Source organism: Bacillus sp. SRL337, from assembly GCF_984799155.1.
On the sequence record NZ_OZ481793.1, the window covers coordinates 688,701 to 919,386 of the forward strand.

217 protein-coding genes, 7 pseudogenes and 3 riboswitches (2 of these 227 only partly in view) are annotated in these 230,686 nt (G+C 44.0%); of the genes and pseudogenes, 164 read left to right on the forward strand and 60 right to left on the reverse strand.

Features of this window, described 5'->3' with window-relative positions; translation table 11 throughout:
- From AC4E8A_RS03350 to AC4E8A_RS03380, 7 genes are all read left to right on the forward strand, one after another.
- Window positions 1-346: the 3' portion of a TRAP transporter large permease gene (locus AC4E8A_RS03350; protein ID WP_490196798.1), read on the forward strand. Its footprint begins 935 nt before the window's first position; only the last 346 of its 1,281 coding nucleotides appear in the window; its start codon lies off the left edge, out of view; its stop codon occupies window positions 344-346.
- Between the two features lie 30 nt (window positions 347-376).
- Window positions 377-1,135 carry an SDR family NAD(P)-dependent oxidoreductase gene (locus AC4E8A_RS03355; RefSeq protein ID WP_490196799.1) on the forward strand — a complete coding sequence of 253 codons (759 nt, stop codon included), beginning with the start codon at window positions 377-379 and terminating at the stop codon, window positions 1,133-1,135.
- A gap of 28 nt (window positions 1,136-1,163) precedes the next feature.
- Window positions 1,164-2,567, forward strand: a complete 1,404-nt coding sequence (uxaC, locus tag AC4E8A_RS03360) for a glucuronate isomerase (RefSeq protein ID WP_490196800.1) — start codon at window positions 1,164-1,166, stop codon at window positions 2,565-2,567.
- Between the two features lie 21 nt (window positions 2,568-2,588).
- Window positions 2,589-3,677 (forward strand): mannonate dehydratase, encoded by a 1,089-nt coding sequence (gene uxuA, locus AC4E8A_RS03365; protein WP_490196801.1) that lies wholly within the window; start codon window positions 2,589-2,591, stop codon window positions 3,675-3,677.
- Window positions 3,661-4,509: an SDR family oxidoreductase gene (locus AC4E8A_RS03370; protein ID WP_490196802.1), complete on the forward strand. Its 849-nt coding sequence runs from the start codon at window positions 3,661-3,663 to the stop codon at window positions 4,507-4,509. The genes uxuA and AC4E8A_RS03370 overlap by 17 nt, the downstream gene beginning before the upstream one ends.
- A gap of 101 nt (window positions 4,510-4,610) precedes the next feature.
- Window positions 4,611-5,552, forward strand: coding sequence for a sugar kinase (locus AC4E8A_RS03375; RefSeq protein WP_490196803.1), 942 nt, complete (start codon window positions 4,611-4,613; stop codon window positions 5,550-5,552).
- Between the two features lie 12 nt (window positions 5,553-5,564).
- Window positions 5,565-6,215, forward strand: a complete 651-nt coding sequence (locus AC4E8A_RS03380) for a bifunctional 4-hydroxy-2-oxoglutarate aldolase/2-dehydro-3-deoxy-phosphogluconate aldolase (RefSeq protein ID WP_490196804.1) — start codon at window positions 5,565-5,567, stop codon at window positions 6,213-6,215.
- A 118-nt stretch (window positions 6,216-6,333) separates the two neighbouring features.
- Here AC4E8A_RS03380 and AC4E8A_RS03385 read toward each other — a convergent pair whose 3' ends face one another.
- Both AC4E8A_RS03385 and AC4E8A_RS03390 read right to left on the reverse strand, forming a co-directional pair.
- On the reverse strand, window positions 6,334-6,705 hold the full coding sequence (locus AC4E8A_RS03385) for a hypothetical protein (protein ID WP_490196805.1): 372 nt from the start codon (window positions 6,703-6,705) through the stop codon (window positions 6,334-6,336).
- A gap of 21 nt (window positions 6,706-6,726) precedes the next feature.
- Window positions 6,727-6,867 (reverse strand): hypothetical protein, encoded by a 141-nt coding sequence (locus tag AC4E8A_RS03390; RefSeq protein ID WP_490196807.1) that lies wholly within the window; start codon window positions 6,865-6,867, stop codon window positions 6,727-6,729.
- A gap of 150 nt (window positions 6,868-7,017) precedes the next feature.
- Between AC4E8A_RS03390 and AC4E8A_RS03395 the strand changes: the two genes are divergently transcribed.
- The 12 genes and pseudogenes from AC4E8A_RS03395 (at window position 7,018) to AC4E8A_RS03450 (ending at window position 16,156) form a co-directional block, all read left to right on the forward strand.
- Entirely contained in the window at window positions 7,018-7,527 is a 510-nt protein-coding gene (locus tag AC4E8A_RS03395; RefSeq protein ID WP_490196808.1) for a ribonuclease FAU-1 family protein, read from the forward strand.
- A 5-nt stretch (window positions 7,528-7,532) separates the two neighbouring features.
- Window positions 7,533-8,582 (forward strand): acyl-CoA dehydrogenase family protein, encoded by a 1,050-nt coding sequence (locus AC4E8A_RS03400; protein ID WP_490196809.1) that lies wholly within the window; start codon window positions 7,533-7,535, stop codon window positions 8,580-8,582.
- A 62-nt stretch (window positions 8,583-8,644) separates the two neighbouring features.
- Window positions 8,645-8,782: pseudogene (locus AC4E8A_RS03405) on the forward strand (family 1 glycosylhydrolase); the annotation flags it as partial.
- A gap of 312 nt (window positions 8,783-9,094) precedes the next feature.
- On the forward strand, window positions 9,095-10,093 hold the full coding sequence (locus AC4E8A_RS03410) for a substrate-binding domain-containing protein (protein WP_490196810.1): 999 nt from the start codon (window positions 9,095-9,097) through the stop codon (window positions 10,091-10,093).
- 31 nt (window positions 10,094-10,124) lie between these two features.
- Window positions 10,125-11,078: a sugar kinase gene (locus AC4E8A_RS03415; protein WP_490196811.1), complete on the forward strand. Its 954-nt coding sequence runs from the start codon at window positions 10,125-10,127 to the stop codon at window positions 11,076-11,078.
- 11 nt (window positions 11,079-11,089) lie between these two features.
- Window positions 11,090-11,728: a 3-hexulose-6-phosphate synthase gene (hxlA, locus tag AC4E8A_RS03420; protein WP_490196812.1), complete on the forward strand. Its 639-nt coding sequence runs from the start codon at window positions 11,090-11,092 to the stop codon at window positions 11,726-11,728.
- A complete protein-coding gene (hxlB, locus tag AC4E8A_RS03425; protein ID WP_490196813.1) occupies window positions 11,712-12,263 on the forward strand; it encodes a 6-phospho-3-hexuloisomerase in 552 nt (183 codons plus the stop codon). Before hxlA ends, hxlB begins: the two co-directional genes overlap by 17 nt.
- Before the next feature lie 36 nt (window positions 12,264-12,299).
- Window positions 12,300-12,935, forward strand: coding sequence for a bifunctional 4-hydroxy-2-oxoglutarate aldolase/2-dehydro-3-deoxy-phosphogluconate aldolase (locus AC4E8A_RS03430; protein ID WP_490196814.1), 636 nt, complete (start codon window positions 12,300-12,302; stop codon window positions 12,933-12,935).
- A gap of 58 nt (window positions 12,936-12,993) precedes the next feature.
- Entirely contained in the window at window positions 12,994-14,016 is a 1,023-nt protein-coding gene (locus AC4E8A_RS03435; RefSeq protein ID WP_490196815.1) for a TRAP transporter substrate-binding protein, read from the forward strand.
- Between the two features lie 69 nt (window positions 14,017-14,085).
- Window positions 14,086-14,565: a TRAP transporter small permease gene (locus tag AC4E8A_RS03440; protein ID WP_490196816.1), complete on the forward strand. Its 480-nt coding sequence runs from the start codon at window positions 14,086-14,088 to the stop codon at window positions 14,563-14,565.
- Window positions 14,562-15,851 carry a TRAP transporter large permease gene (locus tag AC4E8A_RS03445; protein ID WP_490196817.1) on the forward strand — a complete coding sequence of 430 codons (1,290 nt, stop codon included), beginning with the start codon at window positions 14,562-14,564 and terminating at the stop codon, window positions 15,849-15,851. The genes AC4E8A_RS03440 and AC4E8A_RS03445 overlap by 4 nt, the downstream gene beginning before the upstream one ends.
- A 23-nt stretch (window positions 15,852-15,874) precedes the next feature.
- Window positions 15,875-16,156 carry a cupin domain-containing protein gene (locus AC4E8A_RS03450; protein WP_490196818.1) on the forward strand — a complete coding sequence of 94 codons (282 nt, stop codon included), beginning with the start codon at window positions 15,875-15,877 and terminating at the stop codon, window positions 16,154-16,156.
- Window positions 16,157-16,179: 23 nt separating this feature from the next.
- On the opposite strand, the gene rpiA is transcribed toward AC4E8A_RS03450, so the two are convergent.
- Window positions 16,180-16,860 carry a ribose-5-phosphate isomerase RpiA gene (rpiA, locus tag AC4E8A_RS03455; RefSeq protein WP_490196819.1) on the reverse strand — a complete coding sequence of 227 codons (681 nt, stop codon included), beginning with the start codon at window positions 16,858-16,860 and terminating at the stop codon, window positions 16,180-16,182.
- 322 nt (window positions 16,861-17,182) lie between these two features.
- On the opposite strand from rpiA, the gene AC4E8A_RS03460 reads away from it, so the two are divergent.
- Window positions 17,183-18,187: a helix-turn-helix domain-containing protein gene (locus AC4E8A_RS03460; RefSeq protein ID WP_490198757.1), complete on the forward strand. Its 1,005-nt coding sequence runs from the start codon at window positions 17,183-17,185 to the stop codon at window positions 18,185-18,187.
- Between the two features lie 188 nt (window positions 18,188-18,375).
- On the opposite strand, the gene AC4E8A_RS03465 is transcribed toward AC4E8A_RS03460, so the two are convergent.
- The 3 genes from AC4E8A_RS03465 to AC4E8A_RS03475 form a co-directional block, all read right to left on the reverse strand.
- The gene (locus AC4E8A_RS03465; protein ID WP_119548993.1) at window positions 18,376-18,693 is read right to left on the reverse strand and encodes a hypothetical protein; all 318 of its coding nucleotides are present in this window, start codon (window positions 18,691-18,693) and stop codon (window positions 18,376-18,378) included.
- Window positions 18,694-18,840: 147 nt separating this feature from the next.
- A complete protein-coding gene (locus AC4E8A_RS03470) occupies window positions 18,841-20,085 on the reverse strand; it encodes a DUF418 domain-containing protein (protein ID WP_490196820.1) in 1,245 nt (414 codons plus the stop codon).
- Window positions 20,086-20,477: 392 nt separating this feature from the next.
- Window positions 20,478-20,903 carry an organic hydroperoxide resistance protein gene (locus AC4E8A_RS03475; protein WP_490196821.1) on the reverse strand — a complete coding sequence of 142 codons (426 nt, stop codon included), beginning with the start codon at window positions 20,901-20,903 and terminating at the stop codon, window positions 20,478-20,480.
- Between the two features lie 345 nt (window positions 20,904-21,248).
- Here AC4E8A_RS03475 and sstT point away from each other — a divergent pair, with 345 nt between their 5' ends.
- The gene (gene sstT, locus AC4E8A_RS03480) at window positions 21,249-22,490 is read left to right on the forward strand and encodes a serine/threonine transporter SstT (protein WP_490196823.1); all 1,242 of its coding nucleotides are present in this window, start codon (window positions 21,249-21,251) and stop codon (window positions 22,488-22,490) included.
- A 3-nt stretch (window positions 22,491-22,493) separates the two neighbouring features.
- Window positions 22,494-22,706 (forward strand): hypothetical protein, encoded by a 213-nt coding sequence (locus tag AC4E8A_RS03485; RefSeq protein WP_490196824.1) that lies wholly within the window; start codon window positions 22,494-22,496, stop codon window positions 22,704-22,706.
- A gap of 99 nt (window positions 22,707-22,805) precedes the next feature.
- Here the strand turns inward: AC4E8A_RS03485 and AC4E8A_RS03490 are convergent, their stop codons facing one another.
- Window positions 22,806-23,951: an IS4 family transposase gene (locus AC4E8A_RS03490; RefSeq protein ID WP_490195193.1), complete on the reverse strand. Its 1,146-nt coding sequence runs from the start codon at window positions 23,949-23,951 to the stop codon at window positions 22,806-22,808.
- Window positions 23,952-24,136: 185 nt separating this feature from the next.
- On the opposite strand from AC4E8A_RS03490, the gene AC4E8A_RS03495 reads away from it, so the two are divergent.
- Window positions 24,137-24,964, forward strand: coding sequence for an SPL family radical SAM protein (locus AC4E8A_RS03495; protein WP_490196826.1), 828 nt, complete (start codon window positions 24,137-24,139; stop codon window positions 24,962-24,964).
- Between the two features lie 20 nt (window positions 24,965-24,984).
- On the forward strand, window positions 24,985-25,869 hold the full coding sequence (locus AC4E8A_RS03500; RefSeq protein WP_490196827.1) for a 50S ribosomal protein L11 methyltransferase: 885 nt from the start codon (window positions 24,985-24,987) through the stop codon (window positions 25,867-25,869).
- A gap of 893 nt (window positions 25,870-26,762) precedes the next feature.
- Here the strand turns inward: AC4E8A_RS03500 and AC4E8A_RS03505 are convergent.
- A complete protein-coding gene (locus AC4E8A_RS03505; protein WP_490196828.1) occupies window positions 26,763-27,431 on the reverse strand; it encodes an HAD family hydrolase in 669 nt (222 codons plus the stop codon).
- A gap of 193 nt (window positions 27,432-27,624) precedes the next feature.
- On the reverse strand, window positions 27,625-28,260 hold the full coding sequence (locus AC4E8A_RS03510) for a helix-turn-helix transcriptional regulator (protein WP_490196829.1): 636 nt from the start codon (window positions 28,258-28,260) through the stop codon (window positions 27,625-27,627).
- A gap of 208 nt (window positions 28,261-28,468) precedes the next feature.
- On the opposite strand from AC4E8A_RS03510, the gene AC4E8A_RS03515 reads away from it, so the two are divergent.
- The 8 genes from AC4E8A_RS03515 (at window position 28,469) to opp4C (ending at window position 37,786) form a co-directional block, all read left to right on the forward strand.
- Window positions 28,469-29,092 carry a superoxide dismutase gene (locus AC4E8A_RS03515; protein ID WP_490196830.1) on the forward strand — a complete coding sequence of 208 codons (624 nt, stop codon included), beginning with the start codon at window positions 28,469-28,471 and terminating at the stop codon, window positions 29,090-29,092.
- Window positions 29,093-29,838: 746 nt separating this feature from the next.
- Entirely contained in the window at window positions 29,839-30,897 is a 1,059-nt protein-coding gene (locus AC4E8A_RS03520) for an LLM class flavin-dependent oxidoreductase (protein WP_490198759.1), read from the forward strand.
- Window positions 30,898-30,910: 13 nt separating this feature from the next.
- On the forward strand, window positions 30,911-31,477 hold the full coding sequence (locus AC4E8A_RS03525; RefSeq protein WP_490196831.1) for an NADPH-dependent FMN reductase: 567 nt from the start codon (window positions 30,911-30,913) through the stop codon (window positions 31,475-31,477).
- A gap of 244 nt (window positions 31,478-31,721) precedes the next feature.
- A complete protein-coding gene (locus AC4E8A_RS03530) occupies window positions 31,722-32,693 on the forward strand; it encodes an ABC transporter ATP-binding protein (protein ID WP_490196832.1) in 972 nt (323 codons plus the stop codon).
- A gap of 11 nt (window positions 32,694-32,704) precedes the next feature.
- Window positions 32,705-33,691, forward strand: coding sequence for an ABC transporter ATP-binding protein (locus tag AC4E8A_RS03535; RefSeq protein ID WP_490196833.1), 987 nt, complete (start codon window positions 32,705-32,707; stop codon window positions 33,689-33,691).
- Between the two features lie 87 nt (window positions 33,692-33,778).
- The gene (locus AC4E8A_RS03540) at window positions 33,779-35,524 is read left to right on the forward strand and encodes a peptide-binding protein (protein WP_490196834.1); all 1,746 of its coding nucleotides are present in this window, start codon (window positions 33,779-33,781) and stop codon (window positions 35,522-35,524) included.
- A gap of 360 nt (window positions 35,525-35,884) precedes the next feature.
- Window positions 35,885-36,850: an ABC transporter permease gene (locus AC4E8A_RS03545; protein WP_490196836.1), complete on the forward strand. Its 966-nt coding sequence runs from the start codon at window positions 35,885-35,887 to the stop codon at window positions 36,848-36,850.
- 9 nt (window positions 36,851-36,859) lie between these two features.
- Complete coding sequence (gene opp4C, locus AC4E8A_RS03550) at window positions 36,860-37,786, forward strand: oligopeptide ABC transporter permease (protein ID WP_490196837.1); 927 nt, start codon at window positions 36,860-36,862, stop codon at window positions 37,784-37,786.
- A 199-nt stretch (window positions 37,787-37,985) separates the two neighbouring features.
- Here the strand turns inward: opp4C and AC4E8A_RS03555 are convergent, their stop codons facing one another.
- Together AC4E8A_RS03555 and AC4E8A_RS03560 are read right to left on the reverse strand one after the other, a co-directional pair.
- Window positions 37,986-39,029, reverse strand: coding sequence for an alpha/beta fold hydrolase (locus AC4E8A_RS03555; RefSeq protein WP_490196838.1), 1,044 nt, complete (start codon window positions 39,027-39,029; stop codon window positions 37,986-37,988).
- Window positions 39,019-39,582: a hypothetical protein gene (locus tag AC4E8A_RS03560; protein WP_490196839.1), complete on the reverse strand. Its 564-nt coding sequence runs from the start codon at window positions 39,580-39,582 to the stop codon at window positions 39,019-39,021. Before AC4E8A_RS03560 ends, AC4E8A_RS03555 begins: the two co-directional genes overlap by 11 nt.
- Window positions 39,583-39,813: 231 nt before the next feature.
- Here AC4E8A_RS03560 and AC4E8A_RS03565 point away from each other — a divergent pair, with 231 nt between their 5' ends.
- Together AC4E8A_RS03565 and AC4E8A_RS03570 are read left to right on the forward strand one after the other, a co-directional pair.
- Window positions 39,814-40,056 carry a hypothetical protein gene (locus AC4E8A_RS03565; RefSeq protein ID WP_490196840.1) on the forward strand — a complete coding sequence of 81 codons (243 nt, stop codon included), beginning with the start codon at window positions 39,814-39,816 and terminating at the stop codon, window positions 40,054-40,056.
- Window positions 40,057-40,184: 128 nt separating this feature from the next.
- Window positions 40,185-41,054: a proline iminopeptidase-family hydrolase gene (locus tag AC4E8A_RS03570; RefSeq protein WP_490196841.1), complete on the forward strand. Its 870-nt coding sequence runs from the start codon at window positions 40,185-40,187 to the stop codon at window positions 41,052-41,054.
- A gap of 242 nt (window positions 41,055-41,296) precedes the next feature.
- Here the strand turns inward: AC4E8A_RS03570 and AC4E8A_RS03575 are convergent, their stop codons facing one another.
- Complete coding sequence (locus tag AC4E8A_RS03575) at window positions 41,297-42,130, reverse strand: manganese catalase (protein WP_490196842.1); 834 nt, start codon at window positions 42,128-42,130, stop codon at window positions 41,297-41,299.
- A gap of 1,254 nt (window positions 42,131-43,384) precedes the next feature.
- Between AC4E8A_RS03575 and AC4E8A_RS03580 the strand changes: the two genes are divergently transcribed.
- Complete coding sequence (locus tag AC4E8A_RS03580) at window positions 43,385-43,570, forward strand: hypothetical protein (protein WP_490196844.1); 186 nt, start codon at window positions 43,385-43,387, stop codon at window positions 43,568-43,570.
- Here AC4E8A_RS03580 and AC4E8A_RS03585 read toward each other — a convergent pair.
- A complete protein-coding gene (locus tag AC4E8A_RS03585) occupies window positions 43,560-44,111 on the reverse strand; it encodes an NADPH-dependent FMN reductase (RefSeq protein ID WP_490196846.1) in 552 nt (183 codons plus the stop codon). The two genes, AC4E8A_RS03580 and AC4E8A_RS03585, sit on opposite strands and share 11 nt — an antisense overlap.
- 69 nt (window positions 44,112-44,180) lie before the next feature.
- Window positions 44,181-45,020, reverse strand: a complete 840-nt coding sequence (locus AC4E8A_RS03590) for a VOC family protein (protein WP_490196848.1) — start codon at window positions 45,018-45,020, stop codon at window positions 44,181-44,183.
- A gap of 154 nt (window positions 45,021-45,174) precedes the next feature.
- Between AC4E8A_RS03590 and AC4E8A_RS03595 the strand changes: the two genes are divergently transcribed.
- From AC4E8A_RS03595 to AC4E8A_RS03610, 4 genes are all read left to right on the forward strand, one after another.
- Window positions 45,175-45,498, forward strand: a complete 324-nt coding sequence (locus tag AC4E8A_RS03595; protein ID WP_490196849.1) for a winged helix-turn-helix transcriptional regulator — start codon at window positions 45,175-45,177, stop codon at window positions 45,496-45,498.
- A gap of 118 nt (window positions 45,499-45,616) precedes the next feature.
- Window positions 45,617-46,108 (forward strand): TspO/MBR family protein, encoded by a 492-nt coding sequence (locus AC4E8A_RS03600; protein ID WP_490196850.1) that lies wholly within the window; start codon window positions 45,617-45,619, stop codon window positions 46,106-46,108.
- Between the two features lie 192 nt (window positions 46,109-46,300).
- Complete coding sequence (locus AC4E8A_RS03605) at window positions 46,301-47,809, forward strand: MDR family MFS transporter (RefSeq protein WP_490196851.1); 1,509 nt, start codon at window positions 46,301-46,303, stop codon at window positions 47,807-47,809.
- 549 nt (window positions 47,810-48,358) lie between these two features.
- A complete protein-coding gene (locus AC4E8A_RS03610) occupies window positions 48,359-48,559 on the forward strand; it encodes a hypothetical protein (RefSeq protein ID WP_490196853.1) in 201 nt (66 codons plus the stop codon).
- A 191-nt stretch (window positions 48,560-48,750) separates the two neighbouring features.
- On the opposite strand, the gene AC4E8A_RS03615 is transcribed toward AC4E8A_RS03610, so the two are convergent.
- Both AC4E8A_RS03615 and AC4E8A_RS03620 read right to left on the reverse strand, forming a co-directional pair.
- Entirely contained in the window at window positions 48,751-50,070 is a 1,320-nt protein-coding gene (locus AC4E8A_RS03615) for a sensor histidine kinase (RefSeq protein ID WP_490196854.1), read from the reverse strand.
- A 154-nt stretch (window positions 50,071-50,224) separates the two neighbouring features.
- The gene (locus AC4E8A_RS03620; RefSeq protein ID WP_490196856.1) at window positions 50,225-50,509 is read right to left on the reverse strand and encodes a hypothetical protein; all 285 of its coding nucleotides are present in this window, start codon (window positions 50,507-50,509) and stop codon (window positions 50,225-50,227) included.
- Here AC4E8A_RS03620 and AC4E8A_RS03625 point away from each other — a divergent pair.
- Together AC4E8A_RS03625 and AC4E8A_RS03630 are read left to right on the forward strand one after the other, a co-directional pair.
- Complete coding sequence (locus AC4E8A_RS03625) at window positions 50,508-50,735, forward strand: hypothetical protein (protein WP_490196857.1); 228 nt, start codon at window positions 50,508-50,510, stop codon at window positions 50,733-50,735. The genes AC4E8A_RS03620 and AC4E8A_RS03625 overlap by 2 nt on opposite strands.
- On the forward strand, window positions 50,710-51,585 hold the full coding sequence (locus tag AC4E8A_RS03630; RefSeq protein ID WP_490196859.1) for an AraC family transcriptional regulator: 876 nt from the start codon (window positions 50,710-50,712) through the stop codon (window positions 51,583-51,585). The genes AC4E8A_RS03625 and AC4E8A_RS03630 overlap by 26 nt, the downstream gene beginning before the upstream one ends.
- Window positions 51,586-51,631: 46 nt before the next feature.
- Here AC4E8A_RS03630 and thiT read toward each other — a convergent pair whose 3' ends face one another.
- A complete protein-coding gene (gene thiT, locus AC4E8A_RS03635; RefSeq protein ID WP_490196861.1) occupies window positions 51,632-52,228 on the reverse strand; it encodes an energy-coupled thiamine transporter ThiT in 597 nt (198 codons plus the stop codon).
- Window positions 52,229-52,302: 74 nt separating this feature from the next.
- A riboswitch (TPP riboswitch) is annotated at window positions 52,303-52,404 on the reverse strand.
- A 578-nt stretch (window positions 52,405-52,982) separates the two neighbouring features.
- Here thiT and AC4E8A_RS03640 point away from each other — a divergent pair.
- Window positions 52,983-53,252: a hypothetical protein gene (locus AC4E8A_RS03640; RefSeq protein ID WP_490196862.1), complete on the forward strand. Its 270-nt coding sequence runs from the start codon at window positions 52,983-52,985 to the stop codon at window positions 53,250-53,252.
- 63 nt (window positions 53,253-53,315) lie between these two features.
- Here AC4E8A_RS03640 and AC4E8A_RS03645 read toward each other — a convergent pair whose 3' ends face one another.
- Window positions 53,316-53,717 (reverse strand): DUF2512 family protein, encoded by a 402-nt coding sequence (locus tag AC4E8A_RS03645; RefSeq protein ID WP_490196864.1) that lies wholly within the window; start codon window positions 53,715-53,717, stop codon window positions 53,316-53,318.
- Window positions 53,718-53,918: 201 nt separating this feature from the next.
- Here AC4E8A_RS03645 and AC4E8A_RS03650 point away from each other — a divergent pair, with 201 nt between their 5' ends.
- The 6 genes from AC4E8A_RS03650 to AC4E8A_RS03675 all read left to right on the forward strand — a co-directional run bounded on the left by AC4E8A_RS03650 (window position 53,919) and on the right by AC4E8A_RS03675 (window position 61,239).
- Window positions 53,919-54,314, forward strand: coding sequence for a hypothetical protein (locus tag AC4E8A_RS03650; protein WP_490196865.1), 396 nt, complete (start codon window positions 53,919-53,921; stop codon window positions 54,312-54,314).
- Window positions 54,315-54,508: 194 nt separating this feature from the next.
- The gene (locus tag AC4E8A_RS03655) at window positions 54,509-55,297 is read left to right on the forward strand and encodes a hypothetical protein (protein WP_490196866.1); all 789 of its coding nucleotides are present in this window, start codon (window positions 54,509-54,511) and stop codon (window positions 55,295-55,297) included.
- 209 nt (window positions 55,298-55,506) lie between these two features.
- The gene (locus tag AC4E8A_RS03660) at window positions 55,507-56,976 is read left to right on the forward strand and encodes a protein adenylyltransferase SelO (RefSeq protein ID WP_490196867.1); all 1,470 of its coding nucleotides are present in this window, start codon (window positions 55,507-55,509) and stop codon (window positions 56,974-56,976) included.
- Between the two features lie 268 nt (window positions 56,977-57,244).
- The gene (locus AC4E8A_RS03665) at window positions 57,245-59,290 is read left to right on the forward strand and encodes a bifunctional diguanylate cyclase/phosphodiesterase (protein ID WP_490196869.1); all 2,046 of its coding nucleotides are present in this window, start codon (window positions 57,245-57,247) and stop codon (window positions 59,288-59,290) included.
- 307 nt (window positions 59,291-59,597) lie between these two features.
- Window positions 59,598-60,626 (forward strand): Delta(5) desaturase DesA, encoded by a 1,029-nt coding sequence (desA, locus tag AC4E8A_RS03670; RefSeq protein ID WP_490196871.1) that lies wholly within the window; start codon window positions 59,598-59,600, stop codon window positions 60,624-60,626.
- A gap of 79 nt (window positions 60,627-60,705) precedes the next feature.
- Complete coding sequence (locus AC4E8A_RS03675) at window positions 60,706-61,239, forward strand: response regulator (RefSeq protein WP_490196872.1); 534 nt, start codon at window positions 60,706-60,708, stop codon at window positions 61,237-61,239.
- A gap of 210 nt (window positions 61,240-61,449) precedes the next feature.
- On the opposite strand, the gene AC4E8A_RS03680 is transcribed toward AC4E8A_RS03675, so the two are convergent.
- Complete coding sequence (locus tag AC4E8A_RS03680) at window positions 61,450-62,355, reverse strand: LysR substrate-binding domain-containing protein (RefSeq protein ID WP_490196874.1); 906 nt, start codon at window positions 62,353-62,355, stop codon at window positions 61,450-61,452.
- 120 nt (window positions 62,356-62,475) lie between these two features.
- Here AC4E8A_RS03680 and AC4E8A_RS03685 point away from each other — a divergent pair, with 120 nt between their 5' ends.
- The 10 genes from AC4E8A_RS03685 (at window position 62,476) to AC4E8A_RS03730 (ending at window position 74,459) form a co-directional block, all read left to right on the forward strand.
- Window positions 62,476-64,491, forward strand: a complete 2,016-nt coding sequence (locus AC4E8A_RS03685) for a YhgE/Pip family protein (protein WP_490196876.1) — start codon at window positions 62,476-62,478, stop codon at window positions 64,489-64,491.
- A 231-nt stretch (window positions 64,492-64,722) separates the two neighbouring features.
- Window positions 64,723-66,081 (forward strand): sigma-54 interaction domain-containing protein, encoded by a 1,359-nt coding sequence (locus tag AC4E8A_RS03690; protein WP_490196877.1) that lies wholly within the window; start codon window positions 64,723-64,725, stop codon window positions 66,079-66,081.
- A gap of 341 nt (window positions 66,082-66,422) precedes the next feature.
- Window positions 66,423-66,614: a hypothetical protein gene (locus AC4E8A_RS03695; protein ID WP_490196878.1), complete on the forward strand. Its 192-nt coding sequence runs from the start codon at window positions 66,423-66,425 to the stop codon at window positions 66,612-66,614.
- 262 nt (window positions 66,615-66,876) lie between these two features.
- A complete protein-coding gene (locus AC4E8A_RS03700) occupies window positions 66,877-68,145 on the forward strand; it encodes a GntP family permease (protein WP_490196880.1) in 1,269 nt (422 codons plus the stop codon).
- A 70-nt stretch (window positions 68,146-68,215) separates the two neighbouring features.
- Entirely contained in the window at window positions 68,216-68,992 is a 777-nt protein-coding gene (locus AC4E8A_RS03705) for a 3-hydroxybutyrate dehydrogenase (protein ID WP_490196882.1), read from the forward strand.
- A 151-nt stretch (window positions 68,993-69,143) separates the two neighbouring features.
- Window positions 69,144-69,605, forward strand: a complete 462-nt coding sequence (locus tag AC4E8A_RS03710) for a DUF305 domain-containing protein (RefSeq protein ID WP_490196883.1) — start codon at window positions 69,144-69,146, stop codon at window positions 69,603-69,605.
- An 871-nt stretch (window positions 69,606-70,476) separates the two neighbouring features.
- Window positions 70,477-70,632, forward strand: coding sequence for a DUF1540 domain-containing protein (locus AC4E8A_RS03715; RefSeq protein WP_490196885.1), 156 nt, complete (start codon window positions 70,477-70,479; stop codon window positions 70,630-70,632).
- A gap of 288 nt (window positions 70,633-70,920) precedes the next feature.
- Window positions 70,921-72,603, forward strand: coding sequence for a glycoside hydrolase family 13 protein (locus AC4E8A_RS03720; RefSeq protein ID WP_490196887.1), 1,683 nt, complete (start codon window positions 70,921-70,923; stop codon window positions 72,601-72,603).
- A gap of 191 nt (window positions 72,604-72,794) precedes the next feature.
- Window positions 72,795-73,580: an SDR family oxidoreductase gene (locus AC4E8A_RS03725; RefSeq protein WP_490196889.1), complete on the forward strand. Its 786-nt coding sequence runs from the start codon at window positions 72,795-72,797 to the stop codon at window positions 73,578-73,580.
- 270 nt (window positions 73,581-73,850) lie between these two features.
- Complete coding sequence (locus AC4E8A_RS03730; protein WP_490196890.1) at window positions 73,851-74,459, forward strand: DedA family protein; 609 nt, start codon at window positions 73,851-73,853, stop codon at window positions 74,457-74,459.
- 127 nt (window positions 74,460-74,586) lie between these two features.
- Here the strand turns inward: AC4E8A_RS03730 and AC4E8A_RS03735 are convergent, their stop codons facing one another.
- Entirely contained in the window at window positions 74,587-74,796 is a 210-nt protein-coding gene (locus AC4E8A_RS03735; protein ID WP_490196892.1) for a hypothetical protein, read from the reverse strand.
- Between the two features lie 211 nt (window positions 74,797-75,007).
- On the opposite strand from AC4E8A_RS03735, the gene AC4E8A_RS03740 reads away from it, so the two are divergent.
- The 7 genes from AC4E8A_RS03740 (at window position 75,008) to AC4E8A_RS03770 (ending at window position 83,172) form a co-directional block, all read left to right on the forward strand.
- Complete coding sequence (locus AC4E8A_RS03740) at window positions 75,008-76,072, forward strand: LLM class flavin-dependent oxidoreductase (RefSeq protein ID WP_490196894.1); 1,065 nt, start codon at window positions 75,008-75,010, stop codon at window positions 76,070-76,072.
- Entirely contained in the window at window positions 76,065-77,030 is a 966-nt protein-coding gene (locus AC4E8A_RS03745; RefSeq protein ID WP_490196896.1) for an ATP-grasp domain-containing protein, read from the forward strand. The genes AC4E8A_RS03740 and AC4E8A_RS03745 overlap by 8 nt, the downstream gene beginning before the upstream one ends.
- Window positions 77,031-77,507: 477 nt before the next feature.
- The gene (locus AC4E8A_RS03750) at window positions 77,508-78,797 is read left to right on the forward strand and encodes an ABC transporter substrate-binding protein (protein ID WP_490196898.1); all 1,290 of its coding nucleotides are present in this window, start codon (window positions 77,508-77,510) and stop codon (window positions 78,795-78,797) included.
- 72 nt (window positions 78,798-78,869) lie between these two features.
- Window positions 78,870-79,814 (forward strand): carbohydrate ABC transporter permease, encoded by a 945-nt coding sequence (locus AC4E8A_RS03755; RefSeq protein WP_490196900.1) that lies wholly within the window; start codon window positions 78,870-78,872, stop codon window positions 79,812-79,814.
- Between the two features lie 2 nt (window positions 79,815-79,816).
- Window positions 79,817-80,659 carry a carbohydrate ABC transporter permease gene (locus AC4E8A_RS03760; RefSeq protein WP_490196902.1) on the forward strand — a complete coding sequence of 281 codons (843 nt, stop codon included), beginning with the start codon at window positions 79,817-79,819 and terminating at the stop codon, window positions 80,657-80,659.
- 96 nt (window positions 80,660-80,755) lie between these two features.
- Entirely contained in the window at window positions 80,756-81,775 is a 1,020-nt protein-coding gene (locus AC4E8A_RS03765) for a LacI family DNA-binding transcriptional regulator (RefSeq protein ID WP_490196904.1), read from the forward strand.
- Between the two features lie 44 nt (window positions 81,776-81,819).
- Complete coding sequence (locus tag AC4E8A_RS03770; protein ID WP_490196905.1) at window positions 81,820-83,172, forward strand: GH1 family beta-glucosidase; 1,353 nt, start codon at window positions 81,820-81,822, stop codon at window positions 83,170-83,172.
- Window positions 83,173-83,874: 702 nt separating this feature from the next.
- Here the strand turns inward: AC4E8A_RS03770 and AC4E8A_RS03775 are convergent.
- Entirely contained in the window at window positions 83,875-84,381 is a 507-nt protein-coding gene (locus AC4E8A_RS03775; RefSeq protein WP_490196907.1) for a hypothetical protein, read from the reverse strand.
- Window positions 84,382-84,477: 96 nt separating this feature from the next.
- Between AC4E8A_RS03775 and AC4E8A_RS03780 the strand changes: the two genes are divergently transcribed.
- From AC4E8A_RS03780 to AC4E8A_RS03790, 3 genes are all read left to right on the forward strand, one after another.
- Window positions 84,478-85,062 (forward strand): vWA domain-containing protein, encoded by a 585-nt coding sequence (locus AC4E8A_RS03780; RefSeq protein WP_490196909.1) that lies wholly within the window; start codon window positions 84,478-84,480, stop codon window positions 85,060-85,062.
- 188 nt (window positions 85,063-85,250) lie between these two features.
- Complete coding sequence (locus tag AC4E8A_RS03785) at window positions 85,251-87,497, forward strand: bifunctional diguanylate cyclase/phosphodiesterase (RefSeq protein WP_490196911.1); 2,247 nt, start codon at window positions 85,251-85,253, stop codon at window positions 87,495-87,497.
- Between the two features lie 110 nt (window positions 87,498-87,607).
- Entirely contained in the window at window positions 87,608-88,540 is a 933-nt protein-coding gene (locus AC4E8A_RS03790) for a TRM11 family SAM-dependent methyltransferase (RefSeq protein WP_490196913.1), read from the forward strand.
- On the opposite strand, the gene AC4E8A_RS03795 is transcribed toward AC4E8A_RS03790, so the two are convergent.
- Window positions 88,524-89,429, reverse strand: a complete 906-nt coding sequence (locus tag AC4E8A_RS03795) for a hypothetical protein (RefSeq protein ID WP_490196915.1) — start codon at window positions 89,427-89,429, stop codon at window positions 88,524-88,526. The two genes, AC4E8A_RS03790 and AC4E8A_RS03795, sit on opposite strands and share 17 nt — an antisense overlap.
- A gap of 75 nt (window positions 89,430-89,504) precedes the next feature.
- On the opposite strand from AC4E8A_RS03795, the gene AC4E8A_RS03800 reads away from it, so the two are divergent.
- Window positions 89,505-91,217 (forward strand): ABC transporter ATP-binding protein, encoded by a 1,713-nt coding sequence (locus AC4E8A_RS03800; protein WP_490196917.1) that lies wholly within the window; start codon window positions 89,505-89,507, stop codon window positions 91,215-91,217.
- A gap of 129 nt (window positions 91,218-91,346) precedes the next feature.
- Here AC4E8A_RS03800 and AC4E8A_RS03805 read toward each other — a convergent pair whose 3' ends face one another.
- Window positions 91,347-92,810: an amidase family protein gene (locus tag AC4E8A_RS03805; RefSeq protein WP_490196918.1), complete on the reverse strand. Its 1,464-nt coding sequence runs from the start codon at window positions 92,808-92,810 to the stop codon at window positions 91,347-91,349.
- Between the two features lie 680 nt (window positions 92,811-93,490).
- Here AC4E8A_RS03805 and AC4E8A_RS03810 point away from each other — a divergent pair.
- Window positions 93,491-94,432, forward strand: a complete 942-nt coding sequence (locus AC4E8A_RS03810) for an IS30 family transposase (protein ID WP_490196920.1) — start codon at window positions 93,491-93,493, stop codon at window positions 94,430-94,432.
- Window positions 94,433-94,515: 83 nt separating this feature from the next.
- Window positions 94,516-95,407, forward strand: a pseudogene (gene ypfJ, locus AC4E8A_RS03815) (KPN_02809 family neutral zinc metallopeptidase).
- A 118-nt stretch (window positions 95,408-95,525) separates the two neighbouring features.
- Here the strand turns inward: ypfJ and AC4E8A_RS03820 are convergent.
- From AC4E8A_RS03820 to AC4E8A_RS03835, 4 genes are all read right to left on the reverse strand, one after another.
- A complete protein-coding gene (locus AC4E8A_RS03820) occupies window positions 95,526-96,071 on the reverse strand; it encodes a YhcN/YlaJ family sporulation lipoprotein (RefSeq protein WP_490196922.1) in 546 nt (181 codons plus the stop codon).
- An 84-nt stretch (window positions 96,072-96,155) separates the two neighbouring features.
- A complete protein-coding gene (locus AC4E8A_RS03825; RefSeq protein ID WP_490196923.1) occupies window positions 96,156-96,941 on the reverse strand; it encodes a cytochrome c oxidase assembly protein in 786 nt (261 codons plus the stop codon).
- Window positions 96,931-97,392, reverse strand: coding sequence for a DUF2243 domain-containing protein (locus AC4E8A_RS03830; protein WP_490196925.1), 462 nt, complete (start codon window positions 97,390-97,392; stop codon window positions 96,931-96,933). Before AC4E8A_RS03830 ends, AC4E8A_RS03825 begins: the two co-directional genes overlap by 11 nt.
- A 122-nt stretch (window positions 97,393-97,514) precedes the next feature.
- Window positions 97,515-98,063 carry a flavodoxin family protein gene (locus AC4E8A_RS03835; protein WP_490196927.1) on the reverse strand — a complete coding sequence of 183 codons (549 nt, stop codon included), beginning with the start codon at window positions 98,061-98,063 and terminating at the stop codon, window positions 97,515-97,517.
- Between the two features lie 447 nt (window positions 98,064-98,510).
- Between AC4E8A_RS03835 and AC4E8A_RS03840 the strand changes: the two genes are divergently transcribed.
- From AC4E8A_RS03840 to AC4E8A_RS03850, 3 genes are read left to right on the forward strand one after another with little or no spacing between them, the layout of a single operon-like run.
- A complete protein-coding gene (locus AC4E8A_RS03840) occupies window positions 98,511-99,065 on the forward strand; it encodes a sigma-70 family RNA polymerase sigma factor (RefSeq protein WP_490196929.1) in 555 nt (184 codons plus the stop codon).
- Complete coding sequence (locus AC4E8A_RS03845; RefSeq protein ID WP_490196930.1) at window positions 99,065-99,481, forward strand: PadR family transcriptional regulator; 417 nt, start codon at window positions 99,065-99,067, stop codon at window positions 99,479-99,481. The genes AC4E8A_RS03840 and AC4E8A_RS03845 overlap by 1 nt, the downstream gene beginning before the upstream one ends.
- Window positions 99,474-100,742 (forward strand): FtsW/RodA/SpoVE family cell cycle protein, encoded by a 1,269-nt coding sequence (locus tag AC4E8A_RS03850; RefSeq protein ID WP_490196932.1) that lies wholly within the window; start codon window positions 99,474-99,476, stop codon window positions 100,740-100,742. The genes AC4E8A_RS03845 and AC4E8A_RS03850 overlap by 8 nt, the downstream gene beginning before the upstream one ends.
- 126 nt (window positions 100,743-100,868) lie before the next feature.
- On the opposite strand, the gene AC4E8A_RS03855 is transcribed toward AC4E8A_RS03850, so the two are convergent.
- From AC4E8A_RS03855 to AC4E8A_RS03870, 4 genes are all read right to left on the reverse strand, one after another.
- Window positions 100,869-101,978 (reverse strand): aminopeptidase, encoded by a 1,110-nt coding sequence (locus AC4E8A_RS03855; RefSeq protein WP_490196934.1) that lies wholly within the window; start codon window positions 101,976-101,978, stop codon window positions 100,869-100,871.
- 603 nt (window positions 101,979-102,581) lie between these two features.
- Complete coding sequence (locus AC4E8A_RS03860) at window positions 102,582-102,749, reverse strand: hypothetical protein (RefSeq protein ID WP_490196936.1); 168 nt, start codon at window positions 102,747-102,749, stop codon at window positions 102,582-102,584.
- A 211-nt stretch (window positions 102,750-102,960) separates the two neighbouring features.
- Complete coding sequence (locus AC4E8A_RS03865; RefSeq protein ID WP_119549107.1) at window positions 102,961-103,404, reverse strand: S1 domain-containing RNA-binding protein; 444 nt, start codon at window positions 103,402-103,404, stop codon at window positions 102,961-102,963.
- A gap of 490 nt (window positions 103,405-103,894) precedes the next feature.
- Complete coding sequence (locus AC4E8A_RS03870; RefSeq protein ID WP_490196938.1) at window positions 103,895-104,635, reverse strand: hypothetical protein; 741 nt, start codon at window positions 104,633-104,635, stop codon at window positions 103,895-103,897.
- A gap of 166 nt (window positions 104,636-104,801) precedes the next feature.
- Window positions 104,802-104,986: riboswitch (cobalamin riboswitch) on the forward strand.
- Between the two features lie 160 nt (window positions 104,987-105,146).
- Here AC4E8A_RS03870 and AC4E8A_RS03875 point away from each other — a divergent pair.
- From AC4E8A_RS03875 to AC4E8A_RS03885, 3 genes are read left to right on the forward strand one after another with little or no spacing between them, the layout of a single operon-like run.
- Window positions 105,147-105,614: an acyl-CoA thioesterase gene (locus AC4E8A_RS03875; RefSeq protein WP_490196940.1), complete on the forward strand. Its 468-nt coding sequence runs from the start codon at window positions 105,147-105,149 to the stop codon at window positions 105,612-105,614.
- Between the two features lie 42 nt (window positions 105,615-105,656).
- On the forward strand, window positions 105,657-107,873 hold the full coding sequence (locus tag AC4E8A_RS03880; RefSeq protein ID WP_490198761.1) for a ribonucleoside-diphosphate reductase subunit alpha: 2,217 nt from the start codon (window positions 105,657-105,659) through the stop codon (window positions 107,871-107,873).
- A gap of 8 nt (window positions 107,874-107,881) precedes the next feature.
- A complete protein-coding gene (locus tag AC4E8A_RS03885; RefSeq protein ID WP_490196942.1) occupies window positions 107,882-108,925 on the forward strand; it encodes a ribonucleotide-diphosphate reductase subunit beta in 1,044 nt (347 codons plus the stop codon).
- Window positions 108,926-109,120: 195 nt separating this feature from the next.
- On the opposite strand, the gene AC4E8A_RS03890 is transcribed toward AC4E8A_RS03885, so the two are convergent.
- Window positions 109,121-110,170, reverse strand: coding sequence for an NAD(P)/FAD-dependent oxidoreductase (locus AC4E8A_RS03890; protein WP_490198763.1), 1,050 nt, complete (start codon window positions 110,168-110,170; stop codon window positions 109,121-109,123).
- Between the two features lie 189 nt (window positions 110,171-110,359).
- On the opposite strand from AC4E8A_RS03890, the pseudogene AC4E8A_RS03895 reads away from it, so the two are divergent.
- The 3 genes and pseudogenes from AC4E8A_RS03895 (at window position 110,360) to argH (ending at window position 114,134) form a co-directional block, all read left to right on the forward strand.
- A pseudogene (locus AC4E8A_RS03895) lies at window positions 110,360-110,989 on the forward strand (iron chelate uptake ABC transporter family permease subunit).
- 482 nt (window positions 110,990-111,471) lie between these two features.
- Complete coding sequence (locus tag AC4E8A_RS03900) at window positions 111,472-112,722, forward strand: argininosuccinate synthase (RefSeq protein WP_490196943.1); 1,251 nt, start codon at window positions 111,472-111,474, stop codon at window positions 112,720-112,722.
- Between the two features lie 26 nt (window positions 112,723-112,748).
- Window positions 112,749-114,134, forward strand: a complete 1,386-nt coding sequence (gene argH, locus AC4E8A_RS03905) for an argininosuccinate lyase (RefSeq protein WP_490196945.1) — start codon at window positions 112,749-112,751, stop codon at window positions 114,132-114,134.
- Between the two features lie 188 nt (window positions 114,135-114,322).
- Here argH and AC4E8A_RS03910 read toward each other — a convergent pair whose 3' ends face one another.
- The 3 genes and pseudogenes from AC4E8A_RS03910 to AC4E8A_RS03920 form a co-directional block, all read right to left on the reverse strand.
- Window positions 114,323-115,771, reverse strand: coding sequence for an MDR family MFS transporter (locus AC4E8A_RS03910; RefSeq protein WP_490196946.1), 1,449 nt, complete (start codon window positions 115,769-115,771; stop codon window positions 114,323-114,325).
- A 558-nt stretch (window positions 115,772-116,329) separates the two neighbouring features.
- Window positions 116,330-116,542: pseudogene (locus AC4E8A_RS03915) on the reverse strand (KGG domain-containing protein); the annotation flags it as partial.
- Window positions 116,543-116,922: 380 nt separating this feature from the next.
- On the reverse strand, window positions 116,923-117,606 hold the full coding sequence (locus tag AC4E8A_RS03920; protein WP_490196947.1) for an NAD(P)H-dependent oxidoreductase: 684 nt from the start codon (window positions 117,604-117,606) through the stop codon (window positions 116,923-116,925).
- A 269-nt stretch (window positions 117,607-117,875) separates the two neighbouring features.
- On the opposite strand from AC4E8A_RS03920, the gene AC4E8A_RS03925 reads away from it, so the two are divergent.
- The 10 genes from AC4E8A_RS03925 to rpmG all read left to right on the forward strand — a co-directional run bounded on the left by AC4E8A_RS03925 (window position 117,876) and on the right by rpmG (window position 125,161).
- Window positions 117,876-119,282 (forward strand): DHA2 family efflux MFS transporter permease subunit, encoded by a 1,407-nt coding sequence (locus tag AC4E8A_RS03925; protein ID WP_490196948.1) that lies wholly within the window; start codon window positions 117,876-117,878, stop codon window positions 119,280-119,282.
- A gap of 779 nt (window positions 119,283-120,061) precedes the next feature.
- Complete coding sequence (locus AC4E8A_RS03930; protein WP_490196949.1) at window positions 120,062-120,235, forward strand: hypothetical protein; 174 nt, start codon at window positions 120,062-120,064, stop codon at window positions 120,233-120,235.
- A 5-nt stretch (window positions 120,236-120,240) separates the two neighbouring features.
- A complete protein-coding gene (locus tag AC4E8A_RS03935; RefSeq protein WP_490196951.1) occupies window positions 120,241-120,516 on the forward strand; it encodes a hypothetical protein in 276 nt (91 codons plus the stop codon).
- Between the two features lie 50 nt (window positions 120,517-120,566).
- Window positions 120,567-121,454, forward strand: coding sequence for a hypothetical protein (locus AC4E8A_RS03940; RefSeq protein ID WP_490196952.1), 888 nt, complete (start codon window positions 120,567-120,569; stop codon window positions 121,452-121,454).
- Window positions 121,455-121,541: 87 nt separating this feature from the next.
- Window positions 121,542-123,218, forward strand: a complete 1,677-nt coding sequence (locus tag AC4E8A_RS03945) for a sulfite exporter TauE/SafE family protein (RefSeq protein WP_490196954.1) — start codon at window positions 121,542-121,544, stop codon at window positions 123,216-123,218.
- A gap of 372 nt (window positions 123,219-123,590) precedes the next feature.
- Window positions 123,591-123,851: a type B 50S ribosomal protein L31 gene (locus tag AC4E8A_RS03950; protein WP_490196956.1), complete on the forward strand. Its 261-nt coding sequence runs from the start codon at window positions 123,591-123,593 to the stop codon at window positions 123,849-123,851.
- A 174-nt stretch (window positions 123,852-124,025) separates the two neighbouring features.
- Window positions 124,026-124,280: a type B 50S ribosomal protein L31 gene (locus tag AC4E8A_RS03955; protein ID WP_490196957.1), complete on the forward strand. Its 255-nt coding sequence runs from the start codon at window positions 124,026-124,028 to the stop codon at window positions 124,278-124,280.
- 24 nt (window positions 124,281-124,304) lie between these two features.
- A complete protein-coding gene (locus AC4E8A_RS03960; RefSeq protein ID WP_490196959.1) occupies window positions 124,305-124,649 on the forward strand; it encodes a hypothetical protein in 345 nt (114 codons plus the stop codon).
- A gap of 60 nt (window positions 124,650-124,709) precedes the next feature.
- The gene (gene rpsN, locus AC4E8A_RS03965; RefSeq protein ID WP_490196961.1) at window positions 124,710-124,979 is read left to right on the forward strand and encodes a 30S ribosomal protein S14; all 270 of its coding nucleotides are present in this window, start codon (window positions 124,710-124,712) and stop codon (window positions 124,977-124,979) included.
- Between the two features lie 32 nt (window positions 124,980-125,011).
- A complete protein-coding gene (gene rpmG / locus AC4E8A_RS03970; RefSeq protein WP_490196962.1) occupies window positions 125,012-125,161 on the forward strand; it encodes a 50S ribosomal protein L33 in 150 nt (49 codons plus the stop codon).
- Window positions 125,162-125,243: 82 nt separating this feature from the next.
- Here rpmG and AC4E8A_RS03975 read toward each other — a convergent pair whose 3' ends face one another.
- A complete protein-coding gene (locus tag AC4E8A_RS03975) occupies window positions 125,244-125,762 on the reverse strand; it encodes a DoxX family protein (protein WP_490196964.1) in 519 nt (172 codons plus the stop codon).
- A gap of 316 nt (window positions 125,763-126,078) precedes the next feature.
- Here AC4E8A_RS03975 and AC4E8A_RS03980 point away from each other — a divergent pair, with 316 nt between their 5' ends.
- Window positions 126,079-127,212, forward strand: a complete 1,134-nt coding sequence (locus AC4E8A_RS03980; protein WP_490196965.1) for a zinc-dependent alcohol dehydrogenase — start codon at window positions 126,079-126,081, stop codon at window positions 127,210-127,212.
- Window positions 127,213-127,332: 120 nt separating this feature from the next.
- Here AC4E8A_RS03980 and AC4E8A_RS03985 read toward each other — a convergent pair whose 3' ends face one another.
- Window positions 127,333-127,839, reverse strand: a complete 507-nt coding sequence (locus tag AC4E8A_RS03985) for a CBO0543 family protein (protein ID WP_490196966.1) — start codon at window positions 127,837-127,839, stop codon at window positions 127,333-127,335.
- A 177-nt stretch (window positions 127,840-128,016) separates the two neighbouring features.
- On the opposite strand from AC4E8A_RS03985, the pseudogene yfkAB reads away from it, so the two are divergent.
- The 16 genes and pseudogenes from yfkAB to AC4E8A_RS04065 form a co-directional block, all read left to right on the forward strand.
- A pseudogene (gene yfkAB / locus AC4E8A_RS03990) lies at window positions 128,017-128,670 on the forward strand (radical SAM/CxCxxxxC motif protein YfkAB); the annotation flags it as partial.
- Window positions 128,671-128,770: 100 nt separating this feature from the next.
- Window positions 128,771-130,306 (forward strand): recombinase family protein, encoded by a 1,536-nt coding sequence (locus AC4E8A_RS03995; protein WP_490196968.1) that lies wholly within the window; start codon window positions 128,771-128,773, stop codon window positions 130,304-130,306.
- A gap of 121 nt (window positions 130,307-130,427) precedes the next feature.
- Window positions 130,428-130,727 carry a hypothetical protein gene (locus AC4E8A_RS04000; protein WP_490196970.1) on the forward strand — a complete coding sequence of 100 codons (300 nt, stop codon included), beginning with the start codon at window positions 130,428-130,430 and terminating at the stop codon, window positions 130,725-130,727.
- Window positions 130,728-131,174: 447 nt separating this feature from the next.
- Window positions 131,175-131,765 (forward strand): recombinase family protein, encoded by a 591-nt coding sequence (locus tag AC4E8A_RS04005; RefSeq protein WP_490196972.1) that lies wholly within the window; start codon window positions 131,175-131,177, stop codon window positions 131,763-131,765.
- A 76-nt stretch (window positions 131,766-131,841) separates the two neighbouring features.
- Window positions 131,842-132,540, forward strand: a complete 699-nt coding sequence (locus AC4E8A_RS04010) for a hypothetical protein (protein WP_490196974.1) — start codon at window positions 131,842-131,844, stop codon at window positions 132,538-132,540.
- 108 nt (window positions 132,541-132,648) lie between these two features.
- Window positions 132,649-134,067, forward strand: coding sequence for a type I restriction enzyme HsdR N-terminal domain-containing protein (locus AC4E8A_RS04015; protein WP_490196976.1), 1,419 nt, complete (start codon window positions 132,649-132,651; stop codon window positions 134,065-134,067).
- Window positions 134,068-134,652: 585 nt separating this feature from the next.
- On the forward strand, window positions 134,653-134,868 hold the full coding sequence (locus AC4E8A_RS04020; protein WP_490196978.1) for a hypothetical protein: 216 nt from the start codon (window positions 134,653-134,655) through the stop codon (window positions 134,866-134,868).
- Window positions 134,869-137,096: 2,228 nt separating this feature from the next.
- Window positions 137,097-137,954, forward strand: coding sequence for a hypothetical protein (locus AC4E8A_RS04025; protein WP_490196980.1), 858 nt, complete (start codon window positions 137,097-137,099; stop codon window positions 137,952-137,954).
- A 14-nt stretch (window positions 137,955-137,968) separates the two neighbouring features.
- Window positions 137,969-138,328: a hypothetical protein gene (locus tag AC4E8A_RS04030; protein ID WP_490196981.1), complete on the forward strand. Its 360-nt coding sequence runs from the start codon at window positions 137,969-137,971 to the stop codon at window positions 138,326-138,328.
- Window positions 138,329-138,361: 33 nt separating this feature from the next.
- On the forward strand, window positions 138,362-139,489 hold the full coding sequence (locus tag AC4E8A_RS04035; RefSeq protein ID WP_490196982.1) for a hypothetical protein: 1,128 nt from the start codon (window positions 138,362-138,364) through the stop codon (window positions 139,487-139,489).
- Window positions 139,490-139,514: 25 nt separating this feature from the next.
- Window positions 139,515-140,141, forward strand: coding sequence for a hypothetical protein (locus AC4E8A_RS04040; RefSeq protein WP_490196984.1), 627 nt, complete (start codon window positions 139,515-139,517; stop codon window positions 140,139-140,141).
- A gap of 188 nt (window positions 140,142-140,329) precedes the next feature.
- Complete coding sequence (locus tag AC4E8A_RS04045; protein ID WP_490196986.1) at window positions 140,330-140,653, forward strand: hypothetical protein; 324 nt, start codon at window positions 140,330-140,332, stop codon at window positions 140,651-140,653.
- A complete protein-coding gene (locus AC4E8A_RS04050) occupies window positions 140,646-141,233 on the forward strand; it encodes a hypothetical protein (protein WP_490196988.1) in 588 nt (195 codons plus the stop codon). The genes AC4E8A_RS04045 and AC4E8A_RS04050 overlap by 8 nt, the downstream gene beginning before the upstream one ends.
- A 46-nt stretch (window positions 141,234-141,279) precedes the next feature.
- Window positions 141,280-142,071 carry a sigma factor-like helix-turn-helix DNA-binding protein gene (locus tag AC4E8A_RS04055; RefSeq protein ID WP_490196990.1) on the forward strand — a complete coding sequence of 264 codons (792 nt, stop codon included), beginning with the start codon at window positions 141,280-141,282 and terminating at the stop codon, window positions 142,069-142,071.
- A gap of 112 nt (window positions 142,072-142,183) precedes the next feature.
- Window positions 142,184-142,357 (forward strand): hypothetical protein, encoded by a 174-nt coding sequence (locus AC4E8A_RS04060; protein WP_490196992.1) that lies wholly within the window; start codon window positions 142,184-142,186, stop codon window positions 142,355-142,357.
- A gap of 80 nt (window positions 142,358-142,437) precedes the next feature.
- Window positions 142,438-142,905 (forward strand): annotated as a pseudogene (locus tag AC4E8A_RS04065) (radical SAM/CxCxxxxC motif protein YfkAB); the annotation flags it as partial.
- Window positions 142,906-143,708: 803 nt separating this feature from the next.
- Here the strand turns inward: AC4E8A_RS04065 and AC4E8A_RS04070 are convergent.
- Entirely contained in the window at window positions 143,709-143,846 is a 138-nt protein-coding gene (locus AC4E8A_RS04070; protein ID WP_490196994.1) for a hypothetical protein, read from the reverse strand.
- Between the two features lie 597 nt (window positions 143,847-144,443).
- Here AC4E8A_RS04070 and AC4E8A_RS04075 point away from each other — a divergent pair.
- From AC4E8A_RS04075 to AC4E8A_RS04110, 8 genes are all read left to right on the forward strand, one after another.
- On the forward strand, window positions 144,444-144,860 hold the full coding sequence (locus tag AC4E8A_RS04075) for a MarR family winged helix-turn-helix transcriptional regulator (protein WP_490196996.1): 417 nt from the start codon (window positions 144,444-144,446) through the stop codon (window positions 144,858-144,860).
- Between the two features lie 16 nt (window positions 144,861-144,876).
- The gene (locus AC4E8A_RS04080; RefSeq protein WP_490196997.1) at window positions 144,877-146,076 is read left to right on the forward strand and encodes an MFS transporter; all 1,200 of its coding nucleotides are present in this window, start codon (window positions 144,877-144,879) and stop codon (window positions 146,074-146,076) included.
- Window positions 146,077-146,330: 254 nt separating this feature from the next.
- A complete protein-coding gene (locus AC4E8A_RS04085; RefSeq protein ID WP_490198765.1) occupies window positions 146,331-147,968 on the forward strand; it encodes a catalase in 1,638 nt (545 codons plus the stop codon).
- A 134-nt stretch (window positions 147,969-148,102) separates the two neighbouring features.
- Window positions 148,103-148,864, forward strand: coding sequence for a nucleotidyltransferase domain-containing protein (locus AC4E8A_RS04090; protein ID WP_490196998.1), 762 nt, complete (start codon window positions 148,103-148,105; stop codon window positions 148,862-148,864).
- Between the two features lie 375 nt (window positions 148,865-149,239).
- The gene (locus AC4E8A_RS04095; RefSeq protein WP_490196999.1) at window positions 149,240-149,860 is read left to right on the forward strand and encodes a hypothetical protein; all 621 of its coding nucleotides are present in this window, start codon (window positions 149,240-149,242) and stop codon (window positions 149,858-149,860) included.
- Window positions 149,861-149,907: 47 nt separating this feature from the next.
- Window positions 149,908-150,174, forward strand: coding sequence for a hypothetical protein (locus tag AC4E8A_RS04100; protein WP_490197000.1), 267 nt, complete (start codon window positions 149,908-149,910; stop codon window positions 150,172-150,174).
- A gap of 655 nt (window positions 150,175-150,829) precedes the next feature.
- Window positions 150,830-152,062: an MFS transporter gene (locus AC4E8A_RS04105; RefSeq protein ID WP_490197002.1), complete on the forward strand. Its 1,233-nt coding sequence runs from the start codon at window positions 150,830-150,832 to the stop codon at window positions 152,060-152,062.
- Window positions 152,063-152,149: 87 nt separating this feature from the next.
- Window positions 152,150-153,004, forward strand: coding sequence for an AraC family transcriptional regulator (locus AC4E8A_RS04110; protein ID WP_490197003.1), 855 nt, complete (start codon window positions 152,150-152,152; stop codon window positions 153,002-153,004).
- A gap of 42 nt (window positions 153,005-153,046) precedes the next feature.
- On the opposite strand, the gene AC4E8A_RS04115 is transcribed toward AC4E8A_RS04110, so the two are convergent.
- Entirely contained in the window at window positions 153,047-153,664 is a 618-nt protein-coding gene (locus AC4E8A_RS04115; protein ID WP_490197005.1) for a hypothetical protein, read from the reverse strand.
- Window positions 153,665-154,093: 429 nt separating this feature from the next.
- Between AC4E8A_RS04115 and AC4E8A_RS04120 the strand changes: the two genes are divergently transcribed.
- The 13 genes from AC4E8A_RS04120 (at window position 154,094) to AC4E8A_RS04180 (ending at window position 167,655) form a co-directional block, all read left to right on the forward strand.
- Window positions 154,094-155,164 (forward strand): C45 family autoproteolytic acyltransferase/hydrolase, encoded by a 1,071-nt coding sequence (locus AC4E8A_RS04120; RefSeq protein ID WP_490197007.1) that lies wholly within the window; start codon window positions 154,094-154,096, stop codon window positions 155,162-155,164.
- A 904-nt stretch (window positions 155,165-156,068) separates the two neighbouring features.
- Window positions 156,069-156,635 (forward strand): RNA polymerase sigma factor, encoded by a 567-nt coding sequence (locus AC4E8A_RS04125; protein WP_490197008.1) that lies wholly within the window; start codon window positions 156,069-156,071, stop codon window positions 156,633-156,635.
- Window positions 156,632-157,348 carry an anti-sigma factor gene (locus AC4E8A_RS04130; RefSeq protein ID WP_490197010.1) on the forward strand — a complete coding sequence of 239 codons (717 nt, stop codon included), beginning with the start codon at window positions 156,632-156,634 and terminating at the stop codon, window positions 157,346-157,348. The genes AC4E8A_RS04125 and AC4E8A_RS04130 overlap by 4 nt, the downstream gene beginning before the upstream one ends.
- A 970-nt stretch (window positions 157,349-158,318) precedes the next feature.
- Window positions 158,319-159,662, forward strand: coding sequence for a copper amine oxidase (locus tag AC4E8A_RS04135; RefSeq protein ID WP_490197011.1), 1,344 nt, complete (start codon window positions 158,319-158,321; stop codon window positions 159,660-159,662).
- 63 nt (window positions 159,663-159,725) lie between these two features.
- Window positions 159,726-160,715 carry a class F sortase gene (locus AC4E8A_RS04140; protein ID WP_490197012.1) on the forward strand — a complete coding sequence of 330 codons (990 nt, stop codon included), beginning with the start codon at window positions 159,726-159,728 and terminating at the stop codon, window positions 160,713-160,715.
- Between the two features lie 62 nt (window positions 160,716-160,777).
- Complete coding sequence (locus AC4E8A_RS04145; RefSeq protein WP_490197013.1) at window positions 160,778-161,275, forward strand: LURP-one-related family protein; 498 nt, start codon at window positions 160,778-160,780, stop codon at window positions 161,273-161,275.
- Window positions 161,276-161,447: 172 nt separating this feature from the next.
- Entirely contained in the window at window positions 161,448-162,068 is a 621-nt protein-coding gene (locus tag AC4E8A_RS04150; protein ID WP_490197015.1) for an SAM-dependent methyltransferase, read from the forward strand.
- Window position 162,069: 1 nt separating this feature from the next.
- Complete coding sequence (gene mnmH, locus AC4E8A_RS04155; RefSeq protein WP_490197017.1) at window positions 162,070-163,116, forward strand: tRNA 2-selenouridine(34) synthase MnmH; 1,047 nt, start codon at window positions 162,070-162,072, stop codon at window positions 163,114-163,116.
- Window positions 163,117-163,280: 164 nt separating this feature from the next.
- A complete protein-coding gene (locus AC4E8A_RS04160; protein ID WP_490197019.1) occupies window positions 163,281-164,225 on the forward strand; it encodes an alpha/beta hydrolase in 945 nt (314 codons plus the stop codon).
- Window positions 164,226-164,304: 79 nt separating this feature from the next.
- Entirely contained in the window at window positions 164,305-165,390 is a 1,086-nt protein-coding gene (locus tag AC4E8A_RS04165; protein WP_490197021.1) for a threonine aldolase family protein, read from the forward strand.
- A gap of 165 nt (window positions 165,391-165,555) precedes the next feature.
- Window positions 165,556-166,284, forward strand: a complete 729-nt coding sequence (locus tag AC4E8A_RS04170) for a toast rack family protein (protein WP_490197022.1) — start codon at window positions 165,556-165,558, stop codon at window positions 166,282-166,284.
- Between the two features lie 243 nt (window positions 166,285-166,527).
- Entirely contained in the window at window positions 166,528-166,773 is a 246-nt protein-coding gene (locus AC4E8A_RS04175; protein ID WP_490197023.1) for a hypothetical protein, read from the forward strand.
- Between the two features lie 63 nt (window positions 166,774-166,836).
- On the forward strand, window positions 166,837-167,655 hold the full coding sequence (locus AC4E8A_RS04180; RefSeq protein ID WP_490197025.1) for a hypothetical protein: 819 nt from the start codon (window positions 166,837-166,839) through the stop codon (window positions 167,653-167,655).
- A 19-nt stretch (window positions 167,656-167,674) separates the two neighbouring features.
- Here the strand turns inward: AC4E8A_RS04180 and AC4E8A_RS04185 are convergent, their stop codons facing one another.
- The gene (locus AC4E8A_RS04185) at window positions 167,675-167,866 is read right to left on the reverse strand and encodes a hypothetical protein (protein ID WP_490197027.1); all 192 of its coding nucleotides are present in this window, start codon (window positions 167,864-167,866) and stop codon (window positions 167,675-167,677) included.
- Window positions 167,867-168,233: 367 nt separating this feature from the next.
- On the opposite strand from AC4E8A_RS04185, the gene AC4E8A_RS04190 reads away from it, so the two are divergent.
- The 3 genes from AC4E8A_RS04190 (at window position 168,234) to AC4E8A_RS04200 (ending at window position 170,961) form a co-directional block, all read left to right on the forward strand.
- Window positions 168,234-168,974, forward strand: coding sequence for a DUF2161 domain-containing phosphodiesterase (locus AC4E8A_RS04190; RefSeq protein ID WP_490197029.1), 741 nt, complete (start codon window positions 168,234-168,236; stop codon window positions 168,972-168,974).
- Between the two features lie 80 nt (window positions 168,975-169,054).
- A riboswitch (cyclic di-GMP riboswitch) is annotated at window positions 169,055-169,139 on the forward strand.
- A 92-nt stretch (window positions 169,140-169,231) separates the two neighbouring features.
- A complete protein-coding gene (locus tag AC4E8A_RS04195; protein WP_490197031.1) occupies window positions 169,232-169,993 on the forward strand; it encodes an EAL domain-containing protein in 762 nt (253 codons plus the stop codon).
- 14 nt (window positions 169,994-170,007) lie between these two features.
- Window positions 170,008-170,961 (forward strand): sensor domain-containing diguanylate cyclase, encoded by a 954-nt coding sequence (locus AC4E8A_RS04200; protein ID WP_490197033.1) that lies wholly within the window; start codon window positions 170,008-170,010, stop codon window positions 170,959-170,961.
- Window positions 170,962-171,410: 449 nt separating this feature from the next.
- Here the strand turns inward: AC4E8A_RS04200 and AC4E8A_RS04205 are convergent, their stop codons facing one another.
- Window positions 171,411-172,829 carry an NAD-dependent succinate-semialdehyde dehydrogenase gene (locus tag AC4E8A_RS04205; RefSeq protein ID WP_490197034.1) on the reverse strand — a complete coding sequence of 473 codons (1,419 nt, stop codon included), beginning with the start codon at window positions 172,827-172,829 and terminating at the stop codon, window positions 171,411-171,413.
- 458 nt (window positions 172,830-173,287) lie between these two features.
- On the opposite strand from AC4E8A_RS04205, the gene desA (AC4E8A_RS04210) reads away from it, so the two are divergent.
- From desA (AC4E8A_RS04210) to AC4E8A_RS04220, 3 genes are all read left to right on the forward strand, one after another.
- Window positions 173,288-174,310, forward strand: coding sequence for a Delta(5) desaturase DesA (gene desA / locus AC4E8A_RS04210; RefSeq protein WP_490197035.1), 1,023 nt, complete (start codon window positions 173,288-173,290; stop codon window positions 174,308-174,310).
- A 397-nt stretch (window positions 174,311-174,707) separates the two neighbouring features.
- On the forward strand, window positions 174,708-175,844 hold the full coding sequence (locus AC4E8A_RS04215) for a sensor histidine kinase (protein ID WP_490197036.1): 1,137 nt from the start codon (window positions 174,708-174,710) through the stop codon (window positions 175,842-175,844).
- Window positions 175,841-176,440 carry a response regulator transcription factor gene (locus tag AC4E8A_RS04220; RefSeq protein ID WP_490197037.1) on the forward strand — a complete coding sequence of 200 codons (600 nt, stop codon included), beginning with the start codon at window positions 175,841-175,843 and terminating at the stop codon, window positions 176,438-176,440. Before AC4E8A_RS04215 ends, AC4E8A_RS04220 begins: the two co-directional genes overlap by 4 nt.
- 243 nt (window positions 176,441-176,683) lie before the next feature.
- On the opposite strand, the gene AC4E8A_RS04225 is transcribed toward AC4E8A_RS04220, so the two are convergent.
- Window positions 176,684-179,740, reverse strand: a complete 3,057-nt coding sequence (locus AC4E8A_RS04225; RefSeq protein ID WP_490197038.1) for an efflux RND transporter permease subunit — start codon at window positions 179,738-179,740, stop codon at window positions 176,684-176,686.
- 265 nt (window positions 179,741-180,005) lie between these two features.
- On the opposite strand from AC4E8A_RS04225, the gene AC4E8A_RS04230 reads away from it, so the two are divergent.
- The gene (locus AC4E8A_RS04230; protein WP_490197039.1) at window positions 180,006-181,061 is read left to right on the forward strand and encodes a mechanosensitive ion channel family protein; all 1,056 of its coding nucleotides are present in this window, start codon (window positions 180,006-180,008) and stop codon (window positions 181,059-181,061) included.
- A gap of 55 nt (window positions 181,062-181,116) precedes the next feature.
- On the opposite strand, the gene AC4E8A_RS04235 is transcribed toward AC4E8A_RS04230, so the two are convergent.
- Window positions 181,117-181,419: a DUF5634 family protein gene (locus AC4E8A_RS04235; protein ID WP_490197040.1), complete on the reverse strand. Its 303-nt coding sequence runs from the start codon at window positions 181,417-181,419 to the stop codon at window positions 181,117-181,119.
- Window positions 181,420-181,783: 364 nt separating this feature from the next.
- Between AC4E8A_RS04235 and AC4E8A_RS04240 the strand changes: the two genes are divergently transcribed.
- Window positions 181,784-184,489 (forward strand): tetratricopeptide repeat protein, encoded by a 2,706-nt coding sequence (locus AC4E8A_RS04240; RefSeq protein WP_490197041.1) that lies wholly within the window; start codon window positions 181,784-181,786, stop codon window positions 184,487-184,489.
- Window positions 184,490-184,625: 136 nt separating this feature from the next.
- Here AC4E8A_RS04240 and AC4E8A_RS04245 read toward each other — a convergent pair whose 3' ends face one another.
- Complete coding sequence (locus AC4E8A_RS04245) at window positions 184,626-184,835, reverse strand: hypothetical protein (RefSeq protein WP_490197042.1); 210 nt, start codon at window positions 184,833-184,835, stop codon at window positions 184,626-184,628.
- 176 nt (window positions 184,836-185,011) lie between these two features.
- On the opposite strand from AC4E8A_RS04245, the gene AC4E8A_RS04250 reads away from it, so the two are divergent.
- The 4 genes from AC4E8A_RS04250 (at window position 185,012) to AC4E8A_RS04265 (ending at window position 187,184) form a co-directional block, all read left to right on the forward strand.
- Window positions 185,012-185,350 (forward strand): Mpo1-like protein, encoded by a 339-nt coding sequence (locus tag AC4E8A_RS04250; protein WP_490197044.1) that lies wholly within the window; start codon window positions 185,012-185,014, stop codon window positions 185,348-185,350.
- A 10-nt stretch (window positions 185,351-185,360) separates the two neighbouring features.
- On the forward strand, window positions 185,361-185,684 hold the full coding sequence (locus AC4E8A_RS04255) for a CHY zinc finger protein (protein ID WP_490198767.1): 324 nt from the start codon (window positions 185,361-185,363) through the stop codon (window positions 185,682-185,684).
- Window positions 185,685-185,827: 143 nt separating this feature from the next.
- Window positions 185,828-186,058, forward strand: coding sequence for an excisionase family DNA-binding protein (locus AC4E8A_RS04260; RefSeq protein ID WP_490197045.1), 231 nt, complete (start codon window positions 185,828-185,830; stop codon window positions 186,056-186,058).
- Window positions 186,059-186,251: 193 nt separating this feature from the next.
- Window positions 186,252-187,184 carry a manganese-dependent inorganic pyrophosphatase gene (locus AC4E8A_RS04265; protein ID WP_490198768.1) on the forward strand — a complete coding sequence of 311 codons (933 nt, stop codon included), beginning with the start codon at window positions 186,252-186,254 and terminating at the stop codon, window positions 187,182-187,184.
- A gap of 274 nt (window positions 187,185-187,458) precedes the next feature.
- Here AC4E8A_RS04265 and AC4E8A_RS04270 read toward each other — a convergent pair whose 3' ends face one another.
- Both AC4E8A_RS04270 and AC4E8A_RS04275 read right to left on the reverse strand, forming a co-directional pair.
- On the reverse strand, window positions 187,459-188,733 hold the full coding sequence (locus AC4E8A_RS04270; protein WP_490197046.1) for an ATP-binding protein: 1,275 nt from the start codon (window positions 188,731-188,733) through the stop codon (window positions 187,459-187,461).
- A 157-nt stretch (window positions 188,734-188,890) separates the two neighbouring features.
- Window positions 188,891-189,247 (reverse strand): hydrolase, encoded by a 357-nt coding sequence (locus AC4E8A_RS04275; protein ID WP_490197047.1) that lies wholly within the window; start codon window positions 189,245-189,247, stop codon window positions 188,891-188,893.
- Between the two features lie 279 nt (window positions 189,248-189,526).
- Between AC4E8A_RS04275 and AC4E8A_RS04280 the strand changes: the two genes are divergently transcribed.
- Together AC4E8A_RS04280 and AC4E8A_RS04285 are read left to right on the forward strand one after the other, a co-directional pair.
- Window positions 189,527-189,895 carry a DUF4176 domain-containing protein gene (locus tag AC4E8A_RS04280; RefSeq protein WP_490197048.1) on the forward strand — a complete coding sequence of 123 codons (369 nt, stop codon included), beginning with the start codon at window positions 189,527-189,529 and terminating at the stop codon, window positions 189,893-189,895.
- 110 nt (window positions 189,896-190,005) lie between these two features.
- A complete protein-coding gene (locus AC4E8A_RS04285; RefSeq protein ID WP_490197049.1) occupies window positions 190,006-190,137 on the forward strand; it encodes a hypothetical protein in 132 nt (43 codons plus the stop codon).
- A 268-nt stretch (window positions 190,138-190,405) separates the two neighbouring features.
- Here the strand turns inward: AC4E8A_RS04285 and AC4E8A_RS04290 are convergent, their stop codons facing one another.
- From AC4E8A_RS04290 to AC4E8A_RS04320, 7 genes are all read right to left on the reverse strand, one after another.
- Entirely contained in the window at window positions 190,406-191,314 is a 909-nt protein-coding gene (locus AC4E8A_RS04290; protein WP_490197051.1) for a ketopantoate reductase family protein, read from the reverse strand.
- A 187-nt stretch (window positions 191,315-191,501) separates the two neighbouring features.
- Entirely contained in the window at window positions 191,502-191,651 is a 150-nt protein-coding gene (locus tag AC4E8A_RS04295) for a hypothetical protein (RefSeq protein ID WP_490197052.1), read from the reverse strand.
- On the reverse strand, window positions 191,651-193,102 hold the full coding sequence (locus AC4E8A_RS04300; RefSeq protein WP_490197054.1) for a carbon starvation CstA family protein: 1,452 nt from the start codon (window positions 193,100-193,102) through the stop codon (window positions 191,651-191,653). The genes AC4E8A_RS04295 and AC4E8A_RS04300 overlap by 1 nt, the downstream gene beginning before the upstream one ends.
- A 190-nt stretch (window positions 193,103-193,292) precedes the next feature.
- The gene (locus tag AC4E8A_RS04305; protein ID WP_490197056.1) at window positions 193,293-194,030 is read right to left on the reverse strand and encodes a LytR/AlgR family response regulator transcription factor; all 738 of its coding nucleotides are present in this window, start codon (window positions 194,028-194,030) and stop codon (window positions 193,293-193,295) included.
- Window positions 194,015-195,766: a LytS/YhcK type 5TM receptor domain-containing protein gene (locus tag AC4E8A_RS04310; protein WP_490197057.1), complete on the reverse strand. Its 1,752-nt coding sequence runs from the start codon at window positions 195,764-195,766 to the stop codon at window positions 194,015-194,017. Before AC4E8A_RS04310 ends, AC4E8A_RS04305 begins: the two co-directional genes overlap by 16 nt.
- 147 nt (window positions 195,767-195,913) lie before the next feature.
- A complete protein-coding gene (locus AC4E8A_RS04315) occupies window positions 195,914-196,639 on the reverse strand; it encodes a DUF421 domain-containing protein (protein ID WP_490197059.1) in 726 nt (241 codons plus the stop codon).
- A gap of 124 nt (window positions 196,640-196,763) precedes the next feature.
- Window positions 196,764-197,411 (reverse strand): nucleoside deaminase, encoded by a 648-nt coding sequence (locus tag AC4E8A_RS04320; protein ID WP_490197061.1) that lies wholly within the window; start codon window positions 197,409-197,411, stop codon window positions 196,764-196,766.
- Window positions 197,412-197,589: 178 nt separating this feature from the next.
- On the opposite strand from AC4E8A_RS04320, the gene AC4E8A_RS04325 reads away from it, so the two are divergent.
- The 6 genes from AC4E8A_RS04325 (at window position 197,590) to AC4E8A_RS04350 (ending at window position 203,897) form a co-directional block, all read left to right on the forward strand.
- Window positions 197,590-197,841, forward strand: coding sequence for a sigma-G-dependent sporulation-specific acid-soluble spore protein CsgA (locus AC4E8A_RS04325; protein ID WP_490198769.1), 252 nt, complete (start codon window positions 197,590-197,592; stop codon window positions 197,839-197,841).
- 105 nt (window positions 197,842-197,946) lie between these two features.
- Window positions 197,947-198,738 carry an ABC transporter ATP-binding protein gene (locus AC4E8A_RS04330; protein ID WP_490197063.1) on the forward strand — a complete coding sequence of 264 codons (792 nt, stop codon included), beginning with the start codon at window positions 197,947-197,949 and terminating at the stop codon, window positions 198,736-198,738.
- 2 nt (window positions 198,739-198,740) lie between these two features.
- Complete coding sequence (locus tag AC4E8A_RS04335) at window positions 198,741-200,378, forward strand: hypothetical protein (RefSeq protein ID WP_490197065.1); 1,638 nt, start codon at window positions 198,741-198,743, stop codon at window positions 200,376-200,378.
- Between the two features lie 191 nt (window positions 200,379-200,569).
- Window positions 200,570-201,763 carry an MFS transporter gene (locus AC4E8A_RS04340; RefSeq protein ID WP_490197066.1) on the forward strand — a complete coding sequence of 398 codons (1,194 nt, stop codon included), beginning with the start codon at window positions 200,570-200,572 and terminating at the stop codon, window positions 201,761-201,763.
- A gap of 192 nt (window positions 201,764-201,955) precedes the next feature.
- Window positions 201,956-203,185, forward strand: coding sequence for an aminopeptidase (locus AC4E8A_RS04345; protein ID WP_490197068.1), 1,230 nt, complete (start codon window positions 201,956-201,958; stop codon window positions 203,183-203,185).
- Between the two features lie 136 nt (window positions 203,186-203,321).
- Window positions 203,322-203,897 (forward strand): general stress protein, encoded by a 576-nt coding sequence (locus AC4E8A_RS04350; protein ID WP_490197070.1) that lies wholly within the window; start codon window positions 203,322-203,324, stop codon window positions 203,895-203,897.
- Window positions 203,898-204,054: 157 nt separating this feature from the next.
- Here the strand turns inward: AC4E8A_RS04350 and AC4E8A_RS04355 are convergent, their stop codons facing one another.
- Complete coding sequence (locus tag AC4E8A_RS04355; RefSeq protein ID WP_490195673.1) at window positions 204,055-205,503, reverse strand: IS1182 family transposase; 1,449 nt, start codon at window positions 205,501-205,503, stop codon at window positions 204,055-204,057.
- A 1,649-nt stretch (window positions 205,504-207,152) separates the two neighbouring features.
- A pseudogene (locus tag AC4E8A_RS04360) lies at window positions 207,153-207,515 on the reverse strand (CAP domain-containing protein); the annotation flags it as partial.
- A 749-nt stretch (window positions 207,516-208,264) separates the two neighbouring features.
- On the opposite strand from AC4E8A_RS04360, the gene AC4E8A_RS04365 reads away from it, so the two are divergent.
- Window positions 208,265-209,539 carry an aminotransferase class I/II-fold pyridoxal phosphate-dependent enzyme gene (locus tag AC4E8A_RS04365; protein ID WP_490197072.1) on the forward strand — a complete coding sequence of 425 codons (1,275 nt, stop codon included), beginning with the start codon at window positions 208,265-208,267 and terminating at the stop codon, window positions 209,537-209,539.
- A gap of 180 nt (window positions 209,540-209,719) precedes the next feature.
- Here AC4E8A_RS04365 and AC4E8A_RS04370 read toward each other — a convergent pair whose 3' ends face one another.
- Entirely contained in the window at window positions 209,720-210,532 is an 813-nt protein-coding gene (locus tag AC4E8A_RS04370; RefSeq protein WP_490197073.1) for a metallophosphoesterase, read from the reverse strand.
- A gap of 15 nt (window positions 210,533-210,547) precedes the next feature.
- Complete coding sequence (locus AC4E8A_RS04375) at window positions 210,548-211,408, reverse strand: STAS domain-containing protein (protein ID WP_490197074.1); 861 nt, start codon at window positions 211,406-211,408, stop codon at window positions 210,548-210,550.
- Window positions 211,409-211,495: 87 nt separating this feature from the next.
- Here AC4E8A_RS04375 and AC4E8A_RS04380 point away from each other — a divergent pair, with 87 nt between their 5' ends.
- The 4 genes from AC4E8A_RS04380 to AC4E8A_RS04395 all read left to right on the forward strand — a co-directional run bounded on the left by AC4E8A_RS04380 (window position 211,496) and on the right by AC4E8A_RS04395 (window position 215,021).
- Complete coding sequence (locus AC4E8A_RS04380; RefSeq protein WP_490197075.1) at window positions 211,496-211,720, forward strand: hypothetical protein; 225 nt, start codon at window positions 211,496-211,498, stop codon at window positions 211,718-211,720.
- A gap of 12 nt (window positions 211,721-211,732) precedes the next feature.
- The gene (locus AC4E8A_RS04385; RefSeq protein WP_490197076.1) at window positions 211,733-213,028 is read left to right on the forward strand and encodes an ABC transporter substrate-binding protein; all 1,296 of its coding nucleotides are present in this window, start codon (window positions 211,733-211,735) and stop codon (window positions 213,026-213,028) included.
- Between the two features lie 86 nt (window positions 213,029-213,114).
- Window positions 213,115-214,155: a carbohydrate ABC transporter permease gene (locus AC4E8A_RS04390; protein WP_490197077.1), complete on the forward strand. Its 1,041-nt coding sequence runs from the start codon at window positions 213,115-213,117 to the stop codon at window positions 214,153-214,155.
- A complete protein-coding gene (locus AC4E8A_RS04395; RefSeq protein WP_490197078.1) occupies window positions 214,155-215,021 on the forward strand; it encodes a carbohydrate ABC transporter permease in 867 nt (288 codons plus the stop codon). Before AC4E8A_RS04390 ends, AC4E8A_RS04395 begins: the two co-directional genes overlap by 1 nt.
- Window positions 215,022-215,123: 102 nt before the next feature.
- Here the strand turns inward: AC4E8A_RS04395 and AC4E8A_RS04400 are convergent, their stop codons facing one another.
- Complete coding sequence (locus AC4E8A_RS04400; protein ID WP_490195193.1) at window positions 215,124-216,269, reverse strand: IS4 family transposase; 1,146 nt, start codon at window positions 216,267-216,269, stop codon at window positions 215,124-215,126.
- Window positions 216,270-216,505: 236 nt separating this feature from the next.
- Between AC4E8A_RS04400 and AC4E8A_RS04405 the strand changes: the two genes are divergently transcribed.
- From AC4E8A_RS04405 to AC4E8A_RS04440, 8 genes are all read left to right on the forward strand, one after another.
- A complete protein-coding gene (locus tag AC4E8A_RS04405) occupies window positions 216,506-217,267 on the forward strand; it encodes a threonine/serine exporter family protein (protein WP_490197079.1) in 762 nt (253 codons plus the stop codon).
- A gap of 33 nt (window positions 217,268-217,300) precedes the next feature.
- Window positions 217,301-217,747: a threonine/serine exporter family protein gene (locus tag AC4E8A_RS04410; RefSeq protein ID WP_490197080.1), complete on the forward strand. Its 447-nt coding sequence runs from the start codon at window positions 217,301-217,303 to the stop codon at window positions 217,745-217,747.
- A gap of 19 nt (window positions 217,748-217,766) precedes the next feature.
- Entirely contained in the window at window positions 217,767-218,393 is a 627-nt protein-coding gene (locus tag AC4E8A_RS04415; RefSeq protein WP_490197081.1) for an NUDIX hydrolase, read from the forward strand.
- Window positions 218,394-218,714: 321 nt separating this feature from the next.
- Window positions 218,715-219,989: a S1C family serine protease gene (locus AC4E8A_RS04420; RefSeq protein WP_490197082.1), complete on the forward strand. Its 1,275-nt coding sequence runs from the start codon at window positions 218,715-218,717 to the stop codon at window positions 219,987-219,989.
- Window positions 219,990-220,074: 85 nt separating this feature from the next.
- Window positions 220,075-220,953 carry a foldase protein PrsA gene (locus tag AC4E8A_RS04425; protein ID WP_490197083.1) on the forward strand — a complete coding sequence of 293 codons (879 nt, stop codon included), beginning with the start codon at window positions 220,075-220,077 and terminating at the stop codon, window positions 220,951-220,953.
- Between the two features lie 137 nt (window positions 220,954-221,090).
- A complete protein-coding gene (locus AC4E8A_RS04430; protein WP_490197084.1) occupies window positions 221,091-221,960 on the forward strand; it encodes a hypothetical protein in 870 nt (289 codons plus the stop codon).
- A 151-nt stretch (window positions 221,961-222,111) separates the two neighbouring features.
- The gene (locus AC4E8A_RS04435) at window positions 222,112-222,816 is read left to right on the forward strand and encodes a winged helix-turn-helix domain-containing protein (protein ID WP_490197085.1); all 705 of its coding nucleotides are present in this window, start codon (window positions 222,112-222,114) and stop codon (window positions 222,814-222,816) included.
- Entirely contained in the window at window positions 222,806-224,224 is a 1,419-nt protein-coding gene (locus tag AC4E8A_RS04440) for a sensor histidine kinase (protein ID WP_490197086.1), read from the forward strand. The genes AC4E8A_RS04435 and AC4E8A_RS04440 overlap by 11 nt, the downstream gene beginning before the upstream one ends.
- Window positions 224,225-224,258: 34 nt before the next feature.
- Here AC4E8A_RS04440 and AC4E8A_RS04445 read toward each other — a convergent pair whose 3' ends face one another.
- Window positions 224,259-225,521 (reverse strand): erythromycin esterase family protein, encoded by a 1,263-nt coding sequence (locus tag AC4E8A_RS04445; RefSeq protein ID WP_490197087.1) that lies wholly within the window; start codon window positions 225,519-225,521, stop codon window positions 224,259-224,261.
- A gap of 84 nt (window positions 225,522-225,605) precedes the next feature.
- Window positions 225,606-225,980: a hypothetical protein gene (locus AC4E8A_RS04450; protein WP_490197088.1), complete on the reverse strand. Its 375-nt coding sequence runs from the start codon at window positions 225,978-225,980 to the stop codon at window positions 225,606-225,608.
- 709 nt (window positions 225,981-226,689) lie between these two features.
- On the opposite strand from AC4E8A_RS04450, the gene AC4E8A_RS04455 reads away from it, so the two are divergent.
- From AC4E8A_RS04455 to AC4E8A_RS04465, 3 genes are all read left to right on the forward strand, one after another.
- A complete protein-coding gene (locus AC4E8A_RS04455; protein ID WP_490197089.1) occupies window positions 226,690-227,415 on the forward strand; it encodes a hypothetical protein in 726 nt (241 codons plus the stop codon).
- Window positions 227,416-227,677: 262 nt separating this feature from the next.
- A complete protein-coding gene (locus AC4E8A_RS04460) occupies window positions 227,678-229,417 on the forward strand; it encodes an ABC transporter ATP-binding protein (RefSeq protein WP_490197090.1) in 1,740 nt (579 codons plus the stop codon).
- Window positions 229,401-230,686 carry the 5' portion of an ABC transporter ATP-binding protein gene (locus AC4E8A_RS04465; RefSeq protein ID WP_490197091.1) on the forward strand. The gene runs 493 nt beyond the window's last position, so only the first 1,286 of its 1,779 coding nucleotides appear in the window; the start codon lies at window positions 229,401-229,403; its stop codon lies off the right edge, out of view. Before AC4E8A_RS04460 ends, AC4E8A_RS04465 begins: the two co-directional genes overlap by 17 nt.

Consider the following 230,686-nt stretch of genomic DNA (forward strand, 5'->3'; position numbering starts at 1 on the left):
TCAACATCTTCTGCTTATTCTCATTTTAGTGTTCCTTGTTGTAGCAGGTATGTTCATAGAATCTACAGTATTGGTTCTTTTATTAACACCTATCTTCCTGCCAATCATTAAACAAATTGGCGTAGATCCGGTTCACTTTGGAATTTTAATGATGACGATTGTAACCTTTGGAGGGATGACGCCTCCAGTGGGAGTGACGATGTATACAACAACCTCTATTATGAAGGTGCCTATTGAAGAATACATAAAGGAAGCTCTTCCTTTTATTTTGGGAGTTATTGTATTAGTTCTCGTTCTTGTCTTTGTTCCCGGGGTTGTGATGTTTTTACCGAATATGTTCATGTAATTTTAATGGCTATAAAAAGGAGGAAGTCAATTGTTTTCTTTTCAGGATAAAGTAGTTTTTGTGACAGGCAGCAGTACGGGTATAGGGCGTGCAATCGCATTGAAATTTGCTGAAAACGGAGCAAGCGTCATTGTTCATGGGAATTCGAATGTTGTTGCAGCTGAAGAGACGCTTAAGGAGATCCGAAAATCGGGATCAAAAGCCATGCTTGTTACAGGAGATGTTACAGACAGGGAAAAGGTCAAACAGATGGTTTCTGAAATAAGAAGTTCATTTTCTCGAATCGATATCTTAATAAATAATGCAGGCACCATGGTTAAACGAGCAAAAATTGAAGAATTGGATGTTGAATCTTGGAACAAAATCATGGACATCAATGTGAATTCCGTATTTCATGTGACTCAAGCAGTACTGCCATTGATGAAGGGGACAGAAGAAGGCTCCATCATCAATATGACTTCCCTTGCAGCACGTAACGGCGGAGGTGGCGGAGCGGTAGCTTATGCCTCGGCAAAAGCTGCAGTAAGTACTTTCACAAGAGGACTGGCCAAAGAATTGGCCGATAGTAATATCCGGGTGAATGGCATTGCGCCAGGCATCATTACAACACCATTCCATGATCGGTATTCAACAGATGAAATGAGGAAAAGTATGGCCGGCCAAGTGCCGCTGGGCAGAGAAGGAACAGCTGATGAGGTAGCAGGCACTGCCTTGTATTTGGCATCGCATTATGCAAGCTATATTACGGGGGAAATCATCGAGGTTAACGGCGGCCTCTTGATGGCTTAGATAACAACTATGGATGAGGAGGATCCTTATGAAAGCATTCATGGATGATAATTTTTTGCTAGAAACAGAGACAGCACAATCACTTTATCACACCTTTGCTAAGGATATGCCCATCTTTGATTACCATTGTCATCTTTCGGCTAAAGAAATTGCCGAAGATAAGTCTTTTTCAAATCTGACAGAGATTTGGCTCAATGATGATCATTACAAATGGCGGGCGCTTCGCAGCAATGGTATAGAGGAAAAGTGGATAACAGGTGATGGGGATGCAAAAGGAAAGTTCATGAAATGGGCTGAAACAATCCCTTATACAATCGGGAATCCACTCTACCATTGGACTCATTTGGAGCTGCAAAGATATTTTAATGTAACAAAGCCGCTCAATGGTAAAACAGCTCAGGAAATCTGGGATAAGTGCAATGATTTATTGGCTTCCAAAGAATTTTCGGCACGGGAATTAATCAAAAGATCAAATGTTAAAGGAATCTGTACAACGGATGATCCGCTTGATGATTTAATTTACCACAAGCAGTTAAAGGAAGAGCGGGATTTTGATGTGAAAGTACTTCCTACTTTTCGTCCTGATGGAGCATTAAATGTTGATAGTGATGACTTTAGTGACTGGATAGGCCGGTTGGAAAATGCGGCAAACTCCAGGATAGAGTCTTTTTCTGATTTGGTGGCAAGCCTTGAAACAAGGATTGAGTACTTCCATGAAGTCGGCTGCAGGTTGTCCGACCATGGCTTAGACTCGAATTTTTATTTGGAGGCAGAAGAACAAGAAATCAATAGGATTTTGGGCAAAGGCCTAGGGAATGAAAAGCTGACTCAAGTGGAAGTTATTAAATATAAAACAGCAATGATGAAATCGTTAGGCAGGCTTTACAAGAAGTATGGGTGGGCAATGCAGCTTCATATCGGAGCCCTGCGAAATAATAATCAGAGAAAGCTGGAGGAAGTCGGACCTAATGCCGGCTTTGATTCGATTGCTGATTTTACGTATGCAGAGGACTTATCCAATCTGCTGAACTCGCTCGATTACGATGAGTCTTTGCCAAAAACGATACTCTATAATTTGAACCCAAAAGATAACTATATGATTGCGTCAATGATTGGCAACTTCCAGGATGAGATTCCAGGGAAAGTTCAATTCGGAACTGCTTGGTGGTTCACAGATCAACGAGATGGAATGGTAGAACAGATAAAAACTTTGGCTAACTGCGGGTTGTTGTCAAGATTCATTGGTATGTTAACAGATTCAAGGAGTTTTTTATCTTATACAAGGCACGAATACTTTAGAAGGATTCTTTGTAATGTCATCGGGAATTGGGTGGAAAATGGGGAGTATCCGGCAGATTGGGATACGTTGGAAGACATCGTGAAAAATATATGCTTCTTTAACATCGAAAGCTACTTAGGTATAGAATCTTAGAGATGATCAGGTGATAAAAAAATGAAAATGGTGTTTAGATGGTTTGGTGAAGGAAATGATACAATTCCTCTTTCCTATATAAAACAAATACCTGGTGTAGAGGGAATTGTCTGGGCTCTTCATGATATAGCTCCAGGACAAGTATGGCCTATAGAGAAGATTAATGAAGTGAAGCAGCAAGCAGATGCCTATGGATTCAATATCGACGTAGTGGAGAGTGTAAATGTCCATGAAGATATTAAACTGGGACTCTCGACCAGGGATCAATATATCGAAAATTATAAAGAAACGATCAGGCGTTTGGCTAAAGTGGGCGTGAAGGTCATTTGCTATAACTTCATGCCGATATTCGATTGGATTCGGACAGATCTTTTCAAAGAATTAGAGGATGGTTCTACTGCTCTATTTTACGAAAAAAATAAAATTGAAAATATAAAGCCTGACGATCTAGTCAACAGCTTTTTAGAAAATAAAGATTTCACACTTCCTGGTTGGGAACCTGAACGTTTAGAGAAATTGGCAGACCTCTTTGAAGCCTATAAGGAATTTTCAGAAGAGCAGCTTTGGGGAAATCTTAAATTTTTCCTTGAGGAAATCATACCTGTAGCTGAAGAGTGTGATATTAAAATGGCCATCCACCCGGATGATCCACCATGGCCTGTGTTCGGATTGCCGAGAGTCATAACCAATAAACAAAATGTCGAGAGGTTTCTGCGTTTAGTAGATAATCCGTATAATGGTTTGACATTCTGCTCAGGTTCTTTGGGAGCTAATCTGGTCAATGATTTGCCAGAAATGATTAGCGAGTTTGGGGACCGAATCCATTTTGCTCATATCCGTAACTTGGAACATTTCGAGAATGGGGATTTTGTCGAGAAGTCTCATCGCACAGAAGATGGTTCCATTGATATTTATAAAATCATGAAAGCATTTCATGATCTTGGTTTCAAAGGTTATGCAAGGCCGGACCATGGGAGACATATTTGGGATGAAAAATGCCGGCCGGGCTACGGATTATATGATCGTGCTCTTGGTATCATGTACCTTTGGGGAATTTGGGATTCACTAGAAAGAATGAAAGAGGTGCGTGAAGATGTTAGAAATAAATAAACATTTAGAAGGAAAAGTAGCTGTCGTGACCGGCGGCAGCGGTATATTATGCGGTGCAATGGCCAGAGAACTTGGGAGGCAAGGAGTAAAGGTAGCAATTTTGAATAGGACATTGGAAAACGGCAAGGCTGTGGAAGATGACATCATCAGTGCTGGTGGAGAAGCTTTTGCGGTTGCTTGTGATGTTTTGGATCAAGAGAGCGTACAAAATGCCAGAAATGAAATACTTGAGAGATTCGGAGTCTGCGATATTTTGATTAATGGTGCAGGCGGAAACCACCCAGATGGAATTACGACGAAAGAAACCTTTGATTTAGATGACTTAGAGGACAAGGAAACGAAGACTTTCTTTGATTTAACGAAAGAAGGATTTGGATTTGTCTTTGATTTGAATTTGTTGGGGACTCTCATCCCTACACAGGTGTTTGGCAAAGATATGGTAAAGCGCCAAGGAGCGGTAGTGGTCAATATGTCTTCTATGAGCGCCCCGTCACCAATGACGAAGGTACCTGCCTACAGTGCAGCAAAAGCGGGAATTGAAAATCTGACCCAATGGCTCGCTGTTCATTTTGCGGATGCTGGAATTCGTGTAAATGCAATTGCTCCTGGCTTCTTTTTGACTGAACAAAATAGGAATCTATTAACAAATGAAGATGGAACTTTAACAGAGCGATCTAATAAGATCATTTCCCATACACCAATGAATCGTTTTGGGAAGCCTGAAGATTTATTGGGTACTTTACTGTGGCTCGTTGATAACAACTCATCAGGGTTTGTAACAGGAATCACGGTCCCGGTAGACGGTGGATTTATGGCTTACTCAGGTGTGTAACTATAAAAAAAGATAAGTGTTTTCTGCTTATCTTTTTTTATAGTAGAGGGTACTTAGTATTAATGCCTGACTAGTTAGCTTATTGGAAGGAGATATGGAGGATGGATGTAGTTACTATTGGTGAGTCGATGGTCTTGTTTACTCCTGATTCAGTCGGATCATTTTGCTATGCAGGAAAGTTTGACAAGACGATAGGCGGTGCCGAATCAAATGTAGCCATTGCCCTTTCCAGACTTGGTCATCAAGCGGGCTGGATGAGCAGGCTGGGGAGCGATGATTTTGGTTTGTTTGTGCGTAATTTCATTAGGGGAGAAGGTGTAGATACCTCACAGGTGGTATTTGATCAACACCATCAAACCGCAGTGTTCTTTAAAGAAAGAAAAAGCGGAGGGGAACCGCAGGTCTATTATTATCGTAGAAACTCTGCCGCAAGCCAGCTGAAACCATCGGATCTTAATGAAGATTACATTGCAAGTGCGGAGTTCCTCCACATAACGGGAATCACTCCGGCGTTGAGTGATACAAGCAAAGAAACAATCTTTAAAGCAATTGAACTGGCTAAGTCACATAATGTCAAGGTTGTCTTCGATCCGAATATTCGATTGAAACTTTGGTCGAAGGAGGAAGCAGGAAGAACTTTAAGAGAAATCGCTCGTATATGTGATGTGATCCTTCCTGGAATTGAAGAAGGGTCAATTTTAACAGGCGAAACGGAACCGGAAAAGATCGCCAAAGCTCTTTTGACTGATTCAACTGAAACCGTTGTTCTTAAGCTTGGAAAGAAAGGTGCTTATTATGCGACTGCCACACAAGAAGGATATGTCGATGGCGAAAAGGTCCAGCATGTTGTGGATCCGATTGGTGCGGGAGATGGATTTGCAGCAGGGTTCTTATCAGGAATGATCAGAAAACTATCGCTCAGGGAGGCTGTTCAGTTAGCGAACAAAGTTGCGGCGTTTGCTTTAACAGTTCCAGGAGATGCAGAAGGCTATCCATATTGGCATCAAATCCTTTCCTCAGGAAAAGAAGAAATCTTTAGATAAGGAGGAAAAGAAATGATTAGCAAAATTGAAACGTTGAGGAAGATACAGGAAGAAGGCATAATAGCCGTCATTAGGAATGTTCCTGAAGAAAGATTGGAAGAACTGGCTCAGACGCTCATTTCATCTGGAATCACTCTATTGGAAATTACGGTTGATGGGGAAAATGCTTATTCAGTGATTGAAACTCTTTCAAAAAAATTCAAAGGCCAAGCAGTCATCGGGGCGGGGACAGTATTGGATGGACCAGCTGCCCAGTTAGCTATAAGCAAGGGTGCCGAATTTGTCCTCAGTCCAAGTTATAACCCAGAAGTGGTAAAAACAGCTCTCCGATATGGGAAGGTGGTTATACCGGGAGTAATGACGCCAAGTGAAATGGTTCAAGCAATAGAATGTGGAGCTGATATGGTAAAAGTCTTCCCTTCATCTGTTCTTGGAGTGAAATTTATCAAAGACGTGAAAGGTCCACTATCTCATATCCCAATGGTTTCTACCGGTGGCATAAATGAAAACAATGCTGCAGATTTCATTAAAGCTGGAGTGGAAGCAGTAGGTGTAGGTGGAAGCTTATTGAATCGTGAAGCAATCGAGAATGGCGACTTTGAGTGGATCAGGGAGAAAGCTTCCCAATATGTAACGAGTGTAAGGGACGCAAAACATAGATAAACTAAGTATACTTATAAAAATACCTATAATAGATAGCTTTACTCTTACGTGGTAAAGCTATCTTTTTTGCTGATGTTAAAGATTATTATGCTAAAAAACACCCACAAGTTCATTCTGGTTACACAGCCCTTTTCTCTCCTTTCTTCTGCTCTTTCATCTCCCGCCATACCTTCCTCACTCTGTACCCATCAGTAGGAGTCCCGCCAAGGCCTTTTTTCCATTTTGGGTATATATAAGGCAGGCTGGTGGAGAGGAAGGTAAAGACGTTGATGACGGTGAATGCCTGCATGAGTGTAAAAAATTCTCCGGAAAGATGGGGAGCAGCTGTCTGCGCAAACACGGAAAAAATAAGCGATAGGGCCGGCCCCCCTGCATAAAAGGCCATCCGCTGCCTATTAGACATCCTTTCAGTGGATGGTTTTCCATCTTGGTCCACTGAGGAGCAGTATCCGAAGGTCGCCAATCGTAAATGAAAATGAATCCTTCCCATCCTGAAATTTCTCGAATTTTCCTAGGCAGGAGGACCTATAAATACATTGGCACGGCTTTGTTTTGTGAACAGAACAGCTCCCAGGGCGTGTCCGACCTCATGGATCAAAACCGCCAGAGGAACGAGAATGAGGTAGACGATCATTACATTTACAAAAAACAAACTTTTGCTCCTTTCACTTTGCTTGTTTTTAGATTATTCAATTTAATTAAATAATTTGGTATAATTTTACCATAAACTAGAACGGAAAACGCAAGGGAGAGGGAAGTACTGAAAAGAAAATATGGAAATCGCCATGGTTGGAAAAGGATCTTGGAGAGCAGGTATGCGCAATCCTTTTTGAAAACGGATCAGTTTAATGGAAGCATCACCTTATTACATACAGTGAAGGTTACCCACCCTTTGATGGTTCGTTATGCTGATGAGCCCATCTGTATTGTAAATGATGGATATATGTGGCTTCATCAATTTCCAGAGGATGAACATCATTGTGTAACGACGATGTATAATGCAGATGGCGAGATTGTTCAGTGGTACATCGATATTTGTGTGAAGAACCATCTGGAGGATGAGGTTCCCTGGATGGAGGATTTGTATTTGGACCTGATTGTGCTTCCGTCCGGCAAAGTGATAGAGAAAGATGTGGATGAACTGGAAGAAGCTTTTTTGCTGGGAAAGATCGATCAAACGCTATATGATTTAGCATGGAAGGAACAGCGGAAGATCTTACAATGGATTAAGGATGGGGAGTTCCCGTTGTTTAAGCTGGTCCCTGTACATAAAGAAATCCTTGTAAAAAAGGTAAATGATAGCACGAGGTGATAGGAATGAAAGAATTTACAGATCAACAAATAAGAACCATCCGCTCTTTTGAAAAAGAGATGGATCAAGAGGGGACTTTCCCGGATGAACTGCTGCAAATCATCTATGACAGCCGGCTATTTAAATTGTTTGTGCCCGAGAATCTTGGGGGGAGGATGGTCTCTCTTCCTGAAAGTGTCCGGATTTTTGAAGAGGCTTCAGCTATAAATGGAAGCTTCGGCTGGCTGGTGACGATTGGTTCCGGCGGCGGATTTTTTGCAGGAAACATGAAGGAAGAGGCTTTGGCTGATGTGTTCCAGGCGAGGAAGGCAGTAATTGCAGGAAGCGGAGCTCCGACGGGAAATGCAGAGAAGTGTGACGGCGGATACCGTGTTACTGGAGAATGGGCGTATTGTTCTGGTGCAGAATTTGCTGCAACTTTTACAGCAAATGCCTTGATTTCAGGAGCGGGTGCAGAACCTGAAATGAGAGCTTTTGCCTTCACACCGGAACAGGCAGAGATAATCAAGGATTGGAACGCATTTGGCTTAAAAGCTACGGGAAGCCATACAATTAAGGTGAACGGAGTGTTTGTTCCTGAAGAGCGGTCATTTTCGGTGATGGAATCCAATGGGCTTGTGGAGGCACCTGTTTTCACCTATCCATTCGAACCTTTTGCGCAGGCATCTTTTACAGCTGTTGTCCTCGGATTGGGGCGCCGCCTGATGGAGGAATCCCAGTCCTATATGAAGCTGCTTCAGGAGGAGTCTCCAAAAAAGCCAGTGCTGGACGGTGTTCTGGAAGAGCAGAAGACCAGGCTGGAATTGCTGAACCGTACCTTCTATAACACAATTGAAGGGAACTGGGACCTGCATGTACGGGGAGAGTCTGCTGGAGACCAATACAATGAAGTGGGGACGGTGTGTGCCCAGATTGTCCAGGGAGTCCGGGAAGCCGCCTTTACCTTGTATCCTTACTTGGGGATGTATGCGTCTGCTCAGGACACGCCATTCAATCGGGTGTGGAGGGATTTACTGACGGCTTCTCAACATGCGTTGGTTTCGCCTTATAAGTGAGGGAGAAAGTACCTTATCAAATTCCTGAAAAACTAGTTGCATAGAGTATGAGTATTGCTTTATCAGGTGAATATTCCAAGAGATACGGTTTCATCTATGTGGATAAGCACGATGATGGAAGTGGCACGATGGAAAGAAGCAGAAAGAAATCATTCTTCTGGTATAAAGATGTCATTGCCAGCAATGGTGAGAATCTGTAATAGAGAAGGAAGGGAAAGGCAGAGACCGCTGAAAAACAGCAAAATGACCACTTAATATCATGTCTCGTCCCTTAAACAAAGTAAAGGATCAGTCCGCATTTGGACTGATCCTTTTGTATTATTAAGAAGGGATATAAAAATTTTAAATCGAATATTAATATGGATGACAAAAACAAAAAAATTAATAAAATTCAAATTAACTCTTGTAAAGCGCTTTCATAGGTCTTATACTGTAACTAAATCGTTTTACTAAACCGGTTTACTAAATCGGTTTAGAGACAGTGAAGGAATTTGAATATGGAGTAGATTGAAATGAAAACGATAACAATTTCGGATGTTGCCAAGCATGCGAATGTTTCTAAAAGCACGGTCTCGCAATACTTGAATAAGAGATATGACTACATGGGGGAAAAAACAAAGACCCGGATAGAAGAGGCTATCGAGGAACTTGGGTACCTCCCAAACATAGTGGCCCGAAGCCTGAAACAAAAGTCCACTTCTACAATCGGAGTGATTGTGGCGAATATCCTTTATGCCTTTTCCACACAAGTGATCCGCGCCATTGAGGATTACTGCCATGAAAGTGATTTTCACATTATTGTCTGCAATGCTGATGAAGATCCGGAGAAAGAAAAGAAGTATATTGAGATGTTGAGAGCCAAGCAGGTTGATGGATTGATTATTTTTCCGACAGGCGGAAATGTAAGCTTGTATCAAAAAATGCTGGATGAAAAGTTCCCGGTCATTTTTATGGATAGATCTGTTGAGGAAGTACCTATCCCCTCAGTCATGCTTGACAATAAGAAAGCTGCAAGGCTTGCCGTCGACTATTTTGTCCATAAAGGGTATGAACGGATCGGGATCGTAACGGCTTCGATCATCAGGGGGCTCACTCCTCGTATTGAAAGAATACAAGGATATAAAGAAGCCCTGGCCGACCATGGCATCAAAGTTGTGGATGACTATATTAAAAGCTCTGATATTGAGAAAATACCGCAAGAGTTAAGCAAATTGTTTTCATCGGAAAATCCGCCGCAAGCTTTACTGGCTGGTAATGATCTTGCTCTGATTGAAATACTGAAATTTATTAAAGAGAACAATATGAGAATCCCGGAAGACATTTCGATTGTCGGGATTGATGATATCTCTTTTGCAAATCTCTTTAGCCCGCCCATTACAACCATTGCCCAACCGGCATTTGAAATGGGGAAAGCAGCAGCAGAGCAGCTGCTCGGAAATATCCAAAAGAATGAATCGAAACAAGTAAACATTCACCATTTCGAACCAAAATTGATCATCAGGGAATCATAAGCAATCAAGAGATGAAAGGAAGTTGATAACTGTGAAAGATGTCATAACAATTGGGGATGCAATGGTGACATTTAACCCAAGTACTAGAGGGCCAATGAAATATGTTTCCTCTTTTGAGAGAAAGGTAGGGGGAGCCGAATTGAATGTCGCCTTGGGATGTTCCAGACTGGGCTTGAAGTCAGGATGGATCAGCCGATTGGGCAACGATGAGTTTGGCAAGTACATCTACAACTTTGTCCGTGGTGAGGGAATCGATGTTTCGGAAGTCAAGCTTGTCGATGGATATCCAACTTCCTTGAATTTCAAGGAAATCATGGAGGATGGAAGCGGCAGCACCTTTTACTACCGTTCTAACTCGCCTACGACTGCCTTAACCGAGGAGTCTTTAGAGAAAGAATACTTTAAAGGGACAAAGCTTCTTCACATTACCGGAATCTTCCCTGCGATTGATCAAGAGAAGAACATGCCGGTTATCAAAAAAGCAATCAAACTGGCAAAAGAGAATGGTTTGCTCGTTTCTTTCGATCCAAATATACGGCTTAAATTATGGAGTAAAGAAGAAGCAAGGAAGAATCTGAATGAAATTCTTCCATTAGTTGATATTTTTCTAACGGGAATGGAGGAAGCTGAATTACTGCTGGGCACCACCGATCCCCAAGAAATCATCACTCATTGTAAGAGATTGGGAATTTCCTATATTGCTATCAAGAGAGGCGAAGATGGTTCCATCGGCTATCATGACGGACAGTACCTTGAAGCAGAGCCTGTTAAGCCAAAGAAGGTCGTAGATACAGTCGGAGCAGGAGATGGATTTGATTCCGGCTTCATATATGGAGTTCTAAACGGCTGGAGCCTGGAGAAGACATTGACGTTTGCCAATACAATCGGATCGATGGTCGTCAGTGTTACGGGTGACAACGAAGGACTGCCTTACCTGGAAGACGTACTGGTGAAAATGGGAGAAAAAGAATTCGTAGAAAGATAGGAGGAAGAAAGGTGAGAATCCAGCTCGCACTTGACCGCTTGAGTCGGGATGAATGTTTTCAGATTCTAAGTCAAACAAAGGACCACATTGATTGGATTGAGGTAGGGACCGGCGTCATCAAGGAATACGGAATGTCGATCGTCCGTGACATAAAGGAAGCCTACCCTGATAAAACAATTGTTGCGGATATGAAGACCTGTGATGCAGGGAAGCATGAAGCCATCCAAGCTTTTGAAGCCGGGGCAGACATAACGACCGTAATGGCTTTTTCAGCGGATAAAACGATTGCAGATACCCTGGAAGTGGCAGAGCGGTATCAAAAAAGAATCATGATTGACTTATTGGGAGTCACTGATAAAAAAAGGATAGCAGAGTTGAATGGCTTAGGTGTCGACCTTGTCAGCCTGCACTTCGGTAAAGATATGCAGCAAGAAGGGGAATTATCAGAAAGCATATTCGAGTTAGTAAGTGATTTTCCTGGAATAGAAGCGACGGTTGCAGGAGGAATAAACCTGGATTCCCTGCAGGATGTACTGAGGTACAGCCCGGTTGCAGTCATTGTAGGAAGTGCCATCACCAAGTCGGCAGACAGCGCAGGAACCGCCTCAACAATGAAAGGAATGATCAGACAACATGAAATCAATCATTAATACGGTTGCAGAAGAAGTTTCCCAAGTGTTATCCAGAGTGGATGAAACAGAAGCCAGGAGGCTTTCGGATGAATTGAAATCAGCCAAGCGGATCTTCATCAGCGGTGAAGGACGTTCAGGGTTAATGGGAAAGGCGTTTGCGATGCGCTTGATGCACGGTGGTTATACAGTCTATGTAACGGGGGAAACCATTACGCCGAGTATCCAGAAAGACGATTTGCTTATTGCTATAACTGGTTCAGGTTCTACCGCTTCAATCCATCAATTTGCTTCAAAAGCAAAAGAAACAGGTGCGAAGGTATTCCTGGTAACGACTAACAGGTCCGCCAAAATTGCAGAAATCAGTGATGGCGTACTGGTTGTCCCGGCGGCGACTAAATTCCGTCGTCCAGAAGAACCGGCAACAATCCAGCCGCTTGGGAACCAATTTGATCAATCTGTACATCTGCTTTTGGATGCCATCATCATTTCAACATTGGGAAATCCGGAAACGGCAAATGAAGAAATGAATAAACGGCATGCGAATTTGGAATAGGCCCGAAAGTCTAAATTTTAACGGAGGTGAGTGTCAGTGAATGTACTCAACCAACTAAAAGAAAATGTGATCGTAGCGGTAATCCGTAAGGCGAGTCCCGATAATATAGTAGAGATTGCTGAAGCTCTGCATAAAGGCGGAGTGAAGTCACTCGAGATCACTGCAGAAACCCCAAAGGCAGCGACCTTAATCGAAATGGTTTCCGATCGATTCAAAGATGAGCTGCTGATAGGTGCCGGAACTGTATTAGATCCGGAAACAGCCAGGTCTTGCATAATGGCAGGAGCAAAATTTATTGTTTCGCCAACTGTGAACCCAGAGACCATTTCCATGACAAAGAGATATGGCATCATAAGCATTCCAGGTGCACTGACGCCAACTGAAATCCTCACTGCTTATGAAAGTGGAGCGGATATGGTCAAGGTGTTCCCGGCGAACGTCTTTGGACCGGGATATATTAAGAATATCCATGGCCCATTTCCTTATATCCCTTTGATGGTGACAGGCGGGATCAACAATGAAAACATGGGGGAATATATGGCTGGCGGAGCTTCTGCAATAGGACTGGGCAGCAATCTGGTCAACCCTGAAAAATTAAAGAGTGAAGAAGACTATAGAACATTGACGGAAAATGCTTCTCACTATATGAACCAACTCAAAAAAATTTTTTAACAGAAACTGAAAGCGTATGCAGTTATAAGTCAATTCAAACATTTAGGAGGGCATAGAAATGAAAAAATTATCTTCATTACTTCTAGTTCTATTATTATCAGTATCTGTTATCCTCGCAGGTTGTAACAGTGAGGAGGCCGGCGGTGAAGGCGGTGGAAAGATAAAAATCCTCGCAGCACATAACCAGACTTCACCAGATAACCCTTATCAAACTGGTTTGCTTAAGTTCAAAGAAGTTGCGGAAGAACAATCTGATGGAAATATTGAAGTAGAGGTACATGCAGGGACTCTTGGTACTGAAGAATCTGAGCTTGTTGAAAAAATGAAACTTGGTGCTGCAGATGTTGTATTGGTATCACCGGGCTTCATGACACAAACAGGAATCAAAGAGATCGACCTTTTGGCACTTCCATATATGTTTGACAGCTATGAGCATTGGGAGAAAGCAGTTGATGGAGAAGTAGGAGAGCAAATCGCCGACTTAATCAATGAAAAATCAAACAATGACTTCAAATTGATTGGATACTGGACTGCCGGAGTAAGACATTACTACGGAAAGAAACCTGTTGAGAAAGTGGAAGACCTTAAAGGCATGACAATCAGAACTCAGACATCAGGCGTGGTTGCCGACTATTGGAAGAAGACAGGTTCTATTCCTACGTCAGTAGCGTGGGGCGAGCTTTACCAGGCACTTCAACAGAAAGTTGTAGACTCTGCTGAAAATGCTTATCCTTATTTCGTTCAACAGAACCACCACAAAACAGACAATGGAAAATACGTGTCTGAAACAGGACATGACTACACTACCCGCTTCTTGCTGGTGAACGGTAAGAAATTCGATTCTTATTCAAAAGAACAGCAAGATATCATCATAGAAGCTGCTAAAGCATCAGTGGAAGCTGAAAGAGAAGCACTTTATAAGCAAGAAGAAGAGTATAAGGAAAAAGCGATCTCCGAAGGCGCAATTGTGAATGAAGTGGATAGAGCACCATTCATTGAACTGGCAAAACCGATTCAAGAGAAAGCTGTCAAAGAAATGGGCGCAGAAGAACTTTATCAGAAGGTATTGGATTTAAAATAAGAAGAATAAGAGGATGCGGACACGAATCAGTGTCCTTCCTTTCATCCTTTAGTAGGAGGGTTACACATCATGTTTATTAAACTCCTGGAACGAATACAGATAGTGGTGGGTGTTTTGAGTTTATGTACCTTTTTCACCGCCATCCTCATCCAGATCACAACACGCTATCTAGGGATATCTGTTATTTGGACAGAAGAAGTAGCGAATTACTCATTCATATGGGCAGTGTTCATGGGAGCAGCCGTAATGGTGAACAGAAAAGAGCACTTTACTTTTGACTTCCTTCTACAGAAGTTGAAAGGAAAGAAGAGAGCATCCCTCAGTCTTTTTAATGATACAGTCCTATTATTATTTAATATTGCCATCTTTTATTACGGTCTCGCAGCCGTTCAAAACTTTTGGTCTTATAACTGGGTTTCCCTCCCTTCATTAAAAATGGGGTATGTCTGGCTGTCACTTCCTGTGATGGCAGCAACAATGATCATCTATTTGATTTCACACCTTATTGCTCATATTAAGGTACTCGCAGGAAGGGAGGCGGCACAATGATCGGTTATGTTTTGTTAGCTGTATTCGTTATTTTTATGCTCATTGGTATACCCATTGCATTCGTTATCGGTATTGTTGCCCTCCTGGGTATCATGAATGTCCCGTATATCCCGGAAGTCACTGTTCCAGTGAAGATGCTGAATGGTATAGATTCATTTGTATTACTGGCTGTTCCATTGTTTATCCTGGCAGCAAACTTAATGAACTCAGGGAAGATCTCCCAGAAGTTGATTGATCTTGCGCTTACGATCGTGGGTCCTATCCGTGGAGGACTGGCCCATGCCAATATTCTGGTATCCATGATGTTCGCAGGGGTTTCCGGTGCGGCACAGGCGGATACTGCCGGAGTAGGTAAAATCCTGATTCCAAACATGATCAAAAAGGGATACGACAAAGAGACGGCTGTTGGCGTGACTGCTGCTTCCTCAACAGTAGGGGTTATCATTCCGCCAAGTATCCCGATGATCATTTTTGCCGGGCTGACGAATGCGTCAGTAGGCGCGCTCTTCCTTGGCGGTATCATACCTGGAATTCTTGTAGGCTTTGGAATGATGTTATTTGTTTATATCATGGCCATCAAAAAAAATTATCCTAAATATGAAAGAGCCACAGCTAAAAAGTTCTTTAAATTGTTGGTAGAAACCTTCCCAGCGTTATTGACGCCCATCATCATCATCGGCGGAATCATCTCGGGCCTTTTCACAGCAACAGAAGCAGCAGCAGTGGCCTCATTGTATACCCTGCTTATCTCAATGTTCATCTATAAGACACTAAAGTTAAAGGATTTGCCAAAGATCTTGATTGATACTTTGGCCCTGAGCTCCTTGTCCCTTTTCGCCCTGGCTGCTGCCAGCGCTCTTGGTGAATTGATGAGTTACTACCAATTGGCAACAATCGCCCAAGAATTTTTCGCTAATAATATTGGGGCAAAATGGTTATTCATCCTGATCATCATTGTGTTCTTCCTATTCATCGGGACATTTATGGATGCCATTCCGGCCATGATCCTGTTTGTGCCGATTGTCTTGCCGACAGCGATCCAATTTGGAATCGACCCGATACACCTTGGAATCATCGTCGTCATGACACTGGCAGTCGGTTTGGTCACACCGCCGTATGGTCTATGTTTACTATTGGCTGCAAAGATTGGAGATTTGTCAATAGAACGCTCGTTGAAAGCGGTTATCCCATACATCCTGATTGTTTTGGCTGTACTGGTATTTGTCGCCTTCTTCCCGACGGTAGCATTTTATTTGCCGAAACTGATCAACCCTAATCTATTCTAACTGTTAAGAAAGGATGTCCATCTATGGTAAAAAGAGAAATTCTTGCAACTAGTGGTTCTTTAATGCTTGTAAAGGTTGACTTGGCAACAGGATTCGAAGGAGATGTCGACCAGCATCCTGAAGAGCAGTTGAGCTATATTGAAAAAGGAAAAGTGGAGTTTACGGTAGACGGAGAAACCCGGACTTTGCATGCAGGTGATGTCCAGTACATCCCTTCCAATGTAAAGCATCAGGTCAAGGTGATCGAAGAGTGTATCATCCTCGATACATTTACACCGATCCGCAAAGATTTACTTCCATCATAAAAGAGTAAGGAGAAATTTTCTCCTTACTCTTTTTCAATTACTTCTATGTCGTTGTCATTTCCAATGATAAGGATGTCCGCCATATGGATGAACAAACCGGTTTCAACCACACCTAATAGCTGTTTGATCTGATGATGTGCTTCTGCTGGATTGGGAAACCCGTTAAATTGACAGTCTAGAATATAATTGCCATTGTCAGAAATGAATACGTTGCCTTCTTTCTTCCTCAATACCGGCTCACAGCCTAAACCAGCGATGGCAGCAGCGGTTACCTCCCATCCAAAAGGGATTATTTCCACAGGCAGAGGTGTCGCACCCAGTTGGTCAACGAGTTTAGAATCGTCTGCTATAACAATGAACTTACCAGCAGCCGAGTCGACAAACTTTTCTCTAACCAGGGATCCTCCACCGCCTTTTATCAGATTAAAATCCTTATCAATTTCATCTGCGCCGTCAATGGCAATATCCAGAGTCTGTGTTTCGGAAAAATCGGTAAGGGGAATGCCAAACTCCTTCGCCCAGCCTTCTGTTCTTTTTGAAGATGGTATGCCTTTGACTTGAAGCCCCTGCTCAACCAACTCTGATAATTTCTTCATTGTCCAGTATACAGTGGAGCCTGATCCTAAGCCGATTACCATCCCGTCTTCTATGTATTCTGCTGCTTTCTCTCCAGCTCTTTTCTTTTTTAAATCTGCAGTTTCCATTGCTTTCACCTCTATCTAAGTATACCAAAAAAAGGTGGTGAAATACGGAATGAATAGGGAGATTATTCGTTGGCAACATTCACTTGGATCCTCATCAAACAGCCGGATGATCAACCATTTGGGACGCTGCGAAGAGGGGACGGTCCTTGCTGCTTTAGCAGGGTTTTTTTGCAGGTGTATATAAAATGGAGAATTAATCGAGATCGTTCAACTCACGATTGAACTTCTTTTAACAGAACTCAAGCATTACTTGATAGGAAAAACAGTCTCCAGCGCCTACACTTGATTTATACTTAGAAATGAGGTGATGGGTTTGTTTGATATGAAGAAAGTAGGAAAGGTAATTGCGGGGTTAAGGAAGGAAAAGAAGATTACCCAAATGGCGCTTGCGGATCATATGGGAGTCAGTTTCCAGGCGGTGAGTAATTGGGAGCGGGGAGAAACGATGCCGGATATCACCAAGCTGCCCGGCCTTGCCAGGATTTTAACTGTGAGCATTGATGAGATTTTATCCCATGACACAGGGACACAGTTGGTTAAAAACCTGGTGGGAGATGAGGGGGGAATGTCGTTCACATCAGTGGATAAAGACGAACTTTTACAAGCAGCGCCGATCATTACGCAGGGTCAGGCAGATATGGTGTACCAGAACCTGGAGGGAGAACTGTCATCGAAAGAGCTTTCATTGATTGTCCCCTATATAGGACAAGACTTGATTGATCAATTGGCAGAGAGGGAGTTTGATAAGGCCGGTATAAAAGGGCTGGCGGCTATTGCTCCTTATATTGGCCAGGAGAAAATCGATTCGCTGGCAGAACAGGAAGCGGGAAGGAATACGTTTTCCGCCCTGGCTGTCATTGCTCCTTTCATCAGTCAGGAGGTCATCGATAAATGTGCTGTTCGCGAGTTTGCATCTACCGGACTAAAAGGGTTAGCTGCATTGGCACCATTTATCAGCAAGGAAATTGTCGATGAATGTGCGAGGAAGGAATTTGAGCGATCTGGTGGAGAAGGCTTGTCTCCTTTAGTACCCTTCATCAGCCAAGAGATAATCGATGAGATTGCGGTTGAGGAATTTGAACGGAAAGGACTGGGGGCGTTACCGGCCATGGCCTATTCGATAAGCGGGGATATACTGGCAGAATGTGCGCAGAAAAGCTATGAAGAAAAGGGGATCCAATCACTTTTGCCTATTGCCCCTTTCATGGATGAAAAGCTATTGAATGAACTGGCTGTGGATGCTTTAGATAAGAAGGGTTTCAGTGAGATCAGCCCTGTCATGCCGTTTATTGATCCGAAACTGTTTCGGGGGCCAATTAGTAAATAGATGAGATTATTTGGGGCTTTCTCGATGTACTGAGGAGGCTTCTTTTTGGTAGGTTCTTCTCGTAAACGTGGTTGCTGCATAATGTGAATTTTTAAGCAGGAACGCTATCGAAGTTCAGAGAGAAAACTGCTGGTAACCAGGGGAGGGGGATTTTTAATAAGAAACAGATTTTAGGAGAGGCGCCTCCCCTAAAATCTATGAATATTCGTAATCTGCGTAATCGGCACGCCGGCCATCGGAAGGAGCTGCTGGAGTTCGTCACCAATGACACTGATGTAATCCGCACCTTCGCGGAATCCGTACCGTTCCTTTATATTGATGTCGAAGTTGCATTTAACCTGCAGGGCGATATCGCCTTCCCGGTCGAATGGGGGAGAGACGGTTTGGACATCGAATCTGTTGCCATTTTTGCTGAAGGCATTGATGGTTTTGATTGCTTTAGGTTTATAGTTTTTGACGGCTTTGGGTGTATAGGAAAAGGTCACCCAGCCGGTTGCGTTGATCATGATGAACACCTCGGATTTTAGTGAAAGGTATTCTTGAAGTATAGCAGAAGAGGGGAAGTGTGAATAGAGAGGAGATTGCCTTGATCCTTTAACGCATTAACGCATGTGGGGACAGTCCCCACATGCGTTAATGCGTTAAAGCGTCTCTTATAGTATCCCTTGGTTATCTGCAGGCTCTGGGGCTGGGTCTCTCTTTTTTATGGATTGAAATCTGCCATAAGTAAAGGATCTCCAAAGCCATTCAAGTGGACCGAACTGGAATTTCTTCAGCCAGAAGAAGCTGAACAGAATTTGTGCGGCAAAGATGACCAGAGCAAGAAGGGTGCCAGCCCACAAGCTTACTTGTTCGTATAGGCCGAACCCGACGAAGATGGCGACACAGATGATGGTTTGCGAGAGGTAGTTGGTCAACGCCATCTGTCCGGCAAATCCAAGCGGCCGCAAACGTTTTTGCCAATGATTTTTTCTCAAGAGCAGTGTCAAAGCCGAGATATAGAAGAAACATAGAGACACTCCGCTGAGGCTTGTAAAAAGCTGTACGTATGTTGAATTTTTGATCCCCGCACCGAGAATTTCCTGCTGGTATAAAGCGAGCAGGGTGACAAGCGGAATGCTGATCAATAGAGAGAGATTCCTGATTTTGCGGATAAGCCCGAGATGCGGGGTATCAGGCTTGAAAATCCCGGCTTTCCCTGCAGCAAGTCCAAAGAGGAACATCGCAAGCACGGGCATCATAGACGGGATGACATTTAAAATGAGCGGAGCGATTTCGGCTCCGAGGCGGTAGGAAACCAGCTCTCCGTAACTGGCAGTGGTATAGGCATCGACATAGCCGCCGATTTGATCATTGTACATGGAAACGTTCATCCCATGCAGTTCCTCGAGCAGGCCGCCTGGCATTAGCAGTGACATGCTGAACAATGCATTGATCGCGAACAGCAGGCTGAATGCCCAAATGATCATGGTCTTGATTTTTCGCTTATAGAAAGCCAGCAGCAACAGTCCGGTCAGGGCATAGGTGTGCAAGATGTCTCCGAACCAAAAGAAGACGATATGTGCTGCCCCGAACAGGAACAGGCCAAGAATCCTTCTCAGGTACAAATTATTCACTTTCAATCCTTTCTGTTCTGCACGGTTCATGAAAATATAAAAACCGAGTCCGAACAGGAAAGAGAAGATCGTGAAGAACTTCATGTCGATGAACAGCATGAAAAATAAATCCAGCCAATAGTCAGCTCCAGACCTTTCAATCTCGATTCCGTAATAGGAGGTTAAAAACTCAGCAGAATGAAAGGCCGGCATGTTGACAAGGAATATGCCGAACAGCGCAAACCCCCGGATGATATCGATTGTCACGATGCGATCCTTCCCCAAAACAGGTAATGAATTCATAGTTTCTCTCCTTTTTTAAGTATGTACATACTCATTATATATGATGATAGATGGAATTAATGTAAAAATTTTGCTGTGGGGTACTTTAACGCATTAACGCGTCCGGGGACAGTCCCCGGACGCGTTAATGCGTTAAAGTATTTTTTATTAATCAAACGTTTGATTAATAAGAAGAACGCCCACGGCTGAGGCTTTTTGCTCAACCGTGGGCGTTTTTTAAAACCTTGCTATTTGATATGAACTTTGAATTATCGCCGTAATTCTTCAGAAGGAACGGAAGCAAGAAAGAAAAGTGCTGCTCTTCCTATTGGCAGAAAGACCTTCATGTAACATGGGAAAAGATCTTCTCTTGGAAATTTCCGGAGGCACTCACTTTTGTGAACAGCCTTTGTTTACTCTACTACCTCTAATTCGACATCGATATTTCCGCGTGTTGCTTTGGAGTACGGGCAGAAATCATGGGCCTTGTGGACAAGGTCCTCAAGGGTACCGCGGTCGACACCCGTTCCTTTCACTTGCAGCTTCACTGCCAGTTTAAAGCCTTGGTCTTCTTCGTCTTTCAGGAGACTCACATTGGCTGTCACTTCAGAATCGAAATTCACTTTTGCTTTTTTGGCGATCAATTGAAGAGCCCCATCGAAACAAGCGGAATATCCGGCAGCGAATAACTGCTCAGGATTTGTTGCTTCGGGCAGCTCTTTTTTTCTTGGCGTTCCTGGCATTGCTAATTGTAAGTTGATGTTTCCTTCAGATGATTCCACACGTCCTTCGCGGCCGCCTACTGCTGAAACAGATGTAGTGAATACTTTCTCTGACATATAAACATTCTCCTTTATAAGTGGATTTTTGGACTGTCGTTTGCTATGTGGCTTTAGTGCATTAACGCACCGGGGGACTGTCCCTCACTGCGGTAGTGTGGTAAAGGTTCTCTTGGTTAGTTTAGACTCCTAGAGGAACTTTAAACCTTTTGGAGCGTATTGAAGAGGTTTTTGCTAATTACCAGTGAATTCTGACTTTATTTTTTCTGAGAGATTAGCATTGAAATATACTTGAAAGATTATATAATTGTTTTTACCAGAAATACATTTGTGTGCGTGCAAAGAAAATATTATTTGCGAGCGAGAAGCGGAAATGATTTTTTCACAATCGAGGAGGGGTGGAAAATGAGATATATAATGAAGATGTGGGGGCGGCTAAGCCTTGTGAAGCAGATCATCATAGGGTTGATTAGTGGGATCCTCCTTGCTTTGATGATACCTGAGGCGGCAAAGCCGCTATCGATTTTGGGTACATTGTTTGTAGGTGCGTTGAAAGCCATTGCTCCTGTACTGGTCCTGTTTTTGGTGATGTCGGCAATCGTTCAGCATAAACGAGGCAGTCAGACGAATATGAAATCTATCATTCTTTTGTATTTGCTGGGAACTTTTTTGGCAGGGGTGACAGCGGTCTTTGTCAGCTTTATTTTCCCTGTGAGTTTGACTCTGTCTGAAGGAGCGGAAGGCATGACGGCTCCCGGGGGTGTGGCCGAGGTCCTGGAATCCCTGCTGTTGAATATTGTTGATAATCCATTTAATGCAGTGGCCAATGCGAACTATATTGGAATTTTGGCATGGGCTGTCCTGCTTGGGTTGGCGTTAAAAAATGCAGGAGATTCAACGAAGGGAGTTATTGCTAACTTTTCGGAAGCTGTTTCCAAGATTGTGACGTGGGTCATCAAGTTTGCTCCGTTAGGAATCATGGGACTGGTCATCGAGTCGGTTAGTTCGACTGGGATCGAAGGGCTTTTAAGCTATGGGAAACTGCTTGCCGTTTTGATCGGCTGCATGGTGCTGGTTGCCTTGGTGATCAATCCGGTCATTGTATTTCTGCTTATGAGAAAAAATCCTTATCCGCTTGTGTTCATCTGTTTGAAAGAAAGCGGGATCACAGCCTTTTTCACGCGCAGTTCAGCGGCCAATATTCCGGTCAACATGAGGGTGTGTGAGAAGCTGGGATTGAATAAGGATAGCTATTCCGTGTCGATTCCACTTGGGGCGACCATCAATATGACGGGGGCGGCGGTGACCATTACAGTGCTGACGCTTGCCGCCGTTCATACACTTGGTATTGCTGTCGATATTCCGACGGCGATTATCCTCAGTGTGGTGGCAGCCCTTTCTGCCTGCGGTGCTTCAGGAGTGGCTGGCGGCTCGTTGTTATTGATTCCGCTGGCATGCGGCTTATTCGGGATCCCGGCTGATGTCGCGATGCAGGTGGTCGGCGTCGGCTTTATCATCGGGGTGTTGCAGGATTCATTTGAAACAGCGCTGAATTCATCAACGGATGTGCTGTTCACAGCAGCCAGTGAGTTTAAAGAGTGGAAGAAGGAAGGCAAAGAGATAAAGATTAAGAAGGAAGTTGCATGAAGGATGAGGGACAACGATGAATCTATGAAAATATTAACCGGGAAGCTGGAAGAGGTTAAAGTGAACGTGAACACACCGGATATCGTTGTGACTTCCAATCCGGGCTGTTTAATCCAAATGACGCATGGCATCAACCATTATGGAAAAGACCAGACGGAATCCATACATCTAGTGGAACGATTGGCGAGAGCATGCGGAATACATGCAGGTGACTGAGGTGCTTTATAACAGATCCTGGCTGTCGAGAGAGAGTTTCTTGACAGTCTTTTTCTTTACCGCATTAACGCATGTGGGGACAGCACGGGTGTTGATTAGCTATATTTTTCCAGATGATTGAAACAGACTTCCCCTTCTTCCCAACCGTGATTTGATTGCGCAACTTACCTCTACAGGTAGGGTGCGTGCCAGGTAACGGCGAGTAAATTCAATGAAAGTGTAATCATACAAGATGGCCCACTCTTCTTTTGTATCATTATAAATACTGCGTAATATAAAATAACTGATAAGAGTGCCAAATACTTGGCTATAAACAGCGTTGGGGGAAAATCCAAACAGGTTGGAAAGGTCCAGATTTCCTTTTACCCAACGGAAAAATAACTCGATTTGCCAACGAAGCTTATAGATATAAGCAATGTCTTCTGGAGACATCATCATAAGGTTCGTCGCCACTCTTATTTGGTTCCCCTCGTTGTCCGTGAATGTAACTAGTCTGAAGCGATCCTCTGTCTTTCGGGAACCTTTTCCAATAAAGGCTGTCATGTCTTTTTTAATACGGCCTTCAGTTTCAAGTGATACACTGTGTTCCTTCTCTTCCGAGAGGGAGAAGAACTTAGCCACTCTAATGACAAAGTACTGTTCACGGTCATGTAAACACTGAAAGTCACTTGTTCTTGCATATCCTCTGTCAGCGGTGATGATGGAGAGTGGCTCTGGATCTTCATAGAGTTTGGGTGCCACCATGACATCGTGATGCCGTCCAGTTGTCTGGACTACTTGAGTAGGCTGACCTTCCTCCACATCGTATTTTGTATGAAGACGAATAGCGTGGCGGGTACGGGTGTAACCCGCCCAACACATGTCTGGGTGTTGGAAAGTGATCGTGGTGGAGTCAACGGCAAATAGCTTATAGGGTTTAAATAGGGCGCGACGGACTCTTCGTCCTAAGCGCTTAACGATACGGGAGAATAATTCTTGTAGAATTTGATAAGGAACTCTTTGGGCTTTTTTGGCGAGGGTAGAATGATCAACGGAAGGTAAACTTTCTTCCTTTGGCAATTTGGTCTCGGCATCTCGAAATCCTTCCCATTTTTTCGCAGAAGAAATAACAAAAAAATGTATCAAATCGTGGGCAGATAACTTCCTAGCTTTGTCTTCATAGCCCCATTTCTCACAAAGATTTGCCACTTCTTCATCCGTAATAATGGTTTGAAGGATTTCAGAAAGTTTGTTAAAGTTAGTCAATGAAACCACTCCCTTTTTGTGTTGTTAGCGGTAACAATCATTTTAAAAGAGAGTGGTTTTTTTTGTCTAATGAAACCGTTTATTTTACATATTATGGTTAATCAACACCCGTGGTGGGGACAGTCCCCACATGCGTTAATGTGGTAAAGTGTTTTATACTATAAAGAGAGAAGGAAGGTGATAAGGTGAAACCGGATCTGAAGGACATTGTTTCGAAGAGCATTTTGACACCGGGAAAAGGGGCGATTGATAACTTTACTCATTCGCTGAACCCGTATGCGGGCTGCGCTTTCGGCTGCAAGTATTGCTATGTGAGGCAGATGCCGATCTCGTTGTTTCGTGAACAGGAGTGGGGGACGTGGATTGATATCAAAACCAATGCCGCGGAAGTTTTGCGAAAAGACCTCATCAAAGCAAAGAAGAAAGGGCCAGTGACCTTGTTCATGTCTTCCTCCACCGATCCTTATCAGCCTATTGAGCATGAAACCTTGCTGACGCGGAGTCTCCTGAAGGTAATGTTAGAGATCCAGCCGGATTTCATTCATTTACAAACCAGATCCCCATTGGTAAAGAGGGACATCGACCTTTTTAAACAATTCAACGACAAGATACGGGTATCAATGACGATTGAAACGGATAAAGAAGAGGTTAGAAAGGCATTTTCGCCGTCTGCCCCTCCGATTCCAGCCCGGATGAAAGCCTTAAAAGAGATAACAGATGCAGGCATCATGACACAGGCGACGATTGCACCGCTGCTGCCATGCACAAGGGAGTTCCCAGCCAAGCTGAAAGAACTTGCGAACCGGATAACCATTGATGATTTCTGGATGGGCGATGGCACTGGCGGCAGGAGGACAAGCAAGCTGGGAGTGGAAGAAATTTACCGGCAGCTTGGACTTGAAAAATGGTACAATCCAACCGCTTACAAGGTCGTCCTGAAAATGCTGAGGGAAGAGCTTCAAGGAAGTGGAATCCCTATAGGTGTTTCTAAAAGTGGGTTCAGCCCGAGCTAAGCACAAGAAAGGACTATTCTATGCTGTATGAATTTAAGATAAAGATAGACCAAAACCAAGTGGATGATCTCATTGAAAAAATAAGCAGCAAGGGGCTGTACAATTTTTACTATGAACAGCCGATTGAAGTCATCACCTTTTCGAACGGATATGAGTTTAAGGAAGCGGAAGAAGAGATGATCGATTTTAACCTATATTTTGAAGATAGCGAAATGGCAGATTTTCCTGAAGATGGACTTGCGGTTATCCACGAAACTGCTGGTATTCCCGTGGACTTGATAACCTATTCACCAGTGAGAGAAGACATACCGGAAGCGGAGTTTGAAGACATTGAACTGAATGATGAGTGGGTAATCGGCTATTCCGGAAACGTGCAGGATCATAATGGAAAAAAGGTATTGAGGTTTGAACCACAGGCTGCATTTGGCACGGGTCTTCACGAAACAACGCAGGACTGCCTGCGGATCATCATTGATCATGATTTTACAGGTGAGAGAGTGCTTGACCTTGGAACTGGCTCCGGAATCCTGGCAATCGGTGCACTGTTAAAAGGAGCCTCCCATGTAACCGCGATCGATTATGAGCCGGTGGAGAGAGAAGTTCTATATAACGCTGGGTTGAACGGGGTTGAAGAGAAGATCGAGGTGCTGCAAAAAGATGTAATCGACGGTGATGATCGGATAAACGGAATCTACGACTGGATCTTTATCAATATAGGCGGTGATGAGGCCTTGCATATACTTATGAGGCATTCGCTCCTGGAAAAAAGCCGCCGGTTTGTGGTGTCCGGACTTGTTGAGTGGCATATCGACGGAGTAGAAACGGTTTTTGAGCAAGCCGGGTTTGAAAGAATGAACTATAGGCAGACAAACGAATGGGTGACGATGGAATATAGGAAAAAGTAAGAGGCTTTGGACTTTACGCAATTTTGATGCTGGGTAGTGCATGTATTAAAAAGAGGTTCCGGCCATTGAGAATCAGAATTTTGGTTGGAACTGACTGGAAGAGGGGTTGAATGGGCTGTTGAGATTCGAGAGTTTAGTAGATGGTGGCCCAAAAGTGGGTAAATGGGCCAATGGGAATCGGAAATTCGGTTGACGATGGTCTAAAAAATGCTTAAATGGGCCGTTGAGAAGCAGGGGTTTGGCCAAAGCTGGCCCGAAAAGCGGTAAAATGGGCCGTTGAGATTCGAGAGTTCAGTAGATGGTGGCCTAAAAGCGTGTAAGTGGCCAATGGGAATCGGAAATTCGGTTGACGATGGCCCAAAAAATGCTTAAATGGGCCGTTGAGAAGCAGGGGTTTGGCCAAAGCTGGCCCAAAAAGTGGTTGAATGGGCTGTTGAGATTCGAGAGTTCAGTAGATGGTGGCCTAAAAAGCGTGTAAATGGGCCAATGGGAAACGGAAATTCGGTTGACGATGGCCCAAAAAATGCTTAAATGGGCCGTTGAGGTTCGAGAATTCAGTAAATGCCGGCCCGAAAGCGATCTGTTTTACGTTTGCTGATCTTGAAGTCTAGTGATTTATGTTTTTTAAAAAAATGAAGGATAGAAACGGCCCTTTTACCAGAAGAGGGCCGTTTTTTTGATTATGCTGTTTACGTAGATTGAGACTTTCGGAAAAATCCCAAGAGCTGGATCTTCCCCCTGGAGACTGGGATTTTCGTCTCTGAACAAGGAGAGAAACTCTTTACTAGCTTCCCGTGATTTTTAGATGGGTGATGGCCGTATTTCTTGTTAAATAGCAACAAAGGAAAAGAAGCACCGTTGAGTAAACAGGAGGTACCTTGGCGCCTCTTGCACTAAGCAAAGATGGACCAGCTGTTTTTCTCCGCAACTCTCACCATTTCCTGTTTTGGATTGACCAGGATTGGATGGGTCACATAATGCAGTAAAGGGATGTCGGCTTCGCTATCCGCATAAGCCCAAATTTCTTTAGCGGGTTTCTCTGCCAAATGCTGTTGTTGATTCATCCATTCCTGCAAGATTTTCACTTTTGCATCTCCATTGATAATTTCTCCGATTTCACCTGTGCAGCGGCCGTTGTGATCAAATAGTAAGTTTGTGCTAAGGACATGGACGTCCAGGCTGAGGTCTTTTATAAAAGCTTTCAGGAACGGCTGGAGCGCACCGGATAAAACAATGACCGTATCTCCATTGTGTTGGTGTTCCTGAATTTTGAGAACCAGCTCACGATGGACCTCGGCTTTTCCGAGCTCAACCAGCTCCCGGAAAAAGAGATCTAATTCTTCCGTGGATTTTCCTCTGAATGTCTTGGCGAACGCCTTGAAAAATTCATGCTTGAATTTCGTTTTTCCTTTGAGGGCACCAGCAGCAGAAGCTTTCCCCAAACCTGCAGCCACTATGGCCCATTGCTTTGCAGTAAATTGTCTTTGTCCCATTTGGAACATCGCTTTAAAAGAGTTCCCTTGATAGAGCGTTCCATCAAAATCTACAGTGACAATTGCCAAAACAGAACACCTCGCTTTTTAAGCAAGTATAGGATAGTTGGCATGAATTGTAAATGAACAGGAGGGACCAAATGGACAAAGGGGAAGGCAGCTTTAGTGCTTTAAAGTGGTAAGGGGGACTGTCCCTTTTAGTTTATTAACGCATTAACGCGGTCGGGGACTGTCCCCGGCCGCGTTAATGCGCTAAAGCCTCTTATGCTTCATAGGTGATCAGGAACTTACAGTGATGGTTTCCTTCGGTTTTGCAGGTGACTCGTTTGACTTGGTCTGTGCCGAGGACATTTTTGAACATTTCCGTTTCACACTTGCAGGCTGTTTTGAAATTGTTGGCGATCGCCATGATGGGACAGTTGTATTCAATCAATTCAAAGGTAGTGTCATCAATCTGGTTTGCCTTTGCCATATAGCCTTTATCATTCTGGATTTTCTCTATCTCTTGTATTTTTTCAAGGTGGCTGCTTTTCTTCTGCACCTGTTCTTTATATTGGGAGGTCAGTCGCCGTTCCCTCTTTTTAAACAGTGTTTCAACTGATTCTTCACCAAAGGAATCCTTGATATCCTGCAGGAATTCGACACTGATTCCTTCGTAATTCTTCGGAAACAGCCGGTCGCCTTTTTCCGTCAATGCATAGCGGTATAGCGGCCTGCCCTTGGACTGTTTGATCTCGACAGAATGGAGGAGCCCGTCTTTTACCATGATATTCAGATGCTTCCGGATCGCCATATGGGTAATTCCCAGCTCTTCGATCAAGTCGTTTACGGTCAGGGACACTTCCTTTTTCAGCAAATCGAGTATTTTGTCTTTGGTTGTTTTCACTACAGCAGTCAAAACGGAACACCTCAATTCGATTAATAAGATCAATTCTGTATAAAGAAGTAATTATACTATGAAGTATATAAAATAAAAAGATAGTAGAAAATGCCCGCCACTCTTAAGCAAAAAAATTGCTTTCAGCAGTGGCATAGATTAATCTTGTACTATATTAATTATACTTTTTGGTATAAAAAGTTTCAAACTTACTTAGGAGGAATTGATTATGTCTATTTTCACACTACCTGAACTGCCTTATGGCTTTGATGCATTGGAGCCGCATATTGACCAGAAGACGATGGAAATCCATCATGGGAAACATCATCAAGCTTATGTCGACAAACTGAATGCCGCTTTGGAAGGCAAAGAAGAACTGCAATCAAAATCCCTGGAAGAGCTTCTCGGCAATCTGGAAACTGTACCGGAAACTATTCGCACCGCAGTCAGAAATAATGGAGGCGGACACTTGAACCACAGCCTGTTCTGGACTGTGATTGCTCCTGCAAAAGAAAACAATGAACCTGCTGGAGACCTAAAAGAAGCAGTCGACAAAGCGTTTGGCAGCTTTGATGGATTCAAAAAAGAATTTGCGCAAGCAGCCGCAACCCGCTTCGGGTCTGGATGGGCCTGGCTGATCGTCAATGCAGATGGAGAGCTTGAAGTGACAAGCACGCTGAACCAGGATAACCCGGTCATGGACGGCCAGACAGCGATCCTGGGGCTTGATGTTTGGGAACATGCTTACTACCTGAACTATCAAAACAGAAGACCGGATTATATTGAAAGCTTCTTCACCATCATTAACTGGGATGCTGTCGCCAGAAACTACGAAGCTGCTCAAAACAACTAAAATGCTCTGGATAAGGTGCCTTTTCGGGGGTGCCTTATTCTATGGGGAATTTTCTGTGTTCTACAAACTACCAATGAACGAGGTATGCGGTACTGCGGCTTCAGCGGGCATTCATTGATCATATCGAAAAAGCATGCCGCCAGAATAGGTTTGGGAACATGAAGTCGCTTAAAACAAAGAGAGTATGCCGTCAGAGGCCGGTTTTGGGAACGTGAAACCGCCCATAACGAAGAGAACATGCAGTCTGTAAGCCGGCACGAGTCGTTTGAACGGCTCTAGGAAAGAAGCATTTGTCCCAAATCAATCCTCCTTGCTGAAACAGCCCGCAAAATCCCCAAAGGCTATGCCGTCTTCAGCTTCAGCCTGGATTCGGCAATGATAAGAATACGGAGACAGCAGGAATGGCCAGTTTTACAGGCAAAACAATAGTAGTAGAAGAAAAAGAACCTGCCGTTTTGACTTTAAATCACATCCCGGTCGCGAAATTGTTTACCCGTTTTATGACCAAGACGTGACTTTTCCATCTATGGCTGGATTCCCGAGCTGGGAAGGAGCTTATCGGGAAATGCAAAGAGTCTGCCGATCTATTTTACTTTGAAGGCGGGCAGCCGTTTTACGCAGGGACCAAGTATGGGAACGACTTTTATCTGGATGATGAGGATATCATTCCAAAATTGGAAAGCCTATTAAAAGAAGATGTTAGGCTGACGGTTAATGAGGAAAAAAAGAAAGAAGGAGGGATCATGGTGGAAAAATATCGTATTGATCAAAGCAAAGGACTGGAGTTTGGAATATATACGCTGGGAGACCACCTTCCGGATCCAAATACAGGAGAGAGAATTCCGGTACAGCAGCGTTTACAAGACATCATCGAGTATGCAAAGCTGGCAGACCAGGCGGGCCTTGACTTCTTCAGTGTCGGGGAAAGCCACCAGGATTACTTTGCGACTCAGGCACACACGGTCGTTTTGTCTGCCATCGCACAGGCAACGAAGAATATCAAAATCGGGAGTTCTTCCACAATTATCAGCACATCCGATCCTGTCCGGGTTTATGAAGACTTCGCGACCATCGATCTCATTTCAGGGGGAAGGGCGGAAATCATTGCCGGCCGTGCGTCCAGAGTGGGGCTTTTCGAATTACTCGGATATGATTTGAGAAACTATGAGGAATTATATGAGGAAAAATTCGATCTTCTGATGAAAATCAATCAGGAAGAAGTGGTGAACTGGAGCGGTGAGTTCCGGGCGCCGCTGCGAAATGCGAAGGTGCTTCCGCGTCCAGTTGGAGGGTCCATGCCGGTGTGGCGGGCCGTTGGCGGGACCCCGGCGAGCGCCATCAAAGCCGGTTATGCAGGTGCGCCGATGTTCATGGCTCACTTAGGGGGACCGGCATCCGTCTTTAAACGGACCGTTGATGCTTACCGTGAAGCTGCCCGGAGTAAAGGCTTTGATCCTGCTGAGCTGCCGGTTGCCACGGCTGGATTCTTTTATGCAGCTGAAACATCACAGCAGGCGTTGAAAGATTTGTATCCTCATATTAATGAGGGCATGAAGAAGACAAATGGTGCAGGCTTCCCGAAACAGCATTTTGCACAAGGGATCGACCCTCATAACATCATGAATATCGGTAGTCCGCAGGAGATCATTGAAAAAATCCTTTATCAACACGAGACATTCAACCATCAGCGGTACATCGCCCAAATTGATTTCGGCGGCATGCCGTTTGATAAGTTAATGAAAAATATTGATATCATCGGTACGGAGATTTTACCGGCGATACGAAAGTATACTGCGAAAAAATAGGAGGGACGCCAATATGAAGGTGGTTGGATTATCAGGGTCAAAGGTCGGTTCCAAAACAAGGACAGCAATGAATTATACAGTAGAGTCTCTTAAAGAGAACTATCCTGATGCAGAAGTGGAATTGCTCGACCTTGCCGATTATGACATTCAGTTCAGTGATGGACGGAACTATCTGGAATATGACGGAGACACAGGGTTTGTGACCAAAACACTGATGGAAGCAGATGCCATCATTATCGGGACTCCGGTGTTCCAGGCATCCATCCCGGCTACGTTAAAAAACATCTTTGACCTGCTGCCGCAAAATGCATTCCGGGATAAAGTGGTCAGCATGATTGTGACTGCTGGTTCATCCAAGCATTATTTGATTGCCGAGCAGCAGATCAAGCCGATTTTGGCCTATATGAAAGCGCAGATCGTCCAGACATATGTCTTTATCGAAGAGGCAGATTTCCATCTCAAAGAAATTACCAGCGATGATGTCCGGTTCAGGATTGACCGGCTGGTGGAAGATACGGTTATGTTAACGGAGACCTTTGCGGCTATCCGTGAGAAGAAAGAAGCAGAATACAATTTTTAAATCCAAAAAGGAGGCCGTGGCCTCCTTTTTTCTTTAACGCACTAAAGCGGTGGGGGACAGTCCCCCACCGCTTTATTGCGTTAAAGAAACCTGTATAATATTTCTTTTTTATCCACTAATTTAATTTAATATTATAAATTTTCAGTATATTTATTCGTTTTTGTCTTATTTGTAATGTTTCGCACATAGAGTAGTACTAATTATTTTGTCACAAAAAGAAAATAACAAAGCTGAGGTGACTTAGTTGGCTCAAAACGGATTACTGGATGTGAAAGGGTTAAAAACGTATTTTCATTTGGAAGACAAGATGGTGGCTAAGGCGGTCGATGGTGTTGACTTTTCAATAAAGCCGGGTGAAACGGTTGCTCTGGTAGGGGAATCAGGCAGCGGAAAGAGCATCACTTCTCTATCAATCATGAAGCTGGTCGGAAAGCCAGGGAAAATTCAGGAGGGGGAGATTGTCTTCGGGGACAGGGATCTCGTCCAATTGACTGATAAGCAAATGTCAAAAGTCCGGGGCAGGGAGATCGCCATGATATTCCAGGAACCCATGACAGCTTTGAATCCTGTTTTTACTATCGGGAACCAAATCGTCGAAACCCTGGTCAGGCATAAGAAAATACCAACAGCACAAGCCCGCCGGCATGCGGTTGAGCTGTTGAGACTCTGTGGGTTTCCGAGAGCAGAGGAGACAATGCGCGAGTATCCGCATCAGCTTTCGGGGGGGATGCGCCAACGGGCGATGATTGCGATGGCCATCTCATGTGATCCTAAGCTTTTGATTGCGGATGAACCGACTACAGCCCTTGATGTCACGATACAGGCCCAGGTCCTGGATCTGATCGATGAAATGAAAAAGAAGTTTAATATGGCGGTTCTTTTAATCACGCATGATTTAGGGGTAGTAGCTGAATATGCAGATAGAGTGATGGTCATGTATGGAGGACAGATTGTGGAAGAAACCGACGCAGAAACCATTTTTGAAGATCCGAAGCATCCGTATACGACCGGCTTACTAGAAAGTCTGCCAAGCCTGGAGAAGGACGTGGACCGGCTAGGGGCCATTAAGGGCACCGTTCCCCCTGCGCATCTCTTTCCGGATGGCTGCCGCTTTGCGGACCGCTGCCCGTCGGTTATGGAAAAGTGCCGAAATGCCAATCCGGACCTAATCCAGACAGAGGCTGGCCGCAAGGTTCGCTGCTATCTATATGAATAGGGGGGAAGTGTGTGAAGACAGATCACGAATATATCTTGGAAGCTAAAAATATAAAAAAATACTTTCCTATTAAAGGGGGAGTTTTGAAAAAAACGGTCGGCCAGGTCAAGGCAGTGGACGATGTCTCTCTTTCTATTATTAAAGGTGAGACCCTTGGAGTCGTGGGGGAGTCCGGGTCAGGCAAGTCGACGTTAGGCCGGGTGATCCTCCGCCTGCTTCAGCAGACAGAGGGGCAGATCATTTTTGAAGAAAAAGACATCACCGGTTTGGGGGCAAGAAAGCTCCGCCCTTATAGAAGGGATATGCAGATCGTCTTTCAGGATCCATTTGCTTCCCTAAACCCCAAAATGAGCGTAGAGGAATTAATAGAAGAGCCGTTGATTGTCCAAACCTCTTTGAAAAAGAAAGAAAGAAAAGAACGAATCATCTCCCTTCTTCAAAAAGTGGGCCTCCGTCCTGATGACAGATTGAAGTATCCCCATGAATTTTCAGGCGGGCAAAGGCAGCGCATCAGCATTGCAAGGGCACTTGCCCTCAATCCGAAGTTCATTATTTGTGATGAGCCTGTATCGGCCCTGGATGTGTCGATCCAGGCCCAGGTACTGAACCTTATGGCAGACCTGCAGGAAGAATTCGGCCACACGTATCTGTTCATTGCGCATGATCTCAGTGTGGTTAAGCATATTAGCGACCGTGTTGCCGTTATGTACCTTGGAAGGATTGCTGAAATTGCCCCCAAGAAAAAAGTATATGAGACACCGCTGCACCCCTATACACAGGCGTTATTATCATCGGTTCCTTCTATAGAAAGCAGGAAAAACCGTAAAAAAATCATATTGACAGGGGACCTGCCGAGCCCTTCCGATCCGCCATCCGGCTGTGCATTCAGGACGAGATGCCCCAAGGCACATGAAAGGTGTACCCTTGACAGGCCGGAATTGACCGATGTTGGAGGCGGCCATCATGTTGCCTGCCACTTATACGATGAAAAGGTGTAGAAGTACAGATTGTAAGGAGGTGATGCCCCCCTGATCTGGTTGACCGATAACTCTTTTTCTAAAAATTATAAGGGGTGAAGAAGTTTGGTGAAAAAGAAAAGTTGGCTGCTCATGCTTGTGACTGTATTGATTCTTGGAATGCTTGCTGCCTGCAGCAATTCTTCAAACAATAATGAAGAAGCTGAAAATGAAGGCGATGGAGAAACGAAATCCGGCGGTACTGTGACAGGTGCGATGGATACTGCACCTACAGGTCTGTTTAATCCGATCTTCTATACGGAAGCGTATGAGGCGAACATTCTTTCTTTGACTCATGAAGGGTTGGTCAGCCAGAATACAGAGCTTGAGTTTGTTCCGAACCTTGCAACCGAGTGGGAAGCAAACGATGATAATACCGAATATACGTTTACGTTGAAAGAAGGCGTTAAGTGGCATGATGGAGAAGATTTCACTGCAGATGACGTTGTGTTCACTTATAAGACCCTTTCAAGCCCCGGTTATGTAGAGGCTGGAGGCGTGCGTACAAACTATGTGGAAAGATTGGCAGGATATGAGGATTTCTCCACTGGAAAAACGCAGGAGTTCCAAGGTGTTGTCAAAGTAGATGATCAAACAGTCAAGTTTGTTTTTGCCCAGCCAAACGTTCTTGCTTTACCTGACGCAAGCTTTTCCATTATCCCTGAACATAAATTTGCGGATGTGCCTGTTCCCGAAATCCCTGAGCATGCCGCTTCCCGTGATCCTAATGAAGTGGTCGGCACCGGACCATTCAAATTCACGGAGATGGTGGAAGGTGAGCAGTACGTCATGACAAAAAATGAGGAGTACTGGCAAGGAGAACCAAAGCTTGAGAGGGTGGTCTGGAAAGTGGTCGACCAGTCTGTCATCCTTGGCTTGCTTGAAAATGGAGAGATTGATTTTGTAGCGGATCCTAATGGTTTCCAGGCAGCTGACTACGAGACAGTCGATGCGATGGAACATGTGGAAATTATTGAACAGCCGGATTTCGGGTATCAAATTATGGGGATGGTGCATAATCATCGGGCCAAGGGCGATACCACCATTTCACCTGACAAATGGACGGAAAATGAAAAGCTATCAGATCCGAATGTCCGCCAGGCGATTGCCTATGCGATTGACCGACAGGCGATCATCAACGGCTTGCTGTTTGGACGCGGAGCGATTCAAAATTCACCTATCGCAACACAGTTCTGGGCGTATGATGACACAAATCCGAATCAATATGATTTTGATGCGGAAAAAGCTAAGTCCCTTCTGGATGAAGCGGGTTATGTTGATAAAGATGGAGACGGATTCCGTGAAGATCCACAAGGGGACGAATGGGTGCTTAATTTGAACTACCCTACAGGCAACCAAATCCGTGAACGTTCGGCTCCGATCATTGAAGAGTTCCTTGAAGCGGTGGGGATCAATATCGACCTTCGCCAGCCAAAGGAAGCAGCTGCATACTTTGAAGACTTGGAGCTGAACAGCCAGGACTGGGATCTATACCTGATCGGCTGGAGCTTGGGCAGTACCGATCCGGATCCAAGCGGACTTTGGTCATCAACAGCCGGTTATAACTACTCCCGCTGGAACAACCCTGAAGCGGATCAACTGCTGAAGGATGCCTTCACTCCTCCAGATGCATTTGACCAGGAATACCGTAAAAAAGTTTACAGCGAATGGCAGGTTAAATATGCGGAAGATCTTCCAGCTGTCATTCTTTATGCGCAAAACAGCTTATGGGCCCATAACAAGCGCCTGCAAGGGATCGAAGTGCTTCCATATTCCTTCTTGAGCAATGCTCACAACTGGTATGTAACAGAGTAGAAAGATATCTGAACACATAAGAAAAGAGCGTTCGGTATGACGCACGCTCTTTTCTTTTATTCAAAGAATCCGAAGCCTTATGAGCGGACTGATATATCTTTTACAAAGGCTATTTTTCATAAAAGTTGTTGCTATTTGATAATAATTCCGAAAGAAAGTGGAGTAATGAACCGGAAAAACCCCTGTTTAGCAAGAGAGTAAAGTGCTTCTCTCTTCGTTCTGAGCGAAAAACGTAGTATGCAGGGGTAAATCCGGCTTCTGGGATTTTTCCGGAAGCAAAAATATATGCGAAAACAGCCTTTACAAAAAAGTTTGTGAATCCAAACCAGTTGCTTAAATAGAAAGAATGGAGGGGGAACGTTGTACCAGTACATCTTGCGGCGAATTCTAATTTTCATCCCGATGCTAATTGCCCTGACAATGGTCGTATTTCTCATGCTGAAAATGGCTCCCGGTGATCCGATTGCCGGCCGGTTGATGGACCCTAATATTGATCCAAAGGTGTTGGAACAGCAGCGGGAAGCACTGGGGTTGAATGATCCGGTCCATATCCAATACGTGAATTGGGTTACGAAGGTGGCACAGGGGGACTTTGGAAAATCATTCATTTATAAAGGGCGGGACGTCAGTGATTTGATTTCAGACCGTATCGCGAACACTCTTCAGCTCGGACTGTTTTCCTTATTCATCACCATTGCGGTGGGAATCCCGATTGGTATTTATTCTGCAAGGAATCCTTATTCCCTGCTCGATTATGGAGCCACTACATTCGGCTTCCTCGGGCTGGCGATCCCGAACTTCTTTTTCGGGCTGGTGGCCATTTATGTATTCTCCATTACGCTGGGCTGGTTTCCTTCGCAGGGATCCGTTTCGACCCCGGGTCTGACAGGTCTGGAGCTATGGGTCGATAAACTGCATCATCTCGTGCTTCCCGGCATCACCCTTGGCCTGGCTGGTACAGCGACGTATATGAGGTACATGAGGTCGGAAGTGCTGGACGTTCTGGGGAGTGACTATATCAGGACGGCTAAAGCAAAAGGAATGACGGAGAACAGCGTCTTATATAAACATACATTGCGGAATGCGATGATTCCGATTATTACTCTTCTTGGTTTTGAAATCGGCGCGCTGCTGAGCGGTGCGATCATCACGGAGGGTGTGTTCCAATACCCAGGATTGGGGACTTTGTTCATCAATTCCATCAGTAACCGGGATTATCCGGTCATCATGGCCATCAATCTGATGCTCGGTGTCTTTATTTTGGTGGGGAATCTGCTGGCAGACATATTCTACAGTATTGTTGACCCAAGAATCCGCTATGAATGAGGTGATGAAATGCAGATCAATCCACAAGAAACGACCGCAGGATCCAATCCTGAAATGCACCCGCAGAACAAAGTCAAAAAAGGAAGGACACCTTTCCAGATTGCCCTTAGCCGGTTCATGAAAAATAAACTGGCGGTGAGCGGTGTGGTCATCCTTCTTCTGGTTGTATTGATGGTGGTCTTTGCCCCGCTGTTCACGGACCACAGCCCGACGAAGTCCAATCTGATGATGGTCGAACGTCCGCCAAGTGCAGAGAATCCGTTCGGGACTGACAGCTCGGGACGCGATGTTCTTTCCCGTTTTTTATATGGAGGAAGGATATCGCTTATAGTCGGGTTCAGCGCCATGGTGTTCACCCTGCTGATCGGCGTGACCTTGGGATCGATTGCAGGATATTATGGCGGTAAAATTGACAATGTAATTATGCGCGCGACGGATATGATGCTGGTGTTGCCTTTTTTGGTCATCATTTTGACGGTAATGGCGATTTTGGACAAAGTCACTATTGGGATTTTTGTCGCGATCATTGCCTTGACGTCCTGGCCGAATCTGACCCGGATCATCCGGGGGGCCTACCTCTCGCTCAGGGAACAGGAATTCATCCAGGGTGCCAAAGCCATTGGGTCCAGCGATATCCGGATCATCTTTAAGCATTTTATTCCGAATGCGATAGGACCGATTGTGGTGAATGCTTCGTTGATGATGGCAACATATATCATTGTGGAATCGGCGTTGAGTTTCATCGGATTCGGGATTCCGCAGCCCACGCCGACATGGGGCAATATGATTTCAGAGGCACAGAGCCTGCGTATCCTGCGGAACAGCCCGGCTGCCTGGATTCCGCCTGGACTGGCAATCCTCACAACCGTCTTATGCATCAACTTCATCGGGGACGGCCTGCGTGATGCCTTCGATCCGAAAAGCAACAGACGGTAGAAAAGAACCTGCTGCACCCGGCAGGTTCTTTTCTTTACCGCATTAACGCAGCGGGGGACAGTCCCCCGCTGCGTTAACGCGGTGAAGTAACAGGGGACTGTCCCCTGTTACGACGACGCGTTAATCCGCCAAAGCAAATACTGCCCCAGTTGTTGCAGGGGTTTCTTGCATTATGGACGAGGGCTGCCGGCGAATACTGTCAGTTCGACCTCTCAGGCAGCCAGTCAGCAAGGAATGTCGGCAGCCCGTTTCCTTTGACAGCTAGGGTGGTGTGTCCCCCTGTTACAGGATAATAGGTTTTGTCCTTGCTTGAAACAACATCAACCAAGCCTTTGCTCAGCACATCCGGCACGAGTCGGTCGTGTTTTCCTGCGACCACTAGAAGTTTGGATTGGATGTTGGAAGGAGCAGCTTTCTTCCCTCGGATCGTCAGGGTGCCTTTCATGAATTTATTCTCTTTGACAATATCATTTCCGAGCTGCACCATGGCAGCGCCGGAGAATCCGACATGATCATTTGTCCAGTTATTGAACCTTCTCCAGCCGGCAACATATTCTTTATCGTATGCTTTATTTAAAAGGGACAGGTAGTGGCTGAAGTAAATGGGAGAGCTGGCAGCACGGAGACCGATCTTCATCAGTTTTGGGGAAACGGCTCCGTTGATTTTCATCAGGTCTGTGCTTTCAATATCGTTTTCCCTTATATATTCCACCCATTGATCAAATTTTGGAGAAGCTGTAAAGTCAATCGGCGCTACAAAGATTCCCAGGTTACGGATCGGCTCTTCTGCGACAGACGCATAGATGGCAGCCAAGGTACCGCCGACACAATACCCGATGACCGTGATTTCGTCTGCACCGGAGTGGGAAAGGGCTCTTCGGACCGCCCTTTGGATATAGTCGATAACATAATCATCCAGCGTAATGCCTTGATCCTCATAGCCGGGCGAGCCGAATTCCAGCAGATAGACCTCGAATCCATTCTCAACGAAAGACTCGATCATGCTTGCGCCGGGTGCCATATCAAGAACATATGCTTTATTGACAAGAGAATAAACGAGAAACAGGGGTACCTTATACTTCTTCTTAGAGGAAGGATAGTACCAGAGTGTCGCCTTATTCTTTTTCCATACAACCGTTCTCGGAGTTGGACCGACTTCCGGATCGGGATCGGTCCAGACACTGAAAAAACCTTTCCAGCGTTCAATCTCCTTTTGAGAATCAAACTCCGCGTTATTCATCATTCTTTTTCCTTTGAAGCAGGTCGAGGAGCTTGAATAAATCGTCATTCCCAAGCTTTTCAGAGCTGAATGCCGGAGTGGCCATCTGCTCTTTCAGTGAACCCGCTGCCATCTCTTTTAAAGTTTCGAGTCTTTTCAATCTTTCTTGAATCGATTTTTCCCATCGTTCCGGTACGTCCTTAGGGGACTCGGAGGCAGAAGAACTCTTGGCTGTTGATGGTTGGACAGCTTCACTGTTCAATCGCTTGACGGTTTCAGTCAGTTCTTCAACCTGGTCGCTCAGCCTATCGACCTTTTCCTCTACTTGGATGACCAGTTTTGCAATGTTCGCTAAATCTTGCTTGGTGGGGACGTTCAAGTGAGGTGAAGCCGTCTCATGTACTTCCTGCAGCAAGTCTGTCAGCTTGTTCTGGGCATTTTTAAAAACAGAGGCCGCGGCAGCAAACTCTTTTTTGTTCAGATACTTATGAATATAGTCGTTGAGATGGGTTTCCAGCTGAAAGCCGGCATTTCGCAGCGCTTCGTACAAATCAGATGAATTTTTTTCTTTTGACATACTGACTCTTCCTTTCTAGTAAAAAGTACTTTCTGCTGAGGCTTCCTTTTTATAGAAACTTTAAATAGCCTCCATTTATTATAAACAAGCTGTAACTTCCCTGTTCCAAAATTGATGGTTCTGCCTGAGCCTCTTTACAGTAAGAATGTACAGCTAGGGACAAGTACCGCCTCGTACTGGAATACAGCTGCATACACTATTGAATCTTGCAAAAAGGAGAGTCAGAGAATCATGAGAGAAAGAGATGTGGAAGAAATCTTCAAACTATATGGGCATTCCCATATGTATGGCAAACTTAAAAATAAACTGAAGCTTTCCAGCCTGCTGGATGATGAGAGCAGCGAATTACTGGAATCATTCTTCTCTTCCTATGATTTCGGCCAGGGAACGACCATGAGGTATGAGGAGTTTGAATTCCATTTTCGGGTGTTCCGGATGCTGGAAAGGCGTGAAATATTACCGGAAATTTATTAAGAGGGAAAATCGAGACAGGAGTGCCAGCCTGTCTCGATTCTATTTACCGCTTTGGAAAAGGATTTTCTTCTCTTATGATAGAATGGTTTCATGTGAGCGATTTTTTTACCAAGCGGGGAGGAAAAGAAATGCAGATAGAGGAAGGCTTTATTGAAGTAACAGGCGGAAAGGTCTGGTATCAACTACATAACAAAGAATCGAAGAATACACCCGTCATCATTTTGCACGGAGGTCCCGGGTCTTCCCATTATTCCATGCAGGGACTGAGGGTTCTTGCTGAAGTGCGCCCTGTCATCTTCTATGATCAGTTGGGATGCGGAAAGTCAGATCGCCCGGATGACAAGGCTTTATGGACCATCGACCGGTTCGTGGAGGAATTAGGCCAGGTGAAGGAGGGACTGGAGCTTGGTGAATTCCATATCCTCGGCCACTCTTGGGGAACAACCCTGGCGGCTGCCTATTATATGGCCAAACCAGAGGGAGTCAAGAGCATCATTTTCTCAAGTCCATGCTTAAGCGCACCGATGTGGGCGGAGGATCAGGAGAAAAACCGTGAACTGCTGCCAGCAGACGTACAGGAAGCACTTAAGAGAAATGAAGAAAATGGCACAACCGATTCGTATGAGTATAAGAAAGCGACGGAGGTGTTCAATAAGCACTTTGTCTGCAGGCTGGATCCTTATCCGGAGTTCCTGAAAAAAGGCAGGGAATTCAGAGGACCGGAAGTTTACAGTCATATGTGGGGGCCGTCTGAATTTCATGTGACGGGCAACTTGAAAAGCTTTGACTGCACAGGTCAACTGAAGGATTTCAAAGTGCCGACCCTGTACACTTGCGGGCGCTTTGATGAAGCGACCCCTAAATCGACGGAATACTTCAGCTCCCTGACACCGAACGGAAAATTCCATGTATTTGAGAAGAGTGCCCATATGCCTTATGTTGAAGAGACAGAAGAGTATATGCAGGTGATGGGTGAGTTTTTGAAGAGTGTGGAATAAAGGAAGTTGGAACTCCAGCCTTAATGGGATGCTCTATTGATAGATCACAGGGGTTTATATATGGACATTAAAAAGAGATGAAATCTCAACTCGGGAAGTATCGTCCATATAGGCGGAATTATTGGACGATATTTTATAAAAGGGGAAATTATCAACTTGGAACTTACATCCATTGAAGGCCCCCTTCATTAAGGACACAATAAAAAACGGGAAGCAGCCCAGCTGTTTCCCGTTTTTTGTTTTTACCCTTTTTTGGGCGGCGGGGTATTGTGCAGAGAAGCTGGTGCAGGTTCGAGCTCCAGCGGGCCGCCGACAATTTTAGGATGATCGACATATTCAAATTGTTTGCCGTCGGGGCTTGCGCCTGTTGCCCAGCTTCCCTCGCTGCTTTCTTCGCCCTCGGAGTAGTTGAATAATTGATGGGAGAACCCGTCAGCTTCCTTGTCCTCTTTGACAGTGGTAGGGACGATGATGCCGCCTTCCTCTTCAGCCAGTTCCTGAAGAGCTGCAATCCATTGATTCTGGTGCATCGTGTCACGTGCAATCAGATAGGAAAGCATCTCTTTGACTCCAGGATCGTCCGTCATTTCATAAAGACGGGCAGCCTGCAGGCGTCCTTGAGATTCTGCATTCAGATTGGCACGGAAATCAGCCATCAGGTTCCCGCTCGCAATAATGTAATCTGCAGTCCAGCGGTTCCCGTTACTGTCAGCAGGCATGGCACCCATTCCTGCCACGATGGCATGCTGCGGGTTCATTCCGCCAAGCACCGCCTCAATCACGGGATCATTTGCGGCTTTTTCCTGTTCTTCAACAGGAGCACCGTCCAATAATCTCGCCACCATGGTAGCCAAGAGCTCCACGTGGCCGATTTCTTCTGTTCCTGTATCCATGATTAAATCTTTATATTTTTCATGCTTTCCTCTCGTATTCCAGCCTTGGAATAAATACTGCATGAAGATGGTCATTTCACCATATTGGCCGCCAATCAATTCCTGTAATTTTTTTGCAAATAAGGGGTCGGACTTTTGCGGTTTTGCATCAAATACCAATTGCTTTCTGTGTAAAAACGCCACTAATGTTAACCACCTTTCAAATTAGTAGGATAATTGTGTACGCTTTTTTCTTTCCACCATTGCTCGGAAGCTAAACCAGAATTACGAAAAAGTGTATAGAGGTTGAAATTTGTCCTTTTTCATCCAGAGGTGGGTGCAGATTTGGCTGGAACCTTGGCAAAAAGAGAGGAGAGAGTGTGAGGGAATTCCAGCCAGATTACAGAGCATTTCCTCTGTAACTGGGCCGGAGTTCGATCGGGGGAGATCAGTAGTCAAGTAGTCGATGGCCCATTTGGTCAATAAATGGGCCGGTATCCCATTGGAGATGAGTAGTCAATGGCCCATTTGGTCGGTAAATGGACCGGTATCCTATTGGAGATGAGTAGTCGATGGCCCATTTGGTCAATAATTGGACCGGTATCCCATTGGAGATGAGTAGTCGATGGCATATTTGGTCGGTAAATGGGACCGGTATCCCATCGGAGATGAGTAGTCGATGGCCCATTTGGTCGTTAAATGGGCCGGTATCCCATCACCGGTCAATCTTTGTTGGAAATCGAGGCAGAATAGACCATAAAAGGGGGGAACGAGTCACGAAACGGAGTAAATCGGGACCCCCTAGCCGAGTTAAGGCTGCGAAGAGTTGCGAAAGAGAGTGAATCGAGACAAAAGAGGAAGGTAGGAAGCGGAGGGAGTCGCGATTATGAAAGAATCGGGACACCCCGCCGAGCAAAAGCTGGAAAGGAGTCGCGAAAGGGAGTGAATCGAGACAGAAGAGGAAGGTAGGAAGCGAAGGGAGTCGCGATTATGAAAGAATCGGGACACCCCGCCGAGCAAAAGCTGGAAAGGAGTCGCGAAAGGGAGTGAATCGAGACAGAAGAGGAAGGTAGGAAGCGAAGGGAGTCGCGATTATGAAAGAATCGGGACACCCCGCCGAGCAAAAGCTGGAAAGGAGTCGCGAAAGGGAGTGAATCGAGACAGAAGAGGAAGGTAGGAAGCGGAGGGAGTCGCGATTACGAGAGAATCGGGACAGCCCGCCGAGTAAAAGCTGGGAAGGAGTCGCGAAAGGGAGTGAATCGAGACAGAAGAGGAAGGTAGGAAGCGGAGGGAGTCGCGAAAGGAAGTGAATCGAGACAGAAGAGGAAGGTAGGAAGCGAAGGGAGTCGCGATTACGAGAGAATCGGGACAGCCCGCCGAGTAAAAGCTGGAAAGGAGTCGCGAAAGGAAGTGAATCGAGACAGAAGAGGAAGGTAGGAAGCGAAGGGAGTCGCGATAATGAGAGAATCGGGACTCCCTAGCCGAGTAAAAGCCGGAAACGAGTCGCGAAACGGAGTGAAGCGTAACGCGGAAGAGTGCAAGAAGGCGGCAGTCTCATCACAGAACTCCAAGCAAAAAGGCCATGCAAAAAAACAGCGCCTGCTCAAAGGAAGCAGACGACTGTTCGTCATTGTTAGTTTCTGATTGTTTTTAAAGCGCCGCTCCAAGATTCCACTTCATCGAGCATTGCATTCACATTTGTGAAGTGAAGCTCTTGAGGCTTGAATTCTGACCCGTTTTCAAAGTCAGTAAATAGAGACAAAGTTGGATGAGTGCGGACATCGGCTACTTTTACCTCCGCTAGGATTCCGCGAAGGTGTTCTGCTGCACGCGCTCCGCCTGTTGAACCATAGCTCACGATTCCAGCTGCTTTGTTGTACCATGCTTCACGTGCGAAATCGATGGCATTTTTCAGTGCTCCTGTGATGCTGTGGTTATATTCCTGGACGATGAAGACAAAACCGTCAAGACTTGCAAGTTTTCCATTCCAAGCTGCAATTCCTGGTTCTGTTCCGTCTGTTGTTCCTAGGAACGGCAGGTTGTATTCGGCGATATCGACGATTTCATAGTTTACATTTTCACGGCCGTCCGCGATTCCTTTAAGCCATTCCCCTACCTGTGGACTAACGCGTCCTTCACGTGTGCTTCCTAAGATGATTCCGATGTTTAGTTTTTCATTTGTCATTGTTGTTTCCTCCTCAATTTGTTTTCCGAATAATTTTTTTAAATTCCACATAGGGGTTCACTTCCTGCATTAAATTTCTAGATGTATCCGGTTGCCGGAAGGATCTTCTGTCACAAAATCTTCTGTTACCGGGGCATTGATGTGTTTAAGCTGGAGAACAATTTCGTCCCGTTTTTCCTCATTTGGCAGGATCAGTGTATAGGATTTCAGCCCGCTGCTGTTCTCTGCAGGGGGAGGTGCCCCGACGCCATTCCATGTGTTCAATCCGATGTGGTGATGATACCCGCCTGTTGAGATGAACAGCGCCTGATTTCCGTACCGGCAGACCACGTCAAAGCCAAGTCCGTTTTTATAAAATTCTTCGGTCTTGCTGAGCTCGGATACATGCAGGTGGATATGGCCCATGACGGTATCAGCAGGGAGTCCCTTCCATGGATGTTCCCTTTTCATGGATAAAAGGTCTTGAAAGTCCAAAGGATCGACAGCCATGTCCACCTCTCCGTTATTCCAGGTCCAACCCGAAGAAGGGCGGTCTGCATAGATTTCAATCCCGTTTCCATCCGGATCGGAGAAATATAACGCTTCACTGACAAGGTGGTCGGATGATCCGAAGCGCAGCCCGATATCAGCAAAGTGCTGGACAATGTTCGCTAAATCTGAGCGTTCTGGCAGAAGGAGGGCAAAGTGATACAACCCGGTTGTTCTGCCAGTATTGGCGATAGTGTATTCGGGCTGCTCAAGTATCAGCAGGGGTGTTCTTCCGTCAGCAGTCAGGCTGGCGGTTCTTTCAGTCTGCTTCAATACATGGAACCCGATCGTTTCCTTATAAAAACGTAATGAACGTTCGAGATTCTGGACTTTCAAATGAACTTTCCCGACAAAGGTCAGGGGCTTTTGATGAAAATTCATGGAGGCACCTCCTTGTTGATACAATTTATTATTAAGTTACTTTATGTAACTGATTATATTTTAGGAACTTAATTACGTCAAGTACCTTTTTGAATAAAAGTAATTTAGTTTCGATTTCAATTTGGGTATAATAAAAGATAAGGAGTTGATCTCGATGGATACATCAATTTGTCCAAGATTCGAAAAAGCCATGGGGATACTGAGCCAAAGATGGACAGGCATCATCGTTTACCAGCTGCTGGCCGGACCTCAGCGTTTCAGCGCAATCAGTTCCGAAACTGGCGTCAGTAACCGGGTTCTTTCTGAGAGGTTGAAAGAAATGGAAAACGAGGGGATCGTGAAGCGGGAGGTTTACCCGGAAACTCCGGTTCGGATTGAATATTCATTGACAGACAAAGGGTTGGCGTTGGAACCCCTTATTCGGGATATAGAAAAATGGTCACAGACCTGGTTGGAACCGGAACGTGAATCAGAATAATTGTATTCAGGGCTAAAGGAGCTTGGTTTATATGAACCAGGCTTTTTTCTTTTGGAGAAAATGTTTCTTTACAGTGAAACTAGGCAACATAGAGACAAAAGGCTAAAGGGGTGAAAGCGTGATTGGTTTTGAAGTGAACGCAAAAATCGATAAAGCTAAGCTGGCCAAAGATATCCTGATACCTGTAGTTGGAGGAATGGTGACCGGTTTCTTGGCCACAAGGAATGCCAAAAAGATTTACAGCAATCTTAAGAAGCCTGAGGGCTCTCCGCCAACCTGGGTGTTCCCGGTGGTGTGGACCAGTTTATATTCATTGATGGGGATAGCGAATTACCGGGTTTCTCTTAAACAGGAACCGGCGGAGGGTGAAAATGTCTTATATGATATACAACTGGGGTTGAATTTCTTATGGTCCTTCCTTTTCTTCCGATGGGGGCTGCGGGGAACGGCCTTTATAGAGATTTGCCTGTTACTGACGATGATCACCTTGACGACCTATACGTTTTATCAAAAAGACAAAAAAGCAGGGGCGATGATGGTTCCATATATTCTCTGGGTGAGCTATGCGCTACGTCTGAACTACAGCACTTGGCAGCTTAATAAATCATAAATCTTATGACAGTGCAGGCCATCCTGCGCTGATTCTTTAAGGAGAGATTGTGCGCTTTAGCACATTAACGCAGCCGGGGACTGTCCCCGGCTGCGTTAATGCGGTAAAGGGCGAAAGCTGCCTGGACATTGCCGGGGAGAGGATTATAATGAAGGAGATATATTTCGATTTACATATGAAGGGGTGATGTTGGTGGCCGCAAAGCAAAGTAATATGAACCTGGCTCTTGCCGGGCTGCTATTAGGGATTTTAATGTCTGCCATGGATAACACGATTGTGGCGACGGCTTTAGGTTCGATTGTTTCGGATCTTGGGGGACTTGATAAATTTGTATGGGTGACTTCAGCCTACATGGTAGCGGTCATGGCAGGTATGCCGATCTTCGGTAAACTGTCCGATATGTACGGCCGCAAACGTTTTTTTATTTTTGGCCTTAGTATTTTTCTTATCGGGTCTGCACTTTGCGGAATTGCCCAGGATATTGTCCAGTTGAGTATCTTCAGGGCGATCCAGGGAATCGGGGGCGGGGCATTGCTGCCGATTGCATTCACGATTGTGTTTGATATTTTTCCTCCTGAAAAGAGAGGGAAAATGACAGGACTGCTTGGAGCGGTATTTGGTTCGGCATCCCTATTCGGTCCGTTGATCGGCGCTTTCTTGACGGATAACCTCAGCTGGCACTGGGTGTTCTATGTTAATGTTCCTATCGGGATTTTGTCATTGTTTTTTGTAGTTACTTCTTACAAGGAATCACCTGAACGGTCCAAAGAACGTATTGATTGGGGAGGCGCCATTACACTCGTTGCTGCCGTGGTCAGCCTCATGTTTGCCCTTGAACTTGGGGGGAATGAATTTTCCTGGAGTTCATGGCAGATTATCGGACTGTTTGCTTCCTTTTTCCTTTTCTTTATCAGTTTCTTGTCTATTGAACGGAAAGCGGCAGAGCCGATCATCTCTTTTTGGATGTTTAAGAGTCCGCTATTTGCTTCAGCCCAGGCTCTGGCCTTTTTGTATGGGTCAGCCTTCATTATCTTAACCATCCTCATACCGATTTTCGTTCAAGCGGTTTATGGAGGATCCGCTACAAATGCGGGCTTGATCCTGACTCCGCTGATGCTTGGATCGGTCGCCGGTAGTGCTGTGGCTGGGATCAGGATGACGAAAAACAGCTACCGGAGCATCATGTGGCTGTCGATTATTTCCTTCATCATCGGGATGGCGCTCCTTGCAACAATGGGGCCGGATACGAGCAGATGGCTGCTGACACTATATATGGTGATAAGCGGATTTGGGGTAGGATTTTCGTTCTCGCTGCTGCCTAACGCTACCATTCATAAGCTGGATCCGCGATATAGGGGTACAGCCAATTCTACGAATGCGTTTTTCCGCTCGCTCGGTATGACCATCGGGATTACGGTATTCGGAACTTTGCAGACCAAGTTCTTCTCAAGCAATATTGAATCTGCTTTCCAAGGGCAGTCAGGCGGCGGATTTCCAACGGGTGATCCGAGGAGCCTTTTTGAACCGGAAATGCGGGAAAAGATCCCTGATTTTGTGTTGGATAAAATCACGGGAGCAATGTCGGATTCCATAACGGCAACCTTTGCTTATGCTCTGATCCCTTTGGTTATTGCCTTAGTCTTCGTTTATTTGATGGGGAGCAGCCGTCTCGAGGTTCCAGGAAAACAAGAAAACCAATAGAAAAGATAAAGACGGTGCCCTATGTCGGGAACGGGTTCGGTTTACGAGTACAAAAACTTAATTCGCATACAAATTAGCAGCCCAATTCGAAACTGAATTGGGTTGTATCTTTTTGTTGATATTTCAGGGGTATTAAAGCAACCGAATGCAACCCTATCTTATCCGGGTGACAGAAGATTATGTCAACGTGTTAATACGTATGCTAGTTGTTATGGGAATGATTGTTCTGAAAATGACAAGCATTAAATAAATGGAGAGCTTATTCAATTAAAGGGGCAAATTAGGATCACGAGTTATATATTGGATAATAGATAATTTTTTGGGCATTTCGGAGTTAAGAGAAATGCTTTTTTTCTATAATTATGAGTCTGCATAAACAATAATAATATAACTATAAGAAATAATTATTTATTGAAAAACAATAAATAATTTGGTAAAATTCAAACTAATAGTATAGTAGGTGTTTTTCTTCATAAATAAGGATTAAGCATCCTTTTTGAAACTTTTTAAGCAGATTGGCTATAAAAATTAAAATAAAGAGGTGTGGTCATGGGATTTTATTATTTTATACTTTTTTTTGTGGGAATTTTTCTTATTTTAGGAGCAGGCTTCCAAGCATTTAAACATTCATTGCTTAATAAAAGGGTTCTAACTTTGGGGATTATTGGAATATTTTTAGTTGGTCTATCGCTCTTTTTATTTACACCAGGCAGTTCTAATATTATCGCTGAACTTTTGAGATTCAACTAAGGGGTGCTAACCTTCAACAAAGTGCTACGATAAAAAAAGCTCGAAGCATTATGGCTCCGAGCTTTTTTGCGGCTGATTTTACTGCTAAAGCGTCAGCTGATTCAACTGCGAATTACAGTGCAAAATGCATTACTAAATTGAATTTTGTACTTCAAAACCGAACCCGTTACTTTGTCGGGAACCGTTTTTATTTAAAGTGGAAACCTGATTTCAAATGTTGTTTTTTTGTTCGCAGAGTGAAGCGAAATTCGTCCATTATACTTATCGACGATTTGTTTGACTATATAGAGTCCTTGGCCTCTCACTTTTTTACTGTAATCGCCCTTCGTTTTTGAGGAGTATCCAGGAATGAAGATTTTTTCCTTCGCTTCTGCAGGAATAACAGGTCCGGAATTAGAGATGTTGAAGACATATTCATTCGGTTTTTCTTCACAAGACACATGTATTCTTCTTTCCGCTTTGGGCAGTTCACATGCTGCTTCCAGGGCATTATCAATCAAATTGGAAAGCAGTTTGATCAAATCAGTCGTTCGTATACGTTCAAATGAGGAATCTGCGTTATCAAACTGAATATCGATGGTCAGGTTGTGTGCCGCAAGTGATTTCGTCTGAAAAAGGACGGACAGGGCAGGGTTTTTCGATTGTATCGGCAGTTGATACAGAAGCTGTGCTTCCTCACGCATTGAATTCGAATAGTCCAAAGCTTCTTGATTCTTGCCGAGCTTCAGAAGGCCGTTCAGCACTTGAATGTGATTGGCAAAATCATGGCGCAGGGAACGAACCGATTGGATCAATGAATGGATTTCCGTTTGGTAGGTATCTTCCGTATCACCGATTTGTTTTTGCAGTTCACGATTGTACCATCTTTGAATGAGTATGAAAGCAGTAAGCAAAACAATGACCAGGATTCCGCTTAGAATAAAGCCGGGAATACTGTTTTGAATGACGGCATCATCGATCCTGTCGAGCCGGGATGTTGAGATATCGATGCTGAGGAAGCCGATTGTTTCCCCTTGGTTATTTAGAATCGGGCTTCCGGCTGATATGTATTCCCCGTAATGAGGGTCATCAATCTTTCCTGTGAAATAAGCTTTCCCCTTATAGGCACTCTGGATTTGGTCTGGGGGCACCATACAATCCATCCCGATTTCATAGTAGGGCTGGTTGTCCCTTGGGAACCCGGCAATCATGACTTTCGGGCGTGAAGACGGATCCTCAAAGGCGAGGGTATACACATACAAAGCTGCGGTATTCTGCTTCGCCTCGTAAAGCTTCTCCCTTATCCGCCAGTAGTCTTCGTTTCTTTCTGGATTCTCAAGAAACCGCTCATAGGCGGCTGTATCTATGGAGTCAGCGATGGAGTCTGCCATTTCAAGAGCATTGTTTGCCACAGAGATTTCTGCGGCTTTTTTAGCTGTGAAATATGAAACTACTATATTGATAGTAGTCAGGCAGATGAAGATGGTAACTGATAGAATGATAATGAGTTTGATCTTTCCGTTTAGTTTCACCTTTACAACCTCCTGGCCAAAAATCCTTTCTACAAAATTCTACATAAATATACAGAAGCTTACAATAGAGATTTTTCCGGCTATACGGGAACGGGAGCCTTACCAAAGAAAGAGGCGGTTCCCTTTGACTGTCTGAGGGAAACCGCCAGCTTTGTCAGTATCCTTGAGGATAATTAGGAGTTTGATAGGGATAGGGGTAGGAATATGGGTAGGGATAAGGGTATGGGACAGGGACTGGGTAAGGACCTGGAGAGACAGCGGCTCCTACCGCGAGACCAGTAAGGGCACCTGCTCCGAAACCAGGTTTATAGCCCCAGCCAGGACCTGGATTATAACCGCCCCCGCCGTGATGCCAGGTTGCATGACCGCTGCCATGCCCCCAGCTTGCGTGTCCGCCGCCATGAACAGGTCTTTGAAACTGAAAAGGTGATGAATACATGTTTTATCTCCTCCTGATAAGCATTTCAATATCCTATGCACTTGTATGGGCAGATGCCTGTGAAATTTTTAAGTTTAGGGGAAATAGTAAGTACGGGGATATTCATATTAGAGAACAAGGACCCCTGCAGAATCGGGCAGGGATTGCAGGGGAGAATCAATATTATCCTGTTATTCTAATTAGGAAGGGGAGGTCATTTTGTGGATCCGCTAAAAAACTTGAATAAGGCAATGAGCTATATTGAAGAACATCTTGATGGGGAAGTGACCCTGAAGGAGGCTGCAAGGCACGCACTTTGTTCGGAGTATCATTTTCAACGGATGTTTTCCTACCTATCCGGTTACACGTTGGCAGAGTATATCCGGAGGAGGCGTCTGACATGTGCCGCAGCCGAATTGCGTGACAAAGAGTTGAGAGTGATGGATACCGCTTTGAAATATGGTTACCAGTCTCCTGATGCATTTACGCGGGCGTTTAAGGAGTACCATGGAATAACACCTTCTGAAGCAAGAGGAAATGGTATACCTTTAAAAGCTTTTCCGAAAATGACCTTCCGATTGACAGTAGATGGAGGGGTAGAAATGAATTATCGATTGGAAGAAAAAGAGTCATTCAGGATTGCAGGGATCAAGAAAAGAGTGCCCATTGTTTTTGAGGGAGTCAACCCTGAAATAGAAAAAATGTGGAGGAGCCTGGATGGCGGTATGATCAAAGAGATGAAGCAATTATCCAACATGGATCCTTCAGGCATCATCAGTGCTTCCGGGAATTTTTCGGAAGGAAGGATGGAAGAAAAGGGAGAGCTGGACCACTATATAGGGGCAGCGACTACCAGGGAGTGTCCGGAGCATTGGGCTCAGTTGGAGGTTCCGGCATTGACCTGGGCTGTGTTCGAAGTAGAAGGACCGTTCCCTGATACCCTTCAAAATGTATGGGGAAGGATCTATTCGGAGTGGTTTCCCTCTGCATCCTATGAACAAGCAGAAGGGCCGGAAATCGTATGGAATGAACAGAAGGACATCAGCTTGCCAGATTTCAGGAGTGAAATCTGGATACCTGTCAGTAAAAAGGAATAGGAAAGCCGAAAGACGGTACCCCTGATTTAAAGGATACCGTCTTTCTTTATGATGCTTTACGATCTACATTTAGGGCTGTATCGTTCGTTTTTAGTAACCTCGGAAGACTTCCGGCAAGCAGGACCAGCACAATGGAACAGAAAATGATGGCGCCGAGTACGGTTGTTCCGTTGGCTATAAACGAGTACATGACAGCTGATTGGCCCTCTGGCGCGCTTTCACCCCAGAAAATAAAGCCAGCGACGAAATGCCAGAAGTAACGGGCAATGCTGCCGACGACAATGCCTGTGATGACCCATGCCAGCAGTTTTTTCCTGTCGCCAGTTTGCAGCGTTTTCTGGATTGGGCGGTACAGAAGACCTGCAAATCCGACAAATGTGAAGGCTACAAAGTATTCAATCGCAAACTGAAGCGGCGTAAGAAAATAAATATCTCCAAGCACCACTTGCAACAGGCCCCAGAGAAATCCGGATACCAATCCGACCCTCAGTCCCCATCTGAATGCCACGATGAAAATCGGCACCATGGCAAAGGAAATTGAAATTGCAGGTGACAGCCGGATGGAGGGGAGCAAATCCAGAATCACAGCAAGCGCTGCAAAAACAGATGCCTCCATCATTGGTAATAACTTCATTTTTGACATAAAAAAATCCCCCTTCATCCTAGTTGAAATACGGCAACCATAAGGGAGAACATGTAAGGCGGACAGACATCAGGCGCCCATCCGGTCCACATCCCTGCGCTAGCATTAACTAACAGGTTCAAAGGGTCAGAACAATCATTGTTCACTCTCAGCAATCCGCTCCCCTTGTGGTTAACGTACTATGAAATTGTCAATTCCCATTATATAGAGGAAAAGGAAAAAGATAAAGGGTTTTTGTTTGGGTGTATTCAAAAAGATTGCTGCTTTTACAGTAGTTTTTTGTTTGATCCGAAAGGTGTGTGAATTCGTGCGGGGCTAGCGGGACTGGTGAGGCCAGGGGTACGTGCCCGCCGGAACGTACCCCCACACGCCTCCGGAGTCGCACAGCTGGAGCGAAAATCACCTAAACTCATCCCTCAGACGCACCCTCCGAATCCTCCCGTTTCATACCCAGCCCCCGCCATCCTCACATTCCTGTCCTGATTATTATGACTCCATACCCTGTACCCTCCATTAAATAAAAGGACCTTTTGTACAGATTGCTGCTATTAGAATATCAGTCGGACTCTGACGTGGATTCGGACTGAAACAGCCAGGATCAGGGGGGGCGGGTAGTGAGAGTGGGATCCAGATAAAAGAAGTAAGCCTTATTTCTGGAAAAAACTATTTAAATGAAATTCACGGAAATCGTTTCAATTCCCGTTAAAAAGGTAAATGTACTAGAAATACCGTCATTACGTTAGGAGAGATAACTATGCAAAGAGTCCAAGCCCATTTTAGGAATGAGAACGAAGCAGAGGATGCCAAAGCCAGCCTGCAAACATTGAGGGTGCGGGATGTACTGGTGGAAAGGGTTCCTGAAACGAACAGAAATCTGTGGGACTTGATTAGGGACACGTTCAGCAGGGAAGGCGCTTTTAACGAAGATCACCATGAACCGCATGTAGTTGAATTCCAGGTGGAAGAAGAAGATTATCCGCTGGCGAAAGATGTTATCAAGAAAAATAACGGGTATATTCAATAAAATCACCCAAAACACGCTTCCTCAGTCTAAAAGGAAGCGTGTTTATTTATTCGAGTCTTCTTATTAGCTGTTATGGACAGGGTCAGAATGATAGGATCTATTTTCATTGAACACTGAATTGTCGAGATACTTATGAAAGAACCATTCTCCTGCTGCCAGAACGATCGCTGAAATAAGGGAAGCCAGGACGACATTTTGGTCTGGAAACATGGCTGTTCCCATAAACCATAGGATAATAAAAGCCAGTCCGGCATCGGCTAGCGCTGCAACGGTATTCCGTTTCTTCTGTTCACCGTTCAACCGCTTGAATACCATTAAATCTCCTAATATATATGCTCCCAATGTCAATACAACACTGACGATAAGCATGTCAGAAACCTCGATTCCAAAAATCCCAGTAAGAATAACTCCTAACACAACGGCAATCATGACGAATTTAAGGGCTATTGCTTTCAAGTGCTCCAAGTTGATTCCTCCTTTATAAGATTTAGTCTTTATATACCCGGAGGGAATTTTTTTCATTCCATATTGGCCATTCTAATTCTTGGCAGATATCCAAAGGTTTTTACCTAAAAAGATTAATATGTGCGGTTGTCCGATTACTGTAAAGCATCACTTCGAATTAACTACTAATGAGGGAATCAATATAAGAAAGGAGAAATTGCCGTGATGCTGGGATCCGATAATGAGCAATGGAGTCATAATCAACAAGCCGATTGCGCAAGCGAAGAGAGCAAGGGGTGTATAAGGAGAGTTGAAAGAAAGGTTCGTGTAGAGGCTGAAGTCATCATTAAACCTAGAGTAGTCGTGGTTGACCCCGACCTGGGCAACGAATGCTGTGAAAAGGCGGAAATGATATCTTGTAAAAAAGATGAATATACATTCGTAGTCAGCCAGGACCTCTGCTTGAATATACCACTTCGTTTTGATGCAGAGGTTGAAGTGAGGAATCAAGGAATCCAATATAATCCAAAAGAGAGAGAGACTCAGCCGGTGGAAACAGTTGAACATGAAAAGAAAAGACGCAAGCCGGACATCGATCCGGGATGGATGATTGATTAAGGAGAAAAATAGGAGCCTGTAAATTGTAAATTGATAGATTTGTTTAGTACAACCCTTGCTGCTAATGAATCAACTAGTAGTGAGGGTATCTGCGATAAGTGAGGATGAGGTTATCTTTTACTATGACTGCAAAAAAACCCTCTTCACCTGTTGCTTTTAGTCCTCAAAAATTGAATTTTTGGAGGATGTAACTTATGGGGAAAAAGAATAATGACGTACCGAACAATGGGAATCCTGTTGTTCAACAACAGGTTGCCTGTACAAGAACAATCAACCAGACCATTACTGAAGCAGCAGAAATTTTGGTGACTCCGGTCATAACACCGCAGCCGGCTGAAGCTATTTGTACAGGACCTTTAGTATTTCTTGATGAATTTCCTGCAGATGTTGAGCAAGAATGTAGTATTGTTGTTGCTCAGGAAGTTTGTGTTCAGTTTAATGTTGATTTTGCTGCTGAAGTTGAAGCTGGCCAAACAGGTGCTATTTTTGGAGAGCCTGCAGAAGGTGAATGCGATGGGGAGGCCCTTGGCTGTGTGTTCAGTGCCGGCTTCTTTACGAATAATGAGGAGTTTACACAAGAGCTGCTTGACGCGGCTGGCGGGGAAATTCTTTTGGGCACTGCCACTAACGGAATGTTGAATGGTTTAAGTGTGGTTGCTGATGATACGAATATAGTTGATATCTTAGGGTTGGATTTTACACCCCCTGGAAATCTTACACCACCTTTGCTGGGCCAGTATCGACAGCTTTACAGACAGCTTCTTGCTGCCCAATTGAACGTTACGAACCTACTCGAGCAAGGCGTTGAGCCTTGTCCATTCGCGGAAATTTGGATTGCGGCGGCCAATGACTTTCTTGCAGCCTCTCCTCAGGGAGGCACAACCGGAGCCCCGTTCCTTCAAGAGAGACTGAGACTGTTTAATACAGGGGCTGCTCCAGGTTGTCCCGATGCTTGTGAAGATGAAAACGGCACAAACGGCTAGATCCACTTTCCAAATCGATGAGGCGGCTTTTGCTTTAAACCATTAACGCGATGGGGGACAGTCCCCCATCGCGTTAATGCGTTAAACTGCCAAATAGGAAGCCTGCTCTTATAATCCATAACAGGGAGAATAATAAAATCAGCAAGAACAGAAAATAAAAGCATCTGTGTTAAGATGAAGGCAAAGTCAAAACGAAAAAGGAAGATAGTATGACAAATACTTATAAATCAGATCAGGCGGGATGGAACCTGGATAACAGTTATGCCCGGCTGCCCAATTCTTTTTATTCACGCCAAAAGCCTGTTCCTGTTGATGCACCTGAACTGGTAGTCCTTAATGTCGAGGTGTCAGAGGGACTTGGCCTGGATGTTAATGCATTGAAAGACATGGCGGGTGTATTTGCCGGGAATGAGCTTCCTGAAGGAGCTGATCCTCTTGCGCAGGCTTATGCGGGACATCAGTTTGGGCATTTTAATATGCTGGGTGATGGAAGAGCTGTCCTGCTTGGTGAACAGCTTACTCCTCAGGGAGAACGGTTTGATATCCAACTGAAAGGGGCTGGCAGAACGCCTTATTCCCGCGGGGGTGACGGAAGGGCTGCCTTAGGGCCGATGTTGAGGGAATATATCATCAGTGAAGCGATGGACGCTCTGGGAATCCCGACAACGCGGAGCCTGGCGGTTGTGGCAACGGGTGAAGGGATCATGCGGGAAACGGATTTGCCCGGGGCAGTCCTGGTTCGTGTCGCCGAAAGTCATATCAGGGTAGGCACGTTTCAATTTGCAGCCAATTTTGCTGAGAAGGAAGACCTTAAAGCGCTGGCTGATTATACGATTGAAAGGCATTATCCGGATCTTGAGGACGATGAAAATCCTTACCTGTCATTGTTGAAGGAAGTCATCAGGGGGCAGGCAAAATTGATATCTCAATGGCAGATGGTCGGTTTTATCCATGGGGTGATGAACACGGATAATATGACAATCAGCGGAGAGACGATCGACTACGGCCCATGTGCATTCATGGATGCATTCGACCCATCAACGGTTTTCAGTTCCATCGACAGGCAGGGGCGTTATGCTTATGGAAACCAGCCGCCGATTGCGGGTTGGAATCTGGCAAGGTTCGCTGAAACATTGCTGCCGCTGCTTCATGAAGATGAGGAAAAGGGATTGAAACTGGCACAGGAAGCGATATCAGAGTTTCCGAAACAGTTCCACTCTGAATGGATGGCTGGGATGAGAGCCAAACTGGGCTTGTTTAATGTAGAGGCGCAGGATAAAGAACTGGTTGACATTTTATTGAGTAAGATGCATGAACATGGGGCGGATTATACGAATACATTTGCAGCACTGACCTTTGATAAGCCAGAGGAAACAGAACTGTATGGCAAGCCCGAATTTGACCGCTGGTATGCCATTTGGAAGGAAAGGCAGGAAAGGCAGGAGGAGACAGCAGAACAGGCTCATGAATTGATGAAAAAAAGCAATCCTGCCGTTATTCCGCGTAATTTTCGTGTCGAGGCCGCGTTGGAGGCAGCTGTTGAAGAAGGGGATTACAGTGTCATGGAGCGACTGCTTGATGCGCTGATCGAGCCTTATGCCCATTCACCAGAGCAGGCGGAATATGCCAAACTGCCGCCGAATCCCGATGAACCATACCAAACGTTTTGTGGAACGTGATATATAAGATTGGAAAAACCTGCCCTGGCTGCTCGCGGCTCGAGGGCAGGTTTTTTTGCGGGTGATCCTTTAGTGCTTTAAAGCAGCCGGGGACAGTCCCCCACATACGTTACCGCGGTGAAGCGGTGGGGGACTGTCCCCCACTGCTTTAACGCGACAAAGCGACAAAATATTTCAGCGGCAATGTGTTATTTATATAAAGATTTGCTGAATCAGGTCGATATAATAGAAGCAATTTATCGATTTTTACAGAAAAGTAGGTTGAGATATGAAATTCTCCTTGCCTGATTCAGAAACAATATTTGTCCTTGAGGGCGAATACTCACTATGGATTGTCATACTTTCCGTTGTCATAGCTTGCTGTGCATCTTTTACGGCACTGTCCATGAACCAAAGGATGCAGCAGACAAGCTTTTTTTCACGCAATTTTTGGCTGATACTGGCATCGGTGGCGATGGGCCTTGGCATCTGGTCCATGCATTTTATCGGGATGAGTGCGTTTATGATGCCGGTCCCGATGAGCTATGATATCACCATGACTGTTTTATCCATAGTTCCGGCAGTTTTTGCTTCCTATTTAGCGTTTTATTTTGCCAATAAAAGGATCATCTCGCACTGGTCTAATTTCATTGCAGGCACAATCATGGGCCTTGGGATTTCTGCCATGCATTATGTCGGGATGGCTGCGATGAAAATGGAAGCCCACTATGTATACAAGCCGTGGATTTTTCTGGCCTCCATCGGCATCGCGATAGTCGTATCCTATGTAGCGCTGTTTATTTTTTCTAAATTGCAAAAGTATATGGGGAATCTGCTTATGAAGATCAGTACCTCTGTTGTTATGGGGCTGGCGATAACAAGCATGCACTATACCGGGATGGCTGCAGTGGTGTTTTATTCATATGTGCCCGTTACAACTCATTCCCATCACATGCATATGGATATGCCGCTGCTCATCATTTCGATCACTACAGGGATAGCCATCCTTCTGCTTCTTTCGGGATTGACGAGTTTGCTGGACCGCTATGTGGATTACCGCTTGAATTATTTCGATTCCCTTACACGATTTCCCAATCAGCGGCAATTTGAAAAAGACCAGAAATCCATAGAAACGGTGAAGTCCCTGGCTGTCCTCCATATTCATAATATGGAGAAGTGGACGAACGCTCAGGGGTATGTATTTGGCGACAGGATCATAGAGGCTGTAAGAGATCTCATTCTCCGCCACCTCCCTGGGGATACAAAAGTCTACCGGATTGAAGGAAATCGCTTTGCCATTATGTTCCTTGGTGGGAAGGGGATTGACAGATTCAAGGAAGCATTGGAAAGACTGATGTCCGCCATGAAGCAGCCTATGATAGCTGGAAATCATCAAGTTCTGATTGATATGGTTTGTGCTGTTTCGTATGCAGATGAAAACCAGGAGGCTCGCGAGTTATTTGCCCAGAACATGGCTGTCCTGCAGCATCCTTCGATCCGCTATAACCACTCACTAATCGAGTATGACCCTGCCACCCACACCTACAGCTTGGAAAGACAGCTTGTCCAGGATATTGAAAGGGGGCTGAAAGAAGACGAACTATTCGTCGTTTACCAGCCGAAAATCCATCCAGTGACACGGGAGATTTCCGGGATGGAGGCATTGTTACGGTGGAAGCATCCACAGCACGGGATGATTTCTCCTGGAGTATTCATACCTATATTAGAAGCAAATGGCAAGATTTTTGATGTAACAGATTGGGTGATTGAAAAGGTATGCAGGCAGATTTCCCAATGGCAGCAGGAAGGAATCCCCCTGCATCAGGTTTCCATCAATATTCCCGGTCCATATGTGACTTCTCCGAGCTTATTAGCAGTCTTGAATCACACTATTTCCAACTATAAAATTGAGAGCCGCTTCATTGAGTTGGAAGTCACCGAAACAAGTGTCATCAATGACATTGAGAACGCGATTATTGCGGTCCGCAATTTTCGGGAACTCGGATTTTCGGTTGCTTTGGATGATTTCGGAACAGGATTATCTTCATTGTCCTATCTAAGGCAGCTTCCTATAGCTACCATTAAAATCGACAAATCGTTTGTAGCGGGTGTTCCGGGAAATGAGAAAAACTCTTCTGTCCTGAGGGCAATCATCACTTTATGTGATTCACTGAACCTGAAGGTGGTCATTGAAGGGATAGAAACGGAGGATCAGGTTGAGTTTGTCACCTCCATGTCCGAAAATCCGCTGATTCAAGGCTATTACTTTTCGCATCCGCGAACAGCTGAAGACATCATTGCCTGGATGAAGGAACGAGAAGCTATAGTACTTTAACACATTAACGCACCGGGGGACAGTCCCCCGGTGCGTTAATGCGTTAAAGCGTTAAGAGGGACTGTCCCTCTTAACACAGTAAAGTGGTGAAGCGGGCGTTTTTAGCGATATATAGAGAAAAATCTACGAGAAAAATTTATTTTAGAAAAATAATTGAGATTATCTTCTCCATCGAAACCCTGCAGCGGCAAGGGTTTTCCTCCCCAATATGACAAATGTCATACCCTGCATATGACACCTACTACTTACCCGTGATGGTTTATCTTACTATAATGAAATTACCAACAAACGAAGGGAATTCTACCAAATGACAAACCTGAAAACCTTAAAAAAAGAAATCGCCCCTTATGAAAAATCAACGATGAAGGAAAGTGTTTGGCAGGTCATCAATACATTGGGCCCGTTCATTTTATTGTGGATAGTAGCCTATCAGAGTTTATCTGTTTCTTATTGGCTGGCTCTCGTTCCAATGGTGTTCGCTGCAGGGTTCTTGGTCAGAAGCTTCATTATTTTCCATGACTGTACCCATTATTCCTTCTTTAAAAGCAGACGTGCCAACCGTATTTTTGGTACCATGATCGGCGTCTTATCCTTATTTCCTTTTGATCAATGGGGTCACGACCACACAGTCCATCATGCTACAAGCGGGAACTTGGATAAGCGCGGAACAGGCGACATCTGGACCCTGACGGTCAAGGAGTATGCTGAAGCACCGATGAAACTGCGTTTAGCTTATCGATTTTATCGCAATCCGATCGTTATGTTTGTACTTGGACCCATCTATGTATTTCTGCTTAAGAACAGGTTTAACAGGAAGAATGCCCGAAAGAAAGAACGCAATAACACCTATCTGGTTAATTTAATCATAGTCGCTTTGATTGCTGTATTCGGTGTAACACTGGGATGGAAGCCATTCCTTCTTGTACAGGGAACGATATTCATGATTTCAGGTGCCGCAGGAATATGGCTGTTCTATGTTCAGCATACTTTTGAGGATTCTTATTTTGAAGAGAATAGTGAATGGGAGTACGTACTTGCAGCTGTTGAAGGAAGTTCGTTTTACAAGCTGCCCAAAATCCTGCAATTTCTGACAGGTAATATTGGCTACCACCATATTCACCATCTTAGCCCGCGGGTGCCGAACTATCGATTGGAAGATGCCCATGCAAACACAGCAGCCTTACAGCATGTACCGACGATTACTCTTAGTACAAGCCTTCAGTCACTTCGTTTCCGCTTATGGGATGAAGAGAAGAAGAGCTTCGTGAGCTTTAGAAAAGGGATCAAAGCTATAGCTGAGAATCGCCGAGTCCCTGAGGCAAAACCAGAAGTTTAGTAGCACCATCCCCGGCTGACTCTCCTCCTGATGATGGAGGAGAGTCTTTACTTAGGAATTCCGATTGGAGAGAATACACATGATTCGCATAGTGATTGCAGAGGACCAGGAATTTTTGTTAGGCATTATAGGTTCCCTGCTCAACCTGGAAGATGATATGGAAGTGGTCGGACAGTCAAGCAATGGAGAAGAGGTGGTGTCTCTCATTAAGGAGCTTCGGCCGGATATATGTTTGATGGATACTGAAATGCATTCAGAGGAAGGTGTGTCTGAGGAATTAAGGACTTCAGGCTGTAAGCTTTTGATCCTAAGCACTTTCCCAAAACAGGGTTATCTTGAAAAAATACTCAAAATGGATGTCAGAGGCTATTTGCCGAAAGATAGCTCGAGTGAGGAGTTAGTTTCCTCCATCCGGCTGATTCTGAATGGAGAGCGGATCTTTTCATCTGCATTGATGGAGGTGAATCAAGGTGATGCCATTGAGGAAGCAGTAGAAACGCCGGACTCTCCCAACCAGCCAAATTCCCCTCGAGAAAATAATAGCAAAACCCTTGATTCAGTCCGCGGCTACGTTACAGCTTTTAAAGATAAAATAAAAATCCCTGCTGGCTAGAAATACAGGTAAAGATCGCGAATTCGTATTCCGCTGAACGGGCAGGCTGCCAGTGTTGAAATCGGCAGCCGTGAGCTTCGGGGCCATCGCCAGAATTAAATAGTACTTTAACGCATTAACGCACCGGGGGACTGTCCCCTGGTGCGTTAATGCGTTAAAGCGCTAAGAGGGACTGTCCCTTTTAGTGCGGTAAGGTAGAAAAGGGTTATGTTATTCTCTTCCATTCTCCAGCTTGCGGGCGACCTCCGCAAAATAGTCCTTCACGAATGCTTTGAATTGGATGGCGATTGGTGACAGGTATCGTCTTTTCGACCAGCCGATTCCGATAGTCCTTTTACAATTGGGATCGGTAATCCGGAGCTTATGCGGGAATCGATCCCTTTGATTCATTAAGGCAATTTCCGGGATGAAGGCGATGCCGAGACCTTGTGTAACCAGTTCTCCAATGACACCGGGTTCGTCTCCTTCAAAAGCTACGTAGGGCTGAAATCCTGCTTCCCTGCAAATCCTGTCTGTCACGTCCCGGAAACCAAAGCCGGTATTCATACTGATAAAAGCATCATTCTTAACCTCGTGAAGCGCGATGTCAAATCGCCCGGCAAAACGGTGGCCATGCGGGACAATGAGGCAGATTTCTTCTGTCATCAATGGTTCCCACACGATTTCGTCTCCTTCCACCGGCAAGGAGGAGATGCAGAAATCAATGCTTCCTTGTTCCAGTTCCGCTTTCATGGATGAGGTCGATTCCAGAAATTGTTGAAATCGGACATCCGGATACTCCTGTTGGAACGATTTGATTAAGGAAGGAAGCAGCCGAGAGATGGATACAGCCAGTGTGATGCTTTTTTCAGTATTGCCGGCCAGTTCAAGCAACTCTCTTTTTCCTTCATTTAATTCAGTAAACACCTTCTCAACTCGTTCCAGGAAAAGCTTCCCATAAGAATTCAGGCGGATTTGACGTTTCTTTCTTTCAAATAGGGGCACCCCTAAATCTTCCTCCAGCCTTGAGATGGTTTTACTTAAAGAAGGCTGGGCAATTTGGAGCTCATTTGCTGCGAGTGTCATATGTTCATGTTTGGCAACGATTTGAAAATATTTCAGCTGTAATAATTCCATTATCGGCTCCTTTATAGATTGAAATCTATGTATTAATAGATAAATATATATTATACATTATAAACATTTTTCATTAGGATAGAAACATTGGTGAATTTTTAAAAAAGAGAGGATTTTATTATGAAAGGTTTACAGTTAATCAGGCAGGACCTGACAGCTATGTGGAAGCATAAACACGGCAGGATCGCACTCATATTCTTGGCACTCGTGCCACTGATTTATTCGGGGCTCTTCTTATCCGGATATTGGGACCCTTATGGTCGTGTAGATGAACTCCCGGTTGCAGTGGTGAATATGGATGAAGGGGCTGTAATGGATGAAAAGCCCATTCAAGCCGGAAGTGATTTCGTTGACAGCCTGAAAGAGAACAAGGAACTGGACTTTCGCTTTGTAGCCGAAGAAAACGCGGAACAGGGCCTTAAAAGTGGCAAGTACTATATGATAATTACCATTCCTAAGGAGTTCTCAACGAACATTAGTACCCTGATGGAGGAAGAACGCAGGCCGGCAAAGCTATTGTATAAAATCAATCCCGGTAAAAACTTTGTAGCTTCCCAGATCAGTTCCACGGCTGTGGAAAAAATGAAAACCAAAATCTCCAACTCCGTCACAAAATCTTATGCGGAAGGAGTGCTTTCCAAATTCCAGGATGTATCTAAAGGTATGAGCGAAGCAGGCGAGGGGGCGGATACGCTTCATCAAGGGATTGCCGATGCCAGGGATGGCAGTGTGGAAATCACCGATGGCTTGGGTAAATTCGCAAATGGTATAGGGGAAGTACAGGAAGGCAGCTACAAATTATCTGAAAGCGGGCAAGAATTAACTGCAGGAGCGGACCGGGTGAACCAGGGGACCACCGCATTAGCTGCAGGCATGAATCAACTGTCGCAAGGAACAGCTTCTTTGGAGAAAGGTGCAAAAGAGGCAGCCGAGGGCACAGAACGCTTGTCCCTTGAGAATCAAACGTTGATCCAGAAACAAACAGAAGTCAATTCAAGCCAGGCAGCGTTAAAGACACAGCTTGAGCAGTTTGCAGAGAATCATCCTGAACTAAAGGATGATCCCGATTTTCAAAAGATAACAGCTTTGTCTTCTGGAATTGTTAAAGCAGGACAGGAGATGAAGACCGCTGAAATTGAGTTGGCTAATGGTGCTGGAAATGTCGCTGCTGGACAGGCAGAAATCGTTGAAGGGATAAAAACCCTTTCCGGTAAAATGAGTGCAGCAGCTGAAAGTGCCGAAGAGTTGGCAGAAGGCACTACTGGATTATCTGAGGGGTATGCTAAATGGAACAAAGGCTTTGCTTTCCTTCAAACAGGCCTTGGCGAACTCCAAAAAGGAACAGCTCCTTTACAGTCCGGTTCTGTTTCATTGACAGATGGACTGGCCAAGCTTTCTGACGGATCAGAGGATTTGGCTGCGAAGTTGAAGGAGGGCGCTGAAGAAACGGCAGCGGTCCAGCAGGATGATGAACTGACGACCATGTTCTCAGAGCCAGTGCAGCTCGTTGAATCCAATCTGTCGGAAGTTCCTAATTATGGTGCGGGAATCGCTCCTTACTTCTTATCCTTGGCATTGTTCGTTGGAGGAATCATGGCTGCGAATATTTTACCGCTAAGTAAACGGGAAAAGCCGCTTGCCAATGGGACGCACCATTTCTTGAACAAGCTTGGGCTTGTATATACGATGGGTCTGATTCAGGCGTTGATAGTAGATGCGGTTGTGCTGCTGGTCTTCCATCTTGATGTGGCCAGTGTGCCGCTGTTCATCTTATCCAGCGTCATTATCTCCTTTACGTTCATGACGTTGATATTGATGCTGATTACCGTCTTTGGGTTGCTGGGGAAATTCCTTGCCGTCACGCTTCTCGTCTTTCAATTGGCGACTTGCGGAGGTACCTTCCCAGGAGAGTTAAGCTTCCCATTCTTAAGCAAGATCGGACAATTTATGCCGATGGCTCACTCCTTACAGGGGCTGCAGGATGTTATCACACTAGGAGACTGGTCACAGCTGCAGGTACAGTGCTGGACGCTTGCAGGTTACCTGTTTGCAGCCGGTATGATCACCTGGTTTGTCAGCCACTTGCAGCATCGTTCCGTACCAGGGGAACCAATATCCGTGGAAAAAGCGGGATAAGCAGTTGACTATATTGATACAAAACGCAGAGCGGGGAGACCAGCTCTGCGTTTTGTTTAGTGCGTTAAAGCAGCGGGGGACAGTCCCCGGCTGAGGTAACGCGTTACCACGTTAATATAAGTGGGGACTGTCCCCCAGTGCTTTAAAGTGGTGAAGCATCATTCCTTGCCAGCACTCCTTGTGATAAGATGTTTATAAAAATGACGGAATTTTTTGATAGAGGAGTATCTTATGAAGAGTTTGCTGGGGCATGTATCGATACAGATGATTGAGACGATTTTGGAGAATGCGTTTGAGTGGCTTGTGGTCGTGGATGATACCGGCAGGATCATTTACATGAACCGGAGTTATTGTGAGTTTCTCGAGGTGGACAGAGACCAGGCGATCGGCACCCATGTGACTGAGGTCATTGAAAATACCAGGATGCACTTTGTGGCAATGAGTGGAAAGGAGGAAATCGCGGATCTCCAGTACATCAAAGGCAATTATATGATTGCCAACCGGATCCCGATTGTGGTCAATGGCCAGGTTGCGGGCGCTTTCGGATCAGTTTTTTTTCGTGATACAAGCGAATGGAAACAGATGAGCTCCCATGTGAAAAACCTGCTGTCCAAGATGCAAAGTTACATACAGGATATTGATAATGGAGCTAAATACACGTTAATGGATATATACGGTGGAAGCAGGAGCCTTGAGGAATTGAAACAAAAGGTGCAGACGATCGCACCAAGTGATATTTCGGTTCTCATCAGAGGGGAAAGCGGGACAGGGAAGGAATTATTTGCCCACAGCATTCATCAGTTGAGTGAGAGGAGCCAGCAGCCTTTTATCAAAGTGAATTGTGCCGCGATACCTGAACAGCTTCTTGAATCGGAATTGTTCGGATATGAAGAAGGGGCATTCACAGGTGCACGGAAAGGCGGAAAGAAGGGGAAGTTCCAGCTGGCCGACAAAGGCACCTTATTTCTTGATGAGATTGGTGACATGCCCTTGAATATGCAGGCCAAGCTGCTCCGCGTCCTGCAGGATGGTGAGGTCGAACCGGTCGGGGCAACGGAAACAGAGCAGGTGGATGTGCGGATCATTGCCGCAACCAACCGCCCGCTGGAGAAGATGATAGAAGAGAAGCGGTTTCGGGAAGATCTCTATTACCGGATCAATGTCATTCCATTCAGTGTCCCGGCGCTAAGGGAGAGGGGGGAAGACATTCCTGCTCTCGCTAGGAAGTTCATGGACAGATCTGCTGAAAAATCGGGAAAACGATTGAAGGGGCTGGAGCCGGAAGTACTGGAAATCTTTTATCGGTACAGCTGGCCGGGAAATATTCGTGAGCTTGAGAATGTGATCGAGGCGTCCACTTACTTCACCTCGGACGAGAGGATCACAGTGGAATCCCTCCCGGCTTATATCAAAGGAGACAATTCCTATAATTTTGATGAAAAATCATTAAAGGAAATTTTAGAAGAAACGGAGAAAAAGGTAATTATCGAAACATTGAAAAAGCACAGTGACAGGCGGTCTGCTGCAAAAGCTCTGGGGATCAGCAAATCGAGCTTATATGAAAAAATAAATAAATATCAAATCGAGTAAGGTGTCCGGAATTCTGGAAAGGTGTCCAGTTTTTCGGACGCCTTCTTTTTATTAGGGTAAGAGTGAATATTTTATAAAAACGCTTATATAACTGTCCGGATATCTGGACAGCGGGACAAGCCGAAATGAGCTAATTCAAGGAACGAAAAGTTGGCACGCTTCTTGCATTAAGGAAAGTGAGAATCATTTTTTTACAAGAAAGGAGTTGTTCAGCATAAAAAAATCTACAGCCGGGCTGTCGAAGCGATTGATGGAATAAGGGATGGGATGCCCCTGGCAGTTGGGGAGGGCGGTCTTGCCGGCATTCCGGAACGTCCCTGATTTTAAAAAGGGCAAAGTAATTGACGATCATATTAACTAACTGGGGAGCGGATGACTGGGGCAGAGCCTTCTTCTTCCAGAAGCAAAAGGAAGATCCAAACTGGATGGTCCCGGGTAAGTTGATCAAAGTTAGGGGAGACGCCATGGACCTGGTTCATGGGCGAGAAAGGGCATTGACATATGAAACATATTTTCAAAAAAGGGTCGCCTAAAATTGTAAGCGGTTGCAGTCTGTCGTTAACAGGGAAAGGCATGGTTGACCAGATTACCCTGAAAGGATGTGAGAGAAAACGGCCTAAAGCTTGTTGAGGTGTTTGATAAGCTTTCGGTGGAGGATGTTGCTGCCTCGACCGGACCAAAGCAGAATGTGCTTCAAATGAAATCATAATTTTTCATTAAAAGGACAAAGGGGGAACTGTCATGTTGAGCATGATTGGTTTAATCGGGGGACTAATTTTATAAATTGTATTGACGATGCGGGGGATAAATATCCTTATCGTCGGGCCGATTTCGGCTTTGTTTGTTACTGTACTCAGCGGATTGCCGTTGTTTCCGCAGCTTGTAGGGGAAGGGGAAGCCAACCTGGTCGGAAGCTATATGTCCGGGTTTACGGGGTTCATAGCCTCTTGGTATCTGATGTTCCTGCTTGGTGCCGTGTTCGGCAAGGTGATGGAAGACAGCGGGGCAGCTGATAGTGTATCACGCTTTGTTGTCGATAAATTAGGAATGAAATTTGCCGTTTTTGCCATCGTGATTGCCTGTGCGGTGCTGACTTATGGCGGTGTGAGTTTGTTCGTGGTTGCCTTCTCGGTCTACCCGATGGCTTTGAGCCTTTTCAAACAGGCTGATCTGCCGCGGCGTTTCATACCGGCCGCATTGGCATTTGGTTCGGTTACGTTCACGATGACGTCCGCCGGGTCGCCGGAAATCCAGAACTGGATCCCGATAGATTATCTGGGAACAAGTCCTTATGCCGGATGGGAAGTGAGCTTGATTGTTGCGGTCTTTATGGCGGTTTTCGGCTACTGGTGGTTAAGACGGATGATCAACAAGGCCGTGGCGAAAGGGGAAAGGTTCGAAGCACGCGAGGAGGACCCTGTCATTGATGGTAACAGGCAGCTTCCGAACCCATTGATGGGGCTGATTCCATTACTGATCGTCCTGGCAGTGGCGTACATTTTCCATGATTCCTTACAACAATCTGCGCTGATCATTGCGCTCCTGGGCGGGGTGATTACTGCTTATCTATTAAACCGCAAGTTTTTCAAAGGGTTTTGGGGAGCGGTTTCCGAGGGTACAATTGGAGCATTGATCGCCATTGGTAACACAGCAGCTGTAGTTGGTTTCGGCGGTGTCGCAAAGGCGGTGCCGGCATTTGATACCGCAGTCGACGTCATGACGAATATTCCAGGTTCTCCATTGATTGGGGGAGCGATTGCAGTCAGTGTCATTGCCGGCATGACAGGGTCTGCTTCGGGAGGCCAGGCAATTGCCCTGCCGATTTTAGCTCCTCATTACATGGATATGGGTGTCAATCCGGAAGCCCTTCACCGTACAGTAGCGATATCTTCCGGTGCATTGGATTCACTGCCTCATAACGGGTATGTGGTGACAACGATCCGGTCCATCTGTAATGAGTCCCATGCTGCCGCATATGGGGCTGTCGGGGCTGTCACGGTGATTGTTCCGTTGATCGGATTGGCAATTGCGATCCTATTATTTTCGTTAGGTGTTGGAATTTAATTTTTCTAGAGGGCCTGGCTGCTTAGGGATGCTTGTTCCTTGGCAGCCGGCTGCTGAAGGAGTGTTTTTTATGGTGAAAAATAAGGTTGTCCTGATTACGGGAGCCGCTCAAGGGATTGGCTATGAGGTTGCCAGGGATTTTGCTGAGCAGGGTGCGAAGGTCGTCCTGGCGGATTTGCAGGAGGACAAAGTGATAGAATCGGCTGAGAAGTTGAAGGACTTGGGGCATTCAGCCATTGGGGTCAAGTGTGATGTCACCTCTGAACAGGAGATTGCCGCGGCGGTCGGGGCAGCTGTCGAGGTGTTTGGAGGGCTCGATATCCTGATCAATAATGCGGGCCTCCAGTATGTTTCCGATATCGAAGACTTTCCTACTGAAAAATTCGAGCTTCTTATAAAAGTGATGCTGACGGCTCCTTTCGTTGCGATTAAACATGCATTGCCGATCATGAAGAAGCAGGGGTTCGGCCGGATCATCAATATCGCTTCCATCAACGGGTTGATCGGGTTTGCCGGCAAAGCTGCGTACAACTCTGCGAAGCATGGAGTGATCGGGTTGACGAAGGTCGCGGCTTTGGAAGCAGCCGAGCATGGGGTGACGGTGAATGCGGTTTGTCCTGGATACGTCGATACTCCGCTGGTCCGCAACCAGCTTGGCGATCTGGCGAAGACCCGCGGTATTGAAATTGAGAAGGTGTTGGAAGATGTGATCTATCCACTCGTCCCGCAGAAGAGGCTGTTGTCTGTGAAAGAAATCTCCGAATATACGATTTTCCTTTGCGGGGAAGGTGCGAGGGGAGTCACCGGGCAGGCGGTCGTGCTAGATGGCGGATATACCGTTCAATAAAAGAAGGAATATGGTGCTTTACCACATTAACGCGCTGAGGGACAGTCCCCCAGCGCGTTAATGCTTTAAAGTGGTGAAGGAATTCTCGTGAATACTCCAAGTGATTCCGGGTATTAGGTAAGGGGAGAAGAATATTAAAGGAGTGAGCGGGATGAAGCCCTATTTACGTTTTGGAGCGATGGTGGCAACGTCGACCATTGTCATGTTCTTATTTAAATACTTAAGCACCTATAAGGTCGACCATATCTTTTTTAGTGAAACAAGGGCCTATATGGCCTTGTTAATGGGGGCCACCATGGCCGTCATCATGCTGGCCTTCATGACTCATATGCTGAAAAATAAGAAGGCAAACATCGGGATTGTCGCCGGGAGCATCCTGGTGTTTGGCGTGTCGTTGTTCCTTCTGCGCAGCCAGACACTGGTGGATGACCAGGATTATATGGAAGCCATGATTCCACACCATTCCATTGCGATTTTAACAAGTGAACGAGCGCAAATCGACGACCCGCGGGTGAAGCAGCTTTCTACTGAAATCATCGAGGCACAGCAGGAAGAAATTGCAGAGATGAAGAATTTGATAGAGGACCTTGAAGAGAAGGAAGACGAGGAATAACCTCTTCTAAATGCCCCCTTGCGTTTGAAAGCAACTCGTTCGGTTGAGAGGGAGAAAAAGCCTATTTGCTGGTGTTTTTGCGGATTAAAATTTGCAGGCTGTTTTGAAGTGTATTATGAATGAAAATTGCACAAAAAAGAGGAGCTGCCAACGACCTTGCAGCTCCTCACTTCTATTATGCGTTATTTAATTAAGCCCCAGATCGGTTGAACAGCCGGTTTCCCGTTAAACTTTGCATTCTTCAGCAATGAAATCAGGTTCTTTGCTAATTGAGGTGTATAGAGGGAAAAATTCCCCTTAATTAGCAAATAGTATTGAAAACAGCTTAAATAGAGGGAGAAATTCCTCTTATTTGACTCAAAAAACGTGAAGATAGACAGATTTGCTTTGAATAAAGGGAAAAACTCCCCTTATTTTCCGCAAAAACCACATCTACTCTACATCTAACGGTAAAATCTCCCCTTATTTTTCTATCACTCGTTATTCCCCTTCATCTTCCCATCTAGTGTATCTGGCACTAACGAATCCGCCGACAAATTTGTAACATAAAATGCAGACCAGTTTGCAACACCACATAAATTTTTGCGGTAGTGCAAATTGGCCTGCAAGTCAGTATGCAACAATAAGCGAAAAAACTTCAAAAACATTGGTATGCCGATACAAAATGCTATGCAAATTGTACCGCAAATTAACTTTCAATTTATTGGTTTTTCCCTCTGTACTGAACGGGTTGCGTTTGAAAGCAAGGGGGCATTTTTTTGAAAAAATGGTTAATAACAACTCACCGGGGTATATACCAAACAAGGTACAATCTTCTCCAGCTATTTCTTTAGAGAATACGTTCTACTAAAAAATAAGGAGGTGTACAGTTATGGCACAAGATGTATTATGTGAAGTGAATAACTGTGTGTACAATCGAGATGGCCGGAAATGCACGGCTGACCAGATTTTCGTATCCAGCCATGCGGGCAGTAAACCAAGAAAAAGCGAAGAAACGGATTGCCAGACTTTTGAACCTGAAGCTTAATATAACGTTGAGGATAGACAGCGGGAATCCCGCTGTCTATCTTTATGACCTGACACTTTAGCGCTTTAAAGGAGTCGGGGACTGTCCCCGACTCCTTTAAAGCGCTAAAGCACTGACTTTCATAGTCTACGAGACGGGCACTGTGTGAAGCATGAATTTAGCGTGTTTTGGTAATAATCACAGTTGTTCAGTCCATTTTTTTGCTTCGCGGGAGGGACATCTGTATCAATGCAAACGTTTGCATGATATAATCAGCTTGGCAGTTTAATAAAAGGAGAGACACAATTCATGAGTAAACAATGGTGGAAAGAAGCAGTTGTCTATCAAATCTATCCTCGAAGTTTCAAAGATTCCGATGGTGATGGAATTGGCGACATCAATGGAATCATCTCGAAACTGGATTACTTGAAGGAGCTTGGCATTGACGTCATTTGGTTATCACCGGTTTATCAGTCTCCAAATGATGATAACGGGTATGATATCAGTGACTACCGGGGTATCATGGATGAATTCGGAACGATGGCTGACTGGGACCGTCTTTTAGAAGAAATGCATAGGCGCGGCCAGAAGCTGATCATGGATCTTGTCGTGAACCATAGTTCAGACGAGCATGCGTGGTTTGCGGAATCCAGAAAGTCACCAGACAATCCTTATCGTGATTACTACATCTGGAGAGAAGGAAAAGATGGGAAAGAACCGAACAACTGGGAGTCTTGCTTCAGCGGCTCGGCGTGGCAGTATGATGAGCAGTCGGGTGAATATTTCCTTCATTTATTCAGCAAAAAGCAGCCGGATCTAAATTGGGAGAATCCAAAATTGCGTGAAGAAGTTTACGATATGATGAGATATTGGCTGGATAAAGGGATTGACGGTTTCCGTATGGATGTCATCAACTTCATCTCGAAAGTGGACGGCCTGCCGGACGCTGAACTTCCTGAAGGGCGTAACTATGCTCCAGGCGGGCAGTACTATATGAACGGACCCAAAATTCATGACTACCTGCAGGAAATGCATGACAAGGCACTATCAGGCTATGATGTCATGACAGTCGGGGAAATGCCGGGAGTTGATGTGGATGAAGCCAAGCTTTATACTTCTGAAGCCAGGAAAGAAGTGAACATGATATTCCAATTCGAACATGTGGACCTTGATTCAGGTCCCGGCGGTAAATGGGATCTCCGTCCAATGAGGATGCCCGACCTCCGCGGCAGTTTTACAAAGTGGCAAAAAGGGTTAGAGCAGGCAGGCTGGAACAGCTTGTACCTGAATAACCATGACCAGCCGCGTATGGTTTCGCGTTTTGGGAATGACAAAGAGTACCGTGTGGTATCAGCGAAAATGCTGGCTACCTTCCTTCATACGTTGAAAGGGACTCCGTATATTTACCAAGGGGAAGAACTGGGGATGACGAATGTCCGTTTCAATTCAATCGATGATTACAAAGATATTGAGATCCTGAACATGTACCGGGAAAAAGTGGTTGAAAACGGTGAGGATCACGACAAAGTTATGGAATCCATCTATGTAAAAGGTCGTGACAACGCACGTACGCCAATTCAATGGGATGACAGCGAGCATGGGGGTTTTACTACAGGAACGCCTTGGATCCAGGTTAACCCGAATTACAAGGAAATCAATGCAAAGCAGGCATCAGCGGATCCTGACTCTGTCTTCCATTACTATAAAAAATTGATCGAGCTGCGCAAAGAAAACCCAATCATGGTTTACGGGTCTTATGATCTCTTGATGCCGGACCACGAAAAGATCTACGCCTATGTGAGAGAGTATGAAGGACAGAAGATGATCGTCATGCTCAACTTCTCAGGCGGCATACCAGAATTCCGGCTGCCGGCAGAACTGGAAAGCGGCCGCAAAGAACTGCTCATCAGCAACTATGAGGTGGACAGCAGCCAAGATATTAAGAATGTGGAACTTCGCCCATACGAAGCACGCGTGTATTTAGTGCATTAAATGAATAGCAAAGACCCAAAGAGGTGTATCCGCTATTGCGGATGCATCTCTTTGTTTAGTCCTTTAAAGCGCTAAGAGGGACAGTCCCTCTTAGCGCTTTAAAGGGGTGAAGTGGAATGCCGTCCTAGAAAGTTTCGCTGGCTGCTATCCCGGGAAGAGGATAGAAGACACTCAAATAGGAGGAATTCTTAATGAGCAAAACGATCTTCATCACCGGAGCAGGAAGCGGCTTGGCGCGTGGAGCAGCACTAGGGCTTGCCAAGAAAGGCCACCGCATCATAGCGACGACAGAAATAACTCCCCAAAAAACGGACCTTTTAAGGGAGGCAGAGAGTCAGGGATTGGATATGGAAGTATTCAAGCTTGATATCACCAACCCGCGTGACCGTGCGCAGATTGAAGAATATGACTTTGATATATTCGTAGCGAATGCGGCAATCAACGAAGGAGGACCGCTGGCAGAAGTGCCGATGGACCGGTTTCGTGCCCTTTTCGAGGTGAATGTTTTTGCGACGCTTGAAAGCGTTCAGATCGCAGCGCAAAAGTTCATGAAAAAGAAAAGCGGGAAGATCATCTTCATGAGTTCGATGGCCGGAATCTCTGCCACTCCATATGTCGGCCCCTATACAGCTACCAAACATGCGGTTGAAGGAATTGCCCAGACGTTAAGGAATGAACTGGAAGAGTTCAACGTGCAGGTAGCGACCATCAATCCGGGAGCATTCGAAACAGGCTTCAATAAACGGAGTGCCGAGGAAATATGGAAATGGTTCGATGACGATAAAAACCTGACGCCGAAAGGGTCGATAAAAGAAATGCATAAAGGGTTGGAGGACCAATTCGATCCTGAAGATATGATTCAGAAAATGATTGAAATCATCCCAGCCGACCACCATAAGTTCCGTACAGTGTATCCCCAGGAAACCGAGGAACAGTTGAAGAAAACCCAGAAAGAGCGCTGGGATATGGAAATCTGATCTATTATCCAAACGTTTGACTATCACCAAAGACTTCCTGCAAAGGGAGTCTTTTTTGTGTATCCTTTAGTCCTTTAAAGCGGCGGGGGACAGTCCCCCGCCGCTTTAAAGGACTAAAGGCATGAGGGGATTTCCTTGCAAAATTCTTATTGCTCTTTTGGACAAGCTGAGTAAAAATAGACGGGTAAAGATTGCAAGTTTTAGAGATTAACCCCTACGGGAAAGGAAATAACAGACCATAGATATGAATGGGACATAAAGGAGTGTTATATGGAGAACTGGCTGACTGAGATTATAAACAGTTTTGGGTACGGAGGTATTTTCCTTTTGATTGCCTTGGAGAATATTTTTCCGCCCATTCCTTCTGAAGTGATTTTGACGTTTGGCGGTTTTGTAACGACGACATCCGAGTTGACGATTTGGGGGGCGGTCATTGCCTCGACTTTGGGATCCGTGATTGGTGCGATGGTTTTGTATGGGCTTGGTTTGCAGCTCGATGTTGAGCGGATGGAGAAAATCGTGGACAGATGGGGGCATGTTCTCCGTCTGAGCAGGGAAGATATCCGTAAAGCGGATGCATGGTTTGATAAGTATGGGTATTGGTCTGTCTTTTTCTGCCGGTTTGTTCCGCTGATCAGAAGCTTGATTTCGATTCCGGCGGGGATGTCCAATATGAAATTCGTTCCGTTTCTTATTTTTACAACGGCTGGCACGCTCATCTGGAACACGGTCCTGGTGAATCTGGGTGCACAGGTAGGTGAGTCATGGGAAGATATTGTGGGATACATGGACATCTACTCAAACATCGCTTATGCCGTGATTGCACTGCTCGTAATCGTGTTCCTTGTTTATTTCTTTAAAAAGAAGAGGAAAAAGTAAGTGGGGCTTTAGCGCTTTAAAGCAACCGGGGACTGTCCCCCGGCGCTTTAAAGCATTAAAGTAAATAGATCCAAAAGCCGTGCTGTTCTATTTCTGAGCAGCACGGCTTTTGTTACGGCCTCACACTTCATGTCCAGTCAAAGATCGATGAAATTCCCCTTAACAGATACCAAAGAATCCGGAATGGCAGGACAATCAGCTCCGGCACCCAAATCAATACATCCCCGATAACATCCCAAAATGTGTAGGTGCCTTCTGCTCTTTTTCTTTGCCTGCGTTCCCTCCTCTTGTTGATAAACATCAGCATCTCCCCAAGCTTTTGATTGATTTTAAACACCTATCTTCTACTGTATATTCTACCTTATTATGGAATTTATCGTCAAAGAAAACCGGGTGGTGCCAGGCACGCCCCGGTTTATGTCAGATGGATTTTACCTATTTTCAGTTAATTTAATTGACAATTTCTCCAATTTGAAATATTATCTAATTTAAAACCGACAGAGTTGGTTGGAATAGTAGAGATTAGGTGAGTGAAGGAGAGAGGATATATGAAGTATGGTTTTTGGTTACCGATCTTTGGAGGATGGCTGCGCAATGTTGAGGATGAAAACATGCCGGCCACTTATGAATATGCCGAAAAGGTTGCCACATCAGCGGAAAAGTGGGGGTATTCCACAACGTTGATCGCGGAACTTTATTTAAATGATATAAAAGGCCAATCAGAAGATTCATTAGAAGCTTGGACTACAGCTGCTGCACTTGCGGCGGTGACGGATAAACTTGAAATCATGACTGCAATCCGCCCTGGTTTCCATAATCCAGCCATTACAGCAAAAATGGCAGCCAACATCGATCAACTGAGCAAAGGGCGTTTCACCTTGAACGTTGTTTCTGCCTGGTGGGCGGAGGAAGCCCGTCAATATGGCGGTGTATTCACCGAGCACGATGAACGTTACGACCGGACACAGGAATTTATCGATGTGCTAAAAGGACTTTGGACAGAAGACTCCTTCTCTTATGACGGGAAATTTTATCAGTTGGAAAACACCAAGTTATTCCCGAAACCGGTTCAAAGACCGAATCCAATTCTTTATGCCGGCGGTGAAAGTGAAAAAGGAAAAACCACCATCGTTGAAAAATGTGATGCTTATGTAATGCACGGCGGGACAGTGGAAGAAATTCAAGCAAAAGTAGCGGATATGAAATCCAGAAGAGAAAAGACAAGGAATCCGGATTTGAGTTCATTCGGTATGGCTGCCTATATCATCTGCCGCGATACAGAAGAGGAAGCGGTGGATGAACTGGCAAGAATCACGGATGTGAAAGAATCGGATGCTTACTCTGGCTTTAAGGACTTCACAAGTAAATCCCAGCTTGAACAGCAGGTTCAGTTGCAGGATTACTCTGTATCCAACCGGGGCCTTCGTCCAAATTTGGTCGGAACTCCAGAGCAGATAGCAGATAGAATCCTGGAATATGAGAATGCCGGACTGGACTTGCTGCTCCTTCAATTCTCACCGCAGCTTGAAGAGATGGAACGCTTTGCAAAACAGGTTATGCCTTTGGTAGAGGAAAAAAGAAAAACAGCAGAGGGAGTGCTTACGGTTGAGTAAAATCTATGTAATCCATGAAAACAGCGAGTGGACGGTTCACCTGACAAATCGATTGGAAGAGCTGGGACTGCCTTACGAGGAATGGCACCTGAGTGAAGGGACGCTGGATCTTTCACAGGAACCGCCGGAAGGCATTTTTTACAGCAGGATGAGTGCTTCTTCCCATACAAGAGGCAACCGCTTTGCGGCTGAATATACTGGACAGGTACTGGCATGGCTTGAGGCCCATGGACGGAAAGTGGTGAACGGCAGCCGTGCGCTTGAACTTGAGGTCAGCAAGGTGAAACAGTATCTTGAACTGAGCAAGCATGGGGTGCCGACACCGAAAACAGTCGCTGCAGTAGGGAGAGAACAAATCCTGAAAGCGGCAGAAGCCTTTGAAGGTAAACCGTTCATCACGAAACATAACCGTGCCGGAAAAGGCCTGGGAGTGCAGTTATTCCAAACTATTGAGAGTCTCAGAAACTACGTCGATGGACCGGCGTTTGAAGAGCCGGTTGATGGAGTGACACTGATTCAGGAGTACATTCAAGCGCCGGAAAGCTTCATCACACGCTGTGAATTTGTCGGCGGCAAGTTCATCTACGCAGTCAGAGTCGATACATCGGAAGGATTCGAACTCTGCCCGGCTGATGCCTGCTCAATCGGTGATCTGTTCTGCCCGGTTGGCGAAGAGCAGCCTGAAGAAAAGCCGAAGTTCCAAATCATTGACGGATTCCAGGATCCTATTTTACAAAAATACGAGAACGTTCTGGCAGCCAATGATATTCAGGTGGCCGGGATTGAGTTCATCTATGATCAAGAAGGCAAAATTTACACCTATGACATTAATACCAATACCAACTACAATTCCGATGCGGAGGCAAGAGCTGACAAATATGGAATGCTGGAACTGGCCATGTTCCTTGCCCAGGGATTGCAGAAGCTGGATGAAAAAGAGCAAGTTACTGCGATATAGGAAAAACCCTTATGTTCCAATTGTTTCTGCAGAAGCAAAGAATGAAAATATGTCCAAAAAGAGGCACGCTGAATTTGCGGTGCCTCTTTATATTGGATATAATCCATGAATTAGTGAAGAAACAGAATACCGTAACAATAGCAAGGAACTACAACAATTATCATTGTTCAAAGTAAATAGCTGACCGGCCTGATTGACCTTATAATAAATGTCACCCGTGCATTTACCTGAAAGTAGAGTAATCTATTAATCGCAGGATTTTTTTCTTTTCTATCAGAGAATCTAGCATTAAGGAAACCGCTTTCTTGAATTTTTAAAAAAGTGTTGATATTCTGAAAATTAATGTATATAATCCTAGTAGAAAACGTTTTCAAAGTGGTTCGGGTTCATTTTTTTTACCTTTTAAGGAAACCGGTTTCCTTAATTGTTTTTCTTGAAAGGGCGGATGGGAAATTGATAAACAGGGGGAAATGTTAAATGAAAAGCATGAAGAAATGGATGGCGGTCGGTCTGTCTTCAGTACTTGCACTTTCACTTGCAGCATGCAGCGGGAATGATGAAGCATCTTCTGATGGGAAAAGCGGAGACAAAGTAACCTTGGATTTCTGGGCTTTTGGTGCTACAAATTATGAGGAATTGGCAAAGGAGTATGAAAAAGAAAATCCTAATGTGAAAATTAAGTTCAGGACTGCAGAGACAGCTGAACATCATGATGCTTTGTTTACAGCATTATCCGCTGGAAGCGGTGCTCCTGATATCGCAGCTCTTGAAGTTGATCAGCTGGATCGTTTTAAAGAAGCTCAGGACCGCTTTGAAAATTTATATGACCTTGGGGCTGAAGATGTACAGGATCAATACCTGGATTGGAAATGGAACGCTGGAGAGAATCAGGCAGGTGATTTCTTGTTTGGATTACCAACTGATATTGGTCCGAAGGCACTTTACTACAGGGTAGACTTATTTGAAGAGGCAGGGCTGCCTGTTGAACCGGAAAAAGTATCTGCACTGATTGATTCCCCGGAAGCCTTCAAGGAAGCGGGGCTGAAAGTAAAAGAGGCAACCGGCAAACCATTTGTAGACAGTATGGAAATGGCATATCGTGCCTATCTTGACGCATCAGTCGAAACCTATTTAAATCCTGAAGGTGAATTGCTTTTAGGGAAAGATGGAAATGCAGTTAAGCAGGCTTATGATTATGCTGTTGAACTCGATGAAGCAGGTATTGTCGGCAAATTCGATATGTGGACACCTGAATGGGCAAATGCTGTCAACACTGGTGAATTTGCGGCTGAACTTGGTGCAGGCTGGTTAAAAGGCTGGATGGAAGGCAATGCACCGGATGCTTCAGGAAAATGGAGAGTGGCAACATTGCCGACGGATTTCTCAGCAAACTGGGGCGGTTCTTATATCTCCATCCCGAGTGAAACCGACCATCCCCAAGAGGCTTATGACTTTGTTGAGTGGCTGGTTTCTCCTGAAAATCAGTTGAAGTCTTTCCAAAGCAAAGGATTATTCCCATCTGCTGAATCTGTATATGACATGGACGAATTCAAGTCAAACGAAGACAAGTTTTTTGACGGCCAGGTAACGGCATCGGTATTTGCTGAGGCAGCCCAGGACATTGATGGCGCCGTCTACAAAGGTGTGAAATACTTCCCGGTGCATCAGGAAGTGTTGAATGCACTTCGAAATGTTCAGGAAGGAGCAGATCCGGAAGCTGAATGGAAAGCGGCAATCAAAAGGGCAGAGGATCTAATCAGCCGCTGATGGTGATTTAGTTTGGGATATGGGCCTTTCTCTGGTCCATATCCAACTTCATAAGCGGAAGCGGGGGGGATTATGAACATTCCAACTAGTAAGGTACAGGCGGTTAAAAGTAAAAGGTATCTTTCTGAAGAAAAGAAAGACATGATATCCGGTTATTTATATGTTGCTCCTTTTTTTATCATCTTTGGCATCATTGGGCTTTATCCAGCTGTCTTCAGCATTTTTTTAGCATTCCAAAAATGGAATGGATTGAGCCCTATGTCTTTTGTGGGGTTGGAGAACTTTAAAGTTGTACTCGAAGACCCGCTTTTTTGGAAGTCGGTCTATAATACCATCATCATGGGGCTGATGGGTACGGCTCCGCAGCTGATTGTGGGAATCATTCTGGCATTTCTATTGAATTTGACGTTTCTCCGTTTTAAAAATTTTTTCAGGGTGACCATTTTCATGCCCTATATTACCTCGATGGTGGCGGTTGCCCTTATATTCAGTGTTCTGTTCAGTAACCATGAATCCTCACTGGCAAATTATGTATTAGGATTGTTCGGCTTTGACCCGGTTAACTGGGCAACCTCTGAGTGGGGAACAAAGATTGCGATTTCCATCATGGTATTTTGGAGATGGGTCGGTTATAACACGATTATTTACCTGGCAGGCATTCAAAGTATCCCTAATGATCTTTACGAAGCAGCCACAATTGACGGGGCCAATAAGAGGCAGCAGCTTTTATATATTACAATGCCGCTGCTCAAGCCATTCATTATCTTGACGGTCTTCTTCTCAACTGTAGGAGCACTGCAATTATTCTCGGAACCTACTGTTTTTCTTGGAACAGGGGCTTTTACAAGGGATGAAGCAATGACAGTGGTCATGTATTTGTACCGCGATGCTTTCAAACTGCAATCGTTTGGCACGGCTTCTGCAACTGCCGTTATCTTGTTGTTCATCATCATTATTTTCTCGGCGGTCAACACAATGCTTACATCGGGATTTGGCAGGAAAAGGAGGGGAGTCTGAAGATGGAAAAAATAAATAAACATAAGAAGCTGTCTTTAAGCCGGATCTTCATTTACCTGTTTCTATCTTTAGCCTCTCTATTATCCTTATTCCCATTTTATTGGATGTTCGTCATGGCCACTTCCCCGAGTTCGGCATATAATTCAATTCCGCCGACGATCACCCCTGGCAGTTTGCTGGTTTCCAATTTTCAAAAGGTAATTGCGCAAATAGACTTTTTTCAAGCGCTATGGAACTCCTTTCTTCTATGTACAATTGTGACATTAGTCGTCCTGGCCATCAGCTCACTTGCCGGATTTGCTTTTGCAAAATTTAAATTTCCTGGAAAAAATATACTGTTCTTTGCGATCTTGCTGACAATGATCATCCCTCCACAATTGGGATTAATACCGCAATACTTCCTCATATCAAAAGCCGGGCTGCTCGACACGTTGTCAGGCGTGATGATCGTGTTTTTCTTGAATCCGTTGGGAATCTTTTTAATGAGGCAGTATGTCAGTGAGTCTGTTCCAGACGAACTGATTGAAGCAGCAAAGCTTGATGGCTGCTCTAATTTCAAGATATATCGAAGCATCGTGCTGCCAATCATTCTGCCGGCGTTTGCGACGCTGGGTATCATTGTCTTCACGGCGGTATGGGGAGAATTTTTATGGCAGTTCACGGTATTGAGGGATCCGGAGACCTATACGATTCAAGTAGCACTGGCCAATTTAAGCAATACGTTTAACATTGACTTTGGGATGATTTTATCCGGAGTATTCTGGGCGACGGTTCCATTGCTGGTGATCTTCCTATTGTTTAACAAGCTGTTCATCTCCAGTATTACAGAGGGGTCTGTTAAATGAGACCGGCTTACCGGATTTCACCTTATTGATTCACCAACTATTTATTAGTAATCTAAAAAGTAGTCAACTCTACTAAACAGCAATTGAGGGATAGACATGAACTTAACGATAAAAGATATCGCACAAATGGCGGGCGTTTCCCCTGGAACTGTATCTAAAATTATAAATAACACAGGGAGCATCAGCGAAGCTACAAAGAAGAAAGTGCTTGATATTATTTCACAAACGGGGTATCAGCCAAATTTTTCAGCTAAATCTCTGGCTACTAAGAAATCTAATTTAATTGGATTAATTTACGCCGGAAAAGTAAATGTGGAATTTACTCATCCTTTCTTTATAGAGGTTGTGACGGCTTTTAAAAGAAACATAGGGCTGCTGGGTTATGACATCCTTATGTTTTCAAATGAACATTTCTATCAGGATAATGGCAGTTATTTAGCGAGGTGCCGTCACTTTCATGTAGATGGCTGTCTCATTATTACCGGAGAACAAATTGAGGATGCTATTTATGAACTTGTTGAAAGTGATATTCCTTGCATAGGGATCGACCTTGAACTGAATGGGCCAAAATCCAGCTATGTGATGACCGACAATATCAATCTATCCAATAAAGTCGTTCAGCATCTTTATCTGAATTCAGTCAAGGACATTGGCTTCATCGGCGGAAATCCTGAATCAGCGATTACGAAATTGCGGGAGGAAGGATTACGGACGGCCATGAATCAATTTGGTCTTGAAGTGAGAAAGGAATGGATGCAATATGGGGATTTCCACGAGAAGAGCGGTTATACGGCAATGAAGAAGATATTGCAGGCTGATCAGCTTCCCCAAGCGGTCTTCGCAGCATCCGATATGATGGCCATGGGTGCTATGAGGGCCATAAAGGAAGAGGGGCTGAACATCCCGGACGATATTTGTTTAATCGGCTGTGATGACATTGATGCCTGCCGCTATAGCGACCCTCAACTTTCGACTGTCAGGCAGGATAAAGACAAATTAGGAAAACTAGCAGCCCGCATGCTTAATGATCTAATCAGCAACGATCAGGAGATGAAGCCTGTATTCATCGATTCAAAACTGATCATCAGGGAATCTTGCGGAGGGAAATTAGTTTAAAAATAACCCGGAAATTATTCGGTATGATATATGGGAGGTCTGAAATGGCTATTATTGAATTTCCAAAGGATATGAAATGGGGGGCCGCAACAGCAGCTTACCAAATTGAGGGTGCAGCTTTGGAAGGAGGGAGAGGCCAATCCATATGGGATACATTCTCCCACACTCCTGGTAAAGTCAAAAATGGCGACAATGGCGATGTGGCGTGCGACAGCTACCATCGTTATGAAGAGGATATTAAGTTAATGAAAGAACTCGGCATTGATATGTACCGTTTCTCTGTCTCATGGCCGCGGATTTTTCCGGAGGGAACGGGTTCGGTAAATCCTGAAGGGCTGCAATATTATCATCACTTTGTGGATGCTCTACTGGCAAATGGCATTGAGCCGATGTGCACCCTCTATCATTGGGATTTGCCGCAGTCCCTGCAAGACAGGGGCGGATGGGAAAATAGGGACACCGTTGAAGCATTCGCTGAGTATGCTGCATTTATGTTTAAAGAATTCAGCGGGAAAATAACGAAGTGGGTTACTATAAATGAACCCTGGTGTGTATCGTTTCTGTCTAATTTCATTGGCGTGCATGCACCTGGAAACAAGGATCTTCAATTAGCAGCCGCCATTTCCCATCATCTGCTTCTGGCCCATGGGAAAGCAGTAAGACTCTTTAGGGAGTCGGGCATGGAAGGCGGAATCGGATATGCGCCGAACACAGAGTGGAATGAACCTTTCAGCAATAAGCAGGAAGATGTTGACGCATGCAGGAGGGCGACAGGATGGTTCATTGAATGGTTCTTTGATCCGGTTTTCAAAGGAAGCTATCCCGCATTTATGACAGAATGGCTGAAGCAAAAAGGAGTAACGCTGACCATCGAAGACGGCGATATGGAAATCATCAGCCAGAAGGTTGATTTCCTTGGCATCAACTACTATACCGGGAGTGTGGCCAGATACAAGGAGAACCATGAACTTTTTGACGTGGAAAAGATCGATATCGGGTACGGAAAGACGGATATTGACTGGAACATCTACCCGGAAGGATTTTATAAGGTGCTTTGTAAAATAACGGAACAGTATGGGCGTGTCCCTATTTATATCACGGAAAATGGTGCCTGCTATAATGATGAAGCTGAAAATGGCCGGGTTCGAGATGGGAGAAGGATACAATATTTGAAGGAGCATTTGACTTCGCTGAAACGCAGCATCGATTCAGGTGTGAATATCAAGGGCTACTTGACCTGGTCCCTCCTTGATAACTTTGAATGGGCAGAAGGATATGACAAGCGTTTTGGATTGATACATGTCGACTTCAATACATTGGAGAGAACCAAGAAAGACAGTTACTACTGGTACAAACAAATCATTCAAAATGGCTGGTTTGAAATGAAGGGTTCCTGATGAGAAAGAGGCTGCCCCTTTGGATAAGCAGTTCAGATAATGTGGAGAAAACATAAAATGGCAGCCTGAATAACATACGTTTTCGAACTAAGGGAATTAACAAACCAAAAAAGCTTGGGATATCCCAAGCTTTTTTGTTCTTATTCGATTAACGCACCCAATCGCTGAATAGTTGCCCGTTAAACTTTTGCATGCTTACATAATGAAACTAGGTTCTCTGCAATGGAAATTTATAGAGGGAGAAACTCCCCTTAATCAGCAGAAAAATACTGAAAACAGCTTAAATAAAGGGAGAAATTCCTCTTATTTGACTCGGAAAACGTAAAAATAGACACCTTGGCTTTGTATAGAGGGAAAAACTCCCCTCTATCACTGGTTACTCACTCTTCATCTTGCCATCTTCCGTATCTGCTCATATCTTGGAGCAGATTAAAATCACATCCCGAAAAATAAGTAAAATAGACCCTGCATAGCACGATCACACGATTCATTGTCAAGGTGTTATTCCGGGTGCTTATTGCTATGCTATTTTATTAGTACTATATGATAAACTTGATAAAACCACATAAACAACCATTCGTTTTATGGGCTGAAAGGTATGCTGACTCATATGCCATTTACAGTGTTTCTCCAAGAAAACGGAACTATTTACCCTTTGGAAGCAGCTTCTTTTGAGCCTATGTGCTTTAACGCATCACTTCTTCACCCGCTCAATGTCTTCAAACTAAGAGAATCCAGTGCATCATTTACATAGTCGATATCATAGATTTTCTTCTCAAGGCAATATCTGATCACGAGGTCATAGGTATCACTGTAGGAGAGAGAATACCCGGCTGCGTGTAAGAGGTCATCGGTTTCGTCCACATCAAGTTGAAGAGCAAGAGCCAAGGCAATTGCGGTGTTCCTTCCGACATGGTAATCGGGTTTTGACCGGATTTTGGAAAATAGCTTCCGATCAATTCCGGCTCTTTTGTAAACTTGCGGATCAGTCATCCCTTTTTCATCGATTAAAGTGAACAGTTCCTGCCTGAATGAAGGTTGTTCATTCTCACTGATGAAATCTTCCAATTCACTGGATTTTGCCTGATCCATCCATTCACTGTCTATTTGATAGGAGGATTCCAAGGCATCGGACAGGGGACTGTTTTCCTGTTGCAAGTGCAAGTGAATATAGTCTTTCAATTCTCTTAAAAGGGTCTGATCAAGCATAATTCCTGCCTCCCGAAATGTCGCTCGCCAGGCGACCAAAATATGGATGTCGTCAAGTATGATTATACCATCAACTAACTGAAGGAGATGGAAAAGATGAATAAGAAACTGACGGAAGTGGTGTTCCTCCTTGATCGAAGCGGCTCCATGGCAGGGCTTGAAATCGATACAATCGGCGGCTTTAACGGATTTGTCAGAGGCCAGTCCAAGTTGGAAGGGGAAACGCTGGTAACCACTGTCCTGTTTGATGATCGTTATGAGGTGCTTTGGCAGGGAGCAAAGGCCGAGGAGGTAAAATTGACTGAAAGAGAATATTTTGTAAGGGGCTGCACAGCCTTGCTGGATGCTGTTGGAAAAACGATTGTGGAAGTGGGACAAAGATTGGCAAAGACTCCTGAGGACAGCCGGCCGGACAGCGTGATCTTTGCTATCACAACAGATGGAATGGAGAACGCGAGCCGGGAGTTCACTTATGAAAAAATCAATGAGATGATCAAGCATCAAAGAGAGAAATACAGCTGGGAATTCATCTTCATGGGCGCTAATATTAATGCGGCAGAAGAAGCGAACCACCTTGGCATCAGCGCTGAGAATGCCTACGACTTTGAAGCAACAGAGGAAGGTATGGAAAAGATGTATGCAAAAATGAGCGAAGCGGTCTCTGACATCAGAGAAAAATAGTAGATTACTTTAGCGCTTTAAAGCAGTCGGGGACTGTCCCCGGCTGCTTTAAAGCGCTAAAGTCCTTGTTTCAAGCTCCCAAGAAAGTTAGACTAATATCAACAGCCTGTTAATGTTTTTTCGATTTTTGTCGATATTATATAGTAAGATCAGGTAGTCACAAACTTTAAACTGGGAGCTCACATACATTGGATTATAGAACGAATACCTCATTCATGAACATCGTCTTCATTGTCATTATTATACAAATACTGCAGTTGATCCTGGGGTTATATTTTCCGATTGATAATTTTATGAACCTGGTTATGCAAGTTGCTATGACGATCATTACCCTTGGACTGGTATATTTTATGTTAAAGGGTGTTTTTCAGGCGACGAGTGAGCTGAAGGAAAGCAATGAAAAATTAAATAACATTTTTGAATCGTTGGATGTTGCTATTTGGACCCACGACTTGAAAACGGATAAGCTCTTGATCACGCCTGGAATTGAAAAGCTGTATGGAAGGGATCTGGAGGAGTTTTACAAAGACCCCCTTCTTTGGAAAAAAGTCATCCATCCTGATGACCTGCCGATCCAGAAGGAGAGGCGGAGGCTTATCCAGACAGGGACCCCTTGTACAAGTACTTACCGGATCACCAAGCCGGATGGAAATGTCCGCTGGATCCAGGATAGGGGAATTCCCACCCTCGATGAGAATGGGGACCTTGTATATTTTTCAAGCGTTTTATTTGATATCACCGATCGAAAAGAAAGTGAGGACCAGTACCGCAGCCTGGTGGAGTTATCCCCTGATATCATTTCAGTTATAAGAAACAGAAGATTCGTTTACATGAATGCTGCCGGAAGCAGGCTTCTTGGCGCCCGCAATCCTGAAGAGGTAATGGGGCAGGAAATCGAACGGTTTGTAAGAGGGCAAAATATAGATGGGGTGAGAGAAGCTGTCAATCAAAGCTGGAGCGAGGGGAAAACCGATGATCTCATATTTGAAGCAGAGGTCATCCGATTCGATGGTACCCTCATTGACGTCGAGATTTCAGCTATGCCGATTCTATATGGAGGAAAGCCTGCCTTCCAATTGATGGGCCGGGATATCACCGAGCGGAAAAAATCCGAGGAAACCATTCGCGAAATGGCCTATTTTGATACCTTGACCGGTCTGCCGAACCGGAATATGTTCAAGCAAAAACTGAATAAAAAACTTGAAAAATCAGAAATCGGGACGTTTGCTATTCTTTTTCTCGACCTTGACCGTTTCAAGGTAATCAATGACACAAAAGGGCACACAACCGGAGATCAATTGCTAGTGGGAGTGGCCAAGCGCTTACGGAATGTGATTGAAAAAGAAGGAGACGTTTTCAGGCAGGGCGGGGATGAATTCATCATCCTTTTCGAAGACATTGACAAAGAAAGAGTCTCTACTCTCTCCAGTCAGATTTTGCAAAGCTTTGTTAAACCGATCGAATTATCCGGTCAGGAATTTTTTGTGACACCAAGCATTGGAATCAGTATGTACCCTGGAGATGGGACAGATCAGGAAACGTTGATAAAGCATGCTGATACCGCTATGTATTTTGCAAAGGAACGCGGAAAAAATAACTTTCAGTTTTATAATAAGGAATTGTACAGCAATGCTACACGAAAAATGGACCTGGAAAATCAACTCCGCAAATCACTAAAACAGAACGAATTCAGTCTCCATTATCAACCGAAAGTCAATCTTATAACAGGAAAAATCTTAGGAGTGGAAGCATTGCTTCGATGGGAACATCCCTCTTTGGGAATGGTATCCCCCGCAGAATTCATACCGCTCGCAGAAGAAACCGGATTGATTGTCCCGATCGGAAAGTGGGTCTTGCGAGAGGCTTGCAGGCAATGCAGGGAGTGGGAAGAGATTGGATCAAATTCCATCTCTGTTGCTGTCAACATATCGGTACGACAGATTCAGGATGACGACTTCATAGAATATGTTCAAACAGTATTAGAAGAGACCGCCTTGGATCCCGCTCTGCTTGAACTGGAGATTACTGAGAGCATCATGCAGGACTTTGACAGGACTTCAAGGATATTGAACAGCCTGAAGGACCTGGGGGTAACCATCAGCATTGATGACTTCGGGACTGGGTACTCTTCTTTGAACAATCTGAGGTATCTTCCGATTGATCACATCAAAATCGACAAATCGTTTGTCGATGACATTATTGATGATTCCCAGCACTCCAAAAATGGTTCAATTGTAAAGACCATCATTGACCTTGGAATGAATATGAATTTCTCCATCATCGCAGAAGGTGTGGAAGAACAAGAGCAGGTCGATTTCCTGATAAAGAACTCCTGCCGCATCGGCCAAGGCTATTACTACAGCCGCCCGCTGCCGGCTGGTCAATTGCAGGACTATATCACAAGTGGCGCCGAAAATCCCCCTGCAGCAGATTAACGCATCACCGCGATAGGGGACAGTCCCCGGTTCCACTGCCGTATTAACGCATCACCGCACCGAGGGACAGTCCCTCGGTGCTTTAAAGCGATAAAGGAAGTGCAGCAGATTTGAAGTATATTTATAATTATGCCTGGGAAGAGAATGAGAGGTTCCTATGTGCAATGGAGATGCGCGCCATTTTTGGGAAGGCTTCCAATTCGAACATCCTTGAAAGCACTCTTAAAATAAATCCGAGCCGCAGCCCATTCATAAGAGAGCGCATTGGCATCCTCTGTGAAGGCGGGACCATGGAAGAATTGATGAAGAAAGTAAGGGAATTGCCTGCACCGGTATCTTCTTTCAAGGTCATCTATGTGAAAGATCCAAGTTTTATAAAAAATGATAAAACAGGATTCGAAGACCGGAGGAGAGCAGAACGTAGCGTCGGCTTGAATATCCCAGGAAAAGCTGACATTAGAAACCCTGAAATATTGTATGGACTAAAAAACATGTCTCGCCGCTGGATTTTCGGTGAGTATGTTCAAAACGAAGCGGTTTGGCTGAAGCATCAGCATAAACCCCACAGTTATTCAACAGCACTCAGCACCCGTGTTGCCAGGGCGGTTGTTAATATTGCCGTCCCTGATCCTGCCGGGAAAAAGGCAATCGATCCCTGCTGCGGAATCGGGACGGTGCTGGTCGAGGCGCTATCGATGGGAATTGACATCATTGGCAGTGACCTCAATCCGCTTGTTATTCCCGGTGCCAAAGAAAACATAGAGTATTTCAAGCTTCAAGGGCAAGTAGATGTAAGGGATATCAGGAGTGTAAAAGGAAGCTATGATGCTGCAATCATCGATCTCCCTTATAACCTTTGCTCGGTGATCACGCCCGATGAACAGCTTGAAATGCTGAAAAGCGCGCGAAGGTTTACCAAACGGCTTGTAATCGTGACGGTTGAAGATATCGACTCGGTCATTGAACAGGCAAACTTTGAAATAGAAGACCGCTGTGTTGTTATGAAAGGGAATTTCAAACGCGAAGTCATCTTATGTGTGTGACTCGGCGCCTGCTTTTTTTTGTGCCTGTCAGGAAGAGACAGCCGACTGCGGCGGGATTGCCGATACCCGGTTTGGATTTGCCGAAAGTCAGTTGAACGCCGAAACCCGGTGCAAAATCGCCGAAAAGCAGAGTGAAATCGCCGAAACTGGGCTCTGAAACGCCGAAACCCGGTTCAGAATCGCGGAAAGCCAGCTGAACGCCGAAACCCGGTGCAAAATCGCCGAAAAGCAGAGCAAGAACGCCGAAACCCCGTGCAAAAGCGCCGAAAAGCAGAGTGAAATCGCCGAAACTGGGCTCTGAAACGCCGAAACCCGGTTCAGAATCGCCGAAAGCCAGCCGAACGCCGCAACCCCCGTACAAAAGCGCCGAAAAGCCGAGCAAGAACGCCGAAACCCGGTGCAAAATCGCCGAAAAGCAGAGTGAAATCGCCGAAACTGGGCTCTGAAACGCCGAAACCCGGTTCAGAATCGCCGAAACCCGGTGCAAAATCGCCGAAAAGCAGAGTGAAATCGCCGAAACCGGGCTCTGAAACGCCGAAACCCGGTTCAGAATCGCGGAAAGCCAGCTGAACGCCGAAACCCCGTGCAAAAGCGCCGAAAAGCCGAGCAAGAACACCGAAACCCGGTGCAAAAGCGCCGAAAAGCAGAGTGAAATCGCCGAAACCGGGCTCTGAAACGCCGAAACCCGGTTCAAAATCGCCGAAAGCCAGCTGAACGCCGAAACCCCGTGCAAAATCGCCGAAAAGCCGAGCAAGAACGCCGAAACCCCGTGCAAAAGCGCCGAAAAGCAGAGTGAAATCGCCGAAACTGGGCTCTGAAACGCCGAAACCCAGCCGAACGCCGCAACCCCCGTACAAAAGCGCGAACCGCCCCCCGGATAAAAAAACAATTCCTTAGACACCCGAAATTCAGTATAATCAGAGTGTACTTAACCTTTTAAACTATCGAAATGGGGTGTCCACCTATGATCAAGCGTTTCTTCAGCTATTATCGGCCTCATAAAAAGCTGTTTTACATAGACTTTTTCTGTGCCATGCTGGTCGGGCTTCTGGAACTGGGTTTCCCGCTGGCGGTTTCCTGGTTCATCGATGAACTTCTGCCAAAAGGGAACTGGACCACCATCACAGCAGTAAGTGCGGGGCTTTTGACTCTGTATATGATGAGCTCCGGGATGCAGTTTGTCGTGAACTACTGGGGGCATAAGCTTGGGATCAACATTGAAACCGATATGCGCCGTGAATTGTTCAATCATGTGCAGCGGCAGTCCTTCCGTTTTTTTGACAATACCAAAACGGGGCATATCATGAGCAGGATCACAAATGACCTGATGGACATCGGTGAGCTTGCCCACCACGGGCCTGAGGATTTTTTCATTGCCATCATGACATTCATCGGGGCGTTCTGGATTATGATGACCATCAATGTGAAGCTGGCACTTGTCGCCATCATCATCGTTCCGTTCCTGATCTGGCTGATTTCGTATTCCAACATCAAAATGAATGCGGCCTGGACGAAGATGTACGGAAATATAGCGGACGTGAATGCCCGCGTGGAGGACAGTGTGTCGGGCGCGCGTGTGGTTCAGTCTTTTACAAATGAAGAATATGAAAAAAAGCGGTTCAACGTAAATAACTTGTTCTTCCGTAAATCGAAGCTGCAGGCGTACAAAGTGATGAGCTGGAACCTCTCGGGTATCTACGTCACCACCAGGCTGATGACGCTGGCCATCTTGGTGTACGGTGCATGGCTCAGCTTTACAAATGAGTTGTCATATGGGGAACTAGTGGCATTCATTCTGTATTTAAATGCATTGTTCAAGCCGATTGATAAAATAAGTGCCCTTCTCGAACTGTATCCAAAAGGAATGGCCGGGTTCAAGAGGTTTTCTGAACTCATGGAAATGGAACCCGATATCGAAAACAAACCGGATGCTGTCGAAGTCCCTGCTCTACGAGGGGATATCCGCTTCAAGGATGTCAGCTTCGGCTATGAAAACAACCGGACCATTTTGAATGACATGTCTTTTTCAATCAATGCAGGGACAACGGTCGCGTTCGTCGGTCCGTCAGGGGCTGGAAAGACCACGATCTGTTCATTGATTCCCCGTTTCTATGATGTGGAGGAAGGCGCTATAACTGTTGACGGAATGGATATCCGTGATATGACCAAAGAATCGCTCAGGGCAAACATCGGCATTGTTCAGCAGGATGTCTTCTTATTTACGGGGACACTTCGTGAGAACATTGCTTATGGAAAGCTGGGAGCACAGCAGGAAGAAATTGAAGAAGCGGTGCGGAAAGCCCATTTGACTGAGCTGATCGCATCTCTGCCTGATGGATATGACACACAGATCGGGGAAAGGGGACTGAAGCTTTCCGGAGGCCAAAAGCAAAGGCTGGCGATTGCCCGTATGTTCCTGAAGGATCCGTCGATTTTAATCCTGGATGAGGCAACTTCAGCACTGGACACCGAAACAGAGGCAATCATCCAGGAAGCTCTGAATGACTTGTCAAAAGACCGAACGACACTGATCATCGCCCACCGTTTGGCCACTATTAAAAAAGCGGACCGGATCATGGTCATCACTGAAGATGGCATCGCAGAAGACGGTTCCCATGCCGAGCTGCTGTCCCACGAAAATGGGATATTTGCAAAACTGCATGCCCATCAGCATTAAAAAACGAAGCCCGTTATCCTAAGGAGGATAGCGGGCTTATTTATGTGGAAATTCCGGGTTGTGCCGTTACACCCCGAATAAAAACGTCTGTTCAATCTCAAATCGACAAATTTGGGGGCGTGCCTGTCACTAGAATTTGGGAGCCCTGCGGTGCTTCGTTCCCTGCTCATATCCATAAGCGATCTCGATCAAGGCAGGTTCGCTGCAGGCTCCTCCGGTAAAGGTGATCCCGACCGGTTCTCCCTCAGGTGTGAACCCGGCTGGCACTGTGATGGACGGATACCCGGCCTTGGCAGGAATCATGGCTCCGTAGTTGTTCGGGAATACGATGGCATCGAGACTGTGTTCTTTCATCACGGCATCAATTCCGCTGGTTTTGGAAAGGTATTGGTCCTTTTCCAAACTCTTCAGGTATGCAGGACTTAACAGGCCAGTGGTTTCTTCAGATTCTTCCATTACTTTTTGTCCGTATTTCAAGGCTGGTCCGCCAAGTTCGTTGTTCGTACGGATGATATCACGCAGCGTCCGGACGCCGACAGACGGATGGACCGTTTTTAGATACGCATTAATCCCCGACTTGAATTCATATAGAAGCACATTGATATCCCAATCTGCGTCAGTGGATGGAATCTCAACTGAATCAATAACTTCCGCCCCCAAATCGCTAAGCTTCTTTGCAGCGGCATTCATGATGTCCAGTTTGGGCTCATCAAGATAATCAAAATAGGTGCTGCGGGCAATCCCGATTTTTTTCCCTTGAAGTCCGTTTGCAAGCAGGTGGTCCGTAAAACAGGTGTCCACTAATTCATTCGCTGCAGTTATTGGATCTTTCTCATCCACACCTTTCAACGCCTGCAGAAGGTGAACAGCATCGGTTACTGTCCGGGCGATCGGGCCGGCGGTATCCTGGGTATGGGAAATCGGTATGACACCGGTCCTGCTGATTAAACCGACCGTGGGCTTTATTCCCACAAGCGAGTTCTGGCTTGCCGGGCTTAAAATGGAGCCGGATGTTTCTGTACCTACCGCCACAACAGCGAGATTGGCAGCGATGGCAGCAGCCGAACCGGCACTGGAACCGCCGACCATGAAGTCAGCTCCATAAGGGTTCAACACCTGGCCGCCTCTGGAACTGTATCCTGTAGGCATTTCTTCTCCCATGAAGTTGGCCCATTCGGTCAAGTTCGTTTTTCCAAGAATGATGGCACCCGCTTCACGAAGTTTTTTCACAAGAAACGCGTCATCTTTTGCATAATGTTCCGCAAGTACCATTGAACCCGCACTTGTATGCATGCTGTCGGCTGTATCAATATTGTCTTTAATGACAACCGGAATGCCGTGAAGAGGGCCCCGGCTGCCTTTTGTCTTTCTTTCATAATCCAGGCTGGCGGCAATATGAAGGGCATCAGGATTGAGTTCAATAATGGAATTGATTCCTGGACCTGACTGGTCGAGCTCCGCGATTCTGTCGAGATACATCAATACAAGGTCCTGGGAGGTTAGTTCATCGTTCTGTATCTTTTCCTGGATATCCCCGATGCCTGCTTCGATAAGCCAGCCTTTATTTAATTCTTCCAAATGTGGATCGATCATGATATTCGTCCCTTTCTGTTTAAAACGCTGTTATCATATGGATTTTCTACCAGGTCTTTTTCCTTTGAACAGGGAGAGAGCTCTTTTCTTTCTCCTGCCTATCAGGCTTTTTTAAAAAGGCTGTTTTCGCATTCATTGTTGCTTTCGAAAAAATCCCAAGAGCCGGCTTTTTCCCCTGTATTCCATGGATTTCCCTTCGTAAAAGGGAGGGTAGCTCTTTTCTTTCCTGCTTACAGGTGGTTATCCGGTGAATGACCAAAATAATGGTTGACATTCATTTTGAATAGCAAGAAAGTTTACGGAAGGCTGTTTTCGCATTCATTGTTGCTTCCAGAAAAATCCCAAATCCGGATTTATCCCCCTGCATACTACGTTTTTCGCTCTGAGAGAAGAGAGAAGCTCTCTTCTCTCTTGCTAAACAGGGGTTTTTTCCGGTTCATTACTCCACTATCTTTCGGAATTATTATCAAATAGCAACAAAGTTATGAAAAGAGCCTTTAAAAATGACCTCTTCCAGAGGCTCAAAGAAAATGGATCTGTAACAATAAGTATACTATGGATTGAGCCGAATCCCTTTTTATGATGTGTAGATTATCATATTAAGTCGAACGGCTCGTAAATTAAAATAGCTCAAGTGGGTACACAATAGTTAACGCCAATCAACTAAGGAGTGTTCCCAAATGAGCTATACCCATATCGTACCACAGGAACGTGTACTAATCGAAAGTTATTGCCTGGAAAAGAAATCGCTGTCTTACATTGCCTCACAGTTGAAAAGAAGCAAAAGCACCATTCATTACGAGCTAAAACGCTGTAAACCTTATAATGCCCTGCAGGCTCAGCTCGACTACGATGCCAAGAGGGAAAACTGCGGTTCTAGACGCACGGTCCATCAAGAAGATATTGACTATATTTTGACCAAACTTAAGCTAGGCTGGTCGCCTGAAAGCATTGTAGGCCGGTATTGTAAAATGCATAAAAACCCTTTTCCAATCAGTGTATCAAGCATTTACCGGTACGCTGCCCTCGGTCTGTTCAAGCTGTCCCAAAAGCTTCTGATTCGAAAAGGGCGGAAGTTGAAAAACAACATGACGGAAACGCGAGGCAAGATGCCCCGTCTTAAAAAGATTCATGCTCGTAGTGCGCCCCGAAGCCAAGTCGGGCATTGGGAAGTCGATACAGTCATCGGCAAGTCGCACAAAAGTCAGATTCTCACGTTGACCGAGCGTACCAGCCGGTTTGAGATTATCTATAAGCTGTCGGCGAAAACGGCGAGTGAAACCGCCCAGTCCATCATCCACGTGTTGAAAAACTTGCCTAAAAAAGTGGTAAAGTCCATCACCGCAGACCGTGGCAAGGAATTTCATCTTTGGGAAGAAGTGGAGAAAGGGCTGGAAGTTCCCTTTTACTTCTCGGATCCCGGCAAACCAGGTCAGCGTGGCACCAATGAAAATAGCAACGGCCGCATTAGGCGCACATACCCAAAAGGAACCGATTTCAGCCGGATGACCCAGAAGGACATTATGGACTTTCTCTTGACGTTTAACCAGGTCCCCCGGAAAGTGCTCAATTATAATACGCCATTTGAGGTATTCATGAGTTTCTTGCCGTGTTCGACTTGAGTTGACAATTTACAATGATAATAATATTTTCTGTAATCCCGGGTATAAAAGGGATAGACCAACATACACTGGAGGACAAACAAATGAAATGGCGAGGAAGACGGGGAAGTTCGAATGTAGAAGACCGACGGGGAATAGGCGAGGAAGACCATCGCGGCCAGCGGAGGAATCGGCGGAATTATCCTGGTCCTCCTGTTTACTTTTCTTGGCGGCGATCCGGGAGCACTGTTAAACAGCATTGGAGGAACAAGTACAGACACAAGCGAGCCCTATCAGGCAACTCAGCAGGAAGAAGAACTAGCAGATTTTGTGTCGGTCGTATTGGCAGATACGGAGGAAGTGTGGTCGAAGGTCCTTGAAGAGCGGGGATTGGTATACGAAGAGCCAACCCTTGTTCTGTATACTGATAACGTTCGATCAGCATGCGGAACGTCAAACTCGGCTGTGGGGCCATTTTACTGTCCGGGAGATCAAAAGCTGTATATAGATCTGAGTTTTTATCAAGAGCTGCGGCAAAAATTCCAGGCTCCTGGGGACTTTGCCATGGCTTATGTGATTGCCCACGAGGTCGGCCATCATGTGCAGACATTACTTGGAACGAGTGATGAACTCACACCTCTCCGCAATCAATTGAGTGAGACGGAATTCAATAAATACCTTGTCCGATTTGAACTTCAGGCGGATTATTATGCAGGCGTCTGGGCGCATCATGCTCAAGGGATGGATTTGCTTGAAGAAGGGGACCTGGAGGAAGCCTTGACGGCGGCAAGTGCTGTTGGAGACGATACGTTACAGAAAAAGGCGAGAGGGTATGCGGTGCCGGAAAGCTTTACCCATGGATCCTCTGAACAAAGAAAGAAATGGTTCTACAAAGGATTCGAAAACGGCACCATTGAAGGCGGTGATACGTTTCGAGGTATGCAGCCAAAGAGAATAAAACAACCCGCAGCTGAACGTTCTGCTGCGGGATTTTGAAATGCTATGGAATGCGCGAGGGAATTGTACCGGTAGAGCGTCGAAATGTACCGAGAGACAAAATCACTAAAATGCACCTGGTACAAATACCAGGTGCATTCCGCAAACTGCCAAGTTATTAACGAGCGTTAGGAAATACTCTTCTTGTCATTTCGCTGAACTCTTCAAACAATCCCCTGACTGGCTTTCCGTTCTGAAGATCATTTCCGTAATCCTTCATTCTTTTAACAAAATCAGGGTTGGAGGATACATATACATTATTGATATCCTTATCTGTATCCTTCACCGCTTTTGCTACTTTTTGTTCAATATCCTTTGTGACTTCCCCTTTGGCCTTACCCTCCATCACAACAGCAACAAATGCATTGTTCTCCGTTACGATGACATTAGCGTCCCGTACTTCTTTTAATTCATTGACCTTGTTCGCAGCTTCTTCGGCGGATTCCATTGTTTGCTGTCCGTTGTTTGCATTACCATCGTCGAGCATCCCATTCCCATTATTGCCGTTGTTCATGTTATTTCCGTCATTTCCGTTATTATTATAGCCGACATTTCGGGTCTGAAGGTTATTATCATCTGCTCCATTGCCGCTGTTGGCCATTCCGCAGCCGGCAAGTAAAGACAATCCAGTCATAACGGTGAGGATCATTTTAAGGCTTTTCATATCTTTTACCTCCAAATCAAATTTAGTTTCAAAGATAGATTTTACCGACTGGAAAAAAACTATACATAAAAAACTTAATCCATGTTACACCTGCTCAACAGCTTCTCGGATCCGTTGTGTTTTGTACCATTGTAAACATAAAAGAAAAACGATGACCATATCAATGCCATCCCCGCCGAAATACATGATGAGGGCGCCGGTTTCCGCCTCTTCAAATGGAACTCCTGAAGGGGGATGGGCATAAAGGAATTTGGCTAATATGCTGTGACTGGCCAAAGCGGGAATCAATGACGCAGACCGGTATATAAATGAAGACTTATGCGGAGAGGGGCCGATGGCCAACATGGATTCGGTAAAAAGAAAGCCTGCCAGAAAAATATGGATATGGATAAAAACATACAGCAGTAAATGCTGGTGCATAGCATGGTAAAGGTCTGTTGTATAGAGAATCCACAATCCTCCCATATTTAGGAGGGAAGCCATAAACGGATCTGTCAGCAGCCCGGCTGGAGCACTCTTTAAGATTGTCGAAAGCCGTCTCGCCATTTTCACATTCAATGTTCTTAGAATCAGTGTCATGGGAGCAGAGAGAACGATCAAAAGGGGAGCCAGCATTCCAAGCAGCAAATGGGCTGCCATATGAAAGGTGAAACTTGAGTGGGCTCTGTCGGCAATCGGTCCGGATACGGAGTAAAAGATGCAGCCAATGCCGGCTATCCAAAGAAATGTCCGCGAGATCGGCCACTTCCGATATGTCCGGTTAGAAGTCCAGACTGCCAAAACATATACCAATATGGCAGCAGCAGCCCACACCGGCAGCCATAAACTTCCTGTTCCGGATGCCTGAACGTGAGTATGGTCAACTGCCATACGCTTTTTCCTTTGTGTCTTTGCCCGTTTTAAGGGTCAACAGGATTCCGATCAACAGCAGGACGGAGGCGATGATATTCCAGGTCCAATCATAGACCAAGATATTATCAACATAACGGATTTGGTGGATTCTCATGATTTTGTGCTGGATCGTCCCATCGTAAAGCTGAAACCCCCCGTTCCCCAGAAGCATTCCGCCCCACCATCTTTTCAACCAGAATGCCCCCCGCCGGCGAAGGTCGGCAAGCAAGAATAATCCGGCAATCGTTGCAAACCAGCTGAAGGCATGAAACAAACCATCCGAAACAAGTCCCATGGCGGTGGTGGATTTATCATAAAAATGGTGCCAGTGAAGAAGCTGGTGAAAGACTGTCTCATCAACAAAAGCCGCTAGTCCCAGACCGAAGAATATACCCGATATGAGATTCCGTGATAAAAAGGAATGTTTCATGTTAACCTCCTTGAACTTTTTCTTACCATTCTATCCAAGAAGCATCAAAATTAATTTATTTGGTAAAAAAAATGAGGCGCAAATCCACTGAAGGATCTGCCCCTCAATTAGTTAGGATAGTTCTAGGAACCAGTGTTTCTAAAATGGGTATTCCATCGTTCTGCCTTTTCCAGGGAAGGGAGGTCGCTCAAAATATCTCCAGGTTTGACACCTGATCCAATCATGTAGTCTGTGAATTCCATGTTCACAAATTCAAAAATATAATTGAACTGCTGCACCAGCGGAAGTCCCTTGATGTTTGCTGTTCTTCCACCGGTAATGACGACATACGCTTTCTTCTTTGTCAGCTCTTCCTTCAGGTTGAAACGTTCATCACGCAGATACTGAGACCAGCGATCAAAGAAATTCTTCATCGGGCCGCTCATCCCATACCAATAAAGGGGTGTACCAAACAGCAGGACGTCATGCTCCAACATGAGGTGGACCAGCTCTTCATAGTCATCATTCACCGGCGAGAAACCTTGCTCGGTATGTCTTAAATCCGTAATCGGCTCAATATGTTTATCCGCCAATGACACGATCGTATGGTCAGTGCCCTCAAGAATTTTGTTCGCCAGATACTCCGAGTTGCCGTTCTTCCTGGTGCTCCCCAGCAAAGCTAAAATTTTCATCAGCATACACTCCTCTTTCTAATTATATGTAGTATATTTCAAAAAGCCTATTCTGTTTCCACATGTTCCAGCTGCTGTTCAAAAATAACACAAAACCCGCATTTTGACCTATTCGCTGGGCTTCTTTATAGGAATGGTTTGGAAAAGGAGGCTGGTAAGGCCAAAGGAGGAATTAACGTCCGCGAAAACGGCTTTTGGAGGTGCGGTTGAATCAAAGCAGACGAAAGACGAAATGGGCATCAAGGACGAAACTTCCAGGGGGAAAGCAAAATCTGCAAGCGAGGCCTCTAAAGAACAATAAAAAAATCAAAATGTCACCCGGAATTCCCCAATAAAGTTCCTGAAAGACGTAAAATAAATAAGAGTAATGAATAATGGCCATGAGGACCAACAAAAAAAATAATACACATCACAAAAACCCCTGAACCAGTAACCTCGTCTAATTATATGGGAGGGAAAAACGTGGAAGACATCATAACAGATATATATGACATGGAAGACAAAGAGGAAATGCTGGATGAAATCATGCGGATGTACGGCCAGGATATCCTGCAGCTTGTGTTTTCATATGTACACAATAAAGCAGTCGCTGAGGATCTGACTCAGGAGATCTTTGTGAAATGCTTTAAAAATATACATACCTATAACAGGAAGTCCAAATTGAAAACCTGGCTTTGGAGAATCGCCATCAACCACAGTAAGGATTATCTCAAAAGCTGGTATAACAATAAAGTGATCATTGCTGAAACAGCCGCCAATCAACCCGGCAGCCAGGGGAAAAGTGTGGAGGAATCAGTCATCCAAAGAGAAGAAGACACAGAGCTTGCAAATGCCGTGATGAATCTGCCGGTCCAGTATAGGGAAGTCATTTACCTTTATTATTTTGAAGAGATGCAGATTAAGGATATTGCCACGGCGACGGAACAAAAATCTAATACAGTGAAAACCAGGTTGAGACGTGCCAAATCAATCCTTAAAGAACAGCTGGGAGGAGACTTGTAATGGAAAATCGCCTCAAAAAGTTAAAGAAGACAATGAAAACTACCACCTTCAGCGGGCTTGAATTCACCGATGCATACAGAGAGGAAATCCATAAAAAGCTGAAACAAGAGGACAGTGAAGAGCAGATTCTCCTTGCTATTATGCAGCTGCTCATCAACGAAAAGAATGGATTCGACTTGGCAAAACAATTGAGAAGCAGGGGAATCAAAAAATTTGAAGACCAGGAAGGCATGCTGTACACCATCCTTCACCGTATGGAGGGAAAAGAATATCTGGAATCACATTGGACCAAAGAAAATGGCAAGGTATACAAGATAAGCCGGAAAGGGAGCAGGCTCCTGAAAAAACAGGAAAAGAGGAGCACAGATTCCAGGGCAGTTTGGAAAACCCTGATGGAGGTGAGGCTTGATGGGTGATAAAAGAAGAACCTTTTTAGAAGGAGTCAACTCTCATATCAAGTCGACTGAAGCCAGGGCTTTTGTCTCCCGTGAGCTGAATGATCACATCGACAATGAAAAAGAAAGGCTTTTGAAAAACGGGCTGGGGGAAAAGGATGCAGAAGAGACAGCAATAAAACATATGGGAAATCCAGCTGAGCTTGGGAAGGACTTCAATACCATTCACCGTCCTAAAATAGATTGGTGGCTGGCAGGGCTGCTTTTGTTAACCATTTCATTAAGCTTTCTTCCTTTGCTTATGTGGAATGTGAATAGCAGTTTTTATTTTACAAAGATGAAACTGATCATTACGTTCCTTGGGCTGGGCTTAGCATTCGGCGTGATGCTTTTTGATTACCGGAAGCTGCAGAAGTTTCAGTGGACATTTTTTGCCATTGGTATGCTGATTTTAGTGCTGCTAGGATTTATGTCGAATCAATTTATTAATGGAAGACCTAATTTTGCGATGGGACCATTGACTATAGAGAGCACTATGGCAGTGCCGTTCTTATTCCTGGGCTGGTCCATTTTTTTCTCAAAAGAGGGATTCAGGATATGGAAAGCGGCCATGTTATTTATCGGAACGGTATTTCTATTCTTAATGTCGGTGAATCTTTCCATAGTCTTGATCTACTCCATAATGGTATTTGTTATGATGTGGGGAAGTCGGATGAGGTTAAAGATGAAGATGATCGTTACCGGTATTTCATTTGTCCTTTTGTTTTCATATGCTGTCTTATTTTTCACTACATCACAAGCTTATCAACAGGCACGGCTGCTGGCTTATCTGCACCCTAATCGTTTTGCGGATTCCGGCGGCTATATGTACCTCAGGTTAAAGGAAACCTTTTCTCAAGCCGGCTGGCTTGGCCAATTCGGCAAGCAGGAGTTCATCCCTTCTGGTCATACGGACTTTGTCTTTGCCAGCATAACATTTCAGTTCGGCTGGCTTACGGGAGTGTTCCTTTTTGCGGTACTTGCTTTACTGATGGGGAGAATGATGCTTGTCATATCAAAGGTTAAAGATTCTTTCGGTAAAATGTTGATCCTCGGAGGGACAGCTGTATTTACAGTACAATTCCTTTATAATGTGGGAATGCTGCTGGGCTTCCTTCCTCTGACAGGAATCTCTCTTCCTTTCATCAGCTATGGGTTGATGCCGACCCTTTTGAACTCACTTATTGTCGGGATAGTGCTCAGTGTATATAGAAGGAAAGATCTTATTGGAGCAGCAATATAAGGATTTCGCGGTTGTATTTGAAAAGCCCGGAGGATCATGCAAATTGATCCTCCGGGCTTTAATGTATGCTTCATGTTGGGACAGACACAAAAGGTGTGATCTGAACCTGTCTAAGCCTGGCTGTCCTTAATCAATCAGGTTCTCAGAATTCAATCCAATCAGTGAATCCACGACAAACCTGCCATCCTTGCTGATCAGAACATCATCGAAGTAGATCTCGCCGCCGCCGTATTCCGGCTTGAGCATCAAAACGATATCCCAGTGGATGGAGGATTTGTTTCCATTATCAGCAACTTCATAGGCCTCCCCCAAAGCCAGGTGGAGGCTGCCATTTATCTTCTCATCAAACCCGATATCGTTCATGATGGAATTGATATAAGGGTTGACCCCCAGAGCAAATTCACCAATGTACCTGGCGCCCTCATCTGAGTCAAGTAATTCATTGAGGTTTTCATTATTGTCACTCTGGCAGTCGGTGATCTTCCCATCTTCAAACGTCAGCTGGATGTTAGTGTATGTTTGTCCTGCATATATTGATTTGGTATTGAATAGAATGGTGCCGTTGACTGATTCCTTGACAGGAGCGGTAAAGACTTCACCATCCGGAAGATTTATCTTGCCGTCGCATTTGATGGCTGGCAGATTTTTAATGGAGAACTGGAGGTCTGTCCCTGGTGCCAGAATGCGGACCCTATCTGTTTGATCCATCAGATCGACAAGTGAGTCCATGGCTTTTGACATCTTACTGTAATCCATTGTGCAAGTTTCATAAAGGAAATCGGTGTAAGCTTCTGTGCTCATTTCAGCAAGCTGCGCATAAGCCTTGGTCGGTACATTGAATAGCACCCATCTCTTTTTTAGTTGTTCATCGCTGACCGGTTTATAGGCTTGGCGATAGGTGTTCTTTTTGGCAGAAGGAATGTCAGCATATTCGGAAATGTTCTTTTCCCCCAACAAAATGATGACGGCATCCATCTCCTTCATTTGGTCGAGCTTCAGCTTTGCATCCATTTCAAATTGGTCTTTTGAGCCGGAAATCATCATCTTCCGGTTCATTCTATAGTCGGTCTGCTCCACAAAAACGTGCCCGCCTGCTTTAAACACTTCATCCATAAACGGAGCGATGAAGTCATAATCATGAACATCCAATGCTTCAATCAGCACCTTTTCGCCTTTTTGGACATTCAGTGAGTACTGAACAACGGTTTTTGCGAGTGCCTGTAATCTTGAGTCCACTTTTTATCCCCCTTGTGTGTGTGACAGGGATCATCCAGCTTATCACATAAACGCGGATGATATGTTAAAGAATATATTCTTGAATTCCAGCACATTCAGTATAAAGGATTTTTTCTTCTTCATCACTTCATTCGTTCATATAAGGCTGTTTTCGCATTCATTGTTGCTTTCGGAAAAATCCCAGGAGCCGGAATTTTTCTCTGAATTTCCGGAATTCCCCCTCGAAAATGGGAGAGTAGCTATTTTTCTTTCCTGCTTACAGGGGGGATCCGGTGAATGACCGAAAAATGAAGAGCCTTATATAAAGAGAAAGTGATGTCATGCGTATAGGGGTGTGTGCAGGATAGGAAGTATAGGGGGCGAGCCGGCTTTATTGCATTTGAAGAGAAATAGGAAAGGTAATCCTGTGAATTTTTCACACCTGTGAGCCTTGCCCAAAAACCGCCTGAAGTGAAATAGAATTCCTGCAATGCCTGGTCCGGGATCAAGAGAACAGATTCTGATTCCAGTTTTGTCCAAAAAAACGCCCTTCAAATTCATATGAAATGGAATAAAACAGCGGCGTTTCAATGAAAAACACCCTGGTTTTCAGGGTGGGGGATACTATCTTTTCTGTAACTCTTCTTCAAAGAAAAATGTACTTGGATATTCTTTCACGATGTATGAGTATCTTTTCATGTTTTTGATGTATTGTGATTTAATGATTTTTACGTTTTCACTGGATGATTTAATACTGACTTCTTCACCGACATTGAATAAACACTTACCCATATGCTCACCCTTTCTAAAGATATAAACTGTAATGGACATGGACGTTGGAAATGAAGAATAAAGGGATGGAAAATAAAGAAGGCAAGCTGCTCTGCTTGCCTTTGTTCAAAGATTGGAAAGTATAAATTCTTGAAGGGCAATAGTGTCTGGCGGCAGCGCCCTTACAACACTGAATAGGGGCCGCCGCTTTACTTATGGTCCATCTATAAGATTATCCGCGTCTTCCGCCTCGGCCGCCGCGTTTCCCTTCGGTATTGCGTTTCAGAGATGATAAATTTTCTTCGCTGGATTTCATGAACTTAGCCATTTTATCCTCGAACGTCTCTTTAGGCTTGAAGTTTCCTTTAGAACGGAAGTCTTTGTTAGGTCTGCTGTCTCTTCCTTGGCGTGGAGGACGCTTAGTGAATCCAGAACCCTCTGGTTTGTCTACAGCTTTTTTGATTGACAAGGCAATTTTGCCCGCATTCTCACTAATTACCTTAACCTCAACTTCATCGCCTACTTTAAGATGGTCGTTAACATCTTTCACATAACTGTCCGCCACCTCACTGATATGCACGAGACCGGTTGAGCCTTCGGGTAATTCCACGAATGCCCCGAAATTAGTGATACCAGTTACCTTACCTTTAACCTTGCTGCCTATTTCGATTGCCAAAAAAAGTTCCCCCTTAATAATTATAACAACATCTAATTATAGCAAATTCACCGGCTAAAATCTAATGGTGATTCATGGCTTTATTTTTTGCCTTGATATAAATTGAAAAATGCCCAGATTATACAGTATGCATAAAGCGGTTTAAACAGTCCATTCCAATGTATGTTTAGACGCAAAGAAGTGTTTTCAAGAATTGGATGGAAGATGGAAAAAATCCATAAAAAAGAGGTGTTGGAATAAAGTTAAGAAGTGCACCAATATCAGATGTTCATTCAAACGATGACCCATATATGGATGGGAGTGGATGATAAAAAAGCCTTTTGCATGGCTGCTGTACCAAAAAGATTTGAATTTCGAGATATTTTGCCCGATTTCACCCTTTATACCCTGAAAAGCTAGAAAGGAACTGCTCTTCCATCATTAGCATCCCAGGGGAAAGTCCGCGCCCGGGCATTTTTCATAAGGCAGCAATCCATACGAAAACAGCCTTTCATAATGATGAATCTGCCCACTCTTTGATGATGGATGCCATATGATCCTTGTTGTGTTGAAATTGTTTTATTCTGTGCCCATTTGCACCAGAGGGATGGGGAAACCCGGTTAACAAGGTGTGGGAGGGGAGCTTTGCTTCTTTCTTGAGATGTTGAAGAACTGATTCCACTGTTCTGCCAAGCGGAATGAGCAAAGCGCCAGGTCCGATTTGTTGAAGTTCTTCCGGGAAGATAACCATGGAGTAGTAAGAAAGTAAATCCGACTGACCAATTCCCGGCCTGTGTCCCGTATAATTCTGGCCATGCAAGAAAACAGGGTACTTTATAACGGAAGCGGTGTGCACTAATCGCCGATTTTCGTGAAACAGGGATAAAGTGCTATCAATGTTTAGGAACTCAGAAAGACCTGCTTGATCAAGCATTGCAATGAGGTTTTTTCTGATGGGACCCGAGAAACCGGCTGCAATCTTGGCTGCCTCCAGAATCTGGTTTTGGCTCTGATTCAAGTCCAGGCTTTGTAAAGTCTGTTCATAGGCCGTTCTCATCTGCGTCCACCCGGGAGTGATCCCGATGAGGACAATCTTCGCCTTGGTATTGATGTATTCATTATGAGGGGCGTAGTACATTTCCAGGTTCCCGGACTTTTCTAATAAGAACCTTGGTGTAAGTAATGTTTCCTTCGTCAGGGGAAGGGATAAAGAACTGATTTCCGACAGGTAGGAAGGAAGTTTTGATTCCAAGTAGGATTCCTCCTTTTCAAGATGAAGTAATAGTCTATCTATATCATTTACTTAAACATCGGATAATTACAAGCAAATCTATTGTAATCCTGCAGAAATTCCTTTATCATCTAAAAAGAGAACACAATATTATGTGTTTGTGAAAGGTTTTAATAACTACATATTGTGTAATGCCGATAAATATGGTGTCTATTTAGACGTAATAGGGAATCTGGTGAAAATCCGGAACTGTCCCCGCAACTGTAAGTGCTGACGAAATAAGTAACTGCCACTGTCTTCAACCGAAGGCGGGAAGGACTTAATGTAGGGTGAAGCACAAGTCAGGAGACCTGCCATGTTTATAGCGTCTTATCTTCTTCGGGAATTGGGAAGGTAGAACGAGGATACATTGGTAGGCTTGAACAATTGTCTATGAATCTATCAGCGTTTGAAAAACCCATCCTTTGCGATGGGTTTTTTTATTCCCATTTTTCAGATTGAAGCAACTTCTACGTAAAAGGAGCAATGAAAAATGGAAGCATTATCCTCGCATGTATCAAGAACCGTTGTGACCCGGCTGGTACTCCCGCCTAATACCAATCATATGGGCACCATCTTTGGAGGAACCGTCTTGTCCTATATTGATGAGATTGCCGCTATCTCTGCCATGAAGCACAGCCGTAAAGTTGTGGTGACAGCGTCCATCGATACTGTTAATTTCCTGTCGTCGGCAGAAGTCGGCGATATATTAACGCTGGAGGCATGCGTCATTTCAACGGGCCGTACCTCGATGGAAGTCTTTGTGAAAGTGGAAAGCGAGGACCTTGAAACAGGAGAAAAAACCCTTACTACAACATCAATATTATCTATGGTGGCGAAGGATGAGGAAGGGCGGCCGACTCCGGTACCCGGTGTCATCCCGCAAACAGAAGAAGAAGAAAACCTGCTGAAAACCGCGAGAACCCGCAAACTGCGCAGGCTTGAGATGAGAAATCAATAAAAGTGGGAGGATTTCAAAATGGAATTAACGACAGTACATCGGATGCAAGAGGTGACACTGCTGCTTGGAGAGTTGAAGAGCAGGCATAAAGGCGTATCTTTTGAAGAATACGAGGAAAAAGTCCGGCAGGCGTTGGAAGCTAAGAAGGATATGACTGCTGATCAGCTGGATAACCTGCTGATCCTTGCAGCTGTAGAAAGAATCAGCAGTATGGAACCCGACTGGACCTATGTGGCCGCAGATATTTATTTGAAAAAGTTATACCGCGCGAGCTCGATTTCCAGAGGGACACTGTCCGGCAGAGGATACGGGTCTTTCTTTCACATGATAACACTTCTGGAGGAGCTGGGGATCTATGATAAGCGGCTGCTTCAGAGATACAGCAAAGAAGAGATCGACACCCTGGAAAAAATAATTGATGGAGAAAAGGATCGATTATTTACGTACATAGGAATCGTCACACTGGCAGAAAGATATTTAGCCAAGGCCCATGACGGCACATTCATCGAGCTTCCACAGGAACGCTTTATGATCATTGCGATGACTCTTTTAGCCGATGAGCCGAAAGAAAAACGACTGGAATTGATCCAAGAGGCTTACTGGGCACTGTCGAATCTGTATATGACAGTGGCGACTCCGACCTTGGCGAATGCCGGAAAAAGTTATGGACAGCTCTCAAGCTGTTTCATCGATACGGTGGAAGATGATCTGCGGAGCATTTATGACTCCAACACAGACGTCTCGACATTGAGCAAGAACGGAGGCGGAATCGGCATTTATATGGGCAAAATCAGGAGCCGCGGAAGTGATATCAAAGGCTTTAAAGGAGTCAGTTCCGGTGTCATTCCCTGGATGAAGCAGTTGAATAACACCGCGGTCTCAGTGGATCAGCTGGGACAGAGGCAGGGAGCGATTGCCGTTTATCTGGATGTATGGCATAAGGATATTTTTCCATTCCTCGATTCAAAGTTGAACAATGGAGATGAACGCCAGCGTACCCATGATCTTTTCACGGGTGTATGCCTTCCTGATCTTTTCATGGAGCAGGTGGAAAACAGGGGTGACTGGTATCTGTTTGATCCTCATGAAGTGAGGAAAGTGATGGGCTTTTCCCTTGAGGACTATTTTGATGAAAAGCAGGGTCAGGGTTCATTCAGGGAAAAATATTGGGAGTGTGTTTTTAACCTGGACCTGTCCCGTGAAACCGTTCCGGCCATCGAGCTATTCAAGTCGATTATGGTCTCCCAGCTTGAAACCGGAACACCTTATATGTTCTATAGGGACACAGTCAATCGGTTCAATGCAAATCAGCACAAAGGAATGATTTACTGCAGCAATCTTTGTACCGAGATCACCCAGAATATGAGCGCCACGGTCATGGAGGAAGAACGGGTGGAAGACGGGACCATCATCACGTATAAAAAGCCGGGAGACTATGTGGTATGCAACCTGTCATCCCTTTCCCTTGCGAAGGCCGTGAAAGACGGGGTTCTTGAAAAAGTCATCACGATTGCCGTCAGAATGCTTGATAATGTCATAGATATCAATCAAATTCCGGTGCTGCAGGCCCAGCTCACCAACGAAAGGTACCGGGGGATCGGTCTTGGTACCTACGGCTGGCACCATCTGCTGGCGTTGGAAGGAATCAAGTGGGAAAGTGATGAAGCCGTCGATTATTGTGATTCCCTATATGAAGAGATTGCTTTTTATACGGTATCAGCAAGTTCGGCTTTGGCGGCGGAAAAGGGCGCATATCCGTATTTCTCCGGCTCAGAGTGGTCGACAGGGGAGTACTTTGAAAAGAGGGGATATACTTCAGCCAGATGGCTGGATCTTAAGGAAGAGGTGCAGCGGAACGGCATCCGAAATGGCTACTTGATGGCTGTGGCCCCCAATTCATCAACCTCACTGATTGCCGGTTCGACTGCCAGCATCGACCCTGTTTTCCGCCTGGAATATTCAGAGGAAAAGAAAGATTATAAGATTCCGGTCACAGCCCCGGATTTATCGCCGCATACGACATGGTATTACAAGACAGCTTATACTATCGACCAGCATTGGAGCATCAAACAAAATGCGAAACGCCAGCGCCATATCGATCAATCGGTCTCCTTCAACCTTTATGTCCGTAATGATATAAAGGCGAAAGCCCTGCTGGATATTCACCTTGATGCCTGGAAGTCAGGACTGAAAACGACATATTATGTCCGCTCAACGTCCAATGCAGAAATAGAAGATTGTGAGAGCTGCCACAGCTGAGGGAAAGGATGAGAAAAGTGAATTTGGAAAAAAGAAGATTGATTGATACGGATGCCCCGAACGCCGCTACTGCCATTATCAATGGGAGAAGTTCAAATATATTAAACTGGGATGATGTGCGGTTTTCATGGGCTTATCCAAAATACAAGAGGATGCTCGGGAATTTTTGGACGCCATTTGAGATCAATATGTCCAAGGATATTAAGCAATTCCCGAATTTGACTGAACAGGAACAGGAGACCTTCTTGAAGGTGATAGGGCTTCTCGCCTTACTGGACAGCATCCAGACCGATTATGCCGGAAAAGTAGCAGACTATTTAACCGACTCCAGCCTGAATGCACTGATGATCATCCTTGCACAGCAGGAAGTCGTCCACAATCACTCCTACAGTTATGTACTGTCCAGCATAGTTTCCAAGAAAAGGCAGGATGAGGTGTTTGATTATTGGAGGACCGAGCCCACCTTACGGAAGCGGAATGACTTTATCACTAATGGATACAAGGGATTCGCAGAAAACCCGAATGTTGAGAATCTGCTGCACTCTATTGTCTATGATGTCATCCTGGAAGGATTATTCTTTTACTCTGGCTTTGCTTTCTTTTATAATCTGGCACGCAACCAAAAGATGGTCGCCACTTCGACGATGATCAATTACATTAATCGCGACGAACAATTACATGTCGGCCTTTTTGAAAAAATCTTCAAAGAAGTCCTGCAGGAAAACCCAGAATATGATACAGCAGAACTCAGAACGTTTGGTGTTGAATCGTTCAGGAGAGCTGCAGACCTGGAAATTGAATGGGCTGAAGAAATCATCGGGGATACCATTGACGGCCTGTTGATGTCTGATGTAGAAGCCTATATAAAGTTTATGGCCAATAAACGGTCGCTGCAAATGGGCTTTGATGCCCCTTTTGAGGGGTATAAAAGCAATCCTTTACGATGGATAATCGCCTACCAGGAAGTGGACCTCGGGAAGACTGATTTTTTTGAGCAGAAGTCCAGGCAATATGCGAAAACTTCAGATGCCAATGGGTTTGATGAGCTTTAAAGATGGCTGATGAAACGGAAGACGGATCTGTGGAACGGTGCCCGGTGCCTTAGCCAGGGCAAAAGGGGGAGCAGTACCTGATACAAAAAGATGGATTTGCATCAGTCGCCAGGGCAAAATCGCACCAGGCACCAAGAGGGCTCAACCAGCCAAAAAGGCGTATTCCCAACTATGGGAATACGCCTTTTTCCACTATCATTTCACAAGCTGCTTGACAAGCTCCTTGTTCCGGTCTTTGAATACTTCATTATGGGAAGACACCATCGCGAAAGCACCTGCATCCGGTTGAATGTACTGTTTTGCTTGATTGACGGCATTGGCTGCATCTTGGAAAGCACCTGCAATCAGGTTCAGTTTTCCATCATGTTTGAGGATATCCCCAGCGGCAAAGATGCCGGGAATGGAGGATTCGCCCATGACAGACCCTTCCACATAGAAGTCATCCATCATTTTGATATTCAATTCACTTTCCTTCAGGAGTGAGGCATCCATATCAAACCCATGGTTGATGATGACATCATCTATAGGAAGGAAGGCAGCTTCCTGAGTCACGCTGTTCGTCAGTTCAACCCTGTCGATGACATCTTCACCTTCTTTGGCAACCAGCCTTGAAATCGACGTATTCATCAAACATTCAGCCGTGCTGTTAGAAAGCTGTGTGACTTGGGCCTCATGTCCGCTTAATTGGTCTCTGCGGCAAGTGAGATAAACTTTTTTGGCAATGGGGACAAGCTCGTTAGCCCAGTCGATGGCCGAGTTGCCTCCTCCGGAAATGACAACAGTGCGATCTTTAAAGTATCTTAAGGATTTAACTGTATAATGCAGATTGGAGATTTCAAAACGATCAGCCCCTTCAATATTCAGTTTTTGAGGCTGAAGGATCCCGCTGCCCACCGCAACAATAACCGTCTTGGAGAAGTGGACATTCCCTGATGCCGCTTTCAAAATAAAAAGACCATTCTCGTCCCGTGCAATGGAGACGATCTTTTCATTAAGGACTACTTCCGGATTGAAGGTAAGGCCCTGCTGCACCAATTGGTCAATCAGTTTTGCGCCTGGAGTGGGCATTAATCCCCCGACATCCCATATCATTTTTTCAGGATACACGTGTATCTTTCCTCCGAGCTGAGGCTGGAACTCAATAATTTTAGTTTTCATTTCCCTCAGCCCGCTGTAGAAAGCCGAGTAGAGACCGGCCGGCCCTCCACCAATGATGGTAACGTCAAAGCAGTCGATTTCCTTCATCATGACCTCTCCTTATTAATTGCATTTAATATATTAGACATTCTCATAAGAACATTGACAGTTTTTTTATAAGATTTATAGTATCATTGTAACCGAAACTGATAATCATTATCAACGTAAAATTTTTAAATGAGGATTTTTAAATATAGGAGGCACAAAATGGTTCGCCTTCACACAGATCAATAACATATTGGCTACAGTGAGAAATTGATTGTGAAAGATATGTCTATTGAGATTCCAGATAAAAAAATCACCACGATAATTGGATCCAACGGCTGTGGAAAGTCGACTCTATTGAAAGCGTTAACCAGGATCATCCGCTTTCAGAGCGGTTCAATCATTCTCGATGGAAAAAGCATAACAAAAGAGGATACCAAGAAATTGGCGAAAAAGATGGCGATTCTGCCGCAAAACCCTGAAAGTGCAGGAGGTTTGACAGTCGGAGAACTGGTCTCCTACGGAAGATTTCCTTACCAAAGCGGTTTTGGCCGATTATCTAAGCGGGATATAGAAATTGTAGCCCTGGAAAAAGAGTGGTTCATCCTTCTCCTTACGGCTGTGCCTTGGCGGCGGGCTGCTTTTTCGGTAACGGGAGGGATTGCGTTTGTCGGATTGATGGCTCCGCATATCGTATAAGCACTGATCGGACCGAGGCATCAACTATTTTTACCGGTTGCCATCCTGGCAGGGGGATGGCTGCTGATGTGGGCTGACACCATCGGACGGAACCTTACAGATCCGGACGGCATTCCCGCAGGCATCATTAAAGCTCTGATCGTAGCACCCTATTTTATGTATTTACTGATGAAAAAAATATAAGTTCTTAGTTGAAGCAGAGGCTCTTAAGGGGTCTCTGTTTTTTTACTGCTTTCTTTGTATCCAGCTTCAAGGCTCAACTGCTAGCGGACTTCCCGGCTCCTCCCTGCGATAAGTCAACATCAACTCACTATGTTCGTTGTGTTTCCTACATCTCATGCGGAGCCAGTCCAGTCCGTACGCAGCAGATCGGGCCTTTCCACATTATAAAAATTAGTCATCATCGAATCACTTCGCTCTTCGTGATTCCTATATCTCATGCAGGAGCCCTCCAATCCGTACGGCGCTGATCGGCCGCTTCCGCTTTTCATTTCACATTAGGCTTACGCTGGCATATACAAAGAGCATGTAGGGATAGATATACAAATTGATGTATAGAAAATAATGAAACTTTTTATCTAGTTTTTCAAAAATGGTTGATTATGAATAAAAATTCAGTATAATAAATTTTAATTCATTTTATTCAAGAAAGGAAGCGTGGAAAATTGGCAAAAGAGAAGATTGTTCTTGCGTATTCCGGTGGTCTTGATACATCGGTGTCTATAAAGTGGATTCAAGAAAAGTATGGATATGATGTCATAGCTTTAGGGCTCGATGTCGGAGAAGGGAAGAACCTTGATTTTATTAGAGATAAAGCCCTCCAGGTGGGAGCGGTCAAAGCGTATATGATTGATGCGAAGGAAATGCTGGCAAAGGACTATATTATCCCTGCCTTGAAAGCGAATTGTTTATATGAAGGGAAGTATCCTCTTTCATCAGCTTTATCCCGTCCGCTGATATCTAAGCTGCTTGTGGAGGTGGCAAGAAAAGAAGGAGCGGTTGCGGTCGCTCATGGCTGTACAGGTAAAGGAAATGATCAGGTCCGCTTCGAGGTGTCCATAAACGCTCTGGCACCAGATATGAAGGTAGTTGCTCCTGTCAGGGAATGGGGGATGACGCGTGATGAAGAAATTCACTATGCCGGAAAAAATGGGATTCCGATTCCGGTCGATTTGGATAATCCTTATTCAATCGACGCGAATATATGGGGCCGTGCCTGTGAAGCCGGAGTGCTGGAAAATCCATGGACAGAAGCACCCGAGGGGGCGTTTGACTGGACCAATCCGATTGAACAGACTCCTGATGAAGCAGAAAACATTGAAATTGAGTTTGAGCGGGGAATCCCGACAGCACTGAACGGCGAGAAAATGGAAATTGTTCAGCTGATTGAAACACTCAATGAAATTGGCGGAAAGCATGGAATCGGCAGGATCGACCATATTGAAAACCGCCTGGTCGGAATCAAGTCCCGCGAAGTGTATGAAAATCCAGGAGCCTTGATTCTTATTAATGCTCATAAGGAACTTGAATTCCTGACTTTGCCGCGTGAAATTACTTCTTTTAAATCAACAGTCGATGCACAAATGGCGAAGATGATTTATGAAGGACTTTGGTATTCACCGTTAAATAAGGCACTCCAAGCTTTTGTGGATGAAACGCAGGGAGTGGTTTCCGGAAAAATCCGAGTGAAGCTGCATAAGGGAAGCCACTTTGTCACTGGCCGCCAGTCTGCCAACAGCCTTTATAATGAAGAGCTTGCCACCTATTCAAAGGGGGATGCCTTCGACCATGATGCAGCAGTTGGTTTTATAAAGCTTTGGGGATTGACCACAAAGGTTTACTCACAGGTGAACCAAGAAGGAGCAGAGATCCATGAGACTGTGAACGACTCTGCAAGAGAGAATCTCGGAGTTTAGTTCTATATACGTTGGGAGGAATGAGAATGGCAAAACTGTGGGGCGGACGTTTCACGAAAGAGACAAACGAATTGGTAGAAGAATTCACAGCTTCGATTTCGTTTGACCAGAACCTTGCACTTGAGGACATAGAAGGAAGTCTGGCTCATGTGATAATGCTTGGTGAATCGGAAATCATTCCACAAGATGATGCAGAGTTGATTATAGAAGGCCTTTTAAAGATTAAGAGTAAAATAGAAAACGGTGAGATGGAGTACTCGGTCGAGCATGAAGATATCCATATGAACATTGAAAAACAATTGATTGATCTGATAGGACCCGTCGGCGGAAAACTTCACACAGGGAGAAGCCGGAATGACCAAGTGGCGACAGATATGCATCTTTACCTTAATCGAAAAACCAAGGAATTGATCGGATTGGTGAACGCTGTCCAGGAGGCTATCTTAGAGCAGGCAAAAGATAATGTGGAAACCATCATACCCGGTTACACCCACTTACAAAGAGCCCAGCCAATTTCGTTCGCACACCATCTGCTGGCCTATTTCTGGATGTTTCAGCGTGATAAGGAGCGTCTGCAGGACAGCTTGAAAAGGGTGAACTGGTCACCGCTTGGTGCAGGAGCGCTGGCAGGGACCACGTTCCCGATTGACCGCGCACGATCAGCAGAACTGCTTGGGTTCGACAGGGTGTATCCAAACAGTATGGATGCGGTCAGCGACAGGGACTTTATCGTCGAGTTCTTATCGATCGGCTCTTTACTCATGACCCACATTTCAAGGCTCTCAGAAGAGCTGGTGATCTGGTCCAGCCAGGAATTCCAATTCATCGAGCTGGATGATTCCTTCTGCACAGGTTCCAGTATCATGCCGCAAAAGAAGAATCCGGATGTGCCCGAGCTGCTCCGTGCTAAAACAGGGAGGGTGTACGGCAGCCTGATGGGGCTGTTGACGGTTTTGAAAGGGCTGCCGCTTGCCTACAATAAGGATATGCAGGAAGACAAAGAAGGAATGTTCGATACCGTTGAAACGCTGGAAGGCTCGCTGAAACTGCTGGACCCGATGATTGAAACAATGACGGTCAAGAAGGATTCCATGCGAAAAGCCGTCAACCAGGACTTCTCCAATGCAACGGATATTGCAGACTATCTTGTGACCAAGGGAGTCGCATTCCGCGATGCCCATGAAGTCATCGGGAAAATTGTTCTTTATGCCCTTGGGGAAAGCAAATTTCTACTAGATTTGAAAATGGAAGAGTTCAAGAAGTTCAGCCCCTTGTTTGAAGAGGATATCTATGCCATTCTTTCTCCAGAACATGTCGTTGGCGCACGCGAAAGTTACGGCGGTACTTCGCCTGTTCAGGTGAGGAAACAGATTCTACTGGCCGAGGAGAAGGTTTCTCAGGGTCAGCCTTAGAAGCAGAAGGGAATCAGATTCAAAGTAAACAGGCGCCTAGAGGGGTAAGACCAAAAGGGAGCCAGATTCAAAGTAAGGAGTTCTTTAATAAGGCTCTAGTCGCCAACTAAACCGCGAGATCCCAAACACAGAAAAAACGAACCCTATTTAGAAAGGGTTCGTTTTTAAATGGTGCGAACTACAAAGGATCAAGATTCACCTTCAACAGCCTTCTTTTCCTCATCAAAATCCGGCGAAACGGCTTTCTTGATAAACAGCGCTACGATAAAGGCAACGACTGTAAGTGCCAGAGCAAACCAGTAGGCATGGTGGACACCATAGGTCATCGCTTGATTCGCCACGCCCTCGGTAACTGCCGGCTTGCCTTCAAGGTAATTTGCCTGTCCCTGGGTCATGATGCTGACGAAGATGGAAACCCCGAGTGCCCCTGCAACAGGCTGCAGCGTGTTGGCAATCGCTGTTCCGTGCGGGTATAGATGTTTTGGTAATTCATTGAGTGCATTCGTTTGCGACGGCATCATGATCGCTGAAATGGAGAGCATAAGGATCATATAGACTAAAATGAACACCCAAATTGGTACAGAAGGATTGATGTTGCTGAAAAAGATCATCACTCCAACAAGGGTAACGGTTCCCGGGATGATCAGTTTTCTAGGACCGTACTTATCAAATAGAGCCCCCATTGTCGGCGACATCAAACCGTTCAGGAGCGCACCGGGAAGCAGCAGGAGGCCGGCGAGTTTAGCTGAATAGCCCAGCGGTCCCTGCAAATACATCGGCATGACGATTTCAGAAGCGAACATAGCCATGATGACGATGACAAAGATGATGATTCCCCTTGCATAGCTTTTATACTTAAATACCCGGACATCAAGCAAAGGCTGATCAAGCTTAAGCTGTCTGAATACAAATATGATCAAACTGATGAAGCTGACGGCCAGGAGGATGATGATTTTGGCTGAAGTGAAGCCTGCACCTTCTTCTCCGGCGCTGCTGAATCCGTAAACAATCCCGCCGATCCCGATGGATGAGAGAATGATTGAAAGGACATCCACTCTTGGACGTGTGACTTCTCCGACATTCTGCAAGTATTTAACTGCAAATAAAATTGAGAATAGCGCGAAGGGGATCACAGTGATGAACAACCAGCGCCATCCCAGGAGATCCACGATTACTCCGGACAAGGTAGGGCCGATTGCAGGTGCAAACATGATCACCAGCCCGAAAGTCCCCATGATTTTTCCGCGTACTTCAGGCCGGTACAATAGAAGCAGGGCATTGAAAATAACCGGAATCAACAGTCCTGTACCAACGGCTTGGATCATCCTGCCTGTTAACAGCATCGGAAAATTAAGCGCCGAAGCAGCAATTGTCGTTCCCAGCAGGAAAATCGACATGACCCCAATGAACATCTGGCGGGTTGTGAACCACTGGATGAGGAGGGCAGAGACCGGCATCAGCACCCCCATGACAAGCATGAAGCCGGTCGCCATCCATTGAACAGTAGGAGCATCAATATTGAAAACATCCATTAACTCTGTGAGTGCGATATTGAGCAGCGTTTCATTCAAAATGGCGAAGAAAGCGCCAATCATGAAGGTAATAAGTATAGCTTTAGAATTTATTTTGGTTTCCATAAGTTCCTCCATTTTTCAAACTTAAAATACACTTCTCTATATTCCTTCATTTAGATGGAATTCTCAAGCGACGGGCTTAGTCTTTTGCAAATATGAAACTATATACAGCGGAAACCCGGAGAAAAGGGCAGATGACTAAAATAATGAAAACAAGCGTGGGAAAGGAATGTTTAGTGAAAAACCCATGAAATGCGGCAAGGTTAATGAAGGAAATGGAGGGATACATTAAATGAAATGGCCAAGCGGGAGGGAATGACAGAAATCAAAGCCTGTCTTCAGATGACATGAAGTTTTGTGAATGCATTGTGTTGAACAGAAAATTTAAGGTGTCGTCTAATGAGCGGGTCGACCCTGATTTTTCATTTCAGAATTTTTTTCATACCTCTGGATCATTCTTCATCATTTTTTGTTTGTCCTGTTTGGAAGCCACAGCAAAAGAATGGTCAGCAGTGAAGGCAGGTTATATCCTCTTTATAGCTACAAAGAAGAAGCCTCTACCAATAGGTAAAGGCTTCTTCCGTTTTCTGTGTTTTAGCGGTTACTGTTGTTATTATTGTTATCGTTCTGCCGGCTGCGGGCTTCTCCGCCTTTTTCACCGATTTCCTGATAGAATTCTTTATCGTGGTTCTCAGATGTCGCTTCTCCGCCCTTTTGGCCGATTTCCTGATAAAATTCCTTGTCATGGTTTTTGGAAGTAGCTTCTCCGCCTTTGCGTCCTGCTTCTTCCACCGTCATGTTCTTGTTGTTGTCATTATTGTTGTTTCTAGCCATTGTAATTCCTCCTTAAGTTTAGAAATTTGATTTTCCACTAAGACGAGTTACTCCAGCAATCGAAAGATAAAAGCTTAACTTCTATCTTTGCTCTTTGTCTTCCCCTTCATCATCTCTTTAAACAAGGTGGAATAAACTACCATATACAAGCGTAATGACAAGTTAAATTCAGTAGGATAAGGAGCGGGCAATGCAATGCATATTCCTTTAAAGCTGTATAAATCCTTTAGTGGACGATAAACCTGAAAAACAAGAAGTGTGCTAGGGGAGCTTTAAGGGCCGATGAAATTTCTAAAAAAAATCACCTCAACCGTTACCCTCGAGGACTTTACAGCTTCTATACAAAAAAAGCTCAGCACTAGAAGCACTGAGCGGGAAGGTTATATCCACTTTATGACATCGTCAAATGGTCTTCGTGTTTTAGGACGCGGCTCTTCGACGCGGTAGCCGAATGCTGCCATGACGGAAATACTGAAATGGCCGTCTTCAAGCAAACCTTCTTCAGCTAGGAGGTGGTTCATTTTTTCTATATTGAAACCTTCAATCGGGCAGGAATCGATTCCAATCTGAGCGGCAGCTGTCATCATGTTCGCCAGCGCTATGTAAGTCTGTTTGGAGGCCCAGTCAAATAGTGGTCTGTCGCCATCAAGCAGCTTGAAATCTTCCCTTTGAAACTCTTCCACTCTGCCGAGGAATTTCTCCATCATTTCTCCTGGGAACTTGGAAATGTTCAATAACTGGTCTTTCAGGTACTCCGAATCGTACTTGGTGTCTTTCTTGGTCCTCGCAAGAAAGATGACAAAATGGCTCGCTTCGGGAAGTTTGGTGAATGCTCCCCATGAAGTATTTTTGATTTTGTCCCGCAGCTTAGGGTCCTGAATGATAAGAAAACGCCAAGGTTCGAATCCGAATGAACTTGGGGAAAGACGGCCCGTTTCCAATATGAACCGGAAATCATCCTCCGGAATCTTTTGATCAGGATCAAATTGCTTTGTGGCGTGTCTGAAGTGAAAAGCGTCAAGAATCTCCTGCTTCCTTTGGTCTTTGTTTTGCACTTGTGTCATCCTCCTTTTGAAATGTTCTTATATAAAGTAACACAGTAGGAGATTCCCATTCAGTGATTATGCTCAACTGGAAGAGCACATTTTAGTAAGCATATTGGTTGTCCAGAGGTACTGATAGAGGCTACAATATTACGGTAACCGAAACAGTTTAGCTGCTGTTTCTTTTTTTATGAAGAGGGAATTATATTTCCATTCCCCTTCTCAATTGAAGAATAGAAGAGGAATGGAAACAGCAAACTAATAGTCAGGCTTTAGAAAGGGGGAAGAAAATGGAGAAGACTCAGGCGAAAGAAGGGCAAGATATAAAGATCGCGCCGATTGTCGCAATTTTAATATCTGGAGCTTTTGCGGCGATATTGAATCAGACCCTCTTGGCTACGGCATTGCCTCACATTATGGAGGATTTGAATCTGACAGCGAATACGGCACAATGGCTGACCACTGTCTTTATGCTGGTGAACGGGGTGATGATCCCTATTACAGCATTCCTCATTGGACGCTACACGACAAGGACCTTGTTTATGACTGCGATGGGATTGTTCGCATTGGGAACACTGTTCTGTGCAATTGCCCCGAACTTCTTCTTTTTGATGATTGGAAGGATTGTTCAGGCATCCGGGGCAGGTATCATGATTCCATTGATGCAGACGGTATTTTTTATTATTTTCCCTGTTGAAAAGCGTGGGTCGGCCATGGGATTGTTCGGTTTGGTCATTTCCTTTGCGCCAGCGATCGGGCCAACATTGTCAGGCTATCTTGTCGATCAATATCCTTGGCGCGTCTTATTTTACATTGTACTGCCTATTGCCATCATTGATTTAATCATCGCCTTTTTTGTTTTGAAAAACGTTACCAAGCTTACGAATCCGAAGCTGGATGTTCTCTCAATCATCCTGTCTACACTGGGATTTGGCGGAATGCTTTATGGGTTCAGTGCAGCGGGTACCGCAGGCTGGGGAAGTGCCCAGGTAATCCTGTCATTGGTTCTTGGGGCGTTGATCCTCTATATGTTCATAAGGAGGCAGTTTAACCTTGAGGAGCCGATCCTTGAATTCAAGGTGTTCAAGTATGGAGTATTCACTTTGGCAACCATCATTGGGGTGATCATGTTCATCGCGATGATCGGAGGTGCGACCATCCTGCCGATTTATATGCAGAACATGCATGAGTTCACTGCCTTTGAATCAGGATTGATGCTCTTGCCTGGGGCGTTGATCATGGGAATCATGAACCCGATCAGCGGAAGGATCTTCGATAAATTCGGAGCCAAGATGCTGGCCATAGTAGGACTGACCATTACGACGGTTTCTACCTTTTTCTTTACGAATTTGACGACAGAAACATCATTTACCTACATGGCGGTTGTCAATGCGGTGCGGATGTTCGGAGTCGCATTGGTAATGATGCCCGTTACGACTGCGGGACTTAACCAGCTGCCGCCAAGCCTTATTCCGCATGGTACAGCCATGAACAATACGATGAGGCAGGTCTCTGGATCAGTTGGAACGGCCCTGCTGGTCACCATTATGACGAATACGGCGCTGAATCCTGCAGAGCATGGAATGCAAGGGCTTGTTCACGGAGTCAACGTCTCGTTCATTGCAGCAGGAGCTGTCGCCGCAGTAGGTATCATTCTGGCATTTTTTCTTAAAAAGACAACCCCGGCAGAAGAGTGACACAGGCACAACCTGATATTTGTCGAATCAAGCGAGTGTAAAACCCATGCGGTTTTGCACTCGTTTTTTAAAATATCCGATTATACAAGCTGGCTCGCCGGTCAGTGATTTGTTCCAAAATGCGTTTTACTTCGATATCGTCTTTCTTCGTAAATATCATTCTGTGTTTCATCTTCAACACTCCCTTCTACCACTAGTGTAGCCAGGAACTCCTTTGGAATTAACATCCGATGGCCGGTTTTCTCTTCAGACCTTAGATGGAGAAGGATTCAGCCGCATGTAAAAAGGCATAACCACACTGTGGATATGCCTTACAGTTTGCCATGTTACTGCGTTCTTAATAGGAATTCATGCTTCAAAGATGTGGTAATATAAATTTGGAATATTAAGGATAGTAAAAAAATAATGAAAAGGGTATATCATGCTCGACTATGAATATTACCGGAATATATAAAAAGAAAAGCGGAGGAATATGGCCCCTGAAGCAATAGAATTGACTGCCTGCCCTCCAAGTTCCAATATAATGGGGAAAACTATTATGTCATAAGCTACTACCCTTCGCTTCAAGATCTCTTCATCAGAGAGGATGGTTCTATTCCTTCTTTTGAAGAAGTCAAAAGGTCACTCTCGTTGTCCATGTCTATAAAACGGCGGGATCCAACATCATAAAGACAGGTGGGGAATGGGCACTATCTCCTTCAGCAAACCTGTACAGGAAGTGGGAAAAAACACTTCTATCATTTAAGAGTACGCTTGAAGGGAGAGCCCCCTTAGAGATTATGGGAAGCATCAGCAGCTGCCTGGATGCTGCCAGAAGCTTGAGAGAAGAGCAGGATATTATCTTTAAAAGTGTGGAAACAGGGACGGACTTGGTGGATGAGGCGAATACTACTGAATTGGTCACAGAAGAAGTGCAAAAGAAGAAGTGCAAAAGAAGGTACGGGCATGTGTAGTTGAAATGGTAAGAGCGTCTATCCGCAAGAATGAAGTGCAGTTAAGGACAGCAGCAGGTCGAAAGGATATCTTAGCCTATTTGGACAAGATGAATTTCAAAAAACCATTCCTCCTATTGGGTTATTGTTGGTTTAAGAGAAATGAGCCGCATATGCTGAACAGCGATTTTGAAACAGCAAAAGATATGCCCGAACTGAAGGATATGGTCAAGGAGGATACTCCAGCCGATGAGTTGGAAAATCGGGAAGACTTTTATAATCTGCTGCTACATCCAAAGTGACTGCACCTTTATATAAACCTTTATTTTATTTTTCATTGGGGAGGAATCTAATGAAACAGGATATAAACCGGCAACCTGCAGAGATGGAGTATAGAAAAAAAATTAACGTCAAACCCACGAAGCAGCATAGACAGAATATCAAGAAGCATAAAAGGTTCCTTGAGAAATGGGAGATGTGGGACTTTGCCTATTATGACGGGAAAGAATATTACTTTATGACAGCATACAATTCTCTAATTGGGAAGATCACCGGTTATTTGATTTTGGATGCGACGGGAAAAGAGCCTGATACGGATAAAGTGAAAGAAGCTGCATACTTTTTAATTTCCTATAATACGATGGTCCATAACGTCATTACTGGCATGGTTCCAAGGATGAACATGAATATGGCTCCCTATCAGCAAATGGTGAAGCTGCTGACTGAGCATGTAGAAGAGATTGTACGGGCAGATCCCGAACTGGAAGGAACAATCGAGAGAATCATTGCCTTGAACAAAATGATTATAGAAGATGCATCACAAGTCAGGGAGATTGTCTACACAGTGGGCGGCTTGCAAAGGGAGATTACAAGGGGGAGCGGATTTTTCGATCGGGCATTTTTGCGAAAGATGGAGGAGGAAGTCGGCAGGTACAGCTTGAATATGTACACTTTCGGATTAAGAGAGCGTGAAATGCAGCTTGGTTATCGACGTATTTATCAGTTAATTTCCTCAGGAAAAGTTAAGGCTTCAAGGCTTAAGGGGTTATTAAGAGCGGCAACGGAAACCAATGAGAAGGAATTAGAGGCTTCCATGTCTACTTTTGAGAAGAATCCAGAGGGAAATCCATTGCACATTGATAGGGAGAACGTCCAGGAATCGCTTGAGCATAATCGTAAAATGCAGGGGAAGAAGGATTTTGGTGAAATGATACTGCCGATTATCCGAAATCTCTCCTAAAATAATAAATTTAGAACAAAGTGAATCCCCGGTACCCCTTCATCCGTATACATACTAAGCAAAAATAACTCCTGGAAGGAGAAACATATGGGAAACATTTTACTATTTTCAGTTATCGTCGGCTTGGTGATGGCAGTTCTGCTGGTACCGCTTCGAAGCGTAAGGGCGAAGGGAAAAGAGATAAGCCGTTTTAATTCAGCTGGAATGGCAGCTGTTTTGGTCATCACGGTTGCAGCCGCTTTTGGTTTTTATTATTTCAGCAACCTGGATCGTACCTTTTCATCCATGTGGCTGTTGTTGATTTTGGCTTCAGGTGCCGGCGCCATTTTGGCAGCAGGGAAGGAGCGGATGATCAAGGGCTTTGTGTTTATCGTTTCCGTTCTGATTGGTGCCTTCATGCTGACTGCATTTCTCTTCAATGCAGATGAGAAATTTGAGTCCGCTAAAATGGATGTGAAAACGGAAATAGAAGCATTTGATGAGCAGAAGACGCCGGCCAGTGTGCCGCCGAAATTTGCCCGCAATAAAATGAAAAAGGCCTTTGGCCAGGTGCCTGACACGAGTTATTATGAGCTCGGCAACCTTCAGATTCAAAAAGTAAACGGTGAGTATGTCTATATTGCCCCTGTGGAATTTTCCGGATTTTTCAAGTGGATCAAGGGAGACGAAACTCCGGGGTATTTCACTATCAGTGCAACAGATTCATCAGCCAACCCGAAGTTCGTGAAGGAAAAGATGACTTATACGCCTTCCTCCTACTTTAATAAAAATATCGAGCGCCATATTCGTATTCACTTTCCAAAGCGGATATTTACCGGTAATGTGCAGCTCGAGGTGGATGAAAACGGAAAGCCGTTCTATGTACGAACCTATGGAGAATTCATCTCTGGCAGAAACGGCTTCAAAGCGGAAGGCATCGTAGTGGTTGACCCGCAAAACGGCAAAATGAATTCTTATAAATTGGCTGATGCTCCTGCTTTCATCGATGGTGCAGTATCGCCTGAAACAGTCAGCCTGCAAAACAGTTATTATGGAAACTATGTCCAGGGCTTCTGGAACAGTGTGTTCGGAAAGTCAGAAGTTAAGCTTCCCTCAGATGAAGGGACAGAGGCCAATGTCAGCCCGATTTTCGATGAAAATGGAGACATGTTCTACTTTACAGACTTTACCTCGCCAAAAGAAGGAGTGGACAGCATGCTTGGCTACTCTTTGACCAATTCGAGGACAGGGGAGGCAGTCTTCTATACAGGCAATCTCGAAAAGTCATACATGGATTCGCAAGGCAATCTCCAAATCATTGAGAAGAAATTCATTGAGAAGAAATGGAGCGGGGAAATGCCGAGCCTGTATAACTTCTACGGGGAAGCGAGTTGGCTGACGCCGGTTCTAGACGCCAACGGCTTCCTGCAGAATTACTTTATTGTTTCAGCGGCTAACCCGGAAATCTCTGTTTATGCTAACACGCCGAACCAGGCACTGAAACTGTATAAAACAGCCTTGCAAAGGGGCGGCGGCAGCGTCAATGGAAGTGGTGAAGCAGAAGAAAAACAGGTCAGCGGAACGGTCACTCGGGTCTATAAAGAAAAAACAGGGGACTACACTGTAATTTACTTTCTTCTCGAGGAAAAAAGCTACATCGTTTCCTCAGAAAACAGTCCGATGAGCATCTACCTCGAGAAAAACGACAAAGTGAACGTCACCTATCTCGATACGGGGGAGAGCTCCTTGCCGGTACGGGAGATCACTATTGAAGGGCTGCAGTAATAGGGGGCAAATCCCAATCGGAATAGATTCGGTACCATTTCCATTGCAGTTCCAGCAGATCGCTTGATGCTTGAAAAGCGATCGATATCCACTTAAGAATCTGGACTGGGAAAGTTAAAAAATCCTCACGAAGGCTCTGGAATGTAAGGGATCTTGTGAGGATTTTTTTATTCAGGCGGAAGAGAAGAATCACCACTAACAGCAGTTCGCAGTTGGAAAAAAGTTTGAATCAAAGGCAGAACGTGAATAAATACTATATAGAGGGTTTTGGGCATTCCATGAAGGACAGATTGGGAATAAACACCCCTCAATAAACAGGATTGCCAAATCCTCAAAGCTAGTTTGATCAGACTCAAACAGGAGGTTTTCTCATTGAAAGAAGGAATTCATCCAAACTATGGAAAAGTGGTCTTTCAGGATACGAACAGCGGCTATAAGTTCCTGACCAGCTCAACCATGAAATCTCCAGACACGATTGAATGGGATGACGGAAATACCTATCCGCTGATCAAAGTCGAAGTAAGCTCGGACACACACCCATTCTATACTGGGGTTCAAAAGTTTGCCGACCGCGGCGGCCGTGCAGACCGCTTCATGAAAAAATATAATATGAAGCGCCCGGATGACGAGTGACAGGCACCACCCCACTTGTATCGAATTAAGACGCAGCGGATTCCTTTCACAGGGAATTCGCTTTTTAAGTTGGGTAAGATGCAGGGGTTGCACCGAAAGGATTTTTCTGGTTTAATAATGAATATATTTTAAATCGTAAACATTACGTTTTAAAACAAAACTGGAGGTATAATCATGAAAAAAGATATCCATCCGCATGATCAAAAGGTTATATTTATGGACACAAACAGCGGTTTTCAATTTTTGACTAGTTCAACCAAGAGTTCCTCAGAGACAATCGAATGGAAAGATGGAGGCACTTATCCACTGATCAAAGTGGAAGTAAGCTCAGATACACATCCATTCTATACCGGGGTCCAGAAATTTGCTGACCGCGGAGGCCGTGCAGACCGTTTTTTGAAAAAATATAATATGGACCGTCCGAAGTAGCATGAATACCCGGGAGTGAAGAATATGAATGAACACCTGATGGAAATTCTGGTAAGGGATATTGTTGCAGGTCTTCCTCAACATAAGAGAGAGGTCTATCAATACGTTGTCGGAATTGAAGATGAACTGGCCTCGCAATCCCAGACTTCGGAGCATTTCATGTCACTTTTGGTCAAACATACGCCGCACAAGCAGGCAGCATCTCGCTTCAACATGACTTATGGGCAGCTTATCAAACTGATGCGGGAAATCGAAACGGAGATAGATGGGCAGTTGAAAATGAAGTTGAAGAAGTTTGAATGGATTGATTGTACTGATGAGATAAACTCGGGGACAGACGGGGGAATGAGTTTTCTATTCTTTATATAAAAAATTTTAGAGTGTAAATCGTAATAGTTACGATAATTATCATCGAAAGGAAGATAACAAATGGCTAAAAAATCAAAAGTGGTAAAAGAAAGAAAACGCCAGGAGATTGTAGAAAGATATTCAGAGTTAAGAAGGGAACTCAAAGCAAAGGGAGACTATGAAGCACTAAAAAAACTGCCAAGAGATTCATCTCCAACGCGCTTGAAAAAACGTTGTGAAGTAACAGGCCGGCCGCGCGGCTATCTACGAAAATTCAAAATGTCCCGTATTGCCTTCAGGGAACTGGCACATAAAGGACAGATACCGGGAGTCAAGAAGTCCAGCTGGTAATTCAATAGGAAGCTATAAAGGAGGAATGAGGAATGAGGATCAAGATCACTTTAGCATGTACCGAAACAGGAGACCGAAACTACATTACAACTAAGAACAAACGAAACAACCCTGACCGCCTTGAGTTGATGAAATATTGTCCACGTTTAAAAAAACGCACCTTGCATAGGGAAACAAAATAAAAACACAACAAAACACCTCTCGTAAATGAGGTGTTTTGTTGTGTTGTGTATTCGACATATTTCGAGTAGTGCCTGTCACCCTTTAGTGAAGTACTGCGTGTTTGCGTTCCATTTTCTCTTTATTGCGTACCTTTTTGTTTGCCATCGCATTCTTGACGAATGGAACCAGGAATCTGTCAATTCCAAAATAGTATGCGCCGCCTCCGGTAAACAGAAGGATGATGGCCGCTGTATAAAGGATAGGGTTTGTGCTGACTGTTCCCGCCATCAGGAAGTTCAGGTTCATGAAAGCCCCTGCAAGTAATGCCGGGATTGTAGCTGCTCCCAGGATCATTCCAACGCCTACCAGCATTTCTCCCAGAGGGATTAGGATGTTGAAAAGTTCTGCATTCGGAAGTGCCGCGTTTTCGAGGAATCCTGCATACCAGCCCTGAACCGCCGGATGTTCTCCAGCCGCATTGCTGATAGCTCCTTGTAAGAAGCCTGTTGTATCAAATCCATCTGTCAGTTTGTGCCAGCCGGCTTCAAGCCACTGAATACCAAGCCAAATTCTTAACACTGTCCATACAGTTGCAGCTTGAGGAGTTTTCCACCATTTCATTTTTACCATCTCCTTAGTATTGTGAAGTATTTCACATACAACCTTAAAAAAATTTGAAATAAAGCCGGCCAGCTTTTCAACTAAGTAGAGAAGTTTTAGTTTGTGAAGTGTTTCACTTACTCTCTACACTTATAATATACCCCCGCTCAGCCGGTATGGCAATGGTAGTCACATATCTTTCACAATTGAATTTTCATTTAGGATCAGGACTTAAAGGAAGCTTGAAAAGGATAAAACACTAATACATTCACATTAGTCAGAATAATTTTCCCGGGCATGGGTATATGATTTGTATTCCAATAGTAGGAGGCTGAAAATGAGAGCTGTAACTTACCAGGGTTCGAAAGACATTCAAGTCAAAGAGGTAGAAGATCCAAAGATCCAAAAGCCGGATGATATCATCGTCAAGATTACATCAACGGCCATTTGTGGTTCTGACCTTCATCTTTACCAAGGAAACCTTCCGCTGAGACCAGGGTATATAATTGGACATGAGCCGATGGGGATTGTCGAGGAAACAGGACCGGACGTTACGAGAGTGAAGAAAGGCGACAGAGTCGTCCTGCCGTTCAATGTATCCTGCGGCCACTGTTTTTATTGCCAGCATGATATGGAAAGCCAATGTGATAACTCCAACCCTCATAAAGATACCGGAGGTTACTTTGGATATACGGAACAATATGGTAACCATCCGGGAGGGCAGGCAGAATATTTACGTGTCCCTTTTGGAAATGCAATGCCTTTCAAAGTGCCGGAATCCTGCGATTTAGCGGATGAAGCTTTGTTATTCATGTCAGATGTCCTGCCGACCGCTTACTGGAGTGTCGAACATTCCGGCATGAAACCGGGAGATACAGTCATTGTTTTGGGATGCGGCCCAATCGGATTGATGGCGCAGAAATTCGCCTGGATGAAAGGTGCTGGCAGGGTCATTGCGGTCGATAACCTGCCGTATCGTCTGCAGAAGGCGAAACAAAACAATAATGTCGAAATTTTTAACTTCGACGAATTCAAAGAGATGGGACAGCATCTGAAAGAAGTCACCAGAGGCGGTGCGGATATTGTCATAGACTGTGTCGGTATGGATGGAGAAAAGAATGCGATTGAGAAGGTGGAGCAAAAACTAAAGCTGCAAGGCGGAACATTAAGCGCGATCAATATCGCCAAAGACGCAGTCCGTAAATTCGGTACCGTACAGTTGACAGGCGTGTACGGCATGATGTACAACATGTTCCCGCTTGGAAACTTCTTTGAGCGAAACGTCACACTGAAAATGGGACAGGCTCCAGTCGTCCACTACATGCCGGAACTGTTTGAAAAAATCACATCCGCGGAGCTAAATCCGACCGAAATCATCACCCACATTATGCCGATGGACCAAGCGGCAGACGCCTATAAAATCTTCAATGACCATGAAGATGACTGCATAAAAGTTGTGCTCAAACCATAATGGTGAGAGGCATGCCCCAAAATTTGCAGAAAAATCTTTAACGATGCGAACAGCCCGCCGCCCCTTCTAAGGGATGACGGGCTGTTTTTCTATCATTCGACAAAATCCGGGGCGCGCCTGTCACTTCAAAGGAATGTTGAACAGCCAGAGCATCCCTGCCGAGACAATTGCTGATAGTATATAGGTGACAAATGGACGGGAGACGTGCAGGCGGATCATGCTATACATCATGACATAGAAGAAGAAGTCCATCCAGTATTCATACCCGTTTTGCAACAGAAGCCGACCAAACTTATAAAAGGGGAATTCAATAACAAAAGAGGCAAGAGACCATAAGGCAATGTATCTGATTTTCATGGTTTTGTTTGAAGAAAATGGATAAAAGGTCAGAAAAATCAGGGTAACTGCAGGGAGATTTATGAAAGAATACAGAATCTCCACAATGATATGGGATTTTGGATAAAAATCAGGATAGTACTCCCAAAGTAATTTATTTTGGGCCAGTGTATTATATAGAAGATTACAGATAATGACATAAAAAATAGTAAGATGATACTTCTTCCACTCACGCCAATTTCCTTTTATAGCCGCTAGAAGAAGCAAAGATGATGTTAAGACGATATGCATAGATTCACCTGTATTGTTTTTTTATATAGTTTTTACCGAAAGATTAATTTTATACAGGAATCCGGATTGTACGGTAAATTGGCTTGTAAAAAGGAGTAGAATCACTTAAGATTTCATATGGTATCAAGAATAGATCAATAGGTACATATTGAAAGGAAGTTACAGATGGCTGTGAGAATGAAAGACTCTTTGCCGCTTTCCCCTGTCAATGACCCCTGGGAAGCATATATGGATGTGAAAGAGCATGGAAAGATGACATTATCTAGCGTAGAATTTACGACTACAACACTGTGCAATATGCGCTGCAATCATTGTGCTGTTGGCTATACATTGCAGAATAAAGATCCAGATGCACTGCCAATGGATCTGATCTTCAAACGGCTGGATGAAATTCCGCATCTCAGAACGATCAGCATAACGGGCGGCGAGCCCATGATGTCTAAAAAATCGGTTGAGAACCATGTTCTGCCGCTGTTAACCTATGCTCATTCAAGGGGCGTGAAAACACAGATTAATTCCAATTTGACCCTTCCTTATGAGAGGTACAAGCCAATTGTTCCCTATCTGGATGTTCTGCATATATCCCATAACTGGGGGACTGTTGAAGAGTTTGCAGAAACTGGCTTTGCCCGGATGGAGAGGAAACCGTCGGAACAGCAAAGAGAGAACTATTTTGAACGCATGGTGGAAAATTCGCAAAGACTTTCCAGTGAAGGTGTCATGGTATCTGCTGAAACGATGTTGAACGGCCGGACGTTCCCTTACTTGGAAAAAATCCATGATCATATCATTGAAATGGGCTGTACGCGCCATGAAGTTCATCCGATGTACTGTATGTAATAAATCTTGCAACTCTATATATACCTGTTATAATAGGTTTTATTAGTGTGATTATTTTAATCAGGGTATTCAAATAGAGAGGAGATTTACAATGGCAATTAAGAAACTACAGAAAGCCAAAAAGCTAGTAGCTATCTATGCAAGGAAATCAAGACTTAAATCAGATGACTCTATGGAGATTGAAAATCAGATAAAGCTCCTGACTGATTATGCAGAGAAAAACAACATGGAATATAAAGTCTTTGCAGAGGAGGCAAGCTCTGAGGGATGGAGGGAAAGCAGACCTGAATTAGATTCCATGCTTACTGAACTGGAAAGACAGGTTTATGATGGCATATTGTTGACTGACCTCGACAGAATTGCAAGGAATGATTTAAACTCTGCCCTGTTCAGACAGCTCTGTAAGGATGAGGGCTTAATAGTTTATACATTGAATAAGACTTATAACTACATGGATGACAATGATGAGTTTAGCTCAAGCATCCAGTCAGTCCTAGACTCTCAGATGATGAGGATTATTAAGAAGAAACTCAGGAGAGGGAGAATACAAGCTATTGAGAAAGGTGTATTTTTTGGAGTAGCTCCATATGGTTACAAGAAAGATGAGGAAAAACATCTTATCCCTCATCCTCAGGAGGCTACAGTAGTACAAAGTATTTTCAGGATGTATGTAGAGGAGGGACTTAATCAGGCTCAGATATGTGAGCAGTTATCCATGAGAGGCATCAAGACAAGAGGAGGAGCTGAGTTTAGAGTCAGAGCTACATCTCATATCCTGTCTAATATTGCTTACAGAGGTACTGTACACTATGAGCTACAGGGAGAGGATGTTATCCATATTGAGGAGGCTCATCCTCCATTAGTAGAGGCAGACATTTTCAAGCAGGCTCAGACTCTCAGGGAGAAGAATAGGAAAGTACCTCAGTCCAGTCAGAGAGGAGTATATGCTTTGTCTAGGCTGTTAGTATGTCCTGAGTGTGGGCAGACTCTCTCCTTCTGTATGAAATATGTAAGCAGAGAGGCAAGGAATACACTAGATAAGTCTCTGAGGGATTTATATGTCCTGAATTGTCATGCATCCAAGGGAGCTAAGGCTAAGGCTGAGGCTAAGGGCAAGCCTAGATGTAAAAACAATGGAGTCAAGTCAATGAGAATACAGGAGGACATCCTGAGAAAGCTCAGAGAGCATCTGACAGACATTGATGAAAAGATAGAGGCTATTGTTTCAGGTGATAACAGTTTTTTAGGACAGATAGCCAACAAACAGCAGGAACTGGCTCAGCAGTATGACAGGCTAGAGGAACAAAGGAAGAAAGTACAGGATGGCTTTAAGATGGGAATATATGAGGCTGAGGAGGCTACTGAGGAGATTAAGAGCATCAAGGAATCTCAGAGAGCTATCTCAGAGGAGCTAGAGTCTTTAGAGGGAGCAGATGCAAAGGCTGAGGTAGAAAAGCATGAGAGAGCTAAGGAAAAGATAGAGCAGATATTGTCCATGGACTCAGAGGCTAATCCTGACAAGTTAAACAGATTGCTCCATGAGGTTATAGACAAAGTTTATTACTGGAAAGAGCAGTCAGACAATGGAGGAGAAAAGCCTTTTGTAACAGTCATAGATTATAAGTGAGTGAGGGCTAAATACAGTCCTCCTCTTTTTTATTGCCTGATTAACCTTTCCATACCTGCATGGTTGTACTAAAATTAACTATAGTGAAATTGAGCAGGCTATAGGAGAGGAGATTAAAAAGATGTCAGGGAGCAGTAACTTACTACATACAAAAGAAAAAATCTATAATTTGGCTACAGCTTTAGATGCCAAGGCATGCAAAGTATGGCTGATAATGTACACAATAGCAGATGAGGAGACTGGGAAAGTAGATACCTCTTTATCAGACCTGAACAAAAGAACAGGCATGGCTATCAGTACAATCAGGAGGGCATTAGAGGAACTGAAAGAAATAGGAGTATTGGAAGTTTCTCATAATGTAGGAGTTTCAGCAGAGTATAGGATGACTTTCCCTGAGGAGCTTAGTAAAAAAGGAAAATAAAAGCATTGGCATATTAGCAGATTAAAGCTAGGAATTAAAATACCTAGCTATTGCTTAGTTGGTTGACTTTGTGATACATCTTAATCACATAAGAAATAATGACTGCACTAAAAATGCTAGTGAGAATAGCACTACCTACTCCCATCCAAATTATTGTTAAAAGTTTTGTTTTATAAGCAGGAAACATTTATATCTTCCTTTCAGTTGGATTAACAATATGTTTACCTAATACCAATGAAATATGTACTAAGAGCATTTTCCACAGGACTTTGCTCTTTTTTATTGTCTGAGAGTGGCTCTCTGAGGAAATTATATTTTATTGTCTGAGCTATCATCTTTCTACTTTAGACCATGGCAACATCTATACTGTATTCATATTGAATAGGCTTATTAATTTTGATATACTTGTATCCAGTAAGATAAAACAGTTTCATAAGGAGGATACAGATGAGCAGAAAGTTTGGTTATATGAGAGTCAGTACTTTACATGAGGAGCAGTCTTTCAGGAGGCAGGAGCATCAGCTAGAGGCTTTAGGATTGGATGCTATTTACTCAGATAGGGTATCAGGAGCTAAGAGGATTAGAGAAGGACTGGATAGGATGCTCCAAGACTTACAGGCAGGAGATGTAATATATATTGTAGAGATTTCAAGATTATCAAGGTCAACTAAAGACCTGCTAGAGATTGTAGAAATCATCAGGAGTAAACAGGCATCTTTAAGGAGCTTGCAGGAGTCATGGCTAGATACATCTCCTGAAAACCATATGTCAGATTTCCTTTTGACCATTCTAGGAGCACTAGGGCAGATGGAAAGGAAGATGATACAGAAAAGGGTACAGGAGGGAATAGATGTAGCCAAGGCTAAGGGAGTCCAGTTAGGCAGACCTAAAAGAAGTACTAAGAAAGTACAGTTTGCTCTTGAGATGTATCAGGAGGGAAAACATACAGTAAAAGAGATTGCAGAGATAACAGGAGTCAGCAAGGCTACTATCTATAGGAAGTTAAAAGAACTGGCAGAGCATGAGCAGGTAGTTTGATACCTGTTCTTTTTTTTTGCCCCTAAATTTCCATAGTTTGTTAAAATAAACTTAAACTATTAAAGGTGGTAATAAAATGGCTGTGGATTATGAAGGTAAAATTGCTTTTATTCATGAACAGGAAAATGATGGTTACTTAGATAATTATAGAGATAAACTACCTGATACTTGTCCTGTTTGTAATCATTCTATATCTCCTTATTACATCCTCATTTATGAGAAAATGGCAAATAAGTTTGAAATTCTTTGTGGGTGTCCTAGAAATCAATGTGGCAGTTTATTTTTTGCAGTTTATTATGGTAGTGCTTTTCAGATTAGCGATGTCATCCCAAGTCATACTTATCCATTATCAAAGCAAAGGAAAGAATTTGATGCAGATGTACAAGAGCTTTCAGGTGATTTTGTAACTATATATAACCAAGCTCTCCATGCTGAAAAAGAGGAGCTAGACCTCATATGTGGAGTAGGATATAGGAAGTCCCTAGAGTATTTAGTGAAAGACTTTATTATTAGTGAGTTTCCTGATGAGGCAGAAAAAGTAAAGGGTATACATTCTATTCAAAGATGTATAAATGACTATATTGATAATCCTGATATAAAAGAAATGGCTGAGAGGGCAGCTTGGCTAGGGAATGATGAAACTCATTACATCAGGAAATGGGAAGATAAAGATATACAGGATTTAAAGAATCTAATTGACTTAACAGTTTATTTTATTGGAATGAAGATAAAAGCAAAGAAATATAAAGAAGAAATGGTATCAGGAAAGAAATAAGTCTGAGGCTCAGTACCTGAGTCTTTTTTTTTACATTGTAAAAGGAAATATTTACAAAACAACATATCTGTATTAAAATGTATTTTATAACAGAAAGGTAGGGATAAAATGGAAATAACTAAAGAGATTGACTTGAAATTTCTTAGAAAACTATATGATAAATTTAAAGAAACATCATCAGAGGAAAACATAAAGATTCATATAGTATCTAAGTTCCTTGAAATGCTAGGATATGACCCTTTAGAGTGTTATTATGAGCATCCTAAGTACCATAAAGATGGAAGGGCAGATATTGCAGTAAAGGTTGATGAATTTAATTATCTGTATGTAGAAGTGAAAAAAGCAGGGAAAGAATTGGGGGAACAAGACCAAGACCAACTTGCAGGTTATATGAATCAAAGAAACTTGTCATGGGGAATCTTAACAAATGGAAAACAGTTTATTCTGTTTAACAATGATATAAAGGGTTTACCAAATCCTAATAGAAAAGAGAATAATTTAGACAGAGTTGTTTTTAATATTGATATTTTCAATAAGAAAGACCAAGAGCTGATAAAGTATTTTAGTAAGGAAAATATTTTTGATAACAAAGTAACAAAATATTTTAAAGATATTGCCCAATTTAAAGCCATAAAGTATCCAGACAAAAGCAACAGTTGGGCTCCTTATAGGGGGACCTTGTTTAACTTTTTTAAATACTATGCAGAGGAAACAAAAAGATACAAAAAATTAGAGCATATTGTAATAGATGAATTTGAGAATTTTTTACAGCTTGAATGGAGAAGAAAAAGTAGTAATGGCAAAGAAATTAAATCCATAAATACCTTTATAAATAAATATTCACATATTAGGTCATTCTTTCAGACTTTAAAGGTTAGAGCTCCTGGGTTTGATGAAGAAAAAAATGAGCTGATAAAAAGGTTTAATATTATTGTAGAAGAAATTCCTGACAAGGAAATATTAACTCCTGAAAATATTGAATTAATTTTAGATTTGTACAACAAAAGGAGAGACACATTAAGAAATAAATCTGTTTTCCTCTTATGTATAGGGTTTGGGCTGGAGAGGTCAACATTGATAGGATTGACTAGTGACTGTATTAAAAGGGATAAGCTGATTATTGGGGAAAGGATACTTACATTGCCTCCTAAAATAAAAGACTTATTAGAGGAGCTAATTCAGGAAAACAAAAAGAAGAAAATAAAAGGAAAACATCTTTTCTATACAAAATATCAAAATAAATATAGTCCAATGTCTCCAAATGGAGTAAATTACATATTTGATATTCTTCAAGAAATTGATACAACAGATTCCAGTTGGAGCAAGTTATCTCCTGCATCTGTAAGGTCATATGTTATCAAGTCCCTTTTTAAAAACAACTATCCTCTTGAGGAAGTTATGTATCTTACTGGGGCAGACTTTTTTAGTGTTTCAAATAACATTGCTTACAATGAAATAATTGAGAAAGTAAAACAAAGAGGTAAGAAGGATAAGAAAGTCCATCCATTTTATGATTTTCTATATTAGTTAAGGTATTACTTTATCAGCAGAGGGCATAGCAGCTCCTGCTCTTTTTTTTATGTGCTTTAAAGCCATGGCAAGTATTGTCCTTTCCTGCTGAATATAGATTTTAGGAATTAAAAATTTTTAAAAGGATTTCCCTGTTTTAAGTAAGGGCAGTTATATTTCAGGAAGGCTCTTTACTCTGTAAGGCTCTCAGATTGTCTCTCAGGTGTACTCATGATTAGTAGGGTTTAAGTCCTGTTATTGTATGAGGCTACTGTATGGCTCTGTATGGAGATTGTATAGCTTTCTGTCTTTACTATGTAAGGCTCAGTAAGGATTCCCCTGATTTCTGTATTTTAGGAATAGCCTTTCTGATTTTCATACATGTAGCAAAAATCGCCCCCTAGCCCCCCATGGTATGGCATCCCTCTCAGCATCCCTCAGGCTCTCTCTCAGCTACAATAAATATCTTTCCATGGCTACAAGCCTATCAATCTTTATTAAGCTGTCATCAAGTCTCAGACAGTCAGGCTCAAGCAGTAAGGCTCTGTCATGGCATCAGCTAAGCTCAGTACAGTAAGGCTCAGACAGTAAGGCTTTCCAGTCATGGCTACAATATTCTATCTGTTTGTATCTGTATTGTCAGGAGCATCAGCAGTAACAATCTTTGTCAGGTCTTTCAGTATCATCAGCAAGAGACAGCATCAGCATCAGGAGACAATAGGAGACATCAGCAAGAGACAGCATCAGTCAGTACTGGCAGACAGTCAGGCAGAGTCTTATCCAGTAGCTGTAGATAGTGTTCCAAAATCATATGATTAAATTGAAAATATGCAGACCTGATAACAGCAGGCTTTAAAGAGTCTCATAATCTTGTATCAAAAGTATATCTGAGAATAGGCTCTATATCCTGTACTGGATGTAAGCCCTGTGCTGTCCCTGTTTGACAATAGCCCTGCTCTTATGTTAGGGACTCCTGCTCCTGATGTAGCTCCTGCCTGTCTCTGCTGTATAGCCCTCCTGACAGATAGTAAGGGCTGATGTATCCAGTAGCTCCTGAGGATGTCTGAGAAGGGCTGAGAGCCTGTCCCTGAGCCTGTTTGACAATATCCCTAAAGTATGTATAGTCCTGCTCATTTATGGTAGTTTGACAATCTCTTAAAAGTATGCTCTACCTTATTGTCAGGGCAGTTTGACAATGGCTTTATCTTATGTATCAAGATGCTCTTTTACTACTTTCAATACTTTAGATACTTTTAATACTTTAATGTAAAGTTTACTTTCCTACCTCCCCTCCCTTTGTAAATAAGCCCCTGCTGTTTTAATCTCAGTAACATATAGCCATGGCAGATATAAAAGAGGAGGGCTGTATCAGGCTTTCCAGTACTGTATTTACTGTCTTTGTTATTCCTATTGATACTGCATCAGGAAGGGCTACAGGAAAAGGACTGAGGATAGACAGGACAAAGGCTGAAAGTCTCTTGAATAGGCTACCTGATGAAAATAATACTGTCAGGAGGTGGTAGACAGGGCTGAGGTCTGCTGAGTCTTTTAAGCAACACTACATATGTACAATTTAGCCTCTGTAAGCCCTATATGTATAATTCTCAGTAACACTAGCAGGACATATACTGTCCCTATACTTTGTATGTCCCTATGCTTTGCATGTCCCTATACTGTCTAGTAAAAGCATCCTTACAGACTCCTGACAGTCCCTATACAGTCTCTATTACTGTCCCTAACAGATAGCCCTCCCCCTACAATAAACAGACTCCCTACTGTCTCCTGACAGCTCCTATACTGTCCCTATACTGTACTTACTGCCCTTGCAGAATCTACTTAAATAACTGTCCCTATACATAATACTTACTGTCTGTCAACTTCCCTTATACAGCAGGACTTACAGCCTTAAAAGTAGACAAAAAAAAAGACAGCCTACTGCATCCAATTAAGGATACAATAGACTGCCTGAATATAGAGATATTAAGAGTGAGTATAAAACATTTACTGAAATTAAAAAAGCATTAATAGTAGTGTCTACAAGGAGAGAAAGGACATCCATGGAAAGATAGTTAAACTTAATTAAGTATCCTACCTGACATCCTTTCTTTACTTTTACCATGCTTTAATAAGTCTGCCTACAACAAAACAAACTATCAGAAGGGTACAGAGGGACAACTAAGCCCCTGTACATCTACTTATCCTGCTACATCCAGTCTTTTAAAGGTACTTTTCAGCAGAAAATGATAATGATTTTACTGGATTTTTACTGTCCCAAATACTGAGACAGGGACAATCAGGCTCAGGTACTGCTACATCAGCATTTTAGCTTATACCCCCTGTCCCAAAAACTGAGACAGTCATCCCAAAAAGTTACACATATCTCTTAAACTACCTTCTCTCTAACCTATTATTTAAGAGTAATTAAGGTCAGTTACAAGAATTGAGACAGTAGCTCCTGATGCCTCCTGTAGCTCCTCCTGAGGTCTTTACTGTCATAGCAGAGATATAAGCCCTAAAGGGCTAGAGTCTGTCAGGCATAGCCTTCCATCCTCACTAACAAGAGATATTAAGAGCTTAATAACTTTAATGATTCTACAACAGGACTGGCTAAACTGCTGATACTGTTCTTACTGCCATGACTGGATAAAAGCCTGAGTTATTGTATCAGGTCTTTAAGCTATTCAAGTATTTAATTTATTGTAGGGGAGCTTTGCTCCTATCTCTCAAGATAAAGATAAAACTTTCTGTCCCAACCCTCTCTCATCCCTTGTGGCTCTAAGGCTCAAGCCTCATTTTTCTATGTTCACAAAATACCCCCAATCAGGCATGTTTATGTTCACAAAATACCCCCAATTAAATCAGAGAAATATCTATCCTCCCTGTCATGTTTTGAAAAACTGCTCTAACTATAGTACTGAGGGATGATTTAAAAGAAAATAAATTTTTTTGCCTTTCATACTTGTTAAGTGGTCATCTTAGCTGCCCTAGTAAGTGAACAAAAGAAAGGAGCTGATAAAGCTCACTTAATTTTAATGGAGGGTTACATCATGACTGAATATAAACACAATGAATATGTGCACCTAGCAACAGGAGAGAAAAAGGAGTTTGCACTTACTAGGACTCCTGAACAGCAGAAAGCATATCAAGAGAGGCAGAAAAGAGAGAACAGCAGGAAGAAAGCCAAGGCTTTTACTTTCTCTGACATGGAAAATGCTAAGGAGGCTATTGAGATGCTAACAACAGTAGAACTAGGATATTTTCTTGTATTACAGACTTATGTGAGATATGAGGATAATGTTCTGATTAAATCAACTCATAATCCAGTACCAATGAAAAGAGGAGATATTGGCGAGGTCTTAGGCATCAACAACAGAAGTCATATCAAAAAGCATATTGATAACTTTTTAGATAAAGGGCTGATGTCTACCAAAAAGATTAAAACTGATGGCAAAGAGGTTGAGGCTTTTGTTATCAATTCTCAGTATCACTTTAAGGGCAGAACTGAGAGCAAGAGAGTAGCCAAGACATTCTCTGAGCAGATTAGAAAGCTATATCAAGCCAACATCAACAAAAAGAACAAAAAGAAACCTGCTGACATGGGATTTTTATATTTAATCTTGCCTTACATCAACTATGAGAATAATGTACTTTGCTCCAATCCTTTTGAAACTGATGGAGGCAATATTGAGGCTCTGTCAGTAGCAGATATTTGTAGGATTACTGGACTGGATAAAAAGAATGTTCAAGGAAAAATCAATAATCTTAAATGGGATGGTATGACAGTATTCGCCAAGGTCTTGAAAGGGAGAAAGACTCATCTGAAACTCAATCCTTTTGTATTCTACAGAAAAGATGGAGAGCCTGATAAGTCATTACAAGCAGATTTCTTAATCAGAGGAAAATAAGGAGGATTTTAACCATGCAAAAAGAGGTTAAGCCATTGTCAGAGGCAACCAAAAAAGCTCTATTGTATTTATTACAGATTGAGGGAATTACTCAGACATATAATCCAGTGTTAAAGAAAGTAGATTTCATGGAGTTAGCAGAGACTATAGGGCTTTCTCCTGATGTCACTTTAACAGAAATAAGCAGGACTATCTTAAAAGAGTTAAGAGATAGAGATATTACTATCGCTACAGCTCCTGATAAGAAAGATAAAAGCAGTATGTATATAGGTCTTAGACCTTTGTTATTAAATACAGATAATGACTTTATGAAAGATGGAACTCATATATGGACAGAGGGATATGCTTTGGAATTACAGGTTGTTAACCTATAGAAACTTTTTTCCTCTCATACCTTTATTCAGGGTGTGTCAGCTAGACATAGTAGTAGGAGAGAGACAACAGACATTTTCTCCCCTGAAAATATAGAGACTCATACAGATTTAAAATATTTACTAAAATTAAGAAAGGAGCTACACAACATGGCAGACAATCAGAAAGAATTAGAGGAGTTTTTACAGGAGCAGAATCCATCCAGTCCTGAGGAGTATGTTCTTTGTTTTGCCTACAGCAAAGTACATTTTGATGGAGTGACTCAAGCATCTTTCAGTAAAGTAGCAGGGTTTGCTGATAAAACTCTCAGAAATTATATAAGAGATAACAGAGAGGCTTTTGATAATGAGGTAGAGCTACAGGAGGCAAGCAAAGAGCCTGAGGCAGATGTACACAACATGAACAGGAGTCTTACTGAGGAGCAGTTAGACCAGTTTATTCAGGCTCTTATAAAAGATGCTATCAAGCCAAATGCCAACCCCAAGCACAGGCAAATGTTGATTGAATTTGCTCAACTGGATGCAAGTACTTTGATGAATCTTACACAGGTAAAGCAGAGGTCTTTAAGGTGGTTTATTAAGAATGAGCTAGGAACAATCAGTAAATACCTGAGCAACACTAAACAGCTAGGGCTTATGCTTGAGGAATCAGATAAGTTAGACAGAGGAGATGCTGACAGCAGGAAAGCTCCTCAGAGATTCATTGATACAGATATTACAGATGAGAGCTTTAAACTGGAACTGATGTATTATGGCTTACTCTTTGCCTCAATTTACAATGCTGTAGAGCATCCTGACTTAGATTTAATGGCTCAGGCAGTAAGACTGAATAGGATTCAGACAGGAAAAGCTACTCCATTCAGAAAGAATCAAGTCAAATTGTACAGCAAAGGGAAAGACATCAAGCAGGAAAACAAAAAGCCTATGTCAGATGCTCAGCTTAAAGAAATGTATGTAGAATTGTTTGGCAAAGATGAGGCTGAGAAAATGCTACAAGATATGAAATCAGCTAAGGATACAGTTAAGCCTCCTGAGGTTGATAAGGTTGATGTAGAACAAAGAGTTTCAGCTCATCAGGAGGAGCTAGAGGTACTGCTTTCTGTAGAGGAACAAATGAAAGCATTTTTTGAAGGTAAAATACCACTAGAAAAACTATATAAATAAAATACTAAAAGGGAGATTGATTGAATTGGATAAAAAGACATTGGAACTAAAACAGACCAAAACACAGGAAATGGCTAACAAGGTACTGGAACTGGAATCAGCTCAGGAGAAAGTAGCTGAGGTAGTAGCTAAGCTAGAAGATGCTAAGGAGCAAGATAATGAGGCTATTGTAGAGCTAGAGGATAAACTGGAACAAATTGAGCAAGAAAAGACAGAGGCTACTGAGGTATCAGATGCTAAAAAGCTCATCAAGCAGGCTAAGGAAATTGAGGAAGAAATTGAGCTTACAAAAGGAATCAATGAGGCAAGAAATAAGAAAAGGACAACAGAGCTAGAGGACATGGCTGTAGAGTTTTTCACAGCACATAAGAAAACAGTATTCTTGTACAATGCATTAGCTTTAGAATACAAGAAAACAGTCTCAGTAAACAGCCTGCAAGAGGACAATGAGTTACTGTCTAGCTTTGCTAAAACAATCAATAATACCTTTTCCTACACTAGAGCAGTATTAATTGACTTTGGTATTGTAGCAAGGGCAGATGCAGACAGAACATATAAGGGATTCCATTTAGGGCAAAGAGAATTATTTTCTGATTTAAGCAGGATGTTTGATAAAGCAGAGGTTAGACAGCTAGAGGCTATCAGCAAGTAAATTATCAGTAACTGAGAGAGCATAGGAGCAACTACTTTTTATAAGGAGGAGCTTTTACCATGGTATTAATTGAGGGAGCTATTGTACTGTCCATGATTGCAGTAGCACAGAAAATATACAGCAAGTAATAAAGGGAGGGCTGAGGCTCTCCTTTTTTATTTTACAAACTATCAGGAGGAGATTTTATTATGAGCATTAATTATAAGTTTGGAGAATGGAGAGAGTCAGGAGAATCTGCCAAGGTCATTAGTAAAAAAGGTTATCAGCTTTTAGCAATTAAAAAAGGATGGCTGACAGGGGAGATTATGGGAGGAATTTTGTATAGACACTTTTTACAAGGGATAGCAACAGATACCTTGAGTAAGGAATACATTGGACTATCTTTTCAGACAGTACACTCAGTTATTATAGGCAATTACAGCCCTGAGGCTTTTAATTTGTTTATGGAGATTGCAGAGGAGAATCCTGAGGAACTGGATGAACTATTTAAGGAGGATGTAAGCCATGGCTGAGACAGCAGAAAAGAAAAGCAAACTTAAAAGCCCTGAGTATAAGATGGTCAGAAATAACTATCTACAGAAGATGCTCCTGAAAGGGACTACATTAGAGCAGATTTCTTCTTACATTGATTCAGATTACAACCTAGAAGAAAAGCAGAAAGTTAATCTCCTGAAATCATTGGAAAAGGAATTTACAGAGATTCATCAGGACAAGGTGGATGATTTATTGTTTGAGATACTAGAGGCTCTGAAAAACACTCCTGAGAAATGGACAATCAACCTTGATGGCTCTATTTCTACTGTATATCCCCATCCTCAGGTAGAGGGCAGGAAGGTTGTAGGCATCCAGTACAAACATCATAAAGATTATTCCTTTGAGGATGCAGAGCTATATGATGCATATTGCAGGCTACAGGAAGATATAGATAAGGCTAATAAGCCAAGAAGGAAAGGCAGTTATCCTAGACATATTGTCGCTGAATGGGCAGGACATAAAAAGTCAGGAGCAACTTACAAAGATATTGCAGAGAAATATGATACTACAGAGAACAGAGTAGCTTATCAACTTAGAAAACTTGAGGGTAAAGCCTAAAAGCTTTGCTCTTTTTTACTTACAAATTATAGAGGAGATGTAAACCATGCAAAGACTAAACAGAGGACAACTACAGCAGAGGGTACAGCTAGTAAATAAACATATGGAGAGGGAGCATAGCTCCTACAATCTTGATACAGGAGAAATCAGGATACAGAGCTTGCAGGATAACAGCCTCAGGAAAGTATCCTATACAAAAGATGGATATGCTTATTATTCCCTCAGGGATGCAGAGGGAAATAAATATAAGACAGTCTCAGTCCATCATATTGTAATGATACTGGCAGATGCTGAGGAGTATGTAGAGAAGATGGCTCAGGGCATGACAGTTAATCATATCAATGGAGACAAAACAGATAACAGCCTGAGCAACCTTGAGTATCTGTCTCAATCAGACAATACAGCTCATGCTCATGTTATTGGCTTAGTCTCTTATAAACTCCCTGAGGCTAAAATAGATGCTTACAAGGCTTATGAGATTTTAGAGGGCTTTTACCAGTCAGAGAAAACTGTAGATGAACTGGCAGAGGCTTTTAATATTTCATCAGGAACTGTTTATAAGGTCTTGAAAGGTACAGACTCTACAGGCATGTTTATTATGTTTAAGAATCTGAATAAAGAGGACATCCATAATAACAGGAAAACTAGAATGACAGGACTAAAGGCTAGACAGATTTTAGAGCTTTATTATCTTGAGGAAGAAAGTCAGGGAACAATAGCTAAGATGCATGGTATCAGTAGAAGCTCTGTATCAATGATTGTGGGAGGTCATAGATGGGAGAAAGTATATAACAGATTTATGAGAGAGAATCCAGTAGGAGTATCTGAGAGGGCTTAGGCTTTCCTAGATGCTCCTGCTTTTTTTATGTCCATGGCTCTGCCTGTCACAAACAGAATCCATTTTCTAATCAGAGTACTGAAAGCAATTAAAGACAGGGAGAGGATACAGCATGGATAAGCAGATAACTCAGGAGCATAAGGAAATGGTAGCCAAGGTCTTTAAGATGTTAGGCAGACCTGAGCCTGAAAGCAAGGATATTTCTGTAGGAGACAGAGGAGCTATCATTGTAGAGAATGGAAAGCCTGATGTAGATAAATTTATTAAAAGAGCAATCTATAGTTAAACTGGATGGAGTACTGAGCCTGTAAGGGTTTGGTGCTCCTTTTTATTTGTCTGTAAGTGACATGAAATTTGTATCAGAGCATGTATCCTGTGGATTTCGCCAAGAATCTAGAAACGCTGAGTCTCGGGGAAACGCGCCAGGCCATCAAGCGCCTTCTTGACCATCGCAATGAAGATATCTGGATGCTGTTCGGGACGCTGCCATTTTACCCTTGCAGTTCTTCAGAGGAAGAACTTGAAGTGTATCAGCGTCTTCTAACAGAGAAAAATGTCACAGTCAGAAACGATCCGGATGGCCGTTCCCGGCTGAACGTCAATATATTCTCCGGAGAAATAATCGTGACCGATTTTGGCGATGAACCGGGGTTGGGCAACCTTCAGGACACATCCCTGCCGGAAGCATATGACCGCTGGAACCAAACAAAAACTGCCAAATCATTGAACTGCCACTGTCCTGCCGTAAAATGCCTGGGACCTAACGTACTCGTCAAAAACACTTATTATTCAGGTGAGGACTTTCAGAGTAAATTAGCTAAAATCGAAGGGTGAAAGTAACGCCCGGATAACTGTGGAATCAAGTCATAAAAAACCTCCCTCAATTGAAAAATAACCCGTTCAGTACAGAGGGAGAAACCAATAAATTGAAAGGTAATTTGCGGTACAATTTGCATAGCATTTTGTATCGGCATACCAATGGTTTTGAAGTTTTTTCGCTTATTGTTGCATACTGATTTGCAGGCCGATTTGCACTACCGCATACATTTATGTGGTGTTGCAAACTGGTCTGCATTTTATGTTACAAATTTGTCGGCGGATTCGTTATTGCCAGATACACTAGATGGGAAGAGAAGGGGAATAACCAGTGGGAGAAAAATAAGGGGAGATTTTACCGTTAGATGTAGAGTAGACGTGGTTTTTGCGGAAAATAAGGGGAGTTTTTCCCTTTATTCAAAGCAAATCTGCCTATCTTCACGTTTTTTGAGTCAAATAAGAGGAATTTCTCCCTCTATTTAAGCTGTTTTCAGTCTATTTGGCTAATTAAGGGGAATTTTTCCCTCTATATACCTCAATTAGCAGAGAACCTGATTTCATTGCTGAAGAATGCAAAGTTTAACGGGAAACCCGCTGTTCAACCGATCTGGGGCTTAATTGAATAACGCATAATAGAAGTGAGGAGCTGCAAGGTCGTTGGCAGCTCCTCTTTTTTTGTGCAATTTTCATTCATAATACACTTCAAAACAGCCTGCAAAAGTCTTTGTATTTTAACCGGCAAAACCACCAGCAAATAGGCATTTTCTCCCTCTCAACCGAACGAGTTAAATTGAAAAAAACGGGGAGGTTTTTTTGCTGCATTAATGACTATCCGATTCCTCAAATTTCGAAAGAATCTCATTCACCCTGGAAAGCAGGGTCCCGCTGAAAAGAATCGTCGCTATCAGGCCAAGCAAAGAAAAGAAGATCAGTACAACAAAGTGATTTTCAGTACGCATAGGTTACCTCCAGAAATCTCAGATGAGGTATATTATTCCAATTTCTATTTGTTTTATTCATTTAAAGGTTGCAGTAACAATTTACTTGTTATAGAACCTTTATTGATTATGCATGCCTGGAGAAAGCCCCATTAGGACAAAGTAACAATTGCTGTAAGAAAAGCAGCAATGGATAAAAGGAATAAAAACCAACTTCAAACAGCATAGGAAAAACGGGGATAAAATGTGCAGATGCCCACTAGTAAATCAGCTAAAATACTGTTCAACCGAACATATAGAAGTTTCCATTTCAGCTTTTTATCAAACAGAAATTGTTTAAGGCATGGAAATGGCTAATCAATCGGGCCCACCCCAGGTTTTAAATAGGCATGAAGCGAATGCTTACAGTGAACCGGTGAACAACGATAAATAGATGGAAAAAGAGACATACGGAAAGTTCTCTGATCTTTCAATTCAATGAAACTCTAACGGCAATGCTACCCAAAAATGATTAACATATGAAACGGTTATCATCGAGGAAGGTATTTACCTAGGTAACTAATGGTGGTATACTTACTCTGGCTTTATGTACTTATGTAATTAATTGAGGTGTTGATAGTGGAAAATACACATGAACTTTTTCATGCGATCCATCAGCTTTCGAGACGACTGACGAAGCATCTGAATGAGGTGCTGGAACCTTATGGACTATACAACGCACAGTGGTCGGTGCTTTTTGTTTTGCGGGAAAAAGGGACTTTGACACAGAAGGAACTCTGTGAATACCTTGCAGTTGAAGCACCTCCAATGACAAGGACAATACAAAGGCTATTAAAGCAGGGGTTTATTGAACAGATATCCAGTGAGGAAGATAAACGAAAAAAGTTCATTTCCTTAACAGACCTGGCAAAGGCTCACTTCCCGATATGGGAAAAGGCCGTTCTTAAGAAAAATGAAGAGTTGATAAAGGAAATTCCAGCTTCATTACGGGGAGAATGGCAGAACATCTTAACAGCCTGGTTAAAACAGATATAGAAAGAGGGAATACAGCATGAATGAAACTAGACCTCCGTTATGGACGAGGAACTTTATCGGTATCAGTATCAGTAATTTCTTTTTATTTATGACATTTTATTTTCTGCTTGTAACCGTACCAATATTTGTAGTGGATCATCTGGACGGTGAAAAGTCACAGGCAGGATTGATGATTACAGTCTTCCTGATTTCTGCCATCATCATCCGTCCGTTTTCGGGAAGATGGATTGAAAAATTCGGGAGCAGAGTGATTCTTCTTTGTTCGTTAACATTATTCTTTGGGGCAACATTGCTGTACTTCATGGCAGACAGTGTTCAAGTATTGCTTTTAGTCAGGTTCTTACACGGAATAGGTTTTGGCATGGCAACGACAGCTGCAGGATCCATTGCAGCGATTACCGTTCCTCACTCCAGAAGAGGAGAAGGGATGGGCTATTTCATTCTGTCCACAAACTTTGCGATGGTCATTGGTCCATTTCTTGGGTTGACGGCCCTGCAAAACTGGGGAATGAACGTGATGCTGCAAATTGCTGCAGGAGCCGCGTTCATCGGGCTTTTATCCGGGTTGTTGATTTCCCTTAAGGAAGAGAAAAAGGTAAGAGGCAAGCTTCCTCCAATGAAGTTGAAAGATGCGATCTTTGAAGTCAAGGCGATTCCGATTGCTTTAACGGGGGCGTTCTTCGCGATTGTGTATTCATCAATCCTCTCCTTTGTCTCCGTTTATGCAGGGGAACTTGGGCTCAGCCATGTGGCCAGCTATTTCTTTATCGTATACGCAGTAGTGCTTTTGCTTTCAAGGCCGATTACGGGGAAATGGTATGACCTTCATGGCCCCAATTTCATCGTCTATCCTGCGATTATTTTGTTTGCAGCCGGAATGATCATTCTCGGAACAGCGGATTCAGCCGTTCTGTTCCTGACGGCCGCAGCTTTTGCGGGGTTAGGTTGGGGGACCTTGTTCCCAACTTTCCAGACGATTGCCATCCAGGCATCGCCCCCCAAACGGGCAGCTATGGCGACTGCGACATTCCTATCTATTTTTGACATAGGAATCGGATTGGGATCTTTCCTCGTTGGTCTCGCTGCAGCCAAATTCAGTCTCGGAGAACTATACGCGTACAGTACAGGGTACGTCTTTGCTGGAATCCTCCTATACTATTTGCTGCAAGGCCGAAAATTGAATAAAGGCAAACATAAAGAAGTTAATGCCGCTTAAAAAAGTCAGCGTCCACAGCTGGCTTTTTTTCTTTTGTGCCAGTCACTCCCCGGTTTATGTCGAATTGACTTCACTTTATAAGAGGATTCCTCTTGGTCAGGAGCTCTTCCTGTTCGACAAATTCCGGGGAGTGACTGGCACGTGCTGGGTCATCCGAAAAAATCAAATATTTCATGAATATCCCAATTAAAACAGGGTATAACATTAAAAGTAATTATAAAGGGGGTAATATTTTGGCTGATAAGAACAAGGATATGAAGAATTCCAAGGAAAACCATGTGGATGATGATACACTGACAACACGACAGGGGCATCCTGTTTTTGATAATCAAAATATCCGTACTATTGGTGACCGAGGGCCGGCTACACTTGAGAATTATCATTTTATCGAAAAGATTTCCCACTTTGACCGTGAAGAAGTGCCGGAGCGTGTGGTTCACGCGCGCGGGTCCGGGGCATTCGGCTATTTTGAGGCATATGGAAAAGCCGGGGACGAACCTGTAGAAAAGTATACACGCGCGAAGGTCTTTTCAGGAGCCGGGAAGAAAACGCCGTTGATGGTCCGCTTCTCTACTGTGGCAGGTGCGAAGGATTCGCCGGAAACAGCACGCGACCCCCGTGGATTCGCTGTGAAAATGTATACGGAAGACGGAAACTGGGATCTTGTCGGGAACAACCTGAAGATTTTCTTTATCCGCGATGCCATGAAGTTCCCTGATATGATCCATGCCTTTAAAGCGGACCCGGCTTCCAACGTTCCGAACCCGGAAAGAATGTTTGACTTCGTTTCCCGTACACCAGAGGCAACCCATATGATTACCTTTGTTTTTTCCCCATGGGGGATTCCAGCTACATATCGTCATATGCAGGGGTCAGGCGTCAACACATATAAATGGGTAAATGAAAAAGGTGAAGCAGTGCTGGTCAAATACCACTGGGAACCAAAGCAGGGTATCCGCAACCTGACACAAGATGAGGCTGATTCCATTCAAGCAAAGAATGTAGCTCATGCGACCCAGGATTTATATGAATCGATTGAGCGAGGCGATTATCCGGAATGGGAGCTGTTCGTTCAGATCATGGAAGATGGATATCATGAGGAACTCGATTTTGATCCTCTCGATGACACAAAACTATGGCCAGAAGATAAATTCCCATGGCTGCCGGTAGGGCGTATGGTCCTTGACCGTAATCCAAAGGACTTTCATGCAGAGATTGAACAGGCTTCCTTCGGTACGGGGGTACTCGTCGATGGAATGGACTTTTCAGATGATAAAATGCTGCAAGGCCGTACTTTCTCCTACTCTGATACGCAGCGCTATCGAGTAGGGGCGAACTACTTGAAGCTGCCGGTGAATGCACCAAAATCTCCTGTCCACACCAATCAGCAGCGCGGCCAGATGGATGTACGCAATCCAAATGAGTCCGGGGAAAATCCACATATCAACTATGAGCCGTCCATGCTTGGCGGTTTCAAAGAAGCGGGCACCGAAGGACGTGCACCTCACCGTCCGACCTATAATGCCGCTGCGATGACGGCGCCGATTGACCGTCCGAACAACTACGGACAGGCTGGCCACACCTACCGAAGCTTTGAAGATTGGGAACGCGACGAATTAATTAAGAACCTGTCCGATGCTCTTGCGATTTGTGATGAAAAAATCCAGGATGCCATGATTGAACACTTCACACAAGCAGACGAAGACTATGGACGCCGCGTGAAGGAAGGGATCGAAATGAAAATGAAAGAAATGAAGGAAATGAAGGATGTGGAACTGGATAAAGTTCCTGGCCGCGAATCCGGAAAAACAAGATATGGCCAAGGCTCATTAGCTGCAAATGAAGCAGCGGAAGGAGCACCGAATAAAGGCCACGAAGCAGATCCTTATTAATAGTTCAATGCAGCCCGCCAATTTACCGGCGGGTTTTTTCTGTTTAAGGTGTGAAAGGCACGCCGGATTTAGTCTTGAATCCGCTCCGGAAATGGAATATAATGGCGTAATATTCATTTTTAGGGGGGAGCCAATTGAGACAGGAAAAGGCGGTACATAGTATCACAGAAAGCCTGAAGAAAGATGAACTTGTACAGGCGGTTTTTTTGAAAGGATCCATGGGGAGGGGGGAAAACGATGAGCACTCGGATGTCGATCTCTATGTCCTTGTAAAAGAGGAAAATGAAGAGAGGTTTCTTGAGAAACGGGTTGATCACTTGAAGGCCTACGGAAATCTTTTATTCTATGATGATATATTCATTATCGCTCCGCAGATCATTGCGGTATTCGATGATATGCTTCATGTAGACTTGTTTACGGTAACCGAGACGAATTTTAAGGAGAAAGACTTCTTTAAGGTTGTTCATGATCCTGATAAGATCCTGGTAAAGTATGAAGCCACTCAGAATTTGGTATTATCTCCTGAAGAATTCTATGAGCTGGCGATTGATGTTCCATGGTTTCTGTTTCAATACCGAAAAGCCTATAACAGAGGTAATAGTTTATGGGGCGTAGAAGTATTGCAGCACTGCATGTTCAAAATGGCGAAGGTGCTCCTTCACAGATATTTCCCGGAGAGGGCTCAATTGGGGATGAAGGCATTGGAGGCGCTGCTGCCTGCTGAAAAGCTGTGTGAAATAAACGAGATCTATTTACATCTGAATCCTGAAAATCACAAGAAGGCAGCAGACCTTATTGTCCAGTTATATTCCACGGAATTAAGCTGGATAGAGGAAAACCTTCCTGATGACAAAGACGCGTTGTTCTTCAGGAAGATGGCGGAAAAAATAGACTAATGGACTTTGAGTATCCAAAAAGGGAAGCCATTTCAAAGGGTTTCTATTTAAAAATAAGGCCGTCTTCGCATGAATTGCTGCTTTCGGAAAAATCCCAGGAGCTGGGTTTTTCCCCTGTATTCCATGGATTTCTCCTCGAAAAAGGGAGAGCAGCTCTTTTCTTTCCTGCTTACAGGGGGATATCCAAAGTGAATGACCAAAAAATTATTTGAGATTCATATTGAATAGCAACAAAGTTTACGAAAAGAGGCTAAAATAAAATTTTTATTGTAAATTACAGGATTAATGAAACTTTCAGAGGGGGAAATTCGTGGAATAGGAAGAAGATGATTTTTTTACTTCAATTAGCTTTGCCTCTGTAGGGGGAATGGAGTCATGGTAAACTTGCTTTTCGGAGTTATTTTCATATCCGGCATATATTATTTAGTGCGTTATCGACTGAGCTTAAGAAAAGCTGCAGAATCGGCACCAGCTGCAGTATATCCGCAGAGCAAGGAAGAGTTCTCAGGAATACTTCTTCCAGGGGAATGGCTGGAAATGGAGCCGCTCAACAAACAGTCAAGATCTTATCAAGTGGTAAAATGGGGGACATATGCAGCTTTGGCCTTACTCATCACGCTGTTAGGGGTCGTTTTGGCTACAGACTGGCTGGAGACCCAGTTCTTCATGGTTTCCTATCTGTTTTTCATGATTCTTAGCGCGATTCGGCATAGAGGGAATTTTTTCATTTTGCCTAAAGGAGTCATTTTGAACTCAAGATACTATTCCTTCTCAGAAATTAAATTCTATGAAACAGAAAAAATTGTCCGCTGGCATGAACTGTACGGCCTTGACCAGCGGGCAGACAATGGCTTTAAACTCACCTTTAAAATCAAAACCAAATGGCTTCAACCCAATTACGTAGTCATTCAGCATCCAGAACAGCTGAATAGAATTACCGATCTGCTGAAAAAACAAGGTGTTGCCGGGATGGAGAAGGAAGCTTCTGATAAGTGACTGGCAAAACCCGGTTTTTGTCGAATTATGTAAAGGAGAGGGATTAGATGAATGAAATTGTTTGGACCATCATTTTGCTTGCGGGTTTGATGGTCTCGGGAGTTTATGTTTACAGAAGAAGAAAGGCTGCTGGCATTACGGGGGTCAAGACAGCCCTGACGTCTATCTGCTTTTATTTGATTGCAGTGGCGAATCTGCTGGCCGTCTGGTTTGATTTCATTGGTCTTATCAGTTGGGCGGTCACGATCATGCTTTTGATTGCTGGAGCCTATTTTACAAAGTACCTGCCCCCGCAGCATACCGAGGCGGAGTGATCAGCGCCCTGCGATTCCAAGATGGAGGAAATCAGGGGTGACAGGGATAAGAGGAATCCGGAAACTGCAGAAAAATTCCGAATCTCAATCAAAATCCCTTTTGAAGGATTTCGACAGAGTCCGGGGCGTGCCTGTCACCAAGCCTCCAAGCGGGATTGTATATTTTTCCAATTGGCGGTATAATAGTCTATGATTTTATATTCGAAAGGAGGTTCACCCTGTGATGAATGGTATCCCTGGCAGTAAGTCGGCAACGAAAATTTTTGATGCTCTTCTTTTTAACGGGATCAGTCTGTCCTTATTTAATAGAGGCGTTTACTATTTTCATTGCATACCGCATAGGGTGAGCTTACTATAAACGTTTCCTCATAGTATCCATCACGGGGAAATCAAAAGCCGGAAGACACCTATCGCGGGATAGGTGTCTTTTTTATAGGCTGTTTTCGTGAACTTTGCTCTATTCAATATGAATGTATTTTGGTCATTCACTGGATACCCCCCTGTAAGCAGGAAGGAAAAGAGCAACGCTCCCTTTTTTGAGGGGAAATCCATGGGTTTTTTCCGAAAGCAACATTGAATGCGAAAACAGCCTTTTTATATTCAAAAAACAGGGATACTGCCTTGATGGGGCGTCCGATATCAGGAGGACCAGTTCATGAAAATGAGTTTAACAATATTTAAGAATAAAAGCTTTTTATATTATTGGATCAGCACATGGATTTCATCCCTTGGAGATTCCGTTTTTGTCATTGCTCTGACGTGGTTTCTTGTGGAAGAAACCCAGTCCCCGTCCATCGTGGGGACGTACCTATTTATTTTGGGAGCATCGAAAATTCTCTTTGTTCTTGTGGGGGGAGTCCTTGTCGACCGCATCAATCCCCAAAAATTGCTTATCCATTCCAATCTGCTGCGGGCCGTCATTATCAGTCTTGCCTTGGCCGTCTTGTTTGTAAATAAGGAAGCTTACTGGATCTTCTATATTATAGGAGCTGTATTCGGGATGGTTGATTCTATCGCAGAGCCAGCGGGAATCTCGTTCAGGACGCGCATTGTTGAAAAAGAATATTATACCCAGTCGATGGGGCTGCTGATGACAGCCGGAAATGTGTCAGCTGTCATTGGACCGCTGGTTGGAGCGGGTCTGGTCGCTGTAGGCAGCACTAATTTTGCCATCATGGTCAATGCGGTCACCTTCTTGATTTCTGCGCTATTATTGCTTCTGGTCAAAACTGTTAAAACAGAAGAGGAAGAGGCAACGAACGAACCAATGTGGAGAAGTGTGAAATCCGGGTTTCATTATTTCCTGACAACCCCGATCATCATGACCATGGCGGTATTTGCCTTCTTTGCCAACGCAGCAGTCGGGGCGACCTTGATCAGCATCCCGTTTCTAGCTGAAGAACTGAATTTGGGTGTTGAAGGATTTGGGTTAATGAATACAGCGATCGGAGTCGGCAGTGTTGCGGGAGCGGTGGTGTTTTCCGTCATTTCGATCAGGAATCCTAAGCCCTATATGACTCTGCTGACATGTTTCTTGCAAGGAATGATCATCATGCTGATTGGATTCACAGTGAATATTTGGATGATCATAACGCTGATTGCCCTTATGGGTCTGCATGAAACAGCAGTTAATGTCATAGCTCCGAGCGTAAACCATACGATTATACCAGCAAGGATCTTCGGAAGGGTCATCAGTGTCATGATCCTGGTTATGTCCGGATCGGTCCCGATTGCCCAGGCGGCAGCAGGGTGGTTGATGGAGTGGACTTCTCCCCAGAATATATTCATTTACGGAGGCGTCCTTGAAATGGGGGCGGCTTTGCTGACCTTTTCGCTTCCTTTTGTACGAGATTATGGAAGGGATCCGGCAGTCTCTGCAGAACATTAGAGTAGCAGAACCTGTCACAGGTGAGCAATCGCAGACAGGTGTGTGAATCAGCAGGGTGCTAAACTGAAGGAGCAAGGGGGGACTGGGATGGAAATACTGCTTAGAATGAATGAGTGCATCGAATATATCGAAAATCATCTCCAGAAGAAAATTGAGGTGGAGAAGCTGGCACAGCTAACGTACAGCAGCAAATTTCATTTTCAACGAATGTTCAGCATGCTGACAGGGGTACCAGTGGCAGAGTATATCAGGAAACGCCGCTTAACATTGGCTGCACAGGAGCTTTCCAATGCCAAGGAAAAGGTGATTGATGTTGCTCTTCGATATGGTTACGAAACACCCGAGTCTTTTTCAAAGGCATTCAGGAGGGCCCATGGCGTTTCACCATCCCAGGTGAGGGAACAGGACGTCTCTTTAAAGGCATTTCCTCGCATCTCTTTTCAAATTCAGTTAAAAGGAGAGAAAGAAATGAATTACAGAATCGTTGAAAGAGAAAGCTTTAAAGTGACCGGCTTCGGCAAGAAGATCACAACTGCCAATGGAGAAAACAATAAGGAAATTCCAAAGTTCTGGGATGAAGTGAATGGAAAAGGCATCGACAGAGAAATAGTTGAGGCTGCCGATACAAACGATATCCTTGGGATTTGTATGGAGTTTGATCAAGCCGGCGAAACGTTCACTTATTTCATTGGTGCAGAAACAGTGAAGGACCAGAAGAAGTTCGAGATAAAAAAAATTCCGGCTGCCACATACGCTGTATTTGAATCCATCGGCCCGATGCCCCATGCCATTCAAGGTGTTTGGCAGCGGATTTATTCCGAGTGGTTCCCATCCACAGGTTACGAACATGGCGGTGGGCCAGAATTTGAATTATATCCTCCAGGTGAGGTTAACAGTGTTGATTACCGCTGTGAAGTCTGGGTTCCGATCATGAAGAAATAATGTCCAGTGGCCTTCTCTTCTCAGGAGAAAGCCCCTCTTGTACTATGTATAGTATTTTACAAGTGAATATAGCTGTATACCCTTCGTGAGGTCGATTGCTTTTTCTTCATGAGATCGGGCCGCTTCGGGTTGCCCCTTTTTATGAAGCAACTCCGCTTCTGCAACTTCCCTCATCCACTCCTTCTGAAGTGAGGGAATCATGTTTTCAGCATCCACCAACTGTCCTTCCTCAATCTTCAACAAGGTTTCACAATAGTCCTTCACGGAATGGTCCTTTATCAGTGAAATGCATTGCTTTACAGATGAAAGGGTATCGTGCTGGGCTGCATAAGCGGCTGTGACGACGGCCGTCATCCGAGGTGATTTGTATTTCTTTTTTAATGTAGAAAGGGCTTGTTCGGTTTCTGCCTCATCTGCATTGGCGAGACTGTAGTAAAAATGAAGGATGGGCTGTCTGGCCCGCTTCTTTAAGTAATCCCCAATCTTATCGATGTCCCTGGAAAAATAGATGTACCAGACAAACGGAATATAGGTAGTTAAAGTCACGGATAAAAAGATCAATACGGCGGCCGCCAAGAAAGAGATCTGCCAGATGGCTGTCAGAATTCCAAGAAGTACAGCCAAAGTGATGATGAGAATGTATTGCCTTTTGGAAAGCATATTATTCCTCCGCTCTTATAGAAAATCGGGATATTTCTAAATTAGTATAATGGACCTAGTCCCAGGCAGTATATAAAATTCAGGAAGATTATTAAATTTTACAGCTTAGTATAGGCAGCAAGCTGTAAAGCTGTTTGAGGCGAGCCATTATAGCGGCATCACTCTACCTTTTTCCAAAATGAAGAACCCATTTTAAGGCATCATTCAAGTCATCTCCACAATTTCGGCCAGTCCAGCAAGGATGCCTGAATCCAGCTTATTTACAATCATCATTTTAGTGCCTAACCTTAAATGATGACTCAAGAATCTTCATAGATAAGGGTAAGGCGGAGATAGGAAGGTTATGCTGTACAAACGGATTTCTTTATTTCTCATCTTTATTCCTTTATTCTAAGAGAAAAGTTTTTTTTGCAAAAGAGGGTAAACAGAATGAAACAAATCTACAGTGATATTATACAGTTCCGCGGAACACATTTTGACTTTGGGTATATGCAGGGCGAGAAGATAAAAGATTCCCTGACTGTCACCAACAGGGAAAATCAATGGAAGGTCCGAAAACCCCGTTTTACCGTAGACATTGAAGAGGTGAAACAGGCTGTAACCAAGTTTGCGCCGGGTGTGTGGGAGGAACTGCTGGGGTTGCAGGAAGCACTGGGATGGCCGCTGGAGAGGGTTTTGAAAGAATTCGGCGGATATCGGGTCGATTATGTCAAGTCTGGCTGTTCGATAGTGACGGGAGAGAATTACCTCATCCGGAATTATGATTACCATCCAAAAACCTACGAGGGGAGATATACCTTTTTTCAGCCTGCCGATAATCAGGGCTATGCCATCATAGGTCCGAGCCAGCGGGTGACGGGAAGAATGGATGGGATGAATGAAAAGGGGTTGTCAATTGGATACAACTTCATGCACCGGAAAAATCCGGGAGACGGCTTCATCTGCTGTATGATCGGCCGGTTGATCCTTGGATCATGTGCGAATGTCGAAGAAGCGGTCTCCACGCTGAAAGAAATCCCGCATCGCCATTCCTTCAGCTATATAGTCCTTGATGCCAGTGGAGAAACCTTCGTCGTTGAGACTTCCCCGCGCGGTGTCCAGGTCCGCCAGTCCAATGCCTGCACAAATCACTTTGAAATCATGCAGGAAGAAAACCGCAACCACTTGGTTGATTCCAAGCGCCGGCTGGAAATCATCCAGCAAAACCAGGACAGTATCACGGATGCACCAGAAGCATTCCGGCTGTTGAATGACAGTGACAAAGGTATCTTCTCCGATCTCTACGGAAGCTGGGCGGGCACGATCCATACGTCGGCGTACTTCCCCAAGGAGCTCAAAGCATGGTTCGCACTCGGCGGTGACCGCGAACCTGTAGAGTTTGATTTCCGGAAGTGGCTTCAAGGCGAAGAGGTCGAGCTTGACCGGATAACAGGGGAAGTGGACACCGATATACCGTTTGTCCATATGGATGGAAATGCGGATTGGAGTAAGAGGAAATGAACCAAACAAAAAATCAGTCTTTCCGGCTGATTTTTTTGTTTTGATAGAAAGACAAGGATGGAATTTCTTATTTTAATGGCAGGATGTAGCGGTGAGGGAGTGCGTAAAGAAGAAAATGATGCTGAGGCGGCTGTAAAAGAAAAAGAGCAGGCGTCTTCAGAATGGGACGTTTCAGAGGGGAAAAAGAGGATGTCCTGATTGAAGAGAATCTCCTGATATACCAATCTCTGGGAACGTTATTAGAAAATATGAATCGTTAACATCAGAAAAAGGGATGGTCAATCGGCCATTCCTTTTCTCATACACAATTGGATTCTGGGGAAATCAAAATCTCATAATCAAGGATATAGATTTCATGCAATCTCACATGAGCCGGGGAGGATCAATCAGTGAAAGATAGAAGAGACCCTTTGAGTGAAGCACTGAGTCTGGAGCATCTTGCAGCCGTCTCAGATTATTCATGCTGTCATTTTCAAAGATTATTCACAAAAAAATGGGGGAAATGACCTTGTCTTCAAGGCGGAAAGTCTGCTCGGCCGGGAGGGTGGTGGATGGGTGATTAGCACACTTATGACTTTGCTCTATTTAGAATATGTTCTGATCAATTTAATGTCCAAAAAAGTCTTTTGCAATAGCTGTCGGAGATCACCTTGTCATTTTCCCACAGCTTGGCATCGTGCATGGGTTCTTTCAATAAGGCCGGATGAAAATCTCTCTAAATAGAGAGGTTTTCTTATGGTGATTAAATAATCAAATCAAATTATTTACCCAAACGATAAAAAGATAAACGTTTTTGTGATCTAAACTTTCTTTTTCTTCGTTAGCTAAGTAATCAATTGAGTTGCAGCAAGTTGTTGGGTATCCTTAAATCATCTACGTCAAATATAAATAGAGGGAGCGTTTTATGTCAGAGGAACTTAAGGATATAGATCTTTATCAAAAAGTTTTACAGAACAAAGATTCATCCGCATTGCGGAAGCTTTATCAAAAGTACGAAAAATTGATATACTCGTTTTCATACAAAATGACAGGAGATAAGGAAATTGCTGAAGAAGTCATCCAGGAGGTTTTTCTCAAATTGTGGAAAAAGCATGCTCCCTATGATGGAAGCAAAGGCAAATTTTCATCCTGGCTTTTGACCATGACGCGGAATACAAGCCTTGATGCTATCCGTAAACGAAACAGGCATGAGTCTGTTGAATATATCGAGAAGGATTCAATGAGGGTGACTCATGAGACACCTGAGGATATCCTTGAATGGAAAGAAAAAGGCAGTGCAGTCCGGAAGTGTATTGAGCTGCTGAAAAAAGATCAACAGCAAATGGTCTATCTGTCTTATTATAAAGGAAAGACACAACAGGCGATTTCAAAATCAACAGATACCCCGCTTGGTACAGTGAAAGGAAGAATCAGATTGGCGCTAAAACATTTGCATCAATGTCTTCAAGGGAAGGGAGGGGATTTTAGGTGACCGAACAACAATGTGATCAATTGCTGGATTATTATAATGGCCATTTAACAGATCTTGAGAGGTCACGTTTTGAAAAGCATTTGGCAGGCTGCACGGAATGCACGGAAGAACTGAAGCAGCTTCGCGAACTTGAGGAATATCTGCCGTATGCCTCTGAACCGATAGCTCCCCCGCCTGGATTGGAAGACAGGGTGTTCGCCGGCATCTTGAAGGATAAAAATCAAAACGGCACAGTCTCCCTTCCGGCAGTCCGGAAAAGAAATAAGTGGATTCTTCCGTCTGCAGCAGCCCTTTTGGCATTATCCCTTCTCGGAAATGCTTACTTCCTTACCCAGCTTGATGAGCAGCAGGATATTGCAGAAGTGCAGGAATCGATCGACCAAGTGATGAAGTATGCAGAATTGGCAGCGGTAGATGGCGGTGCAAGGGGAACAGCCAGTATCGTAAAGCAAGGAGAGGAAACAAAACTTGTCGTCCAGGCTTCAGAGCTTCAGCAATTAAAGGATGATGAAGTGTACCAGGTTTGGCTGATAAAAGATGAACAACCCGAACGGGCCGGTACCTTTACTATAGAGGATGGAAAAGGTTCAGTCGTATTCAACTTTGATGAGGCATATGAGAATACAGACTGGGATATGGTCGCCGTATCTCATGAACCGGATGCGGACAGCCAGCAGCCTCAAGGGAAAGTTGTGTTAGCTTCAGAACTATAGAAGAATTGAATATAAGAGTAACCCAGCACAAGTACACTGTTAACCCGTTCAGTACAGAGGGAGAAACCAATAAATTGAAAGGTAATTTGCGGTACAATTTGCATAGCATTTTGTATCGGTTTTTTTATCGGCATACCAATGGTTTTGAAGTTTTTTCGCTTATTGCTGCATACTGATTTGCAGGCCAATTTGCACTACCACATAAATTTATGTGGTGTTGCAAACTGGTCTGCATTTTATGTTACAAATTTGTCCGCGGATTCGTTATTGCCAGATACACTAGATGGGAAGAGAAAGGGGGAGTAACCCAGTGGGAGAAAAATAAGGGGAGATTTTACCGTAAGATGTAGAGTAGACGTGGTTTTTGCGGAAAATAAGGGGAGTTTTTCCCTTAATACAAAGCAAAGCTGCCTATTTTCACGTTTTTTGAGTCAAATAAGAGGAATTTCTCCCTCTATTTAAGCTGTTTTCAGTACTATTTGCTAATTAAGGGGAATTTTTCCCTCTATACACCTCAATTAGCAAAGAACCTGGTTTCATTGCTGATGAATGCAAAGTTTAACGGGAGACCCGCTGTTCAACCGATCTGTGGCTTACTTAAATAACGCATAATAGAAGTGAGGAGCTGCAAGGTCGTTGGCAGCTCCTCTTTTTTGTGCAATTTTTTATACATATTACACTTCAAAACAGCCTGCAAAAGTCTTTGTATTTTAACCGGCAAAACCACCAGCAAATAAGCATTTTCTCCCTCTCAACCGAACGAGTTAAGTACACTGTTGTGCTGGGTTTTTATTTTTTTTTATAAAAAAGTGATCCAACCCTGAACTTGTATCGTTAGCTCTATGAAAATATAAAAACAAATGAAAAGGAGGAAAAGTATTTTAAAAAAAATTTTTAAAAAAGTGATCCAAAGACAATCCGGCAGCGTTAGCTCACCAGAACACTAAAACAAAAAGAGGAGATGGAAACTATGAAAAAAAAGAATCTACTTAAAAAAGTTGCAGCACCAGTGCTGGGGTTATCATTAATTGTCCCGGCAGCAGCCCAAGCCGAGGAAGCGCCGACGGCCGTGACACCGGCATCTGATTTACGTACAACATTGGATCAGCTATTATCTGAACACTTTGTCCTGGCTGTCGACGCGATGGTGAAAGATTATAACGATGCACCAGATGAAAAACAGGCGTATGATGCATTGAATCAAAATGCCTTGGATATGACACCGGCCATTGCGTCTATCTACGGCGAAGAGGGAGCGAAAAAGTTCGAGGAAATTTTCACTGGCCATCTTGAATATTCTGATGACTTTGTAGAAGCGGCACAATCAGGGGACGAAGAAGCGAGAAAAGCTGCTGAGGCGGAAGTGACAGAATTCGTCAATGACTTCTCCGCATTCCTTAGTACCGCAACAGAAGGGAATCTGCCTGAAGATGCGGCAAAGGAAGTCTTGAGAGCCCATGAAACTGATGTTGTAGAAGCATTTGACCATTACGTAGAAGAGGATTACAAAGGCTACTATGAGAATTTCATGGAAGGCTATGACAGAATGTTCGATATCAGTAAAGCGTTGTCAGGAGCCATCGTCATGCAAATGCCTGACAAATTTGAAAACACGAAAGTGGATGCACCTGCAGCTGAACTGCGTTCCACTCTAAATAAACTGACTGCAGAGCACTTTGCTTTGGCAGCGATGAGCATGCAAAAAGGTGTGAATGGCGCTCCGGATTATGACATTGCCACTTGGGCTGAAGATATGAATACAGAGGAATATACAGCCGCTATCCAGTCGATTTATGGAGAAGAAGGTGCAATGCAATTTAAGAAACTCTGGACAAGCGATCATATCAATGCACAAGCTGAACTGGTTTCCGCAACAGTGGCGGATGACGAGGCAGCAGCTAAGGAAGCGCGCGATAGCCTGACGATGTTCACGAAAGAATTTGGTGCCTTCCTGGCAACTGCGACTGAAGGAAACCTTCCGGAAGAAGCCGCCGTTGATGCTCTTATGACACATGAAGACCAAGTCGTTAAAACGTTTGATAGTTATGTTTCTGAAGACTATGAGACAAGCATGGCTACGTTCCGTGAAGGATATGCCTTCACATTTGGAATCGGCAAAGCCTTGGGAGATGCGATTGTGAAGCAGATGCCGGATGAGTTTGCAGCTTCAGATATGCCAAGCCAGATGCCTAACACAGGTATGGGCGGTGCAGCAGAGGAGCCAATGCCGATGGCTGCCTGGATCACATTTGCTGCGGCTGTTCTTCTTGCGGGAGGATATTTGATCAAAACTAAATTGGCTGACCAACAATAATTTATAGAGAGGGGAGTTTCATAGCTCTCCTCTTTTTCCTATATGAACAGGAGGGAAAAAGTGATGAAGAAGCGATTGACTGTATCCATAATAGGTTTGGCGGCAGCCGGGGTCATCGGTTATCAGGCTTTTGCTCAGGAAGGCATGGAACCTATCCCCCAATCACCGCCTGAAATGGAGCAGACTCCACAAACGGAAGAAGCAAATGCTCCTGAGCCGAGAGAAGGAGTTAAGCCAAGAGCGCATCAAGAGGAGGAATTTGTTCTTCTTGACTCTTTACAAAAGAAAAAAGCCGAGCTGGAAAATGAACTAGAGATTCAAGAAGAGGGAATTATCCCCACACGGATCAAAATACCCAGTATGGATATCGACACAAAGGTCATCTCTGTAGGACTCCTTGAAAATGGGGAGATGGCTGTCCCGGAAGAAACGGAAATTACAGGCTGGTACGATAGAGGCGTGAAGGCAGGAGCGGAAGGAAACGCAGTCATTGCCGGCCATGTCGACAGCCAGGAAGGACCGGCGATTTTCTTTTATCTGAAAAACATGGAAATCGGCGAGGAGGTCACCGTTTTTGATGAAGATGGCCAGAAACGGACTTTCAGAGTCAAAGCAAAAGAAAGCTATAAAAATGAAGAAGCCCCGATTGAAAGAATATTCGGGCCCGGGAATGAGCGGAATCTGAATTTGATAACCTGTACAGGAACCTTTAATCATGATGAACATCTCTATCCAGACAGGCTGGTCATCTATACCGAACTTGTTGAAGACCAGGAAAAGGAGCCATATTCAGCACCGGCAGCACCGGACAGTATAGAATATGACCTTGGTTCTGTTTCATGGCATTCTGTCAACGGGGATGACATCGTAGGATACAGGATCTATAAACAACCAGCTGCAGGTGAAGAGTTCGAGCAGATCGCCAGTATTTCAGCCCACGAAAGAAAGAATTATTTTGATCAGGATGCCCAAAAAGGCTCCTCCTACTATGTGACAGCTGTCAATATAGCTGGAAAAGAATCGGGAAAATCGACTATCGTCACTTCCAAGTAAGGATTGAAACTTTCCTCATCTCCCCTTCGTATTAATACTAAGGAAAATTCAGGAGGGGTATTATGGGGAATGTTTTGTACTTTGCGGACAATTTCTTTTCTTCAGGCAGAACGGAAATTTACAATGCAGAGAATGAAAGAGTCGGAGAACTGGACTTAAAGAGCGCCTTTTCAGCAGGTGTTGACTTATTGGATAATGATGGACAGATGATGGCAAGCGGAAGGTTTTCACCCTTCAGAAATCGATGGACAGTTTCTGGTGAAAATGGGGAAGATATCGGTCAATTGAGACAGAAATGGACTTTCTTTACCAAGAGATTTGAATATCAGTCATTTGGAAAGGGAACTTTCTCCATTGAGTCAGAAGTCTTTTCAAAAGAATACACCATCCTTGATGATCAGGGAACAGTCATTTGCAGTGTTGAAAAGGTGAGCGGGTTCTTTTCCTCGTCTGCGTATAAATTGGAGAACTTTTCTGCCAGCCTAAGCAATCAGGAACTTGTTACTGCTGTCATGGGAGTCAACGCCATACAAAAGAGAAATAATTCAGCCGCCACCTAAGAAGACCTTCTGGAAACTGTCGAACTCATGGCAGATTCCGGAAAGTTTTTTTTATTTCCGGGGAAATTCGGGATGATTCCGGGAGATTCCATGTTTTTCTTGCCATGGAATGAGAGCAGATGCAATTCGTGTTGAAAAGAATGATGATATAATAGAACGTATAAGGAGAGGTGTGAAGGCCATGGTGAATGACAAGTTGCTCAATATCAGGACAGAAACGGTGCAGAAAGCATCCTATGAGTCACAGCACTATAATAGGTACGAGCCAACTCCTTATCATGTATTGGATAGACTAGTGGATTTTGTTCAATTTGACCATACAGACCGAATGGTTGATTTCGGCTGCGGGACCGGGAGGATGAATTTTTTTATTCATTACCGCTTCCGCCCAACCGTGATTGGGGTGGAAATGAACGAGTTTTACTTTCAGGAAGCCCTTGAAAACAGGCTTAGATATCTTGAAAAGTTTAAGTTCAGCAGTAACCAGGTTCAATTCGAGAACTGCCTTGCCCAGGATTATCCGGTTCATCCGCAGGATAATGTTTTCTATTTTTTTAATCCGTTTTCGGTTCAAATCTTTATGAAGGTCATAAACAACATTTTACGTTCTTCTGATGAAGAAAGCCGCGATATCCAGCTGATTTTGTACTACGCTCCTGAAGATTATATCTTTTTTCTGGAAAACCAGACAGCTTTCCAATTGAAAAAAGAAATCCTCCTGCCCGGAAATGCCTACGAAAAGGTTCTAATATACAGCTTGGAGGAACATGCTCCCAATAGAGAGGTAGATTAACTTGTTTAAAGATATAAGCATAGATGAACTATTGCAATTGGATAGAAACAAATACACATTGGTCGATGTCCGGTCTCCCTCGGAATTCGAGGAAATGACAATACCCGGCAGCATCAATATACCGGTTTTTAATGATGAAGAAAGAGCAGAGGTCGGTACACTCTATAAGCAGGTGAATCCGGAAATTGCCAAAGACCGCGGACTGGAGATCTTCGCTGCCAAACTTCCGTCCTTTATGAAAACCTTTCAGCAGACCAAAGGCGAGAAGGTTGTTTTCTGCTGGCGGGGCGGTATGAGGAGCAAGTCAGCTGCCACCATGCTTGATTTGATGGGGAATAAGGTCACAAGGCTTCATGGCGGAGTCCGGACGTATCGTCAATGGGTCCTGGATAGATTGGAGAATCTAAACCTGGACGGGAACACCTTTATTTTAAATGGCGGCACAGGGACAGGCAAAACGACAATCCTCCACCGTTTAAAAGAACAAGGGCTTCCGGTGCTTGATTTAGAAGGAATGGCCGGTCACAGAGGTTCGGTTTTCGGGCATATCGGTACAAGCCCGAACAACCAAAAAAAGTTTGATTCCCTTCTTGTCGAGGAAACCCTTTCCTTGCAGGATTCACCAGTTGTGGTGTATGAAGCAGAAAGCAAGCGTATCGGCAAGGTCATGGTCCCTGAATACCTCCTTAAGAAAAAGGAGGAGGGCACCCATATCATTCTAAAGATGCCGATGGACCAAAGGGTGAAGCATATCCTTGAAGAGTACAGATTACAAGAACACCATGAGGAGTTCACAGCTGCCTTTGAAAGGATAAAAAAACACATCCATACCCCTATTGCCAGGGAAATCCAGGACTATATAGAAGAACATGATTATAAAAACGCTCTCCCTCTGCTTTTGGAATACTATTACGACCCTAAGTACAAGCATTCAGCAAACCAGTATCCGGAGGACCAAAAGATCTTTCTTGAAGTCAACGATATCGAAGAGGCTGTAACAGCCATTCTGGATATCCTTCCTCAAAAAAGCAGACGGGTTCATCACTGAGATTATAGCTGAGGCTGAATCAACAAGAATCAAGAAGTGCCTGTGTTTATCTTAAGGTACTTCTTGTTTTTAGATTTAAAGTTTTTTGAATAGACTGTCATTACTTGCAGCAAGCAGGTATAGTAGTTTAGTAGATGATTTTTTTTCGAAAAAGGGGCTAGAAGATGAAACGTTTTTTAAAATGGGTCGGTATCGTCATTGCTGTCCTGGTGGTCTTGTTTGTAGGAGCAGGCAATTATTTTTACAATGTCGCCATCAATCGAAGCCATGATTCCGTGGATCTATATGGAGGATCAGAATCGGCAAGCGCCATGATGGATGCAGAAGAACAGCAGCGGAAATTAGAGGAAGTCCTGAAGTGGACAGAAGAACAGACGTTTGAAAACGTAGAAGTGAAGTCAAAGGACGGTCTGAAGCTGAGTGCAGTGCTATTGAAAAGTGAGGAACCTTCCGGGAAGGCTGTCGTTTTGGCGCATGGATACAAAGGAAGTAACAAACAGATGCCCGGCATTACCCAGTTTTATCATGAACTGGGGTATGATGTCCTTAAGCCGGATGCGAGAGGGCATGGAAAAAGTGAAGGAAGCTATATTGGATATGGATGGGATGATCGCAAGGATTACAATGAATGGGTCAATCTATTGATCAATGAATATGGAGAAAAGGAAATATATTTGCATGGATTTTCGATGGGAGCCGCAACGGTTCTGATGACCAGCGGCGAAGAACTGCCTTCCGAGGTGAGAGGAATCATCGCTGACAGCGGATATACAACGGTCGAAGAGGAGCTCGCCCATCAATTGAAGTACCTTTATCATTTGCCGGCATTTCCGTTGATGGACATCACAAGTGCCGTGACAAAGGTAAGAGCTGGCTACACATTCGCCGAAGCCTCCGCAGTTGAACAGGTCAAAAAGAATACAAGGCCGCTCTTCATCATCCATGGAGACCAAGACGAACTGGTGCCGACTGAAATGGCGGATGTCTTATATAACGCTGCTTCCAGCGAAAAGGAACTCTGGATCGTCCCTGGAGCTGGCCATACAGAAGCATATACAGTGGCAGAGGAAGAATACCAAAACCGCTTGAAGGCATTTTTGAAAGAGTGACAGTCACACCCCGGATTATGTCGAATGTGTTCGACATATCTCGGGGCGTGACTGTCACCAATAAAAGGAGATGTACATAATGAGTGAGAAAATGACGTTGTTCCATACTTTTAAAGAAACCCCTTTAAAAACAAACGGCCATGGGGACCGGAATGCCGGAGTATTGAAAGAAGCTTTCGAGCATGTGGCTTCTGAGGTCGAAAGCGATATTTACGGAACCGGAAAAGTGATTGACGATTTTCAATTGAAAATGGCGAAGGTACTGGGCAAGGAATCATCGGTATTCTTCCCAAGCGGAACGATGGCCCAGCAGATTGCCTTGAGGATCTGGTGTGATGAAAAAGGGGTGAAAAAGGCAGCGTACCATCCATTAAGTCACCTGGAGATTCATGAAGAAGACGGAATTAAGGAACTTCATGGTATCGAAACCATTTTACTCGCGGATAAGGACAGAGTGATCACCCTGGAGGATGTGCAGAATATGACAGAGGAAGCGGCAGTAATCCTGCTGGAATTGCCTCAGCGTGAAATCGGCGGCCAGCTTCCGGATTTCGAAACACTGAAATCCATATCAGATTACTGCCGTGAAAACAAAATCTTCCTTCATCTAGATGGAGCCAGGTTGCTCGAGGTCCTTCCTTATTACAAAAAGACAGCAGCGGAAATCTGTGCTCTTTTTGACAGTGTATACATCTCCCTTTACAAAGGAATCGGCGGAATTGCGGGAGCCGTCCTGGCAGGCAGCAAAGATTTCACAAAGAAATCGAAAGTTTGGAAGAGAAGGCATGGCGGTGATTTGATAAGCCTTTATCCGTATATCATCAGTGCAGATTACTACCTGGATCAGAGAGCTGGAAAAATGGAGCAGTATTATCAAAATGCCCAAGAGTTCGCTCAGTTTTATAATAACTGTGAAAAAATCTCTACACTTCCAGAAGTGCCGGTATCCAACATGTTCCATGTCCATTTTCAGGTGTCGAAGGAAGCCCTTGAGCCGATCCTTGTTGATGTCTATGAAAAAACAGGTGTCGGTTTAAGCGGATATCTGCGTGAGAACGGAGACTCCTCCTGTTATTATGAAGTGAGTATCGGCGACCTCTACGAGACGGTCCCAAAGGAAAAGCTGGAAGAAGCCTTTCACCTGCTGAATGAAAAACTGAAGTAATTATAGAATGAAAGCGGCAGTTTCTAGAGCCGCTCTTTTTCCATTATTGACGACATGCATCACTACACCTCAGGTCTTAGTAAAAGTTAAACCCCTGGTTCGTTTTGCCAATTTACTTATTTGTTTATAATGAAAATATAAACAAAGTGGTTGGGAGGAAACCAAATGAAGAAACGATTAATGACCGGTGCCTTATTATGTACAATATTGGTGATGTCAACAGGGTGCAGTCCATTTGAATCTGTGACGTTCGGCAAGGAAAAAGGGACTGAATATGAGGTGGAAGTGGAAAAGGATTCGGCGAAAGAGTTGGAGGTCGACCTTCGGCTTGGAGCAGGGGAGATGAATGTTTCCGGCGGTGCCGCTGAATGGATGACAGGAGATATTATCTATAACAATGAAAGATTGGAGCCCGTGGTAAAATATGACCTGCATGATGACAGGGGAGATATTGTGGTCAAACAGAAGAAAAATACGGGGTTAAAACTTGGCAGTACTAAAAATGATTGGAACCTTCAGCTAACCAATGATGTTCCAATCGACCTTCGTGTAGACGCAGGGGCTTCAGATACCAATCTTGACCTGCGCGGCCTGCAATTAACAGATTTAAAAGTGGATGCAGGTGTCGGTGAAGTCGAAGTCGATCTCAGCGGAGACTGGAAGGAAAGTTTCGATGTCGACATTAACACCGGTGTCGGTGAAACCACGGTCATCCTCCCGAAATCTGTTGGTGTACAAATCACCTCCGAAGAAGGAATCGGGAAAGCAAATTTTGCTGGATTTACTTCCCATGGAGATCACACCTATGTGAATGAAGCCTTCGAGACAGCTGATGTCTTGATCACCCTGAAAGTTGAAACTGGTGTGGGTGAAGTGAACTTTGAATTAGAATAAATGGGGGCATGTGCATTCAGTTCAGGTTGGACTGGATGCTTTTTTTATTTGTTCGGATGAATGACAGCAAGTTGCTGCTGCCGGGAAAAATTAAAGCACAACCTGCAGGGATCGGCCGGTGGCAAGGTCAGGGGAGCAACCTATGAAAATTTTGTGCAATAGCAATCTGATTAAAGATTCCGCTGCAACTTAAGGCTTTTACAGGGTTACTATCTCGAAAAGCATTGAATCACGAACCAGCGAATGAAAATTGCCAGAGAAGCTGTCGCGAAAAGCCCGGAATCGCGACAGGATGGACTGAGTCCCCAGAAAAGCTGTCGCGAAAAGCCTGGAATCGAGACAGAATGGACTGGAATCCTAGAGAAGCTGTCGCGAAAAGGGCGGAATCGCGACAGAATTGAATGGGTTTGCAAAGAAGCTGTCGCGAAAAGCCCGGAATCGAGACAGAATGGACTGGAATCCCAGAAAAGCTGTCGCGAAAAGCCGTGAATCGAGACAGGATGGACTGGAATCCCAGAGAATCTGTCGCGAAAATCCTGGAATCGAGACAGAATGGACTGGATCCCTAGAGAATCTGTCACGAAAAGCCCGGAATCGCGACAGAATGGACTGGAAACGCAGAGAAGCTGTCGCGAAAAGCCCGGAATCGCGACAGAATGGACTGAATCCCCAGAGAAGCTGTCGCGAAAAGCCCGGAATCGAGACAGAATGGACTGGAATCCCAGAGAAGCTGTCGCGAAAAGCCGTGAATCGAGACAGGATGTACTGGAATCCCAGAGAATCTGTCGCGAAAATCCTGGAATCGAGACAGGATGGACTGGAATCCCAGAGAAGCTGTCGCGAAAAGCCCGGAATCGAGACAGAATGGACTGGATCCCCAGAAAAGCTGTCGCGAAAAGCCTGGAATCGAGACAGAATGGACTGGATCCCCAGAGAAGCTGTCGCGAAAAGCCCGGAATCGAGACAAAATTGAATGGAAACGCAAAGAAGCTGTCGCGAAATGGGCGGAATCGCGACAGAATGGACTGGATCCCCAGAAAAGCTGTCGCGAAAAGCCTGGAATCGCGACAGAATGGACTGAATCCCCAGAGAAGCTGTCGCGAAAAGCCTGGAATCGCGACAGAATGGACTGGATCCCCAGAGAAGCTGTCGCGAAAAGCCTGGAATCGAGACAGAATGGACTGGATCCCCAGAGAAGCTGTCGCGAAAAGCCGTGAATCGCGACAGGATGGACTGGAATCCCAGAGAAGCTGTCGCGAAAAGCCCAAAACCGAGACCCAACCCATGGCCCCAAAGGTATTGTCGCGGAAAACATTCATACGATTGACCACAATCCCGCCAAAAACCGCAGTTTACGAAAAGGTCCAGTAACAGCACCCAATCCCTTACCTTAACCGATGCCCTCTGTTCCATTCCGCTTCAACCTGCTCACTCCCCCACCCTCAACCTTCTCAAGAATCTCCTTTAGCAGCTTTTGGATTTGAAAATGATGAAAAACCGTCATTGAAATCAAGATGAAACTGAATAAAGCAGATAAAATTGTGCTTTTCAACAATCTGTTCATTACATTTCTGTTTACCATTGGAAGTCCTCCAGTTTGTATCATTTGATGTGTATTATCCTTCTGTGCGGAGAAACTATTCAGCTTGGAGCAAAAATGGATATTCATTACGGTGCTTCAGGAAGTACGGTATAATGGGGGTACTCTTATTAATACGATATTTTTGAATTGATTGTAGCTGCTGGAAATACCCCAAGGGACGAACTTTTCCCTGGGATACGGGGTTGTTGCTATCTGAATAAAAAACAGCTCTTTTCTTTCTTGTTTTTTAAGCTATTTCTAGTGAGTTTAGGCGATATATTTTGCCATTCATATTAAATCGCAACAAAGTTCAGGAAAGAGCATAGTAATTTAACAGTTGATTAATATTGCAGGAAGGTTTTTTACAATGAAGGAGAAGAAAAAAATTCTAGAAGCTGATCTTTATAAACCTATCCAGAAACACTTCACAAAAGAGGGCTACAAGGTGAATGGGGAAGTGAATGATTGTGATCTGACTGCGGTTAAGGGGGAAGACTTAATCATTGTGGAGCTGAAACTCAATCTGACGGTTGACCTGCTGATCCAGGCCACTAAACGGCAGCGGCTCACGGAGTTTGTGTACATAGCCATCCCACGCCCCAAGAATATGAGGTCGAGGCGCTGGAAGGATATCCGGCATCTGGTCCGAAGGCTGGAGCTTGGCTTGATCACTGTATCAGTTGAGAATAAAGTACCGAAGCCACAGTTTATCCAGCATCCGGAACCGTTCGACCTAAAGAAGAGCAAACAGGGAAGCAGCCGCAGGAGAACCCGGCTCTTGGCCGAAATCGAAGGCAGAAGTGCCGACTATAATGTCGGGGGCAGCAGCAAGACCAAGATCATGACTGCATATAAAGAAAGCTGTATTCAGATTGCCTGTTATCTGGAGCAGTCAGGACCACTTGCCCCGAAGGATCTGGTGAAGATGGGAACAGGTCAAAAGACTCAATCCATTCTTAGTAAAAACTATTATAAGTGGTTTGAGCGGATAGAACGCGGCATCTATCAGATTAGTGAAAAAGGCAGGCAGGGATTACAGGAATATCCTGAACTTACCGATTACTATATGGAAGAGTTCGACAAAATCCAGAGATCTTTGCCGAAATAATTTTGTGACCGCATCAGTCATGAATATTGCATCAGGGTAAAAGTACCTATATAATGAAAGTGTAAATAATTTCAAATTTAATTTGATAAAGGCAAACCCATCGAAAGGCGGGGACGCAAAGCTACAGGGGCTAAAGTCCAAAGACTATGCCAGCCAGCTGCCGGATTTTCTACGAGTCTAAAAGACTATTCCGGGGAGGAATGGTCTTTTTGTCATTCCGGCTATTTTACTTCAACCTCAGAGAACAGGAGCTTATTATGAATCTAACACTATCTGATATTATCACTGAAGGTAAGTTCTGGAATGTCTTTCAGCCAGTTTATGAGATTAACAGCAGCAGTCTGATTGGCTATGAGAGCTTGTTCCGTTGTGATTTCGATTCCAATCCTGAACTGGTGTTTTGCCATGCCAAGAGATCCGGGATTCTGTATGAATTGGATACAGCAGCCATTAAGCGGTCGATCAATGTCTTTAATGAGTACTTCTCCCGGAAAAATATGAGTTTTCCTTACCTTTCAGTCAACTTGTACCCCTCAACCATCAAGCATCCTTTTTTTGTTCAATTTTTACATAAGCTCCTGGAGGAAGTTGAGCTGCCTCCGGAAAAAGTAGTCTTGGAGATCAATGAAGCAGAGCAGAATGATGACTTTAATAAATTCAGGAACATCCTTCATGACTTGAAATCACGGGGATTTCTGATTGCAATGGATGATTTGGGAAAAGGGAACTCCTCATTGAAAATGGTTCTGGAGCTGGAGCCGCAAATCATTAAGTTTGACCGTTACTTTTCAAAGGACCTGTCAACCAACCCGAAAAAGCAGAGGCTGCTTAGAGCAATCGTTGACTTTGCAAAGGAAGATACCAGTTTCATATTGGAAGGCATTGAAACAAAAGAGGACCTGGCTGCTGCCAAGAATATCGGAATACAATTTGGCCAGGGCTATTATCTTGGCAGACCTGAAAAATTGGAAAACTGCGGCAGGCATCTGAAAGAAATCATTTCTTCTTATAACTTGTAATAAGGAGGTTCGCCATGGGGGTATGGATGTTAACTGGGGGCATTGCCGTTGGGATTGCGCTCTTCAAAGCCTTTGATTATATTAAGAATTCAGAAGCAAGAGTAAATGAAAAAAGGATATTTCAGCTTGTTGAAAGGTCTCAGGATATCATCTACTATTGTGAAATAAAGCCTGCACTTAAATTCAAATACCTGAGCCCGTCCATAGACAGCTTATTAGGAACTGGAATTCAGGTGCGCAGCATGGCAAATGCAGAGACTTGCATGGAAATTCTTCATCCGGAAGACAGGGGTATACTAGAGAAAAAACTTTCTGGAGAATGGGATTATAATCAGCCGATCGTCCAAAGATGGAAAGATACAGAAGGAAATTATAAATACTTCGAAGAATTTGCGACGCCAATCTATAAAAATGGCGAGATCACGGCTATTCAAGGAGTCATCAGGAATATTGATGAGAAGATGCAGCTTCAGGAAGAACTGGTTTACAAAGCTCATCATGATGGGTTGTCAGGATTATATAACAGGCTTTTCTTTGAAAACGAATCCGGGATACTCGATGAGTCAAAGGAACAGCCTGTGGCTCTCCTGCTCTGTGATCTGGATGAGCTGAAATATTATAACGATACGCATGGCCATAGAACAGGCGATGAACTGATAAAAGAAACCAGCAAGATTCTCAAGGCATTGCAAAATGAAGAAATTCTTGTATCCAGGATCGGCGGTGATGAGTTTGCCATCTTGATTAAGGATCCAGGGAGATATCCACCGGAAGAAATGAAAAACAACATCCTTCAAAAGATTGCGAGTTACAATCGCTCTAGTAAAAAAATTAACATCATGCTCTCGATAGGTTTTGCTTCCAGCCTGTCCTCGATCGGTAAAATGAATGAGCTGTACACATCAGCGGATAAAAATATGTATAAAGAAAAAAGAGGCAGGAAAAAGATGGTGAATGGATGTTCCTGAATAGCGGAAAATAAGAAAACGCTATATTTCGCAGGCCGTTCACCTTTATTAATGAGAAATAGTCAAAAATGAAATCACAGGAAAATACGTTTTTACATCCATATGACCAAATCGTATAGATTGCTGGATTTGCCCCTTGTATACTAAGGATTCTCAAAGGAAGAGGAGCTCTTTCTTTCTTATCGAGTTATTTCTGTTGAAGTGGGGACAATGAATTTCGCAATTCAGGTTAAACAGCCAGAAGGTTTACGAAAAGAGCCAGCGAATGTGCTCCTGTTCATTTGGTGCTAATTAAGTGAGTTATCTTGTTCACTGAAGAATTCTTAAATATTAATCAAAGTCGAGGACGAAATCTAAAAAGATTTCGTCCTCGACTGGTTTTGTTATTTTCTTTTTTTATCGATGATTGGATGGAGTTTGGCGCATCTTTTCTGCGTGCTATGCAGCAGTTATAATCCAAGGGAAATATATTTCACTTCAAGGTACTCTTCAATTCCATGATGCCCGCCTTCACGGCCCAGTCCGCTTTGTTTGAAACCGCCAAATGGCGCCTGGGGTGTGGAAGGAAGACCGTCATTCAATCCGATAATGCCATACTGCAGAGCTTCACAAATGGTAATCCCTTTTGTGATATTTTCAGTGAAGACATAAGCGGCCAATCCGTAAATGGAATCGTTGGCACGTGTGATTACTTCTTCTGTAGAAGAGAAGGTGGAAATCGGTGCCAATGGGCCGAAGGTTTCTTCCGTCATGCAGAGCATATTATCTTTTACATTGGATAGTATGGCAGGCCCGAAGTATAATCCTCCGCCTGTCTCTCCCCCGTATTCAAGGGATGCCCCGGCTTGCAGTGCATCCTCTACGTGTTTTTTGACTTTTTGGACAGCAGCTTCATCGATTAGGGGGCCGATATCGACTCCTTCGTCCAATCCATTGCCGACTTTTAACTGCTTCACTTTTTCAACCAGTTTTTCAGTGAATTTCCTCTCAATGTCTTCATGGACATAGATCCGATTTGAGCAGACACATGTCTGTCCTGCATTCCGGAACTTAGCTGCAATGACACCTTCAACGGCTTTATCGATGTCGCAGTCATCCATGACGATGACAGGGGCATGGCCCCCCAGCTCAAGCGAGACTTTTTTGACAGTGTCGGCAGCGCCTCTCATCAATAGTTTTCCTACTTCAGTAGAGCCAGTGAAGGTTAATTTGCGGACGCGGCTGTCGGAAAGCCAGGTTTCGCCGATTTCTTTTGCATCCCCGGTCACGACATTGACGACACCATTTGGTATGCCGGCTTTCTCGGCAAGCTCAGCCATTTTTAATGCAGTAAGCGGCGTTTGTTCAGCCGGTTTTATGACAACTGTACATCCTGTCGCGAGGGCAGGAGCAACTTTCCTGGTGATCATGGCTGCCGGGAAATTCCACGGAGTGATGACAGCTACAACGCCTACAGGCTGTTTTTGCACAAATAAGCGCTTGTTTCGCTGTGTTGCCGGAATCGTCTCCCCGTAAACGCGTTTGCCTTCTTCGGCATACCAGGAGATGAAGCCATTTGCATAATTCATTTCGCCGGCAGCTTCCTTCAGGGGTTTTCCTTGTTCCATAGTCATTGTTCTAGCAAGGTCCTCTTTGTTTTCTTCAATCAGTTCGTGCCATTTGAACAGTAGCTCACTTCTTTCATAGGCAGAGTAGTGAGACCATTCTGCAAACGCATCATATGCAGCATCCACGGCAGCTTTAGCTTCTGCTTTGCCGCCATTGGGAACGGTCGCAATAGTCTTTCCATCAGCAGGATTGGTGACCTCGATGGACGACAGGCTGCTCCCGGTTTCTGTTCCATTGATTCTCAACAGGTATTTCTCCATGATCATCCCTCCTGAAATTCTCGTCGTTACCCTTATTATATCAATGAAGAAATGAGTGTTGACAGGAATATGTTTCGGCAAAACCATGTTTTAATTCTTGAGAATTGCGGGTAAAGGCTTTTTGTGAAAAAAATTGAAGCAAAGTACAAACCTGCGCAGTTAGACCCCGGCACCGGAATCGGATGAAGAACCTTAAAGAAATGGAACCAGCTGTAAACAGATTTGGCCCCCTCCCAATAGTCAAAAAACAAACTGAAAAAAAACAGAAATAATGACCGCATTTTTAGTTCATCATAAAGGAGAATCAAGATGAATCATCCTTTAAATGCAGATCTATCCAGTTTTTTTACTCCCTATGACACATGTCATACTTTTGTCATGACAGGTATGTCTGCCATTATATTTTGTTATTCTTTATACTTTAATAACCAGACAAAACAGGAAAGGAACTATTTTAAATGACTAAACAAAAGACGACTTTATTAAGAAAACAAGTGTCTCCATTCGAAGGTTCGGAGACAGCCAAGAGTGTCTTTCAACTAGTAACGACGTTAACTCTGTTCATAGCTGTTTGGGTTTTTGCTTATTTTAGTCTTTCTGTTTCGTATCTCCTGACGCTGGCACTAGGAATCGTTGGTGCAGGTTTGCTGACGCGGATATTCATTATTTTCCATGATTGCTGCCACAATTCCTTTTTTAAGAAAAAGAAGGCCAACCAGATCATCGGTACGATTACCGGGATCATTACTCTGTTCCCATTTAAACAATGGCAGCACGATCACTCTGTTCACCATGCAACGAGTTCAAACTTGGATAAACGCGGTACGGGTGATATCTGGATGATGACGGTGGAGGAGTATAAGAATGCTTCTTTCAGGACGAAGGTTTCCTATCGTCTTTACCGTAACCCTCTTGTGATGTTCGGGCTGGGCCCGATTTATATCTTTCTGATTACCAACCGTTTTAACCGCAAGGGAGCAAGGAAGAAAGAGCGGCTCAATACGTATGTGACGAATATAGCGATTGCAGCCATCGTTGCAGTCCTGTGCTACATTGTGGGCTGGCAGGCATTCCTGCTTGTTCATGGAACGATTTTCTATATTGCCGGTATTATGGGCATATGGTTATTCTATGTCCAGCACACTTTCGAAGATTCCTACTTTGAGGAGAACAAAGAGTGGGATTTTGTATTGGCGGCGGTTGAAGGAAGCTCCTTCTATAAGCTTCCAAAACTCCTGCAGTGGTTCACTGGAAATATCGGTTTTCACCATGTACACCATCTTGCTCCAAGGGTTCCTAATTATAAGCTTGAAGAAGCGCACAAAAGCAATGAATCCTTGCAGCATGTTCCAACCATTACTCTAGCAACGAGCCTCAGCTCCCTAAAGTTCAAATTGTGGGATGAAACCAATAAAAAGTTTGTCCGTTTTAAAGATATCAGGTCTTTAAAAAATGTAGAGAACGTTACGGTGACAGACTGAAACAGTGCGATCCAGCTTTGACGGCTGGATCGTGTTGTGTATTCTGGGAGTTTTGCTGACCACTGTTTACGGGAATCGCTGATGTTTATTAAAGGCTGTTTTCGCATATATTGTTGCTTCCGGGAAAATCCCAAAAGCCGGATTTTTCCCCTGCATACAGAGTTGTCGCTCTGAACGAAGAGAAAAGCTCTTTTCTCTCTTGCTAAACAGGGGGGCGGTTCATACTCCACTATCTTTCGGAATTAGTATCAAATAGCAACAAAGTTTACGAAAAGAGCTTTATTAAAAGACAGCCGATAACGGAAGCAATGCGATAGTGAAAAACTCTTCTGGAAATACACTGTCAAACAGGCTAAGATGAAAGTAGAAAATTTGTAAAGGGAAAATGAGGTCTACTATGTTTAAAAGATATCTGGAGTTTCAGCGTAACAGCGGGATTTCCCCGTATATATGGTTCATTTTGTATATTCTGCCGTTTTATTTTATTTTTCAATCATCCTCCATGATCGTCATGATCAGCGGCACGATTTTAACCATCCTGTTTTTCGTCTTTTACCAGCTTGCCTTTTTTTCAAAGGGCTGGCGGGTCTATTTGTGGACGTTCATCTTGATAGGGATATCCACTGCCTCGACATCGTTGTTCAGCTATGTGTACTTTGCGTTTTTCCTTGCCCATTATATTGGGAACATCAGGGAACGCAGGACATTCCTGATCTTATACTTTGCCCACCTGATTACCACAACGATTTCAATCAATATCACGATTGTCCAGGAAGAGGCTCTATTTATCAAACAGTTTCCATTTGTCATCATCATCTGGATCAGTGTGATCCTGCTTCCTTTCAATATTCATAATCGGAAGGAACGAGGACAGCTGGAGGAGAAACTGGAGGATGCCAATAAGCGGATTTCAGAGCTGGGGAAACTGGAGGAAAGGCAGCGGATTGCCCGTGATCTTCATGATACCCTTGGACAAAAACTGTCTTTGATAGGCTTGAAAAGTGACCTGGCCGGCAAATTGATCAATAAGGATCCGGAGCGGGCCAAAGGGGAATTGAAGGATGTCCAGCAAACAGCAAGGACAGCCCTCAATGAGGTACGCAAGATGGTTTCCTCCATGCGCGGTATCCGCCTCGAAGATGAGCTCATCACTATATCCAAACTATTAAAAGCAGCCGAAATTGAATTTAAGGGTGTAAAGGAATTGGATTTGAAAAATGTTTCGCTGCTCACAGAAAACATTCTGAGCATGTGCCTGAAGGAAGCCGTCACGAATATCGTCAGACATAGCGGTGCTTCAGAATGTAAAGTAATGATTGACCAAACGTGGAAGGAAATTATCATGGTGATCGAAGATAATGGCACCTTCCGCATCCCCGCAGAAGACGAACGGAAAGGCCATGGGCTTAGAGGGATGAGAGAAAGGCTGGAATTCATCAATGGGGATATGAAGCTTGTGAAGGACGGGGGAACAACACTCACCATTACGGTACCAAATGATGTCAAACAGACGGAACAGGGGGAAATGATATGATCAAAATCGTCATTGCTGAAGATCAGCAGATGCTGCTTGGAGCATTCGGTTCATTACTTGATTTGGAAGATGATATGGAAGTGGTAGGAAAAGCATCGAATGGCGATGAGGCGCTTCGCTTTGTTCAGCAATACCAGCCTGACGTCTGTATCATGGATATCGAGATGCCGGGGAAGTCCGGACTGGATGCGGCAGAAGAGCTTAAGGGTACCGGCTGCAAAGTCATTATCCTGACAACATTTGCCCGTGCAGGTTATTTCCAGAGAGCAATAAAGGCCGGCGTGAACGGCTACCTGTTAAAGGACAGCCCGAGCGAAGACCTGGCCAATTCCATCAGGACGGTGATGGCCGGTAAACGGGTGTATGCTCCTGAACTTATAGAAGATGCTTATGGGGAAGGAAATCCGCTGACAGTCAGGGAAATCGAGGTTCTCGAACTCGTGGCAGATGGTAAAAATACAAAAGAAATCGCTGACGAACTCAGAATTAAGACTGGAACCGTTCGAAACTATATCTCTGCAATTTTGGACAAATTACAAGTGAAAAACCGGATTGAAGCCATCACCCAATCAAAGGAGAAGGGCTGGTTTAAATAAGTACCAGGCACGCCCCGAAATGTGTCGTTCGGTAACCGCACTCAGATGAACAGAGGAAAACGCCCTTTCCCATAACCGGACTGGGCGTTTTTGGTTGGATAAGGTAGAATAGGTACCAAAACAATGAACAAATCACTTTAACACCAGGGATTCTTCTTTAGCCACTCCATCAAGATGGCCAAGGTCAGCTTTCCAACTCGTTCTTTAATACTCTAAAGACTGAAGATGCTTGCTTATTCAGCATCAACTAATAACTTCGGATTCTTTTAATACCTCAGCCGTTCGTTTTCTGTGTTTCTTTTTAAAGCCGAAACTGAAGCTCCCTCTGGAAAACAAGCGGTAGACAGCCGGTATCAACACCAGCGTAATGAAGGTGGCGAACAGCAGTCCGGATATGATGGCAGTTGCCATGGGAGCCTGGTAGTTGCCGGATGTCCCGGATGCCAACGCGAGTGGAAGCATTCCCCCGATTGTTGTCAACGTTGTCATGAAAATGGGTCGGATGCGGTTTTTGCCTGCTTCAATCAATGCCTCCTCAACAGAATATCCTTCATTCCGGAGCTGTTTCGTTCTGTCGATAAGTAAAATCGCATTATTAAGGACAATCCCGATCAGCATGACAACTCCCATGCCCGACATGACACTTAGTTCCCGTTGAGTAAGGAATAGTCCCAGGGTGACACCGGCAAATGTCATCGGAATGACGGACATCACGATGATTGGGTGTGCCAGATGATTGAATTGAACAGCCATAACGAGATAAACAAGGAATAGAGCGATTCCCAGAATGAACAGCATTTCCTTCATCAATTCCTGCTGCTGTTCCAAGTCTCCCGCCACAGACAACGAGTAACCAGATGGAGTTTCAAAGTCAGAAATGAGTTCCTGGACGTCCCTGTTGACTGCTCCCAAGTCTTTCCCTTCTATATCAGCAGAAACAGATAGATATCTTTTTCCATCCGCATGGTTGATTTCATTTGGGGTATTGATGTCTTTCAATTCAATGAAGGCAGCTAATTTTTTCTCCCCTTGTGATGTCGATATCTTCGTCTCCAACAAGGCGCGGCCGGTATCCATTTTGTCATTCCACTTAACAGACAAAGGAATGCTATCCCCGTCAACAGCCATTTCCCCGACAGGCATAGCAATGAATGCCTGACTGATAAATTGTTTTATAACGGAATCGTTCAAGCCGGCTTTTTTGATTGCATCTTGTTTAAGAACAATTTCCTGTTCGAGGGAGGTGCGTTCCATTGAACTGGCCACACCGACAATTCCGTCAATTTCATTCAGTTCTTTGATGAAGTCATCTGATACAGCTTTCAGTTCATCGAAGCTTTCCCCTTTAATGTTCACTCTTACAGGATAGCCTCCGCCGCCTGCCATTGCACTCTGCACACTTTCAACTGGATGTTTTTCTTCCAGTGCCCGAAGTTTCTTGAAAATCTCTGTATTGATATCTTTCTGTTTTCTTGTGATTTTATCTTCTTTGGTCATATTAATGATGGTATACAGCGTACCGCCATTATCCATCATATAGCTGGTCTCCACATCCTTGATGGAGGAAAGTTCTTTTGATGCTTCAGCAATCAGCTTTTCTTTATCCTCGGCACTTATCCCGGTTTCCAGGTTTACCATGAGTTCCGAATATCGATTGAATACATCCGGCATGATGGTCATTGGAATTTTGGTCACAAGAAACAGGGAACTGACAAACATGAGGAAGAATATTGAGATGACAGCAAAACTGTGGCGTTTTTTCTTTACTGTCCAGGAAACAAGCCCGCTGTAGGCAGTCATGATAGGGCCGTTTTTCTTCTCTTTCTTCCTCTTTCCGGCTTTTAAAAAGTTCTCGGAAAGTGCAGGGATCAAGGTGAATGAAACAAGGACTGAGCTGATAAGAGTGAAGGCAACAACAGCAGACAGTATGATCATGAACTGCCCCATTTCCCCTCCAAGAAGCCCGATCGGCAAAAATACAACAATGGTAGTCAGCATGGAAGAGATGACGGCTGAAGCGACTTCTTTCGTCCCTTGGATGACCGCTTCCAATCTTTGGAGCCCTTGTTCTTTTTTCTTATAAATGGACTCCAATATAACGATGGAGGAGTCGACCATCATACCGATTCCCAGTCCGAGCCCGATCAGTGTCAGCATGTTAAAGCTGTAATCGAACAGCCACATGGCTGTAAAGGTCAATAGCACAGAAGTTGGAATGGATACCCCGATGATCAAAGTCGCCCTGATGTTTCGAAGGAATATCAGCAGGATGGCAAACGCAATGGCAGCCCCAATCAGGATATTGCTCGTCACACCATCAATGGAGTCCTGTACGTAATCGGCCTGTGCCACCATTTCGTTCAGCTCAAAACCCAAAACCAGGTTATCATCCCGGATCTTTTCTATTTCCGTCCTTACGGCATCTGCCATTTCAATCTGGGTTACATCCGATACCCGGCCGACCTCTACAAAAATCAAATCTTTATTTCCATCTTTCCAGACAAAGGAAGAATTTTGTGATGGCTGTAAAGATACGTCCGCAATTTCCTTTAAATCAATGTACCCTGATGCGGTTGGAACTTGAATCGTCTCTACATCTTCAATAGATTCAAGTTTGCTATTCCAGCGAAGGGTAGGAGAGTCAGTATCCGCACTCAATTCACCGAGAGTTGCTTCACCGCCGGCTTCGCTTATAACCCCGGCTATTTGGTTGATATCCAAGCCGCGCTTGGTCACTTCATCGCGTTTAAACTCAATGATCACTTCATCTTCAGTCATTCCTGATAATTTGACATCTCTGACTTCAGAAAGTTCCTCGAGGCGGGGTTCCAGAATATCTTTAGCAAAAGCGGTCATCCTTTCCATATCGCCGCCGGAAATATCCATGAAGAATTCGTAACTTTGGCTTCCTCCGTACTGGCCTGAAACAATATCCCCGGCTCCGGTCAGCTCTGCAGAGGATGAGTTTACAACGGACTCGACCTCTTTATAAACTTCTTCACCTTTTCCTCTTGTAAAGGATAACTGAAAAGAAGTACTGCCAATAGTGGTTGTTGACTGAATTTCCTCGACGCCTTCCAACCCTTGCAATTTTTGTTCTAAAGGTGCGGTGATGGTGCGCTCGACTTCTGCTGCTGCCATTTCACCGGCCTGGACTTCCACATATGCCCCATCCATTTGCATTGGAGGCATCAACTCCTTATCAAGCTCCATGACTGCGTAGCTCCCCAGAAGCACAATAAGAACAGAGACTAACCCCACCAGAATTTTTTTCTGGACAATGAACCTGATCAAACTCATAAAACCTCTCCTTTTGGTCTGAAACTTTCTAAAAGCCCGATATCTTGAGAACGATTCCCCGAACCAGTAGTATAGACTTTCTATCGAGCAGGAAAATCCTTCCTGTAACAGTGTAACCTTTTCTATAAATTTACAAATCAAGCCACAGACATAAAATGACTAAGACCTGAGCCGTAGACGTGTGTCAGCTGCCGGAAGATTGTCTGAGGAAGAATGGGGTAATAAAACAACAGGAATACAATTTTGCTAAAAGTCAGGTGGACAAATGATGGAAACGCTGTTTAACCAGATATCAGAGATTAATCTCTTGGGGTTTATTGGATTTCTTGCATTAATTCTGATTGGTAATCTTATTTTAAAAAGGGCGGCAGTTTACATAGAAAGTAAAAGACCCGGATTGAATAGACAATTTACTGCAACGGTCCGGACTGTAGTGAATTTACTCAGCTTCTATGGAGCTCTGCTGCTTTTCCTCTTATATTTCTGGGGGGAAGAATGGCTGACGTATACGTTATACTCCCAAGGGGGAGTAGACGTATCGATTTTTCTTATACTCGTTGCTTTCATGATTGTTTCATTGGCGCACAGGCTGGTGAATATCATTACACAATATGTATTGAAGCCGGCATATGACTATTACGAGATTGACACGGGTATGGGCTATACCTTTAACAGAATCATTTATTACTCAGTCATGATTTTGGCTTTGGTGATCAGTTTGACAACTGTAGGTCTGGACCTATCGGCAATCGCTGCTGTACTTGGTGTCCTTGGCATCGGAATTGGATTCGGGATGCGCAATATCGCTGGTAACTTCATTTCAGGTGTCATCATCCTGTTCGAGAGGCCGATTGAGGTAGGCGAGGTCATTCAAATCAATGGGAAAAATGGCAGGGTTGAAAAGATCCGGTTGCGGTCGACCATTGTCAGGACAGCTAAAGAAGGAACATTGATCGTCCCAAATCAATATTTCATCGAGCAAATCATCCGGAATCGATCAGATGTGGCCATGAGTGCAGAAGTAACGATCAGGGTGAAGTATGGACTGAATACAAAGGATGTCGAGGGACTGTTAAGGCAAGCTGTTGAGGTGGTCAGGGAGGAAGCTGAAGGAATCCTGGAAAACCCTCCGCCTGATATCCGGTTAGTTGACTTCAAATACCGGGCGATGGAATTCCTGGTAGTGATTCCTGTCACCAACTTTCAAATAAAGGAGCAAGTGGAAAGTGACCTGCGCCATGCCATCGCTGAGATTTTTATGGAAAGTGGGGTGGAAATGGCTCCGGTTCTAGGCGGGGCAGGGGGAGAGGAGTGGGGCTGAGCCAGGCTCAACAGGGTATACCTTAGCCTGGCTCAATAAAAACTTCCCACTAAAGCTAAATTCCCCTCAAAGCCGAGTCCATACTATCATACCCTGTTGTGTCCACCGTGTCCGGATCATCCGATTCAATCGTCCATTGATTTGAGGAGGGCTCCAAACCTCCATCATGATCTTTTTTATAAGGAAGATGGAGCATATAGGCTTTGCCATCTTTTCTGACCGTATACCCAAGGTAATATTCATCCTTTTGTCCTTCTTCTTCAAAGATGCCGATGTCTTCTAGGTTGTATTCTTCCATCAAGGAAGGAAAAGCGGTCTGAAGTTCGTTTATTAATTGTTCTCTGGATAAAAACGCCATGAAATCTGCCTCCTTTCTTCAGTTGTTTGTTCTTAATATGGATGGATTCGGATTAAATAATCATCGGCGAAGTTGGTAAGTCATGCTAACCTCTCCATTTTAAAAACCAGGGTTCTTTCCGAAACCAATAATCAGGGGGGAAATCAGTCTTTTTAAATGAGCAAAAAGAAACAGGTTTTATTGAGGGGACAAAGGTAAAAGGATCCGGATAGAAGGAGGAAGCACGAGGACAGCCGGGAATATTACATGAACATAGAAAAATTGTTGTAAAATTGCAATCTTTCCTTCATGGAAGTTTGTTAAAATAAAGATATTGGAGAAGTATATACAGGGTTGAAAGTAATATACTCAGCGGAGGATTGTCATGAAAACAGAAGAACAATACATACAAAAGTCATTTTATAAAACATTCATGAACGAGAATGATAACAACAATCATCCTATTGCCATTCTGGGTGAAGCTTACCTGGCAGAGCAGCAAAAGGACGTCTACGATTTGTCCTTTATCCGGTTTGCCCAAGGAGAAGTATATTTTCACCATAAAGATTATGAAGCAGCGATTTTTAAGTGGGAAAATATCAATAATGAGTTATCAGGCTGGGCGCAAAAGAATACGGCGGACGCTTTCTTCGCGCTGGATCAGTTGTCGACTGCTGAAGAGGTTTATAAATCGGTCCAGACGGAATGTCCTTCACTAAAAGCAGAGATTGCGCTGCAGTTATTCTTACTCTATTTGAAACTAGGGGACATAAGTAACGCAGATGCAGTAATCAAGAATGCCATTTCAATGAATCCTGATTATCCTGACCTGACGTCCATTGCCCAACGTTTCTTTGAGGAAAACAAGGATTGGCACAGTGCAGTGGAGCTGGCAGTCAATGAAGCCATCAGAACGGAAGAGCTCCATTGGTTTGAAACCTTAAAGGAATATATCAATGCTGGAGTGACAAGGGATATTACGCCTGGTTACTTTATGGAAGGTCTTTTTACACTTTCAACCATTGATAAGATTTTATTTGAGCAGACGGTTGTCTCTCTCTGGAACAATTACAAGGAAAGCGATATGTATGAGGAATGGATTGAGAAGGCCGATCTGTTGATCCTTGATATCGAGGTGAAGAAGGAGGAAAGGTGGCAGGAACTGCCGCCGCTGTATAAAGAGACCTATGAGATGCTCATGAACAGCAGCCGCTTTGTAAAAGAACTTAAACCGCTTATGCCTAATCTGCTGATGTCCTGGATTAAAATCACAGACGCACATCATGCTGTCCATTCAGCATCAGCCTTGCTTTCCTGGGATGAGATCTTCCCTAAGAGCATTGATGGCTGGGCAACGAGGATGGCCAGGGAACTGATCGGCAAAGCAGGCACGAAAGCTAATGGGTTCCAAAAGACATTAAACCTTTTAAATGAAATCATCGAATGGACGAAACATCATGACGTGAATATTGACAGCAGACATCAGTGGATTTTACAGGAGTTAAGAAATACAAAGGTTCATCGTTTGTTGATTTCAGGTTCATCTGAAGAGCAGATTTTCTCTTTGATTGATGGTGCAGCAGGAGGCAATATTCTGACTGAACTGCCGTCCACTCCTGTGCTTATTATAAATGACGACCCGGTGGAGTATAGAAGAATCTCAGAAAAAGGAATGGAACCGCTTGAAGCCATAGAGGAGTTCCAGGAGGAGTCCATGCTTCTCCGCCAGCCGGGAACAGTGTGGCTTCAGCAAGGACAGCCATCTGCATTTTTGCAGGAAAACGGCCTGGCCTTTATGCTGGCTTCCAATGTGACGGGGGAATATGTATTAAACATGGCAGACAGCATTCTGTATGTCATCGATGGTGAACAGAGGCTGACGGAGAGTATCTTTAAAGGGCTTGTAAAGGTTAAGGAGAAGACACCGGACCTTAAGATAAATGTCCTGCTGTCTGTGAAACAAGGGAAAGTCCAAGAGAAAACTGTAGCCGAAACAAAATCCCTGTTAGGCAAATATTTCCCTGACGCAAATGTTTTTCAGGCGTATTCACAAGATGATCTATCGGCCATTGCCCGTTCTCACTTTAGATCTCCTTCAGAAACTGAACGGACGGCGAAGCTATTATTTTTCGTCAAAGATATTCTGAAAGATCTTCTGCGCCAACGAGTGGACAGGGAGAATAATCTTATCGACTCCATCCAGTGGAATAAGGACATGGAGAAGAAACTGAATGGTGCTTATTTGCAGCTTCAGGATCTTGAGGCCGAGAAAGCGGAAGCGATAAAGGCTGCCTTTACAGAAAAAGCAGGTGAAGTTCATAGCAGTATACTCGAAGATGTTCCGAATCTTTTAAGAGAATGTGCTGACTTTGTAAAAGAGGACAGTGATTTCCGTACGCTTCATCTCTCATTGAATGATGAAATGAACAGGCGGATTGAAGCCTATCTTAATGAAAAAGCAATGCCTAAACTTCAGCAGAATCTGGATGAGTGGATCGCTTTTTCAAGAGCCGAGCTGGATAACGGCCAGCAATACCTTGATGAAATGCGGGACAGCTTCAATGCCATGTACCGGGAGGACCGGCTTGAACTGGAATGTGATTTCAAGGTGTTGAATGACTGGCGCCGGGATGCTGACAGAATGACGAGCAAGGTCCTCAAAGACGATGTCAATATCCTGCTCCGCCGCAATCCTTCACAGGTTCTGTTAAAAAGTGTCGGGAAGATATTTGGTTCAATCGGCCAGAACAAGCAGCTTCTTTTGAATCAGTATACGAGATTCATTGAAAGTGAAGGGTATGAAGATACTGCCCAGGCAGTGATGAAAAGGTTCATGGGACAATTCCAGCTGTTCCAGCAGTCCATTGAAAGGGATGTGAGTATCTTCTTCCGCGGTCCCCTGGCTGAATTGGAACACACATCTGAAGAAACCAAGAACCTGATTGCTGATAACGAATTTGAATTGAGCACACTGAAAGCAAATCCTGAATTGGTCAAGGATCCGTTGACCATTTTTACCGCCAGGCAGCGCCAGCTCGAATTGATGTACAAAACGAACAAACAAACCGAGTTTGCAGACGTAAATGCATAATCGAAAAAACATGGCCACTAGCAGGTCATGTTTTTTCAGTTTGCCACCGTGGTGAAGGCCGGGATAACTGGTACCGGCAGCCGGTGCATGGGACAGAAATATAGAACAGGCGTTGAAATAGGCACTCCAGAAGGATTTAATCCCCTTTTATCAGCGAGCCAAGTTTTTTCATCTCTTTGTCTGCCTTCAATTGGACGGGAAAGGAATCTTCCTGTCGGGAAAAGTCTTGTTTGGAGTCTGTCGTGACACCCATCTGGGTTCCTGTATTGTCATTGACGATGGTTTCATTTTTGCCGTCAAAATGAGGAGTGGTCTGTGAGTGCTGATTTTGGTTATCGTTAGGCATGATGTCATCTCCTTATTCCTTATGATTCGAATTTTAGAGATAAGATATTCTTTATTTTTAATTTGGTATAATGAAGTTAAGTGGATGGAAGTGTAAAAGGCGGTTTCCGATTAAGAGGAAACGGAGTGGCTTTAGCGAATATATAGAGTGATCACTTACAGAGGAGGGGAAGGAAAATGGAATTTAAAAATTATGAAGAGTTCTGGCCGTTTTATTTGTCCCAGCACAGCAAATCTTCAACGAGGGCTTGGCATTTTGCCGGGACAAGCTTTGTGTTTGTATTTGTCCTTTTAACTGCATTTACGCAGAATTTCTGGCTGCTTTTACTAGCACCGGTGACAGCCTATGCCTTCGCCTGGATCAGTCACTTCTTCATTGAAGGCAACAAACCTGCAACCTTTGGACATCCTGTCTGGTCATTACGAGCCGATTTCCGCATGTATCGCTTGATATTGTTTGGCCAGCTTCAAAAAGAACTAGATAAGAATTCGGAGCTGATGACAAGTGCAAAGTAACTTGATCACAATAAAAGGGCATGATGTACAGGGAGTTGATCTGGATCTCGAGACCAGATGCAGGCACTACCATAAAGAAATTGACATTATAGCGATTAAATTCAGATGCTGCAATACTTATTACCCGTGTCACTTCTGCCATCAGGAGACAGCTGGCCACCTTCCTGAGGTATGGGGGAAAGAGGAGAGGAATGAAAAAGCTGTCCTTTGCGGGTCCTGTGGACATGAACTGACGATAGCTGAATATATGGATTGTAAGTCAAATTGCCCTGAATGCGATGCCAAGTTCAATCCAGGCTGCGCACTCCATTATGATCTATATTTTGAAATTTAGATTGAAGCGGATCAAAGCGTCAGTCTTTTTCATTTTTCCAACAATGTCTGCCGGTCCAGTATGTTCTTCTTTCCTTGACTGGGAGGTATGTTAAAATAAATCGATGAGCCGAGCTTTTAAAATATGATTGGAGAGGTGTTTTCATGTATTTGACTGTAAAAGAAATTGCAGACTATCTCTCACTTCCCGAAATGTATATTGAGTCTTTGATTATAGAAAAAAAGATAAAGGCCATTCATGACGGTGAACAATATCTGGTCAACAAGGAAAACTTTCAGAACTATCATGAGCAGATTGAAGCTTACCGTAAGCTTTTTGAGCAGTGGCAGAATGAGCCGATTCCTGAAGATCCTGATGTGAAAGATGAAGACTAGAGCAAAGCGGGATGCGGCTGCTGGGAACACTGGAAAGCATAGCTTCAAGAACCATCCGTCCTCGTCCCGGATTTATACTCGCTAGTAGAAAAAGTGCGAAAATACCATTCAAATATGATAAAATACTGTCGTATGTTATGATTTCATTAGTGAATTTTAGACTACATAAAACATGTGCAAAAGGAGAGTCATGATGGAAAAAGTATTGATATTTGGTCATAAGAATCCTGATACAGATACAATTTGTTCTGCGTTGGTTTATGCTGACCTGAAAAACCAATTAGGCATGAATGCCGAGCCTGTCCGCCTGGGAGAAGTCAACGGGGAGATACAATATGCGCTTGACCACTTTAAAGTGGATGCACCGCGACTGGTTGAAAAGGTTGCCGGGGAAGCAAAGGAAGTAATCTTAGTCGATCACAATGAGCGCCAGCAAAGTGCCGTCGATATCGATGAAGTGAAGGTCCTTGAAGTTATCGACCATCATAGAATTGCAAACTTTGAAACAAGCGATCCTTTGTACTATCGTGCAGAGCCGGTAGGGTGCACAGCCACCATTCTGAACAAAATCTATAAAGAAAAAGGATTGAATATCAGTAAGGAAATGGCGGGATTAATGCTGTCTGCGATCATTTCTGATTCCCTGCTGTTCAAATCTCCAACTTGCACAGATGAAGACATCCAAGCAGCAGCCGAGCTTGCCAAAATTGCTGGAGTGGACGCCGATGAGTATGGTCTTGAGATGCTTAAAGCCGGAGCGAGCCTTGGTGACAAAACAGCGGCCGACCTGATTTCCCTGGACGCAAAAGAATTCCAAATGGGAAGCTATAAAGTTGAAGTGGCACAAGTAAATGCCGTTGATACAGATGAAGTCCTTCAGCGCCAAAGCGAATTGGAAGAAGCTATTAGCAAAACAGTGTCTGAAAAAGGACTGGATTTGTTCCTGTTTGTGACAACGGATATCCTGAACAGCGATTCAGTTGCGTTAGCAATGGGCAGCAAAACCGAGGCTGTCGAGAAAGCTTACAATGTTACTCTGAATAACAATACAGCGGTATTGAAAGGCGTTGTTTCACGTAAGAAACAAGTTGTACCTGTATTGACAGAAACGTTAAAGGACATGTAATTGGAAGAAGCCAGCAGCCTGAGGCTGCTGGCTTTTTATGTGGCAGGAACTATATGCAGGAAGGGAAGGGCATCAAAAGGAGAAAGAGAAAATGATGTACCTGTTCAGCTTCCATCCTCACTGAACGAAAAAACGAACTTTTACTCCTCAAAGTTCGTTTCGGACTGTAGAAAACCCTGACTTCAACCATTTGGTTATCGTCAGGGTTTTTATTTAGTTCTAAAAGCCTGTAGACATTATGCTGGACTTCGTCTACAAGCTGAACGACTTTTGCTCACCGTTTATTATTTTTGCTTTGTTCCACATGTAGAGGAAGCAGGATCCGGACGGCTGTTCCTCTCTCAAGCTGACTCTCATAATCAATCTTCCCATGCATTTCGCGTATGATTTTGTTGGTGACCATACTGCCCAGACCGGTCCCTTTTGTTTTGGTTGTATAAAAAGGAAGGCCGATTTTATCTAATTGATCCAGTGTCATCCCCACTCCATCATCGAATATAAGAATTTCCACAGAATTTGCTGTCTTTCCTTGTGCAATTTCGATTCCGACAGTTCCTCGTTTATCTTCAGTGGACTCTATACCGTTTTTGATGATATTCATGATCGCCTGCTTTAAGTGATGTTCATCACCCTGTATATAATAGTCTTTGTCTGCTTGAAAAGTGATTGATGTATTGGAATATGCCGCATACGGTTTGAGCAAGTCAGCAGATGATTGGATTACATCTGTCAGGTTGATTGCGGCCAGCTGGAACCTTTCCGGCTTGGCAATATTCAAATAGTCGGTGATGATTTTGTTTGTCCGATCCAGTTCCTCAAGAATAAGAGGAGAAAATCGTTTAAACTGATCATCTTTTGTGTCTTCACTCAGATGCTGAATGAACCCTCTGACCGTTGAAAGGGGATTCCTGATTTCATGGGCAATGGAGGCAGCCATTTGCCCAACCATGTTCAGCTTATCGAGGTAGACCATTTCTTCGATTTGTTTATTTGTTCTTCTCAGTCTCTCAATAATAAGCACGAGGGAGAGGACCGTAAGATAGAAGACACTGAAATAGATAATATAGAATGTCAGGTTCAGCATGCTCACATAATTATAGATGATGGTGATGTAAATAGCCGAATAGACGGTCAGTAATAAAACACTGGTAAGCAGTTTATGCTGTGACCTCAAAAAGAACCGCTGAAACACGATGCCAATAATGAATGCAATGGCAGAAACAGCAATTCCTATACTAACGAAGGGGCCGCCTATCACGAACCGGGTAATGGATACAACGAGCAGGACAATGCTGCCTGAAAGAGCCCCTCCATATAGGGTCACTATCATGATGGCTATCATCCGCAAATCAAAGTGAGTTTCCCCTAAGGTTTCAATAGGATAAAACATACAAAACAGGGCCCCTAGAGAGCCGATCATTCCATATGCTATTTTTTGCTTCACCTGTAATTTATGCAGAGGCTGAAATGGAAAAAAGATATTTGCATTGAATGTAAAAGAGAACAAGATGGTTATGTTCACCAATAAGGTTTTAATTAAAATTATCAAGGAGCAACCTCCATATATCGAATTGCTTAATAGGACTTCATAGTTATGGTACCCGCCTCTTAGAATACCAAGCATTTTCCATTTGGACAATCTTTATTGAATTTTCATCCGGAAAAAATAAAGGATGCCCGGACTCTGCTGCAGTCCGGGCATCTTGTTATTTCAAATTTTCTATATCATCCCGCACATGGGGTTTATGCTTATCAAGCACGCCGATTTTTTCTATGTGTGCTTTTGTCTCTGCGTCGCCAAGATTGTATATCATTGCGTAGATTCTTTGCATCGACCTGTCATAGCTGGCATCCTGCGGATCATCATGATACTGCTTGAAGGGAATGTGAGAGCGGAAAAAGGTAGCCACATCGTCATCATAGTTGTCATCGAAACATTTCTGAAGCTCCGTTCTTTCCTCCGGGGTTGCCAGGATATGCAGCCCAGCACTTTCTTCAAAAGAAGGCTCTTCCAATATATCCCCGCTTCTCATATCTACATAATACGACAATTTATCTTCCATCTTTTTTGCCTCCTGTAAATAAGTGTTTATGTATAAATACCTCTTTTGGTAAGAGGTTAAACGAACTGACCAACATCTATGGACATAAAAAAACGAGAGTGCGTTTTAAGGAAGCGGAATCTGGGGGAGTTGCTTACGGATACTTCTACAAAAAATCCTTGAGCTGAAAAATATCCTTGGGTCCCTTAAAAGGATTCGTTTCCATTTCTCCAGCAGAAGTTATGGAGAGAAAAGGTAGAAACTGAGATTGCCGAAAATAAGATAATGACAGTGCCGACCATGAGAATTAAAATATTGCTGCTTGCAGCATCATTAGTATGGACCTTAATGGGATACAGCGGAACAGCGGGTGATGAACCCGAAAAAGAAGTGAAAGCAGAAACTCCCGATCCGGCAAAGCTCCTGCCCATTGGTACTGTTGTGAAGTTTTCTGAAATGGATATGATCTACAGCTGCAACCAGGCGCAGGTCAGCACGAATAAAGCTTATGAGTATATTGGAGTGCCGTACCCGGAAGGTAACATTTCTCCTGACTACAATGTTTTCTGTCACCGGATTATGATTGAAGAGGGATTACATACTGGATACGTGACGGAAGAAGACAACAAGATCCGAGAGAAGGCAGATCAGGGAGGCAATACATACTGAGGATAAGCGGAGGTGCCTCTGCTGGCTTTCACTATTTCAACGATAAGAAAAGCAGTCCGGATTCTTCTGCTTGTATTTGCCATCATGGCGTCATCAGCGGAACACTGCCAATGGCGTTTATCACTTCAGCCATTCCTTCTGGTGCAACCATGCCTGATCAATTTCCTGCATTTCTGATCGCCGCAATCGTAAACGATATAATCGCCGTCATCCTCCTCAGCTGTGTTTTTCAAACCCAGTAAATACGACTATAAAACACAATTGAAAATAAAGAGCAGAAGCCTTGTTGCGCTCCTGCTCATTTCTTTATGGCTCTTTTCGTAAACTTTTTTGCTATCTGATATTCATTCCGAAAGATAATGGAGTAATGAACCAGAAAAAAACCTGTTTAACAAGAGAGAAAAGTGCTTCTCTCTTCGTTCAGTGCGAAAAACGTAGTATGCAGGGGAAAAATCCGGCTTTTGGGATCTTTCCGAAAGCAACAATATATGCGAAAACAGCCTTCTTTATTTAACGCTCATAAATTTTAAGGTTCGCATAAATTATTTGCAGTGTTGGTGCTTGGATATGGTACGTTTCTGCTTTATTGAGCAAGAACCCATATAAATGGTCTGCTTCAATTGCCAGTTCTTTCTCCATATCCCTCTGGAGTGAGGACTTCATCTGAAAACCCATGCTGTTCAACTTCTCCAGTTGCTTCATTTCGATATCATCTGCAATCGGCGCACCTGATTTTCGCATGATAACGGCCGTTTCCCTCAATGTTTCGGTGATGGCTGCTAAACCAATTTCATTCTCCCTGATCGGACCAATCGGCGAACGGAAGAGAGAGGTCACACCGGAAAGGGTTGTGATGAATAAATACTTATGCCACATTTCTTGAACAATATTTTCCGCGAGGGTGAAGTTCGCTTTTGTTCGAGTGAAGGCCTTCTCCAGCTTTAAGATTCGTTCGGTTTTCTCACCTGTCCGTTCTCCAAAAACCAAGTCATGAATTGGACTTGCTTGTTTCACCTGTCCTTCTGAATCTAAAGTAGATTCCACGAAACACAGACCGCCGATCACATTATGATCACCGAATTTGTCAACAAGCCTATCCACATGGGACATTCCGTTCAATAAAGGAAGAATCATCGTTTCCTCGCCTACGTATGGCTCGATGCTCTCGAGTACACTTCCTAAATGGTAGGCTTTAACGGAGACAATGATCACATCATACGGAGCAGGGTTCTCTCCAGACACAATCGTTTTTGGTTTCAACACAAAATCTCCATGAACACTCTGCACGGCAAGCCCTGTTTTTTCAAGTTGGTTCCTGCGTCCTTCACGGACAAGGAACGTTACATCTTCGCCTTTCTCCGCAAGACGTCCGCCAAAATAACCGCCTACCGCACCGGCCCCTACTACTAATATCTTCATTTATTTTGTCCTCCTTTTGTTGGGAATCTTATTCTGGTGCCTGGTACAAAAAGGCTGCATTTACCAGGCGTTAAAGGCGTGATCCGGGCCAGGCTCAATAAGGATGATCTGAGCTTGCCCTCAATTTCTAACCCGCACCATCAATCAGCCAAAAACCCGGAAGAAACAACTTCCGGGTTTTTGATGGTCAAATCAATATAATGGAAAGCAGGGAAACAGATGCTGCTGACATCATGACTATTTTCAAAGAATAGGGGAGAGTGTCACGTCCGTCCTCGTTGATCCGTTCTACTTCCTCATTAACCGTTTCCCGATAGACTGGGCTGCAGCAGCCCATTAGGCTGCCGGCTTCCAGTTAGAGATATCCTCTTCAAGAGGGATGTTGTTTGCCCTTGCCTTCTTAGCTGCAACGAAGAAGGTTACAACAAGAATGACAGAAATGATTGCGGCTCCGATATAAGAAGTGTTTAAAGCCAGCCCGAATCCGATTGGAGCATTCAGGATATATGTTGTTGTAGCCATTAACATGAACATACCAGGGATCAAGGAAATCCAGTAGTTCTTTTTCGCGATATAGAGATACATCGCACCGACGAACAAGGCGATGACCGCAGTCGATTGGTTTGCCCAAGAGAAGTAGCGCCATAGAAGCGTGAAATCGATTCGTGTCAGAGCAAAAGAGATAGCGAATAGCGGCAATGCGATCCAAAGCCTGCTTGCAACTTTCTTTTGAGAGAAGTTGAAGTAGTCTGCGATAATCATACGCGCACTTCTGAATGCTGTATCACCTGATGTGATAGGTAGGATGATAACACCAAGGATGGCAAGTGTTCCTCCGACAGCCCCAAGCATAAGAGTGGAAGCTTCGCTGACAACTCCAGCAGGACCGCCGTTAGCCAGCATGTCGTTCAAACCTGTGTAGCCATCGAACAAACTCATTGCAGCGGCTGCCCAGATCATTGCGATGACACCTTCAGCAATCATCATTCCGTAGAAAATCTTGCGTCCGTTTTTCTCGTTTTCAGTTGTACGAGAGATGATCGGAGTTTGTGTAGCATGAAAACCGGATAGGGCACCGCAAGAGATTGTCAAGAATAACAATGGGAAAATAGGTGCGTTGTCAGGGTGGAAATTCGTTAATGATAATTCAGGAATTGATGCGCCGGTAACGAGCAGCATCACACCGACACCAACTGCACTGATTAATAGCAGCGCTCCGAAGATTGGATAGAAACGTCCGATGATTTTGTCAATAGGAAGCAATGTAGCCAGGATGTAATAAATGAAGATGGCTCCAAGGATCAGTCCCATGGAAACTCCACCGTCCATCAGGTTGTAAAGCAGATCAGCCGGAGAAGTAACGAATACAGTACCAACCAATAATAAAAGCAGTATAGCAAAAGCATTAACAACGTGTTTCATCACTTTTCCAAGAAACTTACCTGCAAGCTCAGGAAGGTGGGCACCGCGGTTGCGGATGGAAATCATACCAGTCAGGTAATCGTGGACAGCACCTGCAAAGATACATCCTACAACGATCCATATGAATGCAACAGGACCGTAAAGGGCTCCCATAATCGGGCCGAAAATCGGGCCGACACCAGCAATGTTCAAGAGCTGAATCAAAGAGTTCTTGGGAGTCTTCATAGGAAGATAATCAACATTATCCTGGCGGGTGTAAGCAGGTGTTGTTCGACCTTCGTTCACACCGAAAACTTTCTCGATAAATTTGCCGTACGTGAAATAACCAATGATTAATAAAGCGATGGCAGCTAAAAATGTATACATGTAAAATCCTCCTTAAGAGTATTATGAATGCGTTTACATAGATTATAAGATTAATTGTGGCAGAAGGGTGAAAATATAGAATAAGATGTAATAATAGAGGATTAAGATGTAATCAGGAGGCACTAACATGCATTGTCATGTAAATCTTTACATAGATAAAGGAACGTCTATGGGAGCGTTCCTTAAAGTATTACAACTCCAACTTCTGCCGGAGTGCCTTTACATAATTTCTGCTGACAGAAAGTTTTTCGCTGTGCCCCTGGATTTCAAGTTGATAGGCGCCATTGAACCAAGGGGTCAATCTTGTGATGTAATCCAGGTTGACGATGTAGCTTTTATGGATCCGGAAAAACGAATAGGAACCAAGTCGGCTTTCGAGGTCCTTTAAAGGTGTTTTGACTTCATACCGGCTTGCTCTCGTGATGATTTTCGAGACTTTTTCTTCCCGTGATATATAAAGGATATCGTTGGGATCCAGATAAAGAATCTCTCCTTCCCCTTCCACTGCAAGCTTTCCAGGCTGTTTTACGCTATCGGAGTCTGCCGCATTAGAGGGGATCAGCAGTTTTCCAATTCTCGCAACCGTTTGGGCCAACTGTTCTTCATCATACGGTTTTAGCAGATAATCCACAGCTTCATACCGGAATGCCTCTGCGGCAAACTGTGGATATGCAGTGGCAAAAACAATCAGCGGAGGCTTTTTTAAGGCAAGAAGGGATTTTGCTGCTTCCATCCCGTTCATCTTAGGCATTTCCACATCCAGAAATACAACCGCGGGATTATGCTGTATGGATTGCAGAATGGCACTTTCTCCCGAATCGGCTTCCCCGATGACCTGGATGGAGGAGTGCTCACCTAACAAATGCTTCAGTTCATCCCGGCTGTAGCGTTCATCATCCACAACCAATGCTTTTATTGTTTTTTCCACTGTGATACCTCCATTTCAGGGATAGAGAAAGAAATTTCTGTTCCTTCCCCATATTCGCTTGTAATTTTTAATGCCGCTTGCTCACCGTACATCATCGTCAGTCTGCGATTGATATTATATAAGGCAAGCCCGGTTCCTGTTTCCGATTCAAGACTGTTTTCTCCAAGCTGGGCAAGCCGTTCTGCGGGGATACCTTCCCCATTGTCCTCTACAGAGATTGCCACACCTGATTCTTGTTTGGCGACAGTGATCTTTACCACACAGTTTTCATTCTTATCTTTAATCCCATGCTTGATGGCATTTTCCACGATCGGCTGAAGAGTGAGAGGCGGAATCATTTGAGATAGGGATCCATCATCAATGTCGTACTCGACTTTCAGTTTATCCACAAAGCGAGCCTCTTCAATGGCTAAATAAGCCTTCACATGCTTCAGCTCTTGTTCCAGCGAAGTGATTTCAGCAGTTGTCCCCGTTAAATTTTGTCTTAAAAAATTGGAGAGGGAAATCAGCAGTTTGCGCGCCTGGGCAGGATCGATCCTGATCAGGGACCCGATCACATTCATCGAATTGAATAGAAAGTGAGGACTGATTTGAGCCTGTAAAGCTTTGATTTCTGCTTCTTTCGCATATTGCAGGGCTTTATCGGCCTCGGCGATTTCCAGTTGATTGCTCAGCAGGACGCTCAAGCCGGAGATTAATTCCAAGATGATATTAGTAATCTCTTTTTCTGAAGAAAAATAAAATTTCAGTGTGCCGATTGTCTCGCCTCGCTGTTTTAACGGAGCGATGACGGCTGCACCAAGAGGGCAATCCTTATTGACACAGTGAATGGTTTCATCATTCGCCACAACCAGCTTCCCCAACCTGATTACATCTTTTGTAATATGAGTCTGAAGCGGGCTGCCGGCACGGTGGTGGTCATCGGCCTGTCCTGTATGTGCTAGAATGCTGGTCTTGTTTGTCATGGCAACGGCTGCCGGCTTGATTTCTTTAAAAAGGATCTCGCAGACTGCCTTGGCAGATTCGGTATTCATCCCCTTGCGAAGATACGCCAGTGTTTGATCGGCAATCCTGAGTGTCTTCTGAGCTTGGAGGGCCCCCGCCTTTTCTTCTTCATTCACAACATTTTTGATGATTAATAGAAATAATGCGCAGCCAATCCCATTTGCCAGGATCATCGGAACACCGATCATCTCGACAAGGGTGAGAGCTTTCTCAAAAGGCTTCGCAACCAGGAGAATGATCATCATTTGAATGGTTTCAGCCAGGGCTCCGATCAGGAAAGCTACCGGGAGCTTGACATGCTTATTCCGCTGATGAAAGATACCGGAAATGATACCGGCAGCAATTGCCGCAATACCGCATGCGATATCAGTAAATCCCCCGAGTGTGAAACGATGTATTCCAGCGATGAGACCCGCCCCGATTCCAACCCTGTATCCACCGAGGAGACCTGCGAGTACAACTCCGATGACTCTCGAGTTAGCAATGGCCTCATCTGCGGTCAAATTCATTGCCCACCGATCAAAGTTAAGGGTATCGGTGTTGAAAGAGAGACCTGAATAAGTACCAATGATCCCGAAGAAACCAAAAAACAGGATTGCAATCATTTCCTGCCGTCCTCGTAATTTATCCTGGTAAATCATGCTTTGGAAGAAACGGAACCTCGTTAAGATAAACGCAATAGTGACGATGATTCCCAGCCTTTCCAGCATGGTGAAGAGAAGGTCGAACATGATGAAGGCTCCTTTGTCCCGGGTAAAGAAAGCCGGGGATTTTTTATCATATCATTATACCAAAAAGCGGATCATCCGTTTAACGTCCTGCGAAAAAAAGGTGCCTGGTACAGATAGGCTCTTTTGTACCAGGCACCTTTTTTTGTATTAATGATAAAGGAGAGGGATATCGTTCGTTTTTTCATTTTTCAAGGAAATATGCAGGTCGAGATCTTTATTAATGGATGCAAAAAAGACCTGGGCGGTATCATGAATGCCTTTTTCTTGGAGCTGCTGTTTCAGCCAATTTTCACTCACGTTATTTTGATGAAGGACATGCTGATAGATTGTCCCCTCCATAATGACCGGTAAGGAAATGCCTGATGATGGCCGGATAATCCCCAGATCGCCTGCTGTGACACTTTGTTTCCGCATCCTTTTGCAGACACTGAGGGCTCCGCTTGATTCAATAATGGCTGTTTCAACGTCGTTAATATCAAAAACATCTTTTTCTCTGAGCATTTGCAGGATATTATCAACCGAATAATGAATGTGGTTTAAGTTTTTGCGTAATAATTTTCCATTCTGGATGACGACCGTTGGTTCAAAGGTCAATAACCTGCCGATTTTCCTGTTGGCAATTTTCAGCTTTGAGACGAGTTTCTGCAGGATGCCGATGGCAATGATGGCGACTCCTGTTTGGAGATGCTGCACCTTGGGATCTGCAATATCTGCTCCCACCACCGAGCCGAGCGTCAGGATAATGAGGAAATCAAAGATAGGAAGTTCGCCAATCGCCCTTTTTCCCATATAGATTGTGATAAATAAAAGCAGAGGCAAAATGGTGATGATTCTGCCGAGAACAAGCAGGGTTTCGTTAATAGTTTCCATCAACAGTTGAACCTCCCGTATACAGTTAATCCAGATACTGATAATTTTTCCAAGTGAGGTGAGATTATACGGAAGGCGGCCCTCATTTTTAGTGAAGAGTTCTAAACCTCTTCATACACGTTACCTGTTATCCTGCTATTACTTTAGCTTGTCTTACTAGTTCATCATAGATTTCTTCAAACGGTCTCTTTATCCTTTTGGCTGACTGAAGTCTATCCTTAGCCAACCATTCTTCTCCGATGGCAACACCAATGGGGCAATCCTTTCTCCATGGAGCAAGGATCCGCTCGGTATCATGCCCTCTTCTCAGGACAAAATCGGTTTTTAAGACCAATTGAACGATTTCCATCTCAGTTATGGGCCCGCTGACTTCAATATTTTTCCCGGAAATATAATCATTGCCTATTACAAGATTGGTGGCACCTGCAAGTCCGTCACCTGCAGCAAAGTAAATGCTTTTAATGCCTGACATCACAATGGCGCCAAAGCATAATGCGCAGGGTTCCATTGTAGAGTAGATGCTGTATTTCTTTCTTTGCTTGTTGGTTTCAAGGTTGTCGATTTTTAAAATGGCATTGATTTCTGCATGAGCGATTTTATTGTTACAAACCTGTCCCTCTTCATAAGTCTTTTCATAAACCTTATTTCTGCCAGTTGAGATGACTTCTCCATTTTCGTCGGTAATGGCTGCGCCGATTGGAAATGAGCCGCTGCAATACGCAGCCCACGCTTCCTCAAAACACTTTTTCCATGGATCAGGCAAACTTGCCCACATATAATCACTCTCCAAACTTGGTTATGTATTCCTTGATTATATAGAAATTTTCAGCTGGTGACAGGTACGGCCCGAGATTTGTCGAAACATCTCTCTTCTAAACATCCCAATCAGCAGCCTGCATATTTCTCTCATTTTTAGTCATCCTAACTTTATAAAATGCACAGGAGGAAATATGATGGATCAAAATCTGGCTTATTTGCGTGAAGTCCTTTCCAACTACACAGAAGATAACGGAACAATGAGAGAGATATATCAAAAAATTGAACACGGGAACTTTCCATCGGAAGGTGCGTTTGTAAGGGCACTAAGCGAGGAAGAAATCCGATCTCTCGAAAATATCCTTGATAATGAAATCAATCATGCCAACGAGGCAGGAGATTTGGAACGGGGTTATCAATTGAACGAAGTTTACGAGTTGCTATACTAAGTGGCGAAAGAGGCGGAGAGCCTCTTTTTTTTCGACAAATTCCGGGAAGTGACTGTCACTTAACCCAATATGTTACAATTAGGTTAAAAAAATGAAGGTGATGTTATGGGAGTTCAAGGAGAGACTGTATTATCGATTAGGGGGCTTCAGAAAAGTTACGGTGCAAACCATGTCCTCAAAGGCATTGATTTAGAGGTCCAGAAAGGGCAGATCATTGGATATATTGGTCCGAATGGCGCCGGAAAAAGCACGACGGTTAAGATTTTGCTGGGGCTGGAAAGTGCAGGAAGCGGTGAGATTGAGATTTTTGGAGAAACGATTTCTGATAGTGACATAGAGTATAAGAAGAAGATAGGCTATGTCCCTGAGATTGCCGAGATTTATGATAACCTGACTGCGAGCGAATATATGACGTTCATCGGTGAGCTTTATGGAATGCCTGCTCAGGAGGCTGGTGACAAAGCATATAAATTAATGAACATATTCGGAATGAAAGATGTTTTTCATTCTAAAATTTCTTCTTACTCAAAAGGAATGAAACAGAAGGTCTTGATTATCTCCAGCCTTCTGCATGATCCGGAGCTGTTGTTCTTTGATGAGCCGATCAATGGACTGGATGCCAACAGTGTGATGATCTTTAAAGAGATCCTCGCAAAGCTGGCGGCAGAGGGGAAGACGATATTTTATTCTTCCCATATCATGGATGTAGTCGAAAAGATCAGCAGCAGAATCATCCTGCTTCATAATGGACGGATTGTCGCAGATGGGACCTTTGATGAATTGAAAGGCCAGAATATGGAAGGTACACTGGAGCAGATCTTCAATGAGTTGACCGGTTTCAATGAACATGGCCAGATAGCTGAGCGGTTTGTGGAAATTGTCAAAGGCGGTGTGTAAGAATGAAAGAATTCCAAACACTGCGGTTCCTGGACTTTTTTCAATGGGTTTTCACGAAGCAGGGAATTGAGTACAAGATCCTGCGAAAAATATTGCAAGTGAAGTTGACGATGGATGGAAGACGGGTTCCGACCATTTTCAATCAGTCCAATAAAAAGCAGAAGGAAGATAGTAACCGTTTTATCAAATCATTATGGATATATGCGTTATATGGGCTGTTTCTTGTGCCTATCATGCTGATGGGAAACAATTATCTTTTTCAGATGAGCCTTACATTCGGAGTGCTGATGTTCATCATCATGACATCGATGATTTCCGACTTTTCATCCGTTTTACTGGATGTGAGGGACCGGAATATACTCCACACTAAACCTCTGGATAAGAGGACGATCAGCCTGGCGAAAACCTTACATATATGTATTTACCTATTCTTTTTGACCGCAGCCATTGCAGCGGTTCCGCTTGCCGTAAGTATCTTTTCGCATGGACCGTTATTTGCACTGCTGTTCTTGGGTGAAATTGTCTTGATGGATTTTCTGATAGTGGTCATGACAGCTATTTTATATTTTGCGATTTTGCGATTTTTTGATGGAGAGAAACTGAAGGATATCATTAATTATGTACAGATCGGCCTTTCCATCGGGCTCGCGGTTGGATACCAATTCGTGGCCAGGTCATTCGAGTTGGTCGATTTAGATATGGTATTCTCTCCCGCATGGTGGCAGTTCCTGATACCACCGGTCTGGTTTGCAGCACCCTTTCAATTTTTCCTGGAAGGAACAGGCGGTCCATATATTATCGCGTTTACCGTACTGGCGTTCACAGTACCGGTTATCGCGCTGATCATCTATTCCAGGATCATGCCGGCGTTCGAACAGAACCTCCAGAAGTTGTCCAGCCACAGTGGTAAGAACAAGAAGACAAAGCAGAAATATTTCAATTGGGAAGCCGGGCTTGTTTGCAAGGATAATGAAGAGCGTGCTTTTTACAGGTTCGCCCGTTCGATGATGAAGACGGAAAGGGATTTTAAGCTGAAAGTTTATCCTTCACTTGGTTTTTCTCTGATTTTTCCTTTCATTTTCATATTCAACCAGCTGCAATTTGGCACATTCGAGGGGATAAGGGACAGCAAATGGTACTTATCTCTGTATTTCTCGGTACTGATGATTCCTAACATCTTGATGATGCTGAAATATTCCGGCAAATACAAGGGAGCCTGGATTTATAGAACGGCTCCGGTCCGGCAGTTGAGAAATCTTTATACCGGTACAATCAAAGCCTTTATAGTAAGACTGTTCTTTCCTATATATACACTGCTTAGTATCATTTTTATCTTCCTGTTCGGCATGCGGATCATTGAGGACATCATCATTATTTTTCTGAGTGGCATTCTTTATACGATTATCGGTTTTATTTTGATAAAAGGAACGCTGCCTTTTTCACAATCATTTGAGGCTGCCCAGGAGAGTGACGGATGGAAGGTCGTCCCGTTCTTTCTTTTGATTGGTTTATTTTTAGGAATTCACTTCCTGTTTACCCTCTTCAGCTTTGGCACTTATATGTATTTAGTGCTGCTGTTGGCTGCTGTAGTTGGTTTGTGGAAATACTCTTTCAAAACTTCATGGCAGGATTTAAAGTGAAAAAGAGACCTTCTGTCAGGCTTCTTTAGTCAGAAGGTCTTTTTTTATGTTCCATTTTCAAGACAATCGTGCTATTATTTAGTAATTCGAAATATTATGATGATGAAGAAATAATCTTCCAGTGCGATGATTGTTTTTATTTTTGTCTAAAATGGCCAGGTGTCCTTGGCCATTACAGGGGGTGTTAAAAGGTGAAAGAAACACTATGGACCAAGTCATTCGTTATGCTGATGGTTGGTAACTTGTTTGTGTTTATGTCCTTTCAAATGTTGATACCTACCTTGCCTCCATATATTAAATCCCTGGGAGCTTCAGGACTGGAGATAGGGCTGGTTACAACTTTGTTTTCCATAGGGGCTGTACTAAGCAGGCCATTCATCGGCTTTATGCTGGAATATAAAGCGAGGAAGCCTCTGGTATTGATTGGAGCGCTGCTGCTTCTTTTGATTACATTCATCTACCCTCTTTCACAGATTGTTGTGATATTCCTGTTATTCCGTTTTGTACACGGTCTTGCCTGGGGATGGTCAACAACTGTCAATGGAACGGCAGCTGTCGATGTGGTTCCCAATTCAAGGCTTGGTGAAGGGATGGGTTACTATGGATTATCCATTACAATCGGGATGATCATTGCCCCGAGTCTGGGGATTTTCCTATTCCAGGTCACTTCCTTTTCAAATTTGATTTATATCTCTGCTGCGCTTGGGATCATCGCCCTTGTCTTGCTTAGTGTTGTGCACTATCAAACTCCGCAGTCTGTAAAAGATACGAAGAAAGAGGAATTGAAATTTTCTTATTTCAGCTCACTTATCGAGAAATCGAGCATTTATCCCGCAATCATTACCGTTATCGCCACTTTCGGCTATGGTTCGATTGTGACGTTCATTGTTATTTTTGGAGAAGAACGCGGAATAGATCAAATATTCCTTTTTTATTTGTTCAATGCCATCATGGCGTCCCTTTCACGTCCTGTGGCTGGAAAGTGGTTTGATGAAAAAGGGCCGATTGGCCTTGTGTTATTCTGTACAGCTGTGACATTTACCGGTATGTGGGTGTTATCATTTGCACATTCCAACGCATTTATCATTATTGCAGGTATCCTGTTCGGAATAGGCTTCGGTTCTTTGATACCAACGCTTCAGTCGTGGGTGCTTTCCAAAACTGCCGCAAACCGCAGAGGAGTTGCAAATGGGATGTTCTTCTCTTCTATCGATCTAGGCATCGGTTTAAGCGGACTGGTCTTTGGTGTATTGGCACAGTTTGTGGAAACTGGGACACTATTTCAGATTTCAAGTGCATTCCTTTTGATTGCGATGGTCTTGACTATCAAAGAAGCAAGAGGAAAGAAACTGCAGCAGCAAGCGCAGGCCACACCTTCTGCATAATGAAAAAACGGGCAGTCTTCAGTGCTTTAACGCGCTATAGGGGACTGTCCCTTTTTGCGCTTTAAAGGGATAAAGAATACTATATACTTGATGTTTTGCTGTGTAAAAGAGTAAGGTGTTGGGTAGGTTATTTTTAAAAAAATGTAGAGTAAAAATGGGTTATATAGTAGAGAAGCGGACGGAGGATAACGGATGGATTTTGAACGAAATCTGGAAAAGTATGCAGAACTTGCTGTAAAAGCAGGTGTCAATATTCAAAAAGGGCAGTTTTTGTGGATATCTGCCGCGACGGGGACAGAGCATTTTGTCAGGAAGGTTGTAAAACAAGCTTATAGGGCAGGTGCAGGTGATGTACATGTCCAATGGTATGATGAAGAAGTCAAGAGGACTCATTATGAGCTTGCTCCTGACTCTGCTTTTGAGCAATTCCCGGCGTGGCTGGCGAAAGCATTTGATACGGTTGCTGAAAAAGATGGAGCCTTTTTACAAATTGAGGCAGATGACCCTGATTTGTTAAAAGGTATTCCGCCTGAGAGATTGCTGGCTTTTGAAAAAGCAAAGGGCAATGCGCTTGACAGCTTTTATGAGGCAATCGAAACAGACCGCATCAGCTGGTCCATCATCGCCATCCCTTCCCAAAAGTGGGCGGATAAGGTATTTCCAGAGCTCGCGGAAGCTGAACGGGTATCTGCTTTGTGGAATGCCATTTTCGAAGCAGTGAGGATAAATGAAGAAAACCCCGTGGCCGAATGGAGGAAACATATTGATACTCTGCAGGCAAAAGCATCGCAATTAACTCAAAAGAAATTCTGGAAGCTGCATTATACGGCTCCGGGGACAGACTTAACCATTGAATTGCCGGAGAAGCATTTATGGCTGACGGGCAGCTCGACAAATAAAGATGGAACGACGTTCATTGCTAATATGCCGACGGAAGAAGTGTATACGGTCCCTCTAAAAAAAGGAGTGAATGGATTTGTCACCAGCACAAAGCCATTGGCCTATCAGGGAAATGTCATCGAAAACTTTAAGTTAACGTTTGAAGACGGAAAAATCATTAAAGCCGAGGCGGAGACCGGACAGGATTTATTAGACCAAATCCTGGAGACGGATGGAGGGGCATGCTATTTAGGAGAAGCAGCCCTAGTACCGCATAAATCTCCTATTTCTGAAACGGGTATTCTGTTCTTCAACACATTGTTCGATGAAAATGCATCTAACCATTTAGCCATAGGTTCCTCTTATCCTACTTGTTATGAGGGAGGCCAGACACTCTCAGAGGAAGAGAGAAAATCAGCAGGACTTAATGACAGCATCGTCCATGAAGATTTTATGATAGGTTCAGACAAAATGAATATTGACGGCATTTATAAAGATGGGTCAAAAGAAGCGATCTTCAGGGATGGGAATTGGGCGTTTTAGTAGTGAAAGCAGGGGAAGTGACGCTTCCTTTGCTTTTTTTGTATTCCTTAAACTTTTAAAGTGCATAAAAATGGACGTTTAAACAAGGCAGCGAAGGGAATGAAATTAGTGAAGAAATCTTTTGAGGAGGGATATAGTGAATAAAACAATAATTGGCGGAGTATTCAGAAACCAGGAAGAAGCAGTTCGTGCGATTGAAGCGCTCCATGATTTAGGTTACTCCAAAGAAGACATTTCCATATTCGCAAAAGATAATGATGATATTAAAGGGATTGAACATGAAACAAACAGCCATGTTACCGAAAGTGAAAGCGGGAGAGGCAAAAATGCAGGGAAAGGATTCGGTATCGGTGCTGGAACCGGCGGTGTGCTTGGCGGTATCGCAGGTATCATTGCTGAAGTCGGTTTATTGACGATTCCGGGCATCGGTGTGCTGGCCGCTGCAGGTCCACTCGCCACAGCCCTTAGCGGTGCAGCCATAGGAGCCGGCGGAGGCGGTCTTGTTGGTGCTCTTACAGGAGCAGGCATTCCGGAAGAACACGCAACGGAGTATGAAGACCAGTTGAACAAAGGTCATATTGTCGTGCTGGTTGATGCCGACGAAGATCGCAGAGATAAAGTCTATGGCCATTTCTCAGAGAACAATTCTCTAACTACTCACACCTACCCTGAACGTGTACGAGTAAATAACACGGATAATTCAAATCTTTAAGAAAGTGTAACCCCCGGCAGGAACTGGAGGGCACTGAAAATCTGCCGATTTCTAAACTATAACTAAAATTAATAAAGAAAAAGCCACCCCTTCTTCCTATAAAAGGAAGAAGGGGTGGCTTTTTCTTGGATATAAACATATATGCTGCCCTTTATTATCACATTAGTTTTAGGATCCTTTTAATATTTACCGCAAATATAGCCATGGCACCTTGTAATTCCATGCCAATTAGACCCGAGGATTCTGCTACATCATACCCGTGTCTGTGTTTTAGTTCACTATTTTTCGCTTCAATTTTATATCGTTCTTTTGCCTTTTCCTTAAAATACTCGCTTTCCTGGAATTTTGCTTGGGAGGAGTGCTGATCGGACTTTATAGTAACGGAATACGTCTTACTTTTGGCTCCTTCCTTGTAGCACCCTTCTCTCAGTGGGCATCTCTTACATTTATCCACGTCATAATAATAGGTGTCTGCCTGGTTTTTGCCTACTCCTTTTTTACCTTGCCTAGCTTTCCTTATAGCCATATGTCCTGCCTTGCAGACATACATACCCGCATCCTTATTGAATTCGAATTCGTCCTCTTTTTTTCGAGCACCCTGAGTGATTAGAGGGTTCAATTTTGAAACCAGTTTGATTTCATTTCCTTCACAATATTCAATATTATCTTTCTCGGAATAGGCCGCATCCCCAATAACCGTCTCCACTTCTATGCCCGCGTTTTTACTTTTCTCTATGAGTGTCTGCAGTTCTTTCCCGTCACTCTTTTCTCCAGTGGTAATGGTTGCGGCTGTAATAATACGTTCTTCACTCATCGCAAGATGAGTTTTATAGCCAAAAAAGGAGGAATCTGCTGTTTTGTGTCCCACTTTGGCATCCTGATCATTCATGCACTGGAGCTGCTCAATATCATCGGCAACCGTTTCTTTCAGGAGATTAAGCTGTTCCTTCACTTTGGGATATTCTAAAAGGATTTCTTCCTTTTCTATCACCTTAATGAGCTTTTGTGAGTAGGTTATCTCATCTTCCAGAACATCATTGGTTGGCTTCACAGGGAACTTGTCCTTCATACTTTCGTTAATCTTATAAATCGATTTTCTAAGATTCTTGGAGCGCTCCATAAGAATTTCCTTTGGCTTCATTTGATTATAGCGGGCTTTGGTATGGGTGGCATCAACAATAATGGACTTACTTTTTATAATTTCTTTCTCTATGGCAATCTCAACCGTCTTGTTGACAAGCATGTCTAATAAGTTCATGTCCTTTAACCTAAGTTTACGAAACTTAGTCAGAGAACTTGAATCAATGACGGGCTCTTCTGGAGCCATATTCAAAAAATACTTGAAAGACATATCATATTTAGACCGCTCAACAATATCGACATCTGATACATCGTGAATGGTTTTCAAAAACAAATATTTGAACATGCGAATAGGATCAATCGCATTTCGCCCATTATCATGACAATATTTATTCTTTAATTCATCAAAAATAAAGGAGAAATCGATTAAATCGTTTATTTTCCTTAACATATTGTCCTGAGGAACGACGATATCATAAAGGTCCATATACTTACTGAACATCATTGTTTGTTGTTGTTGAATCACTGGAAACCACCCACTTAATATTGTTAGTTCTATTATAAAGTAAGGATTTATTAGCGGGTAGTGTTCTTTTTTCTCAATGTTGATTGGAGTGGAAGGTGCACGACCTCCTGCGGGACTAGCGGGACAGGTGAGACCCCGCAGGCGAAGCCGAGGAGGCTCAACGCCCGCCCCGCGGAGTCGTGCACCTGGAACGGAAATCAACATTTTTTCGTGAAATCTGAAGTGAAAAAGGCAGAATCGCTCTTAGAGGTGAGCGATTCTGCCTTTTAGAACTTTATTGGACTTTTTCAGTGCCCTCCACAAACTGCCGGGGGTTTTTTTGAGTATTCAATGATCAACGGCGCTGAACGGCCGCTTGCGCTTTTTAGTCAATCCAGCTCCAGCGCCTAGCCCCTCGGGGTCATAAGCCAATCCGTCAGGAAGGTTAAAGAGCAACATTCCCGCCGGCTCGACTTATGCCTGTCGGGGCTGATCAAGGCGCTTGCGCTTTTTAGTCAATCCAGCTCCAGCGGCCAGCGCCTAGCAGATTTCGGTCTCCTTCCTTGCGATAAGTCATCATCAACTCGCTTTGCTCGTTGTGATTCCTTTATCTCATGCAGGAGCCCTCCAATCTGTACGGCGCTGAGCGGCCGCTTGCGCTTTTTAGTCAATCCAGCTCCAGCGCCTAGCCCCTCGGGGTCATAAGCCAATCCGTCAGGAAGGTTAAAGAGCAACCTTCCCGCCGGCTCGTCTTATGCCTGTCGGGGCTGATCAAGGCGCTTGCGCTTTTTAATCAATCCAGCTTCAAGGCCCAACGGCTATCGAACTTCAGTCTTCCTCCTTGCGATTAGTCATCATCGAATCGCTGTCGCTCTTCGTGATTCCTATATCTCATGCGTAAGCCTTCCAGTTCGTACGCCGCTGAACGGGGCCTTTCCGCTTTTTAATCAATCCAGCTCCAGCGGCCAGCGCCTAGCAGATTTCGGTCTCCTTCCTTGCGATAAGTCATCATCAACTCGCTTTGCTCGTTGTGATTCCTTTATCTCATGCAGGAGCCCTCCAATCTGAACGGCGCTGAACGGCCGCTTGCGCTTTTTAGTCAATCCAGCTCCAGCGGCCAGCGCCTAGCAGATTTCGGTCTCCTTCCTTGCGATAAGTCATCATCAACTCGCTTTGCTCGTTGTGATTCCTTTATCTCATGCAGGAGCCCTCCAATCTGAACGGCCGCTTGCGCTTTTTCGTCAATCCAGCTTCAGCGGCCAGCGCCTAGCAGATTTCGGTCTCCTTCCTTGTGATAAGTCATCATCAACTCGCTTTGCTCGTTGTGATTCCTTTATCTCATGCAGGAGCCCTCCAATCTGTACGGCGCTGAGCGGCCGCTTCCGCTTTTTCGTCAATCCAGCTTCAGCGCCTAGCCCCTCGGGGTCATAAGCCAATCCGTCAGGAAGGTTAAAGAGCAAACTTCCCGCCGGCTCGTCTTATGCCTGTCGGGGCTGATCAAGGCGCTTGCGCTTTTTAGTCAATCCAGCTCCAAGGCCCCAACGGCTATCGAACTTCAGTCTTCCTCCTTGCGATTAGTCATCATCGAATCGCTGTCGCTCTTCGTGATTCCTATATCTCATGCGTAAGCCTTCCAGTTCGTACGCCGCTGAACGGGGCCTTTCCGCTTTTTATTTAATAAACATCTGTGTCCAATATTTTCCCATTCCGCCGTCTTCTGCTATTCCGACGCCGATATGGGTTACTGATTTGTTCAGGATGTTTTTGCGGTGTCCAGGGCTGTCCATCCAAGCTTGTACGACTTCTTGCGGAGTTTCCTGGCCTGCTGCGATGTTTTCAGCTGCCGTGCTGTAATCGATTCCGAAGTTTTCCATCATTTCGAATGGTGATCCATAAGTAGGGGATGTATGGGAGAAATAATTCTTATTCACCATATCCTCAGACTTGATGCGCGCCACATTTGAAAGCTCTGTATGAGGCTTTAATGCTGGCAAACCATTCTTTTTCCGCTCGTTGTTTGTTAAATCAATAACCTGTTGAACTCGTTCATCCAGGTTTCCGGCTTCGGCATTTTGATTCTCATTTCCTTCGCTTTGCTGCTGTGGCGTTTCAGGTTCTTGAGACGATTGTCCCTCTCCAGCTTGTCTCTGCCCTTGTCCTTCTCCTTGCTCGTTCCCCTGTCCGGCATATTGTCTTACATTTTGACCGCCGTTTCTAGGATCGATCGGGACCACGAAACGTTGAGTGAACAGGTTTCTTCCTTGGCGCTGGACTGCAGGGTCCTGAGAATTGCGGTCATTGCCGGCAGTCCCGTTTCCGTTATTATTCGGGTTTTCACCGCTGAAGCTTACTGGATCGTAGTTTACATCCTGTGGATCTGCAAGTTCATTATTTCCATCATTATTGCACGCCGTCAACATAATCAGGGGTGCTAGTGCGCTTACCATAAAAAGTTTTAGCTTGGACTTCATTACAATTACCTCCTTAGATAGGTCGATTGACCATTATTAATATGTTCAGCCACAACCATTTTTAAAGAGGTAAAAACTGTATGAAGGAGGAGTTGAAAGAACGATTAATGTCATAAATAGCAATAAGAAAAGTCTTATGGAGTACCACTGATGCTCATGTGCTATTGGGAACTAATTCGTGTGGCTTCAATGTCCTTTAGGTAAGTAAGTGTTTTTTATTTTTTGAAATATCGTACAATTAAGTAAATTTTTGTCTTTTTTTTGTTATAGTGAATAAGAAAGGACTACATACTTTTAGGAGGGATTTTATCATGAATAGCACGGCATACAGAGATATTTTTGATAAATGCAAAACCAATGAAGGATATTTCGGTGATTTCAGGATTTCAGGAGATGATTATTTTATTTCTCCCGTTATTGATTCTATCCCAGGTCCCACGATCCAATATGCCGGGAAAGAAAAAGTGATGTGGGCAACCAATGATTATTTAGGTCTTGCCAATCATCCTGAAATCCGGGATGTTTCTGTTGAAGCAGCTGCTGAATGGGGTGTTAGCGGTCCAATGGGATGCCGTATGGTTAGTGGAAATACGCGAGAACATGAAGCGCTAGAAAGAGAACTTGCTGAATTTGCGGATAAAGAGGCCTCTATTCTCTTTAACTTCGGATATTTAGGCATTATCGGCACAATTAGTTCCCTTGTTGGCAAAGATGATGTGATCATCATGGACAAATTATGTCATGCTTCTATTGTCGATGCGGCAAAACTTGCAGTATCGAATCCTAGAAACATCCGGGTGTTCCGGCATAATGACATGAATAGTTTGGAAAAATTATTAAAAACAGTCAATAAAACACGTAAAGGCGGCATTTTGGTATTAACAGAAGGTGTATTCAGTATGACTGGGGATCTTGCGAAACTCGATCAGATTTGCCAACTCAAAGAACAATACGGGGCAAGATTGTTTGTTGATGATGCGCACGGTTTTGGCGTGATGGGAAAGACGGGAAAAGGGGCTGCTGAACATTTTGGTGTTCAGGATCAAGTCGATATTTATCTGGCCACTTTTGCGAAGGCTTTTACAGCCATAGGCGGGTTTGCAGCAGCTAATCAAGACGTTATCGACTGGATTCGATACAATGCGAGAACGCAAATTTTTGCCAAAAGTCTTCCGATGGTTTATGTGAAAAGTCTTCATAAAACAGTAGAAATTGTCAAAACAGGAGATGAGAACCGTAATAGGTTATTCGAAGTATCGACGAAATTGACAGACGGACTTAAAAATCTTGGATATTTTGTGGCAGAAACAGATTCACCGATTCTTTCTGTTTATGTGCCTGGAGGCGATCTTTCTATCGGTCTTCCCTGGATAAAATTCTTAAGAGAAAATGGAGTGTTTTTGCAGGCTGTCATGTACCCTGTGATTCCAAAAGGGATGTTGATGTTCCGAATCATCCCGACCGCCGCTCATAGTGATGAACAAATTAGCTTTACGGTAGATGTATTCCGTAAACTCCGCGATCAACAAAAGATGCAGCTGGATATCAATTTAAAAGATGTAGACCGTATTTATTCTAATTCGTGACAATGGAAGAAATGAAAAAATGCTTCTCTTTCATGAGAAGTATTCAGACAGTAGACAAACCCGGCTTAAACCATTTGGTTGAAGCTGGGTTTGTTAATTTTTAAAAACCTGTAGATATGGTTCATAACAGACATCGTCTACAAGGCGAAGCCATAAGGAATGTCCATAAGGCTTATATATTTATTTGGAATTCAGTGTGACTTCAATAATCTCAGGTCTGTTAAAAAGCCTTTGAGGGATAATGCTGTTGCCCAAACCCCGATTTACAATAAGTGTTGATCCTTCCGCTTGAAACACCCCGGCATCATACCTGGGGAGAAATCCCTGGTCCGGAGCCACAATCCCTCCAACCAGCGGGAGGCGGAATTGTCCGCCATGCGCATGTCCTGAAAAAATTAGATCAATGGGGAATTTCTGATATTCAGAAAACAGCTCAGGCCTGTGGGCCAATAGAATGTTAAAGCCATCAGAAGTTCCTTTAAAAGCTGAATTCAAATTATCTTCAATTGAAGTTCCCGTGGCCGGATCATCAATCCCTAAAATGGTAACCTTCTCATTCCCTCTTTTTAATTCCAGATTCCCGTTTCGAAGAACCGTGATCCCATTATCGATCAGCTGTTCCTCCAAAGCTGAATATCTTCCAGACCACCACTCGTGATTACCGGTGACAAAGACAACGGGGGCTATCAGATTTAATTGTTCCATAAGCTTAAGGCTTGCCTTCTCATCGTAATCTTCACTATCCACCAAATCTCCAGTGAAGAAGATGATATCTGGCTCAGCCTTACGGACCTTATCAGATACAGCCTTCTGATCAGGATCAAAAGATTTGCTGTGAAGGTCTGAGAGCTGAATGATTTTATAACCATCAAATTCCGCTGGGAGCTTTTCATAGCGGAGAGTCATTTCTGTCTTCATGATGGAATTATTTTGCCAATGAAGAAAACCAATCAGAATGAATAACCCTGCTCCAACTGCGACTATCCTTTTCAATCCCTCACTCCCCCATTAAACAAGGCTGCTGTCCAGTTTCTTGGCAAAGGTATGAATAACCCGCTTCAGTGTGCTCTCGGTCTGAATGTCTGAGAAATCAATCCCTAACTGGACAGCAGTCATGGCAACTTCGGGACGAATGCCTGTCAATGTTGTTTCGACTCCGATAAGGCTGAGCGATTCAATGAGCTGGAAAATCTGATGGGCAACCATAGTATCGACCATAACTACACCAGATAGATCGATGATCAAGTAGGAGATCCCTGCATGGGTACTTTGATGCAGTGTGGTTTCCAATATGCTTTTTGCCCTGGCGGTATCGATATCCCCGATGATAGGGAGAAGACCTATATCATCAGTAAGTGTGATCACAGGGGCACTCAGCTCATTAATCAAATTGGATTGGGAGGATAATCTGGTTAAGAGGATCTCCAGAAAGTTATCCGTAAACGTTTCCATGACATAATCGAATGTCCTGTTTAGCTTCTTGACCCACTCCATGAGATCTTTGAGGGAAATATCGTGTTCTGTCTGCTCAGTGAATTTTTCTATATAATCCACTATCAGCATCCTGAAAATACCGCCATTCCGGGTCACTTCTGTCAGGGAAGTATCTGAGTTTGCTCTTTCTGAAGCTGTTTGTTCAGTCCAGCATGCGATGCATTTTTTCATCTCGTCTTCTTCTTGAAGTAGAGATTCGGCGATGAGCTTAACATATTTCCCGTTATTCTCCTTCATTTTTTCCATCACATCAGCAGGTGCATCCGGCGAGTAATGAGAACCTGCCCGGATATCTTGATAATTCAGCCAATCTTCGGTAAATGATGCAATATTCTCAATCAAAAAATTACTTAGAGACTCTGTTTTTTTATTCATAAGTGCTCCTTGTCTAAATAGGATGAGTTTATTTTTAAAAATAAGTCAGGCAAAGGAATATAATCGATATAAAAAAACAGTAAACTAATGGAAAAACTTATGTCAAGCGTTATGCCGGCTGAATGTGCTGCATCACTTGGTATAGAAAGGTTCCTCTTAATGTTTATACAATCATGGCCTGGTCAGAAACCGACAATTTCAGAAAATTCCATAAAAGTTTTTGTAGAATTATGTTTAAGAAGAAGAAGAACCGGGGTAGAAGAAGAAGCAGTAACGATATGTAATGCTTTTGTAAAAGAAAATCAAGTTTAGGGGGAGTTATCAGTGAGGAAAAAAAGTTTGGTTCTGCTTCTTTCCTTCCTTCTTTTTCTGTCAGGCGTTTTAGCGGGCTGCGGAAATGAAGAAGCAGCAGCAGGGACTACTGAAGACGGCAAGAAGGTAGTCGATTTTTGGACATTCTGGGGATCGGAAACAAGAAAGCCGATTATTGAAAAGATTATAAAGGATTTTAATGAATCTCAAGATGAAATTATTGTAAAACATACATATTTGCCTTGGGGTGACATTTGGACGAAAAATCTGGCATCAATTGCGGCAGGCGACCCGGCTGACGTCATCATCAATGACATCAACTCCGTTGCCCAGCGTGCAGAAAACAACCAGGCGGAAGATTTAAGTGAATATTTTGATGAAGGATTTAAAGACAACTTTTACCCTCATTTATGGGAAACGGTCGAATATGAAGGAAAGCCCTATGCGGTTCCTTTTAATACAGACACCCGGCTGCTTTTCTATAATAAAGATGCGTTCAAAGAAGCAGGCCTTGATCCGGAAAAGCCGCCTAAGACATGGGACGAGCTAGAAGAGTATGCGAAGAAGCTTGACAAGAAGAACGGCGGTGATTATGAGCGCATTGGCTTCTATCCTCTATGGGGAAGCGTAGGATCCGATGCCTGGATGGTAAGCGCGGACAATGGCAAGAACTTTGTTGAGGATGGCGAGGTCATGATCAATACGCCAAGGAAAGTGAAAGCTCTGGAATGGGTCAAGCAATGGAAAGACAGGATTGGCGAGAAAACCGTTCAGACCTTTGAAGCCGAATTCCAAAATCAGCAGGCGAATCCGTTTATCAGCGGTAAAATCGCGATGTGGGTGAATGTAGGTAATAATTACACGCAAATCAAAGAATTCAAACCTGATATGAATTTTGGGGTAGCTCCAGTACCTGCCTACAGTGAAGATGATGAACATTGGAGCAGCGGTGGAGGATTCGTTGCGGAAATTCCAAAAGGCTCCGATAATCCTGAAGCAGCGGCTGAATTCATTAAGTATTTAACAGGAAAAGAAGCTCAAAAGTACTGGGCTATGCAGAACTTTGATAATGTGGCGAATATTGAAGCAGCAGAGGCAGCAGCCGCTGAACTTGAAGGAAAAGATCAAGAAGTATATCAAGCAACGATTGATAACCTGGATACGACAATCTTAACGCCGACACCGGTAGAATATCCTGACTATCAAAACTTGATGAATCCTAAGGTTGATCAATTCATGATGGGAGAAACTGATGCTGAAGAGGCATTGGAAGCGGCACAGAATGCTGTTGAAAAAATGAAAAGGTAAATGCCGCTAAGAGAGAAGGGATTCCTTCTCTCTTTTGGTCCAGCACAATACTTGCACTCGGTTTAATAAAAAGGGGGGGTAATCCTATGAAGGGGTCCAACGCAGAATTAATATCAAACTCGACAGAATCAGGCAGAACCGCCGGTTTGCATTCCGGCAAAGCGAAGCTAAGGAGAAAAAATGATGCTGGCAGCAGGATCGTCTCAATGCCTGTAAAGAAAAGAGTGATTTCCAAGAAAGCCAAGGATAATCTTTTCGGATATTTGTTCATCAGTCCTTGGCTGCTGGGATTTTTGGGGCTGACATTGGGACCAATGCTGTTTTCATTAGCCGCAAGCTTTACAGATTATAACATCACATCAAAGATGAACTTTATTGGTTTCGATAATTACAAAAAAATGTTTACCATTGATGAAATGTTTTTAACATCACTATGGAATACACTTTACTTCGTATTATTTTCAGTACCGGCAACAACCGCAGGAGCTATTCTCCTAGCAGTGCTGTTGAATCAGAAGGTAAGGGGAATGAAATTTTTCAGGACCGTTTTTTATCTCCCTTCCATCTTATCGGGGGTAGCGGTGTACTTCTTATGGATGCAGCTGCTAAGTCCCAGTACAGGGATGATCAATACGTTCCTTGCCTGGTTTGGCATTGACGGGCCTGCATGGCTGTTTGATCCGGAATGGACCAAGCCTTCCCTGATTATTATGAAGTTATGGAGTGTGGGTGGAGGAATGCTGCTTTATTTAGCCGTCCTCCAGGGTGTGTCCAAGGAAATGTATGAAGCGGCAGAACTTGACGGAGCAAGTATCTTTCATAAATTTTTCTATATCACCCTGCCGATGATTACACCAATTATTTTCTTTGATATCGTCACAAGTACGATCGGTGCTTTCCAAATCTTCCAGGAGGCCTATGTCATGACAGATAATGGAAGCGGCGGCCCGGCAAATTCACTGTTGTTCTACAATCTCCATATGTGGAATAATGCTTTCGAAATCTTTGATATGGGTTACGCAACGGCAATGGCATGGTTCTTATTTGTGATCGTCCTGGTCTTAACCTTTATCAACCTGAAGTTCGGTAAGAAATGGGTTTACTATGAAGGGGGGGACAGAAAGTAATGGAGAACACGCAGAAGGTCAGCTTACGCGAATCGAAGAAATTCAGGGAGAAACTCCATGGATGGGTGATTCTCTTTATATTGATTGCCGGCAGTGTCGTCATTCTTTCCCCCTTGTTGTGGATGATTTCAACATCCTTAAAGACACCGCAGGAGATTGCGCAGTTTCCGCCGTCATTCCTACCGGAGAGCTTTCAGTTTTCAAACTATGTTAAAGCTTGGCAGACGGCCCCTTTTACCAGGTGGACACTTAACACATTATTGATTGCTGTGATCGGTACAGTCGGAAGTGTGTTCATTAACTCATTGGTGGCGTACGCTTTTGCAAAAATCCAATTTAAAGGCAGGAATATGTTATTCGTCCTGGTGCTTTCCACCATGTTGATTCCGGGATTTGTTACCATGGTGCCTCAATATATCCTGTTCTCAAAATTGGGCTGGATCAATACGTATCTTCCTTTGATTGTTCCCTCTTTCTTAGGGAGCGCATTTTTCATCTTCCTTTTGAGGCAGTTTTCACTTACCATTCCAAATGAATTGCTGGATGCAGCTGTTTTGGATGGGGCCAATCACTTCCAGATCTGGTGGCATATAATGGTGCCGCTGACCAAGCCGGCCTTGATTACAGTGGCGATTTTCTCCTTTAATGGAGCATGGAATGATCTATTAGGACCGCTTTTGTATTTGAATGATGAAAGTCTTTACACCTTGCAGATTGGCCTTCAGACATTTAAAGGGCAGATGCAGACTCAATGGCATTATTTGATGTCAATGTCCGTGATGGTTCTTGCACCGGTCGTATTGCTCTTCTTCTTCTTCCAAAAGCACTTCATCGAAGGATCCAATATTTCCGGCGGAATCAAATAAACAGCCAAGAAAAGAAGAAGCGGCCGAACCGGCAGCTTCTTCTTTTCTTCATTATTACTTTAGCGCTTTAAAGCAGCCGGGGACTGCACGGGTGTTGATTAGCTATATTTTTCCAGATGATTGAAACAGACTTCCCCTTCTTCCCAACCGTGATTTGATTGCGCAACTTACCTCTACAGGTAGGGTGCGTGCCAGGTAACGGCGAGTAAATTCAATGAAAGTGTAATCATACAAGATGGCCCACTCTTCTTTTGTATCATTATAAATACTGCGTAATATAAAATAACTGATAAGAGTGCCAAATACTTGGCTATAAACAGCGTTGGGGGAAAATCCAAACAGGTTGGAAAGGTCCAGATTTCCTTTTACCCAACGGAAAAATAACTCGATTTGCCAACGAAGCTTATAGATATAAGCAATGTCTTCTGGAGACATCATCATAAGGTTCGTCGCCACTCTTATTTGGTTCCCCTCGTTGTCCGTGAATGTAACTAGTCTGAAGCGATCCTCTGTCTTTCGGGAACCTTTTCCAATAAAGGCTGTCATGTCTTTTTTAATACGGCCTTCAGTTTCAAGTGATACACTGTGTTCCTTCTCTTCCGAGAGGGAGAAGAACTTAGCCACTCTAATGACAAAGTACTGTTCACGGTCATGTAAACACTGAAAGTCACTTGTTCTTGCATATCCTCTGTCAGCGGTGATGATGGAGAGTGGCTCTGGATCTTCATAGAGTTTGGGTGCCACCATGACATCGTGATGCCGTCCAGTTGTCTGGACTACTTGAGTAGGCTGACCTTCCTCCACATCGTATTTTGTATGAAGACGAATAGCGTGGCGGGTACGGGTGTAACCCGCCCAACACATGTCTGGGTGTTGGAAAGTGATCGTGGTGGAGTCAACGGCAAATAGCTTATAGGGTTTAAATAGGGCGCGACGGACTCTTCGTCCTAAGCGCTTAACGATACGGGAGAATAATTCTTGTAGAATTTGATAAGGAACTCTTTGGGCTTTTTTGGCGAGGGTAGAATGATCAACGGAAGGTAAACTTTCTTCCTTTGGCAATTTGGTCTCGGCATCTCGAAATCCTTCCCATTTTTTCGCAGAAGAAATAACAAAAAAATGTATCAAATCGTGGGCAGATAACTTCCTAGCTTTGTCTTCATAGCCCCATTTCTCACAAAGATTTGCCACTTCTTCATCCGTAATAATGGTTTGAAGGATTTCAGAAAGTTTGTTAAAGTTAGTCAATGAAACCACTCCCTTTTTGTGTTGTTAGCGGTAACAATCATTTTAAAAGAGAGTGGTTTTTTTTGTCTAATGAAACCGTTTATTTTACATATTATGGTTAATCAACACCCGTGGCCGGGGACTGTCCCCGGCTGCTTTAAAGCGCTAAAGCTTATATTTATATTGCTTCTACTATGTGCTTTCCTTTAGAATTGTACCTACATAATTCAAAGGTCATTATTGGAGAGAGTGAATGAATGGAAAAACAGATGGAAATTAGATATGACATCATGGAGGTTTGTCTTCTCGCGGGAAAAATCATGCTTCAAAGCGGGGCGGAAACCTACAGGGTGGAAGACACAATGATGAGGATAGCTGCCTCATTCGGGATTAAGGAATCCCATAGTTATGTAACGCCAACCGGCATTATCTTTTCAATTGAAACATCTGAGCCTACGAAAACCAAGCTGATCAGGATTTCAGAACGGACGACAGATTTGAAGAAGGTGACAGTGGTGAACAGCATCTCGAGGCGCATCAGCAGCGGAGATATCTCCATTGATGAGGCTTATCAGCTGTTGGAAGAGGCAGATGCTGCTACCATGCCGTTTCCTTTTAACATTCAAATCTTAGCGGCAGCCATGGCCAGCGGATGCTTCCTGATCATGTTCCAGGGAAGCTGGCATGACTTTCTGCCGGCGGTCATCACTGGTGGAGCCGGATTTTTCAGTCTGATCTATTTTCATAAGGTCGTACCGATTAAATTCTTTTCTGAGTTTCTCGCTTCTTTTACAATCGGGATGCTTGCCTTGGGCTTTGTCTGGACAGGATCAGGATTGGAACTGGATAAAATCATCATTGGCTCTGTCATGCCGCTGGTGCCGGGACTCCTCATCACCAATGCCGTCAGGGACTTGATGGCAGGGCACCTTGTTTCGGGTTTATCCAAAGGTGCAGAAGCTTTTTTAACAGCGTTTGCCATCGGATCGGGAATTGCCATTGTTTTTACATTTGTATGAGGAAAGATTTTCTGAATGGAGGCCATCAGCAGAATGTATATAATTGAACAAATCATCACCAGCTTCATTGCTTCCGCAGCTTTTGGCATTATTTTTAATGCTCCCAAAGAGTCGCTGGTCAAATGCGGCAGTGTCGGGATGTTCGGGTGGATCATCTATATCGTGATGACGATGAATGGTATGGATATCGTCCTCGCCACGGTGACCGCTTCATTTTTAATAGCAGTCCTAAGCCAGATTTTTTCAAAATTTTATAAAACACCTGTCATCATCTTCAGTGTCGCAGGCATCATTCCGCTGGTTCCAGGGGGGATGGCTTATGATGCAATGAGGAATTTTGTGCAAAATGATTACAACGCCGCTATCAGCCTGGCTGCCAAGGCATTCATGATTTCAGGTTCGATTGCCATCGGCCTCATCTTCTCAGAAGTGATTAATCAGGTGATAAGAAACAGAAAACTCAGTACATTGAAAAGCTGAGCAGACGTGGAGGTCGAGTATGGAAATAGAAACATTGAATATCTTTGATCGTGAGGGAAATCCCATTGGCACCGCTGAACGGGATGAAGTTCATCGCCAAGGGTACTGGCACGAAACCTTTCATTGCTGGTTCATAAAACAAGAAAAGGAAAAGTGCTTCCTCTACTTTCAGCTGCGGAGCAAGGAGAAGAAAGACTATCCCAATCTGCTGGATATCACTGCTGCCGGGCATATTCTTTCACACGAGTCACTTGAAGACGGCATCAGGGAAGTGAGGGAAGAGACTGGAATAGAAGTCCGATACAAAGAACTTCTTCCGATAGGCGTCATTCCCTACGAAGTGATAATGGGAGAATTTATTGATAGAGAAAGAGCCAATCTCTTCCTTTATGAGTTTCCTGGAACAATGGATGACTTTTCTCTGCAGACAGTAGAGGTATCGGGTATTTTCAGGTTGGAGCTCAGTCTATTTGAAAAGCTGCTTACGAATAAGATGGAATCCGTTGAATTGGAGGGATTCAGGATTGTTGATGATGAAAAAAGCGAGATCAATAATCTAGAAGTCCGAAAAGCAGATTTTGTCCCTCATGAAGATTCATATTATAAAAATGTGCTCGGGCATATCCGGAAAAATTATCGAAAGTAACCAATCCCACCGCCAAATCGGCGGTTTTTTTTATGTTTTCTATTGGATATCCCACACCACCCTTTTTTCCTATGCCTTGAGTCATGAGGCAAACCAAAAAGATGGTACAAGAACAGACTTCATACGGGTGTTTCTTAAGGTGCCAAGCGTTTGCTCTTTTCCAGCCTTTTTAAAAACTTCCCATCCTGTACATAGATTGTTAATAATTTCGTAATATTTACCTTTTACTATGTAATCAAGCACCAAGAATGACACATCACATAACTCCCAGGATATAAACGAACGATTATAAATCGATAGAAACGTATAGGAGGAAACAGTATGTTTGATCAAAACAATCGCAATGATGAAATTCAGGATACTGAAGTCAAAGAAACAGAAGTGAATATGAACAATGAAGAAAGACAAAGATCTGAAAAGCCGAAGAAAGCGCCAAGAGGAAGAGGGCTGCTTCAAACGGTTGGCGCAGGTATCATCGGTTCTGTCCTTACGCTGACAGTATTGCCGCAAACAGATTATTATCAAAACCTTGCCCGGGACAGTGTCCAGGATAGTGCAGGCGTTACCCAGCAGGCCGAAACACCGGCTGCTTCAACGCTGAACGCTTCCAACGTATCCACCGAAGGGGATATTACAAGTATCGTTGAAAACGCGTCTAAAGCAATAGTCGGCATTGAAAATTACCAGGAGCAAAGCAATCCATACACCGGGGGATCACAAGAAGCGAAGGCAGGAACAGGATCAGGTGTCCTTTTCAAGAAAGAGGGTGACTATGCCTATATCATTACAAATAACCATGTAATCGAAGATGCTTCAAATATCCAGGTTTCCCTCTATGATGGTCAAAAAACGCAGGGAGAGCTGATTGGTGCCGATCCATTGACAGACCTTGCCGTTGTGAAAATTGATGCTAAATATGCGGACAAGTTGATAAATGTCGGGGACTCCAGTTCACTTCGTGCCGGAGAACAGGTGATTGCAATTGGAAACCCGCTTGGGCTTGATTTATCGAGAACCGTCACTCAGGGAATTGTCAGTGCGGTAGACCGGACGATTTCTGTCCCCACTTCTGCTGGGGAATCAGAGTTGAACGTCATTCAAACAGATGCAGCTATCAACCCTGGGAACAGCGGCGGTGCTTTAATTAATTCAAAAGGTGAGCTGGTTGGAATAAACAGCTTGAAAATCTCGACTTCCGGAGTGGAAGGCCTTGGGTTCGCGATACCAAGTAAAGAGTTCCAGCCGATTGTTGACGAAATCATTAAAACAGGAAAAGTTGAACGTCCTTATATCGGGATTGGCATGACAAGCCTGGCAGATGTGCCGCGCAACTATATTCAGGAACTGCCGAATGAAGTGCAGGCAGGTGTTATTGTTGCCAATATAGATCAAACATCAGCAGCAGCAGAAGCCGGAATCAAAGCGGGAGATGTCATAACGGAGCTAAACGGTGAAGCAGTGGAAACACCTGCAGATTTGAGAAGGCAGTTATACTCTGGCTTAAAAGTGGGAGATAAGATTGATCTCACAGTCTACCGCGGAGCCGAGAAAATGAATATCACATTGACACTGACAAGCAATGAAATGATTAACTAAAAACGGATAGAGAGGTGCCTGATGCAAACCAGATTTGTACCAGCGCACCGAAGAAAAAAAGCAAAAGTAAAGGGAGAGCGATAAAGTGAATAAAAAGAAGAATCATATCAAATTACTAAGTTTAATTGGAAGTGTTGTACTAGTGGGCCTGATCATTACCGGCTTTGTTTTTTCTAAAGAGGAAGTTGTCGCAAAGGTAGGGGATAAGGCCATCAGCAAGGATGATCTTTACACAATGCTGGTGGATCAGTATGGAGAAGCTGCACTGGACACGCTGATTGCCGACAAAATTGTTGAACTGGAAAGTAATGAACAGGATATAGAAGTGAAAGGAAGTGAAATAGAAGAAGAACTGCAGAAGTTGAAAGATACGTATGGAGACCAAGAGGCATTCAATCAGGCAGTCACCTCCAGCGGAGCAAGCATTGAGAGTGTGAAAGCTAATATCAAATCGTATTTGTTAACTGAGAAATTACTTAAGGACAGAGTCGAAGTTACGGATGATCAAATCAAAGAGTATTTTGAGACGAATAAAGATTCCTTTGCTCAACAAGAGCAGGTAGAGGCCAGCCATATTTTAGTTGAAGAGGAAGAGACAGCGAAAGAAGTGAAGGAAAAGCTGGATAATGGAGAGGACTTCGCAGAACTGGCAAAAGAATACTCTACTGACACTTCAAACGCTGAATCCGGCGGTGAGCTGGGCTTCTTTGCCAAAGGCGAAATGGTTGCAGAGTTTGAAGAAACGGCCTTTTCTATGAAGAAAGGAGAAATAAGCGACCCGGTAAAAACAGAATTTGGGTATCATATCATCGAGGTGACAGATAAAAAAGAGCCCAAGGAAGCCGTTCTAGAGGACCATAAAGAGGAAATCAAAGATATTCTGTTTGACCAGGCTCTGCAAACAGAATACCCGACTTGGTTAGAAGAACAAAAAGAAGACTATAAAATCGAAAATCTTTTATAAAATTCATGTTCCGGAAATGGATTGTTCACAGTTTGGAAACAACTTCTGGAGATACTGACATTGCAAAGCACCGATTCTCTTCAATGTCAGTTACATAAAGGGATTCAATGCTTTAGCCAAAAAAGGAGGAAACTAAAATGATCAAGAAAAAACGACTTACTTATGTATTGACAGGTGCACTTGCTGTCGGGATTTTTGGAGCAATACCAGCTTTTGCAGCAGAGGATGATCCAGCACAATCAAACGATTCAGCCGCTGCCAGCGCTGGAAAAGCTGTTGCATTCGGAGGCCATCATGGCGGGGGACATGGAAAATTCGGTTTAGATGAAACGCAATTGAAGGAAAAAGCTGAAGACCTGGGAATTGACACAGCTGATAAGGATACTCGTGAACTGGCCAAAGAAGTCATGGAAGCGGAGCTTGTGAAAAAAGCAAAAGACCTGGGAATTGAAACAGAAGGAAAAGACAACCACACCATCATGGAAGAAATCCGCCAGGCACAGATTGAGTCAAAAGCAAAAGAACTTGGCATTTCCACTGAAGGAAAAGAACAGGACGAATTGGCCCAGGAGGTAAGAGAGGCCTTGGTGAAACAGGAAGCCAAAGAGCTGGGAGTTGAGACTGAGGGCAAGGAATTGGAAGAACTTGCAGATGAGGTAAGAGATGCTGCTTTGCAAAAGCAGGCGAAGGAACTGGGAATTGAAACAGAAGGAAAGGATTCACACGAGTTGCAGCAGGAAGTTTTTGATGCTTCCATCCTGAAAGCTGCTAAAGAGCTGGGCATTGACACAGAAGGTAAATCAACAAAAGAACTTATGAAGGAAATCATGACAGACCACGCCGCTGAAGCGAAAGAACTGGATATCTTCCCATTCAATAAGGATAAAGGTTTCTTCTTACATGGAGGAAAAAGAGGCCACCACGGGCCAGGACATGGAAAAGGTTTTGACAGAGAGGCTGAACAAAACACAGACGAATCAGCAGCAGACTCAGAAGAGACACTATAAACCAATCGTCTACAGGAAAATCCCCGCCCATAGCGGGGGTTTTTCGTATTGTTTTAAGAAAGCCCCCAAGGGAAAACTGTTAGAAGAAATCGAAAAATAATATTATAATTTAGATAGAATCATAAGCGTTAACCGGGAAAGGACGATATGGATGAAGGTACTGGTAGTAGAGGACAATGAGAGTGTCACTTCAATGCTGGAAATGTTTTTTATAAAAGAAGGAATTCAGGGGGAATTTGTTCATGATGGAACGGAAGGATTCCAGCGTTATAAAGAGGGTCAATGGGATTTAGTGATTTTGGATTGGATGCTGCCAGGAATGGACGGTGTGACAATCTGCCGGAAAATCAGGGAGGAGGGAACCAATATTCCGATCATTATGCTGACTGCAAAAGATAGTGAGTCTGATCAGGTTCTTGGGCTGGAACTGGGAGCAGACGATTATGTCACAAAGCCTTTTTCACCGCTTGCGTTGATGGCAAGGATCCGCGCAGTCACCCGCAGGTATCAAGGTGAAAAAGATAATGCTTCCAAAACCCCGGATGTATCAACAGCTGACTTTCAAATCAGTAAGGAAACGAGGGAGGTATTGCTCAAAGGCGTCCCCCTTACCAATCTCACGCCAAAGGAATTTGACCTTCTCTATTATCTTTCACAGCATCCGCGCCAGGTATTCTCTAGAGAACAGCTGCTGGAGCGGGTATGGGGATATGATTTTTATGGAGATGAACGGACAGTCGACGTCCATATCAAGAGGCTTCGAAACAAAATTGCCAGCAATGAAAAGCCGTACCTTCATACAGTGTGGGGAGTAGGGTATAAGTTCGATGAAGCGGCGGCCGAAAATGAAAATTAGGTATCTTTATCAGCTGCTCCTGAGCCATACGAGCGTGCTGATCATCGCCTTTATGATTCTTGGCACCCTGTTTTCCCAATATGTCGAAAACCTTGTATATGAAAATAAAGTCGAGGAATTGAGTTCTTATGGGGAAGAGATTTTATCTGATTTGGAAAGGCCCAGTCCGAGAAGGCCCCTTTATCTCGAGCAATATAGCAACCTGCTTCATGCTAGGGACATTGATTTAATCACCTTTAATGAAAATGGAGTCGTTTCCTTTTCGCGCGGAGGTGTGTATCCCCAAATTGAACTGACGGAGGATGAGTGGCAAAAGATTGAGAGAGGCGAAACCGTCCCGCTAAAAAAAGATTTCGGCCGCTTTGATCAGGCGGTTTCCCTGGTCATCATGCCAAGGATCATCAATGACCAGCTCGCCGGCGGCTTGATTCTTATCTCCCCGATCAGCGGAACCAGGGAAATGCTGAGTGAAATCAATAAATACTTGCTGTATATTGTCCTCATTTCATTGGCGATTTCACTTTTGCTCAGTCTGTTTTTATCCAAGCTGCATGTAAAGCGAATACAGCGCATCAGGGACGCGACTTCCCTTGTATCTTCAGGGAATTACGATGTCCATGTTCCAAGCTCTAACTTTGATGAAATTGGTGACCTTGCTGGTGATTTCAACAATATGGTCACTAAATTGAGGGCTTCCAAAGAAGAAATCGATAATTTGGAAAACCGGAGAAGGCAGTTCATGGCAGATGTCTCCCATGAGTTGAGAACCCCTTTAACAACGATCCGCGGTGTCATTGAAGGAATACGCAATGACATGATTCCTGAAGAGCAAAAGGAGAAAAGCTTCGGGCTGGTCAGCCAGGAAACCCGGCGGCTGATCAGGCTTGTCAATGAAAATCTGGACTATGAAAAAATCAGGTCCAATCAGATTTCCATCATGAAAGTAACGGTTCCACTCCTGGATATTCTTGAAGTCATTAAGGAGCAGCTTGATTTTCAGGCTGAGGAAAAACAAAATGAGATTCATATCGAGGCTGATCCCGCCATTAAGGTGTACGCAGATTATGACCGCCTCATTCAAATCCTCATCAACATTACCAAGAACAGCATACAATTCACTGATGGCGGGTCGATTTGGCTTAGGGGGATGTCATCTGATAGTGAAACCTTTATTGAAATCGAGGATACCGGAATGGGCATGGATCCGGTTGAAGTTGAATCAATCTGGCGCCGGTTCTATAAGGCCGACTTGTCTCGGACCAATAATCCATATGGAGAATTTGGACTGGGCCTGTCCATCGTTAAACAATTGGTGCTGATGCACAAAGGAACAATCGAGGTTTCCAGTGAAAAGGGCAAGGGGACTAAGTTTGTCATCAGGCTGCCCCTGGAAAATAAAGAGGGCTGATCCATAGGGTCAGCCTTTTTATCATGGAAAGATTTTATAGCAGGACTTCACTCACTTCCAGTGGCTGCAGGGCATTGGTTTTATCCACATAAATAAACGCATCATAGCGTTCTGACATGATGGATGGAACATAGTTTCCATATTGCTCATACTGTGGCCGGTACACAACACCGATTGCCCTGTGTCCAAGCGGAGTGTGGAAATTTTTCCGGTTTTCTTCATTGAAAATCAAAATCTGGTTATGGTCTCCGGCTTGGTGCATCGCATCTTCCCAGCTGCCTCTCCGTGCTGGAGGCACTGTCATTCTTTCCAGATTCATTCCCCATTCCTCAGAGGCGATCACGGAACCGCTGTGCGTTCCAAAGCCGACAATATAAACATCTTCTTTGGGGTTCTGTTCACGGACGATCTGGCCGACATTTGTCATGCCTGCTTCCATCATATCTGTTGCGCGCGCATCGCCGACATGGGTATTGTGCTCCCAAACAATCACTTTGGCATCTTCTCCGTACGATTTCATGACTGCATTCAAGGCTTCGACCATATGCTCGTCCCTGACATTCCAGGACTGTTCATCGTTGGTCACCATCGCACGGTAGTAATGCTCTGCATTGGCTGCCACCATTGCGTTCACTTCAAGATTCAGCTCCTGTTCATGGTCGCTCGTGTAATGGTCTTTATTCTTTCTGATGGTGGAAAGCAGCTGGATGACTTCCTCCGTGCAGTCGTCGCCAAGGAAGCCGGCTGAAACGGCATATTCCTGAGCCTCTCGATTAAAAGGTTCAAAACAGGAAAATGCTTTTCTTGCTTTCTCAAGATCAGGTGAGTCCGTTTTTTCTAAATAGCTGATGACTTCCTCCATTGATTCCCAAAGACTGTACACGTCAATTCCATAAAAGCCGACTTTCCGCTTTGGGTCGGTGTTCGAATTGTATTCCTTAAGCCAGGAAATGAGTCCGGCCACCTCTTCATTAGCCCACATCCATGTCGGCCAGCGTTTGAAGGACTGCAGTACTTCACGCGGATTTTGCGTTTCGTCATACCCTTTAATATATCTATTGACACTTTGCGAAGCAGGCCAGTCTCCTTCCACTGCAATGATGTTGAACCCTTTTTCCTCAATCAACCTTTTTGAAAGCGCAGCCCTGATTTTATAATATTCGGAAGTCCCATGTGACGCTTCACCAAGAAGCACAATCCGGGAGTCCCCAATTTCATTGATGATTCGATCAAGATCGCTATCTGACTTATAGTCGGTTGAATACTCTTTTATTGATTGAATAGTAGACTCATTCATTCCTATGACCTCCCATTGCTTTAACGCGTCACCGCGATGGGGGACAGTCCCCTGTTACTTTAACGCGTCACCGTGTTTTAGAATTTAATGATATTTCGCGTCATAACTGTTTCCGCCTGCATGTACTGAAAGAAGAGTTGCGGCATAACCGACGAGCCGATTGACAAGTTCATCGCCAACAGCATAAACAAGATGATGTTGATCCGGTTCATGAAGCGTCGGGTCATCCCAAATGACCGTCGTATTGATGAACACATCCTTATTTCCAAGCAGATCATAATGAATGATCACCTTTCCAGCCGCACCGCCTGACCGCGGATCTGAGTAATCCGGGAGGAACACGTACCACTCCTCCGCACTCGGCGAGCGGAAATTCTTCGTGAACGTCATTCCGCCTACCTGCTCGTTGATTTGCGACTGCTGCGCTTCACTGAGTAAATCAAACTGAGGTTTTTCCATAACGTCAGTCCTTTATCGATTGATATTGCTAGCTTGCCCCATTAAAAAAGTCTGTAGTATGTAATTAGTCTAAATCGTAGGAAGGTAAACGGGATAAATGTGGAAATAGGCTGAGGGTTGCAGGAGAAATAAGGTGAGATTGCCTGCTTGGTGCATAACTTTCAAGTTGAACGCATACCTACTTCATTCACTCAAAAAGGTTTATAAAATGCATTATTAAATCTAAAAAGAATGTATAGTGCAAATAAAAAAGAAATATTCTTTTGTGATGCCGCATTTGACCAATAAGAGAGCTTTATCCAAAGGGCAGCCGGTTACAAAGGCCAATGTTCAGATTAATATTTAAGCTTTTTCTCTGCAGAAAAAAGTATCCTATCGTTCATGGTCCTCGGATTTCCTCATTAAGAGATTGCGACAATCTTAATTTCACCTTTTGGTAACCAAGAAGAAGTATCACCAGTTCAGCCTGGCCGGGACAAATGGTTTTGGCCTGCATGTCAAAAAGCCTCGTGCTGTTCATCAAAAACCTGTCTGTAATGATCTCTTTTTGCTAGATCTTTCGATAACTAATCATCAGTCAAGAGAGTTTCTTAAGGGTTGATTCCCGGACCTAACTGCTTCTAAACGGACTTACATTTATGCCACAAGATTCCCTACGATTACCCCGCCTGAATAAAGGGAAAACAGACAGCAGAAAGGAGGCACACATATGAATTGGATGCCATTGATTTTGGCACTGATCCTGGCGGTTGTGCATGTATCTGCCAGAAGGATGGTGTTTTTGGAATCAATCCCGAGAAGCAAGTTTCTTTCCATTGCCGGCGGTGTGTCTGTCGCATATGTATTTATTCATATTCTTCCAGAGTTGAAGGAGCATCAGGAATCGATTGCGGAATCGGCTGAGATCCTATCATTTCTTGAACTGCATGCATATTTGATCGCTATGCTCGGTCTTATTATTTTCTATGGCTTGGAAAAAGCAGTCCAGGATTCTAAGAAGAAAAGCACCGACTCTGAAAATAAGCCAAAAAAGTCAGCGTTTTGGGTGCATATCAGTTCATTTTTTGTTTATAACGGGTTGATAGGATATCTTCTTGTTCACAGGGAGGAGTCCGGCTTGTTGAACCTGCTCTTGTATGGAATGGCAATGTCACTTCATTTTATCGTGGTCGATTTTGGTCTGCGCGAGCACCATAAGGACAGGTATGACAGGGAAGGACGCTGGATTCTGGCTTCTGCCATTATAGTCGGATGGGCAATCGGAACTTTGACAGAGGTTCCCGAAGCCATACTTGCACTTCTGTTTGCCTTCTTGTCAGGAAGTATTATTTTGAATGTACTGAAAGAGGAGATCCCGCAGGAGCGTCAAAGCAGTTTCTGGGCGTTTACGATTGGCGGGATTGCATATGTCATCCTGCTGTTAAGCGTGGGATGAGGGAAGACGGACGTGGCGCCGTCTTTTTCTGTGTGAAAATGAACACTTTAGTACATTAACGCAGCCGGGGACAGTCCCCGGCTGCGTTAACGCGTTAATGCACAAGGGGACTGTCCCCTTGTGCTTTAAAGGGCTAAAGCGTATATTCCTCTTAAACAAGATTCAAACTATTTTTAAAATAAGGGGAAAGCCTTTATAATAAGTAGGATAAAATACGGATTCCGAAATATAAATATTCATCCAAGAATTTGGGGGAGCTTCAATGAAAAACATGTTTTCATTTTTGAAGAATTACCGATGGGCGATGGGGATTGCCTGGACGCTGATGTTAATTGAATTATCAGTGGAATTGCTGCTGCCTTTGTTTATGGCTAAGGTCATTGATGAAGGGATCTTGCAGAAGGATATGCAGGAGGTATGGTATTGGGGCGGCATCATGTCGGCACTGGCAGTGGCTGCTTTTGCGTCTGGTGTGACAAACTCCTTTTTCGCGGCCCATGCAAGCCAGGGAGCAGGCTATGACATCAGAAAGAGTCTCTATGAGAAAATCCAGGACTTTTCGTTTGCGAACTTCAGCAAATTTCCATCTTCATCCTTGATTACAAGGCTGACCAATGATGTCACACAAATCCAAAATACCATTTTCACTTCACTGAGAATCATGATGAGAGCCCCGCTTCTTGTCATCGGCGGAACGATTATGGCGATGATTGTGGATGTGAAACTCGGGCTCATTTTGCTGCTCGTCATCCCATTCATCATCTTTTTCTTATTATGGGTACTGAACAGCGGCTGGACACTGTTCAGATATGTCCAGCAACAACTGGACTCTGTGAATGATGTCATCCAGGAGAACCTAAGAGGGATGCGGATCATCAAAGCCCTTCTCAGAGGAAATCATGAAAACAACAGATTTATCAAAGCGAATAAGACATTGATGAAAAAAACGGTCAGTGCCCTGAGACTGATGGAAACCATCATGCCTGTACTCTTTATCGTCATGAACGGGAGCATCCTTTTCATTCTTTGGCTGGGAAATGGAGAAGTGACCAACGGCAATGCGGCTGTCGGTGACGTAGTGGCGATCGTTAACTATGCTACCAGAATTACCGGCGCGTTTTCAGTTTTTGCCTTTATCATCATGAGTTTCTCTAGGGCCAGGGCTTCTGCAGGAAGAATCGCCGAAGTGCTTGAAACTGACATCGACCTTGTCGATACGGAGGATAGTGATCCAACATTAACCGTAAATCAAGGGAAAATTGAATTCAGGGATGTTTCCTTCCATTATCCTGGTACCAAAACGGATGTACTGGATCAAATCACGATGAAGGTCCAACCCAGAGAAATCGTATCGATTCTCGGAGCGACCGGTTCCGGTAAGACTTCCCTCTTCCAGCTGATCCCGAGACTGTATGAGGCAACTGGCGGAGAAATCCTCATCGATGAAATTGATATTAAAAACTATAAGCTTGAAAACCTGCGGAAAAGCATCGGCTTTGTACCTCAGGAGGCATTGTTGTTCTCTGGAAGCATTAAGGAGAATATCGCCTGGGGAAAAGAGGACGCATCAATGAAAGAGATTGCTGAGGCTGCAAAGGCTGCACAGATCCACGATTTGATTGAGGGGCTTCCAAAAGGGTACGAAACAGTGCTTGGGCAAAAAGGGGTCAACCTGTCTGGCGGGCAAAAGCAGCGCCTTTCCATAGCAAGAGCACTGGTAAGGAAGCCCAGGATCCTGATTTTGGATGACAGTACAAGTGCATTGGATTTGAAAACAGAATCCAAGTTGATCCAGGCCATCGGAAACTATGCCTGTACGATTCTGATTGTGACCCAGAAAATCAGTACAGCCATCCAATCGGATAAAATTTTTCTGATTGAAGACGGGAAGGTGATTGCGGAGGGAAGCCATGACGATTTGGTTGCCGGCTCCCCGCTTTACGGCAAAATCTTTCAATCTCAATTTGGAGAGGAGAACCTCGAGCATGCCAAGGCACAGTAATGCACAAAAGAAGAAGCCGAAAATTAAGAATTGGAAAAGTACAATCAAGCGGATCTGGAGTTATCTTTCCGAAGAAAAGGGACTTTTAAGCCTTGTCATCTTAATGGTTTTCATCAGTTCTTTCCTCGGGCTTCTGGGACCTTTCCTGGTCGGGATGGCGATTGATGACTTTATTGTCACACGCGATGCCAGCGGGCTGTTAGAACTGATACTTTGGCTGATTGCTGTCTATATTTTCTATTCTGCGGCAATGTGGTTCCAGGCGTATTGGATGATCGGGATCGCCCAGAATACGGTTTACCGGATGAGGACAGAGCTTTTTCAGCAATTGCATAAGCTGCCCATCCCGTTCTTTGACCGCCGTCAGCATGGGGAATTGATGAGCAGGGTCACAAATGATATGGAAAATGTCAGTTCGACACTGAACAGTTCCGTAATCCAGGTCTTCTCCAGTGTCCTAACTTTACTGGGGACAATTGGGGTCATGCTTTGGCTGAGCCCGCTTCTCACCCTTATCACAATGCTGATCATTCCAGCCATGTTCCTGGGACTGAAGTGGATAACCAGCCGCACAGGAAAACTTTTTAAAGAAACACAGAAAAACCTCGGCGATCTCAATGGGTATATTGAGGAAACAGTTTCGGGACAGCGGATTGTCAAAACCTTTTCACAAGAGGAAAAAGTCATGGACGATTTTCTTGTGAAAAGCAATAGGTTAAAAGCATCGGCTTACTGGGCCTCGACTTATTCAGGCTTCATCCCCAAATTGATGAACATGCTGAACAATTTGAGCTTCGCAGTGATAGCAGGGGTCGGAGGTATCCTGGCCGTCCAAGGAGTCATCACGATTGGAGTCATTGTCATCTTTACGGAATACTCCCGTCAGTTCACGAGACCACTGAATGACCTTGCAAACCAATTCAATACCCTTTTATCCGCAGTAGCAGGTGCTGAAAGAGTGTTTGAAATAATGGATGAGGAACAAGAAGAGAAAGATGAGGGCAGCGCTGAAGCTGTTAGCGGCATCAAAGGAGAAATTGAGTTTTCACATGTGACTTTCTCTTATGATAAAGAAACAAAGACGGTTGAGGATATTTCATTCAAAGCAGAACCGGGTGAAACCATTGCCTTGGTAGGTCCTACTGGGGCAGGCAAAACGACGATCACTAATATCCTGTCTAGATTTTACGATCATGATGAAGGTGAAATTACGATTGATGGAAGGAACCTCTTGCAGATTAAAAGAGAAAGCCTCAGGAAGAATATGGG

Excerpts from the sequence above, each read along its gene's own strand:
- uxaC (WP_490196800.1), top strand. The coding sequence starts at position 1,164 with ATGAAAGCATTCATGGATGATAATTTTTTGCTAGAAACAGAGACAGCA.
- uxuA (WP_490196801.1), top strand. The coding sequence starts at position 2,589 with ATGAAAATGGTGTTTAGATGGTTTGGTGAAGGAAATGATACAATTCCT.
- AC4E8A_RS03370 (WP_490196802.1), top strand. The coding sequence starts at position 3,661 with ATGTTAGAAATAAATAAACATTTAGAAGGAAAAGTAGCTGTCGTGACC.
- AC4E8A_RS03375 (WP_490196803.1), top strand. The coding sequence starts at position 4,611 with ATGGATGTAGTTACTATTGGTGAGTCGATGGTCTTGTTTACTCCTGAT.
- AC4E8A_RS03380 (WP_490196804.1), top strand. The coding sequence starts at position 5,565 with ATGATTAGCAAAATTGAAACGTTGAGGAAGATACAGGAAGAAGGCATA.
- AC4E8A_RS03385 (WP_490196805.1), bottom strand. The coding sequence starts at position 6,705 with ATGGGAAGGATTCATTTTCATTTACGATTGGCGACCTTCGGATACTGC.
- AC4E8A_RS03400 (WP_490196809.1), top strand. The coding sequence starts at position 7,533 with ATGAAAGAATTTACAGATCAACAAATAAGAACCATCCGCTCTTTTGAA.
- AC4E8A_RS03410 (WP_490196810.1), top strand. The coding sequence starts at position 9,095 with ATGAAAACGATAACAATTTCGGATGTTGCCAAGCATGCGAATGTTTCT.
- hxlB (WP_490196813.1), top strand. The coding sequence starts at position 11,712 with ATGAAATCAATCATTAATACGGTTGCAGAAGAAGTTTCCCAAGTGTTA.
- AC4E8A_RS03435 (WP_490196815.1), top strand. The coding sequence starts at position 12,994 with ATGAAAAAATTATCTTCATTACTTCTAGTTCTATTATTATCAGTATCT.
- AC4E8A_RS03440 (WP_490196816.1), top strand. The coding sequence starts at position 14,086 with ATGTTTATTAAACTCCTGGAACGAATACAGATAGTGGTGGGTGTTTTG.
- AC4E8A_RS03445 (WP_490196817.1), top strand. The coding sequence starts at position 14,562 with ATGATCGGTTATGTTTTGTTAGCTGTATTCGTTATTTTTATGCTCATT.
- AC4E8A_RS03450 (WP_490196818.1), top strand. The coding sequence starts at position 15,875 with ATGGTAAAAAGAGAAATTCTTGCAACTAGTGGTTCTTTAATGCTTGTA.
- rpiA (WP_490196819.1), bottom strand. The coding sequence starts at position 16,860 with ATGGAAACTGCAGATTTAAAAAAGAAAAGAGCTGGAGAGAAAGCAGCA.
- AC4E8A_RS03460 (WP_490198757.1), top strand. The coding sequence starts at position 17,183 with ATGAAGAAAGTAGGAAAGGTAATTGCGGGGTTAAGGAAGGAAAAGAAG.
- AC4E8A_RS03465 (WP_119548993.1), bottom strand. The coding sequence starts at position 18,693 with ATGATCAACGCAACCGGCTGGGTGACCTTTTCCTATACACCCAAAGCC.
- AC4E8A_RS03470 (WP_490196820.1), bottom strand. The coding sequence starts at position 20,085 with ATGAATTCATTACCTGTTTTGGGGAAGGATCGCATCGTGACAATCGAT.
- AC4E8A_RS03475 (WP_490196821.1), bottom strand. The coding sequence starts at position 20,903 with ATGTCAGAGAAAGTATTCACTACATCTGTTTCAGCAGTAGGCGGCCGC.
- sstT (WP_490196823.1), top strand. The coding sequence starts at position 21,249 with ATGAGATATATAATGAAGATGTGGGGGCGGCTAAGCCTTGTGAAGCAG.
- AC4E8A_RS03485 (WP_490196824.1), top strand. The coding sequence starts at position 22,494 with ATGAGGGACAACGATGAATCTATGAAAATATTAACCGGGAAGCTGGAA.
- AC4E8A_RS03500 (WP_490196827.1), top strand. The coding sequence starts at position 24,985 with ATGCTGTATGAATTTAAGATAAAGATAGACCAAAACCAAGTGGATGAT.
- AC4E8A_RS03515 (WP_490196830.1), top strand. The coding sequence starts at position 28,469 with ATGTCTATTTTCACACTACCTGAACTGCCTTATGGCTTTGATGCATTG.
- AC4E8A_RS03525 (WP_490196831.1), top strand. The coding sequence starts at position 30,911 with ATGAAGGTGGTTGGATTATCAGGGTCAAAGGTCGGTTCCAAAACAAGG.
- opp4C (WP_490196837.1), top strand. The coding sequence starts at position 36,860 with ATGCAGATCAATCCACAAGAAACGACCGCAGGATCCAATCCTGAAATG.
- AC4E8A_RS03555 (WP_490196838.1), bottom strand. The coding sequence starts at position 39,029 with ATGATGAATAACGCGGAGTTTGATTCTCAAAAGGAGATTGAACGCTGG.
- AC4E8A_RS03560 (WP_490196839.1), bottom strand. The coding sequence starts at position 39,582 with ATGTCAAAAGAAAAAAATTCATCTGATTTGTACGAAGCGCTGCGAAAT.
- AC4E8A_RS03565 (WP_490196840.1), top strand. The coding sequence starts at position 39,814 with ATGAGAGAAAGAGATGTGGAAGAAATCTTCAAACTATATGGGCATTCC.
- AC4E8A_RS03570 (WP_490196841.1), top strand. The coding sequence starts at position 40,185 with ATGCAGATAGAGGAAGGCTTTATTGAAGTAACAGGCGGAAAGGTCTGG.
- AC4E8A_RS03580 (WP_490196844.1), top strand. The coding sequence starts at position 43,385 with ATGAGAGAATCGGGACTCCCTAGCCGAGTAAAAGCCGGAAACGAGTCG.
- AC4E8A_RS03585 (WP_490196846.1), bottom strand. The coding sequence starts at position 44,111 with ATGACAAATGAAAAACTAAACATCGGAATCATCTTAGGAAGCACACGT.
- AC4E8A_RS03590 (WP_490196848.1), bottom strand. The coding sequence starts at position 45,020 with ATGAATTTTCATCAAAAGCCCCTGACCTTTGTCGGGAAAGTTCATTTG.
- AC4E8A_RS03595 (WP_490196849.1), top strand. The coding sequence starts at position 45,175 with ATGGATACATCAATTTGTCCAAGATTCGAAAAAGCCATGGGGATACTG.
- AC4E8A_RS03610 (WP_490196853.1), top strand. The coding sequence starts at position 48,359 with ATGGGATTTTATTATTTTATACTTTTTTTTGTGGGAATTTTTCTTATT.
- AC4E8A_RS03625 (WP_490196857.1), top strand. The coding sequence starts at position 50,508 with ATGTTTTATCTCCTCCTGATAAGCATTTCAATATCCTATGCACTTGTA.
- AC4E8A_RS03620 (WP_490196856.1), bottom strand. The coding sequence starts at position 50,509 with ATGTATTCATCACCTTTTCAGTTTCAAAGACCTGTTCATGGCGGCGGA.
- thiT (WP_490196861.1), bottom strand. The coding sequence starts at position 52,228 with ATGTCAAAAATGAAGTTATTACCAATGATGGAGGCATCTGTTTTTGCA.
- AC4E8A_RS03640 (WP_490196862.1), top strand. The coding sequence starts at position 52,983 with ATGCAAAGAGTCCAAGCCCATTTTAGGAATGAGAACGAAGCAGAGGAT.
- AC4E8A_RS03655 (WP_490196866.1), top strand. The coding sequence starts at position 54,509 with ATGGGGAAAAAGAATAATGACGTACCGAACAATGGGAATCCTGTTGTT.
- AC4E8A_RS03660 (WP_490196867.1), top strand. The coding sequence starts at position 55,507 with ATGACAAATACTTATAAATCAGATCAGGCGGGATGGAACCTGGATAAC.
- AC4E8A_RS03665 (WP_490196869.1), top strand. The coding sequence starts at position 57,245 with ATGAAATTCTCCTTGCCTGATTCAGAAACAATATTTGTCCTTGAGGGC.
- desA (WP_490196871.1), top strand. The coding sequence starts at position 59,598 with ATGACAAACCTGAAAACCTTAAAAAAAGAAATCGCCCCTTATGAAAAA.
- AC4E8A_RS03675 (WP_490196872.1), top strand. The coding sequence starts at position 60,706 with ATGATTCGCATAGTGATTGCAGAGGACCAGGAATTTTTGTTAGGCATT.
- AC4E8A_RS03680 (WP_490196874.1), bottom strand. The coding sequence starts at position 62,355 with ATGGAATTATTACAGCTGAAATATTTTCAAATCGTTGCCAAACATGAA.
- AC4E8A_RS03685 (WP_490196876.1), top strand. The coding sequence starts at position 62,476 with ATGAAAGGTTTACAGTTAATCAGGCAGGACCTGACAGCTATGTGGAAG.
- AC4E8A_RS03690 (WP_490196877.1), top strand. The coding sequence starts at position 64,723 with ATGAAGAGTTTGCTGGGGCATGTATCGATACAGATGATTGAGACGATT.
- AC4E8A_RS03700 (WP_490196880.1), top strand. The coding sequence starts at position 66,877 with ATGCGGGGGATAAATATCCTTATCGTCGGGCCGATTTCGGCTTTGTTT.
- AC4E8A_RS03705 (WP_490196882.1), top strand. The coding sequence starts at position 68,216 with ATGGTGAAAAATAAGGTTGTCCTGATTACGGGAGCCGCTCAAGGGATT.
- AC4E8A_RS03710 (WP_490196883.1), top strand. The coding sequence starts at position 69,144 with ATGAAGCCCTATTTACGTTTTGGAGCGATGGTGGCAACGTCGACCATT.
- AC4E8A_RS03715 (WP_490196885.1), top strand. The coding sequence starts at position 70,477 with ATGGCACAAGATGTATTATGTGAAGTGAATAACTGTGTGTACAATCGA.
- AC4E8A_RS03720 (WP_490196887.1), top strand. The coding sequence starts at position 70,921 with ATGAGTAAACAATGGTGGAAAGAAGCAGTTGTCTATCAAATCTATCCT.
- AC4E8A_RS03725 (WP_490196889.1), top strand. The coding sequence starts at position 72,795 with ATGAGCAAAACGATCTTCATCACCGGAGCAGGAAGCGGCTTGGCGCGT.
- AC4E8A_RS03730 (WP_490196890.1), top strand. The coding sequence starts at position 73,851 with ATGGAGAACTGGCTGACTGAGATTATAAACAGTTTTGGGTACGGAGGT.
- AC4E8A_RS03740 (WP_490196894.1), top strand. The coding sequence starts at position 75,008 with ATGAAGTATGGTTTTTGGTTACCGATCTTTGGAGGATGGCTGCGCAAT.
- AC4E8A_RS03750 (WP_490196898.1), top strand. The coding sequence starts at position 77,508 with ATGAAAAGCATGAAGAAATGGATGGCGGTCGGTCTGTCTTCAGTACTT.
- AC4E8A_RS03755 (WP_490196900.1), top strand. The coding sequence starts at position 78,870 with ATGAACATTCCAACTAGTAAGGTACAGGCGGTTAAAAGTAAAAGGTAT.
- AC4E8A_RS03760 (WP_490196902.1), top strand. The coding sequence starts at position 79,817 with ATGGAAAAAATAAATAAACATAAGAAGCTGTCTTTAAGCCGGATCTTC.
- AC4E8A_RS03765 (WP_490196904.1), top strand. The coding sequence starts at position 80,756 with ATGAACTTAACGATAAAAGATATCGCACAAATGGCGGGCGTTTCCCCT.
- AC4E8A_RS03770 (WP_490196905.1), top strand. The coding sequence starts at position 81,820 with ATGGCTATTATTGAATTTCCAAAGGATATGAAATGGGGGGCCGCAACA.
- AC4E8A_RS03775 (WP_490196907.1), bottom strand. The coding sequence starts at position 84,381 with ATGCTTGATCAGACCCTTTTAAGAGAATTGAAAGACTATATTCACTTG.
- AC4E8A_RS03780 (WP_490196909.1), top strand. The coding sequence starts at position 84,478 with ATGAATAAGAAACTGACGGAAGTGGTGTTCCTCCTTGATCGAAGCGGC.
- AC4E8A_RS03800 (WP_490196917.1), top strand. The coding sequence starts at position 89,505 with ATGATCAAGCGTTTCTTCAGCTATTATCGGCCTCATAAAAAGCTGTTT.
- AC4E8A_RS03805 (WP_490196918.1), bottom strand. The coding sequence starts at position 92,810 with ATGATCGATCCACATTTGGAAGAATTAAATAAAGGCTGGCTTATCGAA.
- AC4E8A_RS03810 (WP_490196920.1), top strand. The coding sequence starts at position 93,491 with ATGAGCTATACCCATATCGTACCACAGGAACGTGTACTAATCGAAAGT.
- AC4E8A_RS03820 (WP_490196922.1), bottom strand. The coding sequence starts at position 96,071 with ATGAAAAGCCTTAAAATGATCCTCACCGTTATGACTGGATTGTCTTTA.
- AC4E8A_RS03825 (WP_490196923.1), bottom strand. The coding sequence starts at position 96,941 with ATGGCAGTTGACCATACTCACGTTCAGGCATCCGGAACAGGAAGTTTA.
- AC4E8A_RS03830 (WP_490196925.1), bottom strand. The coding sequence starts at position 97,392 with ATGAAACATTCCTTTTTATCACGGAATCTCATATCGGGTATATTCTTC.
- AC4E8A_RS03835 (WP_490196927.1), bottom strand. The coding sequence starts at position 98,063 with ATGAAAATTTTAGCTTTGCTGGGGAGCACCAGGAAGAACGGCAACTCG.
- AC4E8A_RS03840 (WP_490196929.1), top strand. The coding sequence starts at position 98,511 with ATGGGAGGGAAAAACGTGGAAGACATCATAACAGATATATATGACATG.
- AC4E8A_RS03845 (WP_490196930.1), top strand. The coding sequence starts at position 99,065 with ATGGAAAATCGCCTCAAAAAGTTAAAGAAGACAATGAAAACTACCACC.
- AC4E8A_RS03850 (WP_490196932.1), top strand. The coding sequence starts at position 99,474 with ATGGGTGATAAAAGAAGAACCTTTTTAGAAGGAGTCAACTCTCATATC.
- AC4E8A_RS03860 (WP_490196936.1), bottom strand. The coding sequence starts at position 102,749 with ATGGGTAAGTGTTTATTCAATGTCGGTGAAGAAGTCAGTATTAAATCA.
- AC4E8A_RS03875 (WP_490196940.1), top strand. The coding sequence starts at position 105,147 with ATGGAAGCATTATCCTCGCATGTATCAAGAACCGTTGTGACCCGGCTG.
- AC4E8A_RS03880 (WP_490198761.1), top strand. The coding sequence starts at position 105,657 with ATGCAAGAGGTGACACTGCTGCTTGGAGAGTTGAAGAGCAGGCATAAA.
- AC4E8A_RS03885 (WP_490196942.1), top strand. The coding sequence starts at position 107,882 with ATGAGAAAAGTGAATTTGGAAAAAAGAAGATTGATTGATACGGATGCC.
- AC4E8A_RS03890 (WP_490198763.1), bottom strand. The coding sequence starts at position 110,170 with ATGAAGGAAATCGACTGCTTTGACGTTACCATCATTGGTGGAGGGCCG.
- argH (WP_490196945.1), top strand. The coding sequence starts at position 112,749 with ATGGCAAAACTGTGGGGCGGACGTTTCACGAAAGAGACAAACGAATTG.
- AC4E8A_RS03910 (WP_490196946.1), bottom strand. The coding sequence starts at position 115,771 with ATGGAAACCAAAATAAATTCTAAAGCTATACTTATTACCTTCATGATT.
- AC4E8A_RS03920 (WP_490196947.1), bottom strand. The coding sequence starts at position 117,606 with ATGACACAAGTGCAAAACAAAGACCAAAGGAAGCAGGAGATTCTTGAC.
- AC4E8A_RS03925 (WP_490196948.1), top strand. The coding sequence starts at position 117,876 with ATGGAGAAGACTCAGGCGAAAGAAGGGCAAGATATAAAGATCGCGCCG.
- AC4E8A_RS03930 (WP_490196949.1), top strand. The coding sequence starts at position 120,062 with ATGGGAAGCATCAGCAGCTGCCTGGATGCTGCCAGAAGCTTGAGAGAA.
- AC4E8A_RS03935 (WP_490196951.1), top strand. The coding sequence starts at position 120,241 with ATGGTAAGAGCGTCTATCCGCAAGAATGAAGTGCAGTTAAGGACAGCA.
- AC4E8A_RS03940 (WP_490196952.1), top strand. The coding sequence starts at position 120,567 with ATGAAACAGGATATAAACCGGCAACCTGCAGAGATGGAGTATAGAAAA.
- AC4E8A_RS03945 (WP_490196954.1), top strand. The coding sequence starts at position 121,542 with ATGGGAAACATTTTACTATTTTCAGTTATCGTCGGCTTGGTGATGGCA.
- AC4E8A_RS03955 (WP_490196957.1), top strand. The coding sequence starts at position 124,026 with ATGAAAAAAGATATCCATCCGCATGATCAAAAGGTTATATTTATGGAC.
- AC4E8A_RS03960 (WP_490196959.1), top strand. The coding sequence starts at position 124,305 with ATGAATGAACACCTGATGGAAATTCTGGTAAGGGATATTGTTGCAGGT.
- rpsN (WP_490196961.1), top strand. The coding sequence starts at position 124,710 with ATGGCTAAAAAATCAAAAGTGGTAAAAGAAAGAAAACGCCAGGAGATT.
- rpmG (WP_490196962.1), top strand. The coding sequence starts at position 125,012 with ATGAGGATCAAGATCACTTTAGCATGTACCGAAACAGGAGACCGAAAC.
- AC4E8A_RS03975 (WP_490196964.1), bottom strand. The coding sequence starts at position 125,762 with ATGAAATGGTGGAAAACTCCTCAAGCTGCAACTGTATGGACAGTGTTA.
- AC4E8A_RS03980 (WP_490196965.1), top strand. The coding sequence starts at position 126,079 with ATGAGAGCTGTAACTTACCAGGGTTCGAAAGACATTCAAGTCAAAGAG.
- AC4E8A_RS03985 (WP_490196966.1), bottom strand. The coding sequence starts at position 127,839 with ATGCATATCGTCTTAACATCATCTTTGCTTCTTCTAGCGGCTATAAAA.
- AC4E8A_RS03995 (WP_490196968.1), top strand. The coding sequence starts at position 128,771 with ATGGCAATTAAGAAACTACAGAAAGCCAAAAAGCTAGTAGCTATCTAT.
- AC4E8A_RS04000 (WP_490196970.1), top strand. The coding sequence starts at position 130,428 with ATGTCAGGGAGCAGTAACTTACTACATACAAAAGAAAAAATCTATAAT.
- AC4E8A_RS04005 (WP_490196972.1), top strand. The coding sequence starts at position 131,175 with ATGAGCAGAAAGTTTGGTTATATGAGAGTCAGTACTTTACATGAGGAG.
- AC4E8A_RS04010 (WP_490196974.1), top strand. The coding sequence starts at position 131,842 with ATGGCTGTGGATTATGAAGGTAAAATTGCTTTTATTCATGAACAGGAA.
- AC4E8A_RS04015 (WP_490196976.1), top strand. The coding sequence starts at position 132,649 with ATGGAAATAACTAAAGAGATTGACTTGAAATTTCTTAGAAAACTATAT.
- AC4E8A_RS04020 (WP_490196978.1), top strand. The coding sequence starts at position 134,653 with ATGGCTACAATATTCTATCTGTTTGTATCTGTATTGTCAGGAGCATCA.
- AC4E8A_RS04025 (WP_490196980.1), top strand. The coding sequence starts at position 137,097 with ATGACTGAATATAAACACAATGAATATGTGCACCTAGCAACAGGAGAG.
- AC4E8A_RS04030 (WP_490196981.1), top strand. The coding sequence starts at position 137,969 with ATGCAAAAAGAGGTTAAGCCATTGTCAGAGGCAACCAAAAAAGCTCTA.
- AC4E8A_RS04045 (WP_490196986.1), top strand. The coding sequence starts at position 140,330 with ATGAGCATTAATTATAAGTTTGGAGAATGGAGAGAGTCAGGAGAATCT.
- AC4E8A_RS04050 (WP_490196988.1), top strand. The coding sequence starts at position 140,646 with ATGGCTGAGACAGCAGAAAAGAAAAGCAAACTTAAAAGCCCTGAGTAT.
- AC4E8A_RS04055 (WP_490196990.1), top strand. The coding sequence starts at position 141,280 with ATGCAAAGACTAAACAGAGGACAACTACAGCAGAGGGTACAGCTAGTA.
- AC4E8A_RS04060 (WP_490196992.1), top strand. The coding sequence starts at position 142,184 with ATGGATAAGCAGATAACTCAGGAGCATAAGGAAATGGTAGCCAAGGTC.
- AC4E8A_RS04070 (WP_490196994.1), bottom strand. The coding sequence starts at position 143,846 with ATGCGTACTGAAAATCACTTTGTTGTACTGATCTTCTTTTCTTTGCTT.
- AC4E8A_RS04080 (WP_490196997.1), top strand. The coding sequence starts at position 144,877 with ATGAATGAAACTAGACCTCCGTTATGGACGAGGAACTTTATCGGTATC.
- AC4E8A_RS04085 (WP_490198765.1), top strand. The coding sequence starts at position 146,331 with ATGAAGAATTCCAAGGAAAACCATGTGGATGATGATACACTGACAACA.
- AC4E8A_RS04095 (WP_490196999.1), top strand. The coding sequence starts at position 149,240 with ATGGTAAACTTGCTTTTCGGAGTTATTTTCATATCCGGCATATATTAT.
- AC4E8A_RS04100 (WP_490197000.1), top strand. The coding sequence starts at position 149,908 with ATGAATGAAATTGTTTGGACCATCATTTTGCTTGCGGGTTTGATGGTC.
- AC4E8A_RS04105 (WP_490197002.1), top strand. The coding sequence starts at position 150,830 with ATGAAAATGAGTTTAACAATATTTAAGAATAAAAGCTTTTTATATTAT.
- AC4E8A_RS04110 (WP_490197003.1), top strand. The coding sequence starts at position 152,150 with ATGGAAATACTGCTTAGAATGAATGAGTGCATCGAATATATCGAAAAT.
- AC4E8A_RS04115 (WP_490197005.1), bottom strand. The coding sequence starts at position 153,664 with ATGCTTTCCAAAAGGCAATACATTCTCATCATCACTTTGGCTGTACTT.
- AC4E8A_RS04120 (WP_490197007.1), top strand. The coding sequence starts at position 154,094 with ATGAAACAAATCTACAGTGATATTATACAGTTCCGCGGAACACATTTT.
- AC4E8A_RS04125 (WP_490197008.1), top strand. The coding sequence starts at position 156,069 with ATGTCAGAGGAACTTAAGGATATAGATCTTTATCAAAAAGTTTTACAG.
- AC4E8A_RS04135 (WP_490197011.1), top strand. The coding sequence starts at position 158,319 with ATGAAAAAAAAGAATCTACTTAAAAAAGTTGCAGCACCAGTGCTGGGG.
- AC4E8A_RS04140 (WP_490197012.1), top strand. The coding sequence starts at position 159,726 with ATGAAGAAGCGATTGACTGTATCCATAATAGGTTTGGCGGCAGCCGGG.
- AC4E8A_RS04145 (WP_490197013.1), top strand. The coding sequence starts at position 160,778 with ATGGGGAATGTTTTGTACTTTGCGGACAATTTCTTTTCTTCAGGCAGA.
- AC4E8A_RS04160 (WP_490197019.1), top strand. The coding sequence starts at position 163,281 with ATGAAACGTTTTTTAAAATGGGTCGGTATCGTCATTGCTGTCCTGGTG.
- AC4E8A_RS04165 (WP_490197021.1), top strand. The coding sequence starts at position 164,305 with ATGAGTGAGAAAATGACGTTGTTCCATACTTTTAAAGAAACCCCTTTA.
- AC4E8A_RS04170 (WP_490197022.1), top strand. The coding sequence starts at position 165,556 with ATGAAGAAACGATTAATGACCGGTGCCTTATTATGTACAATATTGGTG.
- AC4E8A_RS04175 (WP_490197023.1), top strand. The coding sequence starts at position 166,528 with ATGAAAATTGCCAGAGAAGCTGTCGCGAAAAGCCCGGAATCGCGACAG.
- AC4E8A_RS04180 (WP_490197025.1), top strand. The coding sequence starts at position 166,837 with ATGGACTGGATCCCTAGAGAATCTGTCACGAAAAGCCCGGAATCGCGA.
- AC4E8A_RS04185 (WP_490197027.1), bottom strand. The coding sequence starts at position 167,866 with ATGGTAAACAGAAATGTAATGAACAGATTGTTGAAAAGCACAATTTTA.
- AC4E8A_RS04190 (WP_490197029.1), top strand. The coding sequence starts at position 168,234 with ATGAAGGAGAAGAAAAAAATTCTAGAAGCTGATCTTTATAAACCTATC.
- AC4E8A_RS04195 (WP_490197031.1), top strand. The coding sequence starts at position 169,232 with ATGAATCTAACACTATCTGATATTATCACTGAAGGTAAGTTCTGGAAT.
- AC4E8A_RS04200 (WP_490197033.1), top strand. The coding sequence starts at position 170,008 with ATGGGGGTATGGATGTTAACTGGGGGCATTGCCGTTGGGATTGCGCTC.
- AC4E8A_RS04205 (WP_490197034.1), bottom strand. The coding sequence starts at position 172,829 with ATGGAGAAATACCTGTTGAGAATCAATGGAACAGAAACCGGGAGCAGC.
- desA (WP_490197035.1), top strand. The coding sequence starts at position 173,288 with ATGACTAAACAAAAGACGACTTTATTAAGAAAACAAGTGTCTCCATTC.
- AC4E8A_RS04215 (WP_490197036.1), top strand. The coding sequence starts at position 174,708 with ATGTTTAAAAGATATCTGGAGTTTCAGCGTAACAGCGGGATTTCCCCG.
- AC4E8A_RS04220 (WP_490197037.1), top strand. The coding sequence starts at position 175,841 with ATGATCAAAATCGTCATTGCTGAAGATCAGCAGATGCTGCTTGGAGCA.
- AC4E8A_RS04225 (WP_490197038.1), bottom strand. The coding sequence starts at position 179,740 with ATGAGTTTGATCAGGTTCATTGTCCAGAAAAAAATTCTGGTGGGGTTA.
- AC4E8A_RS04230 (WP_490197039.1), top strand. The coding sequence starts at position 180,006 with ATGATGGAAACGCTGTTTAACCAGATATCAGAGATTAATCTCTTGGGG.
- AC4E8A_RS04235 (WP_490197040.1), bottom strand. The coding sequence starts at position 181,419 with ATGGCGTTTTTATCCAGAGAACAATTAATAAACGAACTTCAGACCGCT.
- AC4E8A_RS04240 (WP_490197041.1), top strand. The coding sequence starts at position 181,784 with ATGAAAACAGAAGAACAATACATACAAAAGTCATTTTATAAAACATTC.
- AC4E8A_RS04245 (WP_490197042.1), bottom strand. The coding sequence starts at position 184,835 with ATGCCTAACGATAACCAAAATCAGCACTCACAGACCACTCCTCATTTT.
- AC4E8A_RS04250 (WP_490197044.1), top strand. The coding sequence starts at position 185,012 with ATGGAATTTAAAAATTATGAAGAGTTCTGGCCGTTTTATTTGTCCCAG.
- AC4E8A_RS04260 (WP_490197045.1), top strand. The coding sequence starts at position 185,828 with ATGTATTTGACTGTAAAAGAAATTGCAGACTATCTCTCACTTCCCGAA.
- AC4E8A_RS04265 (WP_490198768.1), top strand. The coding sequence starts at position 186,252 with ATGGAAAAAGTATTGATATTTGGTCATAAGAATCCTGATACAGATACA.
- AC4E8A_RS04275 (WP_490197047.1), bottom strand. The coding sequence starts at position 189,247 with ATGGAAGATAAATTGTCGTATTATGTAGATATGAGAAGCGGGGATATA.
- AC4E8A_RS04280 (WP_490197048.1), top strand. The coding sequence starts at position 189,527 with ATGAGAATTAAAATATTGCTGCTTGCAGCATCATTAGTATGGACCTTA.
- AC4E8A_RS04285 (WP_490197049.1), top strand. The coding sequence starts at position 190,006 with ATGGCGTTTATCACTTCAGCCATTCCTTCTGGTGCAACCATGCCTGAT.
- AC4E8A_RS04290 (WP_490197051.1), bottom strand. The coding sequence starts at position 191,314 with ATGAAGATATTAGTAGTAGGGGCCGGTGCGGTAGGCGGTTATTTTGGC.
- AC4E8A_RS04295 (WP_490197052.1), bottom strand. The coding sequence starts at position 191,651 with ATGGGCTGCTGCAGCCCAGTCTATCGGGAAACGGTTAATGAGGAAGTA.
- AC4E8A_RS04300 (WP_490197054.1), bottom strand. The coding sequence starts at position 193,102 with ATGTATACATTTTTAGCTGCCATCGCTTTATTAATCATTGGTTATTTC.
- AC4E8A_RS04310 (WP_490197057.1), bottom strand. The coding sequence starts at position 195,766 with ATGTTCGACCTTCTCTTCACCATGCTGGAAAGGCTGGGAATCATCGTC.
- AC4E8A_RS04320 (WP_490197061.1), bottom strand. The coding sequence starts at position 197,411 with ATGTGGGCAAGTTTGCCTGATCCATGGAAAAAGTGTTTTGAGGAAGCG.
- AC4E8A_RS04325 (WP_490198769.1), top strand. The coding sequence starts at position 197,590 with ATGGATCAAAATCTGGCTTATTTGCGTGAAGTCCTTTCCAACTACACA.
- AC4E8A_RS04330 (WP_490197063.1), top strand. The coding sequence starts at position 197,947 with ATGGGAGTTCAAGGAGAGACTGTATTATCGATTAGGGGGCTTCAGAAA.
- AC4E8A_RS04335 (WP_490197065.1), top strand. The coding sequence starts at position 198,741 with ATGAAAGAATTCCAAACACTGCGGTTCCTGGACTTTTTTCAATGGGTT.
- AC4E8A_RS04345 (WP_490197068.1), top strand. The coding sequence starts at position 201,956 with ATGGATTTTGAACGAAATCTGGAAAAGTATGCAGAACTTGCTGTAAAA.
- AC4E8A_RS04365 (WP_490197072.1), top strand. The coding sequence starts at position 208,265 with ATGAATAGCACGGCATACAGAGATATTTTTGATAAATGCAAAACCAAT.
- AC4E8A_RS04375 (WP_490197074.1), bottom strand. The coding sequence starts at position 211,408 with ATGAATAAAAAAACAGAGTCTCTAAGTAATTTTTTGATTGAGAATATT.
- AC4E8A_RS04380 (WP_490197075.1), top strand. The coding sequence starts at position 211,496 with ATGGAAAAACTTATGTCAAGCGTTATGCCGGCTGAATGTGCTGCATCA.
- AC4E8A_RS04390 (WP_490197077.1), top strand. The coding sequence starts at position 213,115 with ATGAAGGGGTCCAACGCAGAATTAATATCAAACTCGACAGAATCAGGC.
- AC4E8A_RS04395 (WP_490197078.1), top strand. The coding sequence starts at position 214,155 with ATGGAGAACACGCAGAAGGTCAGCTTACGCGAATCGAAGAAATTCAGG.
- AC4E8A_RS04405 (WP_490197079.1), top strand. The coding sequence starts at position 216,506 with ATGGAAAAACAGATGGAAATTAGATATGACATCATGGAGGTTTGTCTT.
- AC4E8A_RS04410 (WP_490197080.1), top strand. The coding sequence starts at position 217,301 with ATGTATATAATTGAACAAATCATCACCAGCTTCATTGCTTCCGCAGCT.
- AC4E8A_RS04415 (WP_490197081.1), top strand. The coding sequence starts at position 217,767 with ATGGAAATAGAAACATTGAATATCTTTGATCGTGAGGGAAATCCCATT.
- AC4E8A_RS04420 (WP_490197082.1), top strand. The coding sequence starts at position 218,715 with ATGTTTGATCAAAACAATCGCAATGATGAAATTCAGGATACTGAAGTC.
- AC4E8A_RS04430 (WP_490197084.1), top strand. The coding sequence starts at position 221,091 with ATGATCAAGAAAAAACGACTTACTTATGTATTGACAGGTGCACTTGCT.
- AC4E8A_RS04435 (WP_490197085.1), top strand. The coding sequence starts at position 222,112 with ATGAAGGTACTGGTAGTAGAGGACAATGAGAGTGTCACTTCAATGCTG.
- AC4E8A_RS04440 (WP_490197086.1), top strand. The coding sequence starts at position 222,806 with ATGAAAATTAGGTATCTTTATCAGCTGCTCCTGAGCCATACGAGCGTG.
- AC4E8A_RS04445 (WP_490197087.1), bottom strand. The coding sequence starts at position 225,521 with ATGAATGAGTCTACTATTCAATCAATAAAAGAGTATTCAACCGACTAT.
- AC4E8A_RS04450 (WP_490197088.1), bottom strand. The coding sequence starts at position 225,980 with ATGGAAAAACCTCAGTTTGATTTACTCAGTGAAGCGCAGCAGTCGCAA.
- AC4E8A_RS04455 (WP_490197089.1), top strand. The coding sequence starts at position 226,690 with ATGAATTGGATGCCATTGATTTTGGCACTGATCCTGGCGGTTGTGCAT.
- AC4E8A_RS04460 (WP_490197090.1), top strand. The coding sequence starts at position 227,678 with ATGAAAAACATGTTTTCATTTTTGAAGAATTACCGATGGGCGATGGGG.